The sequence below is a fragment of the Clostridium sp. AF32-12BH genome (assembly GCF_003477935.1).
GTDB lineage: Bacteria > Bacillota > Clostridia > Lachnospirales > Lachnospiraceae > Brotaphodocola.
This window is the reverse complement of the sequence record NZ_QUEH01000002.1, coordinates 1-230,686: the sequence shown is the minus strand read 5'-3', so window position 1 is coordinate 230,686 and position 230,686 is coordinate 1. Positions and strand designations below refer to the sequence as shown.

At 47.8% G+C, this 230,686-nt stretch carries 207 protein-coding genes, 5 pseudogenes and 2 CRISPR repeat arrays (1 of these 214 cut by a window edge); of the genes and pseudogenes, 26 read left to right on the top strand and 186 right to left on the bottom strand.

The features are described from left to right. From DWZ40_RS02605 to DWZ40_RS02545, 13 genes are all read right to left on the bottom strand, one after another. On the bottom strand, nt 1-843 hold the 5' portion of the coding sequence (locus DWZ40_RS02605) for a TrkH family potassium uptake protein (RefSeq protein ID WP_118540551.1). 597 nt of this gene lie to the left of the window's left edge; only the first 843 of its 1,440 coding nucleotides appear in the window; its start codon is at nt 841-843; its stop codon lies beyond the left edge, outside the window. A 12-nt stretch (nt 844-855) separates the two neighbouring features. Then, nucleotides 856-2,211, bottom strand: coding sequence for a Trk system potassium transporter TrkA (gene trkA, locus DWZ40_RS02600; RefSeq protein ID WP_118540550.1), 1,356 nt, complete (start codon nt 2,209-2,211; stop codon nt 856-858). 40 nt (nt 2,212-2,251) lie between these two features. Next, nucleotides 2,252-3,442 carry a ribonuclease E/G gene (locus tag DWZ40_RS02595; protein ID WP_347560029.1) on the bottom strand — a complete coding sequence of 397 codons (1,191 nt, stop codon included), beginning with the start codon at nt 3,440-3,442 and terminating at the stop codon, nt 2,252-2,254. Then, nucleotides 3,426-4,133, bottom strand: a complete 708-nt coding sequence (locus tag DWZ40_RS02590; protein WP_347560035.1) for a TIGR03936 family radical SAM-associated protein — start codon at nt 4,131-4,133, stop codon at nt 3,426-3,428. Before DWZ40_RS02590 ends, DWZ40_RS02595 begins: the two co-directional genes overlap by 17 nt. After that, complete coding sequence (locus tag DWZ40_RS02585; RefSeq protein ID WP_118540548.1) at nt 4,123-5,991, bottom strand: TIGR03960 family B12-binding radical SAM protein; 1,869 nt, start codon at nt 5,989-5,991, stop codon at nt 4,123-4,125. The genes DWZ40_RS02590 and DWZ40_RS02585 overlap by 11 nt, the downstream gene beginning before the upstream one ends. Before the next feature lie 238 nt (nt 5,992-6,229). Continuing rightward, nucleotides 6,230-6,694, bottom strand: coding sequence for a tyrosine-type recombinase/integrase (locus DWZ40_RS02580; RefSeq protein WP_118540547.1), 465 nt, complete (start codon nt 6,692-6,694; stop codon nt 6,230-6,232). Next, complete coding sequence (locus DWZ40_RS02575) at nt 6,691-7,884, bottom strand: tyrosine-type recombinase/integrase (protein ID WP_118540546.1); 1,194 nt, start codon at nt 7,882-7,884, stop codon at nt 6,691-6,693. Before DWZ40_RS02575 ends, DWZ40_RS02580 begins: the two co-directional genes overlap by 4 nt. 91 nt (nt 7,885-7,975) lie before the next feature. Beyond that, complete coding sequence (locus DWZ40_RS02570; RefSeq protein ID WP_118540545.1) at nt 7,976-9,331, bottom strand: amidohydrolase; 1,356 nt, start codon at nt 9,329-9,331, stop codon at nt 7,976-7,978. 83 nt (nt 9,332-9,414) lie between these two features. Then, entirely contained in the window at nt 9,415-11,133 is a 1,719-nt protein-coding gene (locus tag DWZ40_RS02565; protein WP_118530785.1) for an adenine deaminase C-terminal domain-containing protein, read from the bottom strand. Nucleotides 11,134-11,149: 16 nt separating this feature from the next. Further along, nucleotides 11,150-12,262: an ABC transporter substrate-binding protein gene (locus DWZ40_RS02560; RefSeq protein ID WP_118540544.1), complete on the bottom strand. Its 1,113-nt coding sequence runs from the start codon at nt 12,260-12,262 to the stop codon at nt 11,150-11,152. Nucleotides 12,263-12,512: 250 nt separating this feature from the next. After that, a complete protein-coding gene (locus DWZ40_RS02555) occupies nt 12,513-13,553 on the bottom strand; it encodes an ABC transporter ATP-binding protein (protein ID WP_118540543.1) in 1,041 nt (346 codons plus the stop codon). Nucleotides 13,554-13,566: 13 nt separating this feature from the next. Next, the gene (locus DWZ40_RS02550; protein WP_118297651.1) at nt 13,567-14,349 is read right to left on the bottom strand and encodes an ABC transporter permease; all 783 of its coding nucleotides are present in this window, start codon (nt 14,347-14,349) and stop codon (nt 13,567-13,569) included. Beyond that, on the bottom strand, nt 14,342-15,175 hold the full coding sequence (locus DWZ40_RS02545) for an ABC transporter permease (RefSeq protein WP_118540542.1): 834 nt from the start codon (nt 15,173-15,175) through the stop codon (nt 14,342-14,344). The genes DWZ40_RS02550 and DWZ40_RS02545 overlap by 8 nt, the downstream gene beginning before the upstream one ends. A gap of 175 nt (nt 15,176-15,350) precedes the next feature. On the opposite strand from DWZ40_RS02545, the gene DWZ40_RS02540 reads away from it, so the two are divergent. After that, a complete protein-coding gene (locus DWZ40_RS02540; protein ID WP_118540541.1) occupies nt 15,351-16,274 on the top strand; it encodes a LysR family transcriptional regulator in 924 nt (307 codons plus the stop codon). Between the two features lie 377 nt (nt 16,275-16,651). On the opposite strand, the gene DWZ40_RS02530 is transcribed toward DWZ40_RS02540, so the two are convergent. The 7 genes from DWZ40_RS02530 to DWZ40_RS02490 all read right to left on the bottom strand — a co-directional run bounded on the left by DWZ40_RS02530 (nt 16,652) and on the right by DWZ40_RS02490 (nt 24,121). Continuing rightward, entirely contained in the window at nt 16,652-17,971 is a 1,320-nt protein-coding gene (locus DWZ40_RS02530; RefSeq protein WP_243035179.1) for an ATP-binding protein, read from the bottom strand. A gap of 786 nt (nt 17,972-18,757) precedes the next feature. After that, nucleotides 18,758-19,696, bottom strand: a complete 939-nt coding sequence (locus tag DWZ40_RS02515) for a hypothetical protein (RefSeq protein WP_118540538.1) — start codon at nt 19,694-19,696, stop codon at nt 18,758-18,760. 214 nt (nt 19,697-19,910) lie between these two features. Then, entirely contained in the window at nt 19,911-21,119 is a 1,209-nt protein-coding gene (locus DWZ40_RS02510) for an ATP-binding protein (RefSeq protein ID WP_243035166.1), read from the bottom strand. 190 nt (nt 21,120-21,309) lie between these two features. Next, nucleotides 21,310-21,951, bottom strand: a complete 642-nt coding sequence (locus tag DWZ40_RS02505) for an MAE_28990/MAE_18760 family HEPN-like nuclease (protein ID WP_118540536.1) — start codon at nt 21,949-21,951, stop codon at nt 21,310-21,312. 1 nt (nt 21,952) lies between these two features. After that, the gene (locus DWZ40_RS02500) at nt 21,953-22,987 is read right to left on the bottom strand and encodes a DUF262 domain-containing protein (RefSeq protein ID WP_118540535.1); all 1,035 of its coding nucleotides are present in this window, start codon (nt 22,985-22,987) and stop codon (nt 21,953-21,955) included. 101 nt (nt 22,988-23,088) lie between these two features. Continuing rightward, on the bottom strand, nt 23,089-23,901 hold the full coding sequence (locus DWZ40_RS02495; protein ID WP_118540534.1) for a hypothetical protein: 813 nt from the start codon (nt 23,899-23,901) through the stop codon (nt 23,089-23,091). Then, nucleotides 23,888-24,121, bottom strand: a complete 234-nt coding sequence (locus tag DWZ40_RS02490; protein ID WP_118540533.1) for a helix-turn-helix transcriptional regulator — start codon at nt 24,119-24,121, stop codon at nt 23,888-23,890. Before DWZ40_RS02490 ends, DWZ40_RS02495 begins: the two co-directional genes overlap by 14 nt. Nucleotides 24,122-24,206: 85 nt before the next feature. Here DWZ40_RS02490 and DWZ40_RS02485 point away from each other — a divergent pair, with 85 nt between their 5' ends. Next, on the top strand, nt 24,207-25,070 hold the full coding sequence (locus DWZ40_RS02485; protein ID WP_118540532.1) for a Dam family site-specific DNA-(adenine-N6)-methyltransferase: 864 nt from the start codon (nt 24,207-24,209) through the stop codon (nt 25,068-25,070). Between the two features lie 58 nt (nt 25,071-25,128). Here the strand turns inward: DWZ40_RS02485 and DWZ40_RS02480 are convergent, their stop codons facing one another. Continuing rightward, nucleotides 25,129-25,809, bottom strand: a complete 681-nt coding sequence (locus DWZ40_RS02480; protein ID WP_347560034.1) for a DNA methyltransferase — start codon at nt 25,807-25,809, stop codon at nt 25,129-25,131. 369 nt (nt 25,810-26,178) lie between these two features. On the opposite strand from DWZ40_RS02480, the gene DWZ40_RS02470 reads away from it, so the two are divergent. From DWZ40_RS02470 to DWZ40_RS02455, 4 genes and pseudogenes are all read left to right on the top strand, one after another. Beyond that, complete coding sequence (locus tag DWZ40_RS02470) at nt 26,179-26,595, top strand: hypothetical protein (RefSeq protein ID WP_118540530.1); 417 nt, start codon at nt 26,179-26,181, stop codon at nt 26,593-26,595. Then, complete coding sequence (gene tnpB, locus DWZ40_RS02465; protein WP_118540529.1) at nt 26,589-26,930, top strand: IS66 family insertion sequence element accessory protein TnpB; 342 nt, start codon at nt 26,589-26,591, stop codon at nt 26,928-26,930. Before DWZ40_RS02470 ends, tnpB begins: the two co-directional genes overlap by 7 nt. Nucleotides 26,931-27,072: 142 nt before the next feature. Continuing rightward, nucleotides 27,073-27,252 carry a hypothetical protein gene (locus DWZ40_RS02460; RefSeq protein ID WP_243035165.1) on the top strand — a complete coding sequence of 60 codons (180 nt, stop codon included), beginning with the start codon at nt 27,073-27,075 and terminating at the stop codon, nt 27,250-27,252. 88 nt (nt 27,253-27,340) lie between these two features. Beyond that, nucleotides 27,341-28,576 (top strand): annotated as a pseudogene (locus DWZ40_RS02455) (IS1182 family transposase); the annotation flags it as partial. Between the two features lie 34 nt (nt 28,577-28,610). Here DWZ40_RS02455 and DWZ40_RS02450 read toward each other — a convergent pair. The 32 genes and pseudogenes from DWZ40_RS02450 to DWZ40_RS02290 form a co-directional block, all read right to left on the bottom strand. After that, a pseudogene (locus tag DWZ40_RS02450) lies at nt 28,611-29,853 on the bottom strand (IS256 family transposase). 453 nt (nt 29,854-30,306) lie between these two features. Next, on the bottom strand, nt 30,307-31,788 hold the full coding sequence (locus DWZ40_RS02445) for a recombinase family protein (protein WP_025483343.1): 1,482 nt from the start codon (nt 31,786-31,788) through the stop codon (nt 30,307-30,309). Nucleotides 31,789-31,872: 84 nt separating this feature from the next. Beyond that, a complete protein-coding gene (locus DWZ40_RS02440) occupies nt 31,873-32,049 on the bottom strand; it encodes a hypothetical protein (RefSeq protein ID WP_015563782.1) in 177 nt (58 codons plus the stop codon). Between the two features lie 103 nt (nt 32,050-32,152). After that, nucleotides 32,153-32,353 carry a hypothetical protein gene (locus DWZ40_RS02435; RefSeq protein WP_015563781.1) on the bottom strand — a complete coding sequence of 67 codons (201 nt, stop codon included), beginning with the start codon at nt 32,351-32,353 and terminating at the stop codon, nt 32,153-32,155. 210 nt (nt 32,354-32,563) lie between these two features. Next, entirely contained in the window at nt 32,564-32,986 is a 423-nt protein-coding gene (locus DWZ40_RS02430; RefSeq protein ID WP_015563780.1) for a sigma factor-like helix-turn-helix DNA-binding protein, read from the bottom strand. Nucleotides 32,987-33,653: 667 nt separating this feature from the next. Next, the gene (locus DWZ40_RS02420; RefSeq protein ID WP_015563779.1) at nt 33,654-34,136 is read right to left on the bottom strand and encodes a hypothetical protein; all 483 of its coding nucleotides are present in this window, start codon (nt 34,134-34,136) and stop codon (nt 33,654-33,656) included. A gap of 22 nt (nt 34,137-34,158) precedes the next feature. Further along, complete coding sequence (locus DWZ40_RS02415) at nt 34,159-34,566, bottom strand: DUF4259 domain-containing protein (protein WP_015563778.1); 408 nt, start codon at nt 34,564-34,566, stop codon at nt 34,159-34,161. 82 nt (nt 34,567-34,648) lie between these two features. Next, nucleotides 34,649-34,885, bottom strand: coding sequence for a hypothetical protein (locus tag DWZ40_RS02410; protein ID WP_015563776.1), 237 nt, complete (start codon nt 34,883-34,885; stop codon nt 34,649-34,651). 5 nt (nt 34,886-34,890) lie between these two features. Next, nucleotides 34,891-36,807, bottom strand: a complete 1,917-nt coding sequence (locus DWZ40_RS02405) for a DUF2185 domain-containing protein (RefSeq protein ID WP_025483352.1) — start codon at nt 36,805-36,807, stop codon at nt 34,891-34,893. Nucleotides 36,808-37,270: 463 nt separating this feature from the next. Further along, nucleotides 37,271-38,632, bottom strand: a complete 1,362-nt coding sequence (locus DWZ40_RS02400; protein WP_054343783.1) for a relaxase/mobilization nuclease domain-containing protein — start codon at nt 38,630-38,632, stop codon at nt 37,271-37,273. Nucleotides 38,633-38,778: 146 nt separating this feature from the next. Beyond that, the gene (locus DWZ40_RS02395) at nt 38,779-39,069 is read right to left on the bottom strand and encodes a CD1845 family protein (protein WP_015563774.1); all 291 of its coding nucleotides are present in this window, start codon (nt 39,067-39,069) and stop codon (nt 38,779-38,781) included. Between the two features lie 156 nt (nt 39,070-39,225). Next, on the bottom strand, nt 39,226-39,534 hold the full coding sequence (locus tag DWZ40_RS02390; RefSeq protein ID WP_044941588.1) for a plasmid mobilization relaxosome protein MobC: 309 nt from the start codon (nt 39,532-39,534) through the stop codon (nt 39,226-39,228). Nucleotides 39,535-39,572: 38 nt separating this feature from the next. Continuing rightward, nucleotides 39,573-39,734: a hypothetical protein gene (locus DWZ40_RS19345; protein ID WP_182431606.1), complete on the bottom strand. Its 162-nt coding sequence runs from the start codon at nt 39,732-39,734 to the stop codon at nt 39,573-39,575. Nucleotides 39,735-39,739: 5 nt separating this feature from the next. After that, a complete protein-coding gene (locus tag DWZ40_RS02385) occupies nt 39,740-40,501 on the bottom strand; it encodes a hypothetical protein (protein ID WP_051400576.1) in 762 nt (253 codons plus the stop codon). A 210-nt stretch (nt 40,502-40,711) separates the two neighbouring features. Beyond that, a complete protein-coding gene (locus DWZ40_RS02380; protein WP_025483355.1) occupies nt 40,712-41,065 on the bottom strand; it encodes a cysteine-rich VLP domain-containing protein in 354 nt (117 codons plus the stop codon). 174 nt (nt 41,066-41,239) lie between these two features. Continuing rightward, complete coding sequence (locus tag DWZ40_RS02375) at nt 41,240-41,962, bottom strand: DUF4366 domain-containing protein (RefSeq protein ID WP_025483356.1); 723 nt, start codon at nt 41,960-41,962, stop codon at nt 41,240-41,242. A gap of 2 nt (nt 41,963-41,964) precedes the next feature. Then, nucleotides 41,965-42,216 (bottom strand): DUF4315 family protein, encoded by a 252-nt coding sequence (locus DWZ40_RS02370; RefSeq protein ID WP_025483358.1) that lies wholly within the window; start codon nt 42,214-42,216, stop codon nt 41,965-41,967. A 13-nt stretch (nt 42,217-42,229) separates the two neighbouring features. Continuing rightward, nucleotides 42,230-43,960 (bottom strand): C40 family peptidase, encoded by a 1,731-nt coding sequence (locus DWZ40_RS02365; RefSeq protein WP_118540528.1) that lies wholly within the window; start codon nt 43,958-43,960, stop codon nt 42,230-42,232. Continuing rightward, nucleotides 43,941-46,211 carry a VirB4-like conjugal transfer ATPase, CD1110 family gene (locus DWZ40_RS02360; RefSeq protein WP_118540688.1) on the bottom strand — a complete coding sequence of 757 codons (2,271 nt, stop codon included), beginning with the start codon at nt 46,209-46,211 and terminating at the stop codon, nt 43,941-43,943. Before DWZ40_RS02360 ends, DWZ40_RS02365 begins: the two co-directional genes overlap by 20 nt. 46 nt (nt 46,212-46,257) lie before the next feature. Next, the gene (locus DWZ40_RS02355; RefSeq protein WP_025483362.1) at nt 46,258-46,653 is read right to left on the bottom strand and encodes a PrgI family protein; all 396 of its coding nucleotides are present in this window, start codon (nt 46,651-46,653) and stop codon (nt 46,258-46,260) included. A 61-nt stretch (nt 46,654-46,714) separates the two neighbouring features. Beyond that, nucleotides 46,715-47,776 carry a DNA cytosine methyltransferase gene (locus tag DWZ40_RS02350; protein ID WP_118540527.1) on the bottom strand — a complete coding sequence of 354 codons (1,062 nt, stop codon included), beginning with the start codon at nt 47,774-47,776 and terminating at the stop codon, nt 46,715-46,717. After that, entirely contained in the window at nt 47,773-48,351 is a 579-nt protein-coding gene (locus DWZ40_RS02345; protein ID WP_081739064.1) for an MT-A70 family methyltransferase, read from the bottom strand. Before DWZ40_RS02345 ends, DWZ40_RS02350 begins: the two co-directional genes overlap by 4 nt. Before the next feature lie 2 nt (nt 48,352-48,353). Beyond that, nucleotides 48,354-49,145: a site-specific DNA-methyltransferase gene (locus DWZ40_RS02340; protein ID WP_025483365.1), complete on the bottom strand. Its 792-nt coding sequence runs from the start codon at nt 49,143-49,145 to the stop codon at nt 48,354-48,356. A gap of 14 nt (nt 49,146-49,159) precedes the next feature. Next, the gene (locus DWZ40_RS02335; RefSeq protein ID WP_025483366.1) at nt 49,160-50,026 is read right to left on the bottom strand and encodes a VirB6/TrbL-like conjugal transfer protein, CD1112 family; all 867 of its coding nucleotides are present in this window, start codon (nt 50,024-50,026) and stop codon (nt 49,160-49,162) included. A gap of 11 nt (nt 50,027-50,037) precedes the next feature. Continuing rightward, complete coding sequence (locus tag DWZ40_RS02330; RefSeq protein ID WP_002578752.1) at nt 50,038-50,250, bottom strand: Maff2 family protein; 213 nt, start codon at nt 50,248-50,250, stop codon at nt 50,038-50,040. A gap of 98 nt (nt 50,251-50,348) precedes the next feature. Next, the gene (locus tag DWZ40_RS02325) at nt 50,349-52,202 is read right to left on the bottom strand and encodes a VirD4-like conjugal transfer protein, CD1115 family (RefSeq protein ID WP_054343778.1); all 1,854 of its coding nucleotides are present in this window, start codon (nt 52,200-52,202) and stop codon (nt 50,349-50,351) included. Further along, the gene (locus tag DWZ40_RS02320) at nt 52,189-52,560 is read right to left on the bottom strand and encodes a DUF3801 domain-containing protein (protein WP_034576453.1); all 372 of its coding nucleotides are present in this window, start codon (nt 52,558-52,560) and stop codon (nt 52,189-52,191) included. The genes DWZ40_RS02325 and DWZ40_RS02320 overlap by 14 nt, the downstream gene beginning before the upstream one ends. Nucleotides 52,561-52,724: 164 nt before the next feature. Continuing rightward, nucleotides 52,725-53,435 carry an antirestriction protein ArdA gene (locus DWZ40_RS02315; RefSeq protein WP_025483377.1) on the bottom strand — a complete coding sequence of 237 codons (711 nt, stop codon included), beginning with the start codon at nt 53,433-53,435 and terminating at the stop codon, nt 52,725-52,727. A 1-nt stretch (nt 53,436) separates the two neighbouring features. After that, nucleotides 53,437-53,778, bottom strand: a complete 342-nt coding sequence (locus DWZ40_RS02310; protein ID WP_025483379.1) for a hypothetical protein — start codon at nt 53,776-53,778, stop codon at nt 53,437-53,439. 305 nt (nt 53,779-54,083) lie between these two features. Further along, nucleotides 54,084-55,601 carry a ParB/RepB/Spo0J family partition protein gene (locus DWZ40_RS02305; RefSeq protein WP_025483381.1) on the bottom strand — a complete coding sequence of 506 codons (1,518 nt, stop codon included), beginning with the start codon at nt 55,599-55,601 and terminating at the stop codon, nt 54,084-54,086. A gap of 364 nt (nt 55,602-55,965) precedes the next feature. Then, nucleotides 55,966-56,160: a hypothetical protein gene (locus DWZ40_RS02295; RefSeq protein WP_118540525.1), complete on the bottom strand. Its 195-nt coding sequence runs from the start codon at nt 56,158-56,160 to the stop codon at nt 55,966-55,968. 11 nt (nt 56,161-56,171) lie between these two features. Continuing rightward, nucleotides 56,172-57,101 (bottom strand): nucleoside 2-deoxyribosyltransferase, encoded by a 930-nt coding sequence (locus tag DWZ40_RS02290; protein WP_118540524.1) that lies wholly within the window; start codon nt 57,099-57,101, stop codon nt 56,172-56,174. 728 nt (nt 57,102-57,829) lie between these two features. Between DWZ40_RS02290 and DWZ40_RS20425 the strand changes: the two genes are divergently transcribed. Together DWZ40_RS20425 and ltrA are read left to right on the top strand one after the other, a co-directional pair. Beyond that, complete coding sequence (locus DWZ40_RS20425; RefSeq protein WP_347560027.1) at nt 57,830-58,063, top strand: reverse transcriptase; 234 nt, start codon at nt 57,830-57,832, stop codon at nt 58,061-58,063. Further along, complete coding sequence (gene ltrA, locus DWZ40_RS02275; RefSeq protein WP_347560033.1) at nt 58,064-59,299, top strand: group II intron reverse transcriptase/maturase; 1,236 nt, start codon at nt 58,064-58,066, stop codon at nt 59,297-59,299. A 56-nt stretch (nt 59,300-59,355) separates the two neighbouring features. On the opposite strand, the gene DWZ40_RS02270 is transcribed toward ltrA, so the two are convergent. Both DWZ40_RS02270 and DWZ40_RS02265 read right to left on the bottom strand, forming a co-directional pair. Next, complete coding sequence (locus DWZ40_RS02270; RefSeq protein WP_118540523.1) at nt 59,356-60,210, bottom strand: PAS domain-containing protein; 855 nt, start codon at nt 60,208-60,210, stop codon at nt 59,356-59,358. Between the two features lie 42 nt (nt 60,211-60,252). Then, complete coding sequence (locus DWZ40_RS02265; RefSeq protein WP_118540522.1) at nt 60,253-60,471, bottom strand: hypothetical protein; 219 nt, start codon at nt 60,469-60,471, stop codon at nt 60,253-60,255. A 424-nt stretch (nt 60,472-60,895) separates the two neighbouring features. Here DWZ40_RS02265 and DWZ40_RS02260 point away from each other — a divergent pair, with 424 nt between their 5' ends. Further along, the gene (locus tag DWZ40_RS02260) at nt 60,896-61,849 is read left to right on the top strand and encodes a hypothetical protein (RefSeq protein ID WP_118540521.1); all 954 of its coding nucleotides are present in this window, start codon (nt 60,896-60,898) and stop codon (nt 61,847-61,849) included. 6 nt (nt 61,850-61,855) lie between these two features. Continuing rightward, nucleotides 61,856-62,899 (top strand): tyrosine-type recombinase/integrase, encoded by a 1,044-nt coding sequence (locus DWZ40_RS02255; RefSeq protein WP_118540520.1) that lies wholly within the window; start codon nt 61,856-61,858, stop codon nt 62,897-62,899. Nucleotide 62,900: 1 nt separating this feature from the next. Here DWZ40_RS02255 and DWZ40_RS02250 read toward each other — a convergent pair whose 3' ends face one another. From DWZ40_RS02250 to hisZ, 10 genes are all read right to left on the bottom strand, one after another. Continuing rightward, nucleotides 62,901-64,619 (bottom strand): Na/Pi cotransporter family protein, encoded by a 1,719-nt coding sequence (locus DWZ40_RS02250; protein ID WP_118540519.1) that lies wholly within the window; start codon nt 64,617-64,619, stop codon nt 62,901-62,903. A gap of 234 nt (nt 64,620-64,853) precedes the next feature. Next, nucleotides 64,854-65,831, bottom strand: a complete 978-nt coding sequence (locus tag DWZ40_RS02245; RefSeq protein ID WP_118540518.1) for an EamA family transporter — start codon at nt 65,829-65,831, stop codon at nt 64,854-64,856. Between the two features lie 115 nt (nt 65,832-65,946). Next, complete coding sequence (locus DWZ40_RS02240; protein WP_347560026.1) at nt 65,947-67,104, bottom strand: aldo/keto reductase; 1,158 nt, start codon at nt 67,102-67,104, stop codon at nt 65,947-65,949. 92 nt (nt 67,105-67,196) lie between these two features. Then, nucleotides 67,197-68,570 (bottom strand): MATE family efflux transporter, encoded by a 1,374-nt coding sequence (locus DWZ40_RS02235; RefSeq protein WP_118540517.1) that lies wholly within the window; start codon nt 68,568-68,570, stop codon nt 67,197-67,199. Nucleotides 68,571-68,766: 196 nt separating this feature from the next. Next, nucleotides 68,767-70,032 carry a bifunctional phosphoribosyl-AMP cyclohydrolase/phosphoribosyl-ATP diphosphatase HisIE gene (hisIE, locus tag DWZ40_RS02230; RefSeq protein ID WP_118540516.1) on the bottom strand — a complete coding sequence of 422 codons (1,266 nt, stop codon included), beginning with the start codon at nt 70,030-70,032 and terminating at the stop codon, nt 68,767-68,769. A gap of 2 nt (nt 70,033-70,034) precedes the next feature. Then, nucleotides 70,035-70,760 (bottom strand): 1-(5-phosphoribosyl)-5-[(5-phosphoribosylamino)methylideneamino]imidazole-4-carboxamide isomerase, encoded by a 726-nt coding sequence (hisA, locus tag DWZ40_RS02225; protein WP_118540515.1) that lies wholly within the window; start codon nt 70,758-70,760, stop codon nt 70,035-70,037. Between the two features lie 61 nt (nt 70,761-70,821). Next, nucleotides 70,822-71,409 (bottom strand): imidazoleglycerol-phosphate dehydratase HisB, encoded by a 588-nt coding sequence (gene hisB, locus DWZ40_RS02220; RefSeq protein WP_118540514.1) that lies wholly within the window; start codon nt 71,407-71,409, stop codon nt 70,822-70,824. Between the two features lie 79 nt (nt 71,410-71,488). Continuing rightward, on the bottom strand, nt 71,489-72,778 hold the full coding sequence (gene hisD / locus DWZ40_RS02215; RefSeq protein ID WP_118540513.1) for a histidinol dehydrogenase: 1,290 nt from the start codon (nt 72,776-72,778) through the stop codon (nt 71,489-71,491). A gap of 6 nt (nt 72,779-72,784) precedes the next feature. After that, nucleotides 72,785-73,429 (bottom strand): ATP phosphoribosyltransferase, encoded by a 645-nt coding sequence (gene hisG / locus DWZ40_RS02210; protein ID WP_182430446.1) that lies wholly within the window; start codon nt 73,427-73,429, stop codon nt 72,785-72,787. A 15-nt stretch (nt 73,430-73,444) separates the two neighbouring features. After that, nucleotides 73,445-74,725 carry an ATP phosphoribosyltransferase regulatory subunit gene (gene hisZ / locus DWZ40_RS02205; RefSeq protein WP_182430447.1) on the bottom strand — a complete coding sequence of 427 codons (1,281 nt, stop codon included), beginning with the start codon at nt 74,723-74,725 and terminating at the stop codon, nt 73,445-73,447. A 370-nt stretch (nt 74,726-75,095) separates the two neighbouring features. Here hisZ and DWZ40_RS02200 point away from each other — a divergent pair, with 370 nt between their 5' ends. Further along, the gene (locus DWZ40_RS02200) at nt 75,096-76,547 is read left to right on the top strand and encodes an amidophosphoribosyltransferase (protein ID WP_118540511.1); all 1,452 of its coding nucleotides are present in this window, start codon (nt 75,096-75,098) and stop codon (nt 76,545-76,547) included. Between the two features lie 91 nt (nt 76,548-76,638). Here DWZ40_RS02200 and DWZ40_RS02195 read toward each other — a convergent pair whose 3' ends face one another. From DWZ40_RS02195 to DWZ40_RS02160, 7 genes are all read right to left on the bottom strand, one after another. Continuing rightward, on the bottom strand, nt 76,639-77,187 hold the full coding sequence (locus tag DWZ40_RS02195; RefSeq protein ID WP_118540510.1) for a Holliday junction resolvase RecU: 549 nt from the start codon (nt 77,185-77,187) through the stop codon (nt 76,639-76,641). Further along, complete coding sequence (locus DWZ40_RS02190; RefSeq protein WP_118540509.1) at nt 77,188-78,162, bottom strand: RluA family pseudouridine synthase; 975 nt, start codon at nt 78,160-78,162, stop codon at nt 77,188-77,190. Nucleotides 78,163-78,201: 39 nt separating this feature from the next. After that, complete coding sequence (locus DWZ40_RS02185; protein ID WP_118540508.1) at nt 78,202-78,771, bottom strand: O-linked GlcNAc transferase-like protein; 570 nt, start codon at nt 78,769-78,771, stop codon at nt 78,202-78,204. A gap of 24 nt (nt 78,772-78,795) precedes the next feature. Next, nucleotides 78,796-79,605, bottom strand: a complete 810-nt coding sequence (locus DWZ40_RS02180; protein ID WP_118540682.1) for an SDR family NAD(P)-dependent oxidoreductase — start codon at nt 79,603-79,605, stop codon at nt 78,796-78,798. Between the two features lie 42 nt (nt 79,606-79,647). Then, nucleotides 79,648-81,702 (bottom strand): YgiQ family radical SAM protein, encoded by a 2,055-nt coding sequence (locus DWZ40_RS02175; RefSeq protein WP_118540507.1) that lies wholly within the window; start codon nt 81,700-81,702, stop codon nt 79,648-79,650. Between the two features lie 63 nt (nt 81,703-81,765). Continuing rightward, on the bottom strand, nt 81,766-83,292 hold the full coding sequence (locus DWZ40_RS20420; RefSeq protein WP_347560025.1) for a pseudouridine synthase: 1,527 nt from the start codon (nt 83,290-83,292) through the stop codon (nt 81,766-81,768). After that, nucleotides 83,292-84,674 carry an RsmB/NOP family class I SAM-dependent RNA methyltransferase gene (locus tag DWZ40_RS02160; protein ID WP_118540506.1) on the bottom strand — a complete coding sequence of 461 codons (1,383 nt, stop codon included), beginning with the start codon at nt 84,672-84,674 and terminating at the stop codon, nt 83,292-83,294. Before DWZ40_RS02160 ends, DWZ40_RS20420 begins: the two co-directional genes overlap by 1 nt. A gap of 107 nt (nt 84,675-84,781) precedes the next feature. On the opposite strand from DWZ40_RS02160, the gene DWZ40_RS02155 reads away from it, so the two are divergent. Continuing rightward, on the top strand, nt 84,782-85,768 hold the full coding sequence (locus DWZ40_RS02155) for a hypothetical protein (RefSeq protein WP_147354122.1): 987 nt from the start codon (nt 84,782-84,784) through the stop codon (nt 85,766-85,768). Here DWZ40_RS02155 and DWZ40_RS02150 read toward each other — a convergent pair. The 51 genes from DWZ40_RS02150 to DWZ40_RS01900 form a co-directional block, all read right to left on the bottom strand. Continuing rightward, nucleotides 85,719-86,303 carry a vacuolar family H+-ATPase subunit H gene (locus DWZ40_RS02150; protein ID WP_118540504.1) on the bottom strand — a complete coding sequence of 195 codons (585 nt, stop codon included), beginning with the start codon at nt 86,301-86,303 and terminating at the stop codon, nt 85,719-85,721. The genes DWZ40_RS02155 and DWZ40_RS02150 overlap by 50 nt on opposite strands. 63 nt (nt 86,304-86,366) lie before the next feature. Further along, entirely contained in the window at nt 86,367-86,849 is a 483-nt protein-coding gene (gene coaD / locus DWZ40_RS02145) for a pantetheine-phosphate adenylyltransferase (RefSeq protein WP_118540503.1), read from the bottom strand. Between the two features lies 1 nt (nt 86,850). Next, complete coding sequence (gene rsmD / locus DWZ40_RS02140; protein WP_118540502.1) at nt 86,851-87,405, bottom strand: 16S rRNA (guanine(966)-N(2))-methyltransferase RsmD; 555 nt, start codon at nt 87,403-87,405, stop codon at nt 86,851-86,853. 311 nt (nt 87,406-87,716) lie between these two features. Then, nucleotides 87,717-87,923 (bottom strand): alpha/beta-type small acid-soluble spore protein, encoded by a 207-nt coding sequence (locus DWZ40_RS02135; RefSeq protein WP_118540501.1) that lies wholly within the window; start codon nt 87,921-87,923, stop codon nt 87,717-87,719. A gap of 183 nt (nt 87,924-88,106) precedes the next feature. Next, nucleotides 88,107-89,168 carry an aldose epimerase family protein gene (locus DWZ40_RS02130; RefSeq protein ID WP_118540500.1) on the bottom strand — a complete coding sequence of 354 codons (1,062 nt, stop codon included), beginning with the start codon at nt 89,166-89,168 and terminating at the stop codon, nt 88,107-88,109. Nucleotides 89,169-89,342: 174 nt separating this feature from the next. Beyond that, on the bottom strand, nt 89,343-90,428 hold the full coding sequence (asd, locus tag DWZ40_RS02125) for an aspartate-semialdehyde dehydrogenase (protein ID WP_118540499.1): 1,086 nt from the start codon (nt 90,426-90,428) through the stop codon (nt 89,343-89,345). A 244-nt stretch (nt 90,429-90,672) separates the two neighbouring features. After that, the gene (locus tag DWZ40_RS02120; protein WP_118540498.1) at nt 90,673-92,907 is read right to left on the bottom strand and encodes a DNA topoisomerase (ATP-hydrolyzing); all 2,235 of its coding nucleotides are present in this window, start codon (nt 92,905-92,907) and stop codon (nt 90,673-90,675) included. A 20-nt stretch (nt 92,908-92,927) separates the two neighbouring features. Continuing rightward, nucleotides 92,928-94,847, bottom strand: a complete 1,920-nt coding sequence (locus DWZ40_RS02115; RefSeq protein WP_118540497.1) for a DNA gyrase subunit B — start codon at nt 94,845-94,847, stop codon at nt 92,928-92,930. Between the two features lie 149 nt (nt 94,848-94,996). Continuing rightward, entirely contained in the window at nt 94,997-96,241 is a 1,245-nt protein-coding gene (locus DWZ40_RS02110) for an SLC13 family permease (protein ID WP_182431593.1), read from the bottom strand. 196 nt (nt 96,242-96,437) lie between these two features. After that, a complete protein-coding gene (locus tag DWZ40_RS02105) occupies nt 96,438-97,655 on the bottom strand; it encodes an iron-containing alcohol dehydrogenase (protein WP_118540495.1) in 1,218 nt (405 codons plus the stop codon). Between the two features lie 366 nt (nt 97,656-98,021). Beyond that, the gene (locus DWZ40_RS02100; protein ID WP_118540494.1) at nt 98,022-98,312 is read right to left on the bottom strand and encodes a hypothetical protein; all 291 of its coding nucleotides are present in this window, start codon (nt 98,310-98,312) and stop codon (nt 98,022-98,024) included. Between the two features lie 116 nt (nt 98,313-98,428). Then, nucleotides 98,429-99,298, bottom strand: a complete 870-nt coding sequence (locus DWZ40_RS02095; RefSeq protein ID WP_118540493.1) for a DegV family protein — start codon at nt 99,296-99,298, stop codon at nt 98,429-98,431. Nucleotides 99,299-99,453: 155 nt separating this feature from the next. Beyond that, the gene (locus DWZ40_RS02090) at nt 99,454-100,443 is read right to left on the bottom strand and encodes a beta-methylgalactoside transporter (protein WP_118540492.1); all 990 of its coding nucleotides are present in this window, start codon (nt 100,441-100,443) and stop codon (nt 99,454-99,456) included. Between the two features lie 72 nt (nt 100,444-100,515). Beyond that, nucleotides 100,516-102,027: a sugar ABC transporter ATP-binding protein gene (locus DWZ40_RS02085; RefSeq protein ID WP_118540491.1), complete on the bottom strand. Its 1,512-nt coding sequence runs from the start codon at nt 102,025-102,027 to the stop codon at nt 100,516-100,518. A 154-nt stretch (nt 102,028-102,181) separates the two neighbouring features. Beyond that, nucleotides 102,182-103,294, bottom strand: coding sequence for a galactose ABC transporter substrate-binding protein (locus DWZ40_RS02080; protein ID WP_118540490.1), 1,113 nt, complete (start codon nt 103,292-103,294; stop codon nt 102,182-102,184). A 151-nt stretch (nt 103,295-103,445) separates the two neighbouring features. Then, a complete protein-coding gene (locus DWZ40_RS02075; protein WP_118540489.1) occupies nt 103,446-104,477 on the bottom strand; it encodes a galactose ABC transporter substrate-binding protein in 1,032 nt (343 codons plus the stop codon). 13 nt (nt 104,478-104,490) lie between these two features. Continuing rightward, complete coding sequence (locus DWZ40_RS02070; RefSeq protein WP_118540488.1) at nt 104,491-105,462, bottom strand: substrate-binding domain-containing protein; 972 nt, start codon at nt 105,460-105,462, stop codon at nt 104,491-104,493. Then, nucleotides 105,459-107,252, bottom strand: coding sequence for a sensor histidine kinase (locus tag DWZ40_RS02065; RefSeq protein ID WP_347560032.1), 1,794 nt, complete (start codon nt 107,250-107,252; stop codon nt 105,459-105,461). The genes DWZ40_RS02070 and DWZ40_RS02065 overlap by 4 nt, the downstream gene beginning before the upstream one ends. A gap of 12 nt (nt 107,253-107,264) precedes the next feature. Next, a complete protein-coding gene (locus DWZ40_RS02060) occupies nt 107,265-108,875 on the bottom strand; it encodes a response regulator (protein ID WP_118540486.1) in 1,611 nt (536 codons plus the stop codon). Between the two features lie 24 nt (nt 108,876-108,899). Beyond that, the gene (gene cobD / locus DWZ40_RS02055; RefSeq protein WP_118540485.1) at nt 108,900-109,994 is read right to left on the bottom strand and encodes a threonine-phosphate decarboxylase CobD; all 1,095 of its coding nucleotides are present in this window, start codon (nt 109,992-109,994) and stop codon (nt 108,900-108,902) included. After that, nucleotides 109,994-110,995, bottom strand: coding sequence for an adenosylcobinamide-phosphate synthase CbiB (gene cbiB, locus DWZ40_RS02050; RefSeq protein ID WP_243035163.1), 1,002 nt, complete (start codon nt 110,993-110,995; stop codon nt 109,994-109,996). The genes cobD and cbiB overlap by 1 nt, the downstream gene beginning before the upstream one ends. Nucleotides 110,996-111,054: 59 nt before the next feature. Then, nucleotides 111,055-111,447: a bifunctional adenosylcobinamide kinase/adenosylcobinamide-phosphate guanylyltransferase gene (locus DWZ40_RS02045; RefSeq protein ID WP_118540484.1), complete on the bottom strand. Its 393-nt coding sequence runs from the start codon at nt 111,445-111,447 to the stop codon at nt 111,055-111,057. Between the two features lie 50 nt (nt 111,448-111,497). Further along, nucleotides 111,498-112,292 (bottom strand): adenosylcobinamide-GDP ribazoletransferase, encoded by a 795-nt coding sequence (locus DWZ40_RS02040; protein ID WP_118540483.1) that lies wholly within the window; start codon nt 112,290-112,292, stop codon nt 111,498-111,500. Next, nucleotides 112,285-112,815 carry a bifunctional adenosylcobinamide kinase/adenosylcobinamide-phosphate guanylyltransferase gene (locus tag DWZ40_RS02035; RefSeq protein WP_243035161.1) on the bottom strand — a complete coding sequence of 177 codons (531 nt, stop codon included), beginning with the start codon at nt 112,813-112,815 and terminating at the stop codon, nt 112,285-112,287. Before DWZ40_RS02035 ends, DWZ40_RS02040 begins: the two co-directional genes overlap by 8 nt. Then, nucleotides 112,812-114,839 carry a cobyrinate a,c-diamide synthase gene (locus DWZ40_RS02030; protein ID WP_243035159.1) on the bottom strand — a complete coding sequence of 676 codons (2,028 nt, stop codon included), beginning with the start codon at nt 114,837-114,839 and terminating at the stop codon, nt 112,812-112,814. Before DWZ40_RS02030 ends, DWZ40_RS02035 begins: the two co-directional genes overlap by 4 nt. Further along, nucleotides 114,836-116,338, bottom strand: a complete 1,503-nt coding sequence (gene cobK / locus DWZ40_RS02025; protein WP_118540482.1) for a precorrin-6A reductase — start codon at nt 116,336-116,338, stop codon at nt 114,836-114,838. The genes DWZ40_RS02030 and cobK overlap by 4 nt, the downstream gene beginning before the upstream one ends. Before the next feature lie 14 nt (nt 116,339-116,352). After that, on the bottom strand, nt 116,353-117,495 hold the full coding sequence (locus tag DWZ40_RS02020) for a cobalt-precorrin 5A hydrolase (RefSeq protein ID WP_118540481.1): 1,143 nt from the start codon (nt 117,493-117,495) through the stop codon (nt 116,353-116,355). A 68-nt stretch (nt 117,496-117,563) separates the two neighbouring features. Beyond that, nucleotides 117,564-118,712 (bottom strand): cobalt-precorrin-5B (C(1))-methyltransferase CbiD, encoded by a 1,149-nt coding sequence (cbiD, locus tag DWZ40_RS02015; protein WP_347560024.1) that lies wholly within the window; start codon nt 118,710-118,712, stop codon nt 117,564-117,566. Between the two features lie 329 nt (nt 118,713-119,041). Then, nucleotides 119,042-119,248, bottom strand: coding sequence for a small, acid-soluble spore protein, alpha/beta type (locus tag DWZ40_RS02010; RefSeq protein WP_118540479.1), 207 nt, complete (start codon nt 119,246-119,248; stop codon nt 119,042-119,044). 74 nt (nt 119,249-119,322) lie between these two features. Continuing rightward, a complete protein-coding gene (locus DWZ40_RS02005; RefSeq protein WP_118540478.1) occupies nt 119,323-119,523 on the bottom strand; it encodes a PspC domain-containing protein in 201 nt (66 codons plus the stop codon). Next, entirely contained in the window at nt 119,510-119,695 is a 186-nt protein-coding gene (locus tag DWZ40_RS02000; RefSeq protein WP_118540477.1) for a hypothetical protein, read from the bottom strand. Before DWZ40_RS02000 ends, DWZ40_RS02005 begins: the two co-directional genes overlap by 14 nt. Next, nucleotides 119,679-120,521 (bottom strand): DUF1700 domain-containing protein, encoded by an 843-nt coding sequence (locus DWZ40_RS01995; RefSeq protein ID WP_182430449.1) that lies wholly within the window; start codon nt 120,519-120,521, stop codon nt 119,679-119,681. The genes DWZ40_RS02000 and DWZ40_RS01995 overlap by 17 nt, the downstream gene beginning before the upstream one ends. Beyond that, nucleotides 120,518-120,838, bottom strand: coding sequence for a PadR family transcriptional regulator (locus DWZ40_RS01990; protein WP_118540475.1), 321 nt, complete (start codon nt 120,836-120,838; stop codon nt 120,518-120,520). The genes DWZ40_RS01995 and DWZ40_RS01990 overlap by 4 nt, the downstream gene beginning before the upstream one ends. Before the next feature lie 254 nt (nt 120,839-121,092). Beyond that, nucleotides 121,093-121,293: a hypothetical protein gene (locus DWZ40_RS01985; RefSeq protein ID WP_118540474.1), complete on the bottom strand. Its 201-nt coding sequence runs from the start codon at nt 121,291-121,293 to the stop codon at nt 121,093-121,095. Between the two features lie 56 nt (nt 121,294-121,349). After that, the gene (gene gltS, locus DWZ40_RS01980) at nt 121,350-122,558 is read right to left on the bottom strand and encodes a sodium/glutamate symporter (RefSeq protein WP_118540473.1); all 1,209 of its coding nucleotides are present in this window, start codon (nt 122,556-122,558) and stop codon (nt 121,350-121,352) included. 4 nt (nt 122,559-122,562) lie between these two features. Beyond that, a complete protein-coding gene (locus tag DWZ40_RS01975) occupies nt 122,563-122,856 on the bottom strand; it encodes a hypothetical protein (RefSeq protein ID WP_182431591.1) in 294 nt (97 codons plus the stop codon). Between the two features lie 116 nt (nt 122,857-122,972). Beyond that, nucleotides 122,973-123,512 carry a nitroreductase family protein gene (locus DWZ40_RS01970; protein ID WP_118540472.1) on the bottom strand — a complete coding sequence of 180 codons (540 nt, stop codon included), beginning with the start codon at nt 123,510-123,512 and terminating at the stop codon, nt 122,973-122,975. 40 nt (nt 123,513-123,552) lie between these two features. Next, complete coding sequence (locus DWZ40_RS01965; RefSeq protein WP_118540471.1) at nt 123,553-123,951, bottom strand: AEC family transporter; 399 nt, start codon at nt 123,949-123,951, stop codon at nt 123,553-123,555. Nucleotides 123,952-124,096: 145 nt separating this feature from the next. Then, the gene (gene rpsA / locus DWZ40_RS01960; RefSeq protein WP_118540470.1) at nt 124,097-125,179 is read right to left on the bottom strand and encodes a 30S ribosomal protein S1; all 1,083 of its coding nucleotides are present in this window, start codon (nt 125,177-125,179) and stop codon (nt 124,097-124,099) included. Continuing rightward, nucleotides 125,160-126,011, bottom strand: a complete 852-nt coding sequence (gene ispH / locus DWZ40_RS01955) for a 4-hydroxy-3-methylbut-2-enyl diphosphate reductase (protein ID WP_118540469.1) — start codon at nt 126,009-126,011, stop codon at nt 125,160-125,162. Before ispH ends, rpsA begins: the two co-directional genes overlap by 20 nt. After that, a complete protein-coding gene (gene cmk / locus DWZ40_RS01950) occupies nt 125,996-126,700 on the bottom strand; it encodes a (d)CMP kinase (RefSeq protein WP_118540468.1) in 705 nt (234 codons plus the stop codon). The genes ispH and cmk overlap by 16 nt, the downstream gene beginning before the upstream one ends. A gap of 104 nt (nt 126,701-126,804) precedes the next feature. Continuing rightward, nucleotides 126,805-128,040 carry an NAD(P)/FAD-dependent oxidoreductase gene (locus DWZ40_RS01945; RefSeq protein WP_118540467.1) on the bottom strand — a complete coding sequence of 412 codons (1,236 nt, stop codon included), beginning with the start codon at nt 128,038-128,040 and terminating at the stop codon, nt 126,805-126,807. Nucleotides 128,041-128,043: 3 nt separating this feature from the next. Further along, entirely contained in the window at nt 128,044-130,242 is a 2,199-nt protein-coding gene (locus DWZ40_RS01940; protein WP_118540466.1) for a M28 family peptidase, read from the bottom strand. Nucleotides 130,243-130,391: 149 nt separating this feature from the next. Next, a complete protein-coding gene (locus DWZ40_RS01935; protein WP_118540465.1) occupies nt 130,392-131,711 on the bottom strand; it encodes an aspartate kinase in 1,320 nt (439 codons plus the stop codon). Between the two features lie 158 nt (nt 131,712-131,869). Further along, on the bottom strand, nt 131,870-135,634 hold the full coding sequence (locus DWZ40_RS01930; RefSeq protein ID WP_118540464.1) for a phosphoribosylformylglycinamidine synthase: 3,765 nt from the start codon (nt 135,632-135,634) through the stop codon (nt 131,870-131,872). A 164-nt stretch (nt 135,635-135,798) separates the two neighbouring features. Next, entirely contained in the window at nt 135,799-136,320 is a 522-nt protein-coding gene (locus tag DWZ40_RS01925) for a sigma-70 domain-containing protein (RefSeq protein WP_118540463.1), read from the bottom strand. 44 nt (nt 136,321-136,364) lie between these two features. After that, a complete protein-coding gene (locus DWZ40_RS01920) occupies nt 136,365-138,092 on the bottom strand; it encodes a bifunctional diguanylate cyclase/phosphodiesterase (RefSeq protein WP_118540462.1) in 1,728 nt (575 codons plus the stop codon). 17 nt (nt 138,093-138,109) lie between these two features. Then, nucleotides 138,110-138,592, bottom strand: coding sequence for an S-ribosylhomocysteine lyase (locus tag DWZ40_RS01915; RefSeq protein ID WP_118540461.1), 483 nt, complete (start codon nt 138,590-138,592; stop codon nt 138,110-138,112). 23 nt (nt 138,593-138,615) lie between these two features. Then, complete coding sequence (locus DWZ40_RS01910) at nt 138,616-139,845, bottom strand: transglutaminase-like domain-containing protein (protein ID WP_118540460.1); 1,230 nt, start codon at nt 139,843-139,845, stop codon at nt 138,616-138,618. 445 nt (nt 139,846-140,290) lie between these two features. After that, nucleotides 140,291-143,896, bottom strand: coding sequence for a carbamoyl-phosphate synthase large subunit (carB, locus tag DWZ40_RS01905; protein ID WP_182431590.1), 3,606 nt, complete (start codon nt 143,894-143,896; stop codon nt 140,291-140,293). Then, nucleotides 143,896-144,987, bottom strand: coding sequence for a carbamoyl phosphate synthase small subunit (locus tag DWZ40_RS01900; protein ID WP_118540459.1), 1,092 nt, complete (start codon nt 144,985-144,987; stop codon nt 143,896-143,898). Before DWZ40_RS01900 ends, carB begins: the two co-directional genes overlap by 1 nt. Nucleotides 144,988-145,273: 286 nt before the next feature. Between DWZ40_RS01900 and DWZ40_RS01895 the strand changes: the two genes are divergently transcribed. Further along, on the top strand, nt 145,274-146,548 hold the full coding sequence (locus DWZ40_RS01895) for a peptidoglycan-binding protein (RefSeq protein ID WP_118540458.1): 1,275 nt from the start codon (nt 145,274-145,276) through the stop codon (nt 146,546-146,548). Between the two features lie 133 nt (nt 146,549-146,681). Here the strand turns inward: DWZ40_RS01895 and hflX are convergent, their stop codons facing one another. The 7 genes from hflX to DWZ40_RS01860 all read right to left on the bottom strand — a co-directional run bounded on the left by hflX (nt 146,682) and on the right by DWZ40_RS01860 (nt 153,626). After that, complete coding sequence (gene hflX, locus DWZ40_RS01890) at nt 146,682-147,935, bottom strand: GTPase HflX (protein WP_118540457.1); 1,254 nt, start codon at nt 147,933-147,935, stop codon at nt 146,682-146,684. A 78-nt stretch (nt 147,936-148,013) separates the two neighbouring features. Beyond that, nucleotides 148,014-148,808 carry a tetratricopeptide repeat protein gene (locus tag DWZ40_RS01885; protein WP_182431589.1) on the bottom strand — a complete coding sequence of 265 codons (795 nt, stop codon included), beginning with the start codon at nt 148,806-148,808 and terminating at the stop codon, nt 148,014-148,016. 37 nt (nt 148,809-148,845) lie between these two features. Next, entirely contained in the window at nt 148,846-149,280 is a 435-nt protein-coding gene (locus DWZ40_RS01880; RefSeq protein ID WP_118540455.1) for a dUTP diphosphatase, read from the bottom strand. After that, nucleotides 149,261-150,337 carry an SMC-Scp complex subunit ScpB gene (gene scpB, locus DWZ40_RS01875; RefSeq protein WP_347560023.1) on the bottom strand — a complete coding sequence of 359 codons (1,077 nt, stop codon included), beginning with the start codon at nt 150,335-150,337 and terminating at the stop codon, nt 149,261-149,263. Before scpB ends, DWZ40_RS01880 begins: the two co-directional genes overlap by 20 nt. 7 nt (nt 150,338-150,344) lie before the next feature. Further along, a complete protein-coding gene (locus DWZ40_RS01870) occupies nt 150,345-151,145 on the bottom strand; it encodes a segregation/condensation protein A (RefSeq protein ID WP_118540454.1) in 801 nt (266 codons plus the stop codon). A gap of 144 nt (nt 151,146-151,289) precedes the next feature. Beyond that, nucleotides 151,290-152,210 (bottom strand): metallophosphoesterase, encoded by a 921-nt coding sequence (locus tag DWZ40_RS01865; RefSeq protein ID WP_347560022.1) that lies wholly within the window; start codon nt 152,208-152,210, stop codon nt 151,290-151,292. 114 nt (nt 152,211-152,324) lie between these two features. Beyond that, nucleotides 152,325-153,626, bottom strand: coding sequence for a D-alanyl-D-alanine carboxypeptidase family protein (locus DWZ40_RS01860; RefSeq protein ID WP_118540452.1), 1,302 nt, complete (start codon nt 153,624-153,626; stop codon nt 152,325-152,327). Between the two features lie 253 nt (nt 153,627-153,879). On the opposite strand from DWZ40_RS01860, the gene DWZ40_RS01855 reads away from it, so the two are divergent. Both DWZ40_RS01855 and DWZ40_RS01850 read left to right on the top strand, forming a co-directional pair. Then, on the top strand, nt 153,880-154,698 hold the full coding sequence (locus tag DWZ40_RS01855; RefSeq protein ID WP_118540668.1) for a polysaccharide deacetylase family protein: 819 nt from the start codon (nt 153,880-153,882) through the stop codon (nt 154,696-154,698). 72 nt (nt 154,699-154,770) lie between these two features. Next, nucleotides 154,771-155,964: an iron-containing alcohol dehydrogenase gene (locus tag DWZ40_RS01850; RefSeq protein ID WP_118540451.1), complete on the top strand. Its 1,194-nt coding sequence runs from the start codon at nt 154,771-154,773 to the stop codon at nt 155,962-155,964. Between the two features lie 87 nt (nt 155,965-156,051). Here the strand turns inward: DWZ40_RS01850 and DWZ40_RS01845 are convergent, their stop codons facing one another. The 4 genes from DWZ40_RS01845 to DWZ40_RS01830 form a co-directional block, all read right to left on the bottom strand. Further along, complete coding sequence (locus DWZ40_RS01845; protein ID WP_118540666.1) at nt 156,052-158,022, bottom strand: oleate hydratase; 1,971 nt, start codon at nt 158,020-158,022, stop codon at nt 156,052-156,054. Nucleotides 158,023-158,194: 172 nt separating this feature from the next. After that, entirely contained in the window at nt 158,195-158,794 is a 600-nt protein-coding gene (locus tag DWZ40_RS01840) for a biotin transporter BioY (protein WP_118540450.1), read from the bottom strand. Between the two features lie 152 nt (nt 158,795-158,946). Further along, a complete protein-coding gene (locus DWZ40_RS01835; RefSeq protein WP_118540449.1) occupies nt 158,947-159,930 on the bottom strand; it encodes a DUF3878 family protein in 984 nt (327 codons plus the stop codon). 4 nt (nt 159,931-159,934) lie between these two features. Continuing rightward, nucleotides 159,935-160,951: a transglutaminase domain-containing protein gene (locus tag DWZ40_RS01830; RefSeq protein ID WP_243035157.1), complete on the bottom strand. Its 1,017-nt coding sequence runs from the start codon at nt 160,949-160,951 to the stop codon at nt 159,935-159,937. Between the two features lie 212 nt (nt 160,952-161,163). On the opposite strand from DWZ40_RS01830, the gene DWZ40_RS01825 reads away from it, so the two are divergent. The 4 genes and pseudogenes from DWZ40_RS01825 to DWZ40_RS01810 all read left to right on the top strand — a co-directional run bounded on the left by DWZ40_RS01825 (nt 161,164) and on the right by DWZ40_RS01810 (nt 164,614). Then, on the top strand, nt 161,164-162,594 hold the full coding sequence (locus DWZ40_RS01825; RefSeq protein WP_118540447.1) for a PLP-dependent aminotransferase family protein: 1,431 nt from the start codon (nt 161,164-161,166) through the stop codon (nt 162,592-162,594). 260 nt (nt 162,595-162,854) lie between these two features. Next, nucleotides 162,855-163,355: pseudogene (locus tag DWZ40_RS01820) on the top strand (iron-containing alcohol dehydrogenase); the annotation flags it as partial. A 119-nt stretch (nt 163,356-163,474) separates the two neighbouring features. After that, entirely contained in the window at nt 163,475-164,266 is a 792-nt protein-coding gene (locus DWZ40_RS01815) for an SDR family oxidoreductase (protein ID WP_118540445.1), read from the top strand. Between the two features lie 15 nt (nt 164,267-164,281). Next, the gene (locus DWZ40_RS01810; RefSeq protein ID WP_118540444.1) at nt 164,282-164,614 is read left to right on the top strand and encodes a hypothetical protein; all 333 of its coding nucleotides are present in this window, start codon (nt 164,282-164,284) and stop codon (nt 164,612-164,614) included. Nucleotides 164,615-164,719: 105 nt separating this feature from the next. Here the strand turns inward: DWZ40_RS01810 and DWZ40_RS01805 are convergent, their stop codons facing one another. The 24 genes from DWZ40_RS01805 to DWZ40_RS01690 form a co-directional block, all read right to left on the bottom strand. After that, the gene (locus DWZ40_RS01805) at nt 164,720-165,415 is read right to left on the bottom strand and encodes an FCD domain-containing protein (RefSeq protein ID WP_118540443.1); all 696 of its coding nucleotides are present in this window, start codon (nt 165,413-165,415) and stop codon (nt 164,720-164,722) included. A gap of 14 nt (nt 165,416-165,429) precedes the next feature. Next, complete coding sequence (locus DWZ40_RS01800) at nt 165,430-166,848, bottom strand: FAD-binding oxidoreductase (protein WP_118540442.1); 1,419 nt, start codon at nt 166,846-166,848, stop codon at nt 165,430-165,432. 57 nt (nt 166,849-166,905) lie between these two features. Next, on the bottom strand, nt 166,906-167,835 hold the full coding sequence (locus DWZ40_RS01795; protein ID WP_118540441.1) for an electron transfer flavoprotein subunit alpha/FixB family protein: 930 nt from the start codon (nt 167,833-167,835) through the stop codon (nt 166,906-166,908). Between the two features lie 14 nt (nt 167,836-167,849). Further along, a complete protein-coding gene (locus DWZ40_RS01790; RefSeq protein ID WP_118540440.1) occupies nt 167,850-168,635 on the bottom strand; it encodes an electron transfer flavoprotein subunit beta/FixA family protein in 786 nt (261 codons plus the stop codon). Between the two features lie 98 nt (nt 168,636-168,733). Beyond that, on the bottom strand, nt 168,734-169,870 hold the full coding sequence (locus DWZ40_RS01785; protein WP_118540439.1) for an acyl-CoA dehydrogenase family protein: 1,137 nt from the start codon (nt 169,868-169,870) through the stop codon (nt 168,734-168,736). 89 nt (nt 169,871-169,959) lie between these two features. Beyond that, the gene (locus DWZ40_RS01780; protein ID WP_118540438.1) at nt 169,960-171,501 is read right to left on the bottom strand and encodes an L-lactate permease; all 1,542 of its coding nucleotides are present in this window, start codon (nt 171,499-171,501) and stop codon (nt 169,960-169,962) included. A 615-nt stretch (nt 171,502-172,116) separates the two neighbouring features. Next, nucleotides 172,117-172,371 (bottom strand): Smr/MutS family protein, encoded by a 255-nt coding sequence (locus DWZ40_RS01775; protein WP_118540437.1) that lies wholly within the window; start codon nt 172,369-172,371, stop codon nt 172,117-172,119. Further along, nucleotides 172,368-173,462 carry a GGDEF domain-containing protein gene (locus DWZ40_RS01770; RefSeq protein WP_243035156.1) on the bottom strand — a complete coding sequence of 365 codons (1,095 nt, stop codon included), beginning with the start codon at nt 173,460-173,462 and terminating at the stop codon, nt 172,368-172,370. Before DWZ40_RS01770 ends, DWZ40_RS01775 begins: the two co-directional genes overlap by 4 nt. A 54-nt stretch (nt 173,463-173,516) precedes the next feature. Next, the gene (gene iadA / locus DWZ40_RS01765) at nt 173,517-174,677 is read right to left on the bottom strand and encodes a beta-aspartyl-peptidase (RefSeq protein ID WP_118540436.1); all 1,161 of its coding nucleotides are present in this window, start codon (nt 174,675-174,677) and stop codon (nt 173,517-173,519) included. Nucleotides 174,678-174,768: 91 nt separating this feature from the next. Next, entirely contained in the window at nt 174,769-175,947 is a 1,179-nt protein-coding gene (gene iadA / locus DWZ40_RS01760; RefSeq protein WP_118540435.1) for a beta-aspartyl-peptidase, read from the bottom strand. A 5-nt stretch (nt 175,948-175,952) separates the two neighbouring features. Beyond that, complete coding sequence (gene nhaC, locus DWZ40_RS01755; RefSeq protein ID WP_118540434.1) at nt 175,953-177,398, bottom strand: Na+/H+ antiporter NhaC; 1,446 nt, start codon at nt 177,396-177,398, stop codon at nt 175,953-175,955. A gap of 60 nt (nt 177,399-177,458) precedes the next feature. Continuing rightward, a complete protein-coding gene (gene udk / locus DWZ40_RS01750) occupies nt 177,459-178,085 on the bottom strand; it encodes a uridine kinase (protein WP_118540433.1) in 627 nt (208 codons plus the stop codon). Nucleotides 178,086-178,107: 22 nt separating this feature from the next. After that, nucleotides 178,108-179,037, bottom strand: coding sequence for a PfkB family carbohydrate kinase (locus tag DWZ40_RS01745; protein WP_118540432.1), 930 nt, complete (start codon nt 179,035-179,037; stop codon nt 178,108-178,110). Nucleotides 179,038-179,251: 214 nt separating this feature from the next. Next, nucleotides 179,252-183,889, bottom strand: coding sequence for a PolC-type DNA polymerase III (locus DWZ40_RS01740; RefSeq protein ID WP_118540431.1), 4,638 nt, complete (start codon nt 183,887-183,889; stop codon nt 179,252-179,254). Nucleotides 183,890-183,892: 3 nt separating this feature from the next. Next, nucleotides 183,893-184,966, bottom strand: a complete 1,074-nt coding sequence (gene ispG, locus DWZ40_RS01735) for a flavodoxin-dependent (E)-4-hydroxy-3-methylbut-2-enyl-diphosphate synthase (protein WP_118540430.1) — start codon at nt 184,964-184,966, stop codon at nt 183,893-183,895. 27 nt (nt 184,967-184,993) lie between these two features. Further along, nucleotides 184,994-186,094 (bottom strand): site-2 protease family protein, encoded by a 1,101-nt coding sequence (locus DWZ40_RS01730; protein ID WP_347560021.1) that lies wholly within the window; start codon nt 186,092-186,094, stop codon nt 184,994-184,996. Nucleotide 186,095: 1 nt separating this feature from the next. Next, nucleotides 186,096-187,238: a 1-deoxy-D-xylulose-5-phosphate reductoisomerase gene (locus tag DWZ40_RS01725; RefSeq protein WP_118540429.1), complete on the bottom strand. Its 1,143-nt coding sequence runs from the start codon at nt 187,236-187,238 to the stop codon at nt 186,096-186,098. Nucleotides 187,239-187,314: 76 nt separating this feature from the next. After that, entirely contained in the window at nt 187,315-188,115 is an 801-nt protein-coding gene (locus DWZ40_RS01720) for a phosphatidate cytidylyltransferase (protein ID WP_118540428.1), read from the bottom strand. Between the two features lie 12 nt (nt 188,116-188,127). Continuing rightward, nucleotides 188,128-188,856: an isoprenyl transferase gene (locus DWZ40_RS01715; RefSeq protein ID WP_118540427.1), complete on the bottom strand. Its 729-nt coding sequence runs from the start codon at nt 188,854-188,856 to the stop codon at nt 188,128-188,130. Nucleotides 188,857-188,918: 62 nt separating this feature from the next. After that, nucleotides 188,919-189,473 (bottom strand): ribosome recycling factor, encoded by a 555-nt coding sequence (gene frr, locus DWZ40_RS01710; RefSeq protein ID WP_118540426.1) that lies wholly within the window; start codon nt 189,471-189,473, stop codon nt 188,919-188,921. 12 nt (nt 189,474-189,485) lie between these two features. Continuing rightward, nucleotides 189,486-190,190, bottom strand: coding sequence for a UMP kinase (gene pyrH, locus DWZ40_RS01705; RefSeq protein ID WP_118540425.1), 705 nt, complete (start codon nt 190,188-190,190; stop codon nt 189,486-189,488). A 35-nt stretch (nt 190,191-190,225) separates the two neighbouring features. Continuing rightward, nucleotides 190,226-191,002: a 4'-phosphopantetheinyl transferase superfamily protein gene (locus DWZ40_RS01700; RefSeq protein WP_118540424.1), complete on the bottom strand. Its 777-nt coding sequence runs from the start codon at nt 191,000-191,002 to the stop codon at nt 190,226-190,228. Nucleotides 191,003-191,224: 222 nt separating this feature from the next. Further along, nucleotides 191,225-192,001: a GGDEF domain-containing protein gene (locus DWZ40_RS01695; protein WP_118540423.1), complete on the bottom strand. Its 777-nt coding sequence runs from the start codon at nt 191,999-192,001 to the stop codon at nt 191,225-191,227. Then, a complete protein-coding gene (locus DWZ40_RS01690) occupies nt 191,962-192,660 on the bottom strand; it encodes a hypothetical protein (RefSeq protein WP_147354120.1) in 699 nt (232 codons plus the stop codon). The genes DWZ40_RS01695 and DWZ40_RS01690 overlap by 40 nt, the downstream gene beginning before the upstream one ends. A 188-nt stretch (nt 192,661-192,848) precedes the next feature. On the opposite strand from DWZ40_RS01690, the gene DWZ40_RS19340 reads away from it, so the two are divergent. Next, a complete protein-coding gene (locus DWZ40_RS19340) occupies nt 192,849-193,022 on the top strand; it encodes a hypothetical protein (protein WP_182430453.1) in 174 nt (57 codons plus the stop codon). Between the two features lie 215 nt (nt 193,023-193,237). Here the strand turns inward: DWZ40_RS19340 and DWZ40_RS19735 are convergent, their stop codons facing one another. Then, complete coding sequence (locus DWZ40_RS19735; protein WP_207664485.1) at nt 193,238-193,399, bottom strand: hypothetical protein; 162 nt, start codon at nt 193,397-193,399, stop codon at nt 193,238-193,240. Here DWZ40_RS19735 and DWZ40_RS01680 point away from each other — a divergent pair. Continuing rightward, complete coding sequence (locus tag DWZ40_RS01680; RefSeq protein WP_243035155.1) at nt 193,389-193,583, top strand: response regulator; 195 nt, start codon at nt 193,389-193,391, stop codon at nt 193,581-193,583. The two genes, DWZ40_RS19735 and DWZ40_RS01680, sit on opposite strands and share 11 nt — an antisense overlap. A 188-nt stretch (nt 193,584-193,771) precedes the next feature. Here the strand turns inward: DWZ40_RS01680 and DWZ40_RS01675 are convergent, their stop codons facing one another. The 19 genes from DWZ40_RS01675 to DWZ40_RS01580 form a co-directional block, all read right to left on the bottom strand. Then, complete coding sequence (locus tag DWZ40_RS01675) at nt 193,772-194,539, bottom strand: 5-oxoprolinase subunit PxpA (protein ID WP_118540420.1); 768 nt, start codon at nt 194,537-194,539, stop codon at nt 193,772-193,774. Between the two features lie 22 nt (nt 194,540-194,561). Beyond that, on the bottom strand, nt 194,562-195,908 hold the full coding sequence (gene accC, locus DWZ40_RS01670) for an acetyl-CoA carboxylase biotin carboxylase subunit (protein ID WP_118540419.1): 1,347 nt from the start codon (nt 195,906-195,908) through the stop codon (nt 194,562-194,564). Nucleotides 195,909-195,926: 18 nt separating this feature from the next. Next, nucleotides 195,927-196,370 (bottom strand): acetyl-CoA carboxylase biotin carboxyl carrier protein, encoded by a 444-nt coding sequence (gene accB, locus DWZ40_RS01665; protein ID WP_118540418.1) that lies wholly within the window; start codon nt 196,368-196,370, stop codon nt 195,927-195,929. A 39-nt stretch (nt 196,371-196,409) separates the two neighbouring features. Next, nucleotides 196,410-197,417 (bottom strand): biotin-dependent carboxyltransferase family protein, encoded by a 1,008-nt coding sequence (locus DWZ40_RS01660; protein WP_118540417.1) that lies wholly within the window; start codon nt 197,415-197,417, stop codon nt 196,410-196,412. Nucleotide 197,418: 1 nt separating this feature from the next. After that, nucleotides 197,419-198,147 (bottom strand): 5-oxoprolinase subunit PxpB, encoded by a 729-nt coding sequence (gene pxpB, locus DWZ40_RS01655; RefSeq protein ID WP_118540416.1) that lies wholly within the window; start codon nt 198,145-198,147, stop codon nt 197,419-197,421. Between the two features lie 220 nt (nt 198,148-198,367). Then, nucleotides 198,368-199,573: an NRAMP family divalent metal transporter gene (locus tag DWZ40_RS01650; RefSeq protein WP_118540415.1), complete on the bottom strand. Its 1,206-nt coding sequence runs from the start codon at nt 199,571-199,573 to the stop codon at nt 198,368-198,370. A 391-nt stretch (nt 199,574-199,964) separates the two neighbouring features. Continuing rightward, a CRISPR array of direct repeats spans nt 199,965-204,822; the repeat unit is 31 nt; unit sequence ATTTCAATCCACGCTCCTGCGAAGGAGCGAC. Nucleotides 204,823-205,004: 182 nt separating this feature from the next. Then, nucleotides 205,005-205,295, bottom strand: a complete 291-nt coding sequence (gene cas2 / locus DWZ40_RS01645) for a CRISPR-associated endonuclease Cas2 (protein ID WP_118540414.1) — start codon at nt 205,293-205,295, stop codon at nt 205,005-205,007. Between the two features lie 11 nt (nt 205,296-205,306). Beyond that, nucleotides 205,307-206,338, bottom strand: coding sequence for a type I-C CRISPR-associated endonuclease Cas1c (gene cas1c, locus DWZ40_RS01640; RefSeq protein WP_118540413.1), 1,032 nt, complete (start codon nt 206,336-206,338; stop codon nt 205,307-205,309). Then, nucleotides 206,335-206,997: a CRISPR-associated protein Cas4 gene (cas4, locus tag DWZ40_RS01635; RefSeq protein ID WP_118540412.1), complete on the bottom strand. Its 663-nt coding sequence runs from the start codon at nt 206,995-206,997 to the stop codon at nt 206,335-206,337. Before cas4 ends, cas1c begins: the two co-directional genes overlap by 4 nt. Beyond that, nucleotides 206,997-207,908: a type I-C CRISPR-associated protein Cas7/Csd2 gene (gene cas7c, locus DWZ40_RS01630; protein ID WP_118540411.1), complete on the bottom strand. Its 912-nt coding sequence runs from the start codon at nt 207,906-207,908 to the stop codon at nt 206,997-206,999. The genes cas4 and cas7c overlap by 1 nt, the downstream gene beginning before the upstream one ends. Then, nucleotides 207,909-209,648, bottom strand: a complete 1,740-nt coding sequence (gene cas8c / locus DWZ40_RS01625; RefSeq protein WP_118540410.1) for a type I-C CRISPR-associated protein Cas8c/Csd1 — start codon at nt 209,646-209,648, stop codon at nt 207,909-207,911. After that, nucleotides 209,645-210,307, bottom strand: a complete 663-nt coding sequence (gene cas5c / locus DWZ40_RS01620; protein ID WP_118540409.1) for a type I-C CRISPR-associated protein Cas5c — start codon at nt 210,305-210,307, stop codon at nt 209,645-209,647. The genes cas8c and cas5c overlap by 4 nt, the downstream gene beginning before the upstream one ends. Before the next feature lie 134 nt (nt 210,308-210,441). After that, nucleotides 210,442-212,577, bottom strand: a complete 2,136-nt coding sequence (gene cas3 / locus DWZ40_RS01615) for a CRISPR-associated helicase Cas3' (RefSeq protein WP_118540660.1) — start codon at nt 212,575-212,577, stop codon at nt 210,442-210,444. Nucleotides 212,578-212,622: 45 nt separating this feature from the next. Further along, entirely contained in the window at nt 212,623-212,937 is a 315-nt protein-coding gene (locus DWZ40_RS01610) for an HIRAN domain-containing protein (RefSeq protein ID WP_118540408.1), read from the bottom strand. A 158-nt stretch (nt 212,938-213,095) separates the two neighbouring features. Then, nucleotides 213,096-214,321: a CRISPR direct-repeat array (repeat unit 32 nt; unit sequence ATTTCAATCCACGCTTCCGCGAGGGAAGCGAC). Nucleotides 214,322-214,587: 266 nt separating this feature from the next. After that, on the bottom strand, nt 214,588-215,259 hold the full coding sequence (locus tag DWZ40_RS01605) for a hypothetical protein (protein ID WP_118540407.1): 672 nt from the start codon (nt 215,257-215,259) through the stop codon (nt 214,588-214,590). A 1-nt stretch (nt 215,260) separates the two neighbouring features. After that, nucleotides 215,261-215,662: an ATPase gene (locus tag DWZ40_RS01600; RefSeq protein ID WP_118540406.1), complete on the bottom strand. Its 402-nt coding sequence runs from the start codon at nt 215,660-215,662 to the stop codon at nt 215,261-215,263. Beyond that, on the bottom strand, nt 215,652-216,104 hold the full coding sequence (locus tag DWZ40_RS01595) for a DUF4869 domain-containing protein (RefSeq protein ID WP_118540405.1): 453 nt from the start codon (nt 216,102-216,104) through the stop codon (nt 215,652-215,654). Before DWZ40_RS01595 ends, DWZ40_RS01600 begins: the two co-directional genes overlap by 11 nt. A gap of 1,068 nt (nt 216,105-217,172) precedes the next feature. Then, entirely contained in the window at nt 217,173-218,645 is a 1,473-nt protein-coding gene (locus tag DWZ40_RS01585) for a glycoside hydrolase family 3 N-terminal domain-containing protein (protein WP_227589721.1), read from the bottom strand. Between the two features lie 46 nt (nt 218,646-218,691). Beyond that, nucleotides 218,692-219,492, bottom strand: coding sequence for a helix-turn-helix transcriptional regulator (locus DWZ40_RS01580; protein WP_117558679.1), 801 nt, complete (start codon nt 219,490-219,492; stop codon nt 218,692-218,694). Between the two features lie 331 nt (nt 219,493-219,823). Here DWZ40_RS01580 and DWZ40_RS01575 point away from each other — a divergent pair, with 331 nt between their 5' ends. The 5 genes and pseudogenes from DWZ40_RS01575 to DWZ40_RS01550 all read left to right on the top strand — a co-directional run. Continuing rightward, nucleotides 219,824-220,237: a cysteine-rich VLP domain-containing protein gene (locus tag DWZ40_RS01575; protein ID WP_118540404.1), complete on the top strand. Its 414-nt coding sequence runs from the start codon at nt 219,824-219,826 to the stop codon at nt 220,235-220,237. Nucleotides 220,238-220,348: 111 nt separating this feature from the next. Next, nucleotides 220,349-220,744 carry a replication initiator protein A gene (locus DWZ40_RS01570; protein ID WP_118540403.1) on the top strand — a complete coding sequence of 132 codons (396 nt, stop codon included), beginning with the start codon at nt 220,349-220,351 and terminating at the stop codon, nt 220,742-220,744. Between the two features lie 185 nt (nt 220,745-220,929). Beyond that, complete coding sequence (gene mobV, locus DWZ40_RS01560; RefSeq protein ID WP_118540402.1) at nt 220,930-221,871, top strand: MobV family relaxase; 942 nt, start codon at nt 220,930-220,932, stop codon at nt 221,869-221,871. Between the two features lie 70 nt (nt 221,872-221,941). Then, nucleotides 221,942-222,133, top strand: coding sequence for a hypothetical protein (locus DWZ40_RS01555; protein ID WP_118540401.1), 192 nt, complete (start codon nt 221,942-221,944; stop codon nt 222,131-222,133). Between the two features lie 32 nt (nt 222,134-222,165). Continuing rightward, nucleotides 222,166-223,350, top strand: a pseudogene (locus tag DWZ40_RS01550) (recombinase family protein); the annotation flags it as partial. Between the two features lie 23 nt (nt 223,351-223,373). Here the strand turns inward: DWZ40_RS01550 and DWZ40_RS19335 are convergent. The 8 genes and pseudogenes from DWZ40_RS19335 to DWZ40_RS01520 form a co-directional block, all read right to left on the bottom strand. Beyond that, nucleotides 223,374-223,706: a hypothetical protein gene (locus DWZ40_RS19335; RefSeq protein ID WP_207664482.1), complete on the bottom strand. Its 333-nt coding sequence runs from the start codon at nt 223,704-223,706 to the stop codon at nt 223,374-223,376. 332 nt (nt 223,707-224,038) lie between these two features. Beyond that, nucleotides 224,039-226,339 carry an AAA domain-containing protein gene (locus DWZ40_RS01545; protein WP_347560031.1) on the bottom strand — a complete coding sequence of 767 codons (2,301 nt, stop codon included), beginning with the start codon at nt 226,337-226,339 and terminating at the stop codon, nt 224,039-224,041. Nucleotides 226,340-226,345: 6 nt separating this feature from the next. Continuing rightward, nucleotides 226,346-226,903 (bottom strand): annotated as a pseudogene (locus DWZ40_RS19730) (AAA family ATPase); the annotation flags it as partial. A gap of 125 nt (nt 226,904-227,028) precedes the next feature. Then, nucleotides 227,029-227,208 carry a hypothetical protein gene (locus tag DWZ40_RS19955; protein WP_006857231.1) on the bottom strand — a complete coding sequence of 60 codons (180 nt, stop codon included), beginning with the start codon at nt 227,206-227,208 and terminating at the stop codon, nt 227,029-227,031. Nucleotides 227,209-227,301: 93 nt separating this feature from the next. Continuing rightward, entirely contained in the window at nt 227,302-228,600 is a 1,299-nt protein-coding gene (locus tag DWZ40_RS01535; protein WP_118540399.1) for a hypothetical protein, read from the bottom strand. Between the two features lie 100 nt (nt 228,601-228,700). Then, entirely contained in the window at nt 228,701-229,048 is a 348-nt protein-coding gene (locus tag DWZ40_RS01530; RefSeq protein ID WP_118540398.1) for an RNA methyltransferase, read from the bottom strand. A 100-nt stretch (nt 229,049-229,148) separates the two neighbouring features. Continuing rightward, nucleotides 229,149-229,910 carry a hypothetical protein gene (locus DWZ40_RS01525; protein ID WP_055247951.1) on the bottom strand — a complete coding sequence of 254 codons (762 nt, stop codon included), beginning with the start codon at nt 229,908-229,910 and terminating at the stop codon, nt 229,149-229,151. A gap of 120 nt (nt 229,911-230,030) precedes the next feature. Continuing rightward, on the bottom strand, nt 230,031-230,573 hold the full coding sequence (locus tag DWZ40_RS01520) for a hypothetical protein (RefSeq protein WP_055247949.1): 543 nt from the start codon (nt 230,571-230,573) through the stop codon (nt 230,031-230,033). Nucleotides 230,574-230,686: the final 113 nt, after the last annotated feature.

Genomic DNA, 230,686 nt, shown 5'->3' with positions numbered 1-230,686 from the left:
AAGTGTGCTGACCAGGATGATCCCAAGATACCCACGCATTTCTTCGCAGTGTAGTGCATCCTTCGGTTTCCGGATCAAAAACAGGTAATATACATTAAAGTTTACGCCAAACAGGATCATGAAAATGGTAAAGATCCACTGCTGCAGCGACGTATAGTCTCCACAGCTGCTGTTGACAATACCGAAACCGCCGGTTCCTGCCGTACCAAAGCTCATCGCCATAGAATCAAATAACGGCATGCCACTGAAAAGCAGCAGGACAATCTGGACGACAGTAATGAAAAAGTAGATCAGATATAAGATCTTTGCGGTCGTGCGCACGCGCGGAACCAGCTTTCCGACAGACGGTCCAGGGCTCTCTGCCCTCATGATATGAATGTTGTAGCCCCCGGCAAGCGGGAGGACTGCCAGGATAAAGACCAGAACGCCCATACCGCCGATCCAGTGGGTGAAGCTGCGCCATATCAGCATACATTTGCTTAAGGTTTCCACATCCGGAAGCACGCTGGCTCCGGTGGTCGTAAACCCGGAAATGACTTCAAACAGTGCATCCTCGAACAACGGGATCTCCCGGCTTAAGAAAAACGGCAATGCGCCAAAGAAACTTAATACGATCCAGCTTAAGGAAACTGCCACAAAGCCTTCTTTGGCGTAAAAAACAGTACTTTTTAATTTTTTATGCGCCAAAAACCAGCCACAGATCCCGCAAAACAGAGCGACACCCAGAAAATAGAATCCACTCGGCTCCTGATAGACTAATGCCACCACGCATGGCAGGATCATCAGGATTCCTTCAATTCCAAGGACCCAGCCTAAAAAATAAAATACAATTCCAATATTCATGATGCATCCCTCTTATCTTAAGACATCCTTCAGATCCTTCAGGCCCGAATGGGTCGTGACCACGATGACGGTATCGCCCGGCTCAATCGTATCTTTACCACGCGGGGTGATGATCTGTCCGCCGCGGTTGATGCAGGCGATCAGAAGGTTATCTTTAAAGGACAGCTTTTCCAGCGGAATGCCGATGAGCGGCGCGCCTTTTTCCACGCGGAACTCCAGCGCCTCGGCTTTGTTCGCAACGATCTTATACAGGGTTTCCACATTGCTTCCCATGGAGTTCTGCATCGCACGGACATAACGGATGATGCCGTCTGCCGTGATCATCTTCGGATAGATGATGCTTCCGAGGTTCATCTGCTGGATGATATTTTCAAACGCGATGCGGTTAATCTTGGTGACCAGCTTTGCCTTGGAAACGCTTGCCGCGTAAAGGGAAAGCATGATGTTTTCTTCATCGAATCCGGTCAGTGCCGCAAAGGATTCGGTCTGGGTAATGCCCTCTTCCATTAAAAGCTGCTGGTCGGAACCGTCTCCGTGAATGATCATGGCCTTTGGCAAAAGCTCACTCAGTTCATGGCAGCGGGTCAGATCCTGCTCGATGATCTTAACCTTAATGCAAGTGTCTTCCAGCATCTTGGCGAGGTAGTAAGAAATCTTGCCGCCGCCCACCAGCATGGCGGTTTTGATCGTATTATTGGAAAGTCCGACCTGGCGGAAAAACTCGGTTGCCTGAGATCCGGATGCCACAAAGGATATTTTATCGCCCTTCTGCAGGCAGAAGCTTCCGCCAGGGATGATGACATCGTTTCCGCGCTCTACTGCACAGATCAGGATGCTGCAGTGAAGACGCGGTCCAACCTCGTATACCTGCATATTGTCAAGCACAGAGTTATCTGGAATGATAAATTTCATCAGCTCCACGCGGCCCTTTGCAAATGCGTCGATCTTAATGACAGACGGGAATTTTAACAGTCTGGAAATCTCGGTAGCTGCTGCCAGCTCCGGGTTGATCGCCATGGACAGGTTCAACTCCTCCCGGATATACTGTACTTCGTTCGCGTACTCCGGATTACGGATTCTCGCAATGGTGTGGCAGTTGCCGGCTTTTTTTGCGATCAGGCAGCAGAGCATATTCAGCTCATCTGAGTTGGTGGTTGCGATCAGAAGGTCTGTTTCTTTGATTCCGGCCTCCATCTGCACCTGGTAAATCGCACCGTTCCCCTCTACTCCCATCACATCGATGTTATCGGTCACAGAGCGGAGCTTGGCGCCGTCCTTGTCGATCACGGTGATATCATGTCCCTCATTATTTAGCTGTTCGGTCAGGGTCAGTCCGACCTTACCGCAGCCTACAATGATAATCTTCATGCTGCATCCCCTTTTCCTATCCTCTGTTGGTCGTTATACCCTATTTTGAAATCTGGGCGATCTGTTCCCACAGGGGTTTCTTTTCTTTCTTTCGTGTCATTTCCACCAGGTTGAGCGGTGTCATGTCAACAACGGTCGTTTTGACCGGATCCGGCCGCACGGCAGCTTTTAAGGTGTCCATGAGAAGTGCCTTATCCTCTTCCGTATCCATATCGATAAAATCGACCATGATGATGCCGGACAGATTGCGGAGTCTCAGCTGGTGTGCAACTTCCTGTGCTGCTTCTAAGTTGATCAGGCGAATGGTATCAGCGAGATTCTTCTTGCCGGAATATTTTCCGGTGTTCACGTCGATGACGACCATGGCCTCTGTGCACTCTATTATAAGGTATCCGCCAGACTTTAGCCATACCCTTTTCTGACAAGATTGTTCTAATGCATATTCCAGCGAATATAATTTCGCAAGACTTAAAAGTTTATCCTCATAAAAGCGCAGTCCGGTTGTCTCTGAGAGATCTGAAATGCGGAAATATTCCTGCAAACGTGCAAAAAGATCCGGCTGGTCCGTCACAACCTCCTCCAGACTTCCGTTTGGACAGTTGCGCAGCGCTTTTAAGTAATCCGGCTCCGCTTCATAAAGAAGGCTGTAACAGGTCCGGTACTGCGCAAGGTTCATGACACGGTCAAACTGCTCCAGTAACGCGGAAAGCTCCCGAAGGAGCTTTGTTTCCTGTCCATATGCATTTGTGCGGATGATGACGCCGGTGCTTTTGCCGTCCAGAAGCTGCTCAATCTGCGGACGCATGCGTTCTTTCCACTCCCGGTCATCGATTTTGGAAGAAAAGCCGATCACACGCTTTCCGGCAGTCAGGACTGCATATTTTCCGGAAAAATTTAAGTTCCCGGACAGCACGGGATCCTTTGTTTTCACCGCATCCTTTGCCACCTGCACGATGATCTCATCGCCTTCCTTCAGTTTCCGGTGCCGGCCGTCGGCAAATAGCGTGACCTTATTGTCAGTCAGACTGTAGTAGCCAGTACGTCCATCAGAGAAATCCACGAAAGCGGAGTTTAAATTTTTTACGACCTTTTGGACTTTTCCAACATAAATATTACCCAGAATGGATGATGCATCCTCCAGTCCAAGCTCCAGAGTCTCCTTGCCGGAAACCAGAGCTGTCAGGACGCGGTCATGCCACCGGGTTACGATCAGCTTATTCAATGTCTTCACCAAATGATTCCAGGGTCACGAAGTCATGCTTTTCTTCGCTTCCCTTATTTGCGTATACTTCCAAACGGGTAACCATAAGCGCAAACTCGCCCAGCGTCTCGCCGCGGCTTTCTGCGTAAGCGCGAAGCACGGCATCCGGCTTTAAGTTTGCAGCACTTCCGGTCGCAATTTGTAAAAAGATCTTATGCTCCGGACGGGCTTCCATCTGGTAGATCTGCGGGCGGATATTGATTTCTTTCTCACCCTTTTTGGTCTTCTTTAAAAACAGGATCTCTTCTTTTTTCAGGAATTCCGGGATTCCTGCGAAGAATGCCTCCAGATCTTTTGGCTCATAACCTTCCCGGAAACGGACTTCGTAGTCGGCTGCCGCCACTAAGGACATGGCATTGCCTGCATCATCCGGAAGTGCCCGGTAAGAAAGCGCTTCCATGCCCTCTACCATATTTTCATTGATGCGGCGCAGCATTTCTTTGGAAGAATCAGTGCTCAGCACTTCGATATCGACATACTCGCCACGGCTCTCCAGTCCCACGCCGAGCGGAGCCGCAAACGACATGATCTGGTGCGGGCTGAAGCCCTCACTGTAGCGGATATCGACATCGGCACGGCGCATCACCTTCTGGAAATAACGCATGATATCCAGATGACCGATGAATTTCATGGTGCCTTCCTTAGCAAATTTAATTCTCATCTTCAAAGCAGACACCTCCTCCAAATTTTCTCGCGCCGCAGCCGGAACACTGCTGACGGCAGTTCGGAGTCACCTTCTCGCTGATGGCAGTCAGCCACTCGCGCTTTAAGAACTCCTTGGTCACGCCTGCATCGATGAAATCCCACGGGAAGATTTCATCTAAGCTGCGCTCTCTTACGGTATAGAAATCCGGGTCTATGCCGCAGGTCTCGAAGGCCTGCATCCAGGTGTCGTTTTTGAAATACTCACCCCAGGAATCGAACATGGCGCCGTTTTTGTAAACCTCTTCCACAACGCTTGCCACACGGCGGTCTCCGCGGGCCAGAACACCCTCAAGGACCGTCAGGTCAGCCTCATGGTAGTTATATTTTAAGCTCTTGCGGTTTAACATCTCCTTGAACTTATCTTTTACGATGTAAGCGCGCTCCAAAAACTCCTCCTTGGTGCACATCTGCGCCCACTGGAACGGGGTAAATGGCTTCGGAACAAAGAAGGAAGAGCTGGCAACAACCTGAACCTTGCCGTTGCGCTGCTCTTTCGGGATTTCGTCGTAGTAGAGCTCTGCAACCTTCTCAGACAGCAGGGCAATGCCCTCCATATCCTCTCTGGTCTCGGTCGGAAGTCCCAGCATAAAGTACAGCTTTACACGGTTCCAGCCGCCGTGGAATGCCTCAGCGGCACCCTTTAAGATGATCTCCTCCGTCAGTCCCTTATTGATGACGTCACGCATACGCTGGGTACCGGCCTCCGGCGCGAAGGTCAGGCTGCTCTTCTTGATATCCTGGACCTTGCTCATGACATCCAGGGAGAACGCATCGATACGCAAAGACGGCAGGGAAATGTTCACGCCCTTGCCCTGGAACTCCTCGATCAGGAAGTTTACGATCTCTTTTAAATGGGTATAGTCACTGGAACTTAAGGAGCTTAAGGAAATCTCCTCATGGCCGGTGCTCTTTAACATCTTGTATGCATGATCCTTTAAGAACTCCAGACTGCGTTCACGCAGCGGACGGTAGATATTGCCTGCCTGGCAGAAACGACAGCCGCGGATGCAGCCGCGCTGAATCTCCAGAACCACGCGGTCCTGGGTTACCTTCAGGTACGGAACTACCGGATTTTCCAGATACGGGACATCGTTCATGTCCATAACCAGTTCCTTGGTAATGGTAGCCGGAATGCCCTCTTTATTCGGGGTGAAGGACGCAATGGTGCCGTCCTGGTTGTAAGCTACATCGTAAAACATCGGCACGTAGATGCCTGGAAGTTTGGCTGCTGCCTCCAGGAAATCTCTTCTGTTGCCGCCATTTTTCTTGTTTTCTTTGTAGAGATCAAACAGTGCATCGTACTGGGTCTCGCCCTCGCCGATATAGAACATGTCAAAGAATACGGCAAGCGGCTCCGGGTTATAGGCACACGGACCACCACCGATCACGACCGGATCTTCCTCCGTACGGTCAGCCGCATGCAGCGGGATGCCGCTTAAATCCAGCACCTGCAGGATGTTGGTGTAACACATCTCATACTGGATCGTAAAGCCCAGGAAATCAAAATTCTTCACCGGATCCTGGGATTCCAGCGCGAACAGCGGGATATGCTGCTCCCGCATCACCTTGTCTAAGTCTGTCCACGGAGAGAACAGACGCTCACACCACACATCGTCCCGCTTGTTAAACATCGCGTACAGGATTTGCATGCCAAGGTGGGACATGCCGATCTCGTATACGTCCGGGAAGCACATGGCAAACCGAATGTCCACAAGGGACGGATTTTTCATGACACAGTTTACTTCCCCACCGATGTATCTGGCGGGTTGTTGAACGGTTAATAAAATTTCATCACTTAACGCTAACTTTCTCATAAATCCTTATTTTACCTACATTTCTCACGTTTTTAGCGATGGGTTCATCGCTGTTTTTTAGTTCTTTTTCTCTGATTTTCTCCGTAAGCGTAAAAACACAAATTCTTGTCAAGTGTCTTTTTCTCACGGATAGTTTACATAATGTTTTTCGCTCTTACGACAAAAAAAATTGTTTCTGAAATACGCACAATTCGGATTTTCCGTTATTTTACGGATAAATCCGCTCTAAATGTACAGATCAGACCGCATTATTATACGGTATTTCGCGTGTTTCCGCAATAGATTCTTTCCCGAAATCAATTTTTCGAGCTTCTATCGTCGAACTTTTTATCAAGTTTTCCGAATATTCGTCAAATCCAGGAACCTCAAAAATCAGGGTTTCCTTCAGAACGATCTCATTATTTTCCAGTTTTACCGGCATGGCATTCAGGAAAATTTCCTCAAATTCTGGAACGTCTTCACAAACTTTTTGGCTCGGAACAACATAGTGTTGCATCGTGAAAATTCCGCTGGAATGTCCGAGTGCGATGGCCAGTTCTTTGATATTGACCTGGTAATGGACCATCAATGTTGCGTATACATGACGCAGATCGTGCCAGTGAAAATCATCCGGGAGACCGTAAAGTTTTTTCATGGAATTGAAATCATCCTTATAGGACCGGCGGTTATAGGCAGTGCCATCCGCCCGATGCCAGATTGTCACCTCGCCTGCATCCTTCCCTTCTGCCTCCGGCGACTGGGTCCACCTTTTGCAGCTGCGGCTCTTTCATTCGCTTCTTTTTTGGATACCTGCTTTCGCTTTATGGAAATTGCGCTTGTAGCAGGATTTTTGTTAATCAGAACGTGTTTTTTGGCATACTTGAAAGAAGAGCCGAAGACTCCGTAAGCCGGTGATAAAAGCCCTGGCGTCATGGAATCCAGAATCTTTAAGAGGTCATCATTGGTTACTACATCCATCGTCCTCCCTTTTATTATGGGCAAAATATAATTTTGTATGATGTTCCGGTAACACACAAAGGTGCCGTATTTAATCTTCCGTACCTTTACCATATGTTCATTCAGCCAGTAATCATAAAAATTTTCTGCCAGAATCTGACTTGCGATGTATTCCTTTCTTGCCAGTTGTCCTATGATTTCATTCTTTTTGTCCTGCGCGTCTCTTTGTGTCTCGAAGCTGCCTATCTGCTTTGGGAGAACGGTTCCGTCAGAAAATGTAAGCGAAAAACGGATGACATATTTCCCATGATCCGATGTTATGCTATCGCGAAACTTCCACTCCACAATAGGCCCTCTTGCGATAATATCGATTCTGGATTCCGCTTCCATATAAGCAGTATAGACATCAAATGTAGTTCCAATATTGGCATGTCCAAGATATTCTGAAACATGCAACAGGATTTCTTCCGGATGGTCCTGATTACGCGTACCGTATTCAAACATCATAGTTGCCGCAATATGCCGCAGGTTGTGAGTCGTGACGATTGGAATGCCGGCATCCGCACAGATCCGTTTTAAAGCGGCATTTAAGGTGGCGTCTGACTTGATCTCTCCCCGATCTGCAATACAGATATAGCCATCATACTCATCCGACCATTCTTTCTTGTTCTTTTTTCTGGTTTCTTTTCTGAGTTCCAGCCAGTCTCTGCGTTCTTCCGCTAAGGAAAAGATAATTTCCAGCATCCGTAAAACCCGGTCACTTTCCTCGGTTTTCGTTGCTTTTATTTCGATTCCTGTTCTGGAAACGCGAATTTTTTTACCTGCGTAATCGACGTCTGAGAGACGTACAGCCTGCCTTCGGACCGTTACCGTCCGCTCTTGCTTATTAAAATCTGTAAAACAGAGTCCTCGGATTTCCCCATACCGAAGCCCGTGCAGCATCAGACAGTATACCACGAACGCCGGGCTTTTCGAAGCTCGGCGTTTTGTGTTGGGAATATGAAATGAGCTGCCGCACGTTAGTGCGACAGCCCCGTTTTTCTATCTTCTACACCAGATTCTTCATATCCTTAAACGCTGTCCGCTCCATCTTCTCCCGAAGGTCATTCCTGATCTTCGCGAAGTCCTCACGGACAAGCTTCTTTTCTTTTACGAGGCACTCACCCGCAACATAAACATCTCTCACATTCGATGCAATCGCGCTATACACAAGAGCCGAATACGGGTCGTATACCGGGAACATATTTGGGGAGTCGGTCTCTACGAGGACGAGATCCGCCTGTTTTCCGGGCTCGATGGAACCAGTGATATCGCCGAGTCCTAACGCTCTTGCTCCCTCAATCGTCGCCATGGAAACGACCTCCTTTGCCGGGAACGCGCTGCGATCGTGGAGCTCATTTTTGTGGAAGTTCTCGCACATCCGCATCTGGATGAACAGATCCAGCGTATTTCCGCTCGCCGGACCGTCGGTACCGAAGCCGACGGACATGCCGTGCTTATGCATCAGGGACACCGGAGCCACGCCCTTTGCGGCCTTCGTGTTGGAGGCGATACAGTGGGCCACGGACGCTCCGTGCTTCGCGAGGATCTCCACGTCATGTTCCGTCGTGCGGATGCTGTGGGCCGCCAGCGTATTCGGTCCGAGGACTCCGATATGCTCCATAAACTCGATGGGCGTCATATTATACTGTTCCCTCAACTGGGTCATCTCGTAGTCCATCTCCGCCACATGGAGCGTAAATACGGTTCCCGCCTTCACGTCCTCCTCATATGCCCGTTTTAAAGTCTCCGGGCTGCAGGTCGTCGTTCCGTGGGGCGTGATCGCTCCGGAAACGCGCGGGTGATCTTTGTACGCCTCGATCAGTGCAATTCCACGCTCGATGGCCTCATCCGCGTTCTTACTGTCGCAGGAATCCTTTTCCATCACCGTCTCACCGGCGATTCCGCGGATCCCCATCTCGTCCATGACCTTCGCCACAACTTCCTCGAAATAGTACATATCAAGCACTGTCGTCACACCGGAGAGCAGCAGCTCGCCTATGGCGTATCGCGTGGAAAGCCTGGCCATCTCCGCGTCCATGGCCTGATTCTCCATCGGAAGCAGGAACACCCGCAGGCGATCCTTACAATCGTCCCCGAGGCCGCGGAACGGGATCATGCCGAGGTGGCAGTGGGTGTTTACGAGGCCTGGGATCACGATGGCGCGCTTTGCGTCGATCTCCTCGAAGGTCTCGCCAGCCTTTAAAATCCCCTGCGCAGTAAGCGCCTGAAGCGCCTTCTCAAGCTCTTCCTCCGGTCCTGCTGCCAGAATCTTTGTATCTTCAAACATCACATAACCATGATCCCAGACATCACCTGCCTCGTTCATCGTCACAACAATGCCGTTTTTGATAATCTTCTTCATCGTTCTAATTTCATCCTTCATAATTTCGACCTGATCCGGTTCTTCCACTATCCGCGGAGAAAAACCGGCGGCGGGCCGTAAAACTACTTCCCGTACTTCTCAACCAACGGCACATGTTCCTGCCCCGGCACCGTCAAAAGCCCGTGATCCGTGAGCTTCAGTTTCGGTGACACCGGAAGGCAAAGCGTGGACATGGACATGACTACGTTGTTGTTCACATATCCAAGACCTTCCATCGCCGTCCGCACTTCCTTTAATTCCTGTCCGAGAACCTCGATGGGCTGATCCGACACGATGCCGCCGATGGTGAGTCCCGCCTCTGCCAGGGATCTTCCTTCAGCGAACACCACATATGCCCCCTGGAGCTCTAGGACGCGCCTCTGGGCCAGTTTCATATCGTTCTCATCTGTTCCCAGGACAAACAGGTTATGGCTGTCGTGGGACCACGTGGTGGCCACAGCGCCCGGTTTCGTCAGTGCTCCTTCCACGAGACTATATCCGATATTTCCATTCTTGCCGTACCGCTCGAAAACGACTGCAAGGGAAAGTCCTGCCGACTTCCAGTCAAGCACACCGTCCTTCACCTCGACTCTGCATTTCACCGGTGTGGTTGCCGTTCCGAAGGTGCCGATCTTCATGACATTGACTTCCGCCCATTTCGCCTCCGGATCTTCCGCCTTTAACACAAAGTCGGAGATTTCCGCCGGACGGCAGTTGATCGTGTGGTAGAAAGAAGCCGGGAAACTGCACGCCGCAGCTTCTGCCGCACCGTAAGCCTCCTTGTCCTTGCAGTACACACACTCGCCCTTCTTATAAACCACAACCGGATCGATCCCATCCAGACTGTCCAGCAGCATAAAGTCTGCGATCTTTCCCGGCGCGATCATCCCTCTGTCATCCAGATGCATCCGTCTCGACGGTGTCCAGGTCGCGCAGTAGATCGCCTTCTCCATCGGCATTCCCGCCTTCACAGCCGTCTCGATAATCTTATTGAGATGTCCGGTCAGAAGCTTATCTGCCATCGTGTCATCCGTCACCAGCGCCACATTCTCATAGAGTTCATTGTCGCAGACGGTCTTCACGACCTCCGGCGTCAGGGATTTGAACTGCAGCTCCAGAAACATCCCAAGCTCTGTCTTCTCCATCACTGACTGTGGAGTCTGCTGGGTGTGGTCCGCATCAACACCTTCATAGATAAAGCGGTTAAGATCCGCCCCCGTAAGTCCCGGGCAGTGCCCCTCGATTCGGAGATTCTTTCCCGCGTTCCGGCACACATTGATGAGATCCCGCGTCCGGCTCTCGCCTTCTGCTGAGAGATCCTTATAGTTCATGATCTCTCCAAGGCAGAGAACTCCATCTAAGGATGCCATCTCAGAAATTTCCTTTACACCAAGTGACGCCCCGGCTGTCTCTAACTTCTCATTTGTCGCCGGTACACTGGACGGGATCGCCCAGAAGATATCCTGCTTCGTCTTCTGCGCCATAAAAGCCCGGATGCCGTCCATGCCGAACACGTTCGCCATCTCGTGGGCATCGGCAACCACCGTTGTTACTCCATATGGAAGCGTGATCCTTGAAAACTCGCCCGGATATGTCATCGAGCTCTCGATGTGCATATGGATATCCACGAGACCAGGCAGCATGTATCTGCCTTTTCCGTCGATCTCCCGTACTCCCGGATATGAAATTGCAGGGGAAACGCAATAAAACTTTTCCCCTGCAACTGCCACATCCCGCTTTTCAAAACACTGTCTGAAGGTCTGATAGACCATGACATTTTTCAGAATGAAATCGGGTCTCATATAAAATTCCTCGTTATTAGTTGTTGATCGTTCTGTTCCACTGGTCGATCCAGTTATTTAAGATCGGGTTTACAAAAGCATAGTCAACAACCTTAACTTTTGCAGCCTTGTCGCCGTAGGTCATATCCTTGGACTCTTCCTCAGTGAATGTAACGTCCTTGTTTGTCGGTGCCTCGTTTAATGCCTTACCTGTCTTTGTCTGAAGCTCCTCGCTGATACGGTAGTTGATGTACTCGTAAGCAAGCTCCTTGTTCGCACAGTTCTTTGTTACGTTGATGGTGTTGAAGTTAGCGTAAGCTCCGTCCGGTGTAACGTAAACAAGTGTCGGGTTAGCGGCTACGATCGTCGGAACGCCGAAGTCACCGACAACTGCTGCTGCAACCTCACCGGATGTGAACATGTTGATCAGGTCGGAAGACTTTGTGTAAGTCTTAACAAGGTTCGGCTTTAAGTCAGCAAGTGCCTTGAAAGCAGCCTCGCCGTTGTCTGTTGTTACGTCAACGCCTGCGTGGTCGCTTGCAACGTAAACCATAGCCGGTCCGAATGTTGTTGTGATCTCCGGGATGGAAACCATGCCTGCAAGGCGCTCGTCCCAAAGGTCATCAAAGCTTGTGAGTTCAAATCCTGTAAGCTCCGGGTTGTAGATGATACCGATGCTGTTGATGGTGTACGGAACACCCTGTCCTGCCTCTGCAATCTCCTTTGCAGCCGGGATCAACTTCTCAGCATTCGGGATCTTGCTTAAGTCGATCGTATCGAAAAGTCCCTCGTCAGTGCCCTTCGCTGTCATAGCCTGGGAGAGCTCGATCACATCGATGGTGGAGTTCGGGTCTGCCGCTAACTTTGTATAACGGTCGTTTGTGCCGCCTGTCTCAGTAACGATTTCACAGCTGAACTCGTTCTCAAACGGTGTGTAAACCTCTTCTTCGGAGATATCTTCGCTGAGGCCGTATGTGGATAATACGAGCTTCTGTGCGTCTCCGGAAGCTGCCTTTGTCTCTTCTGCGGAAGAAGCTGCCTCAGAGCCTGCTGCCTGGCTTCCTGCTGCTGTGGTCTCTGTTGTGGATGCGCCGCCGCAGGCGGTAAGCATCATTGCTGCGCAAAGTACAACTGCTGCTGTTTTTTTCATGGTTTTTCTCCTCTTTCTCTCTTTTTGAGATAATGTTTTGTAACTGTCCGGCAGGTCTGTGCTTTCCGCACAAGCTGTACAAATGGGCAGTTGCATATTTTCCCGCATGAATATGGGTCTGTTTCGGAACTATCCGTTCATATCCCCCACATCCTGCGATGGTTCCCTTCATTGTTTTCCGTCCGGAGAACGATTCGATCTTTCTGGTTCTCCCTTCGGCGCATGACCTGTGCCCTAAGATCTCTGTCTCCTATCTTCTCACGAGAATCAGCTTATCCTTCGGCAGATACAGCCGGATCTCCTCGCCCTCTTTATAAACATGGTCAGTTCCCATATTTACCTTCAGGACACCGGCGGAAGTCTCAACCTCGTACTGGTAGCTCTTCCCGAGGAATGTGCGGACACCGATCTTACCGATTAAGACATTCTCCGTCTGAACATCATCTGCCAGACAGATATCGTCCGGGCGGATCGTTCCCGCGAATTTCTCGCAATCGAGATCCATGGAAGTTAAGAACTCGCTTCCATCCGGTGCTGTATAAACGCCGTCCTGCTTTTTCGCAAGTTCAAGGAAGTTCTCGAAACCGATGAATCTCGCGACGAACTCTGTCGCCGGTCTCTTATAGATGTTCTCCGGTGTGTCAAACTGCTCGATGACACCGCCGTTCATAACAGCCACCTTGTCGGAGATGGAGAAGCATTCCTCCTGATCATGTGTAACAAATAATGTGGTGATTCCAAGGCGCTTCTGAAGTCTCTTGATCTCCACACGCATGGAAAGTCTTAATTTCGCATCAAGATTGGATAACGGCTCATCTAAGAGCAGTAGCTTTGGCTCGATGACAAGTGCTCTCGCGAGGGCAACTCGCTGGCGCTGTCCGCCGGACATCTGTTTCGGGAAACGGTCGGCAAGCTCTGTCAGGCCGCAGACCTCAAGGATCTCCCTGACCTTCTTGTCGATCAGGTCCTTGTCCATCTTTCTTGTTCTGAGCCCGAACGCTACATTGTCATAAACACTTAAGTGCGGGAACAGGGCGTAGCTCTGGAATACCAGGCCGAACTGGCGCTTGTGGACCGGGACCTTTGTCATGTCCTCTCCGTCTAATGTGAAGGTTCCGCCCTGAGGGTTGATAAAGCCTGCAACGACGCGGAGTGTCGTGGACTTGCCGCAGCCGCTGGGACCTAAGAGGGATACAAGCTCGCCCTCCTCGACTTCCAGATTCAGCCCCTTTAAGATCTGTTTCTTTTTATCGTAACTTACGTCGATTCCATTTAAACTCATAAAAGCCATGGTCATATTCTCCTTATTTCGCCAGGGCTGCGATACCCAGTGTGCGGTCTACGATCACCATGATGACTACGGTAGCTGCCATTAAAAGTACGGAAACCGCCGATACGGTCGGATCATAGTTGTATTCAATATAGTTCATCAGTGTTGACGGGAATGTGGAAACTCCCGGTCCGGATAAGAACATGGACACCGGAATGTTGTTGAAGGAATTGATGAACGCCAGCATGAATGCTGAGGAAATTCCGGAGGTCACATTTGGAAGAACGACCTTGAAGAACGCCGCTCCCTTCGGGCATCCGAGGCTCCACGCCGCCTCCTCGATTGAAAAGTCGAACTGCTCCATCGAAGAACCGACTACGCGGATCACATACGGAAGTGTCACCATAAAATGGCCTGCGAGAAGTCCCGCGAACACCGGGATCCTGAGTGTCAGGATCAGGCACTGGTACATAATAAAGCCGATTACAATTCCCGGAACGATTGTCGGGGAAAGGAAGATGGACTTTAATAACTGCTTTCCTTTTAAACCGGCTCTCGCCAGCGCGTAAGCCGCCGGGATTCCGACCAGAAGAGAGATGCATGTCGCGAGGAGCGCGACCTCAAGGCTGGTCAGGAATGATCTGCGGAAAGACTTTAACGCGAACACGTTCGCGAACCATTTCGTCGAGAAGGACTCGATCGGGAATGTGATGGCGCTTCCGCCGCCGAATGCCGTTACGGTGATGATCAGTAACGGGATCATCAAAAATGCAAATACGATCGCTGCCCATATGGTCAACACTTTATTTTTACGCATAATCTTCACCTCTGCGGTCCAGCCGTGCGGCCAGAGCGTTAAATCCTTTGATCACAACCAGGGTTACAACGATCATGATGAGGGCGATCACGGACGCGCCGGTCCAGTCACTGACGGACATCGCTCTCTGGTAGATCAGGGTCGCCATGACCATGTTGCTGTTGCCTCCTAATAACTGCGGCGTCGTGTACGCGGTCAGGGTTCCGGTAAATACCAGAATACCGCCGACGATGATTCCCGGAAGGCTCATCGGGAAGATGACTTTCATGAACGCTTCCGTTCTTGAGGCTCCGAGGCTCTGTGCCGCCTCCATCATATCATCATCAATATTTTCCATAACACCGGCAACCGTTACGATCATTAACGGAAGGAACAGGTAGACAGAACCAATGATGATAGAAAAGTCAGTGTATAAAAGCTTAATCGGCTTCTCGATCAGTCCCATAGCGATCATGGCCTTGTTGATGATCCCGTTGCTGCCGAGAATATTGATCCATGCAAAGCTTCGGATAACAGAGTTTGTCATCATCGGAAAGATCGACGCAGAGAGAAGCAGTCCTCTCCATTTCTTATCACAGCGGCTGATGAAATACGCCGTCGGGATACCGCCCACCATACAGACAAAGGTGGTGATGACCGCGATCTTCACGGTTCTCAAAAAGATCTTTCTGTAATACTCGTCCTTAAAAAAGTCCACGTACGCGCTGAACGGGTAATCCCCCGTAAACACGCTTGGAACCAGAACGCGAAGCAGCGGGATCATCAGGAACAGAAATAAGATCACCAGTCCCGGAACCAGCATGCACCATGCACTGCTCTTTTTCATTGGTTTGCCCCTTTCTCAACTGTGCGTGATAAGTTTTAATTAGTGCTTCTTATAAATATTTGTTTTTTCATCAATTGCACTTATATTTTACATTCATTATAAAAAGTGATATACTATACGTCAAATACATATTATCTATAATTTTTATGCAGTAAAGCTATGAGGAGGCCCCTGTATGGAATTAAAAGAAGCCCGCTATATCCTGGCGATCGCCCGCCACCAGAGCATCGGCAAAGCCGCCGAATCCCTTTATATCTCCCAGCCGTCCCTGAGCAAGTACTTAAAGAACCTGGAAGAACGTCTCGGCGCTCCGCTGTTCAGCCGCCACGAAAACCGCTACTACCCGACTTACATGGGTGAACGCTACCTCCACTACGCCGAACAGATCGTTGCCTGCGGCGATGAGTGGATGCAGGAATACGACGATATCGCTCACCGCCAGCGCGGCCGCTTAAACATCGCCGTGCCGATCATGATGGGTAGCACGCTGATCGAACCGATGTTGGCACCGTTTCATAAACGATACCCCTATGTGACCTTAAATATCATGGAAGCAGTAAATTTCATTGCGGAGAACAGTCTGGAGACCTCATCCATCGACCTGACCCTTTACAATATCCATGAATTTCCCGAGACCATGGACTACCAGATCCTGCGCTCTGAGGAGATCGTTCTGGTCCTGCATGAAAACCATCCTCTCGCCGCAAAAGCCATTACCCGCCCCGGCTTCCGCTACCCGTGGCTGGATCTTTCCCTATTAAAAGAGGAAAACTTCATTCTCCTCTACCCGGACCAGAACACCGGTGGCATCTCCCTGGATCTCTTTCAAGAGTACAACATCAATCCACCGGTCTCTCTCCACACGAGAAACTCCTCCATGTCGATCCATCTGGCCATGGACGGCGTCGGCGCTGCCTTCGCCCCGGAGAGCTATTTCCATTATGAAAACCAGTACACCGGAAACCGCGCCCTCTGCTTCTCCGTCGGCCACAGACCGGCCCTCACAACTACCATCGCCGCCTATCGGAAAAACCGGTATCTGCCGCAGCATGCAAGAGATTTTCTGAAAATGATCCGGGAATATTGCCGTGAGAAATAAAACATTCTCCCAGAAATTTATATCCATCTGCGAGGTGCGCCGTCAGGCGCACCTCGTAAAAGAAGCCGGACACTATCCTTCAGTATCCGGCTTCTTGCTGCGAATCTTCTGGCACCTTTAGCTCTGATAAACAAACAGACGGTTCATTCCCTCCTGCCACGGGTATTCGAATTCCAAATATATGATTTCTTTCCCAAAACGTGTAAATTTTTCTTTCCAATAGTTTGTAGTTGCCTCTCTTAATCTCATAATATGATCTTGTATGATTTTAATTTCTGTTTGTGCTTCCCAGCAATTGTATCCACACCTACTGAGCCACTCAACAGCTACATATACAGTATTCCTTGTAGATCTCTTTCAATGTTTGATGAGCTTTTTCAGCTGCTGTAAAAATCTTCCAGCGTTATCAGTTTAACCTCGCCCCGCTCCTGTGCCTGAAGAAGTCCATCCGTAAAACCGCCTTTCGAAAAGATATAATAGTAATAGTTGCTGCCCTGTCCGAAGACGGATGCGTAATCCCTGATCAGATCGAGTTCATCCACACCAATTTTCCCGTTCCTGTACTTGCACGAACCAATGATATAGTCCTTACCCGAAACAGGTGTTCCGACAATATCAATCTGTATCTGCTTTTTCTTCTTCGAATCTGTGCCCCACCATTGACCGATTTCGCTCAATTCAATCGGAAGATTGTCGGAATAATAAAGCAGATAATCCCGACACATCTTTTCAAATATCAGGCCCATGTAATCTGGAAGATGCTGCTTTACAGCGTGATGGTAAGTTTTTGCAATTCTGCCAGAATCAATGGAACTCATATTGACAGGCACAAACCGATACCAGAAACGGAAGAAGTTGTCTGCCAGCAGATAGATGGTTTTCTTGCCTGGTTTTTCTGCGATCGGAGTTTCCTTTTTGACAATTCCAAGGCCAATTAATGTTTTCAAATATTTAGATACGACAGAATTTTCCTCGCCGACCTTCATCTTAATATCGCTTAGCCTGGAAGCTCCCTCGGCAACTGCTTTGCTGATTGCATTATAGATAGCAGGTTCTCTGAGTTCCTGCTTCAGCAGATTTCCAGGCTCCTCATACAAATAGCTGGAACGGTCAAAGAAGTTATCCAACAGGGCCTCATCCACGCTGTCTTTTACATCCAGCTTGTTGATATAGTGTGGAATGCCTCCTGTGATTCCATAAATCAGGGAATTATCTTCCGCAAACAGGTCCGGGTGAAACACCGCTGTTTCCTTATAATCCAGTGGCTCAATCTTAAACTGACCAGTATGTCTACCATACAGCGGACTTTCCTTGCCAAGTACCTGGCTCTCCATAAAGCTCATAGATGAACCACAAAGGATCAGATACATTTTGGAATCTGCCCATTTGTGGTCGATGATGTGCTGCAGCATTACTGAAATGGATGGCTTCGCTTTCGCAAGATACGGATACTCATCAATAACAAAAACAATCCGCTTCTCCTTTGAAAGTGCTGTCAGCTCATCCAGAGCAGCATCATAAGACCGGAATTCTGGTGCAGACTCCTTATCCTGCCTTTCAAAACTCATGATTGACTTTGAAAGCGCTTCCAGATTTTCTTTTCCCGTCGTATTCAATGTGGAGAAGAAAATGGTGGGTTTATCCTTACAAAACTCATTAATCAATGCTGTTTTGCCAATACGCCGTCTTCCATAGATAACGATGCACTCAAATTTATCACCTGCATACCGTTTATTCAGCTTTCGAAGTTCATATCACGGCAATAGAACTGACTCATCTGTTCACCTCCAATAATTATACTCGTAAGTTAGTAACTCGTAAGTTACTTTCTTGCAAGTATAATAAAGCAGATCACATGCAAAGTCAAAGAAAGACATTCGACAAGTCTGTCACACCATTCAGAATAAAAAATGACCGCCGGATGAATTCCGACGGTCGATGGCTGTGCGATTTATTCATTCCTGCCTTTTTGCTGCGCTCCACATCATCCTAAAAAGCATTTGCAGACATGGCTACAATAGTCCTCCACAAACAGGAAAACATTCTTTGTATCTGCACTTTCCCTTGTCAAACGTATACAAAAAAACTGATTTTATTATACTATGGCACCCTACTGTACACAAGAAAAACCTCACTGCTTTAACGCATAAAAATAAAAAAAGGACAGCCGATATATATACTCGAACTGTTCTTTTGCTTCCGAAGTCCACGCGGCATTGACATTACTGTTTCCTGCTCATTTGTACTCAGATCGTTCCATATCCTTACCATTGCGTTCTCTGTCACAATACACTTAATCCTGCACTGCATTCACAAGCAGGAGAGTCAATCCGATATAAACCGCGCAGATCAATGCCAGAAACACACAGGCAATGATGCAAAATTTACGCACCTGCTTGCTCTTTTGAAGATATTTGTGTGACGCTATGAGGCCAGCGATAGCTGCTATCATCCATATCACTGCCAACCAAAGGGGCATATCATCAACCTCCCTCACTCAGATACAGCTGCGAAAAAATAGTTTGGTAAATCTCATCCATATCTTCTTCCGTATCCACAGACTCACAGAACCCGTAAAGATAGGTATAACTGTCAGTATCCACAGCAAATACCGTCCATTTCCGGGTATCCTCGTTCTGACCTGCGGTATACGTTACGATATAAACCGGATAAGTCAGGTTCTCAGTATATTTCTCATTTGCTTTTGCAGATAGCAGTTCACAGGTATCCGTATCACTTAATGACAGGGCGCAGGCTGTCAGATAATCTTCCAGATCCTGCACCTCCGGGACAAACCGGGTCGGCTCTGCCGTATTTACTATAAGGATCTGGCCATCTTGCGTGAAATCCTCATAGCGGTACGTTCCATCCTCATTGTTTTCCGTTCGAAGGTTCTGCATATTGGTAAAGGGAAGCGCTCCGCCCATCAAAACAGGAATACGTTCACTCGGGATCAGATCCCCACGACCATCATCGTTCAGAGCATAGAGCTCCATAATTTTTTTGTCATAGACTACCGCATCATAGGCACTGTCCACAAACACAGGAACGCTGATATCCGGCGGTGTAAAAATCAAAAAGCTGCCATTTTCCAAAATTGTCGCGGTATCAGGGTCATAGTTCGGATTTACCGGCTTTTCATCCTCACCGTAAAACTGAACCTGAAAACCTCTGTCCAGTTCTTCCACCGTATATTTTCCCAGATCGATCTTAATGCTTTCGCCTTGGGCAAGTGTTGTCTCCAGGCGGTTCTCTCCCCAGTCTTTCCCATCCGTTTCTCTGATACGGATGTCTTCCACAGGATATGTAGTACGGTTCACTACGGTGATTTCAAGTGGCTTTCTTCCTACACCGCAGGCAGCAAGTCCAAGACACACCGCCAGTGTGATTACGGGAAATAAATTACTTTTCCATTTTTTCATCCTGCATTCCTCCTCTATTTGCGAAATGAAAAAGAATGTGCCTTGGCACATTCTCGCGCCGAGGCGCGGGTGCTTCGGCAACCATCTGCCTTTGCGCCGAGTGCGCATCCTCGCGGAGCGTTTTTGTATGATAGGACGCAATTTCCTATCATACAAAAAATCCACCGTACTGTTATTATACGGTGGATCCTATGGGATAACCATTAACTAATGGTTAGGTTTTTTTATTCTGCTGCCTCCCATTCAACTTGTAGCTGCACTGCTCATAGATCGTTCTTATCACTTTTTCCATATTCAGCGGCTTAGCCAGATGGGCATTCATTCCCGCTTTATAGCACTGTTCCTGATCTTCCTGGAAGGCATTCGCAGTCATGGCAATAATTGGGATTGTTTTCGCATCTGCGCGCGCTGCTGCCCGGATGGTTTTTGCCGCAGTCAGCCCGTCCATCACAGGCATCATGATGTCCATAAGAATGGCATCAAAATAATTGCATTGGTTTTCCTGAAAGGCTTTCACTGCCTGCAGGCCATTTTTCACGACCGTGATCTTTGCTCCTTCATCTGACAAAAGCGTTTCTGCGATCTCTGCGTTCAATTCGTTGTCTTCTGCAAGCAGTAAATTCAGGTTTTCTATGGTTGCTTCTGTTTTTTGCTCCTTTACACGGATTGGCGCCGAGGCAATTTTGAAAGGGATCCGTATGATAAAGCTTGAGCCTACGCCTTCTTCGCTCTTGATCTCAATACTTCCACCCATTTTATCGATCAGGCCCTTGACGATCGCCATTCCAAGCCCAACGCCCTGATACATGCTTCTTGCATCATCCTTTTCCTGAGAAAAAGGCTCGAAGATATGTTCCAGGAATTCCTTCCCCATGCCGATCCCTGTATCGGTAATCGTGCATTCATAGGTCGTGATCCCATCGACCGCTTCCGTATAACCAGACACGGTAGTGATCGTTCCGCCAGGCCGGTTATACTTGATACAGTTGCCATAGATGTTTAAAAATATCTGCCGCAAATGTACCGGACTTCCATAAAGAAATGGATACTGGGGCCCCTGTTTATTTGACCGGAATTGCATCTGAATTCCTCTGTCCCTGGCCCGCTGCTCCATGATGACTATGATTTCATTTGTTAATTCGGCAAAATCTATGACTTCCTGTGTCAGCGGGATACTGCCTTCCTCCATCTTGCTCATCTGAAGCACTTCATTAATGAGAGACAATAAATAGTCCGCGGCTATCTGCATTTTCTTATGGTTTTCTTTTACCAGATCTATGTCGTCAAAATGATTCTCATTGATTTTCAGTAACCCTGTAATACCATTAAGCGGAGTCCGCATATCGTGAGACATTCTGGAAAGAAAAGCGGATTTGCTTTGATTTGCTTTCTTTTCACTTTCCAGTGCGATGGATTTAATCATAAAATCGTTCTTGTCCAGCATCAGATTCCAATGCTCAACAGTTCCGTCTGATATCAGACTAGCGTATTGCGGTGTGCAAATGGTGATTTTTCGTGTGATTTATGGGGGAAAACCCGGATTTTCCACTGTGTCCGTGTGGTTTTCTGGGATTTTGTTATCATAGTGTTATCATGTCAACCTATTCTTAATTCTATCTCCTTAAATATTTTCTTTCCTGAATATATGCTTCATATTCCGCAATAACATAATTGCACACTTCCTCCATATAATCACATCTATTTTTTAAATCTAAAATAGTAAAATTTCTTCCCACCTCTTTAGGTGTTTTATTTCCATGTGCAATATAATTACGATTATCTACCATTTCCTGTATGTAACCGCCAATTTCATTTCTCGGTAATACATTTTCTTTCATACCAAATGAATTAGCAATGCTTTTTAATTGTTTATATCTTATATTTTTTCCATCTGTTGGCATCATATCATGCGAAATAACAATCTTGGGATTATTTATCATTTTATCTGATAACTTCCATCTTTTTTCCCATTTATGTTCATTACCTACATTATACATTCCATCATATTCATCAGAAAAAATCAACGAATATAATTCATATACACACTCATCAAGCTTTACTTCTGCATTATTTAACTCATCTATTGTTGTTGATACCACCTGGCGTATTGTTTCTTCGTAAATCCCATACATATATACAAAATATAACCCTTTTGTAATATTACAATATTGATTTCTCTCATCAATGTTAGCTAACCATAACTTCAATTCACAAACCTTACGAGTCAGCTCATTTTTTATTTCATCAAACAACACTTTATCCCTCGAATTTATTTTTGCAGTATTCAATTCTCTTGATGACGCGTTCTTTTGTATTCGTAGCTCCTGTTGTATACTTTATAAGTTCACTATCTTTTATCCAATCTTCCACACCCTCTGTATTAATTGTTCCGTTTTTAAGATATGCTAAAGCAGCTCCCACTGCAACAGCCTCATAAAGATTCAATGGCGTATTTTTTCTTCCTTTACTAATTCCTTTTGGCAGTGCCATATTCAATGTCTTAAATACTTCACAGAATATTTTCTCATTTTTGCTGTAATTAAATTTTTTATCTGCTTTCTCCATGTAATCATTTAAAAAATCTCTTACACTATGAACAAAACTTTTCAAATCATACAAATATGCAAAAAATCTTAAAACCAATTCCTCTCTAGTTCCGTCATTTTCTTGTCTTTCCGTTAAATGAACGCATTCGATAAAATCTTGATTCTTAGATAATTCTTTTATAAAATTATTAAATCCACCCCTATAAACACAACTTCTAATTTCCTGATCAGTAAGTGTAACACCACCTCTATTCAATCTTTCAAATAAATCAAACCTAACTTGTTTATCACTTTTATCACTCAGCGTTGTAACTTTTATATTAGATAATTTAAATTTTGTTTGAATGTCTATCGGTAACTCGGTAAAACTTTTCCCATTAAATTCTGTCAATTTTTTTAATTGTTCTAATGTCAATTCGTTCAAATTGGGAGTTCCTATTTTTTCTCGCTCCTCATCTGTTCCAGCAAAACACAAAATAGTACTCACACGCTGTACTCCATCTATCAATTCCCATGTTCCATCCGCATTCGTAGCCATAAATAAGCTGGGAATAGGAATTCCTAAAAATATTGATTCTATCAAGCTAGACTGCCTCTCCTTATCCCATCGAAATTGTCTTTGATATTCAGGGGCAATATTTATCAATTTGTCATTTACCATACTAATCAATTCTTTTATCGAAAGATCGTAAGTATTAAAATCAACTTTCATTTTTTGCTCCATTAGTTGTTTCTGCAAATCCATTTTCACTATTTCCTCTTCTTAATATATTATGTTTATATAGTTCCAATTATTCATAAATATATCACTTAATTCAAACTATTTATTCCACACTCACTTTGATACTAACAAGACTTTTCATCAAATTCTTCAAGAACTTCTCTCCATCTTGTCAAAACTTCCTTTCCAACAATAAGTTCATCTATAAGTCCCATATTAAGCGTATCAATAAATCTGCACAAATAGGATTTCCCTTGTCCCCAGAAAGTATAATGGCTATCAATAAACATTACATGATATACTTGCTGCCCGGTTCTATCGTATATTTCGTTGAATTCATATCCATCAAGTTCTGCTTCATATACAGCATCTGCAACTCTACTTCCAAATGACTTTGAATAATAATACTCTTTTATTTCCCACACTATCTTAGGATTATAAATCGAAGGATATGCTCCATCAAACCTTCTTGAAGATGCTCCAATGATCTTTCTATTATTCAACAGATACACAAGCCCTCTTGGATCTGGATTAAATTCCTCATCTCCACCAAGCATTTCTTCTGCTATCATGGTAATAATTGCGGTAAAATAATTTACTTTTTTGATCTCTTTACGTTGTTTGTTCATAATCAGCTTACATTTATATTTTCCGCTATTTCTCATTTCTTCAAATATCTGCTTAGCCTCATCAACATCCATCAAATTTTTCTCAATCGTATTATTTAACAAGTCAGCTCTCATATTACAATATAAGACAGCTTTGTTAATTCTATCCGGAGAAACTTCAATATTCTCTTTGTCGCACAATTTTTCTATTTGCTCTACTGTATAAGTTAAAACGATTCCTTTTCTAGAATATCCCAATTTTTCGCTAATAAATCGTATAAAAAACCAAAACGATTTATCTTCTCTTCTAAATTCCTTAAATGCCTTCATATTGCTCCACCTCAATAAATAATTCCGACTTCTTCACTTGCAATGCATGCGCAATTTTATCTATATTTTCCAAAGAAACATTACGCTTACCAAGTTCTATGTCACTTATATATGTCCTATGTAGTCCGCATAAATCGCCTAGCTCTTCTTGTGATATTTTCTTATCTTGTCGTATTGCTCTTACTGCTTTTCCATAAGCGACACGTATTTCTTCCTGCATTGCTTGACACCTCCAACTAGTTAAATTATAATAGCACTGTAGACTTTGAGTCTACAGACTATAAGTTACACGTGAGGTTTAAGCAATGTCAAAAGTACCAGCATTATTAAAGTGGATCGGAAATAAGCAACGCTTTGCCGAAACTATTATTTCATATATGCCCGAACAATTTAATAACTACTATGAACCATTTTTGGGGAGCGGTGCTGTAATGTCACAATTACTATACCAAAACAGCACAACCAACACACCTATGTTTACTCATTCATATGCCAGCGATATCTTACCATTTTTAATTGATATTTTTAATATCGTCAAATATGATCCGCAGCAAATAAAAGATTATTATTCAAAGGAAATTGAAAGTTATTATAAAGATCCTAATAACAAATACAATGAAATTAGAGATAGATTTAATAGCAATCACAACGCTCTTGATTTCTGTCTTTTATCACGTACATGCTACTCCGGAATAATCCGTTTCCGGAAAGCTGATGGATATATGTCTACTCCAAAAGGCCCACATAATCCTATTAAACCAGAAACATTTTCAAAAAGAGTAGATTTATGGCATGATCTTATAAAAAACTCGACTTTTTCAACTATGTCATTTGAAGAATGTATGGATAAAGCACAACCTGGTGACGTAGTTTATTGTGATCCGCCCTATACTCATAGTCAAAGCATTATTTATGGTGCTCAAACTTTCAATATAGAAACATTATTCAATAAAATAGCTGAATGCAAAGCCAGAGGTGTTTATGTAATGTTATCAATCAATGGTACACGTGAATCCAACAAAAAAGATATTTCTATCACACCACCTATAGATTTATTTGAAAGAGAAATTTTTGTTAACTGTGGTACCTCTATGATTGATCGATTGCAAAACGCTGGTCAAACCATGCAAAACGAAGTTGTTCATGATAAACTGCTTCTTACTTGGTAGATAATTTTTCACAAAGGAGATACTCGACACTCGTCCCGTATCTCCTTTGTGAATATCTCTATTTTTCCAACACGAATATATATTCATGTGCCAACATTAAAAATGTTTTTTCTATATTATTCCAATATTCTGTAGCTTTGCAATTATGCTGTTCTTTTATAATAATTTCTTTAAGTTTAAATCCAGCATCAACGAATTTTTGCATAGAATTCATGCCCAGTGGTAGCACATAGCCTTTTTTCCGTATATCACCAATCATAAATGCACATATTCCTTGCTTTTTTAGTACCCTATATGATTCTTTTGCAACCTGTTCCAGTTCCTGCAAAAAATCCTCATATTTTAAATGAGAAATATCTCCTGGTATTTCTTTACTATACCGTATAATATCTGCATATGGTGGGTGAGTACAGATAAGATCTATACTTTCGTCTTTTATAAATGATAAATTGTTTGCATTTCCTTGTTTGGTGAATATTTTTGATTTTTCTTGACAAGTAAAATTTAGATTTGTGTTAGATAATTTGACAGCCTCAGAATTTATATCAACGCCAATTGCATTTCTTCCCAATAACTTTGCTTCAATCAACGTTGTGCCACTGCCTAAGAATTGATCTAGTATCCAGTCTTTTTTCTTTGAATACCTCAAAATAATATTTCTAGGAATATACGGAGACCAGTTCCCTCTGTATTTTCCTGAATGTGTAGCCCAATTTCCCCTTTCAGGAAAAGACCATATTGTTGTATCTTCTAATTTGAATCTTTCTGGTGTTTCTCTTATAACAATCGCTCCCTTCTTTTTTGCTCATTATACTTCCACATTGTTTATTTGTCCATGAAAAATCTCCATCCAAATATTAATTATCAATAAATATTTGAACAGAGATTCCTTTTGCATTATAAATATATTATTTCTTTCAATGCTATTTCTTCAGCATTTGCTTTGATATTATTCATTCTTCTCACCCATTCCATCTGATTCTGCGTAAGCGCTTAAATTCTGGGTAACTAGCTATCGTCTTCCAAATACCTCATAATGATTGTAAGTAGATTTTTACTCCATTTTTATGGTAGAAAGTAAAAATTCACTCTACTTGGAGGATTTATTATGAGTTGTAAACGTGCTTCAAAACGTTCCCTGGATGAATGGATGGAAATGGTGACAGCCTGCAGGCAAAGTGGTATGACGGATGCGAACTGGTGTGCAGAACACGGAATTGCTCCCAGCAGTTTCTATAATGCAGTTACCAGGTTGCGAAAACAGGCCTGCCAGATACCAGATCCGATTAAAAAAGCCAGTACTCTGGATCTTACATCCCGTAAACAGGATGTGGTCCGGATTGCTATAGAACCGGAGAATTCTCCGGAAGAACTGCTTTCAAATCCCATGGACAGTTCTATGTACCTTGACAATTCATATACAATTGAAATCGAAACAAATGGGATACTGATTCGCATGAGCAATTCTGTCCAGCCATCTCTTTTAAATCTGTTGCTGAATGCACTGAGGAATCCTGTATGTTAGCGGATATTTCAAACGTCGATGCTGTTTACATTGTATGTGGCAGAACGGATATGCGTAAATCTATTGATGGCTTGTGCGCGATTATTCAGGATCAGTTTTCCATGGAGCTTGATCATTCACTTTACCTTTTCTGTGGTCGCAAATGCGACAGAATCAAAGCAATTCTGAAAGAACCGGATGGGATTGTCCTGATCTATAAAAAGTTGACGGCATCCCAGGGTTCTTACCGATGGCCAAGAAATAAATCTGAAGTGCGGAATCTCACATGGAGGGAGTTTGACTGGCTGATGTCTGGCATTGATATCGAACAGCCAAAAGCAATAAAAACCACCTGATCCAAGACTAAAAAAGTGCACATAAAAGTGCTGCTTTTCCTTGTATTTTCGGAACTTTCAGGTCTGTTGGAAACGTTGTTTTACTGGGTTTTTCCTGCTCTTTTTGGTATAATAAAGGTATCAAAAACAGGAGGGGAAAACCGTGGCAGACAGTTCCAAAGGTCTCCAGCTGCGTGAGCTGAAAGATATGATCACCGATCTAAAACAGATGATAAAAACGCTTCAGGCAACTGTCGATGCTGCCAACAAACGGGAAGAAGCACTTATTCAGGAACGTGATAACCTGAAAGATGAAATCACACTTCTTCGTAAGAAGTTATAGACTGTAGACAAAGCCCCGCTTTTGCGGGGTTTTGCTATTGTTAGAACCGTTTTTCTGATATAATGATGTCAGAAGGGCGGTGTTTTTTATGATGACAAAAAATGCAGATAAGAAAAGGGAACAGATGCTGATGTTCTGTATGGATGACATGGTGCCACAGAATCACATGCTCCGTTTGATTGATAAAGCCATTGATTGGAATTTTATTTATGACTTAGTAGAAGAAAAATACTGCCCTGACAACGGTCGGCCAAGCATGGATCCCGTTATGCTTATAAAAATTCCGTTTATTCAGTATCTCTACGGAATAAAAAGCATGCGGCAAACAATGAAAGAGATTGAAGTAAATGTTGCATACCGTTGGTTTCTGGGACTGGATATGATGGATCCTGTTCCACATTTTTTTACATTTGGGAAAAACTATACACGCCGTTTTAAAGATACCAATCTTTTTGAACAGATTTTTTCCAGGATTCTCGAAGAATGCATGAAATACAAACTTGTAGATACTGACCAGATATTTGTTGATTCAACTCATGTAAAAGCTTGCGCTAACAGTAAAAAAATGCGGAAACGAGTCGCTCATGAACAAGCTCTTTGGTATGAAGATGAATTAAAAAAAGAAATCGAGCAGGACCGTCTGGCTCATGCTAAAAAACCATTGAAAGATAAAAATGATTACCAGCCACCAGCATCTGGAGGAAACGGTTCAGAAAATTTAGAAGCTTCAGAAGAAATTCCGTCCGGTGTCAAAACACAAAAAAGCAGTATAACTGATTCGGAAAGCGGTTGGTTTCGAAAAGGGGAACATAAGCATGTTTTCGCATATGCAGTCGAAACCGCATGTGATCAGCATGGATGGATTTTAGGATATAGCGTTCATCCTGGAAATGAGCATGACAGTAGAACTTTTAAGGCACTGTATGAAAAGGTAAAAGCATTTGATCCTTCTATGATTATTGCAGATGCAGGATACCGGACACCGGCGATTGCCAGAAGGCTGCTATTAGATGGAATTGAACCATTGTTTTCGTATAAGCGTCCGATGACAAAAGAAGGCTATTTCAGAAAGCATGACTACGTTTATGATGAGTATTACGACTGCTATATTTGCCCTGAAAATCAAGTGCTTTCTTATAGCACAACAAATCGAGATGGCTATCGTGAATACAAAAACCGTGGATATATTTGCTGTAATTGTCCCAAGAAATCTAAATGCACAGAAAGCAAAGATCATGTGAAGCTGGTAACACAGCATGTATGGGAAAGATATATAGAGAAAGCAGAGGATATCCGTCATACACTGGGAAACAAAGAGATTTATTGTTGTCCGGCAAATTAAACGATTATGTTTTTACTTATTCTGGAAGTCGTCCTTCGTACATGATACTCAACTCCCCATAGACCTGGCCCCAGTCCCCGGATGGTAGTTGTCCATTTCTTAGTAGCCTCGAAAGTGGCCAGATATAAGGCTTTTAACAGCGCTGTATCACTTGGAAATACGCTTCTCTGACGATTCAGTTTCCGGTATGTGGAGTTCAGTGATTCTATCGCATTTGTTGTACAAATGACCTTCCGGACAGTGGTTGAAAACTTAAAAATTGGAGAAACGGCATCCCAGTTGTCCTTCCAGCGTTTCATAGAATTCGGATATTTCGGACTCCATTTTTCTGTCACACGGTCTAAAGCAGCCAGAGCCTTCTGCTCATCAGCAGCCTGATAGATGGTTTTTAAATCTGTAGCGAAAGCTTTCCTGTCTTTATCCGGAACGTATTTCAGCGTATTTCTTACCTGATGGACAATACACCTCTGATATTCTGTCTTTGGAAATGCCGCCGAAATCGCTTCTTTAATGCCTGTAAGGCCGTCTACACAGATAATCAGGATATCTTTAACCCCTCGATTTTTTAGTTCATTTAAGACAGAAAGCCAGTATTTCGCACTTTCATTGTCACCAATCGTGATGGTCAATACTTCCTTTTTGCCCTCTGTGTTAATGCCCAGAATTACATAGGCTGCAAGTTTACGAATCACTCCGTTGTCCCGCACAGAATAGTGGATAGCATCAATGTAAAGAATCGGATACACGTCGTCTAGCGGTCGATTCTGCCAGTCTTCAATCTGCGGAAGTATCTTATCTGTTACATCAGAAATAAAACTCTCAGATGTTTCGAAGCCATAGATATCTTCAATCGTTTCCGAAATTTGGCGTGTAGTCATTCCTTTGGCATACATGGAGATAATCTTCTGGTCAATGTCAGAAATATCCTTCTGACGCTTTTTGACAACCTGTGGTTCAAAGGTGGACTTTCGATCTTGTGGTACTTCGATTTCCATAGAACCATACCGACTGTTTACCTGCTTGCGTTTATAGCCGTTTCGATAATCGTCGTTGTCAGAACGCTCGGATTTCTCATATCCGAGATGTTCATCCATTTCTGCCTCCATCATTTCCTTGAGGGTGCCGCCAAGGATATCTTTAAGAGCATCCTGGATATCTTCAGCAGTCTCAATATCGTATTCTTCGAGAAGCTGACGAATGATATTTCTTTTTCCATCGGTCATTTGTACTCTGTGTACAGGTTTCTTTTGTCTTGCCATAATAAAAGGCCCTCCTAATGATATTTATTTTATCATAGAAGGACCTTATGATGGTTATTTTACAGAAAAAGTTTCACAGGCTCTTAAACGATGCTCCATGCGGCAGATTATTTCGAGCTGATTTGGAGTTCCTACAGAGATGCCCGTCACTTTAAAAGCAACTGTTTCATCAAATTGTTTTCCTGACAGAAAAACTCCCGCAAATTAATTGCGGGAGCCTTCTCAGCCGAGGGGGCTGTCATTGATTGCCTGCATTACGATGTTAGCTGTGATCCGGTAAGCGCTTACGGTTATCGGATAAGAAAACTCTTCATAGTTTTTCTTGCTTAACGCATCCATGTTTTTTTCAAACTTTAAACGTTGTGTAGAAAATTTTCTATATTCCTTTTTCGTCTTATCATCTGTTAACGAAAACTATTTTTTACAAAGGCATAATGCCAAGTGAAACAGGCTTTAGATTTTCCAGTGGATTGTAACGCTCTCACTGGTTGCATCAATGTGGGATATGAGAATATCAACCACCTTGCGCTTATCGTCAAAACTCACGGACTCCCAATCGTTGAGGTAATTCGTGATACAGTCAATTTGCGTGTCCGAAACGGAATTAGCGGTGAGATCGGCCACCAGCTTTAACTGCTTTTGCCGTTCTGCGTCCAGCTCCTCGATCCTATTGTTTGCGTATTGCAGGAGCAGCGGGTTTGCCCCGGACAAAGTGTCCAGAAGTTTCTCAATCTCGCTTTCCGTCTTTGCCAGGGCAACACGGGCGGCGGTCAGTTTGGGGTTATAGCCCGGTTCCTTGCCGCCTTTCAGCGTGTGATACTTCCGCATTTTCTCCACCATCTCGCCATACACAAAGGACTCCATGCTTTGCGCCGTCAGCGTACCGGCACCCTCGCAGCTCCCGTTATCGGCCCGCTGCTTGCACCGCAGGTAAGTAACGCCGTTTTGGGCTCTCAAGCCCACCAGAGCATAGCCGCAGCGTCCGCACTTGATTTTCCCGGCCAGCCAGGTATTGTGGCATTTGCGGCCATTCTGGAATGAGGTGTTTTGTGACAGCTTACGCTGGACGGTCAGCCAAAGGCTGGAGGGGATGCGCCCCTGGTGGGGAGCGATTACAAGGATTTGTTCTTCACCCTCCCGGCCCTGGTAGAGATAGCAGCTATTGTCCCCCGTGAACATTTCCGGGGGGCTTTCGATTTTTACGCCCTGGGCTTTGAAGTATTCGTAGATGTCCATATCGGCCTGGACATAGACCGGGTTTCTCAGCAGTTTCGAGATAAAGGCCCGTTGCAGGGCTTTTCCATAGACATCAATGGAGTTTTTGACAAAGTACCGGGTTATATCGCCGTAGGAGCTGCTCGGCTCCGCATACATCTGGTACATCAGCTCGGCAAAATCCATTTCCGCATTTTCCACCAGCTTCTTTGTCTTGATCCCGTCCATGACGATGGGCTCAGTATCAAAACCGTATGGCGTCCGGCCCCGCATATAGTAGCCTTTGGTACACCGGGAATAAAAAGCGTCCTGCACGCGCATTTGGATGCTTTCCCGTTCCAGCTGGGCAAACACGATACAGATATTGAGCATCGCCCTGCCCATTGGGGTAGAGGTATCAAATTTTTCCGTACAGGACACAAACTCCACATTGTACTGCTTGAACAGCTCCATGAGCTTTGCAAAGTCCACAATGGAGCGGCTGATCCGATCCAGCTTGTAGACGATCACCCGCTTGATGAGCCCCAGCTTGATGTCCTGCAAAAGCCGCTGGAAGTCCGGGCGTTCAATATTCTTGCCGGAGTAACCTTTATCCTTGTACTCCCGGCCCTCACCGCCTTTCAATTCGTAACGGCAAAATTCAAACTGACTTTCAATGCTGATACTGTCCTTTTTGTCAATCGACTGCCGCCCATAAATCGCGTCAATTCTGTTATCCATAATTAGCTCCCTTTCCATAAATGGGAGCCAACCTACAACTATATTATACCTCTAATGCCCCCATGCAACAAGGATGACTCCGGCCTACCCCCTCTGTCCGGCGTACTTTACAAACACATCAAACAGCCGCCGCTCGACCTCACGGCTTCGCTTATCCCGCTCCTGCGGCGGGTAAATGGGGGTAACATTCTTGACGGTGATCGTCCGATCCCCAAGAACGGCAGTTTTGATCTCGCTTTCGTATTTGACCTGTGCCTGCATAAAATACCTCCCTCTTAAAACGGTATGGATAAAGGAAACGGCCAGCACCCGCATAGGGCGCTGGCCGCTTGACGGTGTGACCTCTGGACACTTTGTCCAGAAGTCAATAGGGGCTCCGCTCGTAGTAAGCCGCAGCCTCCTCCGGGGTGGTGTAGTCAAAAACCTCGTGGAGCTCCAGCATGACCTGTTCAATGTCGGCGGGCTTGAAGCCGCACCGCTCCATCGCAGAGATCACATAGCCCCGGCAGGCCCCCTCGCTCCACGGCTGGGAAAGCAGGGCCGCCAATTCTGGATCGTAGTTCATAGAGCGTTCCCCTTTTTCATAAAGATATAGGGGAGCGCCGCGCTCATTTTCTTGCCCCGTCATAAGACAGCATCCTCGGCGGCGGCGCTCCCCCGCAAAGAGGGCGGCGGCCCGGCACTGTGGCCTGGGGCCCCCGCGTCCTCTTTACGGAGAGGGAAAAAACTTCCTCTCATATACCCAGGACAAAAAAGGGGCAAATGGAGATGGTAATTAGAAATTTTCTCTTAAATATTTTTTCATCCGTTTGATGCCGCTTTCCACGGAACAACGGACGGCGCTTTTATCCACGCCCTCCTCGCGGGCAATCTGGCGGTAGCTCTTGCCGAGGATCAAGTGAGCGTCCACCCGGCGGCCCTGGATTTCCGGCAGGGAGTTGAGGGCGTTCCACAGACGGAAAAACATTTCTTTCCGATCCAGGAGCTCCTGGGGGCTGGGCTCGTGCAGACACGCGGAGTATTCGATCCCGTCATCGCAGTCCAGGGAATAAAACGCCTTGTTCCGGGTAAGCCGCCGCTGATAGGCCGCTTCATTCCTCCGGCTGGCCAGAAGCACCTCGGCCACTTCATCGGGCACCTCCACCAGCTCGTCCACTATGTACCAATAATAAAAATCTTTCATATTGATTGTAGTCATAACTTGTCCTCCATTTTGTTTCGGTGGGTTGGTTGATCGGAAACAAAATGGAGGGCTGGCGGGGAGCGGCACCCAGGGGAGCCGCCCCGTACCCCTGGACACTTTGTCCAGAAGTAAGGCAAGCAAAATGCGCTTGCACAGCACAAGGCCGCACAAGCGCATAAAGCGAGGAATTTATTTATATTAGAACAATTTTCGCAACCAATATCAGAATATCCTGGTCCGGTGCCTGGGCTTTTTTTGACAAATTAAGGGCATGGACAAGGCAAAGAAACACGGCGTACCTCCTTTGCCGCCGTGGGTATAAAAAAGCGGCGGCCTTGAAATGATTAGTTTCAAAACCGCCGTTTGACTTCTGCCCCTATTTGAGGCGCATAACAACACAGCCGCCAATCCAACGGTTTTTTTATATGCCGTTTCCGTTGGCGGCCCCCAAACAACTATTAACCTCAAGAAAAAATACAGAAAAGAGAATATAATACGGTGCCGATGCCAAGTAATATATACACTATTCTCAACCCGAACGAATATTTTGCGTCTGGATTTCTCGTTAAGAATTTTGGTAATTTTATTTTGTTGCAGATAAAACCGAATATCACAAAACCTGCACCAATCACAAGCGTTACATATTGCCAATACTCACTTAAAAACTTTTCTATAAACTCCATCACTTACCCATCCAATATTTCATGCAATACTCACTCAATTTTTCATAGTCAAACATATAATTAACGTCCATGAGATAATTTTCCATCATCGCCACGGAACTAATAAGCTGTAAATCTATTTTGCCATCTTCAAGCTGGTCATTCTTTAAGATGAACAGGCTTGTTTTCTTGTCCTGCGTCATTTCGGAATTAGTCTTTTTGCAATAAATAGGTTCATCAATCCAATCCCATTTAGGATCTACGGGAATAAGTACGATTTCAGGAATGTTATTATCGTCTATGCCATAGCCCATAAGCCAGTTGTAATATGTATGAACAGTTTTCGTTAGTTTTTTCTTTGTTGTCATTTTCCAGACAACGGCGGTCTGATAATCTTTCCCTGTCTTTTCCTTAAATACTTCCGCTACCTTTTTCATATTTTCTTCTTGTTTAGCGGTCAGCTTTCCTTGCAGCGGCTTAAAAATGTTTCCAAACAATCCCATGATTTTTCACCTTTCCTTTTTGTTATTGTTGCAGTCGTTTTTGCATTGAAAGTTTATCCTCTTTCCATGCTTCATACAATTCCTCGTTTTCTTCCCACAATTCTCTTAATTCAGAATTATCAGAAAGAATGGCACCAATAGCCGTTACTGCTTTTTGTTTGAGGGGAGAAAAGTCAAAACATTTTTGTGAACTTGTCCACTCAAAATAATCTTCCTCATCACATCTATACACAAAGCTGTTTATTACGCTGTCAATAACGGCCGCTGATACTAAAGCGTAATGAGCTTCATCATAGCCGATATATTCAGCCTGTATAACCTCATCAAAATATCGTTCCATATCAGCAATTATGTCTAATGAATTTTTAAGGTCAGTCAAAGCGTCATACGCAGTATCATCATCAAAAACACCATAATTCCATGCGCCCATATATCATCCTCCTTTATCTACCGGGCCACTTCTGGACAAAGTGTCCAGAAGTCCGCACCTAAACAAGCAACGTAGGGTGTTCTTATAGTACATCTTCATGCCAGATTTGACGAAGCGTAATTCCTTTTTCAAAGGTTTCCTCTGTGCCATCTTCAAAATGGACTTCAACCCGAATAGCTTCTTCATTCTCGTCATTTTCCGATTGATTAACCCAGTCAACCCATTCGATTATTGGAGATAGTTCATCATTGTCCCTAACAATTCGATACCCTTCTCCCAGATTTTCAGATAAAACATCTTCAATTTTATCAAGCTGCATTGTCATTAACTCCTTTCCGTTTCATCATCTTCAATTTCAATCCATTCCCCGGTTTCGTCTTTCTCCATACACGTGCCATAAGGCAAGGACAACAGGGGCACTACGGTTGGGTCAATGCGGCAAATGTCTCGAATATCGTAAAAGCCGCCGTTTTCGTCATCTTCAATTTCATCGTCATCATCGGAAAAGAACCCCCAGCCGGTGTCCCAGCCCCATTCCTCACGCTCCGGCGCTACCCGTTCTGCCACCTTGATTTTATAACCCTCTTGAGCGATACGGTCAGTTGCATAGCAGAATAGGGGACCGTCCCAATCGGGAATGATAGGCGGCTTTCCATCGGCGGCACGTGCAACACGCAGTTCGGGATCATCTTCAAATTCTGCTTCCAAAAATTCTTTTAACCGCTTATCCAAAATTGCACTTATCGCCTGGTAGCTTTCCTCGGTATAAGGCAAAAGCAAATATGCGGCTTCTTCCTCCTCAATGCTATTCCATGTATGGTCTTTCAAAACAGCCAGAGCGCAATCACGGTAGTCCCGAAGATAGCCATAGGGGTTTGAGCGATTGTCCTGGGCATACCATTGAGCAAAGCCAGAGCCTACCCGATCAAAAAATTGTGTGGACAATTTTCCGTCCAGCTTGTCCCGGATAAACACACGCAAGTCGGGGCCATTCCCCGCCCTAACTGCTTCTACCACATTTCGGTACTGGGTAAGAAACGGATTACTCATTTGCCCTCGTTCCATAGCCCAACGCAGATAAACGGCCATAGAGTTGTAAGCGGCCAGTTCATCAACAGGCAAATGCAAATCCCGGATACGTTTTAGATGACTTTCCGCATTATCCATTTCCGCTAAATCATAGCCAATCGTATCTTCATCTGTAATTGCATTAAGGCGCGTGGGGTTAATGACCTCCAAGATTTCGTCCGGGCATTTATCTATAAGTTCATCTACACTATTTTCTAACTTAAACTCCATTTCTTCCTTGTAGAGAGGGATAAGCTGATAAAAATTCACTTCGTCCCCGTCGGGGAGAGTGCAGAAGTATGAGGGTTCACCAAACACACCAGGGTTTAATAACATAGCCCCGCACAATTTTGTACTTTCCGCAAATGGCTCACCGGAACTTATGGTATGTCCCCAGCCAAGCCAAGTATTTCTATCTTTAACAGGTATGCGGGCAATCCATTTCAAAACATCAATAGGCCAATACCATTTTTCCTCTTGCCAATCCTCCTCCGACAATTTCCAATCCGGGGGAAGATTGATTAAAAGCTCTGCCCGTTCCAATTTTTTCTCTGTTAGTTCCTCTGGCACGTTCATTCTATGAGCGCCCATTCCAAATGTAACAAGGGTATAATAGTTATGATCTTTTCGCGGTGGAATAACGCAGATGTCCAAATGAATACCTGTGGAAACACTTTCGTGAAATACGTAATCATAATGACCGAAATATTTTTCAATGTGTTTCTCTACCGCATCCCAATCGGCCTCGTCATACATTTCGACTGGTTCTTCCGAAAGATACCCCTCACAATCGCTCACCAATTTCTGCGCTTCTGGATTGTCCGGCTCTAATTCCAGCCACCGCTTTCCATATTCAAGAGCAACAGCCGCCGTATCATCTGCCATGAGGTGAGCATATCCCATGCGAGCGTTCCAGTACGGGTCATTTTCTCCCTGTTTCCATACAGTTTCCAAAATGTCAATGGAGTGTTGGATAAGTTCCTTATCTACTTCATCATCATCTCCATGCGCCTTGTGATCTCCCAATACTGCCAAATTGCTATAAGCCCGGCCAAGCAATACGGTCAATTTATATCCACGCTCTTTTTCCGGGATAGCTTCAATGGCTTCAATACACCGGGAAAATTCATCGTTTTTATTCCACTGTTCAAGTTGTTCCAGCAAATTGTCCATACCATAATCCTCCTCCAGTTGACGTTTTCAAAACAAAAAAGCGTTTCTATCCGCGCAGAAAACTGCCTTGATAGAAACGCTTATATATACCAATATTATTGGGGGCATGACAAAAGCCCGATGCTACATAGTTATAGCACCGCTCCGCTTGCTTGCTTGCTTGCTTTAGGATGGCAGAAGTCATGTTGCTTGTCAACCCCTTTTTGAAAAGTTATTTATAGACATTATAGCAGAACATTTGAAGTATGGCAATATTCTTTTTGGAATGTTCGCCCCCTGCACTATCCGCTCCAAAGCGCCTGTTTTTCGGGTTTGCACGAAACGGCAAGCAGGGCAGGTGTGCCCACACCTGCTATTTTTGCGTGGCCGGTAGCCCCGCAAAAATGCTTGTTGGGGAGCTCCCCAAACCCGCTGGACTTCTGGACACTTTGTCCAGAAGTCCTTATTGTCTGCGGCCCCGGCGCTACCGCTCCTGGGCCTTATCTTCCCGCCCTTCTGGATAGCAGCGCAGGAAGTCGATGTTGCCCTTGACCGCCACAGCCTCACGCATATCCGCCTGGGCTTTGCGGTACTCGGCATAGAGGGCCTTTTTCTTTTCAGAGAGCTCACGCCGCCGCTTTTTCAGCGCGTCCATCTTTGGGAGTTTTGCCCCGTCCAAAAGCTCACTCATGGCGGCCTTTGCCGCCCGATAGTCAGAAAGCTCCGCCTCGTGCTGGGCCAGATATTTTTTAGAATACCGGGCCGCCTTGTAGCCGTCAAACACGGGCCTCGTCTTTGCGTACTGCACCACCGCCCCCATGAGCTGGGAAGTATGGGAGAGGGCGGCCTCGGTGTCCCGCAGCTCCCCGGCCAGGGTGTGAAAGCGATCCACCGCCGCCTCGGTGGTGGCCTCCAGCGCCGCATAGTCGGTCAGCCCATGCTCCCGGAGATACAGGAGCGCGGCGGCCATCTGTTTGAGGTTGTAGACCTTCGCCCACCGTTCATAGGCCGGGCCTTTGCCCTGGGCCAGCCGATTTTGAATGTCGATGATGAGATCGACGCGCCGGGGCGGGGGCGGGCCATCCTTTGGCAGCTCCGGGATCGGGCGCTCCCCGGCGATCACCGCCCGGATGTCCTCCGGGTCAAAGCCCAGGCCCAGGGTGGACGAGCGCAGGCGGGTGGGCTTATCCTGCCCAGGGGCCAGGAATGAGATCACCCCGCCTCGGCCATGCTTCACCGCAAAGCCGGACTCCTCCATGAGCCGCAGGAACGCCGCAAAGTCGGCGGGCTGTTTCCCCAGGGCCTCCACGATAGCCAGCCGCACCCGCTGCTGGGCCGAGGGCGGGCGTTCCCCGATCCATTGGCCGTAGTGGAGAAAGCGGCCCTTGCTGTGGAGCTTCGGGTTTTGGATCACAGACAGATCATGCTCCAGGCATACCCGGTCAGAGAGCCGCCGCAGGGCTGCCGCCGATCTGAAAAAATCCCGGAATTTCCCGGTATAGTCCAGGGTGGTGGAATTGTAGTAAATGTGATTATGGATGTGCTGGCGGTCTGTATGGGTGGCAACGAAAAAGGCGTGCTTCCCCTTTGTCCAGCGCATAGCCGTTTCATAGCCCACCCGGTTTGCCTCCTCCGGGGTGATCTCTCCAGGACGGAAGGACTGCCGGATCTGATAGCACAGCACATCCGCATCCCGCCGCTGCTCCCGGCCCGTGACGGCTTTGTACTTTGCCTTTGCCAGCAGAAACTCGGCATCGGCTGTGCGGTGGTCGCACTCATAGGCGGAAATGAGCTCCCCGCCTTGGGTTTTCTCCGGGTTTTGGCCGTAGTCGAAACGGTCTTTCAGCGATTGGGCAACAGTTTCCCCCTTGCTGATATGGTGGGTGATCAAGCGTGTTGTGGCCGTAGGCTCACCTCCTCCAGATAGACGAAAAGCGGGCGACGGGAAAATCCCCGCCGCCCGGCACTTCTGGACAAAGTGTCCAGAGGTCATCAGCTAAACATAAAATCCTGCAAAGCGTATTTCACCCCATACAGGCGCTCCAGCAGCCACTCCCCGATGGCCGGGAGCCCAAAGGGGGAAACCAAAAACGCCAGCACCAGCATGGCAATACACCCGGTATGCAGCCCTGCGAAAAAACCGCAGGCCGCCAGCAGAACGAAAACCGTACACGCCAGCCAGCAGAGCGCCCCTGCGATGCAGGAGAGGAACGAGAGCACCGCCACAGCGAGGATCAGCGCCAGAACAAAGGGGGCCGCGATGATTTTCAAAATGATACGCATGGTTCATACCTCCTACAAAAGTTTGCTATTTGCCTCTATATGTATATTATAACTCAGTAAGAGGGGGCCAACAAGGATGACTCCGGCTGCCCCCACCTCTGGGCAAAGTGTCCAGAAGCCGGGGCAGCCGGGGAGCGTTGCGCTCCCCGGCAAGGGTTAAAGCTCCACCACCGCCGACAGCTTTTTGAGCAGGTCGGACAGCGGCTCCCACAGGGTTTCATAGTCCCGCTGGAGGGCCTTGATCTCCTCCGGGTAAATGCCGCCGTAGGTGTTCGCCTGGATCGCCACCTGGTTTAGATTGTTGGAGCACCGCCGCTGGAGTGATACCAACTCCCGGACGGGCGAAAGGTCAACATGGAGCACATAGCCGTTGAGCGCCATTTTCCGCACATAGGCCCCCAGGTTACGGACACCCGCCTCGGCCATGCGCTCCCGGATCAGCGCCAGCTCCTCCTCGGACACCATCACATGAAGATGGACAGGGCGGCGGCGCTTTTTCTGGCTCACCGTTCCTCGCGCTCCCGGCTCCGATAGGGGCGGGGCGGCTCCTTTACCTTGTCCAGCGGCTTTTCCTCCTCCGGGGGCTGGGGGGAGCCAAACACGCCGCACAGCCTTTTCATTTCCAGGTCGGCCCGATCCTGTTCCCTCTGTTTTTCCATACACATACCTCCTAACGCTCGCCCCTATCGGGGGCTTTCTTTTTTGGAGCCTCCGGCTCCCGGTGCTCCAGGGCCTCCCGCTGGGCGGCCTTGATTTGTTCGGCAATCGGCTGTTTTTCTTTCGCCTGTTTGTGGGCCTTAGCTGCTACTTGACGCTCCACCCCACGGGCGCGGGCGGTAAGCTGCTCCGGGGTGACATACTCTTTCGCCACATAGCTGCCAAAGTCGGGATAAAACCAGGTCAGCCGCCTTTGTTCCGGGACATGGTGGGCGTCCTCCCATTTGCCTACCACCTGGGCCTGGGCATCCATCTGCCGCCGGATGTCCAGATTTTCACGGGAGGGCCGCAGTTCATAATCCTGCATTTCCCGCTCAGTCAGCGGCTGGGCATAGGTGATGGCACCACACGCCTGGAACGCCTCACCCGTCACTTCCAGGCGGGTGAAATATAAATCCATGTGGACAGGACGGTTAAAGTAGCTGTTCGGGTAGGTGCCGATGTCGATGGGCCGCTGGGTGGAGTAGTATTTGTAGGTTTCCTTGTCCGGGGCCTGCTCTACCTCAAACACATGATAGCGCCGCTGATAGTCCTCAGCCCGATTGTGAAAATCCCGTTCTGCCATATCCGGCTCGTTGTGATAGTGGCCCCAAAAGAAGTCCCGGTGCCCGTCCTGCTCGTTGAATTGCCATGTTACATAGGGGTTTGGAGCCTTGGGGTTTTCCCCCAGCACAAAGCCACATTTGTTGTCAAACAGGATCGTGTGGCGTATCACATAGCCTTGATTTTCTTCCAGAATACCGCCTCCTTGTCATAATCAAATAGGCCGCCACCTCTGGACAAAGTGTCCAGAAGTGACAGCGTGGGGATGTGGAAAGCATTTGGCTAAAACGGGGGTAGGCCAAAGAAACATACGGCCCACCCCAAAACCGGCCCCGGAAAGCCTTGTGATCAGCGGGTTTTCCGGGGCCTAATTTTCCACACATCACCTCCGCTTTTTCCGCATATACTCCCGCTTTTGCCGCCGCAGGGCGATCCGGGCGCAAACCTCGGAGCAGTAGGCCATGCGCCCATCCACGGGGACAGCCCCGCCGCAGATGGGGCAGGGTTTGAAAACCGGGGGCGGGCCCTCGGTCAAGAGCGCCGCCTCCAGCGCCGGATCAAGGGGCAGGACAGCCTCCCGGAAATAACGGCAATAGGCCCCCGTCCAGCATTTGCCGAACATATAACATTCGCACTCCAGGGGCAGGCATCCATATTCCTTGTTATAGTTGGCGCACCACTTCACCACCAGGGCGCGGATTTTCCTTTTTTCCTCGCGGGTCAGTTCACGGGCCACCCCATCACCTCCCGGCAGGGGTTTTCAAAAGCTCCCGGTAGCAGGACACGCAGCTGATCCCCCGCCAGTAGGGGCACCCGGAGCAACGGGAGCCTTTGGGCTCTTTGGGGATGGAGGGGGCCAGAGGCCGGGGCTTCTGTTTCATCATTTTTTCATAGGGGTTATTGGTAAAGTTCATTCCTCATCCTCCTCGCTGTTTTCGTCCTCGTCCCAGGGCGGGCCGTCGTCCTCATAGTCCTCCTCGCCGTAGTCCTCCTCCGGCTCGGCGGCCTGCTGCTGTTTGGGCCGGATCACCTTGAAATAGAACGCGGCCCCGCCGCCGATCCCAGCCACTGCCAGGATGAGAAGGAGCCTCCCCATGCTGCCGCCTGTTTCCGGCTCCTCCGCAGGCTCCTCAGTTTCCGCAGGCTCCGGGGCGACGCCCACGCATTTTCCCATATTGACAGAGCAGACGGCGCACTCTGTATTGACAGCCCCCACCTCGCATTTTTCAGAGCAGGAGCACACCGCCTGTTCCACGCCAGCGGCCTCGGCTGCGGCCAGCAGGTCGGCTTCGTCCACCACATTCAGAAAATAGGTTTCGTACTGTTCGCCCTCCTCGTCCACGGGCTTGTCGTAGTCAATGACGAAATAAAATGTAGCCCCGCCGCTGGTCTGGACGGTGATAAACTGCTTGTTGGTGTTTTCGTCATAGAGCAGGTCGCGGGTCACAAAACCGCCCTCCTCCGAAAAGCCCTGGCCGGGCTCTATGGTAGGCTCCGGCTCCGGGGCCAGGGTTTCCATTGTGGGATCGCCGTAGTCCTCATACTCGCCGCCCCCAGCATAGGCGGTGGTGCTGAATCCGCATAAAAGAACAGCGGCGCAAAGCGCCGCCGTCAAAGACTTCCATCGTTTCATATTCAATTTTCCTCCTTTTCCATAGGCCCCGACTTCTGGACACTTTGTCCAGAAGTACCCTCCCGGAGCTGCTGAAGCACCAGGGGCAGCTCCTCCAGGGAAATGCTCAGACCCCGCACGATGTCCACGATCTCGCTGTTTTCCGCCTCCAGCTTGTTTTTCTCCAGCTCCTTGAGCCGGGCCTGCTGCTCGTTGATTTTGGCCTTGACCTTTTCGATCTCGGCCTGGATTTTTTGGCTTTTGCTTGCCGCCATAGAGTACCTCCAATCATGGTAAACGCCCGTAGGCGTAGAAATGGGACTGCCAGTAGCTTGTATTCAAATTCGCGTAGCTGATGGGATCGCCCGCATGGATCATCATCCCGTCCCCCACATAGATACCACAGTGGGAAACGCCGCTTGTATCATAGGTACCCTCAAAAAAGACCAGATCGCCGGGGCGGGGCGCGCTGGTGGGGGTGCAGATGTTGTAGAGCCCCTGGGCCCCCAGGCGGCCCACATCCCAGCCGGAGTGATTGATCACCCAGGATACGAAGCCGGAGCAGTCAAAGGAAGTGGCGGGGGAGCTGCCGCCCCACACATAGGGATAACCCAGGTACTTTTCCGCCTCGCCCAAGATAGCCGCAAAGGTTTCATCGTCCAGATATTCCTCCGGCACATCGTAGTCGGCGGGCGGTTTCGTGTATTTGTCCACATACCCGGACTCCGGGAACAGGTCGGGCCGGTTGCCCAGGCTGGACATATAGAGGGCATACCGGGCCAGCTCCTCCTCGCCCATAAGCTCCAGGGGGAGATGGGAAAGGTTTTTGTTTTCCAGCGTCACATAGCAGATATACCAGTTATACGGGACTTCCACCTCATAATCGTTGCCCTCGCTGTCTGTGCGGGTTTCCGTCCGGTAGCGCACCTCCACCACCACATCCTCGGTGAGAATGTATTGGCGGTCAAAGAGCATTTCCAGGGTGCCCTGTACCTGGGCAAGCGTCCATTCCCCCTCGTGAAGCACAGAGAGGATGGAGATGAGCACATAGGGATCGTGTTCAATCCCGTCCAGGTCAAAATGGTATTCGTCATAGTCGTGGGTGCTTTCGTAGGTGTCCAGGTAGTTTTGCAGCTCCGCCTCCATATCCGCATAGGCGGCCTCAGCCCCCAGGATGTCCTCATCCTTTGATGGATAGGTGGTAGCGCCCACGGCCCCCGCGCCGGAGTTGCCAAACATCACCAGGGAGGACGAACAGGACTGCATGATAAAGAGCAGGAGCACACAGGCCAGGGCCAGGAGCACCCCCACGGGATGCCGCTTGATGAAGCCCACCGCCTGGGCTCCGGCTCTTTCCGTGGCGGCGGCAGTCTGTTTTGCCGCCTTTGCCGCCCCAGCCCTGGCGGTCTGCCGTGCCTGCTTGCGGTATTGCCGTTTCTGCCAAAACCGTTTCCAGGCATTTTTCTCCAGCTCCGGGTGCTCCTGGGCCGCCACGCGGAACTGATGATCCGCCGCAGCCTTGATATATTTGGACTCCGCCCGCTGGACAGCCTTTGCCGGGTGTTCCCGGATTTTCTTCTTGACGAAGCGGGAGCCATGCCGCAGGGCGGTTTCACCCGCCAGCTCGGAACGGTGGGCTCCCTCGGTGCCCACATTCTCCTGTTCCACCTCAAAGAGCTTGCCATGCACGAAGCCGTGAACCGTACCGCCAGCGGCCCGGCCCACCCGCCTCACCGGGCCGGGCTTTTTGGGTGGCTTCTGCTTTGCCAGCTTATCTTTGGCCGCCTCCAGCTTTTCCCCGCGCTTTTCCATACGGAGCTTGGACGCGGCGGCCTGTTCCTGCTGGCTCTTTTGCCGAAATTTTGACTTCTGGACATTTTGTCCAGAGGTGCCGCTGTCCGCAGCCCCAGCATCACCTGGGGAGCCGCCCCCAGCGGCCTCGCCAGGATCGGCGGTGCTCTCCCAGGAGCCTGGGCGTTCCATTGGCTCTTGTTTTGGCCTATTCGGTTTTCGCTTCATTCTTCAAATCCTCCGGGCGGGTGGTGAGCAGGTTGTAAATCTCCCCTTTGGGGAAACGGTCAACAAAGGGGATGGTCACATCCCCATAGAACAGCAGGCCCTCGCCGGAATTGCTGTGGGTGATATAGGAAAGCTGGTGCTCGGAAATGCCGAGCTGCTTTGCCAGGATCGCCCGGTCACTTTGGGCCTGGGCCAACAGGATCATAAAGTCGGTGTTGTCCAAAATGGCCTCGATCTCCCGGCTGGCTAACAGGTCTTTCACATTCTGCGTAAGTGCGCTGGGGACGCAGCCCTTTTTGCGGAGCATCTTCCACACGGCCACAAAGTAGCTGGCGGTGAGGGCATCCCGGAGCAAAATGTGAAACTCGTCAAAGTAGCACCAGGTCGAAATGCCGTTGTGGAAATTCACGTTGACCGCCGAAGTGACAAAATCGTTGGTGATGTGCATGGCGATCTTCCGCAGGTTTTCCCCCAGCCCTTTGAGGACGATGCACACCACGCGGGCGGTCAAGTCCACATTGGTCGGGTGGTTGAACAGGTTGAGGGAGCCGGTGCAGTAGAGCTCCAGGGCGGTTGCCACCCGCCGGGCCTCCGGCTCCGGCTGTTTCAGAAGCTCCTCATACAAGTCCTGGAGCAAGGGCGGCTTGCTGTCCCCGATCCCCAGGGCCATATCCCGGTAGATGAGCCGCACACAGCGGTCGATCACCGTCTTTTCGATAGGTTGTAAACCATCCTTGCCGCCCACCACCAGCTCGCACAGGGACAACAAAAAATCCGCTTTCATTGAAAGCGGGCTCTCGTCCTCATCCATATCCAGCCGAATGTCCATAGGGTTGATATGGTTGGGAGAACCGGGGGCGATCTCAATGACTTGCCCGCCCAGCCGCCGCACCAGCGGGGCATACTCGCCCATTGGATCGACGATCAAAATTCTGTCCTGGGGGATGGTGAGGAACACGTTTAGGAGCTCCCTTTTTGCCGCAAAGGATTTTCCCGATCCGGTAGAGCCCAGGTACAGGCCGTTGGCCGATTTCAGCTTTTTCCGGTCAGCCATGATGACATTGTGGGAAAGGGCGTTCATCCCGTAGTAGAGGGACGGCCCCGCCATCCGCAGCTCCCTGGTCATAAAGGGAATGAAAATCGCCGTGGAGCTGGTCGTCATGCCCCGCTGGATTTCCACCTCGTTATAGCCCAGGGCCAGGGAGGACACAAAGCCCTGCTCCTGCTGCCAGTCCAGACGCTTTAGGGCACAGTTGTATTTCTGCGCGATGCCGCCCACCGTGAAAATATCATTTTCCAGCCGCTGGCGGGTGGGGGCGATGTTCACCACCGTAAAAGTCAGCAGAAACATCCGCTCGTTGCGGGATTGCAGGTCGGCCAGCAGCTCCGCCGCGTCTTTGGAAAAGGTAATGAGGTCGGGGGGCAGGATGTCGGGATCATACCCGGCCCGCACCGCCTTGCGCTGTTCCTCCACCTTCATTTTTCCAATGTCGGACAGCTTGCCTTTTACCGTTTTAATGGCCTTGAGCTGATCCACCGTCTGGATGTGCATGGTCACGGTCAGCTCTGCGTCCAGCTCCAGGATTTCCGCCAGGAGCTTATCGGAGAGCTCCGAAGCCATGATCTGCAAATAGGAAGCCGCGCCCCAATACTGGCCCACCCGGAACAGGCGGGACTGCCTAAAGTCGAAGCTGTCCGGGGCGATATAGTCTTTGGTACCCAGCCCTGTTTTGGGAATGTCCTGCCAGGAGAAGCGGAACGGCTCCCGGCTGCCGGGGTGCATCTGGCTGTGGAGCAGGGCCAGCCGTGACCGCCCGTCCAGGGGCTCCGAAGGTACCCCCAGCCGTTTGAGATTGCCTGTCACATCGGCCTCCACACGCTCCAGCCGGGGCCGGGCCTCCCCGATCCCATCGGCGGGGAGCCCAAAGGTGATATATTTTGACCGCTCGATCCCGTTGTTTGACCGGGCAATCTGGTTTTTTAGCATCCCGGTAAATTCGGCCCGGACGCTGTTGAAGTCATCCTGGGCCTGGGGGATGTTCACCCGGTATTTGTTCCGGGAACGGGAGCGGCGGTTGATAAAGGAGAGCTGGAACGGCAAAGAGGTGTCAAAGTAATTGAGGAACGAACTCCAGCCGCCGAAAATCGCCGTCTGATCCTCGGTGCTTGCCACGGAATAGTTGATGTCCTCATATTCCACCGTCTTTGTATAGAGCCCGCCGGGGAGCTGGCACACCCCGTCCGGGTGCATCACCAGATAAGGGATCGTCTGCTGGGCAGACAACGCAGCTTTCCGGTCAGCGGCCTTTCCGGGGCCGCGCTTTTGATTTTTTGCTTTCTGCAATCGCATCCTCCTTTCCCGCAGCGCCCCGATGGGTGAACGGGGCGTAAATGTTTTCTGTTCGGTAGGGCCTCACCCCAGGCCGCAGGAAACGGGCCCGGATGATGTTTCGCACCACCTTTTCCAGCGGGAGCCCGTCTTTCTCATACATAGCCAGCAAAAATGCGGGGAGCGCCACCGCCATCATAAGGAACATGGCCCCGGTGTTGCCGATGGAGCTCCGGGCCAACAGATAGGACGGGACGCCCACCGCCGCCGCGATCCCGAAGCACACAAGCTGGCGTTTCGTCAGATTAAAGGCAAGTTTGGTTTTGACCTTTGACAGATCGTTGGGAACATTCACATAGGGAATTTTGATCACTCCTTTCCGGCCCGGCCACTTCTGGACACTTTGTCCAGAAGCCCAGGCAGTTTTAACGCAGGGCCTCCGCGATCCCCGCCATGATATACTCCGCGCAGGGCAGGGCGATGGCGTTGCCCAGGGCCTTGTACCGCTGGGACGCGCTGATCTCCCTGCCGTCAGCCCCGTACTTCGTCCACCCCTCCGGCAAGCCCATCAGCCGCTCACATTCCAATTCCGTAGGGAAACGAATACAGCCGCCTGCCGGATCGTCCTCGTACCAAAAAGCGAACGGTGTCACCGTACCGGCTAACAGAGTGGGAAAAGGGTCAGTTGGAAATCCGAAACTGTTTTGGAACGCTGTTTGTTCCCCCTCCTTGGCGGCTCCCCGCATACGGAACCCTTGAAAGGGTCTGGTGACGGGTACGCGCCCCCCTGTTTCAAGAACAGGGCCTCGATCTCCGCCGGGGGCGGGCAGCCCGCCCGCTGTGCAAGGCGCAGGAAGTGGGAGCATTGGGCGGGGCTTAAACAATATTTCGGGAGCACGCCGCCCTCCAAAGTCTGCCACAAGAAAGACGCGCTGGCGTCGGGCCAGCCGGGGCCTTGCCCAATGCTGGGCATCCAGGAGCCGCCATGCGAGATCGGGGCATCCCCCTCGCACCATTCCGGCGTTTGCCCATCTTCCCGAAGCAGGCATTGAAATTTCGGTGTCTGTGAAAGCGGATAGGACGGCTCTAAAGTCCATCCGGTCATTTGAAGAAAACGCTCCCATGACGTTTTCCCAAACAGAGATAACTGGATATAGATCATTGGTGGCCTTTCTCATTTCTTGAATGATACGGATGGCGTGAAAAAACAGGCCGGATTTGGTGCCGTCCAGCCCCTCACGCCTGCCGATCTGTGAAAGATTTTGACAGGGGGAGCCAAAGGTCAGCACATGGACGGGAGGGATGGCCCCGCCGTCCAGTTTGGTGATGTCCCCCAGGTGGGCCATATCCGGGAAGTGCCGCCGGGTGATAGAGATAGGGGCGGCCTCGATCTCGCTTGCCCACAGGGGGCGGATGTCGCACCGCGACGCCGCCAGGGGGAAAACCCCGATCCCGTCAAACAGGCTCCCCAAAGTGAGCCCGCTCACAAGCCCTCCTTTTGATCTGCCTCCTCTGGACACTTTGTCCAGAAGTCCGGGATCGTGGGCTCCACCTCATTTCCCCACACGTCCCAGCCGGGCGGGGACTGTCTTGCGAACAGCTCCACCCTGGGTAAGTCGCCCATAAGGGCCACGATCTTTTCACGGGCCTCCTCCGGCTTGCGGCTGTGCTCCCGAACAGGGGAAATGATAAACTGATGGACATTTGCCGCCTGCCGTTTGGGGTGTCCCCGTGTCGCCAGCAGGCAGACCTCCGCGTTGCCCCGTGTCCAAAAGCCCAGGCCGTAAAACCAGCCGGGGGACTTGCGGTTTTGTTTGAGCCAGACGAAAGCCACGCTTTTATAAGTGAAGCCCCACGCCTGGATCAGCCGCAGGGCCTCCGGGAGCTGCGGGAATGTGGCCCACAAAAAAAGCGCGCTGTCCTTGGCCGCAAGGTCGGCCACAGGCAACGCGCATAGCTCCGATATGCTCATGGTGGGGTAATGGTTTTCCGCCGCCCCCTGTACCTTTTTCGCTGTGTAGCGCCAGGGGGGATCGGCATAAATGATAGAATAGCGTCCGATAGTTAAACTCCTTTCTCCCCAGCCTCCACCGCTGCCCGCGCCGCACGGATGCGCTCACTGGCGGCAGCGTAGTAGGCCGGGACAGTTTCAAAACAAATAAAGCGGCGGCCTGTGTTGAGGGCAGCCACTGCCGTTGTGCCAGAGCCAGCGCAGATGTCCGCCACCACCTCGCCGGGCCGGGTATAGGTCTTGATGAAATACTCGCTCAGCGCCACAGGCTTTTGCGTGGGATGGACGGTGCGCTGGACGGTGGGAAAGGCCAGCACATTTCCGGGAAAGCGCAGGCCGTCCTCCGATCCGCTGCCGGAGCGGATGAACTTTCCGTAGTTGGTGCTGTCCCCACGGTTGCCCGCGATTTTCTTGTAGGGCTTACCTTGTTCAAACTGCGGGTTATAAAGCGGAAGTTTCTGATAGAACACCAGAATATTCTCCGTCTTTTTCAGCGGGGCCCGCCTCGCGTTGAGGAAACCTGTGCACCGGCTCTTGTACCACACCCATTCATAGCGGAGCATGGGGAGGTTGGAAGCCCCCAGCACCTTATCATAGGGGCACTGTGCGAAGAACAGCACCGCCCCCTCCGGCTTGACGGCCCATTTCACCGCCTCCCACAGCTCCGGGAGGGGCAGCGGCACATCCCAAAAGTTCCGGGTGGTGCCATAGGGCGGATCGGTCAAAAGCATATCCACCGAATGACGGGGCAGAGAGCGCAGCCCCGCGATGCCGTCTTGCAGGAACAGGCCCTCCGGGGACTTCTGGACACTTTGTCCAGAGGTATCGAATGTCGTTTTTTCCATTGAAGCGCCTCCTCTCAATGCGCCCCGAAGATGCGCTGGGCGATGCCGCCCGTCTTAAACAGCATAAAGCAGAGCAAAACTGTGTAGCCCACAATGCCCCAAATCGCCCCAATGGGATCTCCGCTGGTGACGATCCCTTGGACGAGCACCGCATAGATGGCAACGCATACCAGAATGAGCATCCCTTGAAAGCCCACGGCGAACAGGGAACGCAGATAATTCTGGCCCGTCTGCCCCACCTCCCGGTGGGCCAGGGTAGCCATAGGGATGGGGGCCAAGCTGGTCAGCAAATAGATTTCCAACATCCTGCCATAGACCAGTACAAAAATGACAATGCCCAGCGCCCACATGGTCACACCGATAATAGAGGATTGGAGCCACAGGCCGAGAAGCGGCCCCAAGTCCATGCCCTCCAGGGTGGTTTCCAGCTCCGCCATCATATCCGGCGTGATGTCCGTGGAGCCCTGGATGAGCCCGCCCGCCTGGGCGATCACGGACTGCGACACATCGAACACCGCCATAACGATATTAAAGGTGTTGGACAGGATGAGAATGGCACAAGCCGTTTTGAACATCCATTTATAGATATTCGCCACATCAAACTCGTGCATATTGTTCTTTTCCAAAAGCATCTGTATCAGCTCATAGGTGGCAACAAAGGTCAGCACCAGACCGGCAATCGGCAAGATCACCGTTTCGGAAAGCTGGCGTATAAGGGAGAAAACCCCGGCGTTCCAAGCCGCCGGGGTAGTCCCCACTTGTACCGCAATCTCCCCGACCTGGGCGTTGACGTAATCGGTGAGCCCCTCCAGGTTGCCCATGATCCCGCCAATCAGCAGCTCTTTGAGCCAGTTTGTGAGCCAGTCGGTGAGAAAATCCATAAGCCGTTACCTTAAAACAGCCCGGACAGCAGGGGGATCAAGGTGGTGCCCAGCAGGATGATGCCGCCGCCCGCCATGAGCTGCTTCATGCCCTGGCTTTTTGAGCCAGGATTATCCGATCCATAGCCCTCCAGCAGATTGACAACGCCCCACACGCCAAGACCAGCGCCGAGGGCAACAACAAGGGTCTGCAAAGTATCAATCGCGGAAGAAAAAAACTGCATAGAGCCTCCATTTCTCCGGGGGAGCCCCCGGCTATGAAAAAAGCCGCCATTTCTGGCGGCAGGTTACGACCTCTGGACACTTTGTCCAGAAGTGGGATTTATACATAGGCGTCCGGGTCATCCACATCGTCATAGTTGAGGATGTCCTCGTCCTCGCCTATGGGCCCTGTGTCTGTCCCGTCTGCCTCGTACACCTCACAAGCCTCATTCAGCCCAGGCCGCCTGCGGCGGTTGATGAGCTGATCGAGGGAAAAGGCGTTTTTCACTTTATCGGCCTCAGCCGTATATTTGTAGTTGGGGTGCTGCTTCAAGTCGTACTTTGGGGAATAGAACGGGGGCAGGCCCCGAAGCTGTAAAATACAGCGATCCCCCGGCATGGTGGCAAGCTCGGCGGGAGTCATCAGCTCCCGGCCAAGCCGCTGGGTGTTCTGGTTGTAGCTTTCTGACTGGCCTTTGGAGCGCCCGTCCGTCTGCATATAGATGGTGGACTTCCCCAGCCAGTTTTCCGAAATCTCCTTGATGGTGGAGCTTTCCCTGCCACCCAGGAAAACCACGCTGTCCATATTTCCCATGATCGTTTCCGCGTGCTTGTCATAAATGGCCTTGCACTGCGCCATCTGCTGGTAAAAGAGCGTCAGCGATATTTCACGGGAACGGATAACGGCCACCAGCTTTTCCAGGTTGGGCACCTGCCCTGTATTGGCCGCCTCGTCCCACAGCACCCGCACATGATGGGGCAGGCGGCCCCCATGAACATTGTCGGCCCTCTCGCACAACAGGTTGAACATCTGCGAAAAAGCCAGAGCCACAAGGAAGTTGTAGGTTGGCGTGGTGTCGGAAATGGTGAAGAACACCGCCGTTTTCCGATCTCCGATACGGTCAAGCCCCAGCTCGTCATAGCTCATGATCTCCCTAAGCTGGGGGATGTCAAAGGGGGCCAGCCGGGAGCCGCAGGAGATCAGAATACTTTTGGCCGTCTTGCCGCTGGCCAGCTTATATTTCTTGTACTGCTTCACCGCAAAGCAATCCGGCTTGCGCTTTTCCAGCCCCTTGAACATATAGTCCACCGCGTTCATAAAGTTTTCGTTGTCCTCCTTCACCTCCATGCCGGAGATCATATCCACCAGGGTATTCATATTCCGATCCTCGGCGGGGCCCTCGAAAATGATATAGGCGATAAGGGCGCAGTACAAAAGCGTTTCCGCCTTTGTCCAAAATGGATCACCCTCCTTGCCCTCGCCTTTGGTGTTGGCTATGAGGGTATCGACAAACTTTAGAATATCAGCCTCGTTGCGGATATACGCCAGGGGGTTATAGTGCATACTTTGGGAAAAATCAATGGAATTGAACACCTTGATCCGATAGCCCCTCCGTTGCAGGAAAGCCCCCACCTGGGAGAGAACCCCGCCCTTTGGATCGACCACCACAAAGCTGCACCCGCCCTTTTTCTTCGCGCTGGCCTGGAGAAGCTGCGGGGTGAGCCAGAACCGGGTTTTGCCGGAGCCGGACGAACCGATCACACAGGCGTTGAGGTTGCGGGCGTTGGCCGGATTTTTGGGGCGGGTGTTCATGGTAAGAAGCTCCGTCCCGGTGAGGATAACATTGTTTTCAAAGACTGGATCGACGAAAGGGGCTATATCTTTAGGCCCGCCCCATCGGGCGCTCCCGAACTCCTCATCCCGCCGGAATTTCTTTGCGTTCTTGTTCTTGAAGTAGATCAGCAGCCGGAAGCCCACCGCGCCCACAATGCCAACAAGCCAGTCAAAGGGATCAAGCCCCGGCGCAAGGTTGGCAAAGGCCGGGCCCACCGTCTGCCCCAGGCCCATGAGCTTATGGGGGAAATCCGCGCCAGCGGCCAGCCGGTAGGCTGTCCCCAGCTTTAGGCAGGCCCACAGCACAAACAAATAGGGGATGTTTGGTATCACATATTTTTTGACACTACCTGTCCTCATGCACCGCCTCCTTTGTGCGTTCCAGCTTTTGGGCGGGCTGGCGGGCCGCTTCTGTGGCGGCCTCCTTGATCTGCTCCCGGATGGGGGCTTTTGTGGATTTGGTGCGCTTTAGCAGCCGTTTGGAATACTCGGAGAAACAGGCTGTGATCGCGTCGGCCTGCCCCGCCTTGAAGAACAGCAGGTGCTTATCCGGCGCGACTTGATAAAAGGCGTAGTCCACATTCCATTTCCGGGCTACCCGGTCAAAGAGGGCCGGGGCCTCCACCTCGATACTGTTGGTGGCAGCCCCGTGGCCCATGAGCTGCCCCACCGTCTGCCTGCCGTGGGGCGTCTGCTTGGCCCGGTGATGTTTGGCGATCTTCCGGCCTACCGCCTGGAGAACATAGGCAAGCCCCCGCGCCGTGAGCTTGCTTGCCTTAATAGATACTGCTATGGTACGTCTGGAAACGTCCTCGTCTATCAGCCCTTATCCCTCCTTCCACACGAAAAAAGCACTTCTGGACAATGTGTCCAGAAGTGCCGCTATCGGTCTGTATGGCTTTGCTCCGGGCGGGGGCGTTCCGCCGCCTGGGGAAAACGGTCAATGACTTCTTTATAAGCCGCCATCTGCTCCCGGATGGAAAGCTGCGGATAAGCAAAAACCTTGTGCTCGTCTGGAATGTCCTCCAGCCCGTGGTAGTATTCAATAAACTGGCTGCCGTTGGGGAGGAAAAAACCGCCTTTGACAAACCCGCCATCCTCATTGATCCGCATATCCCGGCCATACGCCTCATAATCGAAATAATCCCGCAGGTTTTCGGGAATGTTGATTAGTTCCATGTCCTCCGCGTAAATGCGGCCCAGGGTTTCATCATCAGACACGCCGATATAGAAATCGTAGCAATCCAGATTTTCCACCAGATTGATGAGGTCGCCCACGCCGGAGGTATGCTCGCCGCTGGCAACAGCCGCCTCAAACTTTTCCAAATCGCTTTTATCCAGCTCGGAGAGCAGGCAGGCCAGATGGTTGAGCTCGTCAATGCTTTCGTATTCTCCCAGGCAGGCGTTGAGTTCCGGCAGGTCGCCGTCATAGTCGGCAATAAAAATCTCCTCATACTGGATATTGTCAACGCCGATCCGTTTAAGGAGCGCCTGTACTTCCTCCGTAGTCGTGGGGAATTTCAACGGCTCGCTTGCCAGCTCACCCTCGTTGTATTTCCCCAGGTTGGTGACATACGCCTCAATGACCGCCATATCAGCGCCGCCTCTGGCCCTTGACGGTGAGGATGCCGTCCAGGGTGGTGGCGGTGATCCCCAGCCGCTGGGCCACAGCGATGTCATTTTTCACCGCTACATTGACATAGCTCCCGCATACCACCAGCACGCGGGAGCGCCGGAGCAGGTCGCGCCCCATATCAATACCGCTTTTATGCTCCTCCGGCACTGCGTCATTGAGGAACAGCGGCAGATAGAGCATAGGGCAGATGGGGGAATATCCCGCATCATAGACAATGCGGCAGTATTTAGCTGCCTGCTCCATGACCTCGCACTCGCCGCCGCGCCATGCGGCGGTCACATACGCAAGGGGTCGCTTCATAATCAAAACCTCCGTTTCTTTTTCTTATATTTAATAGGTAGGGGGTCAACCCTATCCCCCCGCCCTTTCCCTATCCAGGGAAAGGGGGCGGCTCTGGAGGATATACCCCCGCCGCTTGCCGGAAATAGCACAGCCGGGGCAGGCCGTAAAGGGCAGGCCGCCGCAAGCGGCGGGCGTTCCGCCCCTTGACGGCCCACTCCCGGCTGTGCAGCATAAACCCCGGCGACGGGGGATATATCACCGCAGAGCCCATCCCAAGCGCAGGGCGCGTACCTCTGGACAAAGTGTCCAGAGGCGGGGCCCGGTCACTTATCGAGCTCGTGTTTCTTCTCAGGCTTTGCCAGTTCGGGCGGCTGTTTCTCTTTCCACTCGTCCAGCAGGGCTATGATCTGCTCCTTCATTTTGGCAGGAGTGACCTCCTTGCCGAAATACTTGTTGAGTTCGTCGGTACTGATGATCACGTTGTCAACCTCCCTTTTTTCTTCGCTCAAAATACCATCGATCACATCGCCGTTGAGCAAGCCCTCCTGGTCGAGCTCCCGGAGCCGCTTTGCCTGTTTGACCGAGGGGGAGGACTGCTCCCCATCAATGGACACGGCGATAAGCCGCTGGTTTTCCGGCTTGATATACGACAGTTCCACAGCGGGCATAAATCCCATATTTTTAGCGTCCACCTTTTCCAGAAGCTCCGGGACAAGATGGTTAAGGCGAACATAGCGGAGCACCTTTTTATAGTTCATATCATGCTCCTTGCCCACGATCTCCACCGAGAGCTTACCCAGGGCCTCCGCTTCCTTGTCATTTTTGGGCCGGGCCCCCTGGCGTTTGATGGCTTCCAGCTCCAAATCCAGGAGCTTTGCCAATTCGCTGGGGAGAGGGTCGCCCCGCTGCTTGTTGCTGTTCTTCATTTCACGGACAGCTTCAAGATCGGTCATCTCACGGACAATACAGGGGATCTCATCCAAGCCAGCCCGCTCACCGCCATGACAGCGGCGGTGGCCCGCGATGATCTCATAGCCGTTGCCGTCTTTTTCCGGGCGGACGGTGGCGGGGGTCATAATGCCGTGTTCCTTGATCGTCCCCACCAGATCGTCCATCGCCTTATCGTCCTGCACCTTAAAGGGGTGATCCCGCAAGGTATGGAATGGATGAAGCTCTGACAGCTTCAAATAGACGATTTTTCCCTGCTCCACCGGGCGGGGCGGCACCTCCGGCGTAGGCGGCAGCTTGATCTCCGGGGCGGGTGCCTCCGCCTCCTTGACCGGGGCGGCCTTAGTGGATTTAGGCGGTTGCTTACCATCCGCAAAGGGAGTTTCACGCTTGCCCGACAAAAAATCTTTCACATTTTGATTGCGTTCCCGTCGTATTTTTCCCCCACGCTGGGCGAGGGTAAGCTCTTGTTCCTTACTTCTGGACACTTTGTCCAGAGCTGGGGACGGGGACTCGCCACGGGCCGCCTTGTCAGCCTTGGCCGGGCGGCCTGTGCGGGGCTCCGGCCCCTTTTCCGGTTTGTCCCCCTGGGGAGAATCCTGCTCCTTGGGGGGACGGCCCCGGCGTTTTGCCGTCTTTTCCTCCGGTTCCACTTTTTTATCCTGGTCGGGGGATTTTTTCACCTTATCAGCTTCAACCTGCGGCGCAGGCTGGGCTGGAACATCCCCGCCCATTCCAGGGGTAACAGACTGTTCCGGCTGGCGTACCGGGCCGGTGCCAGCTGCGGGCTCCTCTACCGTTTCCGGGACAGGGGGCTTCGTCACAGTTTGAGCATCCCCAACAGAGCCCTCGCCAGGGGACTCCGGGCCTGCTTTCAGTTTGTCATCTGCCATTCGCTAACCTCCTTGTTTTGAAATGAAAAAAGCCAGACCTCTCAGCCTGGCTAACGAAAAAACTTCCCCCTTTCTTTTTTAGATTATATGGTTGTCACCACTCCTTTCTCAGTCCGGGCCATAAAAAAACGTCGCTTTTCACAAAGAAATAGCGACGTTTTAGTGTAGGTTGGCTCGGTTTTGTTGTGTTTTATGATTATGCCCTTGTATAAAAACCTAATATATTCTTCGGCACGTTCTAAAACCGCTCCAATTTCTTCTTCCGTAGGTATAACAAGGTGTCCGGCATTATAATACCTTCCTTGTACTTGTTTTGCTGAAACAATGTTCATTTTATCTACCCTTGCAATTGAATTAGTTGAAGTTATCCTTGTTCCAAACCCCTTTTTTTACATTTATCCCATCTTTCTTTTGTATATGTAGTCAACGGTACAACATAATACATTTTTTCTTCCTTTAACATCCTAACAATCAACGCTGGATGAACTCCTTGAAACTCGTATGCTTCCGTACCACGTAAATCAACTGCATACACTCCACCTGTAATTATATCCTTCATCCGCTTTCTCTTTATTTAAATTTCTCACCTAACTTAAGCAATGCATCTGCTGCATTGGGATTTTTTAATAACTCTGGCATTAATATCTTCATCATCTCTGTTTCAAAAGATTCCGGTTCCGGTTTCTGAGCATTAAAAGTTTCAATAACTGTTTTGATTGTTTCATTTTCTTTCTTTTTAATTTCCTCAGTTAAAACATCTATTTTATATTGTATATCATTTAAAGATGCAACAATCATATTATTTTCAAAGCTATTGCTACTCTTTTTAGGTTCTTTAACTTCGTCATACTTAAAATTCTTTATTACTTGTTCTAACCTATCTTTAGTTGCAGTTACCATATCCAAATCAGTCAAGTCATATTCAAACGTACGAATTGTTGAGACATCAAATGGTATTATCTCATCTTTACGTTTTAAATGAATTATGGGTTTTTGACTTTTAGACCTATAACCAATTTCAAAAAAGACATTTGGATTATGCCCTGTTAAATCTGCAATGACTAATTCATAATCATTTAACGCATCCAAGATTTCCTGCGTAATTGAACCTGATGTATTAAATTCATCAACTCTCTGTGCAGCAAAACCGCACTTTTCACATACTGGTTTAATTATATGTTGATACAACTGATCAGCATTTTTTCGAATATCCGAACCCATATCACCTATAGGCGAAACCACAAAACATCTTTTCATAAATCCCCCATTCCTTTCTTTAGTCAAAACCATCTCTGTTCCCGATACCCTATATGTACCTCTATCAATCTTTTCTATTCTTTTGTTCTTTAACAAATTATTTACAGCTCCCGCAAACTGCCCTTCTGAATAATCTTCCATATTCTTTTCAACTAAATAATCTTTCATTTCAGAAACAGCATGAGGACTTCCATCTGATAATAATTGTATTATCAGTTCTTTTATCATTGCACTTTTAGTCATTATTATCATCTCCTTTGCATATAGATTATACTATGTACATATAAAATGTCAAGATTTTTCCATATTCTTATTTTCTTGTTTTATACGTGTTTGTTCTTGCTTTTTATGTATATATTTCTTGTTTTTTCTTGTCTATTTTCTTGTTCTTCAAAAATTGTTCCAATTACAAATGAGATTCAATAATAATATAATACAATCTTCTGGGCACCGTTTTGGCACCATTCACACCCCTTTTCATTATTTCTGTACGCAAAAAGGCTTCCCGAGAAATCTCGGAAAGCCTTGAATTTACGTGCGCCCGGCGGCGCGCGTTTCTAACGGGTGCGAGTCCCGAATCCGCCCGGTAGTGGGAAGGATATAGCCGAAGGCAAGGGTGTCCATCGTGAGGTGGAATCTGAAGGAAGCCGGATGTGGGAACAGACTAACCACGGGCAAATCTCTGGTCTGACGAACAGAAATCACATATAAGGTTTCGCATGAGGGTAAGATTGCGTAACAAATCAAAGCCCAATAACTACACGGAATTATGCGGAATAAATGTGGCAGATAGATGGAGAGAAAGAAACGTGTGGTACCCGGGGAGATCTGTGCGGAATGCTTTGAAAGAAGTAACCATTGCCCAAAGCAGTGCTGAACGTACAGAAGTCAGCAGAGGTCATAGTAGCCGAGAGGTGAAGGACCGAATCAATAGGAGTCTTAAGTATGACCCGGAAAGGAGAAATGAGCAGATGGATGTAGAAAACAAGGAAAGCTGCTTGCAAAGAGATAGCGCGGAACGTAAAGGGTATGTAAGAGCGCACCGCTCATTTAACCGGATATGGAAAGAAAGAGACAGTGCAGAGCCGGATATCTTAGGTAAGATACTGAATAAGGACAACCTCAACAGAGCTTACAAGAGAGTGAAGGCAAACAAGGGAGCGCCGGGAGTAGATGGAATGACCGTTGAAGAGGCGTTTCTGTAGCTGAGGGAACACAGCCATGAACTGACGGAGAGAATAAGAAAAGGGCATTATACCCCATCTCCTGTCAGAAGAGCGGAGATTCCAAAGCCAGATGGCGGAGTACGAAAGCTCGGTATTCCGACCGTCATAGACCGCATCATCCAACAGGCAATGTCACAACAGCTGATACCGATCTATGAGCCGAAGTTTTCAGATGGAAGTTTTGGATACCGTCCGGGACGAAGTGCGAAAGAAGCAATTCAGAAGATAAAGGAGTATGCAGAACAGGGATATACAAGAGCTGTGGTTCTTGACTTGTCAAAGTATTTCGATACACTGAACCATGAATTACTGGTAAATATCCTGCGCAGAGATGTAAAGGACGAAAGGGTGATTCAGATGATAAAGAGGTATTTAAGAAGTGGAGTGATGGAAAACGGTGTAGTCGTTAAGACGGAAGAAGGTTCACCGCAGGGAGGAAATCTCTCCCCGCTATTAGCCAATGTTTATCTTAACGAGTTTGACCAGGAGTTCAACAAAAGAGGAGTGCCGTGCATTCGCTATGCAGATGATATCGTACTGTTAGCGAAGAGTGAGCGGGCATCTGAGAGATTGTTGGAAAGCAGTACGAAATATCTGGAAGGGACACTGAAACTAAAGGTGAACCGGGAGAAAAGTCGTACGGTCAGCGTGTTTGCAATACGAAATTTTAAGTACCTTGGCTTCTGTTTCGGGAAGAACGGAAAAGGAATCTATGTCCGTGTTCATGGAAAGTCATGGAAGAAAGCCAAGGACAACCTGCGAAAGCTCACTTCCCGGAGTAAGTGCGGAAGTATAGTAAAGACTATGGAACATATAAAAGAATACATGCGTGGATGGTTGAACTATTACAGTATAGCAGACATGAAGAACAACATCGAAGGCCTGAATGGATGGCTGTACAGAAGGATACGGATGTGTATCTGGAAACAGTGGAAACTGCCAAAGACGCGAAAACGGAAGCTGATAGGACTGGGAATGCCAGAATGGGTAGCAAGTGAAGGAGCCTACAGTCGAAAGTCCTATTGGAGAATGGCAGGGAGCGGTGTACTAAACAGAGCCCTAACAAAAGAAAGACTGATAAACTGGGGCTTTTATGATTTAGCCACAGCCTATCAGTCCATGCACGCCGTCCTCTCACACCGCCGTGTACCGAACGGTACGCACGGTGGTGTGAGAGGACGGCGGTTAGTCACCGCCTCCTACTCTATTGAATAATATTTAATTACTCGATGATAGTAGCAACTCTACCATAACCAACAGTACGTCCACCTTCACGGTTTGCAAACCTTCTGCCCCCGATCTTCAATGTACTTATAGGTTCCGTCTTTGCAGCGGATTCGGTAGATCGTGGCGTAATGATCGGAGCGTGTATACTGATCCAGCGCGTCAGCAAGACCTCTCATAATATCTTCTGGGTGAGCGAGTCCGAGAATGCTGCCCTGGCCTGCTTCTATCAGTTCTTCCGGTGTGTTGTAACCAAGCATATTTGCAAACTGTTCCGATACATATTTAAAGGAATACGTAGGATCATCGTTGCTGATTTTTGCACCGCCTGGTATAGAAACGGAAAACCAGTCCAATTCATTGCGAAGCTCCTGTGTCAGCTTTTCAATAATAGCCGTGTGCTTTTTTTCTTCCTCCAGGAGCTTAATATACTCCTGGTTTGATTTTTCCAATGCCCGTTCTTTTTCATCCAGGCGGTAATGCTCTGTGCGGTCAAGTACATAGTTGACTGCTATGACATCACCGGTTTCCACATCTCTGTACAGTGCCATGTGATTTTCTGCAAGCATGGGTTCAAAGGTTGCGGTACGGGTCCAGTAACGAAATGATATATGACGCTCTCCGTTTTCAAAACGCTTCAAAAGCCGCTCTCTGTCGAATTCCTTCAAAAAGTCGGAAAGACCCTCCTTCGGTATCGTTAATGCCCAGGCATCCACCAGACTCTGCAGACTGGAATCTTCCGGCAGGCCTAATTGCTCATTCAGGTTATATTGCCTGCCATCAATGACCTGGTACATGACGCCAGGCACATAGTTTTTGGTAAGGTTAATGACGCAGTACCCATCTGCGATCGCAAATACGGTCTCTTCTAAAAAACGGTTATTGATCATGCTTTTGTTCATACTAGTTTCTCTCCGAATCAGTGGATTTTTCGATGCCCGTTTTTATAGAAGGATCCGAATCACGAGCCATACAATTCCGATCAGCAGCAGAACTGCCGCAAACGCGGTAGAAAGTCCGAACAGTACTGCCCCCAGTGTGAGTGACAGGAGAAAACCGGCCAGACTTAACAGGGCACCCAGTAGTGTTCCGCAAACACGCAGGGCCAGACCGACACATTTAAAAATCAGCACTAAAAATACTACAGCAAACAGTATCGACATAATCGCAATCTCACCTCCTGTACGTTTTTGCTATAAAATCCCTTGAATTATATCTGTTTTTTCCAGAAATGTAAATGTTCAGTTTAAACATTGCGCAAAACTGAGGTTTTGCGCAATGTTAAAGCTACTTTTTCGAATATCCGTTCTGCTTTTTGCCTTCCATGTGGGTATTTTGTTAAATTGTCTGCACATTTTTAAGAATTATCGCTCAATACCATATGCTCTTTTTTTACCGATTTTCGTATACTTCTCCGAGTTTTTCCTTTGTTATCACATTATACGTTGTTATGTATAGCGATTACATGTATAACAATGTATATCGTTTTTGCGTTTGTTACACAATAAGAATTGACGAACATGTTTTCGATATGCTATACTATCATATAAGTAAAAAAGGATTAATTTCCCTGGAGGATTTGAATAGATGAAAGAAGAACGAACCGTCAAAGAAAGCAAACAGGTCAATTTCCGTATTGATCCGGATTCCGCGGAGGCTTTCCGCCAGTTTTGCACCACACATGGAATGAACCAGGCACAAGGGTTTGATCATCTCATGCAGGTTCTGGAGTTAAACAATGCGAAGGCTGCTACTCCCGGACGTCTGGTGGAAATTGAAAATTTTGAACGCCTTTGCAAGGAGCTATTATCTGCGTATATCAACAGCATTGAATTGAGCAGTAATGCAGAGGCACGGGTTCTCGAACAATTTCAGTCTGACTTAAAAAGAAAGGACCGTACCATTGATGAACTGCGGGAAAAGATGGAAACTTTGCATGCAGAAAAAGAACAGGCAGAGGCTGTCTCAAAGAAGTTGGAAGAAGAACAGAAGCATTTGAGAGAACAGGCCGAATACGCAACAAACCAGATGAATTCCGCAAAAAAGGCAATCTCCGACCAGGAGGAAGTGAACCGGCTTCTTCAGACGCAGAATGAGGAACTGAGAAAACAGCTGCAAAAGCTTCACGAGCTGCAAAAAGCGGAAGCTTTGGTGAAATCAGAAAATACGGAGTTGAAATTAAAAACCAGGGAGCTGGAGCAGACATTGTCGCATGAAACTGCGCAGAGGAAAAATTTAGAGAGTATTGCCGGACAGAACCAGGAAAAACTCCGGGAGCTGGAAAGCCATATGCTGGAGTATAAGGTGCAGGTATCTGACCTGAAAAGACAGCTTCAGGAGAAGGATGCCGATACGCAGAACCAGTTAAAGCAGGCTCAGATGGAAGCGGACTTAAAGCTGGAACGTGCCGTGATCGCCAAAGAGCGAGAACTGCAGGAGGAGTTGCGGACGTCCGACCGGGAGAATGTCCGGTTGCAGACAGAACTGGAACAACTGAGAGCTTCATTAGCTCCGAACCAGAACCAGGCGAATAAGGAGTAATTTCATATGGAAGAACTGCAATATCACGAACAGCGTGACTTAAAAAATGAAAAGAAGCTGCATGAGCTGCTTGCCTCTCTCCCGCCTTTCTGTGCGGATTTCTTTCGTGGAATCGAGCCTGCAACCTCTTCTATGACAAGACTCTCCTATGCTTACGATATCAACATGTTTTTTGTGTTTATCCGGGACCTGAAACCGGAATTGTTGAACCTGCAGACAAGTGAGATTTCCATGAACGATTTCACTGAAATCAGCGTTACGGATCTGGAGCGTTACCTGGAATTTTTAAAATACCGGCCTGATGACCCGGACCATAAAAATACGAATAAAGAGGCCGGGATCAAGCGCAAATTTTTCTCCCTGAAAAGCTTTTACGGCTATTTTTACCGCACCGGGCAGATTCGGACCAATCCGACGCTGTCCATGCAGGTGCCGCGTATCCGGGAAAAGGAAATTGTCCGCTTAAACCAGGAGGAAATACGGGAACTGATCAAAGAAGCGCAGAATGGTAACGGCCTTTCACCGAAGCAGAAGCAATTTCACGAAAAAACAAAGGCAAGGGACTGTGCCATCCTTGCCTTAATGCTTGGAACCGGCATTCGTGTCTCGGAATGCGTCGGTCTGAATCTGGGGGATGTGGATTTAATGGAACAGAGCATTCACATCCACCGGAAAGGTGGAAAAGAAGCAACCGTATATTTCAGCGATGAAGTTACGCGGCATCTGGAACATTACCTTGAGGAGCGAAAAGGTGCCGGTATCGATCCGGCAGAGGAACCGGCCCTCTTTCTTTCCCTGCGGGGAAAGCGCATTGCCGTGCGAAGCGTAGAATATCTCGTAAAAAAATATGCTTCTATCGTTACACCCAAAAAGAAAATCACGCCGCACAAGCTCCGGAGCAGCTACGGCTCTGCCCTTTACGCGAAAACGAACGATATCTACCTTGTGGCGGATATCTTAGGGCACAATGATGTCAACATCACCCGGAAGTTCTATGCGGCGATCGAAGAAGAACGAAGAAAGAGCGTGAAGAAGATCGACATTGTATAAGCTAAGCATTTCCTCCTGCCATTTCCTGATTTGCATTATTCTGGTACAATTTCTGGAACGAAATGTTATCCATCGCCTCTTCAGAAATGCTCACGCAGTTGTCTGCGATACGGTCGATGTTATAAAGCAGATTGGAATACTGCTTTGTCATATCAGAGGAGCAGGTATTCTTCTTCACACGGGATAAATGCGCTTTATTGTTCTGCTTCTGCAGCTTCCGGATCTTATTTTTGTCTTTTGCTACTTTGGCAACAATATCCTTATCGCCGTTTTCGAGTGCCTGCATTGCGGTGGAAAAGAGATTTTCCAGTGTCCCGATGCCAGTCTCCAGCTCATGCTTTGCGTCTTCCGAGAAGATTCCGCCATGTTCCTGTGAAAATTCCGCAACAGCACTGATTTCCTCACAACGGTCTGCAATTCGCTCGATATTATTGTTGATATAGAGAAGTCCTGCTGCCTGTTCGGACTGCTGTTCCGTCAGGGCACCTCTGGAAAACATCTTAACAATATAGCTTCCGATCTGCTCCTGAAGCTTCTTTACCGCGAGGTTCATATCCTTAAAGTTCTGGTAAGCAGCTTGCGGTTCGTCTCCAACGAAAGAAAGCTTCATGTTGTCTAACATCTGTGTAGTAAAACCGGCCACTCTCTGAATCTCTTCTGAGACAAGGTAAAGAGCTGCGGTCGGCTGAGTCAGGACACGGTTTTCAAGGAATTTCGGCTCGTAAGTCTGATGTTCCTGCTGATCCTGTCCGCGAACAAGAAAGGTAACAATTTTTACCATGACCGGGATCAATGGAAGCCAGATCAGTGTGCAGACAACGTTAAAGGTTGTGTGGGCGTTTGCAATCTGTCTGGAGATGACTTCCAGCTCCGGTCCCTTCGGGGAAATGAAACGCACAAAGCCAGCGAGAACCGGAATCAAAAACAGAAATACAATGCTTCCCGTAATATTGAAAACGCTGTGTGCCAGTGCCGTCCTTTTTGCATTTTTTGACTGGCCGATAGAAGCTAACAGTGCTGTGATCGTGGTACCGATATTGTCACCTAACAGGATCGGAATTGCGCCGGTCAGACCGATCACACTGGTTACCCCATCCGGGCCCGCCTGGGAAGCGAAGTTCTGAAGTACTGCAATCGTTGCGGAACTACTCTGTACCACAAGGGTCATACCGGCACCAAGAAGTACCCCGAGTACCGGAATATGGGAAACACGTCCCATCATGTCTACAAAAAACGGGCTGCTTGCAAGCGGTTTCATAACGCCGCCCATAATTTCAATTCCTTCAAAAAGAAGTCCAAAGGAGAAGATTACCATACCGATGTTTTTGATCTTTTCTTTTTTGCTGGCAAAATTCAGCATAAATCCAAGAAAGATGATCGGATAGATATAGTTGCTGATCTTAAATGCCATCAGCTGTGCGGTCATGGTCGTACCGATGTTAGCACCGAAAATAACGGAAATCGCCTGCGGCAGACTCATAAGGCCAGCGCTGACAAATCCGATGATCATAACGGTGGTCGCGGAACTGCTCTGCAATACGGCAGTGACTAAGGCTCCTGCCAGCGCGCCCATGACTGCATTTTTCGTCAGAAAGCTGAGAATCTTTTTCATGCCCTCTCCCGCTGCTTTCTGAAGCGCGTCACTCATGCTGTTCATGCCATATAAAAACAGCGCCAAACCGCCAATGAGACCAAAAAAGATCTTTACATTTTCATTCATCGTACCTTCTCCTTTGTAATCGTTCTTACATCATTCAATATTTATCTTAATTATTATAAATGCTGAGGGCATTTGCATCTACCATACCCCCGTAAAGGCAATGTTAAATCCATGTAAAATATGATCAGCAAAGTACGACTGTATTTTAAGCTTTTTGCTTTATTTCCATAAAATTTGTGTAAAAAAAGGCGGCCAGAATATTCTGACCACCAGATAAAATATTTCTATGAATTGTTAAATGTCAAATACCCCAAGCATTACGATACCGATCACAACCAGCAGGATCATCGCATAATGCTTCCATGACAGCTTTTCTTTTAAGAAGATGCGGCTCCATACAACGGAAGCGACACAGTATGCAGAAATGATCGGTGCGGAGATTGCTGCATGTGCGGTATCCGATAATGCGAAGATATAAGCAAACTGACCAGCCGTCTCACAGAGTGCTCCAATGTATTTCGGTCCTTCCTGTTTCACGGTAAATCGTTCTTTTTTGATCAGCGCTACGTAGATCACGCAGCAGACTGCAGCAAAGAGGAAGGTCAGTTCGTAAGCACAGTTTGCGGAAGATGCCGCATAGGAAGAGCACTCTTCTGCGGTTGCAAACAGTCCGGCTGCCTCTGCTTTCCCAGCCAGAAGATCCAGCACAAAGGTATCTGCAAAGGTGCCTGCTGCATCTAGAAGACAGTAAGCCACCGGAAGGAATAAAGCCAGCCAGGACTTCGCATATTTGTAGTTGGATGCTTCCTGACGTGCGCGGCGCAGGTCATCGTCTTCCCTGGATTCTACGATGCCAAGACCGATCACACCGATACATACCAGTGCCACGGCACCGATCACGGCCAGACGCATGGTTCCCTCAATGCTCTCGTCCAGTGTACCGGTCAGAAAACAGAGAACTGCTACCAGTGCACCGGATGAATTGCAGATCGGGGAAGAAATCGAAAGTTCAATGTAACGCAGGCCGATATAGCCCAGTGTCATGGAGGAAATGTAAAGCAGAGATACCGGCAGATAAGTAAGGATCACATGCCAGGTAACAATCGTTCCTCCCACAAAAATTTCATACATTGCATGGACACCCATGACAATGCCGACTGCAATGACCATCTTTAAATGGGCATATTTGTCGTTTCCGCGGCAACCGATTTTGGAGAACAGATCAGAACCGCTCCAAAATAAGAGTGCCGTAACAGCTAACCAAAACCACATTGTTTCTGTACCATTCCTTTTTTCAATCTATCTGTAAAAACAGACCCGACCATTATAAAACGAAATCTTTTGTTTGACAAGGGTTCCTGTTGTGCAAAAATTCTTATGAAAACGCCTAACATCCAAACAACTTCGCGGTCTTTTCCATCCGCTCTGCGATCGCAACCCCGAACGGACAGCGGGATTCGCAGGCATGACATCCAATACATTCTGATGCCCGGTGCTCTAACAGCTCATAATGGGACTGTACCGTTGCCGGTACGGTCGGCTGCATGGTTGCAAGATCATAGAATTTGTTGATCATGGCAATGTCCAGATTGACCACGCACGGTTTGCAGTGACCGCAGTAGGTGCACTCTCCACGGTAAGAATGAAGCGGTGCATTGGCGATCACGGATGCGAAATCTTTTTCTTCCTCTGATGCTATCTCATAAGCAACAGCCGCATCGACCTGTTCCTTTGTGTCATATCCGCACATGATCGCGCCGACTGCAGGTCTGATAAGTGCATAGTGGATGCACTGCACCGGTGTCAGTGTTACGCCAAACGGGGAACGCTTTGCATCGAAAAGACGCCCGCCTGCAAAGCCTTTCATAACGGTGATCCCGACATCGTGCTGCTCACACAGCTTATACAGGCGCGCACGGTCTGCATCAATGCCCCTTAAGTCTGCATCGAATTCATCCGCGAACATCGTCTCAATCTGCTCGCTGGCCGGAAGCATGTCGAACGCCGGATTGATGCTGAAGAGGATCATCTCCACATAGCCGGACTCTGCCGCTTTCGCGGCCACCTTCGGATTGTGGGAACTCATACCGATGTGACGGATCACGCCATTCTTTTTCAGCTCCATGATATAATCCAGATAATCGGAATGCTGGATGCTTTCCCACTCTTCTTCGGAATCTACATAGTGGATCATGCCAAGGTCGATATAGTCTGTCTGCAGACGCTTTAAGAGGTCCTCAAAAGCCGGACGCACATAAGCCATATCGCGGGTGCGGAAATACTGCCCGTCCTTCCAAGTAGAACCGATATGTCCCTGGATATACCAGGATGCGCGGTTCTCTTTGATTCCCTTGCCGATGACATCGCGGGATTTTGGATCTGCCATCCAGCAGTCCAGAATATTGATTCCTTTGGAAGAAGCATAGCGGATCAGCTCAATGCCCTCTTCTTCCGGATGGCGCTCCAGCCACTCGCCGCCAAAACCTATCTCACTGACCTGAAGATTGGTTTTTCCTAATCTGCGTGTTTTCATTGTTTTTGCCATTTCTCAAACTCCTTTTGTAATATATCAGCCGCTTTATTCTGTTTCACGCATACATTTCTGAAAATAGAATGTTCCGTTTTGGAATCCATTCTTTACGGTAATGCGCCCTCTTCTTTCTGCTCCAGTTCCTTAAAGATTTTGTGAAGTACCCATGCAGCCAGAATGAAGGTTCCTGCATCTGCCAGAGGCTGCGCGATCTGGATTCCAAGAATGCCGACTGCCGGAGTCAGAAACAGAAGGACCGGTATCAGAAACCATCCCTGTCTGGCGGTGGAAACCACGGTTGCCCAGGTTCCGTAGCCCATGGATTGCGGTGTCATATTGCCCATAACGGTGACTCCCATAAGCGGCAAGGTGCAAAGCTGCATACGGAGTGCCAGTGTTCCGATCCGGATAACATCCAGATCGTCTTTCCGGAATACCGCAACAATACTTCCAGAAAAGACAAGGCCAGCCAGTGCAAATACAAAAAGCACAGCAGTGCTGACTTTGATGCAGAAAATACAGGCTTCTTTCACACGCTTATATAACCCGGCACCAAAACAGTAGCTGCAGACAGGTTGAAAGCCCTGACCGAAACCAATCATGGCCGAGCCAACAAACATCATAAAGCGGTTCACGATGGACATAGCCGCAATGGCTGCATCCCCATATGGCTGTGCCATGACATTCATCAGGATGGTTGCCACACTGGCAATTCCCTGACGCCCAAGTGATGCCACACCTCCATACAAAATCTGTCCGTAAAGCTTTACAGTTGGACGGAACTTACGGATATCGATGGAAATGCAGTCCTTTCGGAAATTGCACATCACAAGCAGAATGCAAAAGCTGACAAACTGGGAAATGCCTGTTGCAAGCGCAGCGCCTGCGGTCCCCATACCCATACCGAAAATAAATACCGGGTCAAGGACAATGTTTAAAATACCTCCGGTTGTGATGCCGACCATGGCAAATAAGGCTTTTCCCTGAAACCGTAGAATGTTATTCATGATAAATGAAGTCATCATAAACGGTGCCGCAATCAGAATATAGGATGCGTAGGCTTCGGCATAAGGCGCAATGGTTACGGTAGATCCAAGCATCATAATCAGCGCATGGATGTTGGCAGTTCCGAGGACCGTGATAACCAGTCCCATAAAAAAGCCGGTAAAAAAAGCGATGGAAGCAAGCTTCTCGGCCAGCTCCCGGTTTCCTGCCCCGATCAGCCGGGCAATGTAATTTCCGGATCCGATTCCGATCATAAACGATAATGCCTGAATGATCGACATGGCTGAAAAGATGATTCCGACCGCGCCAGAAGCGCTGGTCCCAAGCTGGCTTACAAAAAAAGTGTCAGCCATGTTATAAATCGAGGTGACCAGCATACTGATGATGGTTGGGACAGCCAGCTTTGAGATGACACGTCCGACCGGCGCATTGGCCATTTCGTAGTATTGGTCATGTGATTCTTTTGTCTGCTGCATGATCATAACTCTCCTGTTTTTATAATGTAAAAGTATACCATGTTTTTCTGCAGTCGGCTATGTCTCTTCTGACATATTCATAAGTTATTTTTTTAACGAATCAAGGGCTTTTTGTCACGCAGAAAAAGAGTGCTGGCATACCGTAACTGCATTGCTGCAATTTTTATGCCAACACTCTGTGATTTTATAAACAAATCTAACGGTTTGCAAGCTCTTCTGTGATATCCTCCCAGGTCACACCGCGCTCTGCCATGAGAACCATGACATGATACAGGAAATCAGAAATCTCGTATTTGATTTCTTCCGGATCCGGGTTCTTGGCTGCAATGACGATCTCGGTCGCTTCTTCTCCGACTTTCTTTAAGATCTTGTCGATGCCTTTGTCAAACAGATAGTTGGTGTAAGAGCCTTCCTTTGGATGGATCTTACGGTCCTGAATGACAGAGAAGACATCCTCAAATACTTTCAATGGATTGGTTTCTTTGGTCTCTTTCTCAGCAAGTGTCTGGAAGAAACAGCTGCGGGAACCGGTATGGCAGGCCGCACCAATCTGATGGACTTTCGCCAGAATTGTATCGTTGTCACAGTCTAAGTGCAGGGACTTTACATACTGGAAATGTCCGGAGGTCTCGCCCTTTAACCACTGGCTCTTCCGGCTCCGGCTGTAGTAATGCATCTTGCCGGTGCGGAGCGTATCTGCGAAGGCCTGTTCGTTCATATAAGCAAGCATCAGCACTTCGGAAGTCTTGAAATCCTGGACGATGACCGGAACCAGGCCGTCGGAATTGGTCTTAAAATCTCCCCAGGAAACACTGCTGCACAGAATGTCTACCGCAATTCCAAGGCTGCCAAGTTCCTGCTTCTTTTCCATATAATTTCCATTTTCCGGAGCCAGGCTGGCGAGGACAAAACCGGCAGCCGCGTCTGCTTTCAGCTCTTCTGCCAGTTTTGCGATTTCGTCTGCATTGCTGACTATATAATAATGCATCTGTTCATCCATCGTATGGATCACTTCCACAGCTTCCGGAAGAGCAGCATCTTCCAGCAGTGCCATGGATGCTCCAAGCTGCGCATACTCCGGGATCCGTTTTGTCTGGTCTTTCTGGTTTAAGCGGATAAAGATTTTTTCACTGCCGAAGCGGTCTGCCGCTTCTTTGATCAGATCCATATTTTCTTCCACAGATGCATCTAAAAATACGCCCTTCGCACCTGCATAGAGGTATTTCTTCACATCCTCCAGGCGTTTTACGCGTCCGCCAGCATAGATCGGAATGTCGATCGCCCTTGCCATTTTCCGGATCAGGCCAATGTTGTAATCATGCTCCTCATCGTTTTTGGAACCATCGGCAAATACCAGACCGTCTGCTCCGTCATTCCCGGCAGCAGAGGCAAAAGAAAGCACTTCCTCTTCCTGTTTTCCATCGCAGCAAAGCTGCGCAAGTAACCGTTTAAATTCTGCCATAGTTATTCTCCCTGTTCAAACCGCGCTACCGCATCCGGCAGGCTGATCTTTTTCTCGTATAATGCTTTTCCAATGATGGCGCCCTTGATCTGGCTGTCATTTAAGCGGACCAGATCGTCCATACAGGAAACTCCGCCGGAGGCGATCACATCCAGTCCGGTCTGCTTAGTCAGAAGCTTTGTGTACTCGACGTTCGGACCGGTTAAGGTACCGTCTTTGGAAATATCGGTATAAACGATATGTTTTACCCCGAATTCTTTCATCTGCAGGCAAAGATCCAAAGCCGAAAGACTGCTTACCTTTTCCCAGCCTTCCACTGCCACCATGCCGTTTTTCGCATCGACACCGGCTACGATCCGGTCGGCACCAAAGGTTGCAACCAGCTCTTTCACAAATTCCGGCCGCTCCACGGCGCGCGTTCCAATGATGCAGCGGGTGATGCCAAGCTCCAGCATATTTTTCACTGCTTCCACGCTGCGGATGCCTCCGCCAAGCTGGATCGGAACGTCCACACTGGATACGATCGCACGGATCGCATCTTCATTTACGGAACGTCCTGCCAGCGCACCGTCCAGATCCACAATATGGAGGAAGGATGCACCCTGGCTGACCCACAATTTTGCCATATCAGCCGGTGTGTCGGAATAAACCTTTACATTATCAAATAATCCCTGTGTCAGGCGGACGCATTTGCCGCCCTTCATGTCAATTGCCGGATATAACTGCATGGGAATCTCTCCTTTTTATACGTTTTCTGTTGCCAGGCACACAGACGTGAAACCTAGCCACTTACAGTACGCCTTTTGTCGACAAAACATCGGTGATCCGTGCGTCGTATCGGGTTGCGTTGTCGAGCGCCTTTGCAAACGCCTTAAATGCACCTTCAATAATATGATGGTTGTTGATTCCGTCAAGCTGCTTTACGTGCAGGTTCATCTCTGCGCCGTAAGACACTGCATAGAAAAATTCGCGGATCATCTCCGTTTCCAGATCCCCGACCTTTTCCCGGTCCAGCTTCAGGTCATAAACCAGATACGGTCTTCCGCAAAGATCCAGGGAGCAAAGAAGCAGTGCCTCATCCATGGGCAGGATCATGGTTCCGTAACGGACAATGCCTTTTTTATCTCCTACGGCTTCTTTGATCGCATGTCCCAGCACAATACCGGTATCCTCGATCGTATGATGGGTATCGACCTCCAGATCCCCGTCTACATGCAGGGTCAGGTCAAACAGACCATGTCTTGCAAATCCGTTTAACATGTGGTCAAAAAAGCCAATGCCTGTGTGAATATCCGCTTTTCCGGTTCCGTCCAGGTCCAGGGTCAGACGGATTTTCGTCTCTTTTGTGTTGCGTTCTATGGTCGCACAGCGTGCCATGAGCACTACCTCCTGTTCTTATTTGAATGACCGCCTCTTGGGTTTGCTGCTTTCCAAAAGACAATCATTTTCTTGTTTTTTACTCGAAGCGTACGCGGATGGAATTTGCATGTGCAGTCAGATGCTCTGCCTCTGCAAAGGTTTCAATATCCTTATGAACCGGCTCCAGTGCTTCTTTGGAATAGTAGATGATGCTGGATTTTTTAATGAAATCGTCTACACTCAGCGGGGAGAAGAATTTTGCGGTTCCATTGGTCGGAAGGACATGGTTCGGACCTGCAAAATAATCGCCCAGCGGCTCGGAACTGTACTCGCCCATAAAGATCGCGCCGGCATTCTGGATCTTGGTCATGACTTCAAACGGGTTCTTTGTCACGATTTCCAGATGCTCGGATGCAATGGCATTTGCAGTTTCGATCGCGTCTTCCATGGAATCTGCTACCAGGATATAACCATAGTTCTCCAGGGATTTTTCCAGAATCGCTTTTCTGGAGAGTTTCTGAACGAATGCCTCTGCCTCAGCAGAAACTTTTTCCGCCAGTTCCATGCTGGTGGTAACCAGGATTGCAGATGCCAGCTCGTCGTGCTCTGCCTGGGATAACAGGTCCGCTGCGACGTAGCGCGGATTTGCGGTTTCATCTGCAAGGACCAGAATCTCACTCGGTCCGGCGATGCTGTCGATGCTTACATGGCCATAGACCGCCTTCTTTGCCAATGCCACGAAAATGTTGCCCGGTCCGACAATCTTATTAACACGCGGAATGGATTTGGTTCCGAATGCCAGTGCTGCGATCGCCTGGGCACCGCCGACTTTGTAGACTTCGGTAGCGCCTGCCAGATGTGCAGCGATCAGCGTAACCGGATTCACCTTGCCGTCTTTACCAGGTGGTGTTACCATCACGATCTTCTCGACGCCGGCAACCTCAGCCGGGATAATGTTCATCAGTACGGAAGACGGATACGCTGCCTTGCCGCCCGGGACATAGACACCGACGCTGGAAAGTGCACTTACCTTCTGTCCGAGAATGGTTCCGTTCGGTTTACTGTCGAACCAGCTGTAACGCTTCTGTTTTTCGTGGTATTCGCGGATGTTTTTCATGGATTTTTTCATGACAGCCAGAAGATTCGGGTCTACCTGGGAAAGTGCCTCCTGGATTTCTGCCTGGGTCACACGGATGTTGTCTGCAGAGAGCTCTGCGCCGTCAAATTTTTTTGTATACTCGAACAGGGCTTCATCGCCTCTGGCGCGTACATCGTCCACGATCTCCTGGACGGTGCCCTCGTAAGCACTGTAATTGTTCGGGTCACGCTTTAATAAATCTGCAAGGATGTTAGCCCTGCTTTGTTCATCTAATTTTACAATTCTCATGATTGGTTATGCCTCCTGGATCAGATTCTTTAACTGCTGTATGATTTTGGTGATGCGCTCGTGCTCCCGCTTCATGCTGACCTGGTTTACCACCATGCGTGCAGAAAGCGGACAAACTTCTTCGAGGACCGTCAGACCGTTTTCTCTTAAGGTAGAACCGGTTTCTACAATATCGACGATCACTTCGGAAAGTCCAACGATTGGAGCCAGCTCAATGGAGCCGTTCAGTTTGATAATCTCCACAGTCTGATGCTTTTTATTATAGAAGTAATCTTTCGCAATCGCCGGGTATTTGGTGGCAACGCGGATCAGCTCGTGATGCTGCAAAAGCTCTTTGGCTGATTCCGGCCCGCACACGCACATGCGGCATTTGCCAAGCTTCAGGTCCAGAACCTCGTAAAGCTTTCTGCCTTCTTCCAGAATCGTATCCTTTCCAACGATACCGATATCGGCTGCTCCGTATTCCACATAGGTTGGAACATCGTTTGCTTTTGCGAGGAAGAACCGGTAGCCAAGTTCTTCGTTGGTAAAGATCAGCTTTCTCGTATCTTTGTCTTTCATTTCTTCACAGGTGATGCCGATCTTTTCGAAAAGATCGAGGGATTTATTAGCCAGCCTTCCTTTCGCCAGCGCAAAGGTAAGATATCTCATAATTGCCAGTCTCCTTTAGTGAATGTAATCCCGGACGGTTTCCGTGTAAGTCTGATTTACCGATACACCGGTTTCGGTATCATAGACGGATGCGGTGCTTCCGTCATCCAAAAGGCTGATGAGCCGGTGCATCTGGAACCGCCTTGCGTAATCCAGATAAGCATCCATGCTTTCTGATTCGGCACGCGGTGTCAGCTGCGCCGGAATGCCGGCATTGCGGAACTGGCAGGCAAGGCGGATTGCCTTATCTCTCGCTGCCGGGTCGTACAAAATGATGGTATCGTTCATTTTTACATCGATGCGGATCTTCTGGCGGGAAAGAGCCAGAAGAAGCTGGTCAGCCATAATGGCAAATCCGACTGCGGCAGCCTTTTTTCCAAATTGTTCCAAAAGCTTGTCATACCGGCCTCCGGCAACGATGTACTCACCGGTTCCGTAGGTATATGCCTTAAAGATAATGCCGGTATAGTAGGAATATTTGCTCAGCATGCCAAGATCATAGGAAACATAATCGCCAAGACCATAGCTGTCTAAGATTTCCTGTACCTCTTCCAGACGTTTGATCGCATTAAGTGCCCGTTTATTTGTTGTCATCGCTTTCGCGATCCGGATCTGATCAATATCTCCGAAGAGCTCCGGAAGCTTAAGAAAGAGTTTCTTTAAGTCTTCGCTCATGGTCTGCTCCGATAAGAGCTCCTCCACACCGAAGTAATTTTTATTCTCGATCAGGATCCGGAGTTTCTCCTGGGTCTCCTCATCCATTCCGGATTCCTCGACCAGTCCGCGGTAAAATTCCACCTGCCCCAGTTCCACCTGAAATTCCTTTAAACCAGTTTCCTTTAAGGCGTCAATGACCATGGCGATCATCTCTGCATCGGCATCGGAGGTATCATCTCCGATCAGCTCGGCTCCCGTCTGGGTGGATTCTTTTAAGCGACCCTGATAGCTGGTCCCATTGATAAAGGTAGGCCCAAGGTAACATAAGCGAAGCGGTTTTGTCTCATCCATATAATACTTTGCCACGCAGCGTGCAATGGGCGGTGTCATATCCGGACGAAGTACCAGAGTGTTGTTGTCGCGATCAAAGAACTTGTACATTCCCTGGCTGCCTACGCTTCCGCGCTCCTTTTTGAAAATATCGAAGAACTCAAACACCGGTGTCTCAATGCTCTGATATCCGTAAAGCCCGAATACATGCTGGATCTTCTGCTCCACGGCAAGCTTTCTGGCACATTCCTCTGCGTAAATATCACGCACACCCTCGGGGGTATGCAGTAACTGGTTATTCATGTTCATAATCCCGCCTCCAATACTTTGCTGTGGTAAAGCGCTAATTCGTTAACGTGATTCCAATTATAGGAGAAAGTATCTGAATTGTCAATCAATATCTTTCCACTGTTTTCATACATTTTACGACGTTTCCCAAAACACGTCAAATAGACTCCGGTTATGGCTAGTATTCCTCGTTTATTATTTATTAGTATATTTTATATATAATAGCTGTTGTATAAGCATATAGATATATGATACACTAACTTCGTGTTCACATAGAAAAATTATGCAGCTGTAAAAAATGAACAGTTGCGGATCTGCATCATTACAAGAAAAACGTTACTGTTCACGTATGCGTGCCAGGTAACGCAAAATTTGGAAGGAGTTTGAGACTATGGGAGGCTTTTTCGGAGTTGTTTCCAAGCATGACTGTGTGATGGATCTGTTTTTTGGTACAGACTATCATTCTCACCTGGGTACCCGTCGCGGCGGCATGGCTGTATACGGAGAATCCGGTTTTCAGAGAAGTATTCATAATATAGAAAATTCCCCGTTCCGCACGAAATTTGAGCGGGATGTAGAAGAACTGAAAGGAAATGCCGGAATCGGCTCGATTTCGGACAATGAACCGCAGCCATTGCTGATCCACTCTCATTTAGGAAGCTATGCGATCGTAACGGTCGGCAAAATCAATAATGAGGAAGAACTGATCCAACACGCTTTCCAGAACGGACATATCCATTTTATGGAAATGAGCGGCGGCCGGATCAATGCCACCGAACTGACGGCTGCGATCATCAACCAGAAACAAAGCCTGGTTGATGGCCTGCTCTACGCCCAGGATATGATCCAGGGTTCCATGACGATCCTGCTCCTTACGCCAGAAGGAATTTATGCTTCCCGCGACCGCTATGGCCGTACCCCGCTGACCGTAGGCCAAAAAGAGGATGCCTGCTGTGTTTCCTTTGAAAGCTTTGCCTATATCAATCTGGGTTATCATGACTGCTATGAACTGGGACCTGGCGAGATTGTGCGGGTAACTGCAGACGGAGTTGAGCAGCTTTCTGCGCCAAGAAAGGAAATGAAGATTTGTTCCTTCTTATGGGTATATTATGGCTACCCAACCTCCAGTTACGAAGGAATCAATGTGGAAGAAATGCGCTATCGCTGCGGGCAGATCTTGGCCGACCGGGATTTAGGCTGTGGCAGCTGTGAAAACTGTCCGGGGCACAAAAAAGAAACGATCCACCCGGATATCGTCGCAGGTGTTCCGGACTCCGGAATCGCCCATGCGATCGGTTATGCCAACGAATCCGGTATCCCGTTTGCGAGACCGTTTATCAAATACACTCCTACCTGGCCGCGCTCCTTTATGCCGCAGAACCAGAGCCAGCGCAACCTGATCGCAAAAATGAAGCTGATCCCGGTTGGTGCCCTGATCAAAGACCAGAGCCTGCTTCTGATCGACGATTCCATTGTCCGCGGTACACAGTTAGGTGAAACAACCGAATTTCTTTATGAGAGCGGTGCAAAAGAAGTACATATCCGCCCAGCCTGCCCGCCGCTCCTTTACGGATGCAAATACTTAAACTTCTCCCGCTCCAATTCCGAGTTAGACCTGATCACCCGCCGCATCATCCGTGACCGCGAAGGTGATGACGTATCTGCAGAAGTATTAGCTGATTACGCAAATCCGGACAGCAAAAACTATCAGGAAATGGTGGAGGAGATCCGTAAGCGCTTAAACTTCACGACTCTGAAATTCCACCGCCTGGACGATCTCGTCAAATCCATCGGACTTCCGAAAGAATGTTTGTGCACGTACTGCTGGGATGGGCAGGAGTAAATATAACAATATCGCATGATAACAAACGAGGTGCGAAAGCTCCCGCAGCCGCCATGCATGGCAGCTGTGGAAGCTTTCGCACCTTTGATATTTACTGTGCTAAATTGTTATCGCGCTCATCCAGATCCTTCTGGATGGTTTCGAGATAGTGTACCAGAATATCGCGGCTTGCGTGAATCTGATAGCTTTTGTCGATTTCATCGTACGTAAAGCTTTTGCGGCCGCCCTCTTCCATGCGTTTCCAGAACTGCTCCAGATCACGGAACGGGATGTAGTATAGTTCGTCTAACGCTGTAAAGTGCAGGATGATAAAGGCAATCCCGCCCTGCTGCTCAAATTCCTTCATGAAGCGGATCTGGTGCTCATGAACGTTTTGAAGCGGAAAGGTTTTGACGGCACATTCCTTTGCGTCGAAGCAGACCGGAATTCCCTGCACGGCTCCGATATAGTCGACCGTACTTTTCTGGTCGAAGTAGGCCAGCGTAATATGGCGGCTGGACTTGTCGATGCTGATCGGGGTGATCGGGGTTGGGATTTTCTGGATCAGGGCCAGCTTTTTCTCGCGATAAACCTCATTGCTGTGATTGATCATGTCCTCCAGTGTGGAGCCGCGCAGACCACGGCTTTTCCAGGTGCCCATCTAACGCACCTCTTCCGGGAGGGAACCAAGAACTTTTTGAAATTCTCCTGGAACAGGTGCGGTAAAACTCTTTCCGCTTAAGTAGTCCAGCGGTGTGTCCATCTGCGGAAATACCAGTTTCCAGGAATGCAGCATCTGGGAGTGGATATGATACTTTCGTTTTGCCTCTTCATTTACCCGTGGTGTTCCGTATTTGGTATCTCCTACGATCGGATGACCGATGGAAGCCAGGTGCGCGCGGATCTGGTGTGTTCGTCCTGTGATCAGGGTTACTTTTAAAAGCGTGTATGCACCGCTCTGCATCAATGGTTCGTATTCCGTGCAGATTGGCGCACTGTCAGGAAGTTCTTTCTGACTGATTGTGACCTGGTTGGTCTTCTCATCTTTCTTTAAAAATCCATCAATTTTCTTCTTTTCCCGGACTGCACCGGAAACAACACAGAGATAATATTTGTGAAGGGAACGATCCTTAAACATAGCGGATAGCTTCTGCAGACCAGCAAGGGAACATCCGGCTGCAACCAGACCACTGGTATTGCGGTCCAGCCGGTTGCAGACCGAAGGACGGAAGCTGCGTAAGTTTTCCTTTGTGATCTTTCCGGAATCAAGAAGATAATCGATCAGGTATTCCACCAGGGATTCATCCTGTTCCTTTGCTTTCTGGGAAAGCATGCCAGACGGCTTGTTGATCAGAAGGATATGCTCATCCTCGTAAATGATGTGCAGCTTCGTTTTCTTCACCTTTTGAACCTTGACCTCAGAAAATTTTTCAATGGTTTCATCAGCCAGGAACAGTTTGATCTCATCACCCTCGGAAAGTTTTTCGGAACCATCGCATTTCTTGCCATTTAATACGATGTTCTTTTTCCGCATCATTTTGTACAGGAACCCTTTCCCGGCCAGATTTAAGTATTTGGCAAGCAGTTTGTCCAGGCGCTGCCCGGCTTCGTTTTTATTTACGGTAATGGATCTCATAGTCAGGAACTCCTTTTCGTATCTTGCAGTATCTTACGTCTACATGGACAGATTTTTCATCAGTGCAGCTGCATAATCCACAACACCATCATCTTCATATTCGGAAGCTGGCTTTAAGCTGTCCAGCCTGCGCCAAAATGCATGCGGGTCGCGGATCAGTTTTACATTTGGATCCAGTTTATTGGTCTGGAATAATCCGTTGAGTGCTTTTTCAGCCTTGGTCAGATCAGCTTTGTCATTGCTGCAGAAGGCAAATACACCGTTCGGATGCACTGCTACAGCGTCCAGCGGAAGAATCTGTTCTTTTGTTGTTACGATCAGGTCATACAGCATCGTACATTTCTCTTCGTAGCTTTTTGCTTTTTCATAAAATGCGCGGTCTCCTGTACCATATTTCCAGGAGGCAAGAAGTGGCGATGCCAGATTTGCCATTGGAAGTACGGTTAAAATAGCCATGACCGTCAGAATGTTTTTGGCAGCCTGATCGCCGGTCAGCTGTCTTGCGATGAGCTGGGCAATGATTGCAGCGACAAAAATGCCCGTCAAAAGGAGCCGGGACTTTTTATGCTGGTCCCGGTAGCCGTACTCCCCTTTTTTGTATTTTTTCATAAACGTCCCTCTTTCTCATTCTGTTTAAGCATGAAACAAAGCTGACAGGATCACGTTATGCGGACAAAGTTTTGTCAAAATCCAGAATGCTTTCATAAGAAATCCATATACGGATACCTGCCGTCCCAGCATGCTGTCCCGGATTGCCTGCTTCACTACCTTTTTCGGATCGGCCATAACCAGACGCTTATAAAGTGGAATGGTTCGTTTTACCGCACATACTGAGCCATCCTCTGCGACAGATTCACCGACCGTTTCGGCAATATCGAAAAATTCTGTTTTCACAGGTCCCGGACAGACTGCAGTCACATAAATCTGCTTCGATTTCAGTTCCATGGAAAGCGCGCGGCTATAGCTTAAGACAAACGATTTGGTTGCTGCGTAAATGGCAAAACCAGGCTGCGGAAGGAATGCTGCTGCCGAAGCAAACTGTAAAATACGGCTGTTTTTCGTCATGTATGGCAAAACCAGACGGGTCACGCCGGTCAGCGCATGACAGTTTAAATCGACCATGCCAAGCTCTTCCTGCAGGGATAATTCCTCTGTTTTTCCAATCTTTCCAAATCCGGCTCCGTTTACTAAAATTTTCACGTCCGGTTTTTCTAAGCTCAGATCATGTTCAAGGACTGCCAAAGAAGCCGGATCCTGAAGATCTGATTCCAGGATTTTCAAAGGTACCGGTACTTCCTTTTGTAAGTCTTTAAGCCGTTCTTTTCGCCTTGCGATGACCCAGATTTCCTCCAGACCGGAAAAGCGGTCGGCCAGCTGGATCACACATTCCCGTCCCATTCCGGAAGATGCTCCGGTCACAATAGCAATTTTTTTCCGTGTCATTTTCATGCTTCACGCTCCTGATTCTTTTCTGGATTGCTAATCTTATTTTTTCTTATGAACGTTGCGGATCGTTTTTTTCTTTCCCGGTTTGTGATTTTCCATTCGTGCATCAAAAATCTGTTTTCCTGCAGACCGGCTTGCATTGTTTCCCGAAAAACGGGCTGCACTGCTGCCTGCCGGTGTTTTTGCTGTTTTTGCTTTCCCTGTTCCAGTGGCAAAACCAACCGTCTCCCGTCCGCTGTTTCTGTTTCCAGACTTCTTTGAATCGCCAGCAAAAGAAGAACCAGCTCCCCAGCGCATCTCCCGTGGACGGATCAGACATTTTTTATCAAATCCGATCAGGTCGGTGCGTCCGGCTTTGATCAGGGCTTCTTTTACCAACTCATAGTTTTTCGGGTTGCGGTACTGGATCAGGGCACGCTGCATGGCTTTTTCATGCGGGTTATGCGGCACATAGACTTCTTCCATGGTACGCGGATCGAGTCCGGTGTAATACATGCAGGTCGAGAGCGTGGACGGTGTTGGATAGAAATCCTGCACCTGTTCCGGCATATACCCAAGATCACGCAGGTATTCTGCCAGTTCCACGGCCTCTTTTAAGGAAGAGCCCGGGTGGGAGGACATCAGGTATGGGACCAGATACTGCTCTTTCCCAATCTTTTTGTTCATCTCTTTGTATTCTTTTACAAACTGCATATAGACCGAATTTTTCGGTTTTCCCATGCGCTTTAAGACCGCATCGGCTACATGCTCCGGAGCAACTTTTAACTGGCCGCTGACATGGTATTCACAGAGTTCCCGCAAAAATGCCCGGTTTTTGTCTGCAAGCAGATAATCGAACCGGATACCGGAGCGGATGAATACTTTTTTCACTTTTGGAATTGCCCGAAGCTTGCGCAGCAGGGAAATATAGTCGCTGTGATCTGCCCGGATGTTTTTGCATGGCTCCGGGAAAAGACACTGCTTATTCGGGCATGCCCCCTTTGTCAGCTGCTTTTCACAGGCCGGGAAACGGAAATTGGCCGTCGGACCACCAACATCGTGGATATAACCTTTAAAATCCGGTTCTTCGGTCAGAAGTTTTGCTTCCTCCACCAGGGATTCATGGCTTCTGGCCTGGATGATGCGGCCCTGATGGAACGTCAGTGCGCAGAAACTGCAGGCACCAAAGCAGCCACGGTTACTGATCAGACTGAACTTGATTTCCCGGATGGCCGGAATACCGCCTGCTGCCTCATAACATGGATGGTAATTACGCATATAGGGAAGTGCATAGACTTCGTCCATCTCTTCCTGGGTCAGTGGCTTGGCTGGCGGATTCTGCACAACAAATTCTTTGCCGTAATAAGGTTCTACCAGGCGTTTCCCAAGGATTGGGTCTGTATTGCTGTACTGGACATAGAAACTCTTTGCATAGACCTTTTTATCGTCTTTGAGTTCCTGGAAATCCGGAAGCATCTTATAATCATATACAATATCCAGATTTCTTGTCTTGAATACCGTTCCGTCGATGAAGGTAATGTCCTTTATGTCAATTCCGCTGTTTAAGGCATCTGCGATCTCTACAATGGAATGTTCTCCCATACCATAGGAAATCAGATCGGCCTGGGAGTCCAGAAGAATGGAACGTTTCAGCCGGTTTGACCAGTAATCATAATGGGCGAGACGCCGCAGACTTGCTTCAATACCACCAATGACAATGGCTGAATCTTTATAGACAGAGCGGATCAGATTGCAGTATACGATGGTCGCATAATCCGGGCGTTTTCCCATAACACCGCCCGGCGTGTAGGAATCCTGCTGTCTGCGCTTTTTTGAAACTGAATAATGGTTTACCATGGAATCCATGTTCCCGGCAGATACTAAAAATCCGAGACGCGGTTTTCCGAGAATCTGGATGCTTTCCGGATCTTTCCAGTCTGGCTGTGCGATGATTCCCACTTTGTAGCCACGGGACTCCAAAAGACGGCTGATGATCGCCGGTCCGAAAGACGGATGGTCCACATAGGCATCTCCGGAAACGTAAACAAAATCGCACTGCTCCCAGCCGCGCCGGTCCATATCTTCCCGGCAGATCGGCAAATAATCATGTATCATAAAATGAATCTCCCTGTTTGTTGCTTTTTACGCGCCGGATAAATAAAATTCCGAAAACGCGTATTATCGTTCTATATCAAAAAGTTTCGTAAAATCAGAAATATAGTAATCTGCCAGCGCCTCTTTTTCTTCCCGCATTCCCAAAGAAAATTCATCTTCGACCGCGCAGACTGTCATACCGGCCCGTTTTCCGGCAAGAATTCCGGCAGGTACATCCTCAAAGACCATACACTTAGCTGGTTTGACTCCAAGCCGCTTTGCCACTTCCAGATAAATATCCGGAGCAGGCTTTCCTGCAGCAACCTCGCATGCCGTTGCAATAACCTGAAAATAAGACTTGATGTGCAGCGATTCCAGCACTGCGTCTACCATATCGCGGCCATTGCTGGTGGCAATACCAGCCTTTTTCCCCGTTTGCTTCAGATAGGTTAAAAGCTGCATCGCTCCGGTTTTTAACGGTACTTCCTTCCGGTATTTCTCGATGCTCATACGAATCCAGGTCTGTTTGATCTCATCGATGGAGTCCGGAATTTCAAAGCGTTCTTTAAAATATTCAGCCGTTTCCGAGAAACTCATACCTTCGATTACCTTCTGAAGATCCGGTGGGCAGGTAAGTCCGAAACTGCCTAAGTATTCGATGTCAATCTCTTTCCACATCCACATGGAGTCGACCAGCGTTCCGTCCAGGTCAAATAATACGGCATCCATCTGTTCGAGAGCCTGCCCCGCTGCTGGGACCTTTGCTGATGCCAAATTATCCAACACTGTCGGTGTTTTTTCTGATGTCGGTACCAGAGTGGATTCCGGATCTTTTTGAGAAGTTCGTGCCGGATCAGCAGCTGGTTGAACCATTGGAGCTGTCAGTGCCTGAAGTTCTTTTTCGGTGAGTGCCCGGTACTCTCCCGGTTTCAGGGATAGATCGAGTTTCAGGCTTCCCATGGACAGCCGCTTCAAAAATACAACGTGACAGCCAAGCGCTTCAAACATGCGCTTTACCTGATGAAACTTGCCTTCCTGGATCGTCAGGAGGATTTCTGCGCCTGCAGATGTTTCAGCCTGCTCTGACCACTGCTTTGTAACTTCCAGTTTTGCAGGCATCACAGGAGTTCCATCGGTTAAGGTTATTCCTTCCGCCATCTGCTTTACGCAGTCTTTTGGAAGAACACCTTCAATCTTTGCGTAATACACTTTGTCAACGTGCTTTCCCGGGGCTAAAAGCCGGTGGGTCAGATCTCCGTCATTGGTCAGAAGCAGCAGACCTTCTGTGTCGATATCCAGACGCCCTACCGGGAAAAGATCACTCCGGTTCTCTCCGCTTAACAGATCAATTACGGTTTTATGATGTTTGTCTTCCGTTGCAGAGATCACGCCCTGCGGTTTATAGAGCATGATATACTCCAACGCCCGGTAGCTGACTACTGCACCGTCAAACATTACCTGATCCGTATCCGGGTCGATCTTGCGCTCCGTTTTCTTTTCCGGAACTCCATTTACCTGGATCCGTCCTTTTTTTGCCGCTTCTTTGATCTGGCTGCGGCTGCCTTTATTCATTTCTACCAGATATTTATCCAGTCTGATTAATTTTGCCATTACTGCCACCGCCATCCTGGGTAATATTTATTCTTAAAGCTGCTTCCGGTATACTTGGCCCAGCCAAGCGGATATCCGTCCACTCCGATCAGAACCCATCCTTTTTGAAATGACTCGCCGGGATTTGGAAAGATCGTCTCGCCTTTTAAGTAGCGGATCGTCCGTTCGTCATCCGAGGATAAGGATAAGCTTTGGGAGAATTCCCGCATCGAAAGCGCCATGGCTACAGCCTGGGATGGCTCAAACCGGTTCTTCTTCCACTCACCAAGAAGCAGGCCGGTTCTTAAATAGCGCAGATTCCAGGTCTTCTCAAAACACTCCGGAAGATAATAAACCATGTGATCCCGCACCATCATACGACTGCGGTCAAACGATCTTTTCAGCATGGCTTCCCACTGCAGAAAATCACTTTCTTTTTCCAGGCGGCGTGCCTCAGCCGGTACCTTCCCAGCGAAAGCAGGCTCGCGCCCAGGCTGGCTTTGTTCTTCCAAAGCGTTTTCTTTTTTCTTTAAGAGGGCAAGGAAATGCCCTTCTCCTTCTACTTTATGTGGGAATAACCGGATGACCGGCATTCCATTGATTCCGCTGCATGCACCTTCCCACGGAATCAGCGGAACCAGTTCCATATCTGGTTCTGTATGCAAAAGCCACTCAATCGTATCTTCATCTTCGATTTGTGCAAAGGTACAGGTGGAATATAAAAGCAGGCCGCCTGGTTTTAGCATGCGTACCGCAGAAGCGAGGATTTCACGCTGAATGGGTGCATAAGCCTCTGGTCCCCGGTCCAGCCAGCTTTTGATCAGATCCGGATCTTTCCGGAACATGCCCTCTCCGGAGCATGGTGCATCGACCAGGATTTTGTCAAAATACGGACCAAAGACCGAAGCAAGCTTCTCGGGAGTCTCACTGGTCACGCAGATATTGGGAATTCCAAATAATTCCAGGTTTTTTAACAGCGCTTTCGCCCTGGAATTGCTGATATCGTTGGAAACCAAAAGTCCTTCGCCCTGAAGTTTTGCACCAAGTTCCGTGCTTTTTCCGCCGGGAGCCGCACACAGATCCAGTACCCGGTCTCCCGGCTCTACCGGGAGAACAGCAGCCGGTGCCATGGCGCTCGGCTCCTGCAGATAATAAAGTCCGGCATAGTAGTATGGGTGGCGGGATGCTTTTGCCTCCTCACTGATATAATAACCGTTCTTCGTCCACAAAACCCGTCTGAGTTCAAATGGAGAAAGGTTGTTTTCCCATTCATCCGGTTCGATTTTGGACCGGTTGACTCGAAGTCCTGCATATGGCTTTTTCTCATAACTTTCCAGCCATGCATCATAATCCGTTCCTAACAGCAGTTTCATCTGTTCCAGGAATGTTTCTGGTAATCGCATAAATCTCCTCCTAGCATAAGTAAGCTAAGTATAGCATAATTTAATTCAAGTGAAAACCGGTTTCTCAGGAGTCTGCCATGCCTTACGCCTTCCCCTTTGCCCCTGTATTGATCCTGATTTTTTTTATGATCCTGCTGTTTCCGCAATACAGCGTAGAGGGGGCTTCGGACGGGCTTTTGTTATGGTTTCATACGGTGCTGCCCGCACTGGCTCCGGCTATGATCTTTACCCGTCTGATTCTGGATATCGGCGGCGCATCTGTGCTGATGCGTCTTTTGCGCCCATTGTTTTCCCGCATTTTTTCCTTAAGTGAGCAGGGAAGCTTCATTCTTTTTTGCGGGATGCTTTGCGGTTATCCGGTCGGTCCTTCCCTTTGTTCCAGATTTTTATCCCAAAATCAGATTTCCGAAAAAGAAGCTTCTTATCTTCTTGCACTTTGCAGCTATCCAAGTCCCATGTTTCTGTTTGGATATGTAAGACAGCAGCTGAAAGAACCGGTATCCCCGGTTCTTCTGTTTTTGGGAATCTACGCCCCGGTATTTTTGTTGTCTGCAGCAGCCAAAAGCGTAATCGCCTATCCAGATCTGTCTGACCGTTCAAAAATCTCAGAAGATCCGGTCAGTTCCGTCCCGGTCAGCCAAAACGCATGCACGACGTTCCAGGGAGACCCGCAGCATTCGGGACACTCTTCCGGTCTGGATTCTATCTTGTACGAAGTATGCGATACCATGGTCCTGATCGGTGGATATATGATGCTGTTTTCCATATTGGTTTGCTTTATTCGTCACGCAGAATGGATTCCGCCCAGGATTTCCGCCATTTTGTGCGGCATTTTTGAAATGACAACCGGAATCCATCAGATCTGCCAGACTTTTCCGGCCGCCGGACAGCTTCCGCTCAGCATGGCATCGGCTGCCTTTGGTGGGATTTCCGGAATTTTTCAGGTAAAGAGTGTTTTGGTTCAGGGCAAGAAAAATGCCGGATTTGATATCCGGCATTACATAGGATGGAAGCTCCTGCACGCAGGGCTTTCCATGCTCATGATTACTGTTCTTCAGCTGGTGCTTCCTCTGGGGTTTCCTCAACACTGGTAACACTGCCAGCCAGTTCTCCACGGTTGGAAGAAACGATATCGTAGCTGGACTGCATGGAAGAAAGAAATGCGTCAAAACGGCTCTGTGCGCCCTCCATGGAATGGGTAATGATCGTCTGCAGGCTGTTTAACATATCGTCGGTATAATTGATGGAAGCCTGGCGGATACCGTTTGCCTCATTTACTGCCTCATCGATGATGGTCTGTGCCTGTGCCTGTGCGTCTTCTACAACACGGTTTGCTTCTGCATATGCTTTCTGCATGATCTCATGCTCGTTTACCAGTTCGTTGGTCTGTGCGGTTGCTTCGGCTACCATAGCGTCAGCCTGCGCACGTGCCTCGTTTAAAATGGCATCCTGGTTGCTGATGATCTTCTGATATTTTTTGATTTCATCCGGAATACGGAGTCGAAGCTCGACCAGCAATTCCTCCAGCTCTTCCTTGTTTACCAGGATTTTCGTATTAGAAAGAGGCTGAAATTTACAGCTGTCAATATATTCTTCGATCTCACCGATCAACTGTTCGATTCTACTCATGATTAATTCTCCTTAACGCGTTTTTCTATCACTGCGCAGACCTGCCGGGAAGTTACACGGCTGTTACCTGTTTGCCATCTTCTCACGCACTTTTTCTGCAATCGCCGGATGCAGAAATTCATGGATATCACCCTGGTAACCAGCGATTTCCTTTACGATACTGGAGCTCAAATAGGAATATTTTAAGTTCGTCGTTAAAAAAATGGTATCGATATCCGGAGCGATCACCCGGTTTGTCTGTGCCATCTGAAGTTCATATTCAAAATCTGTGATTGCACGAAGTCCTCTCACGACCACATCTGCTTCACACTGGTGCACAAAGTCTACCAGAAGGCCTCCAAAAGAACGGATTTCCACATTTGGTAAATGAGAGGTTACATCCTCTAACATCTTAACACGTTCTTCGACAGAAAACAACGGAGTTTTTGAATTATTCTGCAAAACTCCGACGATCAGACGGTCCATCATATGCGCAGACCGCTCAATGATATCCAGATGTCCCAGGGTTACTGGGTCAAAACTTCCAGGGTATACTGCTATTGCCATATCATTCTCCTCGATAGACAAATACATGTTTATTTGTCTTGTATTCTTTTATTTTCTCTGTAATGTAACCCATAGAAGACAGATAGGAAAAATCTGTCTCAAGGGATGCTTCGATGATCAGGGTACTCTGTTTATCGATCATGGAAGAGGTTTTTAAATAGTCTAACATCTGTTTTTCTAATTCATGGTTGTATGGGGGATCCATGAAAATGAAATCAAACCGGTATTTTCCTTCCAGACGTTTCAATGCTGAAAGCGCGTCACAATGCATGACAACGGCTCTTTCTTCTAGCTTGGTTGCTTTTAAATTATCACGGACAATCTGCACTGCGGCTTCATTCTGTTCCACAAAAACAGCCTGTCCGGCTCCACGGCTTAATGCCTCAATGCCGATTCCTCCGCTTCCGGCAAAAAGATCCAGAAACGTACAGTCTGCCAGATCGTATTGAAGCATATTAAAAAGTGTTTCCTTAATGCGGTCCTGCGTTGGACGAGTGTTCATGCCCTCCAGTGTTTTTAACTGGGTACGTCTCGCACTCCCTGCGATTACTCTCATATGATTCTCCTGTCATGAAAAGATTCCTTTTACTGTCTTCGTGCAGTAATCTGGCATCTTTGCAAATATAATATCAGGTAATTGTTTATGTATACAATTACAATCACAGCAATTATAGCGTTAATTTTTCGGATATACAAGTAAATTATGGTGTGGTTTCGTATCTTTTTTTATACAACAAGCAATGCAATCCGTTACATGCTGTTGTTTTCACAAACCATATTTTCTTATGAAACATCGAAAAGACCCGCAGTTTTGTACCGCGGGTCCTCTTTTCGATTATTTCCGGATTTTATCACGAAATATCATGATTACTTTCCTGCCATCTGTCTTTCCTGAGCCTCGATCATTTTTTTGACCATATAACCGCCGACAGAACCATTCTGCGCAGAAGTTAAGTTTCCGTTATAACCATCGGATAACGGAACGCCCAGCTCATCTGCAACCTCCATTTTAAAACGATCCAGTGCTTCTTTTGCTTCCGGGACCTCTGCCCTGTTAGAAGATCTGCTTGCCATAATTGGTCTCCTTTCTTAAGCGCCTGCCGTAAAGCAGGCGTTTTCTCCTGCGTTACAGCTGGTTTGTTTTTTGTTACGTTCCTAGTATGTGCTTAAGAAAGAATCTTACCCTGGCATCTTCTGCGTAAATTGACAGAATATGTATTACCTATGAATTGTAATCGCGCAGATATGCAAAAACCATTACGCTTCCGTTTTAAATTTATAAATCGTAATAGTCTGGTAAATATCTCCGCCCTTTAAAATCGGGGACGCAAACTGCGGTTTGTTGACTGCATCCGGGAAGTACTGGGTTTCAAAGCAGTATCCCTGACGATGGTTATAGACTGCCCCGTTCTTGCCCTCCATAGATGTGAGAAAATTGCCGGTATAGAACTGGATTCCCGGAAGGTCCGTATAAACTTCCATGATACGGCCGCTTGCTTCATCTTTGGCTTTCGCAGCCAGTGACAGTTCGCCTTCCTTATGGTTTAAAACCCAGTTGTGGTCATAGCCTTTTGCGAATTTTAATGGCTCATAATCTGCATCGATCTCGTCTGCAATGGTTTTAAACTGTGTAAAATCCATTGGCGTTCCCTTTACTGGGACCAGTTCTCCGGTCGGAATGGAATACTGGTCTGCAATGGTAAACTGGTCTGCATCGATCCAGACTTTCTGGTTCATGGCCGAGCCGGATTCCTGACCAGCCAGGTTAAAATAGGCGTGGTTTGTAAAGTTTGCAATGGTGTCCTCATCACAGGTCATATGATAATCGATACGGAGGGCATCGTCATTGGTCAGGGTGTAGCTGACACGGATATCGGCATTGCCAGGATAATTCTGGTCGCCGTCCGGACTAAAGAGGGAAAACGTGATCTTGGTTCCCTCCGCAGTTTCAGAAACTTCAGCATCCCAGATCCGGTTCCGCAAAAAATCCGGTCCGCTGTGAAGATTGTTGACTCCGTTATCGTTGATGACCAGTGCATAGGTGATGCCGTCAATGGTGCAGGTTGCGTTTCCGATGCGGTTTGCATTTCTTCCAACGATTTCTCCGAAGTGTGTATCCTGATCCAGATATTTTTCCGGTGTGTCAAAACCAAGTACCACATCATTGAAATTACCGTTTTTATCCGGCACAATCATTTCGAGCCAGATCGCACCAAGATCTGTAAACGCAGCTTTTACCCCGTGTTCATTTGTAAGAATGTATTTTGTGAGCTTCGCCCCATTTTCCAGAGTGCCAAATAATTCCTTGCTGCATGCCATAGTCGTATTCCCTCCACGTTTTCCGTATGAAATTCGTTACTGTTCCTGCGCTGCGAAAAAAGCAACGCATGTTCTATTCGATTATAGCATAAAGCGAGGATGCAATCCAGTAGGAACTGAATGCACCCTCGTTTTTGAACCTTTATTTTGTAATACTGCCTGAATCCAATCCGATTATTTGGCCTGGATGTAACCCTGTGCAGTCAGAAGTTCTGCACAAAGCACTGCCCCGCCGGCAGCACCGCGGACGGTGTTGTGGGAAAGTCCTACGAACTTGTAATCGTAGATGCTGTCTTCACGGATACGGCCTACAGAAATGCCCATGCCGTTCTCATAGTCTACATCTAAGGAAACCTGCGGACGGTTATCCTCCTCTAAGTACTGGATAAACTGCTTCGGTGCGCTCGGAAGCTTTAACTCCTGCGGAAGTCCGGAGAATTTCACCAGACGATCGATCAGCTCTTCCTTGGTCGGTTTCTTGCGGAATTTTACGAATACTGCAGCAGTGTGGCCATTTAATACCGGAACACGGATGCACTGGCAGGTGATCTTCGGATCAGATGCCTTTACGATCACGCCATCTTTGATCTCGCCCCAGATACGAAGCGGCTCCTGCTCACTCTTCTCTTCCTCGCCGCCGATGTAAGGAATGATGTTTCCTTCCATTTCCGGCCAGTCTTTGAAGGTTTTTCCTGCACCGGAGATTGCCTGGTAGGTGGTAGCAACGACCTCGTATGGCTCAAACTCTTTCCATGCAGTCAGGACCGGAGCGTAGCTCTGAATGGAGCAGTTCGGCTTTACAGCAACAAAGCCTCTCTTGGTTCCCAGACGTTTTTTCTGGAACTCGATTACTTTAAAGTGCTCCGGGTTGATCTCCGGAACAACCATCGGAACGTCCGGAGTCCAGCGGTGTGCACTGTTATTGGAAACAACCGGGGTCTCAGTCTTTGCGTACGCTTCCTCGATCGCCTTGATCTCTTCCTTGGTCATGTCTACTGCACTGAATACAAAGTCAACACTGGCAGCAACTTTTTCTACCTCATTGACATTCATGACTACCAGCTTCTTTACTGCTTCCGGCATTGGTGTGGTCATTTTCCAGCGTCCGCCGACAGCCTCCTCGTAGGTTTTTCCGGCAGAACGCGGGCTTGCAGCCACGGTAACTACCTCATACCACGGATGATTCTCCAGAAGGGAGATAAATCTCTGTCCTACCATACCGGTCGCGCCAAGCACGCCAACACGCAATTTCTTTTCCATAATCATAAGCTCCTTATTTTCTTCGTGACAATTCTTTCCTGATTCTGACCGGTGACTGTTTTGTGGCTGTTCACACGCTGCAGAAACATTTTTCACCTGTTTGTCACTTTTTGCTTTTTCGTTCCCGCTTATCCTATCTCAATTTTTGTAAAAAATCAATACTGATTCGTCAGAAAAATACATTTGTACGCGCCACACGGATATTTTCTTTGATATAAGTACAACTGCACGTGAGAGACGGAAACTACAGGCGTACCTTACTTCCTTTGCCATCTCGTTTTGCTAATTTCAGACGGTTCAGGTGAACTTCTTTTTCTTTATAAGTGATCTGTGGCTGCTGGGTCACAAAATAAACATTTTCCAACTCGTCTCCCGCTCCCAGCTTCATGCCGCGCACACCGCGGGAATTCTTTTTCAGCTCTGGAATATCTTCCATGGAGAACCGCAGGAACATACCGCCGGCACTTTGCAGGACAAGATCGGTCTCGGTTCCCACAATCCGGACGGTTAACAGGCTGTCTCCCTCCTGCAGCTTGGTCGATGCTACTGTCCGGTTGTTGGTCACAAATTCTTCTGCGGGGACCTGCTTTACCATGGCCATTTTTGTGGCGAACAATAAAATCTGTCCGGTCAGACGTCCAAAATTGGTCAGGAAGATGATTTCTTCTTTGCTTCCATCGTATTTGCTTAAATTATCGATCGGGGTTCCCTTATCGCGGAGTTTTCCGGATGGAACATCCATCAGCTTGATCTGGTGCAGGTTTCCGGTGTCAGTGAATACGCAGAGCTTATCGGTATTCAGACACGGGATCACATACTTGTATTCGGTATCTACGGTTTCCCGGTTCCGGTCGTAAGTGGAACGGTCGAGAAGCTTGCAGTAACCGAAGCGGTCCATGACAAACACCACTTCGCTCACAGCTACCGCAGATTCCTCGTATACGGCCTCTTTTCCGTTTTCGATCAGGGTCTTTCTCGGCTGGGCGAATTCTTCCTTAATGTGGTCCAGATCCTCTTTGATGACCTGATTCATGCCGTCACGGCTCTTTAAGATTTTCTCATATTCTGCAATTTTCTTCAGGCATTCCTTATAGTCTTTCTGCAGCGCCAGGATTTCCAGACCGATCAATTTATAAAGGCGCATTTCGAGAATGGCATTTGCCTGCTTTTCCGTAAAGTTAAGCTGCTTTGCATCCTCCTCAAAGCCCGGATGCTTAAACTGGATCCTGGAAATGTCACCGGTCATTAAGCAGGCTTTGGCGTCTTTTAAGTTTTTCGAGCCGCGCAGGATTGCGATGATTAAGTCGATCACATCGCAGGCACGGATGAGACCTTCGCGGATTTCCTTTTTTTCCAGTTCTTTTTCCAGAAGTGCCTGATACTTGCGGGTTGTATTTTCATACAGGAACTCCAGATAATTTTCCAGGATTCCGCGCAAGTTTAAGGTTTCTGGACGTCCGTGGGCGATCGCCAGCATGTTGACGCCAAAGGTATCTTCCAATTTTGTCTTCTTGTAGAGAATGTTGCGGATTTTCTCGATGTCGGCATCCTTTTTCAGCTCGAGGACAATGCGGATTCCCTCTTTGTTTGACTGGTTGGAAATGTCTACAACATCTGATAAAGTCTTGTTTTCTACGAGTTCTGCAATGTCGACCAGGAATTTATTGATGCCGGCACCGATCATGGTGTACGGGATCTCGCTGATGACAAGCTTGTCCCGGTCACTTTTCCGGCGTCCCAATTCTACCTCGATCTTGCCGCGCAGCTTGATCTTACCGGTTCCGGTTTCATAGATCGCCGGCAAATCTTTTTGATTGGCAATGATACCTCCGGTAGGAAAATCCGGCCCCGGCATATATTCCATCATCTCTTCAAGTGACATGTCCGGACGGTCGATATAGGCTTTGACCAGATCGACCACCTCTCCCAAATTGTGTGTCGGGATGCTGGTGCTCATGCCGACCGCGATGCCCTCCGCACCGTTGATCAGAAGGTTCGGCACGCGGACCGGAAGAACCTCCGGCTCTTTTTCAGATTCATCGTAGTTGGATACGAACTGCACGGTCTTGTCCAGATCCTTTAAATACACTTCTTCCGCAAACTTCTTTAAGCGGGCCTCGGTGTAACGCATAGCCGCGGCGCCGTCTCCCTCGATGGAACCGAAGTTTCCGTGACCATCTACCAGGGCCATTCCCTTTTTAAAGTCCTGGGACATCACAACCAGCGTCTCGTAGATGGAGCTGTCACCGTGCGGATGGTATTTACCCATGGTGTCGCCGACGATACGCGCCGATTTTCTGTGTGGTTTATCGTGTCCCAAGCGCAGCTCGCTCATATCGTAAAGGACACGGCGCTGTACCGGCTTTAAGCCGTCGCGCGCATCCGGGATCGCTCTGGCAGTAATGACGCTCATGGAGTAGTTTAAGTAACTGCGCTGCATCTCCTCCGAATATTCTGTTGTTAATATCTTCTCAGCCATGTTTTTTCTCCTTCACTCCCTTACGCATCGATCTCTGCTTCGTTTGCATGGTCATAGATAAACTGTTTTCTTGGCGGCACTTCGCTTCCCATCAGCATCTCGGTCACTTCGGATGCCATGCGTGCATCCTCGATTTCCACACGCTTTAAGACGCGGCGCTCCGGGTCGAGCGTGGTTTCCCAGAGCTGCTCCGGGTCCATCTCACCAAGACCTTTATAACGCTGCAGCCGGAAATCGCCGGTATGGTTTTTTCGGTAGCGCTCCAGCTCTTTATCATCGTATAAGTACTGCTCCTGTCCTCTGGACGGGATGACCTTGTAAAGCGGCGGCATGGCAATGTAAACATGGCCGTTGTAGATCAGCTCCGGCATAAACCGGTATAAAAACGTCAGAAGCAGGGTGTCGATGTGGCTTCCGTCGACATCGGCATCCGTCATGAGAATGATCTTGTTATATTTTAGTTTGGTGATATCGAAATCGTTTCCATACCCTTCTGAAAAGCCGCAGCCGAAGGTATTGATCATGGTTTTGATCTCGGCATTGGCCAGTACCTTGTCCATGGATGCTTTTTCCACATTCAGGATCTTACCACGGATTGGAAGGATTGCCTGGTATTTGCGGTTTCTGGCTGTTTTGGCAGAACCGCCCGCAGAATCTCCCTCTACGATAAAGATTTCGCAAAGCTCGGCATCACGGCTCTCGCAGTTTGCCAGCTTCCCGTTGCTGTCAAAGGAAAATTTAGACTTTGTCAGCATGTTGGTCTTCGCCTTCTCTTCTGCTTTGCGGATCTTTGCGGATTTTTCCGCGCAGCCGATGATGGCTTTTAAAGTCTCCAGATTGCGGTCAAAATAATGCGAAAGCAGATCGCCGGATACCGTAAAGACTGCTTTGGTGGCATCTGCACTTGCAAGCTTCGTTTTCGTCTGACCCTCAAAGATCGGATCCGGATGCTTCACGGCAACGATCGCCGTCATGCCGTTTCGGGTATCCGCACCAGTAAAGTTCGGATCTTTCTCCTTTAAGATGCCCAGCTCTCGGGCATAGGAGTTGATCAGCTGGGTAAAGCGGGTCTTAAAACCAACCAGATGCGTACCGCCCTCTTGCGTAAAAATATTATTACAGAAGCCAAGGATATTTTCCTCAAAAGCATCGACAAACTGGATCGCTACTTCCACCTCGATCTGATCCAGTTCCTTCTTAAAGTAAATTGGTTCGTGGATCACCGTCTTGCCGCGGTTTAATTCCTTTACATAAGCCACGATTCCTTCCGGTTCATGGTAGGTGAGCTCTTCTTTCTCGTTGGCACGTGCATTTTTATAATAAATGGTAAGGCCCGGATTTAAATAAGCGGTCTCATGCAGACGGCTCTTTAACCAGTCTGCCTTAAACCGTGTTTTTTCAAAGATTTCGTCGTCTGGCAGGAAATTGATCTCGGTACCGGTCTGTCTGGTCTTTCCGAGTACCGGGAGCAATCCGTTTTCCAGTTCCACGGTGGGGATACCGCGCTCATACGCATCGTGATGGATAAAACCATTTTTATAGATTTTGACATCCATATGGGCAGATAAGGCATTCACGACAGAGGAACCGACACCGTGCAGTCCGCCGCTGGTCTTGTAAGCCTGGTTGTCAAATTTACCGCCCGCATGCAGTGTAGATAAAACCACACGCTCTGCAGATACGCCTTTTTTATGCATTTCTACCGGGATGCCACGTCCGCTGTCCTTTACCGTACAGGAGCCGTCTGCTTCCAGGATAACCCATATGGTATCGCAGAAACCAGCCAGATGTTCGTCTACTGCATTGTCCACGATCTCATAAATCAGATGATTTAATCCTTTTGTTCCAACGCTTCCAATGTACATGCCGGGACGTTTGCGTACTGCTTCCAGTCCTTCCAGGACCGTGATACTGTCTGCGTTATACTGTGTATTTGCCATGTTTCCCTCCAATTATAAAACAAATGTTCGAATTAAAATTATACAATATAATACCTGAAAAAATCAAGAATCAAAATCCATGATTCCATGTCAAACTACCGCAAAAAAGATTTTCGTTATGGTTCATATCGTTTTCATCCAACAGTCTGCTAGCCCAAAATCACAGCTGCAAGCAGTAAAATCACTGCCATCCCAAAATTCCAGACTGTAAAACGGATCAGATACTGCTGTTTCGTTCCGGCTTCCGGGAAATGCTCCTGACTTTCTGCAAAAAACTTATAAGAGATCAGGCTTGCCAGCGATGCGATCAGCGTACCGAGTCCGCCAATGTTCACACCGCGCAAAAGTGCCGCGTACTGGTCGGTAAAGCCGGAAAGCAGGATTGCTGCCGGTACATTGCTGATCACCTGGCTGCAGGCAAAAGAAACAAACAGTTCCCGGCCCGTCAAGAGCTGGTTTAGCAGATCCCGCACCAGATCCATCCGCTTCATATTGCCGATAAAAATAAAAAATGCAATAAACGTAAGCAGAAGGCTGTAATCGACGTTTCGCGGCAGAAACGTGCTGTGGAAAAGTCCGCTTAACAGCAGGCATCCGATCAATACGATCAGCAGAAGAAGCGGCCATTCCAGCACGCGGAATACCGAAAGCAGGCTGAACAAAAACAGCACTGCCAGCAGCAGATTCTGGTAACGGGACTGATCCTTCTCACTGTGTCGTTTGCCTGCAGGGCGGTCCTGTGTTTTTACATTTGCAAAAGCATGGTCTGCGGTAGCTTTTTGCGTTTTTGTATCTGTATGAGAGGCCAGCATTTCTGACTTCAACCGTTCCGAATCTAATGGGAAGTTTTTATGAGCCACACAAGCTCCCAGGATCATCAAAAAAGAAAGGAGGCTAAGCGGTCCAAGGATCATCAGAAACTGCCCCATTCCCATACCGGAAACCGAATACAGATACAGATTCTGCGGATTTCCCACCGGTGTCATCATGCTGCCCAGGTTCGCTGCGATCGTCTGCATGACAATGACCGGGATCATTTCTTTTTGTAAGCCGGCAAGCTCCAGAACCAGGATCGTAAATGGAACAAACGTCAGCAGTGACACATCGTTGGTGATCCACATGGAGCAAAAGAAGCAAAGCATCACCAGTACCAGATAGAGCTGGCGGAACGTATGGACCTTCGCAAGCAGTGCCTGCGCCACCTTTCCAAAAAACCCGGTCTGTTTAAACCCTTCCATGATCGTCATCAGAGAAAACAGCAATGCCAGTGTCCGGTAGTCCAGATATCCAGGATACTGACTGTCCGGATGGACAAAAAATACAGAAATAACGGCAAGAATTGCTGCAATGCAAAGCACCGTCTCCTTTTTGAAATATGCGACCAGCCTTTTCATGATTCTTTTCATCCCTTTGATTTATTCTTAAAGTAACAAAGTGTTATTATAACCATTTTTTTTTAAGCTGGCAATAGGAAGAAATGATTGCGTCCATGAGTTGATCACCGAAAACAGAACTAAGAAAATATAAAAAAATGCCCTGCCGGACTTTTGCCCGGCAGGGCTCTGTTTCTATAACAGGTAATGTTATTGATTAGAAATCTACCTCAGTATCATAGTAGCAGCACTTCAGAAGTTTTTCCATCTCCTCCTGGCTAGGCTGACGCGGGTTGGAACCGGTACATGCGTCTGCGATCGCGTTCTTTGCAATCTCAGGAAGTCTCTCTAAGAATACCTCTTCCGGTACGAAGCCCTGCTCGGTCGGATAGCTGTCTGCGCCATAGTTCTTGATGCAGTGCGGAATCTTTAAGTCGTCGTTCATCTTTCTTAAGTAAGCGATCAGAAGAGCAACTTTCTCATCTAAGGTATCGCCGCCCAGTTTCATGAAGTCTGCGATCTCGCCATAACGCTCTTTCGCGGTTTCATCTTTTGCGTTGAATGCGATAACCTTTGGCAGGTACATCGCGTTTGCAGCACCATGAATGATGTGTGCGCCGTAATCTGCGAAAGCTGCGCCGGTCTTATGAGCCATGGAGTGAACGATACCAAGCAGTGCGTTGGAGAATGCCATACCTGCCAGGCACTGTGCATTGTGCATTGCATCACGTTTTGCCATATCGCCATTGTAAGAGTCAACCAGATCTTTCTGGATCATCTTGATCGCGTGAAGAGCAAGCGGATCGGTAAAGTCACAGTTTGCGGTAGATACATAAGCCTCAATCGCATGGGTCATAGCATCCATACCGGTATGGGCAACCAGTTTCTGCGGCATGGTCTCTGCCAGTTCTGGATCCACGATTGCAACATCCGGGGTGATCTCGAAGTCTGCGATCGGATACTTAATGCCCTTCTGGTAATCGGTAATGATCGAGAATGCAGTAACCTCTGTTGCGGTTCCGGAAGTAGAGGAAATTGCACAGAAGTGAGCTTTTCTTCTCAGTTTCGGAATACCAAATACCTTACACATATCTTCAAAGGTGATATCCGGGTACTCATACTTGATCCACATAGCTTTTGCTGCATCGATCGGGGAACCACCGCCCATAGCTACGATCCAGTCTGGCTGGAAAGCTTCCATGGCTGCTGCACCCTTCATAACGGTCTCTACCGAAGGATCCGACTCGATACCCTCGTAAAGCTGAACTTCCATTCCGGCCTCTTCCAGATACTGTTTTGCTTTGTCCAGAAATCCGAAGCGTTTCATGGAACCGCCGCCAACGCAGATGATCGCTTTCTTACCTTCGAAAGTCTTTAATGCTTCCAAAGCACCTTTTCCGTGGTATAAGTCTCTCGGTAATGTGAATCTAGCCATAACAAATCCTCCATTCTGCCGCGTCATGTCGCGACACCTTTTTGATTTTGGTTTCTTTTTTCTTATCGTTAATTAATTAACATTAACTCTGCATTTACTATACCATGTTTTGTATATTTTGCAATAGATTTTGAACATTTTTTTCAATTTTATTTTTATATTGCATATTTTACTTGTTAGCGTCTTGTCACATTTCACTTAAAATCAACATTCACTTAAAATCAACACCGATTTAACATAAACTTTGCAGCATACATACAGCGTCACGAAATCTCATTCAAATGTAAAACAGACGCACCATGTTGGGTGCGTCTGCAGTATGATCTTATGTAATGATCCGTCAGATGGTTTTTCTTTTGTTTTCTGTTATCTCTGGCATCCCAGATTGCTGATCTTGTAAGAAACCAGTTTTGGGCTGCTGCAGTTTTTCACAGACAGATTTTTTCTGCATGCAGTTTTGTTCTGTCTGCAGTCATTCGCCTTGCAGCCAAAGCTCTGGCATGCGGAAATAACACAGCCATTGCTGTAACATCCGGTACTATAACATCCGTTATTATTGGAGCAGTTGCCAACTGCCGCGAATGCGGTCATCGGCTGAAAGGCCATCAGGGCAGTCACGGCCATAGCTGCTGCGGTTGTTGCGATGTGTCTTTTCATAGTAGTCATTCTCCTTTTTTATTACATAAATATTACACATTTGTTACAAAAGTATGTTACCATACAGAGAATGGAAAATCCACTGGGAACTACTGGAAATCATACATGGAAAGTGGTCACGGCTTTAAGGAGTAGCCGATTCCAAGTCCTCCTGGTCCAATATGGCAGGTCACACCGAAGGAAAGGTCATCACACAGGATCGTTCTTCCTGGAAAAGCTGCTTCAATCTCTTTTACCCAGGCATCGGTTTCTTCTTTTCCAGCACTGGAAGCTGCCACAATGTGGACATTTCCTGCATGGTATTCATCCTGGTAAGAGTCTTCTATAACCTTTTTCACATCATCGATCATCGTTTGTTTTGCACGCTTTAAACCGCGGCAGTTTTTGTGAAGTTCCAGAATACCGATATCGAAATGCAGAACGGGTTTCACATTTAAAAGTCCGCCAACCAGAGCCACACCGGCTGAAATACGGCCGCCATGCTTTAAGTATTTTAAATCATCGACCGCAATGTAAATGCCTGCTTTTGTCTTAACGCGCTCCATGCGTTCTTTTACTTCAGCTGCACTGCATCCCTGTTCCAAAAGTTCCAGTGCATCCAGAATACTCTGATGGAGCGGTGTTGCAACACTTCCGTTATCTACAACGTAAACCCTGCCCTCGTATTTTTCTTCCCGGGAAAGCATCATGGCAGTCTGACAGGAACCGCTGAGACCACTGCTGATCGGAATATAAAGAATGTCCTCATAGTTTAAAAGTGCCTTGTCCCACAGTTCCATGACCGATTCCGGTGATGGCTGTGAGGTACTGATATTCTCCAGTCTGGACAGACGTTCCAAAAATTCTTCCCTGGTAATGTTGATTCCTTCATAATAACAGACATCATTCATATAAAACGGCATGGGAAGCACATAAATTCCAAGCCGCTCTGCTTCTTCCTGCGAAATGCCGCTATGGCTGTCTGTAACGATTCCTGTTTTTCTCATTCGAAACTCTCCTTTATCCCACCGAAACATACCGGTTCTCATTTGCACATAAAAGCTATTATAGACTAAATTTTCCAAAAGAACAAGTAATCCCCGAAATACCATCGAATGACGGTACTCGGGGATTTTCTTATGTAATCATAATTCGATCACGATTATTTCTTTGCAATGTATTTGCGGATATCAAGGGCAATTGCCACGATGATTACGATACCCTGTACAATGTACTGGTAGTTGGTCTGGATACCAAGGAACTGCATGGAAGATTTCAACAGCTCGAATACCAGAACACCGATGACAACACCGGAGATACGGCCGATACCACCATTTACGGATACACCGCCGATGGTACATGCTGCGATTGCCTCCAGCTCATAGCCCTGACCCATGTTAACGCTGGCACCGCCGGCTTTTGCGCCAAGCAGGAAGCCTGCAATCGCATACAGGGCTGCAGCAGTTACGTAGATGATGATCTTGGTTTTCTTTACGTTTACGCCGGATACCTCAGCAGCAGCCTCGTTGCCGCCGATCGCATACATGTATTTGCCGTGACGGGTGTAGTTGAATACGAACCACATAACCAGGCCAATCACAAATGCGATGATGAACATATACGGGATCTGACCAAATAGCTTGCCGGTTGCGATTGTAGTGTAAGCCTTGCGGTAGCCGCCCAGAGGAGTTGCGTTGGTGTATACCAGGCAGATGCCGTATACAGCCAGCTGCATGCCCAGGGTGCCGATGAAGGCCGGTACATTTAAGTAAGCGATAACGATACCATTGATCAGGCCGAAGATGCAGCAGATCAGGATACATAAAGCCAGAACACCGAATACCGGCATATCGCCTAAATTCGGAAAAAACTTACCGCTGTAGTCTGCGGTCTGAAGTAAGGTACCTGCGATACAGGAAGCAAGACCAACCATACGACCTGCGGAAAGGTCGGTACCTTTGGTGATCAGACAGCCGCTGACACCAAAGGCAATGATAACACGCGCTGCAGTATTAACAGAAATGTTGGATAAGTTGTTCCAGGAGAAGAAATTATCTTTGGTAATGCCGGTGATGAGTACCAGCAGGAGCAGAACAATGATGATACCATTGTCCAGCAGTGTTTTCTTTATATCAATATTTTTTTTATTCATCCTCGTATCCTCCTTAATTGTTTCAATTCACAGTCGGATGCAATTTCCTATGAAACGAAAGACTGACTGTGATTAGTTGAACTGAGTAGCCATACTCATGATATTTTCCTGAGTTGCTTCCTCACCGGAGACCTCACCGGTCAATTTTCCAGCACACATAACCAGGATCCGGTGTGACATACCGATTAACTCCGGCATTTCAGAGGAAATCATGATGATAGATTTGCCCTGTCTTGTCAGTTCGATCATGATCTGGTAGATCTCGTACTTCGCGCCGACATCGATACCTCTGGTCGGCTCATCCATGATCAGCACGTCCGGGTTGTTTGCCAGCCATCTTGCAATAATCACCTTCTGCTGGTTACCACCGGAAAGAGACTGGATCAGTGTCTTGCTGCTCGGAGTCTTGATACTCAGTTTTGCTACATTTTCCTTAACAAGCTCTTCAATCTTTCCGATGTCAAGCATCGGTCCGACCTTTAAGTAGTTGTTAAGGGAGGAAATGGATACGTTGTCCGCGATGGAAAGGCATCCAAGGATACCGGTGCCACGGCGGTCCTCTGTGATCATTCCGATACCATCTTTGATGGCATCACGCGGTCTGGATACCTGGATTGGTTTTCCGTGAACCAGGACCTCTCCGCTCTTAACATGGCGCATACCGAAGATTGCTTCCATCAGCTCTGTTCTCTGGGCTCCAACCAGACCGCCGAAGCCAAGGATCTCGCCCTTCTTTAACTGGAAACTGATATGCTGGAAAGAACGCTCATGGATGCTGCAGAGGTCTTTTACCTCCAGCACCACTTCGTCCTGAATGGTATTTTCCATTGGAGGATAAACATTGGTGAGTTCACGACCTACCATCTGGCGGACAATTTCATCGTCACTGATGTCTTTGACCTCCCAGGTCCCTACATAAGTACCATCACGCATGATGGTAATATCATCGGCAATTTCACGGATCTCAGCCATCTTGTGGGAGATGTAGATCATGGAAACGCCTCTGGATTTAAGATCCCGAATGATGCGGAACAGCGCCTCTACCTCATTATCGGTAAGAGATGATGTCGGCTCATCCAGAATCACAACTTTCGCACTCATGGATACTGCCTTGGCGATCTCTACGGACTGCATCTGTGCAATGGAAAGAGATCCCAGTTTTGCCTTCGGATCGTAAGGCATTTTCACATTGTCCAGCCACTTGGCTGCTTCCTCGTTCATGGTCTTATGATCAATGATCTTTAACGGACCAAAGCTTTTTAGCGGATAACGGCCCAGATACATATTCTCTGCGATCGTTCTCTCCGGGATCGGCTGCAGTTCCTGATGAACCATGGCCAGTCCTTTATGTAAAGCGTCATCTGGATTTAAGATCGTCATTTTCTCTCCATCCAGATAAATTTCACCTTCATCCATTTTATAGATGCCAAATAAACATTTCATTAGGGTAGATTTTCCGGCTCCGTTCTCCCCCATTAACGCATGGACGGTACCGGGACGGACTCTTAAGTTGATGCCGTCGAGGGCTTTTACACCCGGGAAGCTTTTGCAGACTCCCTTCATTTCCAACCTGTACTCTGCCATCCCATTCTCTCCTTTCTGACTCCGTACCGGCTTTTTCAGCCGTTTTCTGCATGCGGCTGCGTTTTCTGCGGCCGTTTGCATTTCTTTAAAAATCGGGTGTGTCAGACGACACACCCGAAAGATGAATCACTGTTAATTACAGGCCAGAGTCTGACTATTTGATGATGTCAAGAATGTCTGCTGCGTTGTCCGGGGTAACCTTTACATAGTCAACCATGTTAACCGGATCAACAGACTCACCGTCTAAGTATTTGACAGCCATATCAGCTGCAGTCTTAGCCTGACCAATGTAATCGTTAAATACGGTACCGGTCATCTTGCCATCGGTGATATTCTGAACTGCCTCGGTCAGAGCATCTACACCTACCAGGTAGATATCCTCATTTACTTTTCTGCCTGCTGCATCGATTGCCTGCAGAGCACCGAGTGCCATTGCATCGTTGTTACAGAAAACAACCTCGATCTTGTCGCCGAACTGGGTTAATGCATCCTGAACGATCTGCTGGCCTTTAGCCTGATCCCAGTCACCTCTCTGGAGCAGAAGCTCTTCAACCTCAACACCTGCATCGGTCAGAGCTTTGATGGAATACTCGGTTCTGTACTGGGCATCTACGTTCTCCGGATCGCCCTGAACCATGATGTAGCTTACTTTGCCATCGCCGTTGATATCACCTTTGTTTGCAGTCTCAAGGATTTCTTCACCCTGATAAGTACCAGACTGTCTTGCGTCTGCACCGACGTAAGTAGCATTGATACCGTCGGAAGCCCATCTCTCTTCCTCTGCGGAATCCGGCTCACGGTTGATGTAAACAACCGGGATTCCAGCATCTTTACACATATCGGTAACCTGCGGTGCGGAAGAAGACTGAACCAGGTTTAAGATCATAACGTCAACGCCGGAAGCGATGAAGTTCTGGATCTGGTTGGTCTGCTCTGCCTGATCGCCCTTACCATCCTGAACGGTGATGTTCTCTTTCTTAAAGCCAAGATCCTCAGTTAAGTATCTCTCTAACTCGGTACGGTACAGAGTCATAAAGTTATCATCGAATTTGTAAATGGAAATGCCGACTTTTTTGTCTGCATAGTCGCCGCCTGCAGCTTCTTTTACTGCTTCTGCAGTGGTCTCTGCTTCTTTTGCAGCTTCGGTCGTTGCTGCCTCAGTTGCAGCTGCAGTAGTCTCTGCCGGTTTGCTTCCGCCGCATGCTGTCATAGACAGGATCATGCAGGATGCCATTGCCATAGCGGTTACTTTCTTTGTTAATCTCATGATGTAAATCCTCCCTTTAAATAAAATTGTCATAATTTGTAAGTTTTTGTTTACTTTCTCCATCTGACAAGCTCATTATAGCGGCGGATTGTGCAGTTTTCCATAGGATTTTCTTTTCAGCATTATGGAATTTTTTCGATTCTACAATTTTTTAAGGATTTATATTGTCTTTTGTGACATGATTCTGCCTGGTCCAGTAGTATTTTTCTCCGTTTAGGCTGATTTTCTCTGGGATTGGTTCACCCAATCCGGCGGATGCTGCAATGGTAAAGATTGCATCTGCATAGCCGCTTTTATCTGAGGACACTGTGCCAAGCATCTTTCCGCTTTTTACTGCATCCAGTCCCGGAGTTGTTCCATCAATTCCAACCACACGGATCCGGTTGGCTCCTGCACGTTCCATCGCATCGATGGCGCCAAGGGCCATATCATCGTTATTACTGATCACCAGTTCGATTTTATCCGGATAGGAAGACAGCCACTGTTCCATCATGGCGGATGCCTGCGAACGTTCCCAGTTTGCAATACCGCCTGTTACTTTTTCAATTGGTACATTCCGGTCTTTTAAAGTCTGGACAGACCATTCCGTACGGATCAGGGAATCCTGATGATTGCTTTCTCCCTCCAGGAGAACGTAGCTGATCACTCCGTCTCCGTTTTTATCAAGGAATGCCGGATCTTTCTCATACTGCTCTGCCACGATTTCTGCTTCCAGCACAGCCGATTCCTTGGCATCCGCACCGACATAGTAAAGCTTGTCCCAGCGGTCCATATCCTCTTCCACCGGCTGCCGGTTAAAAAAGACTACCGGAATATCGGCAGCCATAGCCGGATCGATGATACCAGAGGAGGTGGTCCGGTCAACCGGATTGATGCACAGTGCATCACACCCCAGAGAAACAAAGCGTTCTACCTGCTTATTCTGGGTATACTGATTTCCTTTGGCGTCCTGAATGTCCAAAGTTACCTTGATACCAGTTTCCTGTTCATATGCTTTTGCCCGTTTTTCCAGCTCCGCGCGGATATTGCTGATAAAGGTATCGTCTGCCCGGTACAGGCTGACGCCAATACGGATCGCATTTTTCTTTTCCGGAGTGTTACCGGTCTGGCAGCCGGAAAGAAGACTGCTTGTGAGAAACAGCCCAAGTAATGCAGCAGTTGTCTTTTTGCTATTTACGTTCATGCGTATCAACCTCCTACTCAATGGGATAAAGCATCTTTTCAAACTCCGGACTGCGCAGGTCGTTTCTTTCGATATAATAACTGTCCAGTATCGTTTCTTCCGTCAGTTTCTGGTTTGCCAGAATTTCCACAGCCCGTTTTACACTTAAGTATCCGGTACTGAAATCATCGGTAACACAAAGCCCGTCTATGACGCCACGGTCCAGATAATTCAAAAGCGTGGTAGAAGTTCCTCGTCCATAAAGCCCTTCGACATGTTCCAGATAAACACTGCTGTCTGCAAGGATCTGTGCGGTTTCCAGAAGCGATTCCGAATCCAGCGCAACAATCACCGCCCTGGAAGAATCCGGGTATACCAGTTCTTCAATTGCTTTTCGAAAACTTCCATCTCCATGACGTTCTATTTTTTTAACGATGCACCCGTTTGTCTGCAGCACATTCTCGACTCCATCCTGAAAATGATGTTTCGCAGCAGATTCCTTGCCAGTGTCAAACAGGAAATACGGAACTTCTGTTCCGTGCCGGGTAAGTACCTGTTCTGCAAGTTTACGTCCCATTGCATCATGGTCTGTCATCACCACCGAAGATACTTTATCTCTTGGAAGCGCAGCGTTCACCAGAACCAGCGGAATCTGGAGCCGTTTTTGTGCCAGTGCATCTTCCAGCACATTCTCCGATACCGGCATAACGATCAGTGCTTTTGCGTCATCCTGCTGTTCCCTTGCCAGTCGTTCAATCTGCTGTTCGCCATCGCCGCCCTCATACAGAGTGATCAGGCTTACATCTGCATTCAGTTCGATGGCTGCCCGGTCCACACCTTTTTTGAAATTCTGACAAAATTCATCGGTTGTATCATCCAGGATTACGGAAACCGGATAGATTTCCGTTTTCCGCTCTTTGATGATCAGATCCGTGGAGGAAAGCAGATATAATATAATCAATATGATACCCAGACCGGTCAGAACCAGGTTCTCGCGTTTTTTCATGGTCTTCTCTCCTTTTCCTGGATTTCCCGGTAGTCCACTGCCGGAAGATGAATATGAATGATCGTCCCTTCATCTGGTTCTGATTCAATCCGAAGACCGTATTCGTTTCCGAAATACAGCCGGATCCGTTCATTCACATTTTTAACTCCGATTCCGGAACCTCGTTTGGAGGAGACATGCGCGTGCTCAGTCAAAAGACTGTCAACCTGTTCCTCTGTCATGCCAAGTCCGTTATCCTGAACCGTAAAGCACAATCCATCTTCTTTCCGTTCTGCACGGATCTCAATGAGCCCGTCTCCATCTTTAAATTCCATTCCATGATAAATGGCATTTTCAACGAGAGGCTGAAGCATCAGTTTTAAGCTTGCCATTCCAAGTACTTCTGGATCTGCATCAATCTGATAAGTAAATTTATTCTTAAACCGCATCTGCTGGATCATAAGATAATTGCGCACATGTTCCAGTTCATCCCGCACTGGAATGATACTTTTTCCCTTGCTTAAGCTGATACGGAAAAAACGTGCCAGTGCAGTTACAACCTTGACTGCCTCTGATTTCTGCTCATTTTCGATCATCCAGACAATGATGTCCAGGGTATTATAAAGAAAATGCGGATTGATCTGGGACTGCAGGGTATCGAATTCGCTCTTTCGCTTGGATTCATGTTCCGCAACAATATCCTGCATTAGTATCTTGATCTGTCTTGCCATATCACCGATCGAACGGCCAAGGTGTCGGATTTCGTAAGAACCGCCCTGGTATACTTCCACATCCAGATTTCCGGCTTCCAAGGCATTGACGGATTTTTCCAGTTCCCGGATCGGTATTGTAATGTGGGAGGAAATCGAGGAGTTGATGATCATCAGCATAAATAAAAAGAGTCCGACCAGAAAAAACATGAAGAGCTTTGTTTTCAGGGTATTGAGATAACTGTCCTGCTCTGGTGTAACACCAACCAGCTTCCAGCCGGTATAGCCGACAGACTTTACCGTAACATCGCGGATTTCGCCCTGATAGGATTCCCGGTAATTCCCGTCACGGTAAGTTTCGGCGGCTTTTAAGTTTTCTTCCATCTGTCCCGCATCGATCAGCTGCATCTGCGGATGATAGATCAGCTGTCCACCGGAGCTGATCATGTACAGATAGCCGTGATTTCCCATGGAAATGCTGTCCAGAAGCTGTTTTAAACTTCCGTAGGTAATATCAATCAGCAAAATACCCTGTTCGGTAGATACTCCTTTTGTGAGTTCTACCGCACGGGTCATGGTAATAACCCAGGTATACTGATTTTCGTCGCTGTCAAAAATATATTGTACATGCGGTGTAGAAAAATGCAGGTTTTCGGTTCGCTCCAGTGTTTCAGGAAACCAGTCTTCTTTGCTTACATCAAGTCCCGTTTTCAGCCGGGCTGCCGGTACGGTATCGATGAGTGCCCCGTTTTTGGAAAATAATGCAATATTGGAGACATAATCCCGGTTACTGTCATATAGAAGATTCATTTCTGAGTGAATGCTTTCCTGCGACAGATCTGCATTTTTGATGACATCGTAATACAGGGAATCTGACAGCTTCATAATGGTACGAAGGTAGGAATCCACGGAATGGTTGACCTGTGCCAGCATCGTCTGGTTTTCTTCCTGGATCGCTGCTGTCATCTGGTTGACAAGACGTCCGTAAAAGGAAATTCCCATGAGGATCAGGGCAGTCAGGGCGCTGATCGTAAAATACAGATAAATGGTAGAGCGGATGCTGACGCGGCCAGGCAGATCAGACCATTTCTTTTTTAACATCATGTTTCTCCTTTAACTGCTTTGCGTTCCCCGGTATTTGGTTGGCGAAATTCCAAACCGTTTTTTGAATACATAGCTAAAATAATTTTGTTCCTGATATCCCACTTTCTGGGCGATCACATACGTCTTATCATCCGTCTCGTTGAGCAGTTCCACCGCTTTCTGGAGACGTACTTCTGTCAGATAAGCAATGTAGGTCTGTCCGGTCACCTTGCGGAACATCGTGGAAAAGTATGCCGGACTCATGTGCAGTTCCCGGCAGATCATCTCAACGGAGAGAGACGGGTCCTGATAATGGCTTTCGATATACTGTCTCGCTTCCAGGATTACTTTTTTGGTGGTATTGTCGCGTTCCCGGTTTAAGCTTTCATGGATCCGGAAACAAACTTGCAAAAGCCCGTTTTCAAATTCTTCCGGTTTTCCGATTGTGGAAGGAATATCCATATACTGCGTTTCCGTATCAAAAATCTCCCGGGTCGTCAGATCATACTGCTGCATCAGCCTGGTAACACAGTTAAAAAGAGACAGCATATAAAGCTGCTGCTGTCTGGCATGGACCTTTGCATCGTCCATACGTGCCATCAGTTTTTGAATCGTTTCCGTGATTTTTTCCTGAGGACCGAATTTTACGGCTGTGACAAAATCATTTTCGTCTGTATTATCGAATTTCAGCTTTCCGCGGCTTACCGGTTCCACATCGTTGATGTAGATTGTCTGTCCGGTTCCTACAATGGTCTTATAACCCAGAGCATCCACGGATGACTGGTAGATCCGGCTGATCTCGGACAAATCCTGACAGCTGTGTCCCACAGCAATGGTCACTGTCACATCCAGGATTCTTCTGCATTCTTTGCAAATGTCCCCCAAATGGTCTAAGAGGCCGGTCTGGGAATTGTTTTCATCGATTGCCGCGATCAGGGTCATTCCTGCTGAAGAGTTAAACATCGTGAAACGGCAATACTCTTTTAAATGATCTTCTGCGATCTGGCGCACGGAAATTGGCACCAGCTCCTTCTGCAGGGCGGCTGGACGATCTGTATTTTCTGCCTCAATATGCAGCAAAGCCGTGATCCATTTTTGTGAATGCAGAATGTCCACATTGTATTCTCTTAATTTTTCTTCGATCAAACTGGCATTTGCAGTGCCGCGCACCAGGTCATTTAAAAACACTTCTCTCAAGATCGGGAGGCTTTTCCGGTAACTTTCCTGCAAAAGTGCCGCATCGCGCCGCTGGCAGATTTCCTCATCCAGATTCTGTTTTACCCGTGTCAGAATCTCCGAAAGTTCTTCTACGTTCACCGGCTTTAGTATGTACTCTGTCACGTTCAGTTTAATTGCCTGCTGGGCATATTCAAAATCATCGAAGCCGGAAAAGATCAGCACTTTCATGGAAGGATATTTCTGGCGGATCCTCTCTGTTAAAGTCAGTCCGTCCATAAAGGGCATGCGGATATCTGTCATGACCACTTCTGGTTCCAGCTGTTCGATCTGCTCCAGCGCTTCTGCCCCATTCTCCGCATCGCCCACTACATCAAATCCCAAATGGTTCCAGTCAATTTTTCGTATGATGCCTTTGCGTACCTCTTCTTCGTCATCCACCAGGATGATCCGGTATAAACTCATAGCCTGTCTCTCCTTTATATTTTGTCACTTTCCCGTATTCCGACAGGATTCCTTTTCATCCATAATTTCCCTCAGATTCCGGATCAAAAACCTGTTTTCTTCCGGTATTCCCACACAGATCCGGTAATAGCCTGATGTCAGGCCATCAAAATTGCTGCAGTCGCGAAGCAGGATTTTCCGTCTCAGGCAGGCCTGGAACAATTCTCCAGGATCCTTTTCTTTTCTATAAAACAAAATAAAATTACTGTCTGACTCAAATACCGTGAATCCCAGTTTTTGTAACTGGCAAATCAGCCACGTGCGCTCTGTCTCAATCAGCGTTCTTGCCTGCTTTAAATACGCCTGTTCTTTCAGTGCTGCGACTCCTGCTTCCTGGGCCGGAACCGACACACTCCAGGGCTGACGTTCCTGCCGGATCTTTTGAAGCAGCGCACTGGATGATGACACCGCATATCCCAGACGAAGTCCCGCCATGGCATATGTCTTCGTAAATGCCCGTAAAATCACCAGGTTTTCATAGTCACCGACCACTGGCAGCATACAAAAGTTTTCTGGTTGTTCCATCAGTTCACAGAAGCACTCATCCAAAAGAAGCCAGGTTTTCGTCTGGCGGCAGCGGTCAGCAAGCTTCTTTACGATAGAAACAGGCACTGCATGGCCAGTTGGATTATTGGGATTGCAGAAAAACAAAAGATCGGTTTGGGGCGTGATCTGTTTTAAAACTGCTTCGATGTCTGGCTGAAACTGCTGTTCCTGTTTCATGGGAAGTGTTTCGATTTCACAGCCCACCGCAGTCAATGCCTGTCTGTATTCCGAGAACGACGGAGTAAGCAGCAAGGCCTTTTTCGGTGCCAGGATCCGCACCACCTGAAAGATCAGGTCTGCAGCACCGTTGGCGCAAAGAATCCACTCTGCAGGTACATGGTGGTACTCTGCCAATGCATTTCGTAATGCTTCACACTCCGGATCCGGATACCTGCCCCACCCGTCTACCGAATCTCTCAGGAAGTCCTTAACCTTTTCTGGCATCCCAAGCGGATTTAAATTGATGGAAAAATCATGGCTTACCGGATTGCGGTAAACGTCCCCGCCGTGTCCCAATGCTTTGTGTGGCTCCATTACACCAATCCTCCTGTCAGTATCTTAAGCAAAGTGATCAGACCGGTTCCGGCAAGAAGTGCCAGAACCGAGGCCAGATACATCAGACGGTTGGCACGCACAATATCCTCCGGTTCCACCGGGCGGTGCGCATCCCCTATGGTCGGTTTATGGTTCCGCTTTCCAAAATACCAGGCATCCCCTGCCAGCTGGACTCCCAGTGCCCCGGCACAGGCCGATTCCGACTGGGCTGAATTCGGACTTTTATGGTTTCTGCGGTCCCGTCGCCAGATCACAAATGCTTCTTTTCCGTTCATCCCAGGCAGCAGAAAGGCTGCCACTGTAAACAAAAGACCGGTCAGCCTGGAAGGAATCCAGTTCATCAGATCATCTAGCTTTGCTGCCGCACGTCCAAAATACAGATATTTTTCGTTTTTATAGCCCACCATGGAATCCATGGTATTCACAGCCTTATAAAAAAATCCGCCAACCGGACCGGCGAGAAACAAAAAGCATAGTGGCGCGATCACGCCGTCGGAAGCATTTTCCGCAACCGTCTCCACGGCTGCCTTGGTCACGCCCTCCGCAGTCAGGTCCTCGGTATCCCGTCCAACGATCATGGATACCGCATAGCGTGCACGGTCTAAATCTCCTGTTTTCAGTTCTTTGTATACGTTCATACTCTCTGTTTTTAGTGATCTTGCCGCCAGAATCCACCCGTCTAGCAGGCACATCACGGCAAACTGGAAATATGGATGGATCAAACCGGCCAGAAGCAGGATCAGCGCTGTGATTACAACGGTCACACAGGGAACCGTCACGGCAAGCGCCGCACCGGCAAGGAGCAGACTTTTCGGCTGATTCGGCACCTTTTTCCGAAGTTGTTTTTCCATTCGCGAGATCAGCTTTCCAATCCCGCAGACCGGATGCCAGAGCCCGTGAGGGTCTCCCACAATAAAATCGAATAAAAAACCAATACAGACCGCAGCTGCATATTCCATCCAGAGATTTCTGAGTATCATGTTGTTTGTTTCCTTCTCTACAGTTTCATTTTTACAGTTTTTCGATTACTGCTTAGCCCTTATTTGATCCGGACCGCAATGCCGCATTGAACCCGGTATACTTTTTCTGCCCGGGCAGCGAGCAGTTGTCCGGCACGTCCCACCGCCTCCCGGTAGATGCGTTCTTCCCGCTCGATGGGCACGATTCCACATCCCACCTCATCCAGCGTGATTACCTCGGGCGGATTTTCCAGAAGCTTGCGTGTCATGCTGTCTGGGTCTTCGCCCGCCGCCAGGGCTTTTCGGACCTGAAGATGAAAATCCGGCAAAACCTGGATTCGCGGTCCTGTTTTTTCCAGTGCATCTGCTATTTTTCCGCCAGCGTTCTGACTATGATGTTCTTTTTTCTCTTTGCATATCTGCTCTGCAAACGCTTTCTTTCCCTGAAATCTTCCTCCAATGATCAGGATCATGCGATTCTCCCCTCCAGACGGATCGTCTTTGCCTTTCTTTTTCAATCATGTTACCAGATATGACTGCATACAGCCAGTGCCGCTATCATAACCAACTCTGCTGTCTGCAGAAAATAACCGGCCAGATCGCCAGTCGTTCCACCAAATTCCGTTAACGCCATATGATGGTACCAGAAAAAGACCAGTGCCGCCGCAGCCATGATGATCGCAGTTGGGAGCACGCCTGCTGTTGCCAGGAAAAATAAGATTCCGGCAAGAAGCCATCCCGTCAGGACCGCCTTTACAACCGGCGATCCGCTTCCGGTTCCCTTTGCAAAAGTTGCCGCAAGTCCGTCCTTTCGTGCTTTCGGAAAGCACAGGACAGAAAGACCACTTAACGACCTGGTGACCACATAGATTCCGGCAATCGCAGGAAAGGCAGAGTTTCCAAGTTCGGAAAACGCCGCGGCATAAAGCAGCAGATACACACCGCAGCCTGCGATCGCAAATGCGCCTGCATGCGGATCTTTTAAAATTTCCAGCTTCCGCTCCCGGCTTAAAAAGGAGCTTCTTGCATCGGTCACATCTAAAAAACCATCCATGTGGATGCCTCCGGTGATTAGAAGCGGGATTGCGGTTCCAAGCAAAGAAAAGGCCAGTATTCCAAGGCCTGCTGCCCGTGCAGCAAACACATATAAGTTCATGATAAAACCGATCACGGCTCCGATCAGCGGGAAAAAGCAAAAGGCATATTTCATGCCGCGCTCACTCCACTCGATAAATGGCATCGGGATCCGCGAATACATGGAAAACGCGATCACAAAGCTTTCCAGGATGGACGGCAATGTCTTGTTCTTTTCACGCATGCTCCCGCGCTCCTTTCTGCCGGATGGGAATTCCATAGACCACTTCCGTGACCAGGGAAGCCTGCTTTGCCAGCCAGATATTTAAGGTTCCTAAAAGACGGATATAGCGGAGGGTATCCGCATCGTAGCTGCATCCGTCTGAAAAGATCTCATTTGTCACGATCACCAGATCTTTCGTCTGCGCTTCCAAATTCTGGATTCCCGCCTGAATGCGTTCCAGAATCTCCTCATCGGTTCCGCCAATCTCAAACTGCTCATTTGCCAGAAGATTTGACATACACTCCAGCATCAGACTGCCGTTTCCCGGAAGCTTTACCTGGTTCAGGGTGTGAAAGGCTTCGATCGTCTCAAACCCTTTTCCTTCCCGCATGGCGCGGTGCTTTTTGACTCTCGTTTCCCCCTCTGCGCCCCAGGCACGCATGGTTGCAAGATAATATTTATCCGGTCCTTCTGCCTTTACAAGCTGTTCTTCCGCATAGGCCGATTTGCCGCTTGCAGAGGCTCCGGTGATCAGATGCATCATATCGTTTCTTCTCCGTTTAAAAAGTTCAAGATCAGATCCGGGCCCGACAAATAATACAGGTGCGGGAAACCGGCAAGAAGCCGGTCTGTCTGGTACATGCAGTCCCAGCCGCGATTTGACTGCGGCTTATTTGCCCGGAATGCATCCCCCGGCGCTGTACTGTCCCAATAGTGGAACTCATGCCCCCTGATCTGATATGCTCCATTTTGTTCCAGGGAAATGTAGCCAAACCGGCCAAGCTTTCCCGTACGGTAACCATCGCCCGGAAGTAATCCAGCCATAGGATATACCACGCCCTTCTCATCTTCCAGTGATTTTTGCAGATACAAAAATCCACCGCACTCCGCAAGAATGCGGATACCGGTTTTGGAAGCGTTTTGCAGAGCTTCCAGCATAGACGTATTTTCAGAAAGCTGCTTCGCGTACAATTCTGGATAACCGCCGCCCAGTAACATAGCCTGCACGCAAGGTGGAAGCGCGGTATCGTGCAGTGGGGAGAACGGAACGATCTCCCATCCGTGTTCTTTTAAGAAATTCAGGTTCTCCTGGTAGTAGAAACAGAAAGCTTCATCCAGTGCCACCGCGATTCGTTTCATTGGTTTTGGCAGGTTTTTTGTTTCACAACGTTCTTTTTTCCCGCAGGTCTGCATTCTGTCAGAATCTGAAAGATTTTCATTTTTGTAAATAGGCGTTTCGGATTGCTCTGATGCATTCTCAGTTCCAGTCATGGACATTCCGGCTGTTTTTGCGTTTTCCTTCATCCGGTATCCGGCAAGTTCAAAAATTGCTTCCATATCCAGGCATCCGGCAAGCTGGTCGGCAAATGCCGCTAAATGCTTTCGCAGATCTTTTTGTTCTTCCGGCATGGTCAGTCCCAGATGACGGCTCTTGATGTCTACCGTCTCACAAACCGGAACCGCCCCAAGATATTTCACACCCATCTTTTCTATCTCCGGGCGCAGGCGTTCTCCAACCATTTTGTTTGTACGGTTTAAGATCACACCGCAGATATGGCTGTCCCTCCGATAATCCAGAAATCCTTTGATCTGGGCCGCCAGGGAAAGGCTGCTTCCTTTGCCGTCTACTACCAGGATGACCGGGGAGTTTGTGATCTTTGCAACCTCATAGGTACTTGCCGCCAGGGAATTTCCGCCAATGCCGTCATAAAATCCCATGACACCCTCGATTACGGAAAGTTCTGCCTGCGATGCCCTGCTCTCGAATAAGTCCCGCAGTTTGGACTCCGGCAGGAAAAAGCTGTCCAGATTGCAGCTGTCAATCCCAAGCACATACTTATGGAACATCGGATCGATGTAATCCGGACCACATTTAAAGGAGCGGCAGGCAATTCCCATGCGCTGAAACAGCGTCAGCAGCCCAACTGTCATAAGGGTTTTTCCACTTCCGCTTCCGGGTGCTGCAAGGAGAATACGTGGATAACAATTTTGTTTATTCTCCTTATTTTCCGTTTGCTCTGGTCCCATGGTAATGATATAGATCGGGTTCTGGGCCTGCATCATATGGTAAGGGCCACGTTTTTCTGCCCTGGACACCTGCATGCAGATGACCTCCGGCTCCCGTTTGTTCTGTTTCATCCATTCCATGGTCTGCGAAAGACTTTCCAGCGCGATCACATTGATCACAATCTGTACATTCGGATTTTTCTTTGTGACAAAATCCAGAATCTCTCCTAAATTTCCACCGCTTCCACCGATAAACACCCGGTCCGGGAGCTGGTAACCTTCCATAGAATCCGGTGCTTTTCCGGCAACCACGGTCAGATTCCTGAGTCCTGCTTTTTCTGCGTTATTTCGGATCAGTTCACAGCCTTCCTCCTTCTGTTCAAACGCATACACATGTCCATTCGGCACATGCAGCGCCATTTCCACAGAAACAGAACCCGTACCGGCTCCGATATCATAGACAATATGATCCGGCTCAAGCTCCAGCTTGGAGACCGATACGGACCGCACTTCACTCTTTGTCATGGGGATTTTTCCCCGGATAAACCATTCATCTCTCATTCTTCATTCCGCTCCAGAAATACTGCTGTCAAACTGTCTGTTTCCTGATCTGTCAATTTCTCTGCAATACCGCAGATGTTCTGTTCCTCTTCGTATCCCATACGTACGCCTGCAAAAATCCGTGTTTTTCCAAGTTTCGCTGCTGTCAGCGTCTGACAGATGGTTTTTAAGTTCTGGCTGCTGTCCAGCAGCAAAAATACCAATTTATGTTTCTTTACCAGCTCTGCCACGTCGCAGTCCCGCCCATGGGCACTGGCCAGACAGGCATTCTCCCAGGGAATCTGGAACCGCGCAGCCAGCGCGGAAACCGAAGAGATCCCCGGATAAACCTGAACCTGATAAGGACATGTCGTTTCCTGCGGCCAGCGCGTATAAATTTCCCGCATCATGCTGCCGCTGCCGCTGTAAAAGCCGGTGTCACCGGAACAGATGAGTGCCGCACGCGAAACCTGAGGGTGTGCCTCCAGCCAGTCCAGGATTTTATCCGGCTGGTAAAACGCTTCTTGCTGTTTGCCGCAGATCCATTCTTTTACATCCTGAAGCATACGGGAAGCACCAAAGACGACATCGCATTGCATGAGAACTTCCAAAGCTTCCTGGGTCAGCTGTCTACCGCCGCCCATTCCCATACCGATGAGGCTAAGACTGCGTGCACCAGTTTCGGATGTTTTATCCGGCAAAGGGTTTTCTTTCTTTTCCTGTCTTTTGGAAGTCTGATACGCGTTCATCAGCTGCTTCGCCTCATTTAAAGAAATTCCTTCTTCCTGAACCGGTCGCCGGATCACGATCACGGAAACGCCGCACGCTCTGGCTGCTTCCAGTTTTTCTGCAAAACCGCCACGTTTTCCGGCCTCTTTGGTCACCAGCCAGCCTGCATGTACCGTGCGCAGCAAAGCAGTGTTCAGCTCTGTGGAAAAAGGTCCCTGCATTGCGATCACATGAGCTCCGCGGATTCCAAGTTCCTCACACTTTTTTAATACCTGACTGTCCGGAAGCACCCTGGCATAGATCCGTTCCCTGCATGCAGGGTCTAACGCAAATTTTTCCAGTTCCTTGCTGCCCGTTGTCAAAAGCACCGGCCGGTCATCCGACTTGAGATATTCCACAGCCTCTTCTATCGAATCAGCCAGAAACAGGCCTGCAGCGGGGTTATTTTGTTCCAGCTCAGTCTGGGAGGGATCACGCAGAATCCGCTGATACGGGATCTGCAGTGCAGCACATAGGGAAGATACCTGCTCTGTCACAACCCGCGCATAAGGATGCGTTGCATCCAGAACCAGTTTGGGCGCTGTCTCAAGCAAAAATGCACGCATCTCCTCTTCCTTCAAGGCACCGGTATGCACTCGTACAACCGCGCTTTCCTGAAGCAGACTTTCCCCGTAGCCGGAAACCACACTGACCACAACCGGAATCTGATATTCCTGCGCATATTCAGCCAGTTCCCGTCCCTCGGACGTACCGCCAAATATGACAACCGGCGCTTGTTTTTGTTTCTCCATGCTGTTTCTCCTTCCTATCCGCAAAAAGCAGCCTCAGCCACTGCAACGGTCACACCCGGATACACCTGTTTTTTCACCAGCAGTCTGGCATCTTTTCCGGCACAAAGAAGTGCGGAACGCTCGCAAACATTTCCAACTCCCGTCACCTGGCGCACAAAACCAGACTCCGAAAAATCTCCCTGCACGGTTTCCAGTTCACTGCTTGTGTAGGTTATAAAAGGAACTGCGAGTTTTTCAGACAACTGCAATAGCCCGGTTTCTTCTTTTTTTAAGTCAATGCTGGCAATGGCAGCCACTGTGTGAAGATCCAGATTTGCCTGTCTGAGCGTTTCCTGCACGGCAAATTCAATGGCTTCCCCCAGTGTCTGTTTCCGGCAGCCGATCCCAAGAATCAGGGATTTGGGCACAAGACGTAAAAATAGTGGTTCGCACTGCTTCGCATCTTCCATGTCAAAATCGCTGTCATCTGGAACGCCAGACAAGACATCACCCGTAATATCCGCGTTTTTCTTCTGTCTCCCATCCGTTAAAACGTCCGGCTTCACGTGACAGGTTATCCACACATTCCTACGATGCACCGCGTTTTTCTCGTATCCAGTCACATCTGGAAGTTCCAAAGGATATTCGCTGAAATAGCCAACCGTTTCACCACCTAACAGCGCTGCAGCAACCTCTTTTGCCAGGTTCCGGTCCGTGATGGTCAGATGATGTTCTTTCGCCCAGACGTCAATCGCATGCCGCCCTCTCACATCAGACGCTGTCGTCACCACAGGAATTGCCCCCAAAATTCTGGCTGTCTGCTCTGCCAGATGGTTTGCGCCGCCCACATGACCAGACAATAGAGAAATTGCAAAATGGCCTGCCTCATCCACTACCACAACGGCCGGATCGGTCAGCTTATCCTTCAGATAAGGCGCGATCAGTCGGACTGCGATTCCCGCGGCACCGACAAAGATCAGTCCATCCATTTCCGAGAACTGCTTCCTGGTCCAGTCTGAGAGAGAGCCGGTTACCCTGCATAAGCTTTTTGGTTCTTCCATACAAACGCGCTTTCCTGTGTAGCCTGTGCACAAATCACCGTCCGCACAAAACGCTTCGACCAGTTTTGAAACCAGTTCTGCTCCTCTTCCCGTAAATCCGATCAACGCAAGCTTCATACACTATCCTTTCGTTTTTCAAATCGACGACATCTGCTGTCAGAACGATATTGTACAGATTTTTCCATTCAGAAAAGCCCTGTTCCGAAGCAACGGTCTGTTTCTTCGCTGCGTTCACGTTTCCATGTCTCAAATAAACGCTTCCAGTCCGTGGTCGTTCCAAACATCTGGTGCGCAGTTGAGAACGTCACTACTTCCGCGCAGATTTTTCCTTCGCTCCACTGTTCCAGCTGTCGCTTCACGTATTCTGCAGTCAGGTTCAGCAGTTTTTTGGCAATTCCATGTTGTTTCAGCAATTCCAGAGCATCATCGGTGGTATTGCAGGAAAGAATCTGCTGCTTTAATTCCAGATATTCCAATGTTTCCGTAAGCTGTGCCATCTGCTCCATGCGTCCGTCTCCATACTTGGAATGCGTATTCTCCCTGCCTGCCGATACTTTGATCAGTTTTCCGATGTGACCAACGAACAATACATTTTGAAAGCCCTCTTCCTGCGCCATGAGCACGGCAGACTTCACAAAATTGCTGCAAAGCACTGCGTTCCCGACCGGAACATCCAGCGTTTTTTTCAAAAACTCCTCCCCGTAATTGCCCGGCGCCATTAAAAGCACCTTTGCACCGTTTACCGCTTTCATGTGAATTTCCAGACGGATCGTCTCCAAAAGTGCTTCCTCGCTCATGGGCTTGACAATGCCAGTGGTGCCAAGAACCGAAATTCCGCCCTGAATTCCAAGCTTGGGATTAAAGGTCTGGGACGCCAGCCGCTCCCCGTCCGGAATCGAGATCTCAATCAGCAGACATTCCTCATACGCAGTCTGCCGCATCACTTCATCGACCGCTCCCAGGACCATGCTGCGCGGCACCGGATTGATCGCATAATGCCCCACCGGGCAGCTTAGTCCAGGTTTTGTCACTATGCCGATTCCCGGACCGCCATTCAAATAAAGGTCTGGGTATTCCTCCAGGAAATATCCACTTCCCGTTGATTTCAGCGTATCCAGTTTTTTTCGGCTGATTGGCTTCACACTGGCTAATATGAGGGTTTGATTCGTCACATCCGGGTCATCCCCGGAATCTTTTTGTACGCCAAAACAAAATGGTTCGCCCTCTTTTAAAAATGGGATTACCGGAATGCGGCAGTTTCCGCCGCCAGGCAGCGTTAATTCGGAATATGTAATTTTTTCTTCATCTGCCTGCGCAGTCTTCGGACGCGCCACTGGCGCCTCCTCGATATACAATGCACCTATGGGAAACTCGCTTTGTGAGTTCCCCATGGTTGTCGCGGCAGTCGCCAAGGTCTCGTGCAAGCACAGACTTTGGCTCGTTGCCCGCGCAAAAAAAGCGGCCGCCGCCTTCGCCGCAGCCGCCGCACAGGTCCCGGTTGTGTATCCATTCCTCAGTCTTTTCTCTGTCACTTGTTCTCCGTTCAGGCGCATGATTTGCAACAGTAACTTTTTTATGCGCTGTAATCGGTTTTATTATACTTGCTTTTTACAGGTTTGACAAGCATCAGACTTGCGCACATTTACTCTCGTCAAACTCGCGGTTACGTTTCCGATTCCCTCCGCATCTGCTTTTTCCGCTTTGTGATCAGCCCGCCGATCCGGCCGCTTTCCTTTGAAGTCAGGCAGCGCCAGCCTTCTTTCAGTACACGGTCTCCCAGCCCCAGCTCCTCTGCAATTTCAAATTTCAGCTGTTCTTCCGGTGTCATATGTTCCACATCAATCGGTTTTGGTTCTTTTTTCTTAGTCAAAATAAGCACACTCCTTTTTTCAGAAGTGTGCCCTGTTTTGCTATCCTTATTCACATTTGAATATCTTAGTTATTCTACTCCAGATCATCTGGATTTTGCGGTATGATGACTGCAGCGATAATATAAGCCAGAAGTCCCGTTCCAGAGCAGGCAATCAACAAACATACCAGACGAACAATCGTCGGATCAACGCCCAGATATTCTCCTAATCCACCACACACACCGCATATTAGCTTGTTCGTATTGGAACGATATAATTTTTTATTGATGTCCATACTCCGAATCCTCCAGATGTTCTTCCAATTCCTGCGCATACTCATAGGACTGACGCGCATAGCTCTTCGCATTCCGAGCTCCGCCATTCATCAGTCCCGCTGTTACGATTCCGGTCCCCAAAAGGCAGCATATGACTCCAATCAGTAAAAACCACTTAACGCATCTTTGCATAAATCTTTTTCCCTCCTCGAAGTAATCCCGAAAGGATCTTCACAATTGTGCGGATACACCATGGAACAAATTTTCCATATGTCACTATGGAAAATGCCACTCCGATCAGTGCGCAGCCAAACACCAAAACAGCAGACCCAATAACGGTTACACCTCCCCAGAAATCGGAAACCAGGATTCCAACGCCCACAACCGTAAGAATCACGGTGCCAAACCCGGCTGCGACAGTTAAAAAGCCAATTCCAAGAACCGCTGCAGCTACCAGGGCAATCAGTGTCGCAGCCGCCGCCACGACTCCGCTTCCCACGCCAAGAAGCCACGGTAGCAGGATCAGGGCTAAAATACCGAACAAAATCAGTTTTATGACCGGTGTCTGGTTCTTATTTTTTTCTGAACGCGCATTGTTCGATTTTCTATTTGTCCGGTGTCCATCAGATTCTTCAAACACATCCTCATCAAATCCGGTTGTCCGGCGTCTGTCCGCGAATCCTTCATACTCATCCCCGTCAGATCTGTCTTCTGCTTCTTCATAGACATCCGGCAGTTCTTTTCGCTTTACTACCTGATAACCCGGATCCCGGAAACGCTCATCCTCAAATCCTGTTTCTGTAAAGGAACCGCCATCTTCCAGATGGACGTTCAGATTACTCCGGATGATGGATGCGATCCGCTCTGGGCTTCCAAATTCACTTAGCACATCTGCTTCCCGGTCTTTTCCTGCCTCATCCAGATAATCCTGATAATATGCAATCGCCTCTTCCCGCTCCTCTTCCGGAATATCGGAAAGCAGATATTCCAGTCGTTCCATAAACTCTGCTTTATTCATGATTTCTTCTCCTCCAGTATTCCGGAAATTTTCTGCGCGTAAACATTCCATTCTCCGCGGTAAAGATTCAGCTGCAATCTCCCGCTTTCCGTAATCCGGTAATACCTGCGGTTTCTCCCGTCGATGGCCTTGTCGTAAGTCTCCAGACATTCATCTTTTAAGAGCCGTCTGAGTACCGGATATAACGTAGATTCTGAAATATCGAGTACTTCCCGTACTTCCTGGGTTATACGGTACCCATAGGTCCCGTTCACATCCCTGGAAACAACCGATAAGACGATTGCATCCAGCAACGCGGATCCTGTATTAAAAACCATCGTACTCCACCTTTCTGTCGTCTCATTAATTTAAAATTCATAATATTATATCATATATAATATTGTTTGTGAGAATAATATACATCATATAATAGTACATGTCAATAGTATAAAAGAAACTTGTCATAAAAATGAATACAGACAGTAACAAATACAACTTCGAAAGAAGGACAGCCTCGACATATTCTGCCAAAGCTGTCCTTCTTTCATTCATTTTTAATTTTTTTCCTATAGCCCAACAAGAACTTCCTGTTTTATTTCTTCTTTCTCATCGGAATATGAACCTCCGGAATTGCTACTTCATCGTAAGTAATGGACTCATGGTCTTCTGACACATGTTCCTCGTGATGCTCTTTCTTCCGCTTTCCAATGTGGATTTCCGGGAATGCCAGATCCTCACTGGAAATTTCATACTCATGCTCGTGTCTTTTATCCTTCTCTTTGTTCCAAAACATATAGTTTTCCTCCGCATTCTGTTATAGCCAGAATCATCCCCCCGCCTGGCCTGCTCTTATAAAAAGTTAATAAAGAATGTAATTGAAAGGGTATTTAAAAAGTCTGCAAACAGGCTTCCAACTAACGGAATCAAAAGGTATGCCTTTACGGAAGGCTCATACTTTTCGCAGACAACCTGCATATTCGCCATGGCATTCGGTGTAGCGCCCATACCAAATCCACATACACCGGAACTGATCACCGCCGCATCGTAGTCGCGTCCCATCACGTTGAACACGACAAAACGCGCATATACAAACATCAAAACAACCTGACCAAGCAAAAGGATGAGAAGCGGAAGTGCCAGATCTGCCAGCTGCCATAGTTTTAAAGTAATCATGGCAATTCCTAAAAACAGGGACAGACAGATACCTCCGATGTCATTGATCTCACCCATATGGGTTGTGTACTTTCCGCTGTATTCTCCGATATTGCGGATAATCGCCGCCGCGATCATGGCACCGATATAGATCGGAAAGGTAAGTCCTGTCAGAGACAAAAGGTCTGACACAAGCGTCCCAAGTCCTATGGCGATGATCAGCTGGAATACCGCGGACGGATACATCGTGGTATGACGTTCATGTTTCTTTTCCTCTTCGATCAGAAGGTTTTCTTCCTCGATCAGAAGGCTGTCATCTTCCGGAACAATGGTTTTCAAAAGATCATACTTTTCGATCAGTCGTTTTCCGATCGGACCGCCCATGACACTGCCAGCAATCAGTCCAAAAGTCGCTGCCGCTGTGCAGACCGTGGTAGCACCTTCGCTTCCCATGCTTTCCAAAACAGGTCCAAAGGCACCTGCTGTTCCATGTCCACCTACCATCGGAATGGATCCGGTGCAAAGTCCAACCAGCGTCGGAATGCGTAAAAGCTTTGCCAGGCCGGTTGCCAGGAAGTTCTGGGACAAAATCAGTGCAACGACCAGCGCCAGAAATACGATCAGAGCTTTTCCACCGCTTCTTAACACCTTTAAATTCGCCTGAAATCCAACTGACGTAAAGAAAAATACCATGCATACTTCTTTGAGCGTATCATCGAAAGAAAATTCTGCAATTCCAAGAACGTAACAAATACAGGTAAGCACTGCAAATATTACGCCGCCGATGACCGGGGCCGGAATACAGAACCGCTCCAGGATCGCACACCGTCTCCGCAAAAATTTTCCCAGCATCAATGCGACCACAGCGGTCGCAATCGTCTGGTACATATCAAGTTCAATGATCATAAAACTAGTTTTCCTCCTGTTCCAAATCTGCGAAGAACATCTCATAAAAGTCGTCTTCGCCCTTTAACAGGGGCGAATTCTCACCACCGCCATTCGTACTGCGTTTGATCTCTGCATAAAAAGATTCTCCGGCACAGGCCAAATCCATTTCATAAATCTGGAATCCAAGTTCCCTGCATAATCTACAAAAGGCAGAAAGCGGATCCGCTTCTAACCGGGTTTTCAAAATTTTTTCTTTTAATTCGACATCTTGCCCGGCAAGTTTCTTGATCTCATCCAATATTTCTGCTATATTCATAATCCAGCTTTTTCCTCCGGGTTTTCTGTGCATACATGCTCAGCTGTTTTTTATTTCATATTCAGCCGTAAGATTCAGCTTTCTGAATCTAACATCACAAAAAATTGTTCGTAATGTTACACAAATTTCAAAATATCATCCGGCGTCTTACGCTTTGGCTTTTCCGGATTCAATGCGCGGTAACCGACCGCTATGACAGATACCACCTGCTCATTTTCCGGAATCTGCAGCATTTCCCAGATTTTCTCTCCATCCCGGATACCCATGATCAAAGTATCCAGACCGAGTTCCCTTGCTTTTAAGATAAGGTTTTCGTTCTGGAGTCCCAGGTCATAATAGCCCCAGCCATTTCCACACTCATTTATGGCTGCGCCGGTCTCTTTATCGAAGCCGACCCGGTCCTTTACGAACGTGGTCACAATATAAGATGCACCACTGGAATTATTCTGATTAAACTGTGGCAGACAGCTTTCCGAAAATTTTTTGCACTGCAGTTCATCTAAAATACAGTAATATCTGGATGTCTGACTGTTTTTCCAGGACGGTGCCTGAATAGCAGCCTGGACCATGGCTGTGATTTGCTCCTTTGTGGCACGTCTGCTGCTGTCATACTTACGTATGCTTCTCCGTTCTTCCATTAGTTTTTCAAATTCCATCGTCATATCCTCCTTCTCATTATTCTGTTCGTATTGAATCTTATAGCGTCCCGTTTAAGATCACGCACCAAAGCGGCAGCATCAGCATTGACAGTAGTGTCGTCACAACAACACACTGCGTTGCAAACGCTTCATCTCCATGATATTTGGCTGCAAGAATTGCCGTAGAAGTTCCTGCCGGCATTGCAGCTAAGACCACCGAAATTCCGGCTGCGATCCCGTGAATGTGGAAAAGATAACACCCAGCTGCAACAACAGCCGGAATCAATATCAGACGCACTCCCGAAAAGAGTATTGTCATGCGGGTGAACAAGTGATGGGCTCCGGCATCTGCAAGAATCATGCCAATAACCAGCATGGAAATTGCTGTCGTACAATTGCCTAAACTTTGTATGGAATGCTGGATAAATTCAGGAAAGCGGAATCCGCTCAGCATCATAACAATGCAAACATCATAAGCTGTAAATTCAGCAATCCCTGCAATTCCATACTGTTTTCTCCGTTTTCCTGTAGATTTGATGTGCGCTTCAAAAAAGGAGACCTGCTGTTACAGGTCTCCTGAATGTTTAAAAAGTATACCGAGATTACTCAGCGTCTGCCTCATTCTCCTCAGCCGGAGCCTGCAGAGCTTTCATGCTTAAGCTGATCTTTCTGTCTTCGCCATTGAAATCAACAACCTTAGCCTCGATCTCCTGACCGATGGTCAGAGCGTCAGCCGGTTTGTCAACGTGATCTCTGGAAATCTGAGATACGTGAAGCAGAGCGTCTACGCCTGGCTCTAACTCAACGAATGCACCGAAGTCGGTCATACGTGCAACACGACCGGTTACTACGTTGCCTACAGCGTACTTCTCAGCTGCGTTTGCCCACGGATTCTGCTCCGGGAACTTTAAGCTTAAAGCAATCTTCTCGCCATTGATATCTTTGATGAGAGCCTTTACGTGGTCACCAGTCTTGAATACCTTCTTCGGATTCTCAACACGGCCCCAGGACATCTCGGAAATATGAAGCAGACCGTCAGCGCCGCCCAGGTCTACGAATGCACCGAAATCGGTAACATTCTTTACAGTACCCTCTACGGTATCGCCAGCGTGGATGCGCTCGAAGAGTTCTTTCTGCATTTCAGCCTTCTTTGCAACCATAAGCTGCTTTCTGTCGCCGATGACTCTTCTTCTCTTCGGGTTGAACTCGGTGATCACGAAATCGATATCCTGACCTGCATACTTGCTTAAATCTTTCTCGTAAGTGTCAGATACCAGGCTAGCCGGAATGAAGACTCTTGCCTCGTCAACTACAACGCTTAAGCCGCCGTCCAGTACCTGTGCAACCTTTGCGGTAAGAACCTCGTGATTCTCGAAAGCTTCTTCCAGTCTCTTGTTGCCCTTGTCTGCAGCCAGTCTCTTGTAGGACAGTGCAACCTGACCTTCGCCATCGTTTACCTTTACAACTTTTGCTTCCATCTCGTCGCCAACCTGAACCTCGGTTCTGAGATCTACGTTTGCTTCGTTGGTGTACTCACTTCTCGGGATGATACCATCGGATTTGTATCCAATGTTCAGGACGATCTCGTCCTCTTTCACATCGATGACTTTACCAGTGACGATCTCTCCCGTACGTATTGTTTTTAATGATTCCTCCAACATTTGTTCAAAACTTAATTCTGACATTAGTATGAACCTCCTCAATAATTTGATTCGGGGTGGATGCCCCCGCTGTAATACCTACGCTGCGCACAGAATTCACACATTCAGGGTTGAAATCGCCGAGTGACTGGATAAAGTAAGTATTCTTACATTCCTTTTGGCATATCTCGTAGAGTTTCTGTGTGTTGGAGCTGTGTTTGCCGCCTATGACAATCATAGCGTCCACTTCAGAAGCAATACGTCTAGCTTCCACTTGTCTCTCCTGTGTTGCATTGCAAATCGTATTTAAAACAAGTATATCATAACCCTTTTTCTCAAATTTTTCAACTAAATCTTGAAATTTCTTGTAATTAAATGTCGTTTGGGATACGATACACAGTTTTTCTTCTTTTGAGACAGATAAATGCTCGATCTGGTCTGCATTTTCCACCACCCGTGTCGTATCATTTCCCCACCCGCGGATGCCCTGGACTTCTGGATGATCCGGGTTTCCGATAATGATCACGCGGCGCCCTTCTGCCGTCTGCTGTTCCACGATCCGGTGAATCTTTTTTACAAACGGGCAGGTGGCATCCACAACCGTGATATGGTGTGCATTTAACAGGTCATAGATTTCTTTTCCGACACCATGGGAACGGATTACAACGATTCCGTCCGTAAGTGTAGCCAGCTCCTCTTTGGTGTTTAAGACCTTTACCCCTTTCTCTTCCAGATCCTTCACCACAAACTCATTATGAATGATCGGACCATAGGTATATACTGGTTTTTCTGCTTTCTCAATCTGCTCATAAACCTGATCCACCGCACGCCTGACACCAAAACAGAATCCGGCTGTTTTTGCTACAATGACTTCCATGAAACGTCCTCCTCAAGGCCGTGGGCTTTCGCAGTGTCAATGATAGCCTGTACCACCTCGTCAATCGTCATTTCCGAACTGTCAAGGAGTACCGCGTCATCTGCCTGCTTTAATGGTGCGATCTCGCGGGTCATATCGCGATGGTCTCTCTCTATGATATCTTGCTCAATTTCTTCCAGATTACACATGGTTCCTTTTTCCGTTAATTCTTTGTAACGGCGCAGGGCGCGGACACGGCTGCTTGCAGTTAAATAAATCTTCGCTTCTGCATCCGGCAGAATGCAGGTACCGATATCGCGTCCGTCCATGATCACATTCTGGCTTGCAGCCAGACTTCTCTGCAGTTCCAGAAGATGGGCACGTACTGCCGGGTATACACTCGTGGCAGACGCAGTATTGCCGACTTCCTCGGTGCGGATTTTTCCGGATACATCTTCTCCGTTTAAGATGACCTGCTGGGAGCCATCCTGGTAACGGATGGTAATATCTGCGTTTTTAACTGCCTCACTGACCTTTGCTTCATCTGCGGTGTCGATGCCGCTTCGCAGCAGATAGAGCGCAATTGCACGATACATGGCACCGGTATCGACATAGATAAAGTTCAGTTTTTTCGCTACCATTTTCGCAATGGTGCTCTTTCCGGCCCCTGCCGGACCGTCAATTGCAATGTTGAATGCATGTTTTTCCATAATTTTTATCGTCTCCTTGCATGAAGCAGTTTTTCTTTTTACATTTCAATGCTGTTTTTTCTTTTCGATCTGCACTTCTATCCGTTTTTTCCGGTCACACGCTCCTACTGTGGGATGGAAATCCCGGCCAGATAACCGGTAGACCAGGCAATCTGGAGATTGAAGCCGCCTGTCACGGCATCCAGATCCAGTACTTCCCCTGCAAAATACAGCCCTGCCATCTTTTTTGACTCCATGGTAGACGGATTGATTTCCCGCACGGATACGCCGCCCTGTGTGATGATCGCTTCTTTGTAATCCCGCAGTCCAACCAGCGTAATGCAGAAATCCTTGATCGCACAGACAAGGCTATGCCGTTCCTCCCGTGTGATCTCATTGACCTTTTTCTCCGGAGAAATTCCGCTCCGCTCGATGATGACCGGGATCAGCTTCGCCGGGAGCAGATGGTTTAAGGAATTCTTATACTGTTTATTTTTTGCCTCTTCAAAGTCGCGCAGGATGCGGGCATCCAGCTGCTCCTGTGAAAGAGCCGGTTTTAAATCGATGGAGAGGACCAGTTCTCCCTTCTTTAGTGCAGCTGCCACATAACTGCTGGCAGAAAGAAGCACCGGTCCGCTGACACCAAAATGGGTAAACAGCATTTCACCAAACTCTTCAAACAGTACTTTTTTCCCATTCCGGATCTCTGCATGAATATTGCGCAGGGACAAGCCCTGCAGTTCCTTGCAGACCGGTTCCTTTGCCTCAAACGGCACCAGAGCAGGCGAAAGGTCCGTGATGGTGTGTCCAAGCTCCTTTGCAAACCGGTAACCATCTCCGGTAGAACCGGTAGACGGGTAAGACAGACCGCCGGTGGTAACGATAACGGCATCTGCCAAAACCGTCCGGTTTCCACGCTTTAAATGGACTCCGGTCACGTGACCATTCTCATGGAGAACCTCGGACACCTCTTCATGAAGTTCTACCATGACTCCAAGGTCCCTGAGACAAACCGTCAGCGCATGGATCACATCCGATGATTTGTCAGAAACCGGGAACACGCGGTTTCCGCGTTCTGTCTTTACCGGACAGCCATACCGTTCCAAAAGCTCCATAATATCGGTATTTGTAAACGTATAAAAACTGCTGTAAAGGAACTTGGCATTATGGACCACATTCTGAAACAATTCTTCCGTGTCGCAGGCATTGGTAATGTTGCAGCGCCCCTTTCCGGTAATATAGACTTTCTTGCCAAGTTTTTCATTTTTTTCATAAATGCAGACCTTATGCCCTGCGCCTGCCGCGGCTATCGCTGCCATCATTCCAGCAGCACCGCCGCCGATGATGATTACCTGACTCATAACTTATTCCTCCATCTGCAGGCCAAGATAGTTTCTCACGGCACTGCGGTATGTATTCAGTTCTTCAAACTGGTTAAAGTAGCGGACACATTCCTGAAATGCTCCGGGACTGTCCGAAGTATCGTCTGCCAGCACGTACAAAGCAAACGCATCCTCAAATTCCGGCAGAGAAACGGATACGGTCTGATTCATGCCCTGTGCGGACTCTGCCTGCAGTGCAGACTTTGGGGACACCAGGGATGCGTCCTCGGATTGCTGCATTGCCTGCTTCTCGCCCAGTAATTCCCCGTATCCGTTTGCGTAAAGTTCCGGATCCGTTTCTTTTAAAAGGATCCCGTAGGTGCGCATCAGACTTTTCAGGGAAGTACTGCGGTCTGCAAGTTCTCCATCCTGCTGCGGATAGTTTTCCGGGTCAATGGTCACCTGCCAGCTGGTATCTGCATAAAGTCTGTCCTGTTCCCCTTGGGAATCATTTCTAGATGTTTTCTGACCAGAATGCGTCTTTCCTGCTTTCGTGGAAACGTCAGCAGTCTGTTTGAGCCTTTCTGTAAGAACATGGTCGCCCCCGGCTCCATCCGTTTCATAGAGGAGTTCTGCTTTTGGCAGAAGTCTTCCCAGTATTGCATCCTGAGAAGGTGCGGGCAATGCCTCTTCTGATTCTGGCTGAAAAATCACGCTGCAAAGCTGTGTCAGATAGCCATATTCCGCCTCAAAATTCTCCGTTTTTTCTTCTGCATTTCCCGCGGCATCATAACGTGCGAGTATGGTTTTCTCTGGCGTGTAGCTGCGGATCTCCACTTCAAAAGATTCCTTCCCCGGAATCAGTTCGATCTGCTCTCCAGCCACCGGATCACGCCAGATGCAGTCCAGCCCATACGGACCGGAAATCTTCTTTTCCGGTTCTCCATAAACACTGGTGATCTGTGACTGTATCTGCATGCTGCTTTGTTCCTGATTTTCCGGGAGAAGACTCACCAGATCAAGCTGTTCATCGGTAAAATAATAGTCTGTAATGAGGGGTTCTTCCACCTCAAACCATTTTGCATGGAACCGATACCGTTCAATCGGATGGTTCTTTGAATCCCGGTTTACGACAGCAAGCTTTCCCGGAATTCCCAAAAGCGCCTGCAGCCTTCCCGGAGTGCTTCCAAAAGGAATTCTCCTGCGTGGTTCCTGTTGATAGACAAAGGTATTCCAGTTATTTTCGTAGTGTGCTTTTGCCCGCATGGACGGGGTATCCGGATTCATAATTTTCGATACCGTATGGCAAATGGTGTCAACCAGCTCGGAAAGACACTCCGCATCCACTGTATCTACCGTATCCAGAGGTGTTCCAAAATCAAAGCTGTCCTCTTTTTGTCCGATCTGCACGGCAGGGATAAAGCAGGACGCGAAAATTCCATTTTCTAAACCGGCTTTTTGGATATTGTGAAAACGTATTCCGGTAATCTCTGATGAAGAATCACTCAGCAAATCCCCAAGCATAGTGCCCTTTCCGTCCTGGGTTGCAAGTACGGTTTCTTCCGTATCAAGAGCCCCGCAAGGTCCGATGGTAATGGCACCGATCAGTCGTTCTTTTTCCCGTTTGCTCAGACTTCTTGTATAAATCCTGGCACCAAGCGCATCGTTTTCATGAGCCGATAAACTGACAAAGCGCACTTCCGTATCGGTTGGAAGACCGGAAAGAATGCGGGCCGTTTCCAGAAATACAGAAACACCAGATGCATTGTTTCCTGCACCCGGGCTGCCCGGAGCAGAATCATGCCAGGTGCAGATCAATAAAATGTCTGCATCGGGGTCTTCGGCTGGACGAGTCGCAATCACATTCGTTCCAAGAATTTCTTCGTGTTCGGTCTTTTCGCGGAAACGCTGTCTGTTTACCTGATATCCATAATCTTTCAAAAGTCTCTGGATATAGCGGGCAGCGGTGTCTTCCTCACGGCTGCCTGCCATTCGGGGGGAAGTCGAAAGAATTCCAAGGGATTCCTGAAGATAAAAAGAATTGACTTCTTCCACGACTGGTATCTCTTCCGGCACTTCCTGTATGGTTCCCCCCTGCCGTTTTGGCAGTACTTTTGTGGATGGACCTGCACAGCCGGATAAGAATGCAACCGCAGCCAGGACGAAGGCTTTCTTTGCATAGGATGCCGAATGTGCACCAAAAGCGTGTCTGCTGATATGTCTGCAGTTTCTTCTGTTCATGAGATGGTTTCCTTTCGCCGTTTTCTAATCGAAATCCAGTATAGCACATTTTATCCGGCAACGAAAGAGGGAACCTCACAACGGCAACAGCCGATGCAGGATTCCCTCTTTTCACAAAACAGGAAACAGTAAAAACCAGATCCTGTTATTTAAATTGCTGCGGTGATAAAGATATCGTAAATTGCCTTGATGGCAGTCTCGAAATCGGAATTTTTTACCCCAATGATGATGTTGAGTTCACTGGAGCCCTGGTCGATCATCTTGACATTGATGCGGGCATGTGCCAGTGCGGAGAAGATTCTTCCGACTGTGCCGCGGGTGCCCTTCATGCCTCTTCCAACTACAGCGATAAGAGCCAGGTCAGACTCCAGATCGACCACATCCGGCTCAACTGCGCGGTGGATGCCGGCGATCACAGACTGCTCATACTCTTCAAATTCGTCCTGGTGTACCATAATGGTCATGGTGTCGATCCCTGACGGCATATGCTCAAAGGAGATGCCGTACTTCTCGAATACACCAAGAACTTTCCTCCCAAACCCTACTTCGGCATTCATCATGGCTTTTTCGATGTTGATCGCGCAAAAGCCCTTTCTTCCTGCGATACCGGTGATGGTATAGCGCGGCTTTCTGCAGGTGCTCTCTACGATGAGAGTGCCCTTGTCCTCCGGACGGTTGGTGTTGCGGATATTGATCGGGATTCCTTCTTTTCTTACCGGGAAGATCGCGTCCTCATGGAGTACGCCTGCGCCCATGTAAGCCAGCTCACGAAGCTCTTTATAGGTAATGGTCTCGATGACCTCCGGATTCTCCACGATACGAGGATCTGTTACAAGGAAACCGGATACATCGGTCCAGTTCTCATATAAGTCTGCGTGGATGGCACGTGCAACGATGGAACCGGTCACATCGGAACCGCCGCGGGAGAAGGTTTTGATGCTTCCGTCATGCTTAGAACCGTAAAAGCCCGGGATAACCGCTCTCTCTACATGCTCCAGACGCTCGGAAAGCTCCTGGTTGGTCAGCTCTGCCTCAAAGTTTCCATGCTCATCAAAGAAAATGACTTCTGCAGCGTCGATGAACTCGTAGCCTAAGTAATTTGCCATAACGATACCGTTTAAGTACTCACCGCGGGATGCAGCATAATCCTTGCCGATGCCCTTTACAAAGTTTTCCTCGATGGTAGCAAATTCATGGTCCAGATTTAAGTTTAACTCCAGACCGTCAATGATCTCCTGGTAGCGAGCCTTGATCGCATCCAGGATCTTTTTATAAGATGCTCCGGTGGATGCTGCCGCGTAGCACTCGTACAGCATATCCGTAACCTTGGTATCCTTGCTGTTTCTCTTACCCGGTGCGGACGGGATCACAAATCTTCTTGTCTTGTCTGCACGGATGATATCTCCGACTTTCTTAAACTGGCGGGCACTCGCCAGAGAACTGCCGCCAAATTTCACAACCTTCTTCATATCGTCTGTCTCTCCTCATATTGCTCCCGGATCCTTCCAGGGCAGTTACTCCAAACTATACTTGAAATCGTAGTTTCTGTCAATACCTGACGAAAAAGGAGCTGCCGCAACTCATGCGGCAGCCCCAAATTCAAGATATGATACCAGAAATTAAAATCTTATTTGAAATACTTCACGCCACTCTCGAAGATCTTCATATCCTGCTCTCCGTAGATGTTCATGGCAACAGCCTCACCGCGGCGCTCAGAGTGCGCCATCTTGCCCAGGATTCGTCCATCCGGGCTGGTGATACCCTCGATCGCCATGTAGGAGCCGTTCGGGTTCCAGAACTCATCCATGGTCGCATTGCCGTTCTCATCGACATACTGGGTTGCGATCTGGCCGTTTGCGGCAAGCTTCTTCAGCCACTCGTCATTTGCAACGAAACGTCCCTCGCCGTGGGATGCCGGGTTGCAGTATACACCGCCAAGCTCTGCGCCAGCCAGCCACGGAGACTTGTTCGTAACAACCTTGGTGTAGACCATCTTGGAAATATGACGTCCGATGGTATTCATCGCCAGGGTCGGGGAAGCAGCGGTCTGCTCGCAGACGCGTCCCTCCGGAACCAGACCCAGCTTGATGAGTGCCTGGAAGCCGTTGCAGATACCAAGCATCAGGCCGTCACGCTCATTTAACAGCTTTTCGATCTCTTCCTTGATGACTGCGTTGCGGAATACGGTTGCAAAGAACTTCGCACTGCCCTCCGGCTCATCGCCTGCGGAGAAACCGCCCGGGAACATCACGATCTGTGCCTTTGCGATCTCGTTCTTATAAGCTTCTACAGAATCGCGGATATCTTCTGCGCTTAAGTTTTTAAATACCTTGGTTACAACCTTTGCACCGGCACGCTCAAAGGCTTTGGTGCTGTCGTACTCACAGTTGGTGCCCGGGAATACCGGAATAAATACGGTCGGCTGGGCCAGTTTGTGGCTGCATACGTAGATCTTGTCTGCCTTAAACAGTTCAGACTTCACCTCGGTCTGCTTCACGCCGGAGGTGGTCGGGAATACGCTCTCTAAGGTCTTGGTCCAGGAGCCTAATGCCTCGTCCATGGAGATGGATACCGGTCCGTACTCAAAAGCAGCCTTGTCAGTCACTTCACCGATCACGGTGTAACGGATAGAAAGATCGCCCACTTTTCCGTCTGGAACTTCACAGACGATGTTGCCCCAGCCTACTGCGAAGAAATCTCTCGGGTCTACGTTGTGCTCGATCTTCACGCCAAGCTTATTGCCGAATGCCATCTTGCTGACTGCCTCTGCCAGTCCATGTCCCTCCACTGCATAAGCGGAAAGGATGCGGCCTGCCTTGATATCGGTATTCAGTTTCTCGTAGCCATCCATGATCTGTGCGTAATCCGGAAGGTCATACTGATCTTTCTCAATGTTGAATACGACGATCTTGCTGCCCGGCTTCTTAAATTCCGGTGTGATGATGTTCGGATAATGGTCTACATCCACTGCAAAGGAAACCAGGGTCGGCGGAACGTTGATCTCGCCGTGCTTCTCATCGTTGAAGGTACCGGACATGCTGTCCTTACCGCCGATAGACGGAAGTCCAAAGCCAAGCTGTGCATTGTAAGCACCAAGCAGGGCTGCGAACGGTGCGCCCCAGCGGGTCGGATCCTCGGTCATGCGCTTAAAGTACTCCTGGAAGGTAAAGCGGATCTTCTTAAAGTCACCGCCGCTTGCCACGATCTTTGCAACGGAAGACAGCACAGCGTAGATAGCACCGTGGTACGGGCTCCAGCTGGACAGATACGGGTCATAGCCGTAGCTCATCATGGTCACGGTATCGGTCTTGCCTTTCAGGACCGGAAGCTTCGCTACCATGGTCTGGGTTTCGGTCAGCTGGTATTTACCGCCATACGGCATAAAGACACTGCCAGCGCCGATAGAACCGTCAAAACGCTCTACCAGGCCCTTCTGGGAACATACATTTAAGTCAGACAGGACGTTCAGCCAGGTAGCTTTCACATCTGCTACTTCTTTCTTTTCAAACGGATTGCCCTCTTTGATCGGAGTTTCCAGAACAACCTTTGCCTCCTGGTGCGCACCGTTGGTATCGAGGAATGCACGGCTTACATCCACAATGGTCTTTCCTCTCCAGTTCATCACCAGACGCGGCTCTTCGGTCACAACTGCAACCGGAATTGCCTCCAGGTTTTCCTCCGCTGCAAAGCCTAAGAATTTGTCAACATCTGCCGGGTCAAGCACAACCGCCATACGCTCCTGAGACTCAGAGATCGCGATCTCGGTGCCATCCAGACCGGCATATTTTTTCGGAACCTTGTCCAGATCGATCTGAAGGCCTGCTGCCAGCTCACCGATTGCTACGGAAACACCACCTGCGCCGAAGTCATTGCACTTTTTGATGATCTCGCTGACTTCCGGACGGCGGAACATACGCTGGATCTTGCGCTCAGTCGGCGCATTACCTTTCTGGACCTCAGCACCACAGACTTCGATGGAAGCTTCGGTATGAACCTTGGAGGAACCGGTAGCACCGCCGATACCATCACGGCCGGTACGTCCGCCAAGGAGTACGATGATATCGCCCGGGTCGGAATTTAAACGCTTTACGTATTTTCTCGGAGCAGCACCCATAACGGCACCGATCTCCATACGTTTTGCCACATAATTCGGATGATAGATTTCTTTGACGTAACCGGTAGCCAGACCAATCTGGTTGCCGTAAGAGCTATAGCCATTTGCAGCGCCGTTAACCAGTTTTCTCTGCGGCAGCTTGCCCTTTAAAGTTTCAGACAATGGACGGGTCGGGTCAGCTGCACCGGTCACACGCATGGCCTGGTATACATAGGTACGTCCGGAAAGCGGGTCACGGATTGCGCCGCCAAGGCAGGTTGCAGCACCACCAAACGGCTCGATCTCGGTCGGGTGGTTATGGGTTTCATTCTTGAAGTTTACCAGCCACTCCTCCGTCACACCGTCAATCTCAACCGGAACGACAATGCTGCAGGCATTGATCTCGTCAGAAACTTCCAGATCTTCCAGTTTGCCCTCTGCGCGGAGTTTTTTCATGGCAAGCAGTGCCAGGTCCATGAGACAGACGAACTTGTCGTCACGTCCCTTGTAGATCACCGCGCGGTCTGCAAGGTAATTCTGGTAAGTTGCCTCGATCGGTGCCTTGTAATCGCCATCGGTAATGGTCACATCCTTTAACTCGGTGGAGAAGGTCGTATGACGGCAATGGTCGGACCAGTAGGTATCCAGCACACGGATCTCGGTCACGGTCGGGTCGCGGTGCTCTTCCCCTGCATAATAATTCTGGATATGCTCAAAATCGCGGAAGGTCATAGCCAGATTTAAGGAATCATAAAGTTCTTTTAACTTCGCGCTGTCAAAGGTGGTAAAACCGGTAAAGGATGCCACGTCAGCCGGTGTCTCAAATACGGTTACCAGGGTCTCCGGCTTCTTGCTTCCTGCCTCACGGGAATCGACCGGGTTGATGCAGAATGCCTTAATGGCAGCAGCCTGCTCGTCAGTCAGTTTTCCAGACAGCACATAGGTAATTGCAGTCTTGATGACTGGCTCCTCGGTTTCTTTTAACAGCTTTACGCACTGCTCTGCGGAATCGGCTCTCTGGTCAAACTGTCCCGGCAGATACTCTACGGAAAATACGGTATCTCCCTCTTCTTTTGGGAAGTCCTCTTCATATACAAAATCAACCGGCGGCTCGGAAAAGATGCTAACAAGCGCCTGTTTGTAAGTCTCCTCTGACAGATTTTCAATATCGTAGCGGATCAATACACGGACTCCGGTCACGGTATCTATGCTCAGATAACTGCTGATCTCCTCGCGAAGCTCCCCCGCCTTAACGGCAAACTCCGGTTTTTTCTCTACATACACGCGTCTTACACTCATGTGATTCCTCCTGTTATGTATTTCTCCTGTTTTATGGTTCTGTTTCATAATTGAGACTGATAAATCTCATTTAAATAAATAATACCACAAGATATATTATAAATGAAATTAATATATCTTATGGTATTTATTATTCATTCTTATTAATTTGCGATCAAAACCGATTACACTTCCGCATCTGGACTCACACTCATGGCATCCAGCGTCAGCTTCATGATATCCTTGATCTCGTCTTCTGTCATCTTCATTTTTTCTGCAAGTTCGGTAACGGTAGCTTCACGCCCCAGTTCCTCCGCCATGCGCTTGCTCACCTCTTTTAACACGTTGACACGGGCCAGCATTTCTTCTTCCACCTTGACTTCAATTCCCTGTTCCTCAAGGGCAGCCTTGATCATCTCCTCGGCAAGATTCTTAACCTGCTCTTTTAAGTCGCCTTCCTGATACTGGTCTACTGCCATGATCAGTGCCACATTCGCCTCCTGGACCAGATCACCAACCGGAAGTCCCTGGTTTTCATAGGTCTTTGCGATCTCGGCAAGAAACGGCAGATATCCTTCCATAAGACGGGAGCGCACGGTGGTATCACCATCTTTGAATCTTGTTAAAAGCTGTGTTTCCTCCTCTGCGTCCATCGGGCGGATCGCTGCAATCTCCTCTAAATACAGCTGATAGACATCATCATGCATTGTGAATTCTCCTTCCAATCTTCTATGTATCATAAACTTAATATTTATCTGCAGATAAACTGTTCTGTAAATAGTTCTTTTGAAATCGGTTTTCCAAATACGTAACCCTGGATATAATCTGGTTTTAATACTGCGATCCGTTCCAGTTCCTCTTTTGTCTCAATTCCTTCAATGCAGACATGAATGTTCAGTCGCTTGGACATCCAGATCATCTGTGTCAGCAGATTATATTCATAAGAGTCTGACAGTGCTTTCTGCGTGAACGTACGGTCAATTTTAATACAGTTTGGCGTCAGGTCTCCCAGGCAGTGAAAATTGGAATATCCGGTTCCAAAATCATCCAGAAGTACCTTCACTCCCAGCTCCTTTAAACCCTGCCATACTTTCTGGAAATGCGCACCTGGCTCCAGATATCCGCTCTCAGTCAGTTCCACACCAAGGCACTCCGGATCCAGTTTATTTTCATCCAGTGTCTCCCAGATCTCACGCAGGACATTGGTCTTTGCAACCTGCACATACGAAAGATTAATTTGCACACGCATCCCCGGATGTGCTTTCTGCCACTCTTTGCAGTCCTTTGCAGCAGTGTGAAGCAGCCACCGGCCAACCGGGATAATCAGTCCGCTCTCTTCCAGAATCGGAATAAACTCCGCTGGAGAGATCATGCGGCGATTTTCATTTGTGTTCTTTTCTGTTATTTCCCCACTTCCAGATTCACCGGTCTGCGCTTCTTCCGAAACGAAAAAGCGCATCAGAGCCTCAGCAGAAACAAGATCATGTTCTTTTCTGCTCATGACCGGCTGATAATAAACCTCAAAGCCTTCATAGCCATGATTGATCGCATGCAGCAGCTGTTTGCGAAGTTCCTGTCTGCGGCTCCATGCGTCATAATCTGCCTGACAAAATACATAGCTTTCATTTTTTCCGAGACGTTTCGCTTCGTTTAAAGAAAATTCCAGATATTTTAACAGCTGGTCGTAATCGTTATGGCGCCCATCGGTATCAATGATCCCGGCAGATATCGTAAATACCGTCTGATACTGGTGTTCCTCCACCCATCTGCTAATTTCAGAACGGATTTTATCATAGAGACGACAGGCATCGGAAATACTCTTTCCAGACAGATCCGTGATGATAAACTGGTCGGATACCAGACGGAACAGTTTTTGCTCCGGTTCTATCACTTTCTGGATGCAGTTGGCAGTCTCTTTCAAAAGAAAATCTCCGTAATTCATGCCCAGGGTTCCGTTCACACCGCCCAGATCATCGATTCCAAGCCGCATCACAAATCCGTCTGGAAGAATCTCGGCACAATCCATTGCATAATGCCAGAGCCCTACCTCTCCCATCAGACCGCTGACATTGTCCGCTTTCTGCTTTTTCCCAATCTCATTGATACAGCCGACCAGGTATTTTGCGGAGCCATCTGGATCGCGCAGTAAGATTCCCCTGCAATTGATCCACACCGGATGCCCCTGACAGTCCAGCCAGCGGTAATCCATATCGTGGGAATCGTGTTCGCCTTTGTAGCTCAGTTCCATATCGGCCCACAACGCTGGAAGATCATCTGTATACACAAACTGCTCATGCATTTTTTTTGCATGATAAAAGTGGTCGGCCGGCAATAAAAAACGCTCCATCGCCTGAGGCGATATCATGTAATAATCTTCCTTCAGATCCATGACATAAAGATAATCATCCATCGTCGGGCTGAAAAGCTGGATCACATATTCCAGGATTTTCTTTGGTACTCCGCGTATTATTCTTCTCATTCGTTTAATGTCTTCTCCTAGTCTTCCGGGTAAATCAGTCTGCTGTCGTCAATGTTGTCCATAACTTCACGTAAGAAACGGTCTGCAAGCCATTTCGCCATCGAAAGGTTCATATCCAGATAGTTGCCGCAGTCTCTGGCACTTGCCCCCGGTACTTCTCCTTCAAAATCACGGATAAAACTGAACAATTCCCTCATAAGCGGAACGATGTCACGAGACTGGTAATCGCCTGCAAGAAGCAGGTAAAAACCGGTGCGGCAGCCCATCGGTCCAAAATAGATCACACGGTCTTTGATGCCATCATGGTTGCGCAAAAATGTTGCTGCCAGATGTTCGATGGTATGAATCTCCGCGGTGTTCATAACCGGTTCAAAATTTGGTCTGGTCATACGGATATCGAACGTGGTGATAACACTGTCTCCCGCTTTATCTTTTCTGGACACATAAATGCCTGGCAGTAATTTTAAATGATTGATCGTAAAGCTTGTGATTTTTTCCATGGTAATGATTCTCCTTATGCGTTTTATCCCCGGATAAATACAATATAACGGCTCAGGAAACGTTTCCGTATCCCCGTCAGCTTCCGGCTTTCCCGTATTGCAATGAGAAAGGCACCCAGAAGCCGGAATTCCTCCGGCTCAAGATGTCCGGTCCCATAAACATATTTCTCCAATACATAGTTAACCCTCTGGTAAATACCAGGTTCTATATCCGGCATGCAGTTACAGATACTCTGGTCTGTCTCAGCTGCATTCCACCCTAATCTTACTTCAATACCTAAAACGCTGAGATTTCCGGATATCTGCCTGCAGAGATATTCCATGCTGCGTTTTTCCTCCTGTCTTACCATCTTGCGGATCTTTTCTTCATAAAACAGGTGTCCTGCTTCCAAAACCACTATAAAGAGCAGGAACAAAAACAAAACCAGAAGTAAGACCCCGGTTACCACGTTAACATACATGGCCCGGACCTGCTCCGAAAGCTGATCCTGTTGTTTGATCTGCGGTGTATTTCCCGCAACATTTTCTGCTTCTTCCCCTTCATCCTGCAAGGCTGCAGTCTTCCTGACATTCTGCGGAAGCTGTGCCATGCGAAGAAGTGCATATGTATTGTAATAAAAACCCGGCGTAAAATCAACCGGAATCCATCCCATTCCATCCATATATATTTCTGTCCAGGCATGCGCATCCTGGCTGGTCAAAAGAATCTGTCCGTTTCTTGACTGTGCAATGTTATCCGGGTCTGCATAATAACCTTCTGCATAGCGGGCAGGAACTCCCAGACTCCGCATTGCCAATACACCGGCAGAAGCATAATAAGCAGAATTACCATACTGGTTCCCGCGCAGGAATTGCGTCAGAGGATCTCCGCTTTGTGCCAGTTCCGGCTCCTTTTTATAGAAAAAGCTGCGCTCCATCATACTCCGGACTGCCTGTGTCATGCCATAGATCCCAGTTTTTCCTTCTGTCCGGGAAGCAGAAATTTTATCCAGTCCGCCGTCCGGAGCAAATAAACGCTCCATTTCTGCCTTCAGCTGCGGACTAATGTCCAGATAATTTTCATACACGAAATCGCGGTAAACGCTTTCCCCAGTCAAATATGCTTCCTGCTGTTCACTTTCCGGCTGGTAAACCCAGCTGTCCAGCTGGAAAAGCTCGCCCGGAACATCGGCCGAACGCTCTGTAAAATCATATTTCCAGATTCCAAACAGCCCTTTAGAACGGTATCCCGTATCCAGTTTCGCAGTGACCATATTTTTTGAAGAATTTTCTTAATATCTCCGAAATCAAATAATGGAGCATTCATAATATTTTGATACGACATTTCGCATTATTTCCAATCTTATAATTTGACGTCAGCCAATCATCTTAGAATTCGAATCAATCTCTCTCGCCTTTCTTGATAAGTCTGGCTACCGGGGTAAGGTCTGTAAATGCGCTACCGATGATGATTGTTGCCTGCTGCTCACCACGGAACGGTGTGTGATTATTTATAGAGCAACCGCTCACATTATATCACAGATCAGAGAACAAGTCAGCCTCGTACACGCCTTTTTCTAACATATTTTCGTGGCAACGTTGTATGATTTCGCCAATTTTTAACAGCAGATTTCAGATATGATATATTGAAGTTTTGATTGTATTTCTTTGCACACAAAAAGCCGGTCTGGTGTTACAGACCGGCTTCCCTTATACTATTTAGAACTCAATCACTTCCGGTCCGTGTGTAAATGCGGAAATGGTTGCTTTTGCGTGTTTGAAATAAAACACCTCGGTGTTTCCGTCATCCTCGGAGTACATGCTCCGTAAGGTTGGATATGCATTCAGCATAGACTCCCGGGCTGCTCTGCTGTCATCCTCTGTCAGCTCGCCCGCTACGCGGATCCACTCACCATCCTTGAATGCCGTGAGCTCTGCCTTCGGGTTTGCATGCAGCTGCTTTGAAACATCCTTCACCTTTCCGGTCTGGATGTAGAGTCTGCCCTCGTAGATGTGCGCGGTGCCGAACGGGCGTACGCGCGGCTGGTCACCCTCTGTGGTTGCCAGGTAGTAGGTGCCTGCATCCTGCAGAAATTTCTCTACGCGCTCAATGCCACTGTAGGTTACCGGCTTCACCTTCGCGATGTCGATCAGCGTCAGCGCTTTCGCGCGGTTTTCAAGGCTGGTTGCCAGGGCTGCTGCGGTGTCAAGGCTTGTAAGTACATGCACGCCGGTCTCGATGGCGTTACGGCGGATGACAAAGCCGTCACGGCTTCTCTCTGCGCCCTGCTGCGGAATGTCGATGACCAGATCAATCTCATGACCCAGGATCAGGTCCATGATGTTCGGGGATTCCTGCTCAAGCTTGCGCACGGTCAGGGCCTTCACGCCGTTCTCATTTAAGAACTTCGCGGTGCCGCGGGTGGCAAAGATCTTATAGCCGACGTTCTGGAAGCGTTTTGCGATCGGAACCACGTTTTCCTTCTCGGAATCGCGGACGGTGATGATCATGTTTTTGTGTTTCGGCAGCTTCAGTCCTGCGCCCTCAAAGGCCTTGTACAGTGCCTCGTTGAAGGTATTTGCGATACCCAGACACTCACCGGTGGACTTCATCTCCGGTCCAAGGCTGATATCTGCGCCGCGGATCTTCTCGAAGGAGAATACCGGCATCTTGATGGCGATGTAGTCTGCCTTCTTCTGCAGACCTGGCTCGTATCCAAGCTCCTTTAAGGTATGTCCGCAGATCACCTGCGTTGCCAGCGGTACGATCGGGATTCCGGTTACCTTGCTGATGTACGGCACGGTTCTGGAGGAACGCGGGTTTACCTCGATGATGTAGACCTCGCCGTCTGACACGATGAACTGGATGTTGATCATGCCCCTGACATGAAGGGCACGAGCCAGTTTCTCGGTGTAATCGACTAATTTTGCCTCGATTTCCGGGGTGATGCTCGGTGCCGGGTAAACAGAGATACTGTCGCCGGAGTGGACGCCGGTACGCTCGATGTGCTCCATGATACCCGGGATCAGGATGTCTTTGCCGTCACATACAGCATCGACCTCGATCTCCTTGCCGACGATGTATTTATCTACCAGGATCGGGTGATCCTGTGCGATCTGGTTGATGATACCGATGAACTCGTCGATATCGTTGTCGTTGATGCAGATCTGCATACCCTGTCCGCCAAGTACGTAGGACGGTCTTACCAGAACCGGGTAGCCTAAATCGTTGGCTGCCTTCTTTGCTTCCTCTGCGGTAAATACGGTGTGTCCGGCCGGTCTCGGGATCTGGCACTGTTCCAGGATCTCATCGAACAGTTCACGGTCCTCGGCTGCATCGACATCTTCAGCTGCGGTTCCCAGGATCGGAACGCCCATCTTCATCAGGGACTCCGTCAGCTTGATTGCAGTTTGGCCACCGAACTGAACGACAGCTCCGTCCGGTTTCTCAATATCAACAATGCTCTCTACATCCTCCGGAGTCAGCGGCTCGAAATACAGCTTATCTGCGATATCGAAGTCGGTACTTACGGTCTCCGGGTTGTTATTTACGATAATGGTTTCGTATCCTTCTTTTTCAAACGCCCAGGTGCTGTGTACGGAACAGAAGTCGAACTCGATACCCTGGCCGATACGGATCGGACCGGAACCAAGAACCAGAACTTTTTTCTTCTTATGCTCCTCTTCCACCTCGCTGATGCCGTCAAAGCAGGAGTAGTAATACGGTGTCTCGGCCGCGAACTCTGCCGCACAGGTATCAACCATCTTGTAAGCGGCGCGGATGTTGTTTGCATGGCGCATTGCCTTGATCTCATCCTGGGAAACACCGGTCAGTCTGGAAATGACATTGTCCGGGAACTCGATGCGCTTTGCTTCTTTTAATAATTCCGGAGTCAGCGGTCCCTTCTTTAATTGATCTTCCATCTCAACCAGGATTGCCAGCTTGTCGATGAACCAGAGGTCAATCTTGGTGATGGCATGGATTTCTTCATAAGAAATGCCGCGGCGCAGCGCTTCTGCGATCACCCAGATACGGCGGTCATCTACCACATGCAGCTGTTCCAGAAGTGCGTCATGATCCAGCTCGCTGAAATCATAGGAGAGCAGGCAGTCTACGTGCTGCTCCAGGGAGCGGATGGCTTTCATGAGTGCGCCCTCGAAGTTGGTGCAGATACTCATAACCTCGCCGGTTGCCTTCATCTGGGTTCCCAGGGTACGTTTTGCGCTGATGAATTTATCGAACGGAAGTCTCGGCATTTTTACGACACAGTAGTCTAACATCGGCTCGAAGCTTGCATAGGTCTTCCTGGTAACTGCATTCTTGATCTCGTCCAGGGTGTAACCAAGAGCGATCTTTGCTGCCACCTTTGCGATCGGGTAACCGGTTGCCTTGGAAGCCAGTGCAGAGGAACGGCTTACACGCGGGTTTACCTCGATGACACAGTACTCAAAGCTGGTCGGATGCAGGGCGTACTGAACGTTACATCCACCGGTGATGCCAAGCTCGCTGATGATATTCAATGCGGAAGTACGAAGCATCTGGTACTCTTTATCGCCAAGGGTCTGGGACGGAGCTACTACGATACTGTCTCCGGTATGAACGCCGACCGGGTCAAGGTTCTCCATGTTACATACGGTAATCACGTTGCCTGCGCTGTCGCGCATTACCTCGTACTCGATTTCTTTCCATCCGGCGATGCAGCGCTCTACCAGGACCTGTCCCACACGGGAAAGACGCAGGCCGTTTTCCAGGATCTCACGGCACTGTTCCGGGTTCTCGGCAATACCGCCGCCGCTTCCGCCCAGGGTGTATGCCGGACGAAGCACGATCGGGTAACCGATCTTGTCTGCGATGCGAAGGCCGTCCTCTACGTTCTCTACGATGTCAGACGGAGCCACCGGCTCGCCAATCTTCTCCATGGTCTCTTTGAACATCTCACGGTCTTCGGCCTTTTTGATGGTCAGGGCCGTGGTACCGATGAGGCGGACGTTGTTCTCTTTCAAGAAGCCTGCCTCTTCCAGCTCCATGGCAAGGTTTAAGCCTGCCTGGCCGCCCAGGGTCGGCAGCACGCTGTCTGGTTTTTCTTTCTTGATGAGCTGCTCAACGACTTCTACCGTCAGCGGCTCAATGTATACACGGTCTGCAATGTCCTTATCGGTCATAATGGTTGCCGGGTTGGAGTTTAACAGAACAACCTCGATGCCCTCTTCCTTTAAGGAACGGCAGGCCTGGGTTCCGGCATAGTCAAATTCAGCTGCCTGGCCGATGACGATCGGGCCAGATCCAAGTACAAGAACTTTCTTAATCTCAGGATTCTTCGGCATTAGTTATTTCCTCCCATCATGTTGATAAAACGATCGAACAGGTACGCGGAGTCCTGCGGTCCCGGACATGCTTCCGGATGATACTGTACAGTGAAAATATTTTTTCCTACATATTTTAAGCCTTCGTTGGTTCCGTCGTTGACATTGGTAAATGCCGGAACGGCTACATTCGGATCCAGGCTCTTTGGATCAACTGCATATCCATGGTTCTGGGATGAGATAATGGCACGGCCGGTTTCTGCATCTTTGACCGGATGGTTTCCGCCGCGGTGGCCGTATTTTAATTTGAAGGTATCTGCTCCGGTTGCCAGTGCCATAAGCTGGTGACCAAGACAGATTGCGAAGATCGGCACGTCGGACTCATAAAGCTTGCGGATTTCTTTGATGATCTCCACATTTTCTTTCGGGTCTCCAGGACCGTTGGAAAGCATGATGCCGTCCGGATTGGTTGCGAGGATTTCCTCTGCGGTGGTATCGCAGGGATAAACGGTAACTTCACAGCCACGCTTTGCAAGAGAGCGGGCAATGTTTCTTTTTGCTCCAAGATCCAGGAGCGCTACTTTTTTGATCGGCTTCTCAAATGCATCGGATGCCGGAAGGATGTACTTTTCTTTGCAGGAGGTCTTTTTTACGACTCCGGTTACGGTGTATGCGTGCATGCGTGCGATCGGATCGGTCAGATCGTCGTACTGCTTTGTAGTGATCATGCCGTTCATGGTACCCTTCTCTCGTAAGATCTTGGTGAGTGCACGGGTGTCTACGCCACTGATACCAGGGATGTCGTACTTTTCCAGGAAGTTCTGAATGGTATCCTCACTGCGGAAATTGCTCGGAATACGGGACAACTCGCGGACAATGTAACCGTCCGGCCATGGTCTGTCAGACTCCATATCCTCATAACAAATACCATAGTTACCAATTAACGGGTAAGTCATAACAACCGCCTGTCCTGCATAAGACGGGTCGGTTAAAACTTCCAGATAACCGGTCATTGAGGTATTGAATACGATTTCGCTGATGACCTCGCGGGTGGAGCCAATGCTGGTTCCCTCGAACACGGTGCCATCTTCCAGAATAAGAAATGCTTTCATGTGGGAGTACCTATCCTTTCTTTCATCCGTATTATTGTATTGTGTGATGCGGTTTTGGGTCTTTGTATACACTTACATCAGCCCAAATTGATAGAATTATACATGATATACTATCGTTATGCAAGCTGATTTATTTTTATACATCATTACTTTTGATTAGACTCTATCATTTTCCCATACACCTCTTATAAATCATACGTTCTCTTCACTGTTTTGACAGGCACGCAAGCCGCCTCTCTCTCATATTCTGCTATGATGATCCATCCAAAGATCCGAGGAATCTTTTATGTCCAAAAACATCCATATCGCTTCCACCGAGCTGACCTCCAGCGGTCTCTTACAGGTCAACGTGGTCAATGTCCAGAATAACTTTCCCATCCGCAATGCCAGAATCCGCATTGCCTATTCCGGCGAACCCGCCGCCCCATTGGAAGAATTAACCACCGATGCATCTGGCCAGACAGAAGAAGTCTCGCTCGCAGCGCCGCCGCTAGAATTCAGTCTCCGTCCTGGCGAAGGCCAGCCCTACGCAGACTACAACATCACCGTAGAAGCGCCTGGTTTTAAACCGGTAACCGTGGAAGGCACCGAAGTTTTGCCCGACGCAACGGCCATTCAGCCGATCCGTATGGAACCGGAATCGGACCCGGAGCCGGAAGAAAATCCCATCCTCATTCCAGAACATACCCTCTACGGGAACTACCCTCCCAAGATTGCAGAAACAGAGATCCAGCCGGTGGGGGAAAGCGGCGAAATCGTGTTAAGCCGGGTAGTCGTGCCGCAGACGATCGTCGTTCACGACGGACCACCAACCAGCAGCGCACAGGACTATTACGTTCCATACCGGGACTACATCAAAAACGTTGCCTCCAGCGAAATCTACGCTACCTGGCCGCAGTCCTCCATCACCGCGAATGTTCTTGCCATTATGAGTTTCACTTTAAACCGGGTCTACACGGAACACTACCGCAACCGCGGGTATGACTTTACGATTACCTCATCCACCGCCTTTGACCACAAATGGATCCCGGGAAGAAATATCTTTGAAAGTATCTCCGTCATCGTAGATGAAATCTTTGACAATTACCTCTCCCGTCCCGGCGTGCGCCAGCCAATCCTGACGCAGTACTGCGATGGAAGACAGGTGCAGTGCTTAAACCGCGGATGGATGACGCAGTGGGGTTCCTGCTCCCTTGGGGAACGCGGGTACAGTCCGATTGAGATCCTGCGGCATTACTACGGTGACAGTATCTACATCAATACCGCAGAAGAAATATCCGGTATTCCAGCCTCCTGGCCCGGGTATGATCTGGGTATTGGTTCCTCTGGTCAGAAAGTGATGCAGCTGCAGGAGCAGTTAGATGCCATTGCCACTGTCTATACTGCCATCCCACGTGTAGCTGCAGACGGCATCTACGGACCTTCCACCGCTGCTTCCGTGCGGGAGTTCCAGTCCATCTTCGGGCTTGATGAAACCGGCGTTACCGACTTTGCTACCTGGTACAAAATTTCACATATTTATGTGGGAGTTTCCGGGATTGGGGAGTTGTATGGGGCATAAAGCATGGCGTCCGAATTTTCCGGACCCATAATGCAAAACAGCGAAAGCCAGGGATGCCTGATGGTCCCCTGACTTTCGCTGTTGTTTTTTCACTTTCGCCCAGACAATAAAACATCGTCGTTTCGAAAAACATCTATCCTGTGATCAGACTTCCAAACAGCTCTGCCGGCACATATGCCTTCACTGCAATGCCATCTGCCTGGTACTCTTCACTCAGCAGTTCCCCGTACTTGCGGATGGTCTGGATCTTTCCGGCTTCCTGGTAGGAAAATACACGTTCCAGATATACCTTCTGGCTGCGCAGGATCTGTTCTAAGGTACTTAACAGTTCGTCCAAACCAGCTCCGGTCTTTGCAGAGATCTGTACCTGATAGTCCGACTGCAGATCCCGCGGAAACTCCCCGTCTTCCTTCTGGTCGATCTTGTTAAATACGGTAACGATGATCTTATCCTCGACCTTCAGTTCCCGCAAAGTCTCGTAAACCACATGCATCTGCATATCCATGTTTGGATTAGAGCAGTCTACCACATGCAGGATGATGTCGCTGTATTTTGCTTCCTCCAGCGTACTTTTAAACGCCTCGATCAGATGATGCGGCAGCTTGCGGATAAAACCGACCGTATCGGTCAGCATGATCTGCTGCCCGCTTTCCAGCTCCAGATTGCGGGTGGTTGGATCCAGCGTTGCAAACAGCTTATCCTCTGCCAGAATGCCTGCATCCGTCAGCCGGTTCAAAAGCGTGGATTTTCCGGCATTGGTATATCCGACGATCGCTGCTACCGGTGTGTGAGCCTTTTCACGCTGCTTGCGGATAACGTCGCGGTGGCGTTTTACTTCTTCTAATTCTGATTTTAACTGGCCGATGCGCTCATGAATGAGACGGCGGTCCATCTCCAGCTTTTTCTCACCAGGTCCTCTGGTTCCGATGCCACCGCCAAGACGGGACAAAGAACTTCGCAAGCCGACCAGACGTGCTGCACGGTATTTTAACTGGGCCAGCTCTACCTGGATCTTTCCCTCACTGGTCGTCGCACGGGATGCGAAAATATCCAGAATGACCATAGTACGGTCCATAACCTTGGTGTCCAGTGCATCCTCTAAGTTCCGAAGCTGCGCCGGGGAAAGTTCATCGTCGCAGACTACACCGGTAGCCTTAAGTTCCCAGATCCGCTCCCGCACTTCGTCAATTTTTCCTTTTCCAAGGTAGGTGCCCGGATGGATGCGCTCGCGGTTCTGGATCATCTTATCCACGGTGACACCTCCCGCGGTCTTCACAAGCTCCTCCAGCTCGTCCAGGGAAGCGCGGGTATCGTCCTCATCGTCGGTGCTGACTGCAATAAGAATGACGCGCTCCTCGATTTCTTTCATATCAAATAATTCTGCCATAAATGTTATTACTCCTAATTGTTGCCATATCGGATTTTCCCAAAATTCTCATGATTGTCCTGGCGGGCTTCTGGAATTTTAGTTGTTGCCCTGGCGGGTTCTCAGAAATGCCAGTTCCCTTGCTGCATTTCCTTCTGCTGTATATTTCTGGTCGTAATCCTCCAGAATTTCCAGCGCCTTTTTGTAATCGCCCTTATACTCCCAGGCTACAGCCTGGTTGAAGGTAAGTTCTTTTCTGCCCTCATCATCGGCCCCGGCTTCCGAAAGACCGGTTTCAATCGTGGCAAGTGCCTCATCATAATTTCCGGCATTGATCTGGTCCTTTGCCATGCGGTTATAGATCTGACCAGGAATGACGCCCAGCGTCAGTGCCCGGTCATAATCGCCGGTTTCCAGCAGACAGAGAGCAAGTCCCGTCCGGTACGTCTCATTCTGCTCGTCTTTCCCGTACAACGTCTCGTAGGTGGCAAGCGCTGCCTGGTAATCCTCACTCCGGTACTCGGCCTCAGCCCGGTAAAGAAGCATCTGGCTCTCAAAGCTGCCAATCTTTCCGTGATTCAGGTCGATGGCTGCATTAAAGTCTGTGACCGCCTGCTCGTAATTCTGGCTGTCTAATGCAGCAATGCCCTGCTCCGCATATTCCTGACGGTGCTTCTGGAGCGATGCCTGCCGAAAGCCAAATGCTCCTCCTCCGGCAAGCAGGACCACTACAGCCAAAGCTGCCATCATCTGGCGGCGCCGTTTTCTCTGCTGCCTGCGGCGGCGGGCAATCTGACGGGCCCGGACCGGGGAATATGCTGACTGGTTTGTTGTCCGGCCCGCTGTCTGGTTTGCTGCCCGACCCCCGGCTTGACGCCCCGTTCGTCTATGCATGTTGTTTCCTGTATACTCTTCCCTGCCCATATGCACATTACCTTCTTCCGGTGCTTCCGATCCCGCCGCGGTCTTCGTGATCCAGAGAATCGGTTTCCTCAAATTCGATCGCCGGCTGATGCTCCATGATACGGAACTGACAGATACGGTCGCCCTTGCTGATTTTTGTATCACGCAGTGCGTAAGCCGGGAAAAACCACTGGTCGTTGTCACCACAATAGCTTTCGTCGATCACACCCATATGGTTGGCCTGGATGATTCCAAAGTTTTTATAGGTGCTGCTTCTCGGAACCACGTGGGCCTCATACCCTTTCGGCAGTTCCATGGCAATGCCGAGCGGAATCAGTTTAAATTCGCCCGCTTTCATCTCTATATCTTCTGCGGCCCGAAGGTCGATCCAGTCAGACTTGCCGTCAATATAGGTTAATTTTTCCATATCTTCCTGAAAATATTTAATTCTGATTTTCTGCATCTTCTGATTCCTCTTTCTGCTGTTCTTCTAAATCTTCCCACTCTTGCTGATCTTCCAAATCCTGATTGTCAGAATCCTGCCTGTCGGAGTTCTGACATTGCTCCAAATCTTCTGTTTGCAAGTCGTCGCGCTCTTCCATGAGTTCCGTCAGCACCGCTTCCACTTCCTGTTCCGGTGTTTGTGCTGCTTCTTCGCCCTGCTCTCCAAGCTTCATCTGCAGTTCCTCTTCGACCTCCTGGATGATTTCTTCTTCCTGCTCCGGATTCATGGTAGGAAGGTCTATCATGGAACTGACGCCAAAGCGCCGCAAAAATTCCTCTGTGGTGGCAAACAGTGCCGGACGGCCAGGTGCATCCAGACGGCCAGCTTCATATACAAGACCATATTCCACCAGACGGTTTACCGCATGATCGGAGTTTACACCGCGGATCTTGCCAATTTCCATTTTCGTCACCGGCTGACGGTATGCAATGATGGAAAGCGTCTCTAAAATGACATCCGTCAGCACATGTTTCTTCGGTGCCACGGCAACCCGGATCAGGTTTTCATAATAGTCCTGGCAGGTGCACATCTGGTATGCGTTTTCCAGCTCCAGAATGCGCATGCCACGTTTTTCTTCTTCGTAACGCTTCTGCAGATGCAGCACGACACGCTTTGCAATGTCCTCGCTCTGATCGATTGCAATCGCCAGCTGGCGCAGCTCCACGGAATTGCCCATCGTGAATAAAACTGCCTCGATGATTGCCTCCCAGTCCTCGGCATGATACTGTGCATTTTCTCCTGGCATCTGCTTGTCCGAACCAGCTTTCCTGGTGGCTGCAGAATGTCCGGTTGCAGCCATATTTCCTCCTGTGGACTTTCCGGCAGTTCCGTTCCCAAGCACCTTTCCACCTGCTGTTTCAATCTGTCCAGACTGTTCAGACTGTTTTAACTGCTCAGGCTGCCTTTCCTGCTTTTCCAACCGTTCCAGTTCTTCTTCTGCTTCCATTTGTGCGTGCCTGGCTTCTATCGCAGCCAGATCTACTTTCTCATCTTCTTCATCAAAAAAACTACCCATATGTTATCTATCCTTCCAGGCCGCTCAAATCTTCTAACTCCAGCTCGCCCTCTTCCCCTTCTTCTTCCAGCGTTTCGATCCACATGTCGTCAAACGTATGCTCCTGTGTCAGATGAATCTTGCCGATTTTCATCAGTTCCAGAATTGCCAGGAAAGAGACCACGACCTCCAGTTTGTCTCTCTGACGCTCCAGCATCTGACGAAAACTAAATTTCCGGTGTTGTCTTGCATAATGCATGACATCCATGATCTTGTTTTCCAGACTGATCGGCTCCCGTTTGATCGTGCCGAATTTGCTTCGGATCGGATCCAGTTTTTCTTTCTGTCGGCGCATAACGGAATCGAAAATCCGCTGCAGCTTTGCCAGCGTCAGACCATCTAACATCTGGTCAAGATCAACCGGCGGTTCATACTTTGCCACTTCCCTTGGCACAGTCGGTTTCTTAAAAAGAATATCGCCGGCCTGGTCTTCCATGTCAGCCAGTTCCTGCGCCAGAAGCTTATATTTTTTATATTCCAAAAGTCTGGCAACCAGTTCCGCTCTCGGGTCCGTTTCCTCTCCGTCCTCATCCACCTCCGGAGCAGGAAGCAGCATACGGGACTTGATATCCAGCAGGGTAGCCGCCATCACCAAAAAATCGCTGACAATGTTTAAATCTTCTTTTTCCATCTGGTTTACATAGTCCAGATACTGTTTGGTAATCTCCACAATGGGAATATCGTAAATATCGATTTTATTTTTTTCGATCAGATGTAAAAGAAGGTCCAGCGGGCCTTCAAATTTCTCCAGTTTATAAGAAATGGTCATAGTTTCTTTTTCCTTCTGGTCTGCCGCCAGGGCAGACGAACACGTATGTTACAGTATAACAAAAAACCTCTGTTCTGTAAATATGTTACTGTTTACGCAAGCGTGTCCAGCAACATAACTATACAAAAACAGAGGTAAAAAAAACTATTCTTCCGTTTTCTTCGGCTGCAGGCGAATGACAAGAAGCTGCGGCCGGTTACAGAACCGGATATTGATGGAATGCGTGCCAAGTCCCCTTCCGACAATCATGTATTTACCATCTTTTTCAAATGTTCCAGCGCAATACGGATGGAAGAACTGATACTGCGGAGTCATAACACCGCCCACAAACGGCAGACGGATGGTTCCGCCGTGGAAATGCCCGGATAAGGTTAAGTCTGCTCCCCAGTTCGCATACTGTTCAAAATATAAGGGTGAATGCGCCAGTAAAATCTGGAAACAGGTCGGATCTGCCGGTCCCAGGTGTCGGGACAGGTAATCTTCCCTCATACGGGCCGGAACAAAGTCCCGGTAGCAGGCCTGATCCAGATTCAGACCGCTGATCCGGATCTCCTCATTTAAATTTACAGACCGGTCTGATAAATATGCAATATTACGTTCTTTTAAGAGAACCCGCAGCTGACGGTAAAGGTTCCCGTACGTATCTGTCTCCCGCCCAAGACGCTGCTCATGGTTTCCGTTCCCATAGTAAATACGGAACGGTTTGTCGGAATTTTCCCCGGTCGTGAGGGTCTGCACCTCACACAGACCGTCTAAGAAGCGCCTGGTCACTTCCAGATTTGCCTTTCCAGGCTTTGCGACCATGACATCACCACCGATCAGGACCACATCCGGCCGAATGCTCTGAATCGACGTGAGCAGCTGTTCATTTCCATCTCCAAATTCTTTATCGTGTAAGTCCGTTAAGAACACCAGGGTTCTCGGGTTGCGGATCTTTTCTGAGCCGATCGTGATTTCTTCTGTCACAAAATGCCTGCGCTCATAGCCAGAGCGAATCAGACCAGCCGCTGCCACAGCAGCACCTCCCGCCATGACAGCGGAAAGGATTTTCATTTCGGTATTCAATTTCTATCCTACCCTTTCTAATCATTATTTATTACTGACACTGCCCTGGGCAGTATCGTTTATTTTTCTGACCACCCAAGCATGCTGCACAGTTTGCATAGTATATCGGGCGGCTTAGATTTTCCCGGCTGCATGCAGTTGGAATCCATAGTCCAGCATAGCCTTCGTATCAGTATAATGCGTCCCCTTGGCTTTCATGACAACTGCGATCAGGCGTACTCCGTCGCGTTCCACCGCTGTCACAAGCGTATTTCCTGCTTTTGAAGTATATCCGGTCTTGCCGCCAATGATGCCTTCATAATAGCGGGAATCGGTCTTATACATCATTTTGTGACCCATGGTAATGGTGTGGGCTGCTGCATTTTTAATTGCCGGGAATTCATAAGAAGTTGTGGTATCGATCTTGCGGAACGTGTCATTTGCAACAGCTGCCCTCAGGATCAAAGCCATATCGTATGGTGTTGTCTTGTGGTTTTCGTTATTTAATCCGTGTGGATTTGCAAAATGAGTATTCTTGCATCCAAGTTCCTTTGCCTTCGCGTTCATAAGGTCTGCAAAAGCGCTGACGCTTCCGGATACATGTTCTGCCAGTCCATTGCCGATCTCATTTGCAGATTTTAATAAAAGTCCATACAAAGACTGTTCCACCGTCAGCTGATCGCCTGCAGAAACGCCAAGCGCTACTGCCCCGGATTCCAGATTTGTGGTTGCTGTCTCAGAAAATGTCACCGTATCATTCAGATTGCAATGTTCCAGCACCACAAGCGCCGTCATGACCTTGGTAATGCTTGCCGGATAAAACTGCTGATCCTGATTTTTTCCGTAGAGAACTTCTCCCGTTGCTGCATTTAAGAGAACCGCGCCCTCAGCTGCCACCTCCGGCTGCTTGATGTCGGCTGCGGATGCAGTTGATTGTGTTGCCGAATCCTGATTATTCGTTGCTGTGCCGGGATTTTCATTTCCTGCACTCACTGTTTTGGAAGAAGTATTCCCGGATACCGCTGTCCCAGAATTGGAAGCTGCCGTTCCAGGTCCAAGATTTAAGATAGCGTCAAGCACAGCGACCGGTGTCTGCCCTGCAGCCGGAAGCACCGCCGGGCGGTCTGAGGTCACGCCGTTTCCCGCTGTTACCGTATGACTTGTACCTGGTGTCTGGGAAACCGCCTGTGAGGTTCCATTCTGTGATGCTGCAGTTTCTGATGCGCTTTGCGCCGCACTGCTTTCTGAGGTTTTCTGCGCTGCACTGGTTTCTGTCGCACTGCTCTGTGCCGCATTTGTTTCTGCCACACTTGTCTGTGCGGTTTCTCCCGGTGCCAGACCTACGGTAACGGTTCCTGCCGCAAATGCATTCGCCGCCTGGGAAAGAGCCAGCGCAAGACCAAGGCTGAGTATCTGTACTTTATGTTTATGCTTCATCGAAAGTCTCCTTATTCATCACAATAGTCTGTATACACAATACCAATAGTATAGCATAGAACCTTTCCCGCAAACATAACAACTTTCTTAATCTTCCCGTTCTATTTTTTAAACAGCACCGTAAATATAGAAGTAACAGGTTCCGCTCTGGAGAACTTTTATGCAGTTTTTCCCTCATCCCAAACGCAGCATATGTAAAAGGCTGGCCGCTGCAACCGCTCTGTTTTTGTGTGCTTTTTTTGCTGGAGGTGTTGTGGCACATGCTATTTCGAACCTAAAAATAACATCCAAAACCGACAGGCAGGTTCTTGACTCTCCAACAGACAACACCGGAAGCAGACTTACCGCTTCCTCATCTTCCCACCTTTCCCCCGCTTACGAAAACTGGGGTCTCAGCTTCCAGCAGGAAGGAAAGCCCCCGGTTGCCAACGCTACTTCCGACTACCTGAAACAGTTTCAGGCACATTATATTGCAGATACAAACGATTCTGTCATCTACCTTACTTTTGATGCCGGATATGAAAACGGAAACACCGCAGTTATTCTGGATGCCTTAAAAAAGCATAACGCTCCTGCTGCCTTTTTTCTGGTCGGAAATTACCTCGAAACCAGTCCGGAATTAGTCAAACGCATGGTTGCAGAAGGACATACCGTCGGCAACCATACCTGGCATCACCCGGATATGTCAAAGATTGCCGACCAGGCATCTTTTTCCGAAGAATTATCAAAACTGGAAGTGAAATACCAGGAGGTCACCGGGCAGACCATGAAAAAATACTACCGTCCGCCCCAGGGAAAATACAGCGAATCGAATCTGAAAATGGCGAAGGAAATGGGCTATCACACCTTTTTCTGGAGTCTCGCTTATGTAGACTGGTATGAGAACAAACAGCCCTCACATGAAGAAGCGTTTCAAAAGCTGCTTGGACGCATCCATCCGGGTGCCATTGTCCTGCTGCACAGCACTTCAAAAACCAATGGGGAAATTCTCGATGAATTACTGACAAAATGGGAAGAAATGGGTTACCGTTTTGGAAGCCTGGATGAAGTTGTTAATACGGATCAAAAATAGGAAAGCAACTGGAATTATCTGACATTTCATGCTATGATTACTATCAGTAGAAAAAGGAGGGATATACTTATCATGCATGCATTTACCTATCATTGCCCTACCGAAATCGTATTCGGAAAAGATGCCCAGTTAAAGACTGCCGATTACATCCGCAAATACGGTGGAAACCGTGTTCTCCTTGTATATGGAAGCGGCAGCATCGAACGCAGCGGCTTATTGCAGCAGCTTTGCCAGATTTTGACAGAAAGTCAGATTCCTTATGAACTCTTTGGCGGCGCAAAGGCAAATCCAACCTTGGAACATGCCAGAGAAGGCGTAACGCTTGCCCGCAAATTTGGTGCTGACTTTATCCTGGGAGCCGGCGGTGGTTCTGTCATCGATACAGCCAAAGCGATTGCAATTGGTGCCGCAAATGCTCCTACTGACATCTGGCAGTTCTGGACCAGAGAAAAAACTCCGCATACCGCACTGCCTGTCGGTGCAATCTTAACGATTTCCGCTGCCGGAAGCGAATCCAGCGATTCTGCAGTTTTAACCAATCTTGCAGATGGCGTAAAACGCGGTCTTGGCTCAGAATTAAACCGTCCCCGTTTTGCCATCATGAATCCGGAGCTCACGCTGACACTTCCGCCATACCAGGTTGCCTGCGGCGTCACGGATATTATGATGCATACCATGGACCGCTATTTTAATCCTCTGGAAAATGAACTGACTGATGCAATTGCAGAAGCGCTTCTTCGCACGGTCATTGCAAACGGTCGGATTGCTGTCCAGGATCCGCACGATTATGATTCTATGAGTGAACTGATGTGGGCTGGTTCTCTTTCCCACAATGGGCTGACCGGGCTTGGAGGCAGCAAAGACTTTGCGGTCCACCAGCTTGGTCATGAGCTCTCTGCCATGTTTGATACAGCACATGGCGCTTCCCTCGCGACGGTATGGGGCTCCTGGGCCAAATTCGTCTGCAACACAAAAATTTCCCGCTTTGCACGTTTCGCAAAAAATGTCTGGGGTGTAACCACCTCCGATGAAACCCAGGCCGCTATGGAAGGAATCGAGAAAACGGTTGCCTTTTTCCGCTCCATTGGCATGCCGGCTTCTTTCGAAGAGAACAAAGATATCGGACTCCAGGATGATACAACCCTGCACGATCTGGCCTACCGCTGCACTTATCACCGGACACGAACGATTGGAACATTCCGGACTCTTCAGGAAGAAGACATTTACCAAATCTATAAAAATGCAAATCATACTTCGAAATTCTAAATAACAATTTAAGTATATGACAAGGGCCGTGTGAGTTGCCAAAAGGCAACTCACACGGCCCTATTAAAGTGAATCAAATGGTTATTTTCAAATCATCCCATCACGAATGATATCATGATCACGCAGAACTTTTTCAATTACAGTTCCCTTGATTTTCTTTAATAATGGTTTCTTCAACATATTAAGCGGTCCCGGAAGTTCCATCTCAAGCGGGGATTTTCCGTCCATCAGTTTGACCGTGCTGTCTAAGAGATTACGGATATCGTAGACACTGCCCCACACCTCCGGTACACCGCGGTCTACACCAAGCAGACCATATACAGACTCCATAGCCGTACGCACAGAATACTCGGTTGTGAAGATGGTGTCGCGTGGAGTCTCGGCAAACTGTCCCAGAAATGCGAAATTTACGCAGCCATTCGGAATGACATCCGGGCGGTCGCCTTTTCTTCTCGGCATGAAAAAGGCAGTAATATACGGCATCATGGTCGGTACACAGACAGCGTGGTTTTCGGCCAGGTCGTCGATCTGGTCTGCCGGCACTCCCATATGGTACAGCCACTCGGCCGTAATTTCCTTACCGGTACACTCTTTCATTGGCTTTTTGATATAGTCGCCCGGCACGTCAGTAAAGAGGCTGTAGATCCAGACGCAGATTTCTTCCTTCTTCTGGTTTTTGAACTGTCCCTGACGGTTGATAGTCCAGCTTAAGAGCCACTTGGAATCCTGGCAGCTTACAATGCCGCCGGTTACCACGCGTCCGCTTCGCGGATCGCGTTTACAGATCTTCTGGATATAGGAAATGATCGTATCGTCGGACGTGGTGACCGTCGCAGATTCCCAGTTGGTTTTTTCGATATCGGAACAGAACTTTTCCGGATGTCCAAATGCGTCATGCTGTTTTGCGATATTTTTCCACAGCTCCCAACATCCGCTGACACGACGCTCGGCATCTCCCACCGGTGCGTGGTTCTGGTCTCCATAAATGGTTCCTTCCGTGCAGCTTCCGTTTGTGACAAAGACAAGGTCTTTTTCGGTCAGCGGGATCTCGGTCTCCATTCCGTTTACGCTGCAGAGAATCTTCTTCGCTGTCTTTTTCGTACCTTCGATATCGAAAATCACATTGGTCACACGGGTGTTAAACTGGAACTGCACCCCTGCGTCCTCAAGATATTTCTGCATCGGCAGGATCAGGGAATCGTACTGGTTGTATTTTGTGAACTTCAATGCAGAGAAATCCGGGAGTCCGCCGATATGGTGGATAAAGCGCTGGAAATACAGCTTCATCTCCAGGGCACTGTGCCACGTTTCAAAAGCAAACATGGTGCGCCAGTACAGCCAGAACGTCGAGCCAAATACCTCATCATCGAAAACATCTTCTATTTTTTTGTCATAAAGGTCTTCATCGCGGGTAAAGAACAGCTTCATGATCTCCATGCAGCCTTTCTGGCTTAAGTTGAACTTTCCATCGGTATGGGCATCTTCCCCACGGTTTTTGGTTGCACGGCAGAGGGAGTAGTTCGGGTCATGCTTATTCAGCCAGTAATACTCGTCCAGCACGGATGCTCCCGGTGTCTCCAGGGAAGGGATACTATGGAACAGATCCCACAGACACTCAAAATGGTCTTCCATCTCCCGACCGCCTCGCATCACATAACCGCGGAGCGGATCCTCGATGCCATCGCAGGCACCACCGGCAATGTCCATAGCCTCCAATATGTGGATATGTTCTCCCTTCATCTGTCCGTCACGAACCAGGAAGCAGGCTGCTGCCAGAGCTGCCAAACCGCTTCCTACAATGTAAGCCGATTTTTCATCCACACCCTCCGGTTTTTCCGGACGTGCAAAGGCCTCATAATTACCGTTTGAATAATAGATTCCCTTGCTGTTCTTTGTCTGTTTCCCGCGCTCGGTATTGCGATATTCCTCCAGTTCTTTCTGGCGCTGTGCTTTGGATTGTGAATTTTTTGTTCCCATACCATTCTTCTTCATGAGCATGGTCCCGGCTCCTACGGCCAGAAGCGATGCTGCTCCAAACTTGGCAAGTTTCTTGTTCATCGTATTCTTCTCCTTCTTTTCTGCAAACATATAACCCTTGATACTCATAGAAACAATGGAGCGCCCAAATTATGGCGATCCATCATTTTTTAATTTATGATCCCCAGACATACAATTATTATCCGTAAGTCGAATTTCCATGTAAAAACAGGTAACCTTTCGGAAATCCCGTTTACTTCAGGGAAACCTGTACCGCCGGACGCAGCCGTCCTGCGATCATAACCGCGAGTGCGCAAAGCATCAGATCCGGAAGCATGGTTGGCAGACAATATACGCCGAAGATCACACGAAGTGCTGTCGGTGTCTGGGAGGACAACAGGTGTGTGATCATATAAAAATAAAGGATTCCCATTCCGTAATATGCGGTATAGCCTGCCAGGGTAACCCAAAACCAGGAAATAGCTTTGGTTGGACGAAGCTTTTCGCTAAGGAAGCCCATCATCCATGCGGCAATAGCAAAGCCAAGCAGAAAACCAAAGGTTGGTCTTAAAAGATAAGCCGGTCCGCCGCCACGGGCAAAAATCGGGAAACCAATTAATCCGGTTACCAGATACGTGGCAACGCTTCGAAACGCCCGTTTCGACCCAAGCAGCAATCCAGCCAACAGCACAAACAGCCACTGCAGGGTGAAATTCATGGTATCTACACCAACCGGGATCACAATTTTCATAAATGCCCCAATTGCGATCAGTGCTGCGAACAGGCCACTGACTGCTACATCCATCGTCAGACTGCGGGATGCACTTCGGGATGTTATTATTTTTTCTTTCATAATGTATTTTGTCCCTTCTGTAAATATCCACGAACCATTATACCCATTTTTCTTTCATTAGACAAGAAAAAGCCGGAGCGTTCATTTATTTGAACGTTCCAGCCTTTTTCCTTGAAATCTTTCTGAAATTATAGCTCAGTTACAAACAAGAATCAAGAATGAACGGTTTTTTCCTCTTTCTTACTTTCATAGCAAAACGTCCGGATTTCTGTTTTCCGGTTCACGATCCCCGGCATCCAGATCATCAGATGTGCCTTGAAATCCAGGGTATCTGCCGCTTCCACGAAAGGTTCTTCCCGAAGAACCACAGACTGGATTCCTTTTTCTGCCAGAACCTTCTGTCCTTCCCGCGCCGCTTTCATGACAACCTCATACTGGTCATCCCGCTCTGGTCCAAAGCTCCGGTCTGGGTAAGCGGATGCTGCCGTCTTTAGCTTTTCTGCCAAAAGGTCTATTGTCTTTGCGTGGGATTTCCGGTGCAGAAGCCTTGCCACATACTTTGTCATCCATTTGCCCGGGTGTTTGCAGTATCTCACAAGTACCCGCTGTAAAGAGCGATCATCGCTTTCCTTTGCAAGCTCCAGCATGACCTCCCATGCTTCTTCTGCCAGCACCCAGCCATCCTCCCGGTCCGGGAGATACTGTGGCGGCACAGACGGGTAACAGGTAAAATTCAAAGGCGGGAACTTTGCAAGCCAGGCCAGCTTCTGTTCCTCCTCATTGCAGCAGTCTTCTCCCATATATTCGTATTTGTCCCACAAAATGGCAATGCGGTACTCTAACTGCCGCAGATATTCATAGCCTTTCACCCAGAAATGGCCGATCTGCCCGTAATCGTATAGATGATATTCCGGCTCCAGCTTTTCAAAAAACACTGTAAAAACATTGTGCCCCTGATGAACCACCAGCGCGGAACGTTCTTCCTTCCGGTCCAGATGCGTTTCCAGTTCTCCGTCATACTCTGCAAGGTAGTCTCCGGTGATGCGCGCATTCCGAAACGTCAGAAAACATTCCACTGCATCGTTCATCAGGTAAACCAGGCGAATATCCTGCGGTGTGTGAAACTCATCTTTCCCCTTCAGGAGTTCAAACTGATTCTGCTGGATCAAAATTTCCAGCATCCGATATGCGTTCATAGCGTTATTCCTGCTCTCCTTCGTTTGCTTCTTCCATATTGATATCCGGTTCTGCTGGCGTTATGTCTGCGTCATCCGTATAGCGGATGCGCAAAACTGCCTGAGACCAGTTCAGACTGACATGCGGCGTTTTTGTGCGCTCCTTGCCAGCCTCCTGGATCTGTTCCAGCAAATCCTCCAAAACCTGCTTTGTCAGATAACCGCCCCGCCAGTGAAACGTCAGGAGTTTTCCCTTCTTTGCTGCCTGCAGTGCCCGTTTTTTTACATCCTCCAGTTTGGTAAACGACAATTTCTTTTCTTTATAATAGAAATGATCACTATTGCTGCAGGCTGGTGCCGGTGCGATCAGCGGTTCGTGATCCCGGAAGATGGCTTTATCGTCCAGATTGAAATAATCGTAACGGATTTCCTCCCCGGTCACGCTGCATTTTCCAAGGCTGTTATCGAACGTGGCATCCAGATGATAATAGGTGCCATCAATCCGGACAATGTTCCAGGTATGGCGGTATTTGATGCCTTTTTCCGGATTATTGCCGCAAATCGCGATCATGCACCAGATTCCAAGCGCATCGCAAAGAATCTTTACTGCTTTGGCAATCCCTTCACAAACACCCACGCCTTGCCCAAGCGGACCAATGATCTCGTGGGAATAGGCCTTCTTTAACTTGTCATAGCGGATATTCTCACAGATAAAATCGTGAATATATTTTTCCTTTTCCCATTCGGAAAATGTCTTTGCCGGGCGGACCAGCTTTTCCACCCGTGCCGTCATCGCTTTCTGATGTTCCCGGATCTTGCCCTTGTCAAACAGATACTCTGGTTTCATGATAAGGTTTGGGGAATCCTGGTAATGCAGGAACCGGAATCCGGATGCCCAGAAAAGTTCCGGATGATCCAGCCGGAGCAGCAAAAATACCTCCGAAAGCTCCTTCGCCTCCAAAAGGGGCAGCTGGAAGCTGTCCGAGAGTTCTGTAAGACCCGCAAGCATGCTACGGTAAGCCGCCTGACGGGGTTTTGTCATATGATCATAATAATAGGTTCCAGCCATCTTGTTTCTACTTCTTTCTGCAAATTACAAAACATCAGTTCCACACTGCAATTACTTTCTGTCGATTATAACATTCTTTCCTGATTTTTGCATCGAATTTCTTTTTATTGCAGACAAATATTGATTTTAGCGCTATAATCTCATTAAACAGATACCAGTTTTCATTATGTCGAGGATACCAGATTATGCTAATATACGATTTTTCCAAACGGGGGACTCGCCCCCTCTACGAATTTCTCTACCATTGTTTAAAAGAAGATATCCTGACCGGCCGCATCCCGTCAGGCACAAAGCTTCCTTCCAAGCGGGAACTCGCCTCGGATAACCAGATCAGTGTACGCACAGTCATGAATGCCTATGATCAGCTGCTGACGGAAGGCTACATCACCTCCGAGGAAAAACGCGGATATTTTGCCGCAAAGCTGACGGCTGAGCCGGACCGTGCCGCGTTTTCGCCCTATTCTTCTCCTGCACAGGCTAAAAATGCAGAAGAAATGGAACCACTTTACAAAGAAGACAGCTGGTATGCGGACTTCACCTCTAACAACACCATTTACGAAAAATTTCCCTTTTCCTTATGGAGAAAAACCATACGGGAGGTTTTAAGTGAATACGAGCTGGAGCTGGTTGAAAGGGCACACTTCCTTGGAGTCCCGGCGCTGCGCGCTGCAATCGCAGACTATCTGTACCGTTCCCGCGGTATGCGGATTTCTCCGGAAAGCATTGTCATTGGTGCCAGCATTGAATACCTTTACGAGAAACTCATCAAACTTCTGCCGGAGCACTCTGTTTATGGTGCGGAAAATCCAGGATACCGCAAGATTCCTCGTATTTACGAGGAGTTTGGACTCTCCTGGAAAAGTCTTGAAATGGATGACTCCGGTGTCAGTATGGAAAGTCTTCGGGCGAGCGGCGCCAACGTTCTCCACGTTTCTCCGGAGCACCACTACCCCCTCGGCACAGTTACGACTGCCGGGCGTCGCCAGGAACTGCTTTCCTGGGTTTCGGAAACTTCAGACCGCTATATCATCGAAGACGACTATGACTGCGAATTCCGTTACTCAACCAAGAGCATTCCTGCCTTACAGAGTATGGACACCAGTCATAGGGTGATCTACATGAATACATTCAGCAAAAGTCTTGCACCGGCCATCCGCATCAGCTATATGGTTCTGCCAAAGAAGCTGATGAGCCGTTACATTTCCGGAGCCAACTTCTACTCCAACTCTGCGTCCAGCTGTGAGCAGTATGCTCTGGCCCGCTTTATCGAAAACGGCTCTTTTGAACGGCACTTAAGCCGTCTGAAAAAATATTACCGCCAGGAGGGCGAACGCCTGCTGCGCATCTTAAAGCAGAGCACCCTGATCCCGGCATCCCGCATCACCGGCGGAAGCTGCGGCACGCACCTGCTTGTCTATCTGGATACCTCCATGACCGATGTGGAGATCCGCTGGGCGGCCAGAAGCAAGGGCATCAACTTGGCCTGCCTGTCCGAATTCTGTACGGAAATCCGCCCGGAATACGAACATGTGCTGGTCCTAAACTACTGCGACCTGGATGAACGCACACTGATGGAGACTGTAAGAAGGCTGGGAAACATCTTTATCCAGTGGTAGCAGAGAGTCTCATTTCCGTCTCAGGGACTGATCCTCGCTCCGTTATCTCTGGTATCTAAATTATTTTTTATTTTGGCCGTTTTTCAAGCACCAATATCCTGTTATGATGTAGCCATGACGAACGAACGGAACCGCCTGGGACAATTCCCCACAGGAAATCATTTCCTCGAAATCACTTTTCGGTTCTGTATTCTGAAGGCTTTTGATTCGAAATCGAAAGCATCAAAAATTACATTATCAGGAAAAGGAGCGTGTATCTTATGGCAACAACTTACTATTTCTTACCAACCAGAAACTTATTCGGTGAAGATTCCGTCCAGGAGGCTGGTACCCTGATGCAGAGCCTCGGCGGCAAAAAAGCAATGATCGTGACCGATTCCTTCCTTGCTTCTTCCGGTATGGCAGCCGACATTCAGGAAATTTTGAAGAAAGCCGGTGTAGATAGTGTTGTATTCGGCGGTGCAGAGCCAAACCCGAAAGATACCAATGTCGTAAGCGGACTCGAGATGTTCCGTTCAGAGGGTTGTGATTCCATCATTTCTCTCGGCGGCGGTTCTTCCCACGACTGTGCAAAAGCCATCGGTCTGGTTGCTTCCAACGGCGGCGATATCCGGGATTACGAAGGTGTGGATAAGTCCACCAAACCAATGTGCCCGATGATCGCGATCAACACAACCGCCGGTACTGCTTCTGAGATTACCCGCTTCTGTATCATTACTGATACCAGCCGTCACGTCAAGATGGCAATCGTAGACTGGCATGTCAAATATTGTTCCGCTTCTTTTCAATCAAACATTTTGCCAAATACATTTGCGCAAGCCTGGCTTATGCCGGGCTTTGTGCTGTTTTCAATATCAAGATATTTTGAGGAGGAATACCCATGGGTGTTTACGCTGTAACCGGTGGTTCCCACGGAATTGGGGCCAATACGGTAGAATTACTGAAAAAAGAGGGACATGAGGTGGTAAACATCGACCTTTTAAAAGGCGATATCACGGCAGATCTTACCACACTGGAAGGACGTCAGAAAGTCATCGACGAGCTGCACGAACTGCATCCGGAAGGTCTTGACGGTCTGATCTTAAGTGCAGCGGTTTCCGGCGCATGCGGAAATCTCACCAAAATCATATCCCTGAATTACTTTGGTGCCGTGTCGATCATCAAAGGGACCTATGACCTGCTGGAGAAAAAGCATGGAAGCTGCGTGGCGGTTTCTTCCAATATCATCTCCCAGGATCTTTCACGCATGGATATCGCAGATCTGTTAAATAACTGCGGGGACGATGAACACAAAATCCGAAGCGTAGTTTCCTCACTCGATGCCTCCGATCTAAGCGTAGGAAACAGCATCTATGCTGCTTCCAAATATGCCCTGGCGCGCTGGGTCCGCCGCCACTCTGCATCCTATGCGGCAAATGGTGTCCGAATCAATGCTGTCGCGCCAGGCAATGTCGGCAGTGCCATGACCGCTACCATGTCACACAGCGCCAAATCCTCCTTAAATGCCCTTCCGATTCCAACACGCTACGGTCAGGAAACCTTCATGGATCCAAAAGAAATTGCATTGGCCATTGTATTTCTGGCGTCTGAAAAAGCCTGCGGGATCAACGGCATTGTCATGTTTGTGGATGGCGGTACCGATGCGCTTTTAAATACAGAAAAAGTTTATTAAAGGGGGTTTTGACAGATGCTGCCAATCGAACAATACATTGATGCCATAGAAAATAAAGATTATGAAGGGCTGGGGAGCCTCTTTACCAAGGACGGTCATTACTGTGACTACTGTGCCAACGGAACACTCCAGCATGACTATCATCTCTACGGGAAGGAAGCCATCTCCATGTTCTTCCGGAACAAATTTCTCTGTAAACAATACTCCATACTGGAACCGACCATTTTAAGTCCATCCCAGGCAGAGTTTATCGCAAGTTTCAGTGGTTACCATGTGATGGCCATTGCTACCCTGCAGCAGTTATCTGCAGACGGGCATATCCGAAGACTGACGGTACGTCCTAAGTAACGGACAGAAGTCTAAAAAATTCCATTTAAGCATAAACGTAAGCGCGTTTTCCGCACAAACAAAAAATCCGGCTTTTTGCCGGATTTTTGCTTTTCCCCAGTCCATTCAGATCAGTTTCTCCAGATGCTTGCGCACAACGCTAAAATGCTTCTTCAGCGCTTTCGCGCCCGCCGCCTCATCGCGGACCGTTAACGCCTCATAAATATCCCAGTGTGCTTTTCTTAAAACGGCAGCACGACGCCGGTCGGAAAGAATCGACGTTCTTAAGTCCTTCACAAACAGTTTCAACAGATTTTCCATCTGATCCACGTAAAAGATCATCAGCTCATTATGTGACATTTCCATAAGGATCTTGTGAAATTGTATATCCAGCGCCGCACTATCCTGGGCGCTCATCGGCTGGTCCATCTTCTCCAGTACTTCATGCATCCGCTCCAATTCTTCCGGTTTTGCATCTTCCATCGCTGCGGCCAGTGCCGTCTGTTCAAATCCGCAGCGTATCTCAAACACTTCCGTCCGGTCGATATGCTGCAATACCATGGTCAGGGACATGAGCCTGGTCATGTATTCCTTTGTGTTGCAGCGGATATAGTTTCCGCTTCCCTGAATGCACTCAATCAGCCCCATCATCTCAAGAACGTGAAGCGCTTCTCTCGCTGAATTGCGGCTGACTCCGAGTTTTTCCGATAAAGCACGCTCCGTCGGGATCTTATCATTCAGGCGGAGATTGCCTGAGGTAATCTCCGCCGTAAAATAATCAAATACTCGTTCGTATGCTTTCTGACTGTTTTTCTCTTCCACGTAACGTCATCCTCCTAGAGACGATAGCAGACCTTTCCAGGATTTAAGATCATCTTCGGATCAAAGACACGCTTGATGCCTTCCATGAGAGCCATGTTGGTCTCACCAACTGAATCGATCAGATATTTGATCTTGCCGGAACCGATACCATGCTCGCCGGATACCAGACCACCGCAATTGGTTGCTTCTTTGTAAATGATCTCGAAGAATTTATCAACACGGGACTTGAACTCTTCCTCTTCCAGGTCATTGGAGCACTGGTAGATGTGAAGGTTTCCATCTCCTGCGTGGCCAAAAGATTTGATGGTCAGACCGCACTCTTCGCCGGTCTTGTTCACAAAATCCAGGTAATCTGCAATCTTATTGACCGGAACTACAACGTCACACTCATCTAACAGCTTTGTCTCATGCATGATTGCCTCCAGGAAGGAAGAACGTGCTGCCCATGCATCTTTGATCTTGGCAGGGGTATCTGCAACCAGAACATCCATAGCGCCGGCATCCAGAACCAGTTCTGCCATCTGCTCCAGCATGGTATCCAGTTCATCCTGACTTCCTGCATCCAGTGTTACCAGAAGATAAGCACCGATCTGCTGGCCCTCTAACTCCTGCGGGAATACGCTGCGGCCAATGTAGCGCTCGGAGCTTAACACGATCTCACGCTCCATGAATTCGATTGCCTGTGGGTTTAAACCAGACATCTTGATCTTCGGAACCGCAGAAAGTGCAGTGTTTAAGTCTTCGAACGGAATGATCAGGGATGCTACTACCTTCGGAGCCGGAATGATCTTTAAAGTCAGCTCAGTGATGATACCAAGGGTTCCCTCGGAGCCGATCATTAAGTTTAACAGGGAATAACCGGAAGAGGTCTTGGAAACGGTTGCGCCCAGATGGGTGATCTCACCAGTCGGAAGAACCACGGTCATAGCACGTACATAATCACGGGTTGCGCCATATTTCACAGCTCTCATGCCGCCTGCATTGGTGGATACGTTGCCTCCTACACATGCGAACTTTTCGCCCGGATCCGGCGGATACATCATGCCCTTGCTTAAGCAGTCATTGGCCAGATCGTTTAACAGCACGCCGCTCTCGATCTCGACTACGAAGTTCTCCATATCGTAGTTTAAGATCCGGTTCATTTTGGAAGTGTCCATCAAAACTCCGCCAAGTAACGGAACTGCACCGCCTGCCAGACCGGTACCTGCACCTCTTGGCGTAACCGGGATGGTGTTCTCATAGCAGATCTTCATGACTGCAGCAACTTCCTCGGTAGAAGTCGGCTGTACAACCAGATCCGGCATATGGGTGCCGTAGATCGGCATCTCATCTCTTGCGAAATCTACGTTGATGTCGTCTCCCACGAGAACATGATCGGACACTGCCTGAATCTGGGCGATAATTTCCGGAGTCAGCTGATTATATTTTTCCATTGTAATTCCTCCTCATATTATAATGTAAGCCTCACCAATAATCAAATCGAATGAACATTATTTTCTGTTTTTAATCTCCTCGATCAAAAGCGGAAGGATTTCTTTGACATCTCCCACGATTCCCACATCTGCGATATCAAAAATTGATGCTGCTTCATCTTTGTTGATCGCTACAATGTATTTGGAACCCATGATTCCGGACACATGCTGCATAGCTCCGGATATACCGCAGGCAATGTAAAGCTTCGGTGCAACGATCTTACCGGACTGTCCAACCTGATGTGCACGGGAGGCCCAGCCTTCTTCGATTGCCGGACGGGATGCTCCAACAACGCCGCCAAGCAGGGCTGCCAGTTCTTCTACCAGCTTAAAGCTTTCTGCATCACCCATACCACGGCCGCCGGTTACGATGACATCAGCACCTTCCAAATCCACTGCCTCTGCGATTTCTTTTGCTGCGTCTACGATCTTAGCCTTTCCTGCATCGGATACGCCTGTCTCTTTTTCTTCTACGCTGCCTTCTGCTGCTTCCGGCTTTGCAAAGCTTCCGCTGCGGACGGTCGCGAACTGAATGCCGCCTGCCACACTCAGACGCTCAAGAACCGTGCCACCGTAAGCCGGACGTACAAATTCAACACCTGCATCGGTCTTCTCAATGACGGTTACATCGGTAACACAGCCTGCATCAAAGCGCTGTGCCAGACGCGGTGCCAGATCTTTGCCAAGCTGGCTTCCAGAGAACAGCACCAGTTCCGGCTGAGTCTCTTTGATATAACCCTCCAGCGCTGCTGCCTGTGCATCTTCTGATGAGTCACCGGTCTTTAAGACTACAACCTTTGCACCATACTCTGCAGCTTTTTTCGCTGCCTCAGTATCTTCTACTGCTACTGCAGATGCCTCGCCCAGTCCGTTTGCTGCGGACAGAAGCTCCAGGCTGCCCTGCAGAGGGGTTCCTTCTTTTGCTTCGATATATACCAGTACTTTCATGTTCGGTCTCCTCCTTACAATGCCTTATCCTGCAGCATTTTTTCCATTGCCTTGCGGACAGCTTCTGCTGCTTCTTTTTCCTTGATGCGGACGCCTGCGCTTCTCTTCGGCGGCTCGCTGTATCCTTTTAAGGATACCTTGGCTTCTACTTTGGAAACCTCTGCATCTGCTGCAGTGAATACCGGAACAACGGCTTTTCTTGCTGCCAGCTTTGCCTTGATGTTTGGATAACGCGGATCGTATGCCGGTTTTGCAATGGTAAATACTGACGGCTGTGCCACACGGTAACGGATGTAACCTTCCTCAGTCTCCTGCTTTGCAACAAGGCTGTCATCCTGCGGTTCTACTTCGATCACACTGGATACAAAACCGGTTCCAAGAATTTCAGCGAGACGGGCACCTACCTGGCCGCTGATCTCATCGGTAGATTCCTTACCGCAGAGGATCATGCCGTAAGGCTGACCGTTTTCTGCTTCGCATTTTTTTACTACTTTTGCAAGATACGCTGCCACTGCGCCTTCATCCGCTCCGGCAAATACCTCATCTTTGAATAAGTATGCTTTCTTTGCTCCAACTGCCAGGAGATTCTTCATCATGCTGGTGCAGTCCTCGGTTCCGATTGCTGCCACGGTAACCTCACCGCCATTCGCCTCGGTGTAACGGGCTGCGAGCTCCAGTGCATAGGTATCAAATGCGTTTGTCACCTTTTCTACATCTTTTGTTGCCGGTGTGCCAGCAGCGTCTAAATGGATCTCCACGCTGTCATCCGGAACCTGTTTTACAAATACCAGAATATCCATAAGATTTTATATCCTCCTTTGATTCTCTCTTGCTATCTTTTTTCGCATTCCGGGAAAGCTGTCTTTTTTGTTTCCCGGAATACGCGGACTTTCTTATTTTATTTCCCGATTACGGCTCTTCCTACTACCATACGCTGAATCTCGTTGGTTCCCTCGAAGATCTGGAAGATCTTTGCATCGCGCATCAGCTTCTCTACCGGGTACTCACGGCTGTAACCGTAACCACCAAGAATCTGTACTGCATCGATTGCGGTCTGCATTACAGAATCACCTGCAAAGCACTTTGCTGCTGCGGATTCTTTGCTGAACGGAAGTCCCATATCAGCAAGGCGGATCGAATGTGCAATCAGCTGTCTGGATGCCTCGGTACGGATCTCCATGTCTGCGATCTTGAACTGGATCGCCTGGTTCTTGCAGATCGGCTTGCCAAACTGTACGCGCTGTTTGGAATAAGCAACTGCCTCATCGATACATCTCTGTGCAACACCGACACCGATAACTGCACACCAGGTACGTGCCAGATCCAGAGTCTTCATTGCGGTAATGAAACCGGTTCCTTCTTCACCAAGACGGTTCTCAGCCGGGATGCGGACATCCTCCAGAAGTACATCACTGGTGGTTGAGCAGCGGATACCCATTTTGTTCTCATGGTTTCCTACACTCAGGCCAGGAGTTCCCTTGTATACAAGAAAGGCTGAAATACCTTTTGTCCCCTGATCCTTGGCAGTCATAGCGGTAACTACAAAGAAATCAGCCACGCTTGCGTTGGTGATAAAGCACTTTCTTCCATTTAATACATACTCATCGCCCTCGCGGACTGCAGTAGTCTTTCCAGCGCCTGCATCACATCCGGCATTCGGCTCTGTCAGGGCAAAGGAACCAAAGCCACCATTGATGATGATATCGCAGCATTTCTTTTTCTGCTCTTCATTTCCTGCTAAGAGCACCGGCTTTAATGCCAGGCCGTTTCCGTTTAAGGTAACTGCCACACCGGCATCGGCCCATGCGATCTGCTCCATGATAGCTGCCTGGTCCATATGATCCAGACCAAGTCCGCCGTACTCCTCCGGAACATCCATCATATGAAGCTGCATCTCAATGGCCTGATCGTAAATCTCCTTCGGCCACTCACCGGAAATGTCGTATTCCTTCACCTGCTCTTTTACTTCATTGATGCAGAAATCGCGGACATCCTTTAAAAGCTCCTTGCCGTCCTCAGAAATAATGTAACTCATATCCATATCCTCCCTTTCAGAAATTCATTGTCATATAAATGTATTTGTTGAATCATAAATACCATTTTGATTTGTGCTGAGGTGAGGGATCAGATTCCCATCAGCACGCCCGCATAACAGATAATGCCGGCCAGTACTACAAACAGTGCAAAGTATTTAAATACTGCACCGAGGATCTTACTCTCAGATCCTACTGCTCCAATCGCGCCTGCACCGATCGCAATACTCTGCGGGCAAACCATCTTGCCGATTCCTGCGCCGCAGACGTTGGCTGCCGCCATCCAGGACGGGTCAAATCCAAGCGATGCAGCGGTCTGGCTCTGAAGTCCGCCAAACAGCACGCAGGTCGATGTTCCGGAACCGGTTACAAATGCTCCAACTGCTCCGATCAGCGGTGCGATGCACGGATAAGCACTTCCTGCAACTGCTACTAAAAGATTTGCGATATCGGAGATCATGCCGCTGTAACTCATGATCTTTGCGGTTGCCATAACCGAGCAGATCGTAACGATCGTCTTCCAGTACTTTTTGAGTGTCTCAACAAGTACCTGAAGCATTTCCTGAAACGTAGCTCCCTGTACCAGACCGCCGATCACTGCTGCGATGAAAATAATCACACCCGGTGTGTTGATCCAGCTAAAGGAAAGCTTTCCGGCATTTTCGCCGCTGTAAACCTGAACCGAAGTTTTGATTCCTGCAATCGCATTGTGGATTGGCGGACACAGATTCGAGGTTGCCATAAGCAAGATGAAGATCAGAACGAATGGACACCAGGCTTTTAATCCTTCACCCACGGTGAATTTGTGATCTTTCGCATCCTCCGCTACTTCAATCGCATATTCCGGTTCCGGATTCTGGTTCAGCACTCTGGATGCCAGAACAATGCAAATCATGGAACAGATCGAACCGATGATATCCGGAAGTTCCGGTCCGATAAAGCACGCTGCTGCGTACCAGGGAATCAGGTAAGACAGTGCCGCGATCAGGATCATGGGAACCATACCCTTTAATGCTTTGATGCTTCTTGCTCCGATCGCTACTAAAAGGAACGGGGAAAGAATCACCAGAATGCTCTGAAGCATTGCTACATGGGTGGAAAGCGCCATCGTCTCTACTCCGGCTACGGAAACCAGTGTCACCGTCGGAACTCCGACAGAACCAAAGGCGGTAGGCGTAGAGTTTACAACCAGGCAGCCAACAACAGCGCCGATCGGGTCAACTCCGATACCTGCCAGCATGGATGCCGGAATGGCAACTGCAGTTCCAAATCCAGCCATGCCTTCCATAAAGTTTCCAAATCCCCAGCCGATCAGAAGAATTAACACTCTCTTGTCTCTGGAAACACTCGCTAACATCTTTTTGATTTCTTCCATTGCCCCGGTCTTTAAGATCAGGTTATAGGTAAATAATGCTGCGATGATAACCAGACAGATCGGCCACAAGGCATTCAACACACCTTCCAATGTTGCCGTAGCCATGCTGGAAACCGGAAACTTCCAACAAACAACCGATAATACTGCCGTCAGGATCCATGCGATCACACAAGCCTTGTGTCCCGGCATTTTTAAAATACTTAGGGCAACCACCAGCCAGAGGATCGGGATCATAGCCAGAAGAAACAAAGAAAACATAGAAACACCTCCCAAAATTTGCTAAACCAATTGCAACCATTTGCTAAACCAATTCTGTAAATCTCGAGATATGAACCCCTCATGTCTTTTATGTTCCGCGGTCATTTTTGATGATTCGATTATATTCAGTCGTGTGTTTTTGTTCAATATGTAACTTTTACAATATTTTTTTGCTGTTTTTGGGCGTAATTTTCTTAACAAAGTATGATTGGTTGATCCACTTTGAAGGAATAGAATTGGAACAGTCAATTCATCAAAACATGCAGAAATCTTGGCATTTCCATGCAAACATGTCGATATATACATACCATTTCACCTGCTTTTTCTGCCTCAATCCTTCCTCAACAAGTCTTATTCCGTTACCAATTTAACAACCACCTTTTTTCCGCTTTAGAATTTTCTATCATTTTTTGTCTTGTCGACAAGTACACAAGATTTTTGCACGGTTTTTCCCTCCTGTTTCGGGCATATTTTCATAGGTAAAAATGACGAATTTTTCAATTTGTACTCCTGTCTTTGTAACATGGCAGCATCCTGACACCTTCTAAAGAAATAAAAAAATGGCTGTTATGAAATGGATCAGCCAAAGCAATTCCATTCACAACAACCACTTTTTTATAATTCCCGCAAAATCAGTTCTGTAATTCCCTCATTTGCTCCCATCACAATCCGCTTTACCTTCGGTTCACGCCCATAGCTGAACTCCTCCCGGATCGCACTGCGGATCCGGGTTCCTCCGTTATAACCATGGATCACCCTGATTTTATAGACGGAACTTTCCGCCTGCTCTACTTTTTTCTGTACGGCCGCAACCGCTTCCTCCGTGCGCATGCCATGCACATCGAATTCTATAATCGGATTGTTGATCATCTCAGTTTCTGCTCCTTGCGTTCTTTTTTATTTTCATACATCTGCTGATCGGCCCGTGCTTTCGCATCACGAATGCTTTCTTTCTCCAGAAGTTCTGCACTTCCATAGGAAACTCCTGGGAGAATCGAAACCACTTTTCTTCGTTTTTCCATAATCCAGAAAAATTTTTCCTTGCAGAGTTCTTCTTTTTCCACCTGCCGCAAAAGTACACAAAACTCGTCACCGCCAATCCGGTAACAGTTTCCATATCGGCTATAGGCTTTGTTCAAGCAGCCGGCAATCTCCCTAAGGCACCGGTCTCCTGCCAGATGTCCATACGTGTCATTGATCTGTTTGAAATTGTCTACATCAAACACGATCAGCATCTTATCCTCTGCGCGCAAGTTCAAAGTACGGTTCAGATAGCTTTTCTGGCTTAAAAGTCCGGTCAGACCATCCAGCTGGTTCCACATTTCATTGCAGTACAGGAAAAAAAGCACTGCGATCAAGGTAATACACAGCCATGTGATATGAACAGACGGAATCAAAACCTGTACCAGGGTTCCAACTGCAAGAAATCCGGCAAGTCCGTAGATCAACTCTCTTCCGCGGTTCTGAAAACTCTGTGCCATCTCCAGTGTATTGAACAAAAGATAGCCGATTCCAGCATAGTACATCAGCATATAAACACGAAATCCGGCTTCTCTGGAATAATGATTTGCAGCATCCACCGAAAAGACCATGCTTTTCGAAAACAAAGAAACCGTCAATGCCACAAAATAGAATATTTCCATACCAATCGCGACCCGGAGGCTCCATTTCATATGTTCGGACCTCTCCATTGTATAAACAAGACAGAGCGGCACTGCCGGCGTCAGACCAAATCCCAAATAATTGGAAAGGATATTGACTGCACGCAGCCAGACTGGTCCGTCGTTCACCAGAACGGAAATCATCTCAAGAATGGAAATTCCACCAATCAGAATGAAGGTAAAAAGAAATCTTCTTGTCTGCTTTGGATTCAAGTTCTCGCTCAGCTGCACTAATACACACATGAACACCAAAACAAAAAGATTAATGGCAGTTAAAATAAAAAAGTATAAGTCTGTCATGTTTATTCTCCAGAAGTACCAGTACGTTCCATTCCTACAGGATATCTCAACTATTTACTGCTCAAATCTGCCCTTCATCTTCACTTCCTGCTTCCACACAGCCACTTTACCGCGTGCAAACAGACTGTCGATGTTTAAATCTTTGTCTAATACCAACAGGTCGGCATCTGCGCCCTCTGCCACGCAGCCTTTCTTTCCTTCCTGTCCCAGTAAGACTGCCGGAGTGCTGGTTAAGAGCTTCAATGCCTGCTCAAGCGGCATACCTTCTCTTACCAGGATCTGGATGGTGCGGTGCAGATACTTTGGAGATGCATAGGTTAAGCCGATGCACTCGCCTTCTTCATTGAAGCGCGGCTGGCTTCCGAATGCATCACTGGATAAAGTTACATGATCCAGATTTACGCCGTCGCGGTGTAAAAGCTCATAAAGCTTCATGGTATCCGCTTCGACTTCAACATCGTCTGCGCCTGCAGTGCAGTCAATGTAGCCGCCGCGTCTTACAAGCTCGGCACCTGCATCGATCAGGCCCGGATTGCGCAAGATGTGGGTCGGAAGCAGATTCTTTGCTGGTACGTCGGAATGATCCAGTACATAGAAAATTGGATCCAGCTTTCCGTCCCCGTCACCCATATGCATGGTGACAAGCCCCGGCGTATTGCTAAGTAAACCCGCTCTGCGTGCTGCAGTTGCCAGGGCGATCAGCTCTTCGCCACCCGGATTGGAGCTTCTGTGATCGGATACTGCTACCTTTACACCGATCATCGGCGGAACCAGAATGATGTCGCGCTCCACGCTGCCGGTCAGGGTGGTCGGCGGATAGCCGTAGGAGCTGGTCAGGGTGTAGACAGTCATGCCCTCTTCAGTCAGGGCGCGGGCCTTTGCAACCAGGTTTTCCACGCTGCGGGTTACGCCATCGGTTCCGAGCAGTCCGACTACCGTGGTGATTCCGTTCTTGAAAAATTCGCTGAGCTGAGATTCCGGCACACGGGAAGCCGGTCCCTGCTCACCGCCGCCTCCGGTGATGTGTACGTGCATATCAATGTAAGCCGGTACAAGGATTTTTCCTTCCAGGTCATAGGTTTCCACTCCCGGAAGCCCCTCATAACCTTCGATCGTATCCTGCATCAGAAGAACCTTCTCTCCTTCGATCAAAAGATCCTTTTTGCCCAGTTTTTCTGGTGCGTAAACTTCTGCATTTTTCAGTAACTTGATCATAATGTCTGCTCTCCTGTCTCTTTCTTTTTCACTATACAAGCAGACTGCCGTCTAAACCTCTTAGGGATGTGGCAGCTCTCCTTTAAAAATCTTAGTTCGTTTCAAATGTTCCCTTTACCAGTGCTTTTCCATGCTCTACCATTTTTCTGCCCCGCGCAAACACGGTATCAACCAAAAACTCCTCATTCAAAAACAGGATATCCGCGTCGCTTCCCGGGCGGATACAGCCTTTTTTCGGGTACAGACCATTGGCTCTTGCCGGATTAGCCCCGCAGATCTGAATGGCTTTTTCAATCGGCACACCCGAAAAAACGGCGTCCCGCACTTCTTCGTGGAGGGAGGAAAGTCTGGTGACCAGAAGCCTTGCGCCTCCGTCCGGAAGCGGAACGCTCATGCTTCCGTTTCCGTCAGAACTCATGGTGATCTGCTCCATCGGCACTCCCTCTTCCATACAGATGCGGATGGCTTCGCTTGGCTTGATGCAGTTTGTAAAACCATCTTCTTCCCGGATTCCAGAGGTAATGTCAATGTAACCGCCACGGCGTGCCAGCTCTTTCGCCTGTTCAAACAGGTGCGGTGCCCGGTTTACATGGGTCGGAATCATATGTCTTGCCGGAATCTCCGTTTCATCCAGAATCTCAAACAGCATCTGGATTCCATTTTTTCCGATTCCCATATGAAACTGAACAACCCCAGCCTTGGCAGAAAGCATACCGCCCAATCTTGCCTGGGTTAGGATCCGTTTTACTTCATCCTTTGTCGGCTGGGAAGAACGGTGGTCTGACAATGCGATCTCTCCGATTCCCAGCACTTTATCGATCAGAATGATGTCTCGTCTGGCATCTCCGGTCATGGTCCGAAGCGGAATCTCATAGGATGCAGTCAGCATATAGGCACTGATTCCTTCTGTTTCCAGACCACGCACCTTTGCCAGCAGCGATTCCGGGTGACGTCCGGTTCCATCGGTTCCAAGAACTCCGATCACGGTGGTAACGCCAGCTGTTGTGACATCGGAAAGCATGACTTCCGGTGTCCGGCTGTAAGGCCCCGCCTCACCGCCTCCTCCGATCACATGGACATGCTGGTCTACATAACCCGGGATCACCGTTTTTCCTTCTGCAGAAACAACTTCCACCAGAACAGGAAGTTCCGGTGGATCGATGTGCTCTGCCACAGTTAATACTTTTTCATCTACCACCAGGATGTCGCGGAGGCCCTGTGGCTCCGGATCATACAGGTTTGCATTTTTTATCAAAAGTACTCTGGACATACCATTTAGTTCTCCTTTTTCTCCTCATCTTTCAGCTTTGCGATACCAAAACCGGTGAAGCCCCAGATGATTGCAAAGATCCAGCCGGTATAGCACAGGATTGCCCACGGGAGATAATCCAGTGTCTCTACACCCAGGGTGGATGCCATGTAAGCACCTGCTGCGGACCACGGGATCAGCGGTACGACTACAGTACCAGCATCCTCCAGGGTACGGGACAGGTTCTTGGCTGCCAGTCCGCGCTCTTTGTAAGCGTCACGGAACATCTCGCCCGGGATCAGGATAGAAAGGTAAGAGTTACCGGTTGTCAGTGCCATAGTGATACATGCTGCAACGGTTGCAGTGATCAGCGCACCGGTGCTCTTTGCCACGCTTAAGATTTTCTGAAGCACAACATCCAGGCAGCCTGCCTTACTCATGATACCTGCAAAGCAGAATGCGCAGAATACCAGAAGTGTGGTGCTCATAATGCCGTTCATACCGCCGCGGTTTAACAGCTTGGTTACTGCCTCAGAGCAGGTCTCTGTGTCGAAGCCTGCGCGGTGGATCATGGATACGTTAAAGCCGTTTACGGTTGCTTTCAGCACATCGCCTAATTCCACGTGCTGAATGAAGATTCCCTCAACACCTGCTACGAAAGTAGAAAGAAGCATAACCGGAATGGTTGGTTTCTGAAGCAGGGAACCGCCCAGAACGATCAGTACCGGAATGATGACCAGCAGATTCCAGCTATACATGGAAGAAAGCTGGTCCAGTAAGGTGGTAACCGTATCAGAGGTAATATCTGCAGTTACATTTGCATTCATACCTGCAATGGCATATACCACCAGGGAAACAATGGTTGCCGGTACGGTGGTGTAGAACATATGTCCGATATGCTCGTACAAGGTGCTTCCTGCCGCGATCGGAGCCAGGTTTGTGGTATCGGACAGCGGAGACATCTTATCGCCGAAGTAGGAACCTGCAATACATGCACCTGCAGTTGCCGGAAGGGAAACGCCAAGGGCACTTGCAATTCCCATGAGTGCAACACCCATGGTCGCAACGGAACCCCAGGAGGTACCGGTAACAACGGATACCACTGCCTCGATCAGAAATGCGGTAACCAGCATGAATTTCGGGTTTACGATCTGTACGCCGTAATAAATCATAAGCGGAATGGTTCCGGCTGCCATCCATGTGCCGACCATGGCACCAACGCAAACCAGGATCAGGATTGCAGGCATGCCTTTTGCGATCTTGGTGCAGATCTCATCCATCATCTCGTCCCAGGTCACACCAACGCGGAATGCAATGAATGCCGCGATCGCTGCTACCATGATCAGAAGCGGCTCTGTGCTGTAGCCAAATACGCCCTTTCCGATCGTTAAGATCAGAAGCATTGCGATGATCGGTGTGATCGATTCCGCAAAGGTAGGCAAACGTTTGGCCCGTTCTTTCTTTTCTTTCATTTGGATGTCCTCCTTTTCTTCACACTAATTCTTAAATTTTTCTAAATTTCTTTTTGCTTTCTAACTTTCTTTTTCCCGTTCTTCCAGAAGCCGGCTGATCTTGGAGACAAACAGGTCAAACGCTACGTCGTTTTTACCACTGTTGATGACAACATCAGCCTTGGAACGGGTCGGCTCTACATAGAGATAATGCATCGGTTTTACTGTGGTCAGATACTGCTCAATGATTCCATTCAGATCACGGCCACGCTCCGATACGTCTCTGGAAATGCGGCGCAGGATACGCTCATCAGCATCGGCTTCCACGTAAACCTTGATGTCGAGAAGGCTTCTTAAGCGCTCATCAGCCAGAAGCAGAATTCCCTCTACGATAATGATCGGCTTCGGGTCGATCCGGACTGTTTCGTTGGAACGGTTATGCTGGCTGTAGTCATATACAGGGCTCTCGATCGATCTTCCTGCCTTTAACTCCTTTAAGTGTTCGATCAAAAGATCGGTCTCCAGAGAATCCGGATGATCATAATTTACCTTCACACGTGTCTCGAACGGAACTCCGTCCTGGCAGCGGTAATAGTTATCGTGGTACAAAACCGCCACATCGTCCCCAAAATAGCTCTTGATTCTGTTTGTAAAGGTAGATTTACCTGAGCCGGATCCACCGGCAATTCCGATTATGATGCTCTCCATGTTCTTTTCCCTTCCGTATCGTTTATTTCTGAACCGGTTTGATTCCAAATTCCTCCGGCATAAAGCGCGGGCAGATGTTTTCCGAAGTAGTAATGACCGTAGAAGCCAGACGTGTACCAATGCTGCAGGCTTCTGCCATGGTCTTTCCATAAGTGAGACCCATGCAGACTCCGGCAAAAAATGCATCACCGGCTCCGGTCGTATCGACAACATCGACCTTCAGTGCCGGAACAAAGCCGCGGTTTCCATAGCTGTCCGCGTAGACTGCGCCCTCTCCGCCCATCGTCACGACCATGCGGGAAATACGGGCAGACTTAATGCGGTCTGCCAGAATGTCTGCCAGTTCTTCCGGTGTCTTGTTCTCATAATCTTCTGAAAAGAGAATCCCCATCTCCTGCTGGTTGCAGACAAAACAGGAGGTCTTTCTTAAGAAATCCCTGCGCTCTACTGCGATCGTCATGTTGGACACCAGGGCATATACATCTTTGTTATATTTTTCAGCATACTGGAAGATTTTTTTCATGATATCCTTATCCAGATCGATCTCTACCGCAATGCTGTCTGCATCTTTGAAGATTTCATCGCCCTGCTCGTCTAAAATATTCCCAATTGGTGTAAGGTCCGGCCGTTTGGAAACCGATGCCACCACATCTCCCTCATGGTCAAATACAGCCAGCCAGGTTCCCATGCCATCCGGAAGTTTCCGGATATACTTGGTGTTTACTTTATGGCGGTCCAGTTTGCGGATGATATCCTCTCCCATCGAGTTGTCATCCACCAGGCTGACAAAGGTTGGCTTCAATTCTACATTCGCAATATCCTCTGCTACATTTCTGGATACCCCACCGTGGTTCTGTACGATGATTCCGGCATTTCGTCCGGATGGGATATACGGGGATGTGGAATACCCCTTAAGATCCATAAAAACAGCACCGATCACTACAATTCCCATCTTTTGTTTCTCACTTTCCCTTTATTTGATACTATATCACTGCTGCTTACGCGCTGCGCAGGCAGCAGATATCTTGATTTCGATTTTACATCGATTTAATATTTAATTATAGCCAGGAAGACCTGTGGTTGTAAATCCCTTTTGCACATTCTGTCGAAAAATGTTGTATGGCAAAGAAACCATCTCCCTGCAAACCAAGCATTCTGTGCCTCTTTTAGAAATCAAACAGTGACAGCTGGTTGCTTTCCGGCAGATCTCCTAAAAGTCCCAGATCGTTCATCAGGTCGCAGATCGTCTTACTGACCTTGGTACGGTTTCTGAAATCCTCGCGCGATAAGAACGGACCATCCTTCGCCGCGTAAACCACACCCTCCGCTGCATTCAGACCCAGACCTGCGATGCTGCTTAAAGATGGCATCAGCTTTCCGTCGATCACCTGGAAGCGGTCTGCCTGGGCGCGGTAAATGTCGATCGGCATAAAATCATAACCGCGCGCGTACATTTCCTGAACGATACGCATATCGCGCAGGGTATCCTGCTCAGCCTTGGAGAGAGAATCCGCTCTCTTTTTAAAGTCTGCCAGATGATATTCCAACTTATCCCGGCCCAGGCACATCAGCTCATAGGAAAACCCGTTCGCGCGGATACTGAAGAATGCCGCATAGTAAGCCAGTGGATAGAACACCTTGCAGTACGCCACACGCCATGCCATCATAACGTAGGCCGCCGCATGGGCTTTCGGGAACATGTACTTGATCTTTAAGCAGGAATCGATATACCACTGGGGCACATCGTGTTTTTTCATTTCCTCGATCCACTCCGGTTTCAGACCCTTGCCTTTTCGCACACTCTCCATGATCGTGAAGGAAAGTCCCTCCTCCAGGCCCATCTGGATCAGATACACCATGATATCATCTCGACAGCAAATCGCCGTCTGAATGGTGGCCTGCCCGCTTATGATGAGGTCTTTCGCGTTGCCCAGCCATACATCGGTACCATGTGCCAGTCCGGCAATGCGGACCAGATCAGAAAAATATTTCGGCTGCGCGTCAAGTAACATCTGCATCGCAAAGTCCGTACCGAACTCCGGGATTCCAAGCGCACCGAGCTTACATCCGCCGATGTCATCCGGCGTGATGCCTAACGCAGAGGTGTTCTGGAACAGGGACATGACCTCCGGAGAATCCAGAGGAATATCTTTTACCGGGTCCAGGCCGGTTAAATCCTGCAGCATACGGATCATGGTCGGGTCCTGATGTCCTAAAATATCAAGCTTTAACAGGTTATGGTCAATCGAGTGGTAATCGAAATGCGTGGTCACCGTGGAGGTCGTCATATCGTTTGCCGGACGCTGGACCGGAGTAAAGGAATAGATTTCCTCTCCGATCGGCAGTACGACTATACCGCCCGGATGCTGACCGGTCGTACGGCGCACGCCCACGCAGCCCTGTACAATGCGGTCGATCTCACAGTTTCGCTTGTGAATGCCGCGCTCCTCGTAATAGCGCTTTACAAAGCCAAATGCGGTCTTATCCGCCAGCGTACCAATGGTTCCCGCGCGGAAGGTCTGGCCTTTTCCGAAAATAACCTCGGTATAATCGTGCGCCTTACTCTGATACTCACCCGAGAAGTTTAAGTCGATATCCGGCTCCTTATCGCCCTTGAATCCCAGGAATGTCTCGAACGGGATATCAAAGCCCTGCTTGGTCATCATCGCACCACACTTCGGGCAGCGCATATCCGGCATGTCACAGCCGGCCATACCGGAGAATTTCCTTACATCCGCAGAATCGAAATCCGAGTAATGGCATTTCGGGCACAGGTAATGCGGACTTAACGAATTTACCTCCGTGATACCTGCCATGTTCGCCACGAAAGAAGATCCTACGGAACCACGGGAGCCAACCAGATAACCATCCTCATTCGACTTCCACACCAGTTTCTGTGCGATGATATACATCACGGCGAAACCATTGGAAATGATGGAGTTCAGTTCCTTTTCCAGACGCGCCGATACGATCTGCGGCAGGTCTTCCCCGTACATCTCATGGGCCTGGTCGTAACAGATCTTACGCAAAGTTTCATCGGAATTTTCAATGACCGGCGGGCACTTATCCGGACGCACCGGCGAGATTTTCTCACACATGTCCGCAATCATGCGGGTATTGGTAATGACGACCTCTTCTGCCTTATCCGGTCCCAGATACGCAAATTCCTTCAGCATCTCTTCCGTCGTTCTTAAATACAGCGGAGCCTGCTGGTCGGCATCGTTAAAGCCCTGTCCGGCCATGAGGATACGGCGGTAAACTTCATCCTCCGGATTTAAGAAATGCACGTCACAGGTGCCGCAGACCGGCTTTCCAAGTGTTTCACCAAGTTTCACAATACGGCGGTTTAAATCTTTTAAGTCTTCTTCGGTCTTGACCGGACTCTTCTCATCGCGCAGCATAAACGCATTGTTTCCAAGCGGCTGGATTTCCAGGAAGTCATAGAAATTCGCAATCTTGACAATGTCAGCTTCTGGAAGTCCGCGCAGCAGCGCCTGGTAAAGTTCTCCTGCCTCACAGGCGGAGCCAATGAGCAGTCCCTCCCGGTACTGGTTTAACACACTCTTTGGAATACGCGGACGCTTTGCGAAATAATCGATGTGGGACCAGGATACCAGGCGGTACAAGTTGATGCGTCCTACCTCATTTTTCGCAATGATGATGACATGATTGGTGGGAAGCTTTTTGATCATATCCGCACTAAGCGTGCTCATCTGGTTTAACTGAGCCAGATCCTCAACTCCGCGTTCTTTTAACATTTCAATAAATTTTACAAAGATTTCCGCGGTACAGCCCGCATCGTCGACTGCCCGGTGGTGATTTTCCAGCGAGATATTCAAAGCCTTTGCGACGGTATCCAGCTTAAAGCGGTTTAAATTCGGCAAGAGATGTCTTGCAAGCGCCACCGTATCCAGGACGGTCGGGTCAAACGGCAGACCAAGCAGCATGGCATTCTGGGCGATAAAGCTCACATCGAAGGACGCATTGTGCGCCACCAGGCTGCAGCCCTTACAGAATTCCAGAAACTGCGGCAGGATCACGTCAATCTTCGGTGCCGGGAGCACCATGTTGTCGTTGATACCAGTCAGCTGTTCAATCTCAAACGGGATCGGTACATCCGGATTGACAAACGTACTGAACTTATCGGTGATCACGCCCTGCTCCACTTTCACTCCACCGATCTCGATAATCTTATTTTTCTCCGGGCTAAAACCGGTGGTCTCGATATCAAACACAACAAAAGAGTCCGCAAAGGTCTGGCCCTTAGCGTTCTCGACCAGTTCCTTCATATCATCAACCAGATAACCTTCCACGCCGTAGAGCATCTTAAACGGATCGTTTTTATCCAGTGCATGGCTGGCCTCCGTGAAAGCCTGCACACAGCCATGGTCGGTAACTGCAAGCGCTTCCATGCCCCATTCCTTGGCCTTTTTGATGATACTCGCCACATCCGAGACACCATCCATATCACTCATCTTGGTATGGCAGTGCAGCTCCACGCGCTTCACCGGACTATGGTCCATACGTTTGCTGGTGAAATCTTCTGCTTTCTTGATACCACGCACAGAACCGATCGTCAGTTCGCCGTCAAACCGGTCAATCGTTGTCATGCCGCGCAGACGGATGAAGGTTCCCGGCTTGATCGCCGCATTTAAATCTTCCAGCGTGTCTTCATTCGCAAAAACTTTTACGGTAATGGTATCGGTAAAATCTGTAATATGGAAAATGATGATGGTTTTTCCGCTGCGAAGCTCTCTGCTGTCCTTGTCCAGGATCTTGCCGCGGATCGTAACCTCACCGATTTCTCCTTCAATCTTCTCGATTTCCGTAAAGTCATCTTCAAAGTCACGACCGAACAAAACATCCGGATTATCCGATTTCTTGCGGTAGCCGCCGGAACTCCAGTCGTTCTTCTTAAAGTCTTTTTTGCCGGAGCGCAGCTGTCCCGGACGCGCCTCCCCACCAGAGAAGCCTCCGCCCTTAGCGCCATTCACCCCGTTTGCCGCAGCAGCTTTTCCGGCACCAGACTGGCCGTTTTTGCCGTTCTGGCTATTTGCGCCCGGATTGTTTCCAGTCTGACCCTTTCCGGCAACTCCATTCTGTCCTGCAGTTCCATGTGCCCCGGCACCAGCTGCTCCGCTTCCATGTCCGCCATGTCCATATCCATCGGTTCCTGCCGGGAGTACTTCCCCGTCAGTTCCGGTTGCCGCATTCAGACTAAGCACCGCAGCGACTTTCGCCGTCATGCGCTCCGCCTCCTGCTTTGCCTGCAGTTCCCGCTCAATCGAAGCCTTTGCACGCGTGGGCGCAACATACTCGTATTCAATCTCCACTAGCAGTCCACAGCGCTCATGAAAGACCTTCTCCAGCACCCGTTTCAGTTCGCCGGCCTTATCGCGGTTGACCATGGTATCTTCCACCGTCATATGAAGAAGATCCGGTTTAGGGAAGGTACATGCTCCTTTCCGGAAGATCGAATACTCTACAATACTATATTCCTTCAGCTCTGCGAGCAGGCTGTCTTTGTATGCCGTTAACAATTTTTCCGGCGTATACTGCTCAGACAGCGTATATTTTTCGAAAACACGGATCTGGATCTGTTTTCCCGGAAAAAGCTGGTCACGGATGCCTTTTTCCAGAGACCAGATATTTCGTTTATCAATCAGTCTTGGACTTACGATATAGACACGAAGAGAGCTTCTATCCCTGGTAAGGGACACGCGGTCTACCTTCACCAGGGTTAAAAGCTCCTGCATCTGGTCTGTCATATGTAAGCCCGGAAATACTTCCAAAAATGGTTTCATGTATTACAACTTCCCCTGTTCCTTCGCAAGTGCCGCAAGCTCATCATGAAGCGCAGAAAGGAGTTCGTTCTCCGGCAGTTTGCGGATCACTTCCCCTTTGCGGATCAGAAGACCCTCGCCGCAGCCGCCTGCAATTCCGAGATCTGCTTCTTTCGCCTCGCCCGGTCCATTCACAACACAGCCCATAACTGCAACCTTCACGTCAAGCTGGTCAAACTCGGTTACCATATTTTCTACCTGGTTTGCCAGACCAATCAGATCGATCTTCGTTCTTCCACAGGTCGGACAGGAAACCACTTCCACGCCGCCCTTTCGAAGACCCAGGGTTTTTAAGATCAGCTTCGCGGATTTGATTTCTTCGACCGGGTCCCCGGTTAAAGAAACACGGATGGTATCTCCGATTCCCTCATGAAGAATAATGCCAAGTCCCACTGCAGACTTGATATTTCCAGAAGTCAGCGTACCGGATTCGGTAATGCCGATATGAAGCGGATAATCCGTCTTTTTGCTGATGATCTCATGCGCTTTTACACACATTAAAACATCGGAGGACTTGATGCTGATAACCAGATTGTCATAGCCCATCTGCTCGATCATGGCAACCTTCTCCAGGGCGCTCTCAACAATTCCTTCCGCTGTCACACCACCATACTTTTCAATGAGCGGCTTTTCCAGGGAACCACTGTTCACGCCGACGCGGATCGGCACTCCATATTCCTTCGCCTTATTCACAACTGCCTGCACCCGCTCCCGGCTTCCGATATTTCCCGGATTGATGCGGATCTTGTCTGCACCGCACTCCATGGCTGCAATGGCAAGACGGTAATCAAAATGAATGTCTGCCACCAGCGGAATATGGATCTGGCGTTTGATGGTCTTTAAGCTTTCTGCTGCCTCCATGGTCGGCACTGCCACACGGATAATGTCACAGCCAGCCTGCTCCAGCTTTAAGATCTGTGCCACGGTTGCCGCTGCATCCTCCGTTTTGGTGTTGCACATCGACTGAATCAGGATCGGATTTCCTCCTCCGATCTTCCGGTTTCCGATCCGGATCTCCTTTGTCATTTTGCGTTCCATTTGCAATTCCCCTTTTTCGTTTCTATACTACATCAGGTTCCGGATATCGTTGAAAAGTACCAGAACCATAAGCGTCATCAGCACTGCCATACCGGCCATATGCACCATACCTTCTTTTTCCGGGTCCACCGGCTTTCCTCGTACCAGCTCAATGAGCAGAAACACAAGACGTCCGCCGTCCAAAGCCGGGATCGGCAAAAGATTCATGATCCCGAGGCTGGAGCTTAAGAGCAGAACCCAGTTTGCCAGAACTAAAGCCACGGCACGGGCACCGATCTGGCGCCCCTCCTGCACAGTTTCCCCTACCATGTTCACGATACCAACCGGTCCGGTCACAGCCTCCTCGGCACGGATCTGGTGCCGAAACAGCATACCAAGACTGTCCATCGTGGACATGACACAGTATTTTACCTCATAGGCACTGTAATGAATGAGCGGCAAAATTCCGTGTACCTTTTGGTAACCACCAAACTGGACACCCATCATGTAGGAATTGTATTCCTCGCTAAAGCGCGGGGTCAAAACTACCATACCGGAGGTCGGACCATCGTTCTTGCCTGTCGCTTCTGCAGAGGCTCCGGCTTCTGTGCCCGCCAGGCCATCGGAAAGTCTTGTAAACTGTACCTTCATCTCCTGTCCCGGATGGGAAAAGGTATACAGCATGATATCCCGGTACGCCGTAATGTGGCGTCCGTTGATTCTGGTGATGCAGTCGCCAGCCTGCAGTCCTGCCTCCTCGGCCGGGCTGCCTTCCATAACTCCGGTCAAGACCGGAGCGTCGTGGCCCACCTGTGCCACGATGATCATGGCAAATAAAAATGCCAGGATAAAGTTAAACACCGGCCCCGCCGCGATCACCGCGATGCGGGATAATACCGGCTTATTATTAAAAGCCTTCGGGTCCGGATTTTCTGCGTCCTCTCCCACCATCATGCAGGAACCGCCAAACGGCAGCGCCTTGATGGAATAGCGGGTCTCGCCTTTTTGAAAACTGATCAGGCGCGGTCCCATGCCGACCGAGAATTCCACAACTCCGATCCCGCTGCATTTCGCCAGCAGAAAATGCCCGAATTCGTGCACCAGTACGATAAATCCAAACAGCAGCACTGCTGCAAGAATGTTCAGCAAACTACCACCTGCTTTCTATATATTCATAGGTTTCCCGTTCTGCGGCAAGTATGGCATCTACGTCCGGATTTTCCACAACCTTGTGATGTTCCATGGCACCCTCGATCATATCGATGATGGTCAGGTAGGAAATCTCGCGGTTTAAGAATTTCCCTACAGCATACTCGTTCGCCGCATTGTAAACCGTCGGAAGGGAACCGCCGCGTGTTCCTGCTTCATAAGCAAGCTTTAAGCCACGGAAGACTTCCATATCCGGGTTCTCAAACGTAATTCTTCCCAGCTTTGCAAAATCCAGACGCTCTCCCGGCAAAAACTTCCGCTCTGGATAATAGAGGGCATACTGGATCGGCAGCTTCATATCCGGAGTGCCAAGCTGCGCAATGACTGCGCCATCCTCGAACTCTACCATAGAGTGAATGACACTCTGCGGCTGTACCACCACCTGGACCTGGTCCATCTCCACGCCAAACAGCCAGCGCGCCTCCATGACCTCCAGTCCCTTGTTCACCATAGTTGACGAATCGATCGTAATCTTTCTTCCCATGGTCCAGTTTGGATGCTTTAAAGCATCCTCCGGACGCACACCTGCCAGCTGTTCTTTCGTCCAACCACGGAACGGGCCACCGGATGCCGTTAACAGGATCTTGTGAATTGCTTTTTTGTCTTCGCCGTTTAAGCTCTGGAAAATAGCACTGTGCTCGCTGTCTACCGGAAGGATCTTCACACCAACCGCTTTTGCAAGCGGTATGATGATGTGTCCTGCCGTTACCAGCGTTTCCTTATTTGCCAGCGCAATATCTTTTCCTGCCTTCATGGCTGCGATCGTCGGGCGGATGCCGATCATGCCTACGATCGCTGTTACTAAAATCTCTGACTCTGGCTGGACGGCCACCTCCAAAAGACCATCCATGCCGCTTACCACCTTCACGGAAAGATCGGCAATGTTTGTTTTTAATTCTGCCGCTTTCTTCTCATCCCATACGCACACCAGTGTCGGATGGAATTTGCGGATCTGCTCCTCGAGCAGTACAATGTTGCTTCCGGCTGCTAGGGCCGTTACCTGAATATCCTGATTGTTCTCCACGACTTCCAGGGTCTGGGTACCGATGGAGCCGGTAGAACCTAAAATCGCTATACGTTTCATTTGTATCTCCTTTTCCAGCCTGTATTATGCAGACTGGCATATAATTTTCAATACGGACGATCAAAACAGAGTCCTGTTACGGCAAAAATAAAAGTGCAAAGAAAATCGCCGGAGCCGTAAACAGCATGCTGTCAAACCGGTCCAGGATTCCGCCATGTCCCGGGATCAAATTTCCGTAATCCTTGATGCCATGATTCCGCTTGATGGCAGAAGCCGCCAGGTCCCCGATCTGGGAGATGACCGCCGCAATGGCACAGGACAGCGTGCATGCCAGTCTTGGATACATCAGCTCTGTCATGTGTCCGCCAAATACCGTGGCAAATAAGAAGCCTAAAAGTGCTGCGCCTGCTACACCGCCCACGGCCCCCTCAATGGACTTTTTCGGGCTTAAGACAGGAGCCAGCTTGTGTTTTCCAAGCAGCATACCAACACAGTAGGCACTGGTATCGCAGCCCCAGGAGCTTAAAAAGATCAGCCATACCAGATACTTTCCGTCTCCCATGGCACGCACCTGGTACAGATAGGACAGCATCACCGCCACATAGAAGACGCCAAAAAAGGATTCTGCCACCTCTTCTGTCCGGTATTTTGGGAAGGTAAACACGTAGATCGCCATCATGACCATAAGTGCAGCAATTGCCATCAGAGTCACATAATGATGCCCGTCAAACCACACCAGCCCATAATACGAAACCGCTGTCAGATACCCAACGATTCCCATGGCATTCTTTTCAATTTTCAGCACCCGGTACAGCTCAAACAGGCCGATCAGGGAGATCAGCGCTGTCACTCCGTACAACAGTGCTCCGCCCTTTCCCACTACTATAATAGCAAGAATGACGAGAATAATACCGCTTACAAGCCGTTTTGTAAACATACGGTTTCCTCCTTATGCCTGTTTTACCCCGCCGTAACGCCGGTCGCGTTTGTTGTAGGCCATGATTGCTTTTTCCAGCTCTTCCTGGTCAAAGTCCGGCCACAGGCAGTCTGTCACATAAATCTCGGTATAGGCAAGCTGCCACAGCAGATAGTTGGAAAGCCGGATCTCGCCGCTGGTGCGGATCAGAAGATCCGGATCCGGCATTCCGGCAGTATCCAGATACGATGCAACAACCTGCTCGGTAATCTCGGCTGCATTCTGTTTGCCATTCTGGCAGTCTTCCACCAGTTTTTTCACTGCGCGGGTGATCTCATCCCGACCGCCGTAATTGACCGCGATCACAAATGTAAGACCGGTGTTATCCTTTGTTTCCGATTCCAGGCGGTTAATGCCGTCGATGATATCCTGATCAAAACGGGTGCGGTCCCCAATCATCTTAACCCGGACATTGTTTGCAGATGCCACCTTCAGCAGCCGCACCATATAAAAACGGAACAGCTGCATTAACGCGCCTACTTCTTCCGCGGAACGTTTCCAGTTTTCCGTGGAAAAACCGTATACCGTTAAATATTCAATTCCCATGCGTGCTGCGATCTCAACCGTTTTTTCTACCGTTACGCAACCTTCCTTGTGTCCCATGGACCGCGGCAGACCGCGTTTTTTTGCCCAGCGGCCGTTGCCGTCCAGGATCAGGGCCACATGTTTTGGGATCACCATTCCCTCTAATTGTTCAGACATAATCTTCCTCCCACAATAGCATACAAAGAAATGGGGAAGATTGCTCTCCCCCACCTTTTTTACTAGACAGTCATAATCTCCTTGGTCTTTGTTTCGATAGCCTTGTCCACTTTCTCGATCATCTTATCGGTGATCTTCTGGATCTTTTCTTCGCCCTGCTTTAAATCATCCTCGGAGATATCTCCTGCTTTTTCCATTTTCTTGATGCTGTCGATGGCATCGCGGCGGATGTTACGGATTGCAACTTTCGCACCTTCCCCTTTTTTCTTTACATCTTTTGCAAGATCTTTACGGCGCTCCTCGGTTAATTCCGGGAATACCAGGCGGATCACGTTACCGTCGTTGGTCGGGTTGATGCCCAGATCAGAAACCAGGATTGCTTTCTCGATCTCCTTTAACAGATTCTTCTCCCAAGGCTGGATCACGATCATGCGTGCCTCCGGTACGCTGACGTTGCCGACCTGCTGGAGCGGGGTCGGGGTTCCGTAATAGTCTACACGGATGCGGTCCAGTACATGCGGGTTAGCACGTCCTGCGCGGATGGATGCGTACTCGTCGAGCAGTACGTCCAGAGATTTCTCCATTTTGTCCTCGTATAACTTTAAGTGTTCCTGCATAGTGTCCTCCTGTTAATCGACGGTCACGATCGTGCCGTTTATTTTACCCTGCATTGCGTTTGCAATGCTGTCTTTTTCATTTAAATCGAATACTGCCATAGGCATTTTGTGCTCCATGCACATGATGGATGCAGTCAGGTCAACCACAGCAAGCTTCTTGTCGATAACCTCCTGGATGCTGATGGTATCGTAGCGCTTTGCATCCGGATTCTTGGCCGGATCGCTGTCATAGACGCCGTCGATGGATTTTGCAAGCAGAATGCAGTCTGCGTCCATCTCCACGGCCCGCAGAGTGATGCCGGTATCGGTAGAGAAATACGGATGTCCGGTTCCTCCTGCAAAGAATACAACCTTGCCTTCCTCAAAATAGCGGTTTGCCTTATCCTTGGAAAACAGTTCTGTTACAGCGCCGCAGACAAACGGTGTCAGAACCTCTGTCTTCATGCCTGCATTGCGGAAGATTTCCGAAACATAAATGCAGTTCATGATGGTAGCCAGCATACCGATCTGGTCTGCTTTGGTACGCTCGATCGCGTCGCTGGTACGTCCTCTCCAGAAATTGCCTCCTCCGATGACAATGCCGACCTGAACGCCTGCATCAACGGAAATTTTCACCTGTCTGGCAACCTCTTTGACTGTATCTTCGTCAAAACCGGTTTTTTTCGGTCCGGCAAGTGCTTCACCGCTTAACTTCAAAAACACTCGTTTCATATCCATATGGTCAGATTTCTCCTTTTTAAATTCTAACGGTATCATACCATATCTTGCAGATTTTGAAAAGAGAAAAAAAACGTGTCGTTCTCAGACTGATTTTTCCGTTTCACACACACCGATGCACAATAGTCTGGAAGTTCAAATTCCTGGAAACGGTACTGGCTGGCACGTTCACCGGCAAGGCGGGAAGGATCACCAAGTTCCATGGCAAAGCTGTCAAGGGGCATAGCCATGCCTTTTCCTTCTACTTTCAGAAAACTTTCTTTTAACGTCCATAAACGGCCAAATAACAGATCCCTTTCCTCTTCTGTTTTCGCAGATAAGAGGATCTGCTGCTCAGCAGGAGCAAAAAAACGTCTGGCTACCTCCATACGTGCTTTCTGTTTGCGTTCCACGTCACACCCGACAGGACAGGCCAGCCATTCCCGGGGACCAGAAAAAGTAGCTTTCTGTTCTGTCTCAATGCGTCCGACTGTCTCAGCACATCCAGAGTTCTTTTTGTCTTTCTGGCATGTAAAGGCAGCCATCACCATAGAGCCGGAATGTGACAGATTAAACTGAATTTCCGGATGGTTTTTCAGGCAAGGTTTTCCATTTTCAATCGCAGCAAACGTTTCGTCCCGCTCTTTCAGACCAAATTGGTTTAACCCGTAATCCAGAAGAAGCCCCGCACCAAGAGACAGCCGTTTGTCTGCCGCATAGCGGAGCTTTTCTATTTTATTCTGTCTTGCTGCAGAAAGACGACATTTTAGAGTCTCTTCTTCCGAAGCAGTGAGCGGGGCATCTGCACGCATCATATATACATATACTTCCATAAGGTTCTCCTCGCTTTTCTATTTTTCTGGCAACCTTAGACTTTCCTGAATTTATTTTCGATGAAATCTTTCTTAAAATGCAAAATGACCGGTTGGGGAACCGGTCATTTCAGGAGAAGGTATTTCGTTTTGTTGCAAAAACTATATAATGTATTGGGGGGTTTACGTCCATTATAGTATCATATCAGAAGCAAAAAGTGTGCACAAACTTGACAAAATTCATCATATTTTTTTGTGCATTTTAGTCAAGTAATGGGTGCGTTTCTGCTGATACATAGCCTGATCCGCCCGTTGAATCAGTTCATCAAGGTCTACCTGTCCGTGTTGTGCCGGAACACGCACAATTCCAAAACTGAAATTTTTCTCATATGGTTTTTCAGATTGCTTTGCAAAATCGTGCTGGATCCAGTACATTTTGCTGTATGCGACTTCTTTGGGGCAGTCTTTCAGGATAATGCAGAATTCATCGCCTCCAAGCCGCGCAAACAGATCATTCTCCCGCGTAATTTTCTTCACAGATTCCACAAAATGGCGGAGATACCAGTCTCCCTCACTGTGCCCATAATTGTCGTTGACATACTTCAAATGATCCAGATCGCAGTAACAAAGCACCAGTTCCGTTTCTGACTGCAGCATCTGCTCTGCTTTCCGCTGAAAATAATAGCGGTTTCCAACCTGGGTCAGCGGATCAATGGATGCCTGCTGTTTTTCCTGCTGTGCCTCTTCGATCAGGAACCCTTCCCGCTGTTTTAACTGCTCTGTCATTGTGTTAAAAGCTTCCGAGAATTCCCCCAGATATGATACTTTCTGGGAATAATCTCCTTTGGCTACCTGCTTTGCCTGCCATGTCAGATGATTTAAGTTTGCATGGATATTCTTCAGGTTTTCACAAAGGAAATTGTCCCGTCCCGGCGTCTCCACGGAAAGAATTCCATTCGACAAAGCAGCGGAATACGCTTTCATCTCCTGCACTGCATGGTCCAGATACTTAAGACCCATGCCCAGCTTTTGAAATGGTTCATCCAGTTTTTCGAGTTCCAGCTTCTGCGGTTTCGCATCATACAGGATCTTTCCGCCAGGATCTGCCGTTCTTCCTCATGATCACTCCGGATCGTAAAGCGATAAACTACAGAGCCTTCCTTTTTACGAAACTTTAAAAGCTTCTTCTGATCTTTGAGTGACACAATCACATGCGTCTGCCCGGCACGAAGTTTTTCCCTTGCCGCATCAAAATTCTCACATCCAAACAGGCGCAGCGCTTCCCGGTTGATCTGAAGAAGATTACGTCCCGGCACAGTATAAGCCATAACGCCGCAATTAATCTGATCCAGAAGGATCTTGACAAAACTATTCTGATACTGGAGTGTATCTGACAATGCTTTTTTATCGTGTTCCAATGATTCTGTTTTTTCTTTGTTTTGTTTTTCCGTATCCCGGTATGTATTTTTCAGATCCTGCAGCTGTTCCTGCTCCCGGCGTTTTTGCTCATCGATAACCTGATAGGTATAAAGTACCTTCTGGACATTTCCTGTCTGATCCCGTTCCGCTTCAATAAACTTTCCGCGGTTCCAGCCCGATATAACCACCTGGTAGTAAGTGTCCAGACAGACTTTGCCATTCATGCGTCCAGACAAGGTCGACAGATTGGTAAAATCCATATACACCATTATATCGTTTTACGACAAAAATATCTATAAAATGGACAAATTATTTTTTACACATTCTAATATTTTGTGATTCTTATCAGAATGATTGTATTATAAACAAAATTCATGTATAATGTTTGCAGCGAATTTCTGTATTTGTTAAAACATAACTTATTCAAACAGTAAAGAGGGATAAAACTATGACGGAGGCGGAACTTGATTATAAAAAGAGACTGCGCAGCATGGATGATATTCTTCATCAGATTTCCCGCATGGATCTTGCAGAGAACAAAGAAGGGCTCTCCGATACCATTCCAAGTCTCCTGAAATCCATCGGGAACTACACCTGTGCAGACCGGTTCTATCTTTATTGAATGGGCCACAAAGGAACATCTTGCGCTCAGCAATACTTATGAATGGTGTGCTCCCGGTATAAAACCGGAAATCGATAACCTGCAGAATATCCCGATCAGCCTCATGCCATCCTGAATGAACACATTCTGGAAACAGGAAACCGTTATCATTCATGAACTGGAAGAAATTGCCGGCAAATATCCACAGGAATATGATTTTCTGAAACCGCAGGGTATTATTTCAGAAAAAACTTTTCGATGACTTTTCCCAGGAACTTTCCGATGCCAGAACCAAATACAAAGGTACCAGTCTCGGTATGGCCATCACCAAACGATACGTTGAACTTATGAATGGACAATCCGGTCCATACCTTTAATCTGATCCTGATGGATATCATGATGCCGGAAATGGACGGCTACACTGCCACAAAATCCATCCGCACACTGTCAGACCGGCAGACGGCAAATGCATTCACGGAAGACATTCAGGCATCCATCCGGGCAGGCATGAACGACCACATTCCAAAACCGATTATTATGAAGCAGGTGGTAAAAGTCATTGCCAAAAATATCAGGCAGTAATCAACCAAACGATTCCGGAGCGCACCGCAAATATAAGAGCATAAAAAAAAGCAGGCATCTTTTCAGCCTGCTTTTCTCATGCTCTTCTTATTCTCTTCTTATCTTCTGTGTTTGGTTTCTGTTAGCACAAACATATCCAACACCATTTTCCGTTTCTTTATAGCATTTTTATAGCATCTTGCCTACTTTTACAGCATCTCTGCAAGCGGACAGATTTTGATTTCTTCTTTTGTAAATGCCTCGCGGATCTTGGCAACAAAGGCAAGCGCGTTTGCACCGTCTCCGTGTACACAGATGGAATCAGCTTTCAGGGAAATATCTTTTCCGGTGATACTCGTTACTTTCTGCTCTTTTACCATGCGGATGACACGGGCGATCGCCTCATTTTCATCGGTGATCATTGCGCCCTCTTTGGTTCTGCTTACCAGGCTGCCGTCTTCTTCATAGGCACGGTCAGCAAACACCTCGGATGCTGCACGCAGACCGCAATCCTGTGCCGCACGGATCATCTCACTCCCGGAAAGAGCCATCAGGATCAGTTCCGGATCATACTCTGCGATTGCCTCACAGATACCACGCGCCAGCTTGTAATCCTTTGCCGCCATATTATAAAATGCGCCGTGCGGTTTTACATGCTGCATTTTCGCACCGGATGCCTTGCAGAACGCATCCAGGGCACCCATCTGGTAAAGTGTATACGCTTTCGCCTCTGCCGGAGACACATTCATATTCCGACGTCCAAATCCCATCAGATCCGGATATCCCGGATGCGCACCAACGCGAATGCCTGCCCCGTTTGCCATCTCGATCGTTTTCTTCATCACCACCGGATCAGATGCATGAAATCCACATGCCACATTCGCGGACGTGATCAGCGGGATTACTTTATCATCCATACCAAGGGTGTAACGTCCAAAGCTTTCGCCCAAATCACTGTTTAAATCTACACAATACATTGGTAGTTCCTCCTGTCATGACTTATTTGATATGCATTGCCGTTTCAATAAACCCGGTATCTGCTTTTCCTTCCGCAAAGACCGGATGGCGCATGATCTGATACTGGAAATCCAGATTTGTCTCCACGCCGATCACAAGCATCTCATTGAGTGCAGAGCGCATCTTCATCAGTGCGGCTTCTCTTGTCGGAGCATGCACGATTACCTTTGCGATCATGGAATCATACTCTGACGGAATCTCATACCCCGTATACAGGCCGGTATCTACACGGACACCATTTCCGGCCGGCAGATGCAGATGTCTCACCACACCAGGACTCGGCATAAAGTTCTTTTCCGGAATCTCCGCGTTGATTCTGCACTCGATCGCATGACCGCGCGGACGTACCTCCTCCTGAGTAAAACTAAGCGGCTCTCCCATGGCTACCCGGATCTGCTCGATGATCAGATCCGTTCCCGTCACCATTTCCGTAACACCGTGCTCTACCTGGATTCTCGTGTTCATCTCCATAAAATAGAAATGTCCTGTTGGATCCACGATGAATTCGATGGTTCCCGCATTCGTGTAATGCACCGTCTTCGCCGCAAGGATCGCGCAGCGGTTCATCTCGGCACGCATCTCGTCCGTAACCGCCGGTGACGGAGACTCCTCGATCAGTTTCTGGTGATTTCTCTGCACGGAACAATCACGGTCTCCGAGCGCAACCACATTTCCAAAGGAATCTGCCATGATCTGGATTTCGACATGGCGTGGATTCTGGACAAACCGCTCAATGTACATCGTGTCATCGCCAAAAGCATTTGCGGATTCCCGCTGGGCAACGCCAAACTGGAACTCAAACTCATCCTCCGACATGGCAACACGCATGCCTTTTCCGCCTCCGCCAGAAGATGCTTTGATCATAACCGGATATCCAATTTCTTTTGCCAGCTGTTTTCCGACCTCCGCATCGTAAACCGGCTCCCTGGTTCCAGGAACTACCGGAACCCCGGCATCCATCATCGTCTTTCTCGCATGAGATTTATTTCCCATACGGTCAATAACCTCTGCATCAGGCCCAATGAACGCAATTTCATTTTCCTTGCACCGGCGTACAAATTCACTGTTTTCTGACAAAAAGCCATAACCTGGATGAATGGCATCCGCGCCCGTGTTCTTAGCTGCCATAATGATCTGATCCATATTTAAATAGTTGTTCTTTGCAGGTCCTTCCCCGATGCAGATTCTCTGGTCAGCAAGCTGAACATGAAGGCTGTTCTGGTCTTCCTTAGAATAGACCGCAACACTCTGGATTCCCATATTTCTGCACGCCCGGATGATGCGGACCGCAATCTCGCCACGATTGGCAATTAATATTTTTTCAAACATCGGCCGCTCCTCCTGCTCTTATAATCTCTTTACGCGGAACAGTGGCTGACCATATTCCACTTTCTGCTCATTGCTTACAAGAACAGCCTCGATCTCACAATCGAATTCACACTGGATCTCATTCATCAGCTTCATGGCCTCAAGGATACATACAGTCTGGCCATTTTTCACATGGTCACCGACTCTTACGAAAGCCGGGATGTCCGGACCTGATGCAGAATAAAACGTTCCGACGATCGGTGCGAGGATCAGCTCGATGTCATCGTTCTCCTCCTCTTTCTCTTCTGCAGCAGTCTGCGGTGCAGCTGCCAGAGCCGGAGCTGCCGGAAGTCCTGCCGTGATCACCGGCGGATGGGTCAGCTTGCTCATCGTAATCTTTGTATCTCCATCCTTAATGGAAAACTCCGTCAGGGAAGAATTCTCAATAATTTTTACCAGTCCTTCAATCTTCTCTAAATCCATATGAATAATCTCCTTATCCTTCTATTCGCTATCCTATTTTTAATCCGGAAACAGTCGTCTGAGACGTTTTGCAACCTGTCTGCATTCCAGAACTTCCTTACACGGTTTATGGATCTGTGCACGCATCGCCATATAACTCTTTTCTTCTTCCTTGTACAACCGCTGGGCTTCTTCAACGGAAACTTCCTGGAAGCGGATCTTATGATCTGTCTTTCTCTGCACCAGTTTCGGAATGTCCACACTGATGACAGTCGCAATCTTTGCATACCCCCCGGTTGTCTGACGGTCTGCAAGCAAAATGATTGGTTTTCCATGGGACGGAACCTGAATCGATCCAAGTGCAATTCCTTCTGAAATAATATCTGACGTTGTCTTCGGCGCAATGAACGGTCCTTCCAGCCTGCATCCCATGCGGTCAAAATCACTCGTTACGGTATACTCTTCATGCAGGAAATTGTGAATTCCCTGCTTGCTGAACATGTGATTCTGCGGTCCCATCACAACACGCAGCATAACACTTTCCTGATCAAATTCGTGAATGTTCAGTTTTCTGGAAAGGAAGAACGGAAGATAATTTCTCTTAATACGGAAACTGATATAATCACCCTCCAGCAGTTTTCTTCCCTTAAATCCGCCAATCTTACTCTTTAAGCTTGTGCAGCGGCTTCCCATCACTACCGGAATTCTCAGGTAGCCAGAGAAAGAAATATAGCCGCGGCTTCCAGATCTTGCGCTTCCGAATTTTAAGATATCTCCTTTATTCATGTAAAGAGCGGTATACATTGGCACCGGCTCTCCATTCACCTCTGGCTGGAAATCTCCACCGGTGATCGCAATGATCGAAGCCGATGTGAACTCCAGAGTTGGACCGATCAGCGTAAATTCCAGAACCGCTTCATTCTCTGGATTATCGATCAGAAGATTTGCTATTTTAAACGAGCGGACATCCATTACCCCCGAAACACCGAATCCCTGGCTCTGATAGCCGCTTCGTCCAAGGTCCTGAACGGTTGTAAGCAGTCCCGCTTTTAATATACGGATTCCCATATTACACCTCACCTTCGCGAACCGTGCACTTATATTCTCCCAAATCGACCAGTTCTTTGATTCGCAGATATTCTTCTTCGTCTATCGGAACAAAGCGGATATAATCTCCCGCTTCAACCAGAATCGGGACCGCCCGCTCCGGATCATAAGTCTTTACCGGTGTCATTCCCATGAGCTGCCATCCGCCAGGGGACTCCATCGGATAAATACCGGTCTGGGAACCGCCGATTCCCACACTTCCAGCTTCAATCTTAATTCTTGGAGTAGCCAGTCTCGGAGTATGCAGCCTTTCATCCAGACCACCAAGGTAACAGAATCCCGGAAGAAAACCAAGCATATAGATCAGATAATCCTTGGAACTATGTAAAGCAATGACTTCATCCTCCGTCATACCTGCATGTTCTGCAATATAAGAAAGATCCGGACCATATTTTCCACCATAACAGACCGGAATTTCATAAATCTTCTTTTTCCCAGTCCCCGCCTTTGTCTCAACCTTCAAAAGCGTTTTCATCCGCTTTGTAATCTCACTGTAAGAAATAACACGCGGATCATAATTGATCAGCAGCGAGCAAAATGCAGGGATCACATCCTGAACACCTTCAATATGCTGTTCCCGCATCAGCTGAACTGTTGCTTTGATCTTTTGATTGATTTCGGGATTGATTTCATTGCCGAACTGAATCAGCAGCGAACTGTCTCCCGCTGTCAAAATATTAATTTCAGCCATATCTTAAATCTCCTTTTAAAAGGTAGTATCACGTAATCAGAAAGGGCCTGTCGCAAAATGCAGCTCGATATTTTCAACCTATCGTTATGCGCTTCATTTTGCTGCAGTCCCTTCTGTTTTTATATTTCATTTGAAGCAAACGTCATAACGCGACCAGTAATTCATAATCCCAGCCCGTGTGATGGTCGCTCACATTTCGCCAAATGACCGATACACTGCACTAGAACAGTCCGCCCATCTTTGTTACAAACGTCGGAATACCCATATATGCGGATAAGATCACAACAATAATTCCAAGAATCAGAAGGACTGTCGGATGATGATAATCCGGTCCCATGATCGACTTCATCTGAGAAGCAATCAGGCAGATACCAAGGGTAATCGGAAGGATCAGTCCATTAAATGCACCTGCAACAACCAACAGGGTTGCCGGATTTCCAAGAATGATCATAACTGCAGTAGAAACTACAATAAACGCGATGATCAAGGCATTTTCGTTCTTCTCAATCGACTTATTGAATGTCTTTAAGAAAGATACGGATGTGTAAGCTGCGCCAATGATCGAGGTAACTGCTGCACATAAAAGCACAAGTCCTGCAAAACGATATCCAATCTCACCTTCGCCCTGTTTGAATGCGCTTGCAGCCGGGTTGGATGCGTCAAGCTCCACACCGGCCTTGGAAACAACACCAAGTACAGCAAGGAACAGGAAAATACGAACAATTGTTGCAATCGTAATACCCATAACGGAACTTCTGTTTACTTCTTTTAAGTTTTCCTCGCCGGTAATACCTGCATCAATCAGTCTGTGTGCACCTGCAAAGGTTATGTAACCACCAACGGTTCCGCCCATCAGGGTAAGGATTGCCGGGAATAACGGCTGAATACCGGTTGACGGAGCAAATGTATTTTTCAGAGCATCTCCTACCGGAGGTTTTACTACAATAATTACAATAAAGATAACCGCGATCATGATCGCTCCAAGTACCTTCGTCAGCGTATCCATGGCTGCTTTTGCATTTTTAAATAAGAAAACCATGATTGCAATCGCTGCTGCAATGACGTAACCCACTGTGGTCGGAATCCCAAGCAACGTATTCAAGCCTAATGCGCCACCGCCAACGTTACCAATGTTGAAAACAAGTCCGCCAAGAACGATCATAAATGATACAAAATATCCAAGTCCCGGAAGAACTTTATTTGCGACATCCTGTCCACGCAGGCCTGTAATACAAAGGACACGCCAGATATTAATCTGTGCGATTGCCGCGAGGATGATCGATACCAGAATGACAAAGCCAAAACTGCCCTGATACTGACCCGTAAATGTGGATGTCTGAGTAAGGAAACCTGGTCCAATTGCAGATGTTGCCATCAAAAATGCTGCTCCCAAGAGCGCGCTGCCGCCTTTTTTCTTTTCACTCATATGAAGTCCTCCTGTCTAATAAAAATTTATGCAACCAACCGATCGGAAGCCGAGCAGTTACAATCCATACAGAAAACACATTCCCAAATTTTTTCTGTATGCGATAAATTGTTTCATAAGATAACTTCAAAAGTTCTTATGATACAAAAAAAGGGCAGACAAATCTTGCTTTAAAAGCGCCGTTGCCTTCCCATTGCAGACAGTATACGCCACATTTTCTGAAAATGCAACTAAAATCTTTATTTTTTTAATTTTACATTGAGTTGTATTTCTTTTTTGCGCGCGTCCGAAGTTTTTCTTTTGTTTAAAACTTATGTTTTTTAAGTCTGTTGAACTATACTCCAGCGAAGGAGCGACACAATAACGGTACAGTTACCTTATATGCGCAATGATTTCAATCCACGATCCCGCGAAGGAGCGACCCTCACGCACCATGCCTTTCATTTGCTTGCAGGTATTTCAATCCACGCTCCCGCGAAGGAGCGACGACACGGCCTTTCGCCATAGCAAGAGCCATCTGATTTCAATCCACGCTCCCGCGAAGGAGCGACACCGGCTGCTGGTTGGGTCAAAGACATCTACCAGATTTCAATCCACGCTCCCGCGAAGGAGCGACGTCAATCGGAGAATCTGCGTCAATCGTTACCGTAACATTTCAATCCACGCTCCCGCAAAGGAGCGACCAAGAAAGCTACTGGCGAGGATTTGCTGATTTATATTTCAATCCACGCTCCCGCGAAGGAGCGACGATCAGGAAAAAGCCATCCGAGTATGGAGATAACATTTCAATCCACGCTCCCGCGAAGGAGCGACAGTCCTAAAGGCCCAGATCAAAAGTGGACAAGGGATTTCAATCCACGCTCCCGCGAAGGAGCGACGACGGTGATACAAAACCAATCCGGGGTTCAGAAATATTTCAATCCACGCTCCCGCGAAGGAGCGACGGAAATGAAGCGGAAGATGGCCAACATCAGGAAATTTCAATCCACGCTCCCGCGAAGGAGCGACTATTTTCCACAGGTCATCAATCTGTTCTTGGGTATTTCAATCCACGCTCCCGCGAAGGAGCGACAGTTATTACGTTCAGTGATTCGTGCGGGAGTTCAATTTCAATCCACGCTCCCGCGAAGGAGCGACATGACATCAAGCAGGCTATTACGGTCGGGCTTGTATTTCAATCCACGCTCCCGCGAAGGAGCGACTTCTTCGCCATTTCCATGCCAATCTGCATAGCAATTTCAATCCACGCTCCCGCGAAGGAGCGACATAGCCCAACGGGATTGCGTAGCCACACAATCAATTTCAATCCACGCTCCCGCGAAGGAGCGACGTGTAATATTTTTGTACAATACGTGACTTTCTGATTTCAATCCACGCTCCCGCGAAGGAGCGACCAAAGCCGCGGAGAATGTGAGCGATACCAAACGGATTTCAATCCACGCTCCCGCGAAGGAGCGACAGGGCCTGACCTTCAAGCATGGCCGCAAATAAAAATTTCAATCCACGCTCCCGCGAAGGAGCGACAAGGAGCAGCCGTATTTTCCGGATGCTCCGGATATTTCAATCCACGCTCCTGCGAAGGAGCGACCAAGTGCTGCAACGGGTTCTTTGTAACTTTGCATATTTCAATCCACGCTCCTGCGAAGGAGCGACCCAGTAACGACAAGTATACCTTAAACTTCTATAAGATTTCAATCCACGCTCCTGCGAAGGAGCGACTTCTCGCCCCCTATTGATCTTTACAAGGTCAAAACATTTCAATCCACGCTCCTGCGAAGGAGCGACCCTTGCCGCTATCTGTGGAAAGGGGAAGAATATGGCATTTCAATCCACGCTCCTGCGAAGGAGCGACCCGTCCCATGCCGCTTCAACGTCTTCTTTGGTTATTTCAATCCACGCTCCTGCGAAGGAGCGACGACAACCCTTGTTTCCAAGGTTACCCGCACAAATATTTCAATCCACGCTCCTGCGAAGGAGCGACAGACCACAGCCACAGCAACACCGCCTACTACAACAATTTCAATCCACGCTCCTGCGAAGGAGCGACGCCGATTGATAATGAGGGCTGTACGCTTTCCTAATTTCAATCCACGCTCCTGCGAAGGAGCGACAACACTGGAAGGTTTTCTTGGCAGCAATATCAAGATTTCAATCCACGCTCCTGCGAAGGAGCGACAAATCCCGTGGAACTATGACCCGGATGCTTACAGTATTTCAATCCACGCTCCTGCGAAGGAGCGACTTGTCTGCACTGGCTGTCACCGTGATAACATAGATTTCAATCCACGCTCCTGCGAAGGAGCGACGTATAACATAAAATCAAAATAGGGTGATAGTATATATTTCAATCCACGCTCCTGCGAAGGAGCGACGATTGGAAACTTTTACCTTAAAAATGGAGCGAGATTTCAATCCACGCTCCTGCGAAGGAGCGACCGAAACGCATATCTCATTGAGCTTTTTAAGATTAAATTTCAATCCACGCTCCTGCGAAGGAGCGACCCAACAACCACACCACCAGCCCATTCGCCCTGCCAATTTCAATCCACGCTCCTGCGAAGGAGCGACTCAAAGAGGGTAACCTTCTTGGCAGTGACACCGATTTCAATCCACGCTCCTGCGAAGGAGCGACATACTTAAAACCCGCAAACCCGCATAAACACTGATTTCAATCCACGCTCCTGCGAAGGAGCGACTGGATTTGACACTTACACGGATAAAGAATACCTTATTTCAATCCACGCTCCTGCGAAGGAGCGACAATGCGGGTACAAAAACACTACGCTGAACAAAACATTTCAATCCACGCTCCTGCGAAGGAGCGACTACGCAAGGCAAGGTCCCGGCGTGGTACTACTTCGTATTTCAATCCACGCTCCTGCGAAGGAGCGACGCTCATGACATTCGATCATCGTATCCACCTCCTAAAATTTCAATCCACGCTCCTGCGAAGGAGCGACGCCTACGACAACGAGTACATGGGCGAAGCCAACGATTTCAATCCACGCTCCTGCGAAGGAGCGACTATTGTCGCAAAATAAGCCAGGAACTTTTGATACAGATTTCAATCCACGCTCCTGCGAAGGAGCGACGGATCGCCAACATATGCAGTCATACCGGATACGGAAATTTCAATCCACGCTCCTGCGAAGGAGCGACTTTAGCTTCTGTTGCATACTTGTCGTACATCTGGATTTCAATCCACGCTCCTGCGAAGGAGCGACAACGGTGTGCTGGCCGGAGCATAAAATGCAGATCATTTCAATCCACGCTCCTGCGAAGGAGCGACAGGGGTAAAGGTAAAACTATCCTCATGATTTTTGATTTCAATCCACGCTCCTGCGAAGGAGCGACCCTGATTTGGCTATGATTTGTGATACTCCATTTAAATTTCAATCCACGCTCCTGCGAAGGAGCGACGGCAATGTAGCTTCGTTTGCTGTCCTTGTCCTCATTTCAATCCACGCTCCTGCGAAGGAGCGACGGGAAATCGTCTCTTATGACAAGGACGGTAGCCAAATTTCAATCCACGCTCCTGCGAAGGAGCGACTCCCTGCTGTTGTTTGCTTCTGCCTGTTTTGCGATTTCAATCCACGCTCCTGCGAAGGAGCGACCGGAATGTTTGGGCAAACGTACTTTCCAATCAAATTTCAATCCACGCTCCTGCGAAGGAGCGACTGACGGGTGACGCAAGTTACCACATATACACTGGATTTCAATCCACGCTCCTGCGAAGGAGCGACGAAGAATGTACTGAATGTGGTTTACCATAAGGACACATTTCAATCCACGCTCCTGCGAAGGAGCGACAAGTAATCAGCTATTTTTTTAAGCCTGTCATACGGATTTCAATCCACGCTCCTGCGAAGGAGCGACACACATATATCATTTCGCAAGGAGACAAGTACGATTTCAATCCACGCTCCTGCGAAGGAGCGACGTATACAATCGGTAGTAACCAGCTCATCGGACAGATTTCAATCCACGCTCCTGCGAAGGAGCGACGTCATTTCATCTACCATGACCTTGCCCTCATACAAAATTTCAATCCACGCTCCTGCGAAGGAGCGACCCTGCTGGAGACTGCCAGCAGGAAACAGCTCCCGATAATTTCAATCCACGCTCCTGCGAAGGAGCGACTGATATACCGGATACACTCTTACACTTTTCACTTATTTCAATCCACGCTCCTGCGAAGGAGCGACCAGGTCATACGGCTGGTTTAGTCGTGGCTTGACCGATTTCAATCCACGCTCCTGCGAAGGAGCGACTAAGTGGGTGATAACAGGCGTTAGCAGCACATTATTTCAATCCACGCTCCTGCGAAGGAGCGACATTTATCAGGGGTTTCGGTGTGTAGGGAGTCAGTCATTTCAATCCACGCTCCTGCGAAGGAGCGACCTTGCAGGAGCCGGTTCAGTTGTATCGAAACAGGATTTCAATCCACGCTCCTGCGAAGGAGCGACTATACGTACTTTGTTTCAAAATGGGTCAATCGAATTTCAATCCACGCTCCTGCGAAGGAGCGACTCCATTGGAGCTTATGACCGTTCTCATAATTTACGATTTCAATCCACGCTCCTGCGAAGGAGCGACTTGAGAAGCAGTCTGATACACTTACGAGCGTGATATTTCAATCCACGCTCCTGCGAAGGAGCGACATCAGCTTGTTTTGAAGTTCCGTCCTCATTTAAAACATTTCAATCCACGCTCCTGCGAAGGAGCGACCTCCGCAAGCACTTCTTCCCGGTTTCGATACAACTATTTCAATCCACGCTCCTGCGAAGGAGCGACATTATAGCGACACAGATTAGACCGTCTGGCAAAGATTTCAATCCACGCTCCTGCGAAGGAGCGACGGTATCAAGAGCGAGTTGTAGAGGGCAGACCGAAATTTCAATCCACGCTCCTGCGAAGGAGCGACAACTATCTGCTTCGGTCTTGTCCTATTCATTGATATTTCAATCCACGCTCCTGCGAAGGAGCGACTTACCGCATATCTGCGGTCACTCAAAGGGGGATTATTTCAATCCACGCTCCTGCGAAGGAGCGACCCAGTCCACTCCGTACCCTCTTTCATTCATCAGCCATTTCAATCCACGCTCCTGCGAAGGAGCGACGGCTTTCAATGCGTCCTTTACATCTTCCCTTGTAATTTCAATCCACGCTCCTGCGAAGGAGCGACGGTGGATTCGGAGTCGTATATACATAGCTTCGAATTTCAATCCACGCTCCTGCGAAGGAGCGACGTCATTTATCACTAATTTTCTTTCTCCAACATACAATCTTCTCTCACATTTCGCACAAATCATATTTTTAGGATGTTTCAAATTGATTTCGATAAATGCTCATTTAACACGTTTTGTTACTTTTTTCGGGTGCGAGTCTCCTGTCATTTTTATGTACACTTTCGACTCGCACCGAACACGTACTACATAATCAATACCTGATCAGCGGCTGTACCGCGGTCTACACCTACATGCTCGATTTTCGTCTGGTATTTATTTCCCAGATAATAAAATCTCAGGCTGTCCACCTCAGCATCTATGATATCTGTCAGAATGGATTTTAGCATAATGCATTGGGCGTTATCGAGAATGCATTCGAACACAGAATTTTGCACTCTTCGCCCGTAGTTCACACATTGCTTGGCAACTTTTCGCAAGCGGGCTCTTCCTGCTGCTGTTTCTGTATTTACATCATAAGTAATCAATACAAGCATCTTCTGCCACCTCACTTCCAAAGGAAAACCGGATAGGAATCCAGGTCACCACGCAGATATCTTGCAAGGAGCATAGCCTGAACATATGGAACCATTCCCCATTCTACTTTTTCGCCCAGATATGGGTGTGTGATGATGTCTTTTTTTCGATTCTGCCATTCCGTCAACAGTTTCTTTCTCAGATCATCATCCATAAGAACGGCACCGTTTTCTTTTTTCGTAAAGTTTTTTCCACTTACAATCTTTTTGTTTACCAGAGACAATACAAACCTGTCTGCCATGACGGCTCGTAATTCTTCGATCAAATCTAAAGACAAAGAGGCTCGCCCCGGGCGCTCCGTATGAAGATATCCTACGCACGGATCCAGACCAACGCATTCCAATGCGGAAGTAATTGAAGTGGTCAGCAGCGTGTATACAAAGGATAACATCGCATTGATGTTATCTAACGGCGGACGTTTATTTCGTCCTGTAAACGGAAAGTCTTTCTTCTGCTGCAAAATCAACTGATCAAACACACCAAAATAAATACTGGCTGCCTCTCCCTCATATCCACGAAGCTGATCTTTACTCTGACTGTTCCGTATCCATTCCAGGCTGTCCTTTAACTGTGACGATGCTGTCTTGACCCGTTCCACATCAATCTGCATGGGATGATCCCGAAGTGCACGCTCCAGGACCCATCTTGCATTATATACTTTGCCCATGATACAGTTTCTGGCAATTTCCATGCTCATGGTTTCACTTTTACTGCTCTCATACTGCTGTTCTCGCAAAATGACATTGCCGCGTACTTTCCCACTGATTCTTGCCAGGAATTTTCCCTGTGGTGTCAGATAACATAACGAAATATTACGATCAACGCATGCTCCCATCAGTGCGGGGCTTGTTCCTCTGTAGCCGAACGAAACGATTCCTTCCAGATTATGTAACGGTAATCTTCCGCATTCTGTATCTGCATCGTAAATCACAATATTTTCACCGTCAAGTGACAAATAACTGTTTTCCGAAGTGACATAAAGCGTATTCAATAATTTCTTCATTCGGTTTCCTCCAGCCTTTGCTCAAGATAATGTTTTACAGTCCCGCTCCTTGCCAGTTTTGGCAGACACAGATCCTTCAGAGAACAGGAATTACATGCCTTACTCGGTTTCACTTTCGGTGTATATCTGCGTGCAAAATACTGGTGCATTTCCTGAAACATTGCTTTTACTTCAGTCCGCAGATCATCTGTAACCGGTACCACTTCGCGCCTTCTGGTTTCGCCGTAAAAAAGTGCACCTTCTGGTATCTCTGTCGAAAACATTTCTTCCAGACACATAGCCTGTGCAACAAGCTGAAGGATATCTTCCTCCGAATGTTTTGGTTTTCCTTTCTTGTATTCTACCGGGTACACAGAATACGTGCCTCGGTGTCCATACAACTGAATTCCGTCTTCGCATTTATGAAACTCCACGATGTCACATTCTCCGCTGATTCCCATAATTCTGGATGATACCGGAAGCGCACGGGCGATGATTGTATCTTTCCGTTTCTCAGTAATGTAAGGGTCGTGTGCCTTTTTGTGCATCAGTTCTCCAATCACGGTATGTTCATTTTCCTCCCACTGCTGCTCAATATGAATCAGCGCCCACTGTCTCCTGCAGAATTTAAAATGCTGAATACCAGATATCATCAAATAATCATCTTCGGAATATTCCATTATATCATCCTTTTCACAGATATAGTCTCCGGGATATTTTCTGTGTGCACACATACGGTGTAATCCTGATATTTTCTCGGATATACAACATCCTCCTTGCGTTTCACTTCAACTGCATCAAACAGTTTATAGGCCGGGCAATCTCCCAACTCCTTGCTGTGTTTGAATACAATCAGTTCCCTCACAGCCATTTTTCCACGTGCTGCTGAGTGATCATGCTCAAACATATTGATGATCGCCTCCCATAAAAGTTCCAGGTCTTCTTCCGAAAATCCGGTTACCTTTCTTGCCAGATTTGCAGAAACATAACCTTCTACCCGGTAAAGCGCATACGGAACAATATTCTTCCGTCCCATTTCTGTATTCTTGCTTTCTGCATCTTTTTCGGTAGTGATGGCAACTCGGGTGATAGCAACTTCCTGACTGATAATCGGATCAATGCTCCGCGCAAATCCAAGCTGTACCGGACCACGCACCTGTCCACAGTTCAATGCTGCCTTTACAAAGGTTGTCATAACAGCTCCAAAGGTACGGATATCAAAAAAGTTGCTGCACATGTAATCACGGATCTTCACATCTGCATCCGGATCATTTTTCTTTAACTTTTTCAATTCTTCCGTCACTTTCTTCTCATCCGTTTCTGTGATTCCCATGGACTCACATGCTGTGCGGTCACTCCGGTTTAACGGAACATCCTCGCGAATGTAAATCTGATACCCAGGTTCCCCTTCCTTTACCAGGTCAATATAATTGCGGATTTTCCGTTTCAGGCAGACATCGGTAACCAGCCCCAGACCACTTTCCGGATCAATACGCGGCATATTTCCTGCATCCGGATCTCCGTTTGGATTTCCATTCTCCACATCAAATAATGCGACAAATTCATATCGGTTTTTGATTGCTTCAGCCATTTACTTATCCTCCCGTTTCTTATATTTTTCCTGCATCTGATGGTAATACCCAAGGTCAAACTTCCCCTGCTCCTCCAAAGTCAGGCGCAATGGAAAACTTGTTTCTTCTTCCAATTTGTCCATGATTTCAGCCAAGAGTTCTTCATAATCATCCTTTAACTTCGTCTTCTCCCGCTCCAGCTTTTTGATATGACTGTTCTTAAGCTTAATCAGGACCGGAAATACAACTGCCGGAGTCGCACATGCGGAATTGAAATAGCGGTCCCGGATCGTGGCTTTGATTTCCGGATTTGCATCCTTCTGAATCGATTCCAACACGGCAAATAAGCGTCCCAGCACATAAGCCTTATCCCGGCTTTCTTTATTCAATCCCATATAATTCTCCCCTTTCTCCCAATTGCAATTGCGGATCAAATATGCTTTTATCATGGCTGCGCGCCCCCAGGTAACAGTTCCCTGTTCCGCGCGAATCCGGATCAGCAGATCTGTAAACAGACTTGCTGGATACCGGTCTCCGGATATGACGGCCTGCATAACCATAGCTGCCATATTGGGCACCGGCTTTTTATCTTTCGATTTCTGATTGGCCGTTTCATCTAACATCTCCCGAACACCAAGATATTCCCGTTCCTCCCATTTGGGTTTTACGATATCCATGTTCCGGTAATGCGCAGCAATGTTTTCCAATATATTTCCAAAAGAATCTTCATAAAAGAAACGCACAGATAATCGTGCTGCATTCGGTGCAATCCCCAGAATATAAAATTTTTGTTCCGGGTCAATCTCAATATCATCCAGATCGATATATTTCTGCTTTTGTAAACCATCAAACACTTTCTGGATTTCTCTCTGATTATCATGATTGGGCGTTATCACAAACGAGAATGCTTTCTGGCACGCTTCCTGCCCGCTTTCAGCCCAGTATACAATCATGGTATCGCCAATCTGAAGCCGGTATTTATTCTGATCCAGCAGATAATTCAGCGCTGTCGTATACGCAAACTCCGCATACCTTCCGACCGGAGCATTATAACTCTGCTCTTTTCCATACGATTCAAAGGCCGGTGCATTAAAGGAAACCAGGGCAGCACCGCTGGACTGCGCTCCCGGTACCCCTTTTATCGTCCTGTGAATTCGTGATATTTCAGCTGGTTTTCCAGTCACCATGCAGATGCCATCTGTTTTCTGATCATCTCCAGTCTGAGTTTCATCCCAGCCTGCGCGAATGGCAGCATCATCCTGCGCTTCCTCTTCATTCATGCAAAAAATCAGGTTGCCGCCATCTGTAATTTCATCCCAGTGTTCCCGTATTAACGCATTTTCGCTTGCCTGTGAAGGATTCCATGTTTCAAAATAGGTACGGACTGCGTTTGCCATAGTACTATCCACGTTTTGAAGTAATTTCAAATGTTTTTCTTTCGCTGCTAAAAAGCAATCTTGCACACGGCCAGAGCTTCCGTCTTTATCAATTCCCAGCAAATACTTGGAATTATCGCAAAGATAATTGGCCGCAACACCAGAAGACCTGGTTACCATTTGTGGCACCGACTTCTGTGCCGGCTGCAAGACTTTCTTTTTTCCACGTTCTTCTTCATGCTTTAAAGACAGAATTTCCTTTACCGTTCCATCTTTTGTAAGATTAATCCCATATGAAACTTTTGCCTGACACCAGCCCAGTTTAGAAACGCTTCCCTGTTTTGCTAAATTTTCATAATGCCTGACCAATGTTTCCAGAATCACCGTATCACCTCACAGTTTCTCAGATCAATGCATCCACGTTTCATAACGGCCCGGAAAAACATAGGCTGGATGTCGTTTTGGTCCGAATAATCCAGATCATACAACATGTAACCCAGATCTTTTTCCGGTATTGCATCATACCAGGTTTGTACTTCGTCCTCTTCACACAAAGCAAAATGCGCCGGGAACTCTCTGCAGCCAAAATAAGGCATATGATAACATTCCCCCCTCCTTAAGCGCCTCATGGTAATATCCTTAAACTTTCCAGGATTATCCGTTTTGCTTGCATAATCCGTCATTTCAAAATGTGCTTCAATCACATATTCCACGTCGGTCAAAATAATGGATGCCCGCTGCACGATATCTTCTTTTGTATTGAGATAAAGTGGTTTGTCTACTCCATTATACACTTGCAGCACATTACTTGCAGAGATCTTGCTCTTTACCTCATTTCTCCGCACACTCGTGAAACGGATCGGCTTTTTGACATAGATTTTATCTACGACCCATTTCAACCCCGGATGCCAGTATACCGCCTCCAAAATTCCCCTTGCTGCAGACGGTGTTATGACATCGTACGAACATCGTTCTACTTTCATTTCCGGTCTGGTGAATAATGCATACGGTCCCCAGACACGGACCTTAACTCCCACAGCCATAGTATTCACCCCTTTCCTATATTTCCATAATTACAAATTTCTTCCATTCACCGATACCTCTGTGATTAGCATTCACACATACATGTCCAGTAACAGGATTTTCCGATTCTTCTCATTTCAAATCGGCCAACCATTCATCCGATAAATAATGCCATACCCTGCTCAACACCCAAATCAAGTCCCATCTCATCCGTATACTGGGTATCTAAAATCAGTTCATAGAAATCTTCCAGATCCTCTGAAATCGGCCGTAACATCCCGGCACCATTCATTTTTTCAAACTCTTTGTCATAAATACTGACACAATATTGCTGGGCTTTCCGCAATGTACCTTTCGTATATCCCTGAAAACGCAGTTGCTGTAAAATCTGGCCAGCTTCTTCCTCCCGATTGATAAAAACAGTTTTATTGCCTTCTTCAATCAGACGGAATTCATTTCCGACTTTCGCAAAATGATAATCCTTGTTTTTAAATTCAGACAGTACCTCTTTTTTATCCATCTGATCTTCTTTATAATGGTATAACATCTTAAAATAACAGGTAATACTTTCTGGATCTGAAAGATCAGCACCATCTTTTAAAAGAGATTTGGCCGCATCCATCTGTTGTCTCTGGCTTGGGACATTCTCTGCACCTTCAAAATCAAAAATATAAACCCGGCTATCCTGGAGCGGCCGTTTTCCTTCCCTGTTGCATCTTCCTGCTGCCTGGATCATAGAATCTACACCTGCGATCTGGCGGTACACGGTTTCAAAATCAAGATCAACCCCTGCCTCTACCAGGCTGGTAGAAATCAGGATACATGTTTCTCCCTGCTTCAGCCGGCTGCGTATCAATTTCAAAACTCTTCTTCTATGATTGGGATACATCGTCGTTGATAAATGAAATACACCATCGCCCTTCAAACGCTGATACAGATGTTGTGCCCGTTTTTTGGTATTCACAACACAAAGTGCCTGATGTTCTCCCAGCAGACGTTCTGCCATGACTTCCTCGGAGACGACTCCAATATTTTCAAACTGTGCCCGTTTAAAGAAAGAAAACTGTTCTTCCATTCTTGGGCATAGCTCCGTAATCTTCCATGATTTTTGAAACAACTCTGTGAATGCAGGCTGCGTAGCGGTGCACAAAACAATGCTGGAGCGATAATTTGCTGCCAATTCCTCTAACATCAACAGACAAGGTTTTAGATATTCAATTGGAAACATCTGTGCTTCATCAAATATGATTACACTATTAGCAATGTTATGAAGTTTTCTGCATTTTGACGATTTGCTGGCAAACAAAGATTCAAAAAACTGTACATTCGTCGTCACCACAACCGGCTTGTCCCAATTTTCCGATGCCAGCTGCATGGGCCGGAGCTCTTCTGAACTGGTATAATCCACATTGCTATGATGTTCCAGAACATTCTGCTCTCCTAAAATCTCCCGAAATACAGCCGCATTCTGCTCGATGATACTGGTGTAAGGAATGACATAAATAATATGATCCATATGGTGTGCTGCCGCATGACAGAGGGCAAATGCAAGCGATGCCACTGTTTTTCCACCGCCTGTTGGAACAGTCAGCCGGAACAAACCACGTTCTGCGCTCTGCCCTGTTTCCATGCAATGCTGTAAAATTTCGGTTCGTCTTCCATTGATTGTATCAATATCTTTCACGTTCAGCCAATCCACAATATGATCTTCAAGTTTTTTCAAGAGAACATTCATAGCTTCGCCCTGTTCCCGCTCCGTCTTACCGTTTTGCATAAAACATTCCGTATCCAGAAAATCCGCATCTACCAGACAAGAATACAGCATACGGATAAATACGCTCAATGAGAAATCCGGATCTGGCGTCATGTTCGGATCAAACGGCATTGTTTGCAATTGCGGAAATGTTATCTCATCCGCATAATGATGATAATCCGGTATTTTCTTTTTCAATCGACCAACCAGTGAGGAACGTTCGGACTTATTTCCGTAATCCGGTAGCCCCGCATGGTGACCTGCGATACAATATTCTAATATCGGATAAAGTCCGCCCTTTTTCTCGCACTCCTGCGCACCGGCTGTCGCATGATCAACCCGGTCATCGCTTTCCGTTTGAATCTTTTTTTGGAATTCATCAGAATACTTTCCTATGTCATGAAGCATTCCACAACAGTATCCCCAGTCCTGTTTGCAAAAAGCATCTGCAAAAATTCCTGCCAGATTCGCAGTCCCCTCCAAATGATCCAAAACCGACTGTTGCCGTTCTCCATCTTTGTGTGCAATATATTTCACAGTACATTCCTTTCCGCGCAATGCGCAACGAAACAAACACCTTCTCTATTCTTCACTTTTTATTCCTGTATCTGTGATCTTACATAACACACCCTGATCCAAAACAAACAAAATCTTTCCCTTTGCCGTATCTCCAATCTTATCATACAATCTTCCGGCACTCATGGATTCCCCCTTTACGGTATAAGGACTATTCGCCACATAACCACATTTTCCGAGACCTTTTACCATCACCTGAATGGCTTCTTTGTCAAATTCATTGTCCGGTTCTTTTACGAGTTGGACTTTCATGCCCTTCTCCATAAAATCCGTACCGTAATAATGTTTACAGCCAGAAATTGTAAAATATAATTCTGCCATATACACCCTCCTCATATAATGTTCTTGTTGTGTTACATTATAATTGTATAGGTGTACTATAAAAATGCCAGGTATTTAAGATACTGGATATTTCTGGAATTTGTGCTTACGTGAGGAAAGCGAGCCTCATACTTATGACAGCTCCGGTATTCTAGCTTATTTCAATCCACGCTTCCGCGAGGGAAGCGACCAAGGTCAGGAAAGCCGCCTTGCGGATGCTGAAACATTTCAATCCACGCTTCCGCGAGGGAAGCGACTGATAAAGCTGCCTGTAATCATCGGCATGTACGATTTCAATCCACGCTTCCGCGAGGGAAGCGACCGATTCAGCGCGTGAAACTATATTCTTTATTGACATTTCAATCCACGCTTCCGCAAGGGAAGCGACTAATGATCTCCTTTATTTATTAAACTTTATGTATCATTTCAATCCACGCTTCCGCGAGGGAAGCGACTGAGAGCCTGGGTGATCCTGTGCCGCTGACGCAGACATTTCAATCCACGCTTCCGCGAGGGAAGCGACAATGGACTTTTTTCAAATTCTATTGCATTGGAGGCAATTTCAATCCACGCTTCCGCGAGGGAAGCGACGAAGTTGCAGGAGAGGGTGCAGGAGAGCGGGAAATTTCAATCCACGCTTCCGCGAGGGAAGCGACCTTGCCCCGGTTATTGAAAGTCTGAAACAGCTTGATTTCAATCCACGCTTCCGCGAGGGAAGCGACAAAATGGTCTACTTGCTTGTTTGCTATCTTCTTATTTCAATCCACGCTTCCGCGAGGGAAGCGACTTTCTGACACGTAGACACACCCCCTTTCTGTTGCCAATTTCAATCCACGCTTCCGCGAGGGAAGCGACTCAGATCAGCCATCAGTTTTTTGATGTCTTTGTATATTTCAATCCACGCTTCCGCGAGGGAAGCGACGGCGCGACAACGCTAGATATTATATCACAGGGGCAATTTCAATCCACGCTTCCGCGAGGGAAGCGACGTATATGCCCCTTGTCTATATGCGTGGCTATCAATTTCAATCCACGCTTCCGCGAGGGAAGCGACTGTATCGAAACCGGGAAGAAGTGCTTGCGGAGCTATTTCAATCCACGCTTCCGCGAGGGAAGCGACATTATAGCGACACAGATTAGACCGTCTGGCAAAGATTTCAATCCACGCTTCCGCGAGGGAAGCGACCGTATGGCTTGAAATGTGGCATATCTGAAAGACATTTCAATCCACGCTTCCGCGAGGGAAGCGACTGTCTCCCTCCTACACTTCCAAAGTCGCCCAAGAGATTTCAATCCACGCTTCCGCGAGGGAAGCGACATTTCAAGCCATACGCACACAATGCCATGATTGAATTTCAATCCACGCTTCCGCGAGGGAAGCGACCGCAAATGTGTACAATTTTCTCGTGCATATCTGCAAAAATCATAGCACGACTTACAAACTAATAATAATATTTCTTTTTCATATCGTCAAGCAAATAAAATATTCTTATTGGAAGACGTGCGAATCCACACGTATTTTTATGTGTACTTGCGACTCGCACCTCATATTCAATGACATGCATACATGCTTTCCACAATTGCCTAAGATTTGATAATGAAAACATATTTTATTATGAAGTAATCATTAATCAATACTCCACTCCGAAATCATATCGTTTTCAAAATCTGCTGTACAACTTCTGACAGAATTAATGCTGTCACTTTTTTGTTTCCAGATTCAAGTTCCGGTTTCCCGCATCTAAAGTGGTCTTTATGATCTGATACGCAGCAGTTCTTATACCAACACTCTCCCATCAGAGTTCCTTTTATAGACCACTTTTCATTTTCAGTCAACTCACCTGCCAATGATTTCATGACACGCTCTGTGGAAAACCGTTTAAAACCAGACAAATATTGTAATGTTTTTTCATCTTTAATTTTCGATAAATTAATTCTATGATTTTCCATTGCTGAAAGAATCTCGTCCCGCGCATTAATTTTATCTTTCTTTCCTGTACCTGTCCATGAAATTAGTTTATCAAATGCCAAAATTAAATATTCAAAACAAACCATATCCAAGATAACAATATGACCGTTCGACTGATTAGCCAATTGCTTTAAAATACGATACTTATTCCTTATATCCTGGTTATCTAATACATAATCAAATGCAATATAATAGATGTCATCCGAAACAGGTTGTAACTGATAGATTGCATCCAATATACCTTGATTACTCTCTTTGCTTTCAACGACAAATTCACCATCAAAGAAATGTTGATTCACCAATTGCCAGAAATGAAAACCTGCACCGGTATCTTCTGTCCACAAATACTTCATATCACACTTCCTCTTCCAGTGTTATCTTATTATCCTTCAATTTTAGCACTTTGAAACTTTTATCTGAAACATTTAAACCATCACAATTTCTCAAAAAGAGCATATATTGATTTGAAAATTCGAAATTAATAAATTTTCGGATATCATTAGTGATCAAAATGTCGGCATTATCAATCACAACAAAACTATTTCTGCACTTTTTAAGATCCTCCAGAATATTTTCCGATTTATAATTAAATAGCTTAATAGCATGATACTCATCTGTCAGTTTCAAATCTTCAAGGATCTCATAGAGAACTGTTTTTCCTGTTCCACTGTCTCCTCCGACAAGAGTAATTCGGTCATCGAAAGACAAATTATAGAAAAAAGGTGCTGCCTGAAAAGCAATGTTTTTATAAATCATCTTCCTCTCTCCTTTCGTACTCTCTGCTCCACCAGGCTTGATACCCTGCATTGCCTGTCACTATATCTTTATTGTTAAAACACAGTTTAGCCTTGTCTGGAATTTCAACATAACTTGGTCGTGACATACAAATTTTTATATTGTCCATCTGAAATATCAATTTAAGAACATTAGGTCCACATTCCTCAACACATACTATTTTATCTGGATGTTTTACAATATTTAATAAAGTCTTGCAGCCGGAAGATAAATTTCTGATGGTTCCCAGTCCATATTTTGTTTCTATATGCTTATCTGTTGTTAAAACTGCATCATCAACCTGATAAATAAGCTTCTTATCCTGTGCCGTCATTTCTTCATTACTGGTATTTAAATTAAAATAAAGATCATTTTTTAGAATCCAATTGGGAGACGATTTCTTTTCTGTATAAATATCAATCATATCAATTCACCTGTTCTTTCTTATTCGTAACATCTCTCTAATTTGAGGTTTGCTAAATTACTGAATTTTTCTTTTATACCTTACACCGATTCTCTATACAGCCGTAACCTACAACCACTTTTCTAGCTTCTGTATTACATGAAATATTCACATTGCTGATAATAAACCTCTGCTTCTTTTTTTCATGAAAGACACTAATATATCTGTTTTCTGTTCTTTTCTGTATTGTTTCAAGCCGTCAATATATAAATTTCGGTTATCACCCAATATGATATTTCAATCCACACTTCCGCGAAGGAAGTGACTCCACATATGCACAATTATTCGCCCATCATAACATTTATAACGAACCTCACAAAATAATCTTATTATTTTTACACAGTGCTGTCAACCTTATAAAAACACTGCAATTTTTCAGTGCGAATCCAACTCTGATCTTATGTGTGCTTCCAATTCGCACTAGACACTTTCATTGATTTTCTTAACAATATGATAATTCTTTATAACCTGAATTTTCTCTCTCAAGCATTCTGAATAGATAATCAACTCTTCTGTTTTCACGTTTTCTTTGAGCTTTTGCTTCATGTCTTTCGTACTTTTTACTGGAAAACTTTGTTATCTTTTCGCCGCGTTCAAGAGCCGCTTTGTATTTATCGTGTTCATTAGGTCAGTTTACAAGGAACTACACGCAGACCACGAAACGGGGGCTGCTGACAACAAATAAAGGCTGAGTATCAAGCACCGGGAAAGTGCGAGATATTCAGCCTGTTTTGTTGTCCGGGGTTTCCAAAGGGGCTTGCCCCTTGGCACACGACTTTGCTTGCAAAGTGTAGTGTGTTATACGCTCTGTCGGCGTTGCTGCGAAAATAAGGTTGCCGCCGGGGAGGGCAAAGGCGTTTGAAGCAGCAGGAAAACAGGGTTGTGATTGCGTGACGTGGAGCCGCAAGCGCAGGACTGGTTTCATCAGCAGACGGGGCGTATATGAAAGTCCCCGTTCCTCGTTCTACACCGAACTTGTGGACACACTCCCGTAAAAACTGAAATTTTAGACTATTTGTAAATAAACCTTTATATTATCCCAAGTGAAATTTTTAATTCTAATATGCGTAAAACAGATTCATCGATTCGTTCCTCTGTAATTTCTCCCTGTTTGACTGCTTCAAGTATGGCTGGAATTTGCACCTCAAAATCTGTGCAGCATAACATATCATTTCCTGCCTTCACAGCTTGAACTGCAATTTTTGTGTCTTCTGCAAAATTGCGCACACCATCCATAGCTAAGTCATCTGTAATAATAACTCCAGTAAATTTTAATTCTTCCCGCAGGATTTTGTGTACCTGTGAAGACAGCGAAGCAGGGGTTTGACTATCCATGCAGGATACCACATTATGAGAAACTAATACCATATTGGCTCCAGAATCAATTCCTGCTTGAAACGGCAAGAAATCTGAGTTCAAAAATGTTTCATAGGTGCGATTATCATAAGCAATACCTGTATGTGTATCCACATTATTTCCGTACCCGGGGAAATGCTTTAGGACGCTCCCCATACCTTCTTGAAACATGGTTTGCACAACTAAGTGGACATAAGCGGCAGTTTGCTCTGCGTTCTGTCCAAAACTCCGGTCATAAATAAAATCCTCTGGATTTTGCGAAACATCGCAGATTGGGGCAAAGTTCAAATTAATCCCCAAACTATTCAATAATTCACATTTTTCTTGTGTGTCACTTTGAATCAAATCAAAGCCACCTTCAGCATAGAGTTCTTGAGGGGACCAGAAAGGCACAGCTCGCAAATTAGGGTTTGTGCTAACACGGTTGACAGTGCCGCCTTCTTCATCTACTCCGATAAACATGGGGATTTTTGCTGCACTTTGGTAACTTTGAATATTCTGGATAATTTCATCTCTTGTTTTTCCAGAAAAGTCTCGGCTAAAAAGAATATAACCTCCAAGATTATACTCCTTTACCTTCTGTACGCTATTTATTTCGGGACAGCGTGCAATAAACATCTGTCCAACTTTTTCTTCCAGCGTCATTGCATTTAGAATTTCTTGTGCTTTCTGTGTCACGGAAGCAGAAGGGGGACTTGGCTCTGTTTCACCAGTTGTTGGTTCAGGATTTTCGGTATTCAAACTGGAATCCGTAACCGTAATGGAAAGTAATTCAACCTCTTGTACAGATGCATTCAAATCCAATTTGCCATGATATGAAACTGTCACTGGATTCCCAATCACTATTCCTGTCTCACCAGTTGAAATATTTACACCTTCTGTTCCAAAATAATATTCACGATTATCCTCACCTTGAACAGTTAGAGTATTCATTGTTGCATCTTTTACAGTTCCTCGAAGCTCTTGTGCAGGTTCAGTTGTACTTGAATTTCCAATAATTTCTATTGTTGCCTCAGACGAGTTTTCCAACAAAATATTATTTACTTTATGCAAACTGGCTATCGCAATGCCTGCACATACAAGAAGCAAGATAATCACACTAAAAATAAGCACTTTATTCCTTTTTTCTTTTTTTACCCGTCTCATGTAATCCTCCTGATTGTTTTATAAAACTACATATATTTTTCTGCAATTATTTTCCTACCTGCTCCATCATCCTCTTTGCTAACTGCCGGAACTGTTCCGCCGTTTCCTCGTCCATCGGAAGAAACTTCCCAATCTGTCCGGCAATCATAGCAGTTACATCGTCCATAGAAAGCAGCTCCTGCTGGTGGTCTTTCATGGTTTCCTGCATGGTTTGGAACATAGCGGCGGTCACAGCTTCTCCTGGCTGTTCTCTGTTGTCCATATCTTTCTTAATATCTCGCAGGATAGCAAGAAATACATTCTTGATTTTTTCAATTTCCGCTTCATGTTCTCCCATCTTCTGTGCGTTCAGAAGTTGCAAATCCTGTTTTGCTTCTGCCCGATGTTCCGGGTGTTCTTTCATCAGATCGGACAAGGAAGCCGTTGCCAGTTCAATCAGCTGATTTCGTGCCATGATACCCTTTGCCGCTGTGTCTTGAAAATAAATCCGTATCAAATCCATCAGTTTCGGGAAGTTCCTGTGTTCCAACAGACGGTTAAGGATTTGCACATCGACTGTACCTGCCACAAGCCCTCTCACAGCTCCCTCGGACAATCCTAATTCAGAAATATCATAACTTTTACGGACACTCAAGGTGGACAAGCCTAATATGTAGTCCGTTGATACCTTAAATTCCTTTGCCACGCCTATGAGAATATCGCTGCTGACCGTCTTTGTTTCCCCACTGACAATGCGGCTCAACTGGGAAGCAGATACGCCTATCTTCTCCGCAAGTTGCTTTTGAGAAATATGATTGCCGTTGCACAAATCAGAAATCCTTTGTCCGGGTGTTCCGGGTAAAGCCATACACAGCACCTCCTTTTCCTATTTCCCATTATACAAGAAAATTGCAGAACTGCAATTTTGAAATTGAATATTGCCCTAAAATGCAATTCTCGCAAGATTCCGGGAATTGCATTTTTTTCGTGTAGACTTAGGGTAGTTCATCGATGAACTGCACCTTGAAAAATGAATGACCATCCGAAAAGGAATACCCCGGCAGGGGAAGCACCGCAACGAGCCACTTCGGGACAAAATGTCCCGAAGTCCGGGGAGCGTGCCAACGCTGGAACACGCCGCAGGAATGGGGCAGGAAGCCTTTTCGGGGAGAACGGCAAAGGAAAAATGGAGGGAACACATGAGAGAGAACCCATATAAACAACTGCCGCCCATAGAGCGCAAGCCGGACGGCTCCCTTTACCGCATGACACCGACACAGAGGAAACAGGCAAACGCCCTGATCCGCCGGGAGTGCTGCTGTTATGAGGACGGGAACTGTATGTTCCTTGACGATGGAGACATCCACGCCTGCCCCCAGACCATTTCTTTCTCGGTCTGCTGCAAGTGGTTCCGCTGGTCGGTCTTGCCGCAAATCGGAACGCTGGAAGCGGAGGTTTTCCAGGATAAGGAGCTAAAACGCTGTGCGGTCTGCGGCAGAGTGTTCGTCCCAAAGTCCAACCGGGCGAAATACTGTCCCGACTGCGCCGCCAGAGTTCACAGGCGGCAGAAAACAGAAAGTGAACGGAAAAGGAGGTCTTGTGTGGACAGTTAGGGGCTGAAAAGTCCTTGATTTACAAGGCTTTACAAGCACAGAACAGGGGTAGGCAATAGAAACTACCGTCTGCCCCCGGAAACAGGCTTCTAACCGTCCACAAAACACGATATGACAAACACCATTTATATCCATCAGCCGGAAAAGGTGGTCAGCTTTATCCGGCTTCCCAATTTCCTCTTTGAAGCCCCCACATTCACACCCCTGTCCAACGAAGCAAAGGTACTGTACGCCTTTATCCTGCGCCGGACAGACCTGTCCCGGAAAAACGGCTGGGCGGACGAATATGGGCGCATTTACCTCTACTATCCCATCAATGAGGTAGTGGAACTGCTCCACTGCGGGCGGCAGAAGGCGGTCAACACCCTGCGGGAGCTACAATATGCCGGACTGGTGGAGATCCAGAAGCAGGGCTGTGGAAAACCCAACCGCATTTACCCCAAATCCTATGAAGCGGTTCCAAACACCGACTTCAAGAAATCCAGTTATGGTACGCCGGAGGACTGAAAACCGCACTCCACAAGTACGATAATCAATCCTCTTGAAGTACGAAAACCGGACGGTATATAGAAATACAGAGATTAAAACGATTTTATTTATATCTTATCCATTCCTATCCTATCTGAGATATTTTCTGCGGGATTTTCCTGTGGAAAAGTCCCGGAAAAGAACGGAATGGGGAAAGGAGTTTCATGGCACAACACGCAATCTTGCGATTTGAAAAACACAAAGGCAATCCGGCAAGACCGCTGGAAGCCCATCACGAACGGCAAAAGGAACAGTACGCCAGCAATCCCGACATTGACACAAGCCGGAGTAAATACAACTTCCATATCGTCAAGCCGGAGAGCCGCTATTACCATTTCATTCAGAGCCGCATTGAACAAGCCGGATGCCGCACCCGCAAGGATAGCACACGCTTTGTCGATACGCTGATAACCGCCAGCCCGGAGTTTTTCAAGAAAAAATCCCCAAAGGAGATACAGGCGTTTTTCCAGAGGGCGGCTGATTTCTTAATCGGGCGGGTAGGGAAAGAAAATATCGTGTCGGCGGTGGTACACATGGACGAGAAAACGCCCCACCTGCATTTGGTCTTTGTCCCGCTGACAGAGGACAACCGCCTGTGTGCAAAGGAGATTATTGGGAATAGAGCCAACCTCACAAAATGGCAGGACGATTTTCACGCCTATATGGTGGAGAAATATCCCGACTTGGAGCGTGGGGAAAGTGCCAGCAAGACAGGCAGGAAGCATATCCCCACCCGTTTGTTTAAGCAGGCGGTCAATCTCTCCAAACAGGCAAGAGCCATTGAAGCCACGCTGGACGGTATTACCCCGTTCAATGCCGGAAAGAAGAAAGAGGAAGCCCTCTCCCTGCTGAAAAAGTGGTTTCCGCAGATGGAGAACTTCTCCGGACAGCTCAAAAAATACAAGGTCACGATAAACGACCTTTTGGCAGAAAATGAACAGTTGGAAGCCAGAGCCAAAGCCAGCGAAAAAGGCAAGATGAAAGATACGATGGAACGGGCAAAGCTGGAAAGCGAGCTGAAAGACATTCAGCGGCTGGTAGACCGTATCCCGCCGGAGGTGCTGGCAGAACTGAAACGGCAGCAGCGGCACATAAGGGAACGGTGATCGATGACAGAAAACATTTCACGCCGCGGTATGACGGCACTGCACTTTGAAAATTAAATACGGAGGTACCATGGAGCATATCAGATACAAGAAAGAAACCGAAGTCGTGACTTTTCAGGGAAAGGAAATCACGCTGGAAAATCTCTCCCCGGTGTTCACGCCGAAGCAGGAAGCGGCAAAACGCCGGGAGCTGGAACAGCAGCTTTATGAGGTGTTCCGCAAGTATGCCGACAAACGGCAGAGTGAGGAAGCCGGGGCATAAGGTTTTCCGAAGCCATCGTTGATTTGCGGGGCTCCACCCCGATGGGGCGGGCGATGTTAAATATCTGTATCGTGTTCGCCCAGCTTGAGAGGGAAACCATACAGAAGCGAGTAACGGACGCTTACTATTCCCGCAGCCAGCGATGTTTCAAGATGGGTGGGAAAGCCCCTTACGGCTTCCATACAGAGCCGATTAAGATGGACGGTATCAATACAAAAAAGCTGGTGGTAAATCCAGACGAAGCGGCAAATATCCGGCTGATGTTTGAGATGTATGCTCAGCCCACAACCTCCTACGGGGACATTACCCGGTACTTTGCCGAACAGGGGATTTTGTTCCATGGCAAAGAGCTGATACGCCCCACGCTGGCGCAGATGTTACGCAATCCTGTCTATGTGCAGGCAGACCTTGATGTGTATGAGTTTTTCAAAAGTCAAGGGACGGTCATTGTCAATGACGCTGCCGATTTTACTGGCATGAACGGCTGCTATCTGTATCAAGGGCGGGATGTGAAGCCCAGCAAAAAGAACGACTTGAAAGACCAAATGCTGGTACTGGCTCCCCATGAGGGCATTGTCCCCTCTGACATCTGGCTGACCTGCCGCAAGAAGCTGATGAACAACATGAAAATCCAGTCTGCCCGGAAAGCCACCCATACATGGCTGGCTGGAAAAATCAAGTGCGGGAACTGCGGGTATGCCCTTATGAGTATCTTCAATTTCTCCGGCAAGCAATACCTTCGCTGTACGAAACGGCTGGACAATAAAAGCTGTGCCGGGTGCGGGAAAATCATCACTTCGGAGCTGGAAGCGGTTGTTTATCAGCAGATGGTAAAGAAACTGGCAAGCTACAAGACTCTGACAGGCAGAAAGAAAGCGGCAAAGGCAAACCCGAAAATTGCAGTACTGCAAGTGGAGCTTGCCCATGTGGACAGCGAGATTGAAAAGCTGGTGGACAGTCTGACAGGTGCAAACAATGTCCTGCTCTCCTATGTGAATGTGAAGATAGCGGAACTGGACGGGCGCAAGCAGGAACTTCTGGCGAGGATAGCGGAGCTGACGGTGGAAGCCATCAGCCCGGAACAGGTCAGCCAAATTTCCGGCTACCTCGACACTTGGGAGAATGTATCCTTTGACGACAAGCGGCGGGTGGTGGACTTGATGATTACCACCACAGCCGCTACAAGCGACAGCTTGAACATCACATGGAAAATCTGACGGGCGGAACCCCCGTCAGATACCTACCTTGTGTAGTCCCTTGTAAACTGTACTTTTCTATGATACAAAGCTATTTTTTCTTCTCTGCGCACATATACAAGTTTCCAACATCCGATTTCTGTTTTGACATATAAAATACCATTTATGTAATTGAACTGCATCTTTTTATATTTTGAATAATACTCAATCCGCTGCTGCTCAGTCCGAATATGATGATTCATACTATTGCAGTATCTGCATACATGATATCCCTCTCGCTTTGCCTCAGATTTAGGAAGAGACATTTTATTCTGTTGTTTTATTTTTGCAATATATCTGCATCCTGGCTTATGATAAATCATCGAATTAGTTCCCATACTTACGATTCTCTCATTCTTCATAGCGTCATCCCTTCCGGCTTTTGAATATAGCCATTATTCTTTCGATTCATCTCTATTTGATACTTCTTCCTTGATACTTCTTTTGATATTGTTATTTTACTGCCTAGCATGTCCCGTAAAAAGGACACCAAATCATAATTTTCTCTCAGTATTTCTATCTTCATTATCCTAAATCAAAGTAGTGGATGATAATTTCAATCGTAATATTGTAAAATTAATCGCAAAAAAACATCGGCAGAGATTTCTCCCAGCCGATGCCTTTTTGTGATGAATTCAGGTATCATTTTCTAAAATCTGGCTAATTCACCTTACATTCTGCCAGAATCCATTTCATTATCCTGATTCAAAATAAAGTTTTTTTCTTCATTCATTATAATTTCTCCGGTTTTTCGCCCGTATTTCAATCCGCGTTCAGCAGCTGCCAACAATGCTGTACTGCTTCTGCTATATCCCATAACCCGGATTGTATTCCGCAATAATTCTTCTTTTGACTGTACTCCTTTCTCCTGCAGTGCAACACATACTGCATTTTTCATTTCCTGCTGACAGATTTCTTCTACGGATCGTTTATCTGATCCTTTTTCATCTATCCGGTATATGGCATACCGCTCAGGATCTTGATCTTTTCTCCAGTAAAATTTCACTCCAGCCTGTTTATTCAAACGTGCAGATACCTTCTTCATGGCTTTGTCTGTAACTTCCAAAGTCTGAGGACTGGATCTGACGATATGAAATGTCCGAAGAGTTTTCTTCACTAGACGGTCATAAGAAATCGGCGTTTCTGTATCCAAAATCTGCTGTTCTTCCTGTTCAGCATCATCCGTTACGGATTGTGACTGTTCTGACTTTGGTACAGTCTCCAAAGCAGATTCCTGAGACTGGTTTGAAACAGGCTCCGAAGCCATCTCTATCCCGGAAACATTTTCCAAAACATTCTCTGTTTCAAGTATCAGTGTAGATTCTGCTTTTTTCAGAGTTTCTGCTTTTTTCAGAGTTTCTTCCTCTTCCAAATTTTGATGTTCCTGATAGCGTTTCTCCGCAGCTTTCTTCTTTTCTTCCAGAACTTCCCGCAATTTTGACAATTCTCTTTCCCGATTGTCCCACCAGTCCATTGTCCAAATGCGGTACAGTTCCCACCCCAACCCAGTCAGAACGTTAGCCTGAGCAACCTCCCTGTCTTTGGTATTCAATGACTGCCTGTAAGATTCTCCATCCAGCATAATACCAAGCAGATATTCTTCCGGCTCATACGGGTTGATGACTGCAATATCAATTTTGAATTTGGAATGTCCAACGGATTTCTGATACTGATATCCGGCTTCTTTGATAGCCTGACATACGTGTTCTAAAATTCCCTGATTTTTCTGAAGATGTGTCTCCACATATTCTCCCTGAAGCCGGCCTTTCTGCGCAAACTCCAGAAAATCCTTCAGTGCCTCTACTCCTTTGGATTTTGTCCGTCTCAAATCAATCATATCAGAGGTCATGGTTGTAAATGCCACCATCTCATAACGCGCACGGGATACCGCCACATTCAGGCGTTTCCAGCCTCCCTCTTTGTTTAACGGTCCGAAATTCAGGGAAAGTTTTCCTTCTGCGTCTGGACCAAAGGCGATGGAAAATAAAATGATATTCCGCTCGTCGCCCTGCACATTTTCCAGATTTTTCACAAACAGCGGTTCTTCTCCTGTATTCGCCCACTGGTCAAATGCCGCATCCTTTTGAAATTCTGCCTGCAAAAGATCTTCGATCAAAGTCTGTTGGCTGATATTGAACGTTACAACGCCGATCGTCTGTTTTGTGCGCATCGGATCCTCATAACGGCTGCGGATCTCCCGGATAATTGCCTGCGCTTCCCCTTCATTTACCCGGCCTTTTCCGCGATCAAAGAAGTCATCTGTTCGAACCATCCGTACCCTTTTTTCCCGATCATTTACAGATGGGAACGTGAGCATGGAGTTTTCGTAAAATTCCCGGTTGCTGAAAGCAATCAAACTCTCATGACGGCTCCGGTAATGCCAGTGCAAATAGGCTGACGGCATTCCAAGCGCAAGACAGTCATCCAGAATACTATCCAGATCTTCCAGATCCAGATTATCTTCATCAACGGTATTACCCGCAAAGAAACTGGTAGGCGGCATCTGATATGAATCACCTACGATCACGGCATTTGTTCCACGTGCCAGAACCCCAATGGCCTTACAGGTCGGAAGCTGTGAAGCTTCATCAAAAATCACAATATCCACAAGATTGTTTTCTGCCCTCAGATACTGTGCCGCGGATATTGGACTCATAAGCATACAAGGACAAAGCCGTGGCAGGATATGCAGAATCTGCTCAAAAAGACTCCGGACTGAGATTCCACGTCCATTGCTGCTGATAGCCCGGCGTAAAATATTGAGTTCTTTGCTGACTTCCACCGAATCTCCGGATCGTGGAAGCTGATGTGTCAGTTTATGGAACATCTCTGCCTTGGTCAATTCCATAAATTCCTGATCCATCTTTTTAAACTGGGCAATTTTCTCATGAAAGCCTATTCCGGTAAATTCATTCAATACCGGCTCTGTTTCAATGACAGACAGAATCAGTTCGCGGTAAACACTTCGCAGATAAACATCTATCCGCAGCTTTGGGTTGATTTGCCGCTTGACCCTTGATACGGAGCGAAGCAAAAGCTCCAGACCTTTAGCCGAGAGATAGTGGGGCTGTGTCGGGATAATTACACTGTCAGCCGCCGCCAGAGCATTGATGGTTATCATGCCTAAGCTCGGCATACAATCAATAAGCACATAATCGTAATTCTTTTTAACCTCATTGACATAGGTTTTCAGCACACGCTCACGGTTCATTGCATTGATTAGCCTTACCTCAAAGCCCGACAGCTCAATGTTTGACGGAAGTAGGTCAACGCCCTCGCTGTGGTGGATAATACCCTGTGAAACATCAAGCGTTTTATCGTCTATGATGTTCTGCATCACAGTAGAGAGCGTTATGGGAATATCGTCTGGTCTGTTATAACCCAGAGCCATCGTGAGATTTGCCTGTGCATCGGCATCAATCAGCAGGACTTTTTTACCCTGCTGCACCAGACTTACACCCAGATTGACCGCTGTGGTTGTTTTTCCGACACCACCTTTCTGGTTAGTCAGAGCAATTACTTTGCAATTTGACATAGATGCGTCCTCCTTTCACATAGATTTAGCCACTTTGTCAAGGTGGCTATGTAAACAGTACCAGAGAACGCAAAAAAGCCGCCTACTCTTAAAATCAATAAGAATAAGCGGCTTTGTAATCTGCCTTAGACATATTCAATTTTCATTCTCTTGGTCGGTGCATTTATGACCTTAAAAATAAGCTCGTCAATACAATCCGTATATCTGCCTTGCTGAATAAGTTGATTTTTTAACTCTACAAGGCTATGTATCAAAAGTTTTCTTTCGTGGCTATCCAAATATAGATGATTAAATTTCTCTCTCATAAGCACACCTTCACATCTTTAGCTTCATTATAAGTTTCGGAAAAATAATATACAAATCTATAACTGGGAGATTTTGATAAAAACTCATTCCTATCATAAATTTCTTCCATCTAAATACTGGATTGCGGTTGAAATTAAAGACAGGCAACGTTTATAAAAATATTCATAATGCCTTTTATCCTGAATATCCGTTTTTGTTGTTTCATGGTGTCGAATTCTAAAATTATTGCCAAGTATGGTAAGCTCATGAAATTCCTTTTCAAATAATTCTAAAAACGGCTGTTGATTATTACCCATATCCATTATAATCTTATTAACCGATTTCTTTTTATCTACAGTCGATGAGCAGTAATATGTCTTTAGTCTCTCAAATGCATCCCAAAGTTTCTCCACTGCAATTTGCAAATTGTTTTCATCATAATATTTTGAAGCCTCTTGTAATAACTCTTTCAGTCCTACTTCTTGAACAGACACTAATGAATTTTTATTTATCTGGGTATCAAATGTATTCATTAGCTTTCCCTTGGAAAGCTGAAACGGTATCTCATTCAGTTTTAATATAGCATTAATCTGTGGTTCAAAGTCATCTGAGATACTATGTTTCGCAAAAAACTCTATTGCGTCCAACACGCAAAATGGAGAATTAGAAAGTATGAATGCTTGCAAATCAGCAGTTTCAACATATTCTTTTTTATCATTATAACACTTTGGCACATAAAATTGCCTTATTTCATTGAAAACATCCTCAGCTACTGTTGTATTATAATTCCATCCCGTTTCGTCAGTCGCTTGATATACGATATTATATCGCTCCAGAAACTGATAAATTTGATTTCTCGCTTTCCGCTTTATGGACAATACTATCTTTTTTGCTTTTATGTCCTTTGCATTTCGTTGAGAATATGGAATAAACAACGTATTATCTTCTTGCTGATATATTCTCCATCCATAAACATCACGATTGGATATTTTCTCAGCAGGGTAAATCTCATAACCGTCATTTTGTAATAGCTTGTTAGTTGCCACTAAAAATCCTTTCCAATATCCCTTATCATATCGAACAGCAGGGTGAAATACTTCGCAAAGAAATTTTAAATATACTTCATCACTACCATCTTGTAAATTGAATCTTTTGTCTTCAAAAACCCAGCAGTATGGATAATCATCATTATTCACTGTATGTTGCCAAATATCCTGTTCTGCATTTGCAAATCTTGAATCAAAACTTGGCATTCTCTCCAAATCATATAATCTTTTAAGAAAATCTATTTCTTCAAGGCGACCATAATAATTATAAGTAACGGTTCGGGTTTGAAAAAATTCGTCTATCTCTAATCCATTCTGAAATAAATCTAAAATATCTCGCTTTGTTATTTCTGTAATACGGTTCACTCCATTTTCCTCCTTTCAAGCATATTCAGCACTTATATATTGCTTCCCAAATATTTTAAAGAAAAGCGTACCACTATTTTTAATGATACGCTCACCATTATTAAATCACTTCAAAATGCTTCAATGCATCCTTTATCGCTTCCACTTTCTCCGCTGTCGGATGTTTCCTCGGCTGTTTCAATTCTTCTACCGCATTAGGAGCATCATACATTGGCAAGCCTAAATCTCTCTTTACCTCTGCGATATATGCGGTATGTACTTTGAAGCCGTATTTAGCTTCTATGTACTCCTTTATCATTTTGTAGGTCACTCGTTCTTTGGGCTTATAGCTTTCGGCTCTTTTAGCGATATTATCAAGCGGAACTTTTCCCTCACCCTCACCAAACTCAACTTTTACGTTGATATGTCCGTCTGGCTTTTTGTGGGAAAGCAGTACTACCGTCTCCACATGCGTGTCATTTTAAGACATATCCCCACAAATCAACAGAAAAAATATAATTATCTTTATAATATGAATAGCAGTAATCAATAACCTACTACATTTATCCTTAATGTTTAATCAAAAAATCTGACTTATTCTCTTCATAACTCTTAAGAATACTTATAAAATGATTGCTTTTAATTGCATCGTAGTTATTCATTTTCTTTAATTCTAAATAATTTTTCTTCGCAATTTCCATGCTGGTATGGCTTATGTAACATGCTGCATATTCACTAATAGATGGAACAGCCCAAAGATATTTCTCTGATTTTACTACTTTGTTATCTTCATCATATATAATCGATAATGTTAAGTAATAAATCGTAACCATACGCGTTTCTGCTATAGAACTTGCAAGCTTCACCTGAAATCTATCGACTTCATTTGCACCTATACTTTGTGAAACATTAAATACTTGTTGTTTCTCTTTCCCTAAAACCACATCATAAGTATGAGAGGATTCTACCAATTGATAATGGGTCATTTGCGGATTGATCATATTATAGTAATCTAATATATCGAATGATATCTCTTTTATATAGGCTACTTGGTCTCCAATGTTTCTCAATTTTATATCAACAATAAATTCTTTATCTTCATTTAAAGAGATATCTACTATTTTTATATTTGATTGTTGTTTTTCTTCTGTAAGATTTGTAATTTGAAGAATGTTTCCATCCCCGATAACATTTTTATCTCCACTAACATTAAGATTTCCCTCACCACCTTTAGGAGTTTTTGTTTTTAATATTGCAAAGAAAGCTGATATAATAGCTATACCTAAGCCACTAAATATCCATTCTTTATTACTTATAATCCATTCTACCATGTAAATATTCTCCTTTGTTTTTTTATTTACCAGCTTTTCTCTACAACCGTCCTATTTATCTGATATTTTAAAATACAACATCCATTCCGTTTGTGTAATAGACTACTGCATAAACAACATTTAATACAGCATAGGAGGTTTCCCTTTGTTATCCACAACTTTTCTGACATAACCTTCCCACTTTTGAATTATTTGTATCCATTCTTTAGATTTAAAATAATCATCTAAATTGCAATTCAAATCAAATTCTGGCATATACACCCCAAGAACACCCTTTTCTAATATTCCTTCTGCAATAACCCCTTTCTCTCTCAGTATTAAAACAGGCAATCCCAATTGGAAAGCCATAGCCGGTTCAATTTGACAATATGGACTAGTTAACCATTTATTGGATAAATCATACTCCTCCTCGCCAATATCACTAATCGGTTTCCCTGTTCCTTGTTTAATTAAACTTCTTCTAAACGCTATTGTTACTAATCCATTTGATTCTAACATCAACCTTCTTATTGCTGTTAATGGCGCATCCATATCATAATCTGTCACCCCTAACGTTCTTGGTTGTAACTCTCTTTCTTCAAAATAATGAATTATTCTTTCAATAAATTCTTCTTGCCTTTTTTTAAATGGTCTTGGATAACTCAAAAAGATAGAACTACTCATTAAATCTCCTCCATAATTTCAAAATATCTTAATGCATCCTTTATCGCTTCCACTTTCTCCGCTGTCGGATGCTTCCTCGGCTGTTTCAATTCTTCTACCGCATTAGGAGCATC

What these genes read in the sequence shown, in the direction of transcription:
- trkA (WP_118540550.1), bottom strand. Translation starts at nt 2,211, where the DNA reads ATGAAGATTATCATTGTAGGCTGCGGTAAGGTCGGACTGACCCTGACC.
- DWZ40_RS02590 (WP_347560035.1), bottom strand. Translation starts at nt 4,133, where the DNA reads ATGAGAATTAAATTTGCTAAGGAAGGCACCATGAAATTCATCGGTCAT.
- DWZ40_RS02585 (WP_118540548.1), bottom strand. Translation starts at nt 5,991, where the DNA reads ATGAGAAAGTTAGCGTTAAGTGATGAAATTTTATTAACCGTTCAACAA.
- DWZ40_RS02570 (WP_118540545.1), bottom strand. Translation starts at nt 9,331, where the DNA reads ATGAAGAAGATTATCAAAAACGGCATTGTTGTGACGATGAACGAGGCA.
- DWZ40_RS02565 (WP_118530785.1), bottom strand. Translation starts at nt 11,133, where the DNA reads ATGAGACCCGATTTCATTCTGAAAAATGTCATGGTCTATCAGACCTTC.
- DWZ40_RS02560 (WP_118540544.1), bottom strand. Translation starts at nt 12,262, where the DNA reads ATGAAAAAAACAGCAGCAGTTGTACTTTGCGCAGCAATGATGCTTACC.
- DWZ40_RS02555 (WP_118540543.1), bottom strand. Translation starts at nt 13,553, where the DNA reads ATGGCTTTTATGAGTTTAAATGGAATCGACGTAAGTTACGATAAAAAG.
- DWZ40_RS02550 (WP_118297651.1), bottom strand. Translation starts at nt 14,349, where the DNA reads ATGCGTAAAAATAAAGTGTTGACCATATGGGCAGCGATCGTATTTGCA.
- DWZ40_RS02545 (WP_118540542.1), bottom strand. Translation starts at nt 15,175, where the DNA reads ATGAAAAAGAGCAGTGCATGGTGCATGCTGGTTCCGGGACTGGTGATC.
- DWZ40_RS02540 (WP_118540541.1), top strand. Translation starts at nt 15,351, where the DNA reads ATGGAATTAAAAGAAGCCCGCTATATCCTGGCGATCGCCCGCCACCAG.
- DWZ40_RS02515 (WP_118540538.1), bottom strand. Translation starts at nt 19,696, where the DNA reads ATGAAAAAATGGAAAAGTAATTTATTTCCCGTAATCACACTGGCGGTG.
- DWZ40_RS02510 (WP_243035166.1), bottom strand. Translation starts at nt 21,119, where the DNA reads ATGATTAAATCCATCGCACTGGAAAGTGAAAAGAAAGCAAATCAAAGC.
- DWZ40_RS02500 (WP_118540535.1), bottom strand. Translation starts at nt 22,987, where the DNA reads ATGGATTTGCAGAAACAACTAATGGAGCAAAAAATGAAAGTTGATTTT.
- DWZ40_RS02495 (WP_118540534.1), bottom strand. Translation starts at nt 23,901, where the DNA reads ATGAAGGCATTTAAGGAATTTAGAAGAGAAGATAAATCGTTTTGGTTT.
- DWZ40_RS02490 (WP_118540533.1), bottom strand. Translation starts at nt 24,121, where the DNA reads ATGCAGGAAGAAATACGTGTCGCTTATGGAAAAGCAGTAAGAGCAATA.
- DWZ40_RS02485 (WP_118540532.1), top strand. Translation starts at nt 24,207, where the DNA reads ATGTCAAAAGTACCAGCATTATTAAAGTGGATCGGAAATAAGCAACGC.
- DWZ40_RS02470 (WP_118540530.1), top strand. Translation starts at nt 26,179, where the DNA reads ATGAGTTGTAAACGTGCTTCAAAACGTTCCCTGGATGAATGGATGGAA.
- tnpB (WP_118540529.1), top strand. Translation starts at nt 26,589, where the DNA reads ATGTTAGCGGATATTTCAAACGTCGATGCTGTTTACATTGTATGTGGC.
- DWZ40_RS02445 (WP_025483343.1), bottom strand. Translation starts at nt 31,788, where the DNA reads ATGGATAACAGAATTGACGCGATTTATGGGCGGCAGTCGATTGACAAA.
- DWZ40_RS02440 (WP_015563782.1), bottom strand. Translation starts at nt 32,049, where the DNA reads ATGCAGGCACAGGTCAAATACGAAAGCGAGATCAAAACTGCCGTTCTT.
- DWZ40_RS02435 (WP_015563781.1), bottom strand. Translation starts at nt 32,353, where the DNA reads ATGAACTACGATCCAGAATTGGCGGCCCTGCTTTCCCAGCCGTGGAGC.
- DWZ40_RS02430 (WP_015563780.1), bottom strand. Translation starts at nt 32,986, where the DNA reads ATGACTACAATCAATATGAAAGATTTTTATTATTGGTACATAGTGGAC.
- DWZ40_RS02420 (WP_015563779.1), bottom strand. Translation starts at nt 34,136, where the DNA reads ATGGGATTGTTTGGAAACATTTTTAAGCCGCTGCAAGGAAAGCTGACC.
- DWZ40_RS02415 (WP_015563778.1), bottom strand. Translation starts at nt 34,566, where the DNA reads ATGGGCGCATGGAATTATGGTGTTTTTGATGATGATACTGCGTATGAC.
- DWZ40_RS02410 (WP_015563776.1), bottom strand. Translation starts at nt 34,885, where the DNA reads ATGCAGCTTGATAAAATTGAAGATGTTTTATCTGAAAATCTGGGAGAA.
- DWZ40_RS02405 (WP_025483352.1), bottom strand. Translation starts at nt 36,807, where the DNA reads ATGGACAATTTGCTGGAACAACTTGAACAGTGGAATAAAAACGATGAA.
- DWZ40_RS02395 (WP_015563774.1), bottom strand. Translation starts at nt 39,069, where the DNA reads ATGCGTATCATTTTGAAAATCATCGCGGCCCCCTTTGTTCTGGCGCTG.
- DWZ40_RS02390 (WP_044941588.1), bottom strand. Translation starts at nt 39,534, where the DNA reads ATGGTGTCCGAGGAGGAGCTGGCGCTGATCCGGGAGCGCATGGCCGAG.
- DWZ40_RS19345 (WP_182431606.1), bottom strand. Translation starts at nt 39,734, where the DNA reads ATGTGTATGGAAAAACAGAGGGAACAGGATCGGGCCGACCTGGAAATG.
- DWZ40_RS02375 (WP_025483356.1), bottom strand. Translation starts at nt 41,962, where the DNA reads ATGAAACGATGGAAGTCTTTGACGGCGGCGCTTTGCGCCGCTGTTCTT.
- DWZ40_RS02370 (WP_025483358.1), bottom strand. Translation starts at nt 42,216, where the DNA reads ATGGCGGCAAGCAAAAGCCAAAAAATCCAGGCCGAGATCGAAAAGGTC.
- DWZ40_RS02365 (WP_118540528.1), bottom strand. Translation starts at nt 43,960, where the DNA reads ATGAAGCGAAAACCGAATAGGCCAAAACAAGAGCCAATGGAACGCCCA.
- DWZ40_RS02360 (WP_118540688.1), bottom strand. Translation starts at nt 46,211, where the DNA reads ATGCACCCGGACGGGGTGTGCCAGCTCCCCGGCGGGCTCTATACAAAG.
- DWZ40_RS02340 (WP_025483365.1), bottom strand. Translation starts at nt 49,145, where the DNA reads ATGGAAAAAACGACATTCGATACCTCTGGACAAAGTGTCCAGAAGTCC.
- DWZ40_RS02335 (WP_025483366.1), bottom strand. Translation starts at nt 50,026, where the DNA reads ATGGATTTTCTCACCGACTGGCTCACAAACTGGCTCAAAGAGCTGCTG.
- DWZ40_RS02330 (WP_002578752.1), bottom strand. Translation starts at nt 50,250, where the DNA reads ATGCAGTTTTTTTCTTCCGCGATTGATACTTTGCAGACCCTTGTTGTT.
- DWZ40_RS02325 (WP_054343778.1), bottom strand. Translation starts at nt 52,202, where the DNA reads ATGAGGACAGGTAGTGTCAAAAAATATGTGATACCAAACATCCCCTAT.
- DWZ40_RS02315 (WP_025483377.1), bottom strand. Translation starts at nt 53,435, where the DNA reads ATGGCGGTCATTGAGGCGTATGTCACCAACCTGGGGAAATACAACGAG.
- DWZ40_RS02310 (WP_025483379.1), bottom strand. Translation starts at nt 53,778, where the DNA reads ATGAAGCGACCCCTTGCGTATGTGACCGCCGCATGGCGCGGCGGCGAG.
- DWZ40_RS02305 (WP_025483381.1), bottom strand. Translation starts at nt 55,601, where the DNA reads ATGGCAGATGACAAACTGAAAGCAGGCCCGGAGTCCCCTGGCGAGGGC.
- DWZ40_RS02295 (WP_118540525.1), bottom strand. Translation starts at nt 56,160, where the DNA reads ATGAAGGATATAATTACAGGTGGAGTGTATGCAGTTGATTTACGTGGT.
- DWZ40_RS02290 (WP_118540524.1), bottom strand. Translation starts at nt 57,101, where the DNA reads ATGACTAAAAGTGCAATGATAAAAGAACTGATAATACAATTATTATCA.
- DWZ40_RS20425 (WP_347560027.1), top strand. Translation starts at nt 57,830, where the DNA reads ATGGATGTAGAAAACAAGGAAAGCTGCTTGCAAAGAGATAGCGCGGAA.
- DWZ40_RS02270 (WP_118540523.1), bottom strand. Translation starts at nt 60,210, where the DNA reads ATGAACAAAAGCATGATCAATAACCGTTTTTTAGAAGAGACCGTATTT.
- DWZ40_RS02265 (WP_118540522.1), bottom strand. Translation starts at nt 60,471, where the DNA reads ATGTCGATACTGTTTGCTGTAGTATTTTTAGTGCTGATTTTTAAATGT.
- DWZ40_RS02260 (WP_118540521.1), top strand. Translation starts at nt 60,896, where the DNA reads ATGAAAGAAGAACGAACCGTCAAAGAAAGCAAACAGGTCAATTTCCGT.
- DWZ40_RS02255 (WP_118540520.1), top strand. Translation starts at nt 61,856, where the DNA reads ATGGAAGAACTGCAATATCACGAACAGCGTGACTTAAAAAATGAAAAG.
- DWZ40_RS02250 (WP_118540519.1), bottom strand. Translation starts at nt 64,619, where the DNA reads ATGAATGAAAATGTAAAGATCTTTTTTGGTCTCATTGGCGGTTTGGCG.
- DWZ40_RS02245 (WP_118540518.1), bottom strand. Translation starts at nt 65,831, where the DNA reads ATGTGGTTTTGGTTAGCTGTTACGGCACTCTTATTTTGGAGCGGTTCT.
- DWZ40_RS02240 (WP_347560026.1), bottom strand. Translation starts at nt 67,104, where the DNA reads ATGGCAAAAACAATGAAAACACGCAGATTAGGAAAAACCAATCTTCAG.
- DWZ40_RS02235 (WP_118540517.1), bottom strand. Translation starts at nt 68,570, where the DNA reads ATGCAGCAGACAAAAGAATCACATGACCAATACTACGAAATGGCCAAT.
- hisIE (WP_118540516.1), bottom strand. Translation starts at nt 70,032, where the DNA reads ATGGCAGAATTTAAACGGTTACTTGCGCAGCTTTGCTGCGATGGAAAA.
- hisA (WP_118540515.1), bottom strand. Translation starts at nt 70,760, where the DNA reads ATGCAGTTATATCCGGCAATTGACATGAAGGGCGGCAAATGCGTCCGC.
- hisB (WP_118540514.1), bottom strand. Translation starts at nt 71,409, where the DNA reads ATGGCACGCTGTGCGACCATAGAACGCAACACAAAAGAGACGAAAATC.
- hisD (WP_118540513.1), bottom strand. Translation starts at nt 72,778, where the DNA reads ATGAGAATTGTAAAATTAGATGAACAAAGCAGGGCTAACATCCTTGCA.
- hisG (WP_182430446.1), bottom strand. Translation starts at nt 73,429, where the DNA reads ATGAGATATCTTACCTTTGCGCTGGCGAAAGGAAGGCTGGCTAATAAA.
- hisZ (WP_182430447.1), bottom strand. Translation starts at nt 74,725, where the DNA reads ATGAACATGAATAACCAGTTACTGCATACCCCCGAGGGTGTGCGTGAT.
- DWZ40_RS02200 (WP_118540511.1), top strand. Translation starts at nt 75,096, where the DNA reads ATGGGAGGCTTTTTCGGAGTTGTTTCCAAGCATGACTGTGTGATGGAT.
- DWZ40_RS02195 (WP_118540510.1), bottom strand. Translation starts at nt 77,187, where the DNA reads ATGGGCACCTGGAAAAGCCGTGGTCTGCGCGGCTCCACACTGGAGGAC.
- DWZ40_RS02190 (WP_118540509.1), bottom strand. Translation starts at nt 78,162, where the DNA reads ATGAGATCCATTACCGTAAATAAAAACGAAGCCGGGCAGCGCCTGGAC.
- DWZ40_RS02185 (WP_118540508.1), bottom strand. Translation starts at nt 78,771, where the DNA reads ATGAAAAAATACAAAAAAGGGGAGTACGGCTACCGGGACCAGCATAAA.
- DWZ40_RS02180 (WP_118540682.1), bottom strand. Translation starts at nt 79,605, where the DNA reads ATGACACGGAAAAAAATTGCTATTGTGACCGGAGCATCTTCCGGAATG.
- DWZ40_RS02175 (WP_118540507.1), bottom strand. Translation starts at nt 81,702, where the DNA reads ATGATACATGATTATTTGCCGATCTGCCGGGAAGATATGGACCGGCGC.
- DWZ40_RS20420 (WP_347560025.1), bottom strand. Translation starts at nt 83,292, where the DNA reads ATGGCAAAATTAATCAGACTGGATAAATATCTGGTAGAAATGAATAAA.
- DWZ40_RS02160 (WP_118540506.1), bottom strand. Translation starts at nt 84,674, where the DNA reads ATGCGATTACCAGAAACATTCCTGGAACAGATGAAACTGCTGTTAGGA.
- DWZ40_RS02150 (WP_118540504.1), bottom strand. Translation starts at nt 86,303, where the DNA reads ATGAGTAGAATCGAACAGTTGATCGGTGAGATCGAAGAATATATTGAC.
- coaD (WP_118540503.1), bottom strand. Translation starts at nt 86,849, where the DNA reads ATGGCAATAGCAGTATACCCTGGAAGTTTTGACCCAGTAACCCTGGGA.
- rsmD (WP_118540502.1), bottom strand. Translation starts at nt 87,405, where the DNA reads ATGAGAGTAATCGCAGGGAGTGCGAGACGTACCCAGTTAAAAACACTG.
- DWZ40_RS02135 (WP_118540501.1), bottom strand. Translation starts at nt 87,923, where the DNA reads ATGGCAAGCAGATCTTCTAACAGGGCAGAGGTCCCGGAAGCAAAAGAA.
- DWZ40_RS02130 (WP_118540500.1), bottom strand. Translation starts at nt 89,168, where the DNA reads ATGGCATGCAGCAAGGAATTATTTGGCACTCTGGAAAATGGGGCGAAG.
- asd (WP_118540499.1), bottom strand. Translation starts at nt 90,428, where the DNA reads ATGGAAAAGAAATTGCGTGTTGGCGTGCTTGGCGCGACCGGTATGGTA.
- DWZ40_RS02120 (WP_118540498.1), bottom strand. Translation starts at nt 92,907, where the DNA reads ATGGCTGAGAAGATATTAACAACAGAATATTCGGAGGAGATGCAGCGC.
- DWZ40_RS02115 (WP_118540497.1), bottom strand. Translation starts at nt 94,847, where the DNA reads ATGGCAAATACACAGTATAACGCAGACAGTATCACGGTCCTGGAAGGA.
- DWZ40_RS02110 (WP_182431593.1), bottom strand. Translation starts at nt 96,241, where the DNA reads ATGAAAAGGCTGGTCGCATATTTCAAAAAGGAGACGGTGCTTTGCATT.
- DWZ40_RS02105 (WP_118540495.1), bottom strand. Translation starts at nt 97,655, where the DNA reads ATGGCTAGATTCACATTACCGAGAGACTTATACCACGGAAAAGGTGCT.
- DWZ40_RS02100 (WP_118540494.1), bottom strand. Translation starts at nt 98,312, where the DNA reads ATGAAAAGACACATCGCAACAACCGCAGCAGCTATGGCCGTGACTGCC.
- DWZ40_RS02095 (WP_118540493.1), bottom strand. Translation starts at nt 99,298, where the DNA reads ATGAGAAAAACAGGAATCGTTACAGACAGCCATAGCGGCATTTCGCAG.
- DWZ40_RS02090 (WP_118540492.1), bottom strand. Translation starts at nt 100,443, where the DNA reads ATGAATAAAAAAAATATTGATATAAAGAAAACACTGCTGGACAATGGT.
- DWZ40_RS02085 (WP_118540491.1), bottom strand. Translation starts at nt 102,027, where the DNA reads ATGGCAGAGTACAGGTTGGAAATGAAGGGAGTCTGCAAAAGCTTCCCG.
- DWZ40_RS02080 (WP_118540490.1), bottom strand. Translation starts at nt 103,294, where the DNA reads ATGAGATTAACAAAGAAAGTAACCGCTATGGCAATGGCATCCTGCATG.
- DWZ40_RS02075 (WP_118540489.1), bottom strand. Translation starts at nt 104,477, where the DNA reads ATGAACGTAAATAGCAAAAAGACAACTGCTGCATTACTTGGGCTGTTT.
- DWZ40_RS02070 (WP_118540488.1), bottom strand. Translation starts at nt 105,462, where the DNA reads ATGAAAAAACGCGAGAACCTGGTTCTGACCGGTCTGGGTATCATATTG.
- DWZ40_RS02065 (WP_347560032.1), bottom strand. Translation starts at nt 107,252, where the DNA reads ATGTTAAAAAAGAAATGGTCTGATCTGCCTGGCCGCGTCAGCATCCGC.
- DWZ40_RS02060 (WP_118540486.1), bottom strand. Translation starts at nt 108,875, where the DNA reads ATGAGTTTATACCGGATCATCCTGGTGGATGACGAAGAAGAGGTACGC.
- cobD (WP_118540485.1), bottom strand. Translation starts at nt 109,994, where the DNA reads ATGGAGCCACACAAAGCATTGGGACACGGCGGGGACGTTTACCGCAAT.
- cbiB (WP_243035163.1), bottom strand. Translation starts at nt 110,995, where the DNA reads ATGATACTCAGAAATCTCTGGATGGAATATGCAGCTGCGGTCTGTATT.
- DWZ40_RS02045 (WP_118540484.1), bottom strand. Translation starts at nt 111,447, where the DNA reads ATGATCCTGATCATTGGAGGAAGATTTCAGGGAAAGAAAGCGTTTGCA.
- DWZ40_RS02040 (WP_118540483.1), bottom strand. Translation starts at nt 112,292, where the DNA reads ATGCGTGAAAAGAACAAGACATTGCCGTCCATCCTGGAAAGCTTTGTG.
- DWZ40_RS02035 (WP_243035161.1), bottom strand. Translation starts at nt 112,815, where the DNA reads ATGATGCATCTGATCACCGGAGCCTCTGCAAGCGGCAAATCGGCCTAT.
- DWZ40_RS02030 (WP_243035159.1), bottom strand. Translation starts at nt 114,839, where the DNA reads ATGAGAGATGAATGGTTTATCCGGGGAAAAATCCCCATGACAAAGAGT.
- cobK (WP_118540482.1), bottom strand. Translation starts at nt 116,338, where the DNA reads ATGGAGAAACAAAAACAAGCGCCGGTTGTCATATTTGGCGGTACGTCC.
- DWZ40_RS02020 (WP_118540481.1), bottom strand. Translation starts at nt 117,495, where the DNA reads ATGAAGCTTGCGTTGATCGGATTTACGGGAAGAGGAGCAGAACTGGTT.
- DWZ40_RS02005 (WP_118540478.1), bottom strand. Translation starts at nt 119,523, where the DNA reads ATGGACATCAATAAAAAATTATATCGTTCCAATACGAACAAGCTAATA.
- DWZ40_RS02000 (WP_118540477.1), bottom strand. Translation starts at nt 119,695, where the DNA reads ATGCAAAGATGCGTTAAGTGGTTTTTACTGATTGGAGTCATATGCTGC.
- DWZ40_RS01995 (WP_182430449.1), bottom strand. Translation starts at nt 120,521, where the DNA reads ATGAATAAAGCAGAGTTTATGGAACGACTGGAATATCTGCTTTCCGAT.
- DWZ40_RS01990 (WP_118540475.1), bottom strand. Translation starts at nt 120,838, where the DNA reads ATGGTTTTTAATACAGGATCCGCGTTGCTGGATGCAATCGTCTTATCG.
- DWZ40_RS01985 (WP_118540474.1), bottom strand. Translation starts at nt 121,293, where the DNA reads ATGTTTTGGAACAAAGAGAAGGATAAAAGACACGAGCATGAGTATGAA.
- gltS (WP_118540473.1), bottom strand. Translation starts at nt 122,558, where the DNA reads ATGATCATTGAACTTGATATGTACCAGACGATTGCGACCGCTGTGGTC.
- DWZ40_RS01975 (WP_182431591.1), bottom strand. Translation starts at nt 122,856, where the DNA reads ATGAATATAGCAGAAATATTGGATGAGATCAAGAAACTTGCCGGGCAA.
- DWZ40_RS01970 (WP_118540472.1), bottom strand. Translation starts at nt 123,512, where the DNA reads ATGGAATTTGAAAAACTAATGGAAGAACGGAGAAGCATACGTAAGTAT.
- DWZ40_RS01965 (WP_118540471.1), bottom strand. Translation starts at nt 123,951, where the DNA reads ATGATGCTGAGCGGATTCCGCTTTCCTGAATTTATCCAGCATTCCATA.
- rpsA (WP_118540470.1), bottom strand. Translation starts at nt 125,179, where the DNA reads ATGTCAGAATTAAGTTTTGAACAAATGTTGGAGGAATCATTAAAAACA.
- ispH (WP_118540469.1), bottom strand. Translation starts at nt 126,011, where the DNA reads ATGGAAGTCATTGTAGCAAAAACAGCCGGATTCTGTTTTGGTGTCAGG.
- cmk (WP_118540468.1), bottom strand. Translation starts at nt 126,700, where the DNA reads ATGGAAAAACATGCATTCAACATTGCAATTGACGGTCCGGCAGGGGCC.
- DWZ40_RS01945 (WP_118540467.1), bottom strand. Translation starts at nt 128,040, where the DNA reads ATGAGTCAGGTAATCATCATCGGCGGCGGTGCTGCTGGAATGATGGCA.
- DWZ40_RS01940 (WP_118540466.1), bottom strand. Translation starts at nt 130,242, where the DNA reads ATGAACAGAAGAAACTGCAGACATATCAGCAGACACGCTTTTGGTGCA.
- DWZ40_RS01935 (WP_118540465.1), bottom strand. Translation starts at nt 131,711, where the DNA reads ATGAAGAAGGTTGTGAAATTTGGCGGCAGTTCTCTGGCGAGTGCCCGC.
- DWZ40_RS01930 (WP_118540464.1), bottom strand. Translation starts at nt 135,634, where the DNA reads ATGAGTGTAAGACGCGTGTATGTAGAGAAAAAACCGGAGTTTGCCGTT.
- DWZ40_RS01925 (WP_118540463.1), bottom strand. Translation starts at nt 136,320, where the DNA reads ATGCATGATGATGTCTATCAGCTGTATTTAGAGGAGATTGCAGCGATC.
- DWZ40_RS01920 (WP_118540462.1), bottom strand. Translation starts at nt 138,092, where the DNA reads ATGAGAAGAATAATACGCGGAGTACCAAAGAAAATCCTGGAATATGTG.
- DWZ40_RS01915 (WP_118540461.1), bottom strand. Translation starts at nt 138,592, where the DNA reads ATGGAAAAAATCACAAGCTTTACGATCAATCATTTAAAATTACTGCCA.
- DWZ40_RS01910 (WP_118540460.1), bottom strand. Translation starts at nt 139,845, where the DNA reads ATGGTCACTGCGAAACTGGATACGGGATACCGTTCTAAAGGGCTGTTT.
- carB (WP_182431590.1), bottom strand. Translation starts at nt 143,896, where the DNA reads ATGCCGAAGAATCCTGAGATTAAGAAAGTTCTTGTACTTGGATCTGGC.
- DWZ40_RS01900 (WP_118540459.1), bottom strand. Translation starts at nt 144,987, where the DNA reads ATGAAAGCATTTCTTATTCTGGAAGATGGCACCGTGTTCGAGGGAACC.
- DWZ40_RS01895 (WP_118540458.1), top strand. Translation starts at nt 145,274, where the DNA reads ATGTCCAAAAACATCCATATCGCTTCCACCGAGCTGACCTCCAGCGGT.
- hflX (WP_118540457.1), bottom strand. Translation starts at nt 147,935, where the DNA reads ATGGCAGAATTATTTGATATGAAAGAAATCGAGGAGCGCGTCATTCTT.
- DWZ40_RS01885 (WP_182431589.1), bottom strand. Translation starts at nt 148,808, where the DNA reads ATGCATAGACGAACGGGGCGTCAAGCCGGGGGTCGGGCAGCAAACCAG.
- DWZ40_RS01880 (WP_118540455.1), bottom strand. Translation starts at nt 149,280, where the DNA reads ATGCAGAAAATCAGAATTAAATATTTTCAGGAAGATATGGAAAAATTA.
- scpB (WP_347560023.1), bottom strand. Translation starts at nt 150,337, where the DNA reads ATGGGTAGTTTTTTTGATGAAGAAGATGAGAAAGTAGATCTGGCTGCG.
- DWZ40_RS01870 (WP_118540454.1), bottom strand. Translation starts at nt 151,145, where the DNA reads ATGACCATTTCTTATAAACTGGAGAAATTTGAAGGCCCGCTGGACCTT.
- DWZ40_RS01860 (WP_118540452.1), bottom strand. Translation starts at nt 153,626, where the DNA reads ATGAAGCATAAACATAAAGTACAGATACTCAGCCTTGGTCTTGCGCTG.
- DWZ40_RS01850 (WP_118540451.1), top strand. Translation starts at nt 154,771, where the DNA reads ATGCATGCATTTACCTATCATTGCCCTACCGAAATCGTATTCGGAAAA.
- DWZ40_RS01845 (WP_118540666.1), bottom strand. Translation starts at nt 158,022, where the DNA reads ATGAACAAGAAACTTGCCAAGTTTGGAGCAGCATCGCTTCTGGCCGTA.
- DWZ40_RS01840 (WP_118540450.1), bottom strand. Translation starts at nt 158,794, where the DNA reads ATGAAAGAAAAAATAATAACATCCCGAAGTGCATCCCGCAGTCTGACG.
- DWZ40_RS01835 (WP_118540449.1), bottom strand. Translation starts at nt 159,930, where the DNA reads ATGAACGCATATCGGATGCTGGAAATTTTGATCCAGCAGAATCAGTTT.
- DWZ40_RS01830 (WP_243035157.1), bottom strand. Translation starts at nt 160,951, where the DNA reads ATGACAAAACCCCGTCAGGCGGCTTACCGTAGCATGCTTGCGGGTCTT.
- DWZ40_RS01825 (WP_118540447.1), top strand. Translation starts at nt 161,164, where the DNA reads ATGCTAATATACGATTTTTCCAAACGGGGGACTCGCCCCCTCTACGAA.
- DWZ40_RS01815 (WP_118540445.1), top strand. Translation starts at nt 163,475, where the DNA reads ATGGGTGTTTACGCTGTAACCGGTGGTTCCCACGGAATTGGGGCCAAT.
- DWZ40_RS01810 (WP_118540444.1), top strand. Translation starts at nt 164,282, where the DNA reads ATGCTGCCAATCGAACAATACATTGATGCCATAGAAAATAAAGATTAT.
- DWZ40_RS01800 (WP_118540442.1), bottom strand. Translation starts at nt 166,848, where the DNA reads ATGGAAAAATATAATCAGCTGACTCCGGAAATTATCGCCCAGATTCAG.
- DWZ40_RS01795 (WP_118540441.1), bottom strand. Translation starts at nt 167,835, where the DNA reads ATGAAAGTACTGGTATATATCGAAGCAAAAGAAGGAACCCCTCTGCAG.
- DWZ40_RS01790 (WP_118540440.1), bottom strand. Translation starts at nt 168,635, where the DNA reads ATGGATATTCTGGTATTTGTAAAACAGGTTCCGGATGACAGCGTGGAG.
- DWZ40_RS01785 (WP_118540439.1), bottom strand. Translation starts at nt 169,870, where the DNA reads ATGAGTTACATTATTTCTGAGGACGGCAAGGAGCTTTTAAAGGATGTC.
- DWZ40_RS01780 (WP_118540438.1), bottom strand. Translation starts at nt 171,501, where the DNA reads ATGTTTTCTTTGTTTCTTCTGGCTATGATCCCGATCCTCTGGCTGGTG.
- DWZ40_RS01775 (WP_118540437.1), bottom strand. Translation starts at nt 172,371, where the DNA reads ATGATCAACAATCCGATTATAGAATTCGATGTGCATGGCATGCGCACG.
- DWZ40_RS01770 (WP_243035156.1), bottom strand. Translation starts at nt 173,462, where the DNA reads ATGACAGACTTATACTTTTTTATTTTAACTGCCATTAATCTTTTTGTT.
- iadA (WP_118540436.1), bottom strand. Translation starts at nt 174,677, where the DNA reads ATGATCAAGTTACTGAAAAATGCAGAAGTTTACGCACCAGAAAAACTG.
- iadA (WP_118540435.1), bottom strand. Translation starts at nt 175,947, where the DNA reads ATGTCCAGAGTACTTTTGATAAAAAATGCAAACCTGTATGATCCGGAG.
- nhaC (WP_118540434.1), bottom strand. Translation starts at nt 177,398, where the DNA reads ATGAAAGAAAAGAAAGAACGGGCCAAACGTTTGCCTACCTTTGCGGAA.
- udk (WP_118540433.1), bottom strand. Translation starts at nt 178,085, where the DNA reads ATGGAGAGCATCATAATCGGAATTGCCGGTGGATCCGGCTCAGGTAAA.
- DWZ40_RS01745 (WP_118540432.1), bottom strand. Translation starts at nt 179,037, where the DNA reads ATGGGAATTGTAGTGATCGGTGCTGTTTTTATGGATCTTAAGGGGTAT.
- DWZ40_RS01740 (WP_118540431.1), bottom strand. Translation starts at nt 183,889, where the DNA reads ATGAAACCATTTTTGGAAGTATTTCCGGGCTTACATATGACAGACCAG.
- ispG (WP_118540430.1), bottom strand. Translation starts at nt 184,966, where the DNA reads ATGGAACGCAAAATGACAAAGGAGATCCGGATCGGAAACCGGAAGATC.
- DWZ40_RS01725 (WP_118540429.1), bottom strand. Translation starts at nt 187,238, where the DNA reads ATGAAACGTATAGCGATTTTAGGTTCTACCGGCTCCATCGGTACCCAG.
- DWZ40_RS01720 (WP_118540428.1), bottom strand. Translation starts at nt 188,115, where the DNA reads ATGTTTACAAAACGGCTTGTAAGCGGTATTATTCTCGTCATTCTTGCT.
- DWZ40_RS01715 (WP_118540427.1), bottom strand. Translation starts at nt 188,856, where the DNA reads ATGTCTGAACAATTAGAGGGAATGGTGATCCCAAAACATGTGGCCCTG.
- frr (WP_118540426.1), bottom strand. Translation starts at nt 189,473, where the DNA reads ATGCAGGAACACTTAAAGTTATACGAGGACAAAATGGAGAAATCTCTG.
- pyrH (WP_118540425.1), bottom strand. Translation starts at nt 190,190, where the DNA reads ATGGATATGAAACGAGTGTTTTTGAAGTTAAGCGGTGAAGCACTTGCC.
- DWZ40_RS01700 (WP_118540424.1), bottom strand. Translation starts at nt 191,002, where the DNA reads ATGGAAGTATATGTATATATGATGCGTGCAGATGCCCCGCTCACTGCT.
- DWZ40_RS01695 (WP_118540423.1), bottom strand. Translation starts at nt 192,001, where the DNA reads ATGGGTCTTAAGTATCTGGACCATGCAGTGCAGGAGATGAAAGCGTAT.
- DWZ40_RS01690 (WP_147354120.1), bottom strand. Translation starts at nt 192,660, where the DNA reads ATGGATTTTACCAATCTGTCGACCTTGTCTGGACGCATGAATGGCAAA.
- DWZ40_RS19340 (WP_182430453.1), top strand. Translation starts at nt 192,849, where the DNA reads ATGACGGAGGCGGAACTTGATTATAAAAAGAGACTGCGCAGCATGGAT.
- DWZ40_RS01680 (WP_243035155.1), top strand. Translation starts at nt 193,389, where the DNA reads ATGGATATCATGATGCCGGAAATGGACGGCTACACTGCCACAAAATCC.
- DWZ40_RS19735 (WP_207664485.1), bottom strand. Translation starts at nt 193,399, where the DNA reads ATGATATCCATCAGGATCAGATTAAAGGTATGGACCGGATTGTCCATT.
- DWZ40_RS01675 (WP_118540420.1), bottom strand. Translation starts at nt 194,539, where the DNA reads ATGTATTGTGTAGATTTAAACAGTGATTTGGGCGAAAGCTTTGGACGT.
- accC (WP_118540419.1), bottom strand. Translation starts at nt 195,908, where the DNA reads ATGTTTGAAAAAATATTAATTGCCAATCGTGGCGAGATTGCGGTCCGC.
- accB (WP_118540418.1), bottom strand. Translation starts at nt 196,370, where the DNA reads ATGGATTTAGAGAAGATTGAAGGACTGGTAAAAATTATTGAGAATTCT.
- DWZ40_RS01660 (WP_118540417.1), bottom strand. Translation starts at nt 197,417, where the DNA reads ATGGGAATCCGTATATTAAAAGCGGGACTGCTTACAACCGTTCAGGAC.
- pxpB (WP_118540416.1), bottom strand. Translation starts at nt 198,147, where the DNA reads ATGGCTGAAATTAATATTTTGACAGCGGGAGACAGTTCGCTGCTGATT.
- DWZ40_RS01650 (WP_118540415.1), bottom strand. Translation starts at nt 199,573, where the DNA reads ATGAGTGAAAAGAAAAAAGGCGGCAGCGCGCTCTTGGGAGCAGCATTT.
- cas2 (WP_118540414.1), bottom strand. Translation starts at nt 205,295, where the DNA reads ATGCTTGTATTGATTACTTATGATGTAAATACAGAAACAGCAGCAGGA.
- cas1c (WP_118540413.1), bottom strand. Translation starts at nt 206,338, where the DNA reads ATGAAGAAATTATTGAATACGCTTTATGTCACTTCGGAAAACAGTTAT.
- cas4 (WP_118540412.1), bottom strand. Translation starts at nt 206,997, where the DNA reads ATGGAATATTCCGAAGATGATTATTTGATGATATCTGGTATTCAGCAT.
- cas7c (WP_118540411.1), bottom strand. Translation starts at nt 207,908, where the DNA reads ATGGCTGAAGCAATCAAAAACCGATATGAATTTGTCGCATTATTTGAT.
- cas5c (WP_118540409.1), bottom strand. Translation starts at nt 210,307, where the DNA reads ATGGCTGTGGGAGTTAAGGTCCGTGTCTGGGGACCGTATGCATTATTC.
- DWZ40_RS01610 (WP_118540408.1), bottom strand. Translation starts at nt 212,937, where the DNA reads ATGGCAGAATTATATTTTACAATTTCTGGCTGTAAACATTATTACGGT.
- DWZ40_RS01605 (WP_118540407.1), bottom strand. Translation starts at nt 215,259, where the DNA reads ATGAAGTATTTGTGGACAGAAGATACCGGTGCAGGTTTTCATTTCTGG.
- DWZ40_RS01600 (WP_118540406.1), bottom strand. Translation starts at nt 215,662, where the DNA reads ATGATTTATAAAAACATTGCTTTTCAGGCAGCACCTTTTTTCTATAAT.
- DWZ40_RS01595 (WP_118540405.1), bottom strand. Translation starts at nt 216,104, where the DNA reads ATGATTGATATTTATACAGAAAAGAAATCGTCTCCCAATTGGATTCTA.
- DWZ40_RS01585 (WP_227589721.1), bottom strand. Translation starts at nt 218,645, where the DNA reads ATGAGACGGGTAAAAAAAGAAAAAAGGAATAAAGTGCTTATTTTTAGT.
- DWZ40_RS01580 (WP_117558679.1), bottom strand. Translation starts at nt 219,492, where the DNA reads ATGGCTTTACCCGGAACACCCGGACAAAGGATTTCTGATTTGTGCAAC.
- DWZ40_RS01575 (WP_118540404.1), top strand. Translation starts at nt 219,824, where the DNA reads ATGAGAGAGAACCCATATAAACAACTGCCGCCCATAGAGCGCAAGCCG.
- DWZ40_RS01570 (WP_118540403.1), top strand. Translation starts at nt 220,349, where the DNA reads ATGACAAACACCATTTATATCCATCAGCCGGAAAAGGTGGTCAGCTTT.
- mobV (WP_118540402.1), top strand. Translation starts at nt 220,930, where the DNA reads ATGGCACAACACGCAATCTTGCGATTTGAAAAACACAAAGGCAATCCG.
- DWZ40_RS01555 (WP_118540401.1), top strand. Translation starts at nt 221,942, where the DNA reads ATGGAGCATATCAGATACAAGAAAGAAACCGAAGTCGTGACTTTTCAG.
- DWZ40_RS19335 (WP_207664482.1), bottom strand. Translation starts at nt 223,706, where the DNA reads ATGGGAACTAATTCGATGATTTATCATAAGCCAGGATGCAGATATATT.
- DWZ40_RS19955 (WP_006857231.1), bottom strand. Translation starts at nt 227,208, where the DNA reads ATGAGAGAGAAATTTAATCATCTATATTTGGATAGCCACGAAAGAAAA.
- DWZ40_RS01525 (WP_055247951.1), bottom strand. Translation starts at nt 229,910, where the DNA reads ATGGTAGAATGGATTATAAGTAATAAAGAATGGATATTTAGTGGCTTA.
- DWZ40_RS01520 (WP_055247949.1), bottom strand. Translation starts at nt 230,573, where the DNA reads ATGAGTAGTTCTATCTTTTTGAGTTATCCAAGACCATTTAAAAAAAGG.